Consider the following 192,046-nt stretch of genomic DNA (forward strand, 5'->3'; position numbering starts at 1 on the left):
AGTGTTACAATTGTTATAATTAAATCTTAAATCTTAAATCTTAAATCTTAAATCTTAAATCTTAAATCTTAAATCTTAAATCTTAAATCTTAAATCTTAAATCTTAAATCTTAAATCTTAAATCTTATGTCTTATGTCTTATGTCTTATGTCTTAAATCTTATGTCTTATGTCTAAAGTCTACTACTCACCTTCTTCACCATCACATCTTTCCAAGCAGCAAAAGTACCCGCCAAAATCTGCTTCCGGGCTTGCTTAACCAACCAAAGGTAGAAAGTAAGGTTGTGAATAGAAGCAATTTGTGCGCCTAAAATTTCTTTATTAATAATTAAGTGTCTCAAATAAGCTTTTGAGTGAAAAGTGCTCACATATCCCCCCAGTTCTTCATCAATAGCCGACAAGTCATCCTTCCATTTTTCATTGCGGATATTAATAATGCCCTGTGTTGTAAAAAGCATACCGTTTCTGGCATTGCGTGTAGGCATCACACAATCAAACATATCAATGCCTAATGCAATGCATTCTAAAATATTTTCAGGCGTGCCAACGCCCATCAGGTAGCGTGGTTTGTCTTTTGGCAAAATGCCACAAACCAAACTCGTCATCGCATACATATCTTCGTGTGGCTCTCCTACCGACAAGCCACCGATTGCATTACCCCATTGATTTTGAGAAGCAATAAATTCAGCCGACTGCTCACGCAAATCTTTGTATACACTACCCTGCACTATAGGGAAAAGCGCCTGCTCGTAACCGTATAGAGGCTCCGTTGTATTCACCCGGTCCACACATCTTTTCAGCCAACGATGCGTCATGTGCATCGATTCCTTCGCATAACTATAATCGCATGGATAAGGCGTGCACTCATCGAAAGCCATAATAATGTCAGCGCCAATGCTGCGCTCAATGTCCATTACACGCTCAGGTGTAAACGTATGCTTAGAGCCATCGATGTGCGATTTAAAAATCACACCCTCTTCTGTAATTTTCCTGTTATGCCCAAGCGAATAAACCTGATAACCACCGCTGTCAGTTAAGATTGGTTTCTGCCAGCCATTAAATTTATGCAAACCACCGGCACGCTCCAGCAACTCCGTACCTGGTCGCAAATACAAATGATACGTATTCCCCAGAATAATCTGTGCGTGAATATCGTTTTCCAATTCGCGTTGGTGCACAGCCTTTACCGAACCAGCCGTACCCACAGGCATAAAAATTGGGGTCTCAATATCACCATGCGCAGTATGCAAAACACCCGCACGGGCGGCAGACTGTACATCATTGGCAGCAAGCGTAAATTTCATAGTCGGTGCAAAAGTAGAAAAGTAAAAGCACAATTAAGGCAGGCGGTCCCTGCGGTCGGGCTATACGCTGCAATCTTTTTGCCCTGCGCTACTGCCCTGCAGCAAAAAGGATTTCCGCTGCTATCCCTGGCCGAAATGCAGGTTAAAAAAGAATTAATCAACAAAAAACGACATGAATTGACCTAATAAAACAATGCTACCCGGTAGAAATAAAATTTATTTATAACCGAATAAACTACACCATATCTATACCCACACCAACGACTTCGAAATCTCTTAAAAATCTGGAAAAATATTTAATGTTTCCACTTTCAAAACAATCGATGCTGAAAATGCAAAAAGCCCCTGCAAGCAGGGGCTTTTTGTTGTGTAATGGTGTTAGTAATTAATTACCCTTACCCATTTTATCCATTTCTTTATCGAAAGTTTCTTTGAATTTCTCGTAATCGTAATCGATTTTAAGACGCTCATCTTTTGAAAGCTTTTCGTTGTATGCAGACACCAAATCAGCAGCGGAAAGCTCCAATGCCATGTAAGTTTTATAAGTACCTTGTTCGGTGCGCATTAATTTTTCGCAAATTGTGCGAACGCCTGTTAACTGCTGCTCAACAACTTCTCTGTTTAACTGCTCATAACGCTCTTCTACTTCCTCGCGGTTGTTCATTTCGCGTGAGTTTAAGTAGTTGTCAGTTACAGCTTTTACCGTAGTTGAAATGCTCGCTGCCAATTCAGCACGCGCATTAGATAAGGCTTTCTTTTTAGAAGCTACCTGATCAGAGCTTTCACCGATTGAGTTAGCACGAAAAACTTTATTGGTTGTGAAGTATTCAGATCCTGAGCATGGCACTACCACCTCTACTTCACCTTTAGGTTGCGCGGCTTCTTTTTTACCTTTACATCCTACCGCAAAAACGGCAGCTGCCAGGACAAGAAGGGAGTAAGTTAACTTTTTCATATTCATCGTTTGTTTTGGTTAATATGGTCTTTGCAATTCTAATACCAATTTAGCTGACTATTTGCTGCCTTTTACCGGCAAGACCCATTTTCTTTATATTTTACTGTAAAATGGTGCTTAATAGCTCATTAAATTTTTCTTTTTCAAGGGTTTCAAGACCCCGGTTGTAGGCATCCTGGCTAGATCGCTCAAAGTCAAGGCCATATCCTTTAATGCGATCGAGGGTAGTCGTATAGATAACTTTATTCTCTTTTGCTGAATATACCTTAATAACGCTGGTTAAATAGGTAATGTGAATACTACCATTCACTGAGCCTTTTTCAGAATCGGATGAAATCTCCAAAAGCAGGTCTGCCTTGGGGCGATCTTCTATAAATTCAAAGCCGGCATTGCCCAGCATATTTTTAAGTTTGTTGGTAATCTGATAGTTATTCTTATTCACACCCAAACTTCTTTCTTCTGTAATCAGGTAAACCAGTGGGCGCTGCACTTTCAGGACAACCTGTGCTGAGGGCACTTTAAAAGTTTTGGCAATAAGTGAATAAACTTTAGAGTTAGCACTACCACTTAAAGCATCAATGTTAATCTGCACATTTACCGTTTGCTCAAGATCACGCGAATCTATTTTATTAATCAAAATTTTTGCCTGACCTGCGGCATCTGCCTTATAGTCAGGAAAAACAATGCCTGCTCCTTTTTGAAAAGTTGCACTGAGCGGAACATCTTTCGCTGGAGAATTAGAATCTTTATTGATAACACTTGCAATTACCGATTGTGCATCCTGTGCCACTCTTCGGTTAATGCTTAAAGAAGCGGGATTTACTTTTACTTCAAACTTATCCAGCAGCGTCTGGATTTTAGCATAGACTTCATTAACCAACAGTAGTTCGCGCCCTTCTACGTTAGCACGAATCGGCTCTGCCAGGTATTTCTCAACTGTCCTTAATGACTGAAAATAAAAACCAATGGCTTGCAGCCGTTCATTGTTTTTTTCTGACTCCAGACCTTTCTTATAATAATCTGTTGCCAGTAGTGTAGCGTTGCGTTTTTGCTCTTCTTTTATTTGGCGGTACCGGGCAATCGATAACCGATAATAAATCCAATAATTCGTTTCATCTTCCCACGCATCTACCGTTTCAAATTCCTCAATTTCATCGGCTGCCGTGGTTTGAATAATCTGTTCGTAACGTTCTGAAAATTCCTTATTGACATCTAACTGACTTAATACAGAAGTGCTGGAAACCTGCACTTTAATTTCAGAAACTAAGTCATCGAGGGCGCTCTTTTTAGCTGACTGGATGTAATTATTGGAACCATCTTTATTACTGTGCCCTATGCCTGTATAGTAGCCATCCTGATAAGGTTTTGTGCTTAACCATGACGGTTTGGGTGGTGCCTGACTCGCCTTTTTACTGGAACCACATGCAAAACACAAAAAAACAATCAACAGGGTGTATAGATATTTCACAAAAACTGATTTTTAAGGGGTTATACCATTTCTCATGCCAATTACGTTAATAAAGGTAAAACTGGAGCATCAAAAACCTTAACTTTAACAAAAATAGTTGATTATGAGACGCTGGGGAATTGCCCTTTTAGTATTACTAGGCTGCGAAGAAAGACTAAATCAGGAGGCGGTATTTACCGGAAATGAGGTGGTTTATAACTTGCAGGCAGGGTCTGCATACGCCATTTCAGGTTTATTAACCTTAAAGGAAAAAACAGATGGCAGTACGTTGGTTAGTATTGTGCTAGAAGGTACTGAGGGCAATGTGCAGCATCCAGTTCACTTACATCTTGGCGATTTGGGACAAGCTGATGCAGCCATAGCAGCACTGCTAAACCCTGTTGAAGCAAGGACTGGTAAGAGTGAGACCATACTGAAACAATTAGCCGATGAGTCGGCTCTTACCTATAGTGACCTGGTACAATTATCTGCTTCTATTAAAATTCACTTAGCAGCAGCAGGCCCCGGTCGTGATGTAATTTTAGCAGGATCAAACATCGGTACAGCCGTGAACAGTAATTCAAACGCGCGTCTGGGTATTGCGGTTTGTCAATGAGGCCTTATCTGGTATTGATCTTAATTTTTCCGGATTTATAGAGTTCGAGTGACTCCTTTAGAAGCCCTTTGATAGTTTTAACAGGCAGGTCTTTCTCGGGATTCATCAATAGTATCTTCATTCGCGCGCGCTTTTCCTTAAGCAAATCGGGGTGTTTCAATCTACTGCCCTCCACAAAACCAATATAGGGAAGGTTGTGTTGCTTATGAATCCATAAGTAACAAAACATCTTCCCTTTATAGGTGAAAAATGGCATTCCATATTTCAGAACATTCTCAATGTTGGTATCCTGCGCGAGGATAATTTCGCGCAAAGCCATCAAACAACTTCTAACGGGCTCGTCTTTATTTAAATAATAATTACTGAGCTGATCTTTCATTAGTTAATGGAAAGATAAATATCGACTGATGCATTGCTTGGATCTTGTGCTCCTGAACCATAGACTTCAAAATCGGCCTGATAGGCTCGGTCAAAATCAGAATTCCAGATGTTTACCCAGGCATTATAAACAGCACCTTCTTGCAAATTACCTGTAACAACCACCTTTGCGTATTTAGCTGTAGGAATAAATTTCAACACCAGGCCCTCTGGCGCTTTTGTAAGACCATTGGCCACCTTACAGCCTAAAATGGTTGTATAGGGTTTTGTGAAATCATCTTCGTAGTCGGTATACATGCAATATATCTGTTGATCCAATTTTTCAGGAATTTGTGCAACGATATTCTCAGCCATGAATTTATTCCAGAGTGCCGGTATGTCTTTAGCTGACTGACCATCCTCATTGCTTGTTCTTATCGCGAGGCCTACCAATGTAAAACCCTCCATTGTTTCTTTTTCCATACAATTATTTTTATGCAAAGAAAAGCGAAGGTTTGTCAGCCCTATGTCAGCAGATTTTTAATCTATTTTAATATGCCCAGGTACTCAAACCATGGCCCCACTTCGTTCTTGTATTGTTTGGCCATTACTCTGGCCACTTGTGCTATGTGATTCAAATCATGTACAACCCAGGTAGCTAGGAGTTGTGCTAAAGTTACCTCTCCCAAGGCAGGGTGCTTTCCTTTAAGCTGAAGGTGTTTTTCTGTTATACGCTTGGTTCGTAAGGTCTCAATATTACTTTTGCGCAGGTCTTTAAATTCGTCAAGCAAGTTTCCTAAGGTTTTACCCTCACTGTTTTTAAATTGAGCAAAGCGGTCGAACGGTTCAAACTCGCTACCCGTTTGTTGTGCCAGTATCATTTCCATTCGGGGAATCCAGTCTGTTTTCTCTCCGTGAATCAGATGACCGACCACGTCATAAGGGCTCCAGGTCTGATCACCTTCGTTTTTGTAAATCCACTCATCTGAAAGCGATTGGAGCATCGTTTCCAAAACAGATGGTGTCCTCTCCAGAATCTCTAGTGATTTGTTTAAATCAAACTTCATGGTTTCTGATAATATTAAATTGCACGAAGAAACTTGCACCCTTATCTATCTCACTTTCACACCATATTTTACCATCCATTACGTCAACAAACTTTTTCACAATAGATAAACCCAAACCAGTAGATGACTCATTGCCAGTAGGCGTTGCGCTTAGTCGCTGGTATTTTTTAAACAGTTTCTGTTTATCGTTCTCATGAAGCCCTGGCCCCTCATCCCTTATTTCACAGATCGCTACTTCCTCTACGACTCTCATCGTTACGTAGATATTTCTATTACTCGGAGAAAATTTAATTGCGTTCGATAGTAAGTTTTCAATTATCTGATCGGCATAGTCTTTATCAATATAAATAAGTACTTGGTCTGGTATGGACGCTTTAAATTGAATTTGTTTCATCCTTGCCTCTAAGGTAGTGCGGTTGATCACTGTACGAACAAGGTCTGCATAATTTATTACCTCCATGCTCAGGTTATGCTGCTTTGCTTCGATGGCTTCTACGTTCAGTATTTTATCAATCATGGAGGTCAAGCGCTTAGCACTGTCATTGATCATTCTGATGTATTCGGCATTTTCTTCATCTGCCAGATTGGGCGTTTCCTTTATTAAACCCACCAAGCCTTTAATCTGATTAAGTGGCGTCTTCAAATCATGCGCCACTATGCCAATGAGGTTGTTCTTTTCTAAGTTCAGATTATTTAACTCTTGATTTTGAGATGCTAACTCTTCACGTTGTGTTGAAAGTATAATGTTTTGTTGTGAAACTAAGTCGCGTTGCGCTGCGATTTCTTCCTTACTTTGTTTTAGTTTTTCATTTTGTACTGCCAACTCTTTGCCTTGTTCAGCCAAGGCTAGGTTTGCCTTCTTCAATTCTTTTGTTTTTTGTTCCACAATTATGGCAAGTGCCTTATTGGTTCTCCTGATATTTTCTGTTCGCATAAAATATGCAAATGCAGCTAAACCAAAAAAACCAATAATGATAAGCAATCTAAACCACCATGTTTCCCACCATGGGGGTGTTATTATAATGGTGAGGGTTCGGCCCTCATTATTCCAAACTCCGTCATTATTAGATGCTATGACACGAAAAACGTAAGTGCCCGGATCAAGGTTAGTGTAGGTGGCAAACCTTCGTTTGGCATCTGTATAATTCCAATCCTTATCAAAACCTTCCAGTTTATAAGCATACTCATTTTTCTCTGCCTGAAAATAAGATAATGCGGCAAACTCAATTGTGAATACCGATTCATTATGCGACAAGGTAAGTTCTTCTGCTTGTGAAATGGATAAGGGTAGCATGAAACCATTCACTGCTTTATTTGGCAGCACACGTTTATTAAATACCTCAAAACCACTTAATATTATGGGAGGCACATAGCTATTATCCTGCATTTCATCAGGGCGAAAAAAAGCAAAGCCATTTTTACCTCCAAAATAAATCGTCCCGTCTTTTCCTTTAAAACTCACATCCATGGCTGTGCCTGGCAAGCCATCCGTCTGGTCATAATTTCTAAAGGCGCCCCAATTTCCCATTTGTATCTGTTCATCGCTTGCCGGTGTAAATCGAGAAAGCCCTCTCCGCGTAAATAACCAAAGTCGTCCTGTTTTATCTTCCTGAATCGAAACGATTGCATTATTAGGCAAACCATTTTTTTCAGTCACAACTTTAAATGTCTGGGTCTTCGTATTAAAAAGATTTAAGCCGTTGGCCGTGCCAATCCATAATCTTCCCTGACTGTCTTCGTGAATGCTACGAATCGTATTGCTTGACAAGGAGGTGGTGTCCTGTGGATCATGCTTGAAATGCTTAAAAGATTTTGTTTCGGCATTGTAAAGGTTAAGACCCCCACCTTGTGTACCAACCCAAATTCTTCCGCTACGATCTGCGTAAATTACGCGCACAATATTATGCGATAATGAGGACTCGTTTTTGGGATCATGTTTATAGTGATGAAATCTTTTGGTTTCTTGATCGAAAATACTAATACCTCCACCGTAAGTACCCACCCATAATTCATTCCGATTATCTTCATAAAAAGATGCAACAAGGTTTACTGCCAGGGAGGAAGGATTGGCAGGATCGTTTATATAATGTACAAATGAACTCGTGGATGGGTTAAAATTGTAAAGCCCTCCTTCGTTTGTGCCGATCCATAGCTGAGATTGAGAATCCTGATAAATAGCAAAAATACAATTGCTTTCAACTGCCTGTGCGCTAGTCGGATTAATTGTATAGCGTTTAAATTTACCTTTATCTTTATCAAACAGGTTTAAGCCATTCCAGGTACCCACCCAAATTCTGTCAGCTGCATCCTGATAAACAGCTAGCACATCGTTGTTTGACAATGAGCTTACATCTGAAGGATCGTTTCTAAAAACTGTAAATTGTCTTTCTTGCGAATCATAAATATCAACACCATTTTGAGTAGCTATCCATACACGACCGCTTCTGTCTTCATAGATAGCCTGTATCCAGTTACTTGATAGGGTATTCAGGTTGTTAGGATCGTTCAGTAAGGTTTTAAACTTATTGGCTTTCTGGTCAAAAATTCTTAGGCCAGTGGAGTTCGAACCTAACCACAGTTTACCATCTTTATTTATGTAGATACAATTAAACCAATTGTTGCCACTTAATCCTTCACTCGCAAAGCGCTTAAAGGTCTGAGTGGCATCGTCAAATAAATTTAAACCATGATAGGTAGCTACCCATATTTGCATATCCGCATCTTCACGCACGTGATAAATCCAGTCATTAGATAAAGAATTTATATTCCCTGCATCGTGTAAAAAATGTTTAAACGTTTTCTTGATTGGATCAAAAATATTAAGACCACCGTAAGTGCCCACCCAAATTCTTTTCTTACTATCCTCATAGATAGACAAAACTCTTTCATTGGAAATTGAATTGGGGTTTTCCTTGTCAAAGGTGTGATGTTCAAAAGTTTCTGTTTCAGGATTAAAAATATTAAGCCCGCCATAGTCAGCGCCCACCAGTAGCATACCGTTGCCATCTTCCCACAGGGCATTAATCATGTTGTCGGAAAGTGATGCTGGATTATTTGCGTCATGTTTATATGCTTTGAAAGTTTCTGTTTTAGGATCGAAAAGATTCAGTCCGCCATAACGTGTACCTATCCAAAAACGCCCCTTACGGTCTTCATGGATTGAAAGGACAACATTGTTAGACAAACTGGTAGAATCTTGCGGGTCGTGCCGATAGGATCTGAAAGTATAACCATCGTAATAATTCAGTCCGTCCTGTGTGCCAAACCACATGAGGCCTTGCTTATCCTGAAATATGCAATTCACCGTCAGCTGGGAAATTCCTTCATGAAGTGACAGGTGTTTAAACTTTAGTGCTTGTGCTGCTAAAGGATGATAAAAGAAAGCATGTAAAGCAGAGAGGGTTATAGCCGAGATTAATAAGCGGGGCAAAAGAAGCTTCATCTCAAACAAACGGTTTTAAAGATCAACTAATGACTAAAGCTAAGGCTTATTAAAATGATATGCAAAATGATTTGACGGGTGGTCTAATTTGTAATTGTATGAAAAATCTAAACTCGTCTTTACAAGTTTACCATTAACGGATGCTTGTTAGAGATCAAAAACCATCTGTTACCTCCACAGCAATAGATTTAAAACTGATTAATTCGTTCGTTGCATTATCTGATTTCTTGGCCAGGCTGGGTCTTCCAACGCTCATGCATCCATACCCACTGCTCCGGATGTTTGCGCACCTGTGCCTCAATGAAATCAGTATAACGTTGTGTGTTTTCTACAAGGTCTGTTTCTTCATCACCTGTAATGGTTGTTTCAATGGCCGGCATAAAACGCATGTGTTGCATACCGTCTTCACCTAAATGAATAAAAGTAGGTACTATAACAGCACCTGTTTTTATTGCAAATGTGGCGGCTCCTACCGGAGTGGCTGCAGGTCGGCCAAAGAAATTAACAAATCTGCTCTTCACTTTTGTATCCTGATCGATAAGTATGGCCAATGATCCGCCAGATTTTAATTCTTTTAGCAAGCGAAACATTTCCTTGCCACGTTCCACAGCAATAGCACCATGGGCATTTCGCTGTTTCCACAGTAAATCATTTAAACGCGGATCCTTTAGTGGTGTACCGATAATTAAAGGCCGCAGCCCCTTTAAAGACATGTAGGTTACCTGCAAATCGAATGCTCCGATATGACACGTCAGAAAAATTACTCCTTTATCTTGCGCCTTAGCTGCTTCGAAATTTTCGTAATCATGAATTACCAAAAACTTCTCCATGTCTTCCAGGGTACGCACACTGGTGGCTCGTAATATTTCACCAGTATTTTTACCGAGCATAATAAAATTTCTTTTAGCCAGCTTTTTTACCTCATCATCCTTTAATTCCGGAAAAGCAATACGGATGTGGGTGTGCATGCGTTTTCTTGTTTGGCCTGCAACATGGTAAGCCAGCCATCCCAAAGCACCACATGCCTTCAACCAGGTTTTGCGTGGCAAAGCATTAGAGATGGCAATTAGAAAACGCACCAGCCAATAGACCAGGGCGTAACGAATGGGGCGAATAAATTTCTTGATACCGGACATTGCTGCAAATATACAAGCTTGTTTTTGCTCAACCACAGCCTGGCTTTTTTGTAATTTGAGGCATGAAAACGCTCTACCTGGTTCGTCATGCTAAATCCAGCTGGGATAATCCCCTGCTCAATGATTTTTCAAGGCCTTTGAATGTGCGTGGTAAACGTGATGCGCCCAATATGGCCAAACGTCTGAAGGAAAAGCGAGTGGTATTGGATTTACTATTGACCAGCCCTGCCGCACGCGCCTTATCAACAGCTAAAGAAATGGCTAAAGTGCTTAATTATGATGAACATAAAATTAAGACGCTGCCCGATCTGTATCATGCTTCACCTGAGAAAATACTTCATACCCTGAAACAGGTAAAAGATAACTTCAATATAGTTATGCTGGTAGGGCACAACCCGGGATTGACCGAGTTTATTGATGAGTTAACAGCATTAGCTATCGATAATGTGCCCACTTGTGGCGTGGCTGCTTTTCAATTGAACATCAGTTCATGGAAGGAATTGGCAATGAAGGAGGAGCGTTTGTTGTTTTATGATTACCCAAAGAATAAGTAGAGCAGTTGATAATCTTTTTTTAACTGCTGGCCGCGGGTGAAAAGTAGGGTGTTGCTAGCAATAAGAAGAAATCTCCACCACTTTTGTATTGAGATTAGATCGTTCTCAAATCGTCAAATCAATCAACGAATTAACACATCAACGAATCAGCATATCAGCTAATCATATCTTAAACGGGATAAAATCAACTGCGCGTTTTTTCAGGATGCCGAATTCTTTAAAGCGCCAACCTGCTACGAGCTTAAAGAAACCTGTTGAATTAGAGATGCGCATATCTTCAATCTTCAGGTTTCTGGATTGATTCACAAAGCCCATGCCTGCAAAAAACCTGTCGTTGTTATAACCCAAGCCTATGCGCACCACTGATATGCTATTAATGGATACATTGTACCGCTCACTTCCGTCTTCTCTTTTTAAGTATGTCCAGTTATGTGCAGGGCCAATACCGAGGGTAAGGTTCAAAAAGAGATTTTTGTAAACAAAATTATGAGAGTAACCTGGCGCCACACCCAGCGTAGTGTAGCGCAATGAAACAAAATCTGCATTTACACTAAAACTTTCCCGGTTATTAATTGAAAGCAACACTGAATCTCCATCCATGCGAAAGGAATTAATCGTGCCCGTAACAAACCATGAACCACGGCTGTACAACTGGTGCTCAGCATAATTATACGCTGAGCGAAATGAAAATTTATCGCGGTTAAAGGTATAAATACCTGCCATTCCAAAATTACGAGTAGCAATATCGGCTCTTTGCGGAAAGGGTTGATCGCGTGCTATCTGCGTAAAGGAATCATCTAAATAAAAGCCCTCGTACTTCTGTCTGTAGATATCGAAACCCCAATACTTTCCCAGCGCATTTAACTGAAAATCGGATGCATCTGTTTTTCCATATCGAGCAATGCTCTGTTCGTTGATCGGTACTGCTTTTGTCAATTCGAAAGCTACTTCAAATAAGTAAAAGCCAACCCCCATACTTACAGAGTTATTCGGCTTGAAAGTGACTAACCTGTTGTCATCAACCAAACTTCTTGCCTCCACTTGCAATGAGCGTTGTTTAATGACAGGCCAAATAAAAAAGTGATCTGGGTAAGCCCGAATAAACTTACTGCGGATGGAATCGTGAAGTTGCTTTCTTTTTCGCCCCACGCTGTCCTCATCAAGCGCCACAGTAATATCCACATCCGTTTGCGCCTGAAGCAGCAAACTACTGAATAAAAAAAGGGGCAAGAGCAATTTCATTACAGTATATATTCGCTAAGATCGCGGTTTTTAACCAAAGAATTTAATCTATCTTTCACCATTTGCGCATTGACAACGATATGGGCATTGGCACCAATTTTATCAGGCACATCAAACAAAAACTCGTTCAGTAAACGACTCATTACTGTATGCAGGCGTCTGGCGCCAATATTTTCCACTTCTGCATTAATCGCAAATGCTGTACTGGCAATCTCTTCAACCGCATCATCACCAAAATCAATTCGCACGCCTTCTGCTTCGAAAAGAGCCTGGTATTGCTTAGTGAGGGCGTTGCGTGGATCTTTCAGAATATGAATGAAATCTTCTTTTGTCAGGTTAGTTAATTCTACACGAATCGGAAAACGACCCTGTAATTCAGGAATTAAATCTGAAGGCTTCGACACATGAAAAGCACCAGCAGCAACAAAAAGTACGTGGTCCGTTTTAATAACGCCATGTTTTGTATTTACTGTTGTCCCCTCCACAATGGGTAATAAATCGCGTTGCACACCTTCCCGGCTCACATCCGGGCCTCCGCCCTTGCCGTGCGAAGAAGCAATTTTATCAATCTCATCAATAAAAATAATACCTGCATCTTCTGCTCTTCGGATAGCCTCTTCTTTAACCTCATCCATATCAATGAGCTTTGATACTTCTTCCTCCAGCAAAATTCTTCTCGCCTCAGCTACAGTCACTTTGCGTTTTTTACTTTTCTTAGGCATCATACCGCTCAGCATTTCCTGGAGGTTCATCATGGAAGCCTCATCCATCATGCCCGCGCCAATCATGCCAACATTAGAGCCACTGCTGCCTTTCATGTTAATTTCAATCTTACGCTCTTCCATTTCTCCATTCCTGATTTTGTCGCGGAAAAGATTGCGGGTGCGTTCATTTAATTCTGCATCGCTGGTCGGTGGTGTATCGTCACCATTAGTAAAGCCTGTTGGACGGACTGCTTGTGATTTTAAGGGTGGAATTAAGGCATCGAGAATTATTTCTTCTACAGCCTGATTTGCCTTTTCTTTTACCTCATCCTTTTTTCTGGCCTTTACCATGTTCACGGACTGTTCTACCAAATCGCGTACCATGCTTTCCACATCACGCCCCACATAACCTACTTCTGTGAACTTGGAAGCTTCCACTTTTACAAAAGGTGCATCTGCAATTTTTGCCAGTCTGCGGGCTATCTCAGTTTTACCCACGCCTGTGGCACCAATCATTAAAATGTTATTCGGAATGATCTCACTGCGCATATCACCTTTTACATGCATGCGTCTCCAGCGATTTCGCAAGGCAATGGCAACGTTGCGTTTGGCCTCGTGTTGACCAACAATGTACTTATCTAGTTCAGCTACAATCTGCTGAGGTGTTAAGTAGTTACTTTCTATCATATCTTTTCGCGTTTACGAATAATCTTTTTCAAATCACTATTCAGTGTAAAGCCATAGCTTGCTTGTCTGGGTCCATAGCCCACACGGCTCAACACCAACTCAAGGGTTTTAATCTGAATAGATAAACCCAGGGATAACCCAGCCCCACCACCAATGTCTTCAACCTTTAACTCTTGCTTTCTACGAAAGTTGTAGGCCAACAGAATATTAACGTTTTTACTCAACAATAATTCTGTTCCTGCATTCAAATGCCGAACAATCTTATCAATAGTGCCTGGTCTGTCCTCTTCATCTTCGAAAGCATCATAATCGGTCAGGTCAAAAGCTGTGATCGAAAAGCGAAAAGGCATGTGTTCCGGTTTAAAGGTTGTGCCCACCTGCACATCAAAAGGTAACTGTGAACTACTGCTTTCTGTATAATCTGTAAGACTGAACCCAATATTCTTAATGGCCAGGCCAATGGTTAATTTTTGTTGAGGATGTATAAAGAGTCCACCCAAATCGAGTGCCAGAGCGGTAGAACGAAAGCCGGCCAGGTTAGAGAAAATCGTTTTAACCGTTGCCCCGAATCGAAAAGTATTGGCTGAAAAATATTTGCCCAGCATTAAAGCAGTTTCACCTGCATTAAAAGTGCCTAAAGGCAAGCCTGCTGGATCATAACTGTCCAGCGTACCATATGAAAAATGTTGTACTCCAAAACTCAGGCTTCCTATTTTTTTGAACTGATGTTGATAGACAAAATTAGCCTGGCCTATATCTGCCAGATAAAATTGATAGTTAGCGGAGATAAAACCATTGAGCGTATCACCCGCCAAAGAGGGGTTTGCACTGAAAAGGTTCACATCTCTGTCGGCCAAAGAAACGTTGACACCCCCTAAGGCTGCCAGCCTTGCTGATGGAGGTACATTCAAAAATGTATAGGCACTTTGACCTTGTACCAAACCAGTAAAAATGAAGAAACAGGCAATGCATATTGCCTGTTTCTTATTTATCTGTTTTATCCGTGCAAAACTACTTTTCATCCTATTGTTGTGGTAAAAATGCCGTTTTAATGAATGATACACAACAATAATGGATGCCTTTTAAGCAGGTTGCTTTTCCGCGAATACGAATTGCATAGGTTTCTCAACTTTATCTTTCAATAAAGCTATTTTTAAAACCTCCGACACATTTGCTACAAAGTGAAACTTCAAGCCTTTGATATAGTGCTTTTCAATTTCATCGATATCGCGTTTATTCTTTTCACTTAAGATAATCTCTTTAATACCACTGCGCTTGGCTGCCAAAATCTTCTCTTTAATGCCACCCACCGGCAATACTTTACCCCGCAAAGTAATCTCACCCGTCATGGCCAGGTTCTGCTTAACCTTACGCTGCGTAAAAATTGAAGCCAATGAGGTCAGCATTGTAATACCTGCCGAGGGACCATCTTTGGGCACTGCACCAGCCGGTACGTGAATGTGCAAATCATATTGCTGGAAAAGCCGGTGATCAATATTTAAATCATCTGCATTCGACTTGAGATACGATAAGGCTGCCATGGCAGATTCTTTCATCACATCACCTAGCTGACCTGAAATCGTCAATGCGCCCTTTCCTCTGTTCAGACTTGACTCTACAAACAAGATCTCACCTCCTACTTGTGTCCAGGCTAAACCAGTAACCACACCGGCCACCTCATTGCCTTGATATAATTCATCATCAAACATTTCGGCACCAAGTACTTTACGGACTGTATCGGGAGTAATTTCCTTGTCGTACTCCTCTTCCATAGCCACAGCCTTGGCAACGTTACGCACCATGGTACCAATTTTTCTCTCTAAGGTGCGCACACCAGATTCACGTGTATAACTCTCAATAATTTTTTCAACAGCTTCTTTAGAAAACTTTACATCTTTAGGTGTAAGGCCATGTTCTTTTAATTGCTTAGGCACTAGGTGCTTTACGGCAATATCAACCTTTTCCTCTCTTGTGTATCCTGTAATTTCAATGATCTCCATACGATCACGCAAAGCAGGCTGTATAGTATCTAAGGAGTTTGCAGTGGCAATAAAAAGCACCTTCGACAAGTCATAGTCAACCTCCAGGTAGTTGTCTACAAAAGCATTGTTCTGTTCAGGGTCTAACACCTCCAACATGGCTGAAGATGGATCTCCTCTGAAATCAGCACGCAGCTTATCAATCTCATCTAAAATAAAAACGGGATTAGAAGACTGTGATTTTTTAATATTCTGCAAAACCTTACCCGGCATTGCACCCACATAAGTCTTGCGATGTCCACGAATTTCAGCTTCATCGTGTACACCACCCAACGACATGCGCACATATTTTCTGTTCAGTGCTTTGGCGATGGATTTACCCAGTGAAGTTTTACCTACACCAGGAGGACCGTACAAACATAAGATAGGGCCTTTCATATCGCGCTTTAATTTTAATACTGCGAGATATTCCAGGATTCTTGTTTTCACTTTTTCCAAACCAGCATGATCCTGATCCAGAATTTTCTTGGCTTTCTTCAGATCAAAATCATCCACCGTATACTCCTGCCAAGGCAAGTCGAGCATAAATTCAACGTAATTCATACCGACAGGAAATTCTGCTGCCTGCGGATTTACACGCCCAAGTTTATCCAGTTCTTTATTAAATTGTTTTTGTGCATCTGCTGACCATTTCTTGGTTTCGCCTTTTTTCCGCAGTGCTTCTATTTCCTTATCCGGGCCATCAAAACCCAACTCATCTTGCAACACACGGATTTGTTGCCTTAAATAATAATCACGCTGTTGCTGATCGATGTCTGTATGAACTTTCTTCTGAATTTCACTTTTAATTTCCAGCATCTGAATTTCACGCGACATGTATTGCAAAAGCAAAGTGCCACGATCGATGATGTTAGGCGTTTCTAAAATCTTTTGCTTATCAGAAACATCTACATTTAGATTGGAAGCTAAAAAGTTAATAAGAAAGGACATGCTCTGAATATTATCCAGAGCCACCTGCGCTTCTTGTGGAATCTCAGGATTCAGTTTCAGAATTTTTAAAGCCGCTTCTTTTAACGATTGCACAATCGCTTTTGCTTCACGACTGTTCAAATTCGCTTTTGATTCAGCTAACAATTCAATACGCGCAGTCAGGTATGGTTCTTCCTGAACAAATTCCTTGATAGAAAAACGATTCTTACCTTGAATAATGATGGTTGTGTTTCCATCAGGCAATACCAGCATTTTAATAATGCGAGCAACTGTACCTATCCGATAGATGTCATCAATGGTGGGCTCTTCCTGCTGTGCATTTTTCTGAGGCAACACACCAATAATGCGATTACCCTGATAAGCCTTCTTCACCAACTTAATGGATTTCTGGCGACCCACCGTAATGGGGATCACCACACCAGGAAAAAGGACTGTGTTTTTTATAGGAAGAATGGCGAGCTCCTCAGGCAAGTCTTCTGCCTTCAGATCAGTCTCCTGTTCAGGATTGATCATCTGGATCAGGTCATCATTCTCTTCTTGAACTAATTGTATTGGCTTATTTCTGAACATGTATATAGGATGCCAAAATGGCAATATTAGTCTGTTAATGTATTAAAACGTAAAGTCGGGCTTGTAGGACAATAGTAATGCCAATGGGTTTGTAAAAGAAGGGAAATTATATCAACTTTATAGGGCAGGCCATTTTTTTACCAACTCAACGAGGTGTGAAAGCCCACTTTTTAGTCTCACTTGCAGTGTTTTACCTTTTGTCACCTCATATTGCCGAGGCGCAGAAGAAGAAAACATCCTTTAAAAAAGGCGGCATTATTCAGGTTAGCGATAGCCTGACAGTTTACAGCCAATCTGACATCTTTGATTTTCCCAATCTGAACAAGATCAAGTACTATTTTGATGCTAAAAAACTACGAGCGCTTGATGATTATCCGCGTACAGATGCCGGGCTTTATCAACTTACCAAAGCCTATGTTAAAAACTTTGGGGTAGAGAATTTCTATCGCAATACCTCTATGTTGTGGGAGCTTGCCAAGCTATCTCAACAATTTGGGCCCAAGGGTGAGGCCATCTTGTTATATAAAATCATTTTAAAGCATCATCCAAAAGAAGCTAACATAAAGAAGATACAAGCTGAATATGATTCTATCAGTAAAAATCAGCGCGAAAATTATGTGCCGCTCAACTACTACTATGAGCTGGTAAACTACAGAAGAGAGATTGACACTTTACAGCCACCCCATGGTGTGTTAGTAAATATGGGGCCCTTGATTAATTCACCCAGTACAGCAGACTATGGCCCTACCATTGGCAATCGTGATGATGTTTTGCTATTCACTTCAAAACGCAATTCGATGAGAACAGGTATGGAGAAAATTGTAAATGAAGACATTTTCTACTCGCTTAAACAAAATGGTGAATGGCAATGGCCTGAAGAATTTAAGAATGTTAACACGGGTTATAACGAGGGTTCTGCCTGTTTAAGTAAAGATGGCAAGCATCTATTCTTCTCACGCTGCAATGCCCCTGGTGTGCTTGGCAATTGCGATATACTCATTGCGGACATGCAGGCCGACAGTACCTGGGGCAACATTAGAAATCTGGGTCCAACGATCAATTCTGTTTTTTGGGATTCACATCCTTCACTCTCACACACGGGCGACACGCTGTTCTTTGCATCGGATCGTCTGGGTGGATTCGGCCTTTCTGATATCTACTATACCAGCAAAGATGAAGCAGGAAACTGGACGGCAGCCAAGAACTTGGGACCAATTATCAACACAAGAGGTAATGAGGTTAGCCCATTTCTTCATCATCGTTTTAATGTTTTATACTTCAGTTCGGATGGCCACCCTTTAAATTTTGGTGAGTTTGACATCTATAAATCTTATAAAAAAGGAAAGTTCTGGACTGAGCCCAAAAACACAGGCCCCTTGGTTAACGGTGAAGGTAGCGAGTACTATTTTACAATTGATACAGAGTCAAATCATTTGTATTATGCACGCGCTGATACTTTTGATTTACAAAATCTTGATCTTCATTCTTTTCCTGTGCCGATGGAGGCACAACCCGAGGCTATTGTCATCCTGAAAGGAAATTTAAAAAGCAAAACTACCGGCAAGCCATTGAAAGGCATTGTCTCTATTATTGATTTAGATAAAGGTGTTGAAGTAGCACCTCAATTTATCAGGGAAGATGGGAGTTTCGATTTCAGCTTGATTAATAAACGCAACTACCTGTTGATCATTCAGGGTGATGATTTCTTTCGCATAGAAGAATTCTTTTATCTGGATGGTGATATGGAAATTAACAAAGAAGCAGAGCCGATTGAAAGTAAAATTGCCTTTGATCAGTTGGAGTTTGAAAACGGTAAGGCAGATATTCTGCCGTCCATGCATCACGACTTAGATCGTTTAGCCAACTTTTTGATTGACCATCCAACGTTTAAATTATTTATTTCAGGTCATACTGATTCGCAAGGCAAGGAAGAGTCGAATTTACGTTTGTCGCAGGCCAGGGCTGATGCCATTAAGGCTTACCTCACCTACACTTTTAAAATTGACACAAACCGTATTGATGCCCATGGTTATGGTAGCGCCAAACCTATAGTAGAAGAATTGGATGATGAAGCACGCAAATTGAACAGGCGTGTGGAGTTTGAGATCAGAAGAAATTAAATTATCTAAAGCATCTGGCACTACGATTGATATTTCAGCTCCAGCATTGGTGGAATAAATATCCAAAAAGACTGATGAGTCAATTGTTTTGAATCTGGTGGCGCTAAAAGGCTCTCCAATTTTAAAATCAATCAACTCATCAGCCGGTTTTCAAATTACTGTACTCCTGCCACCTTCACAACTTGTACTTCCATGCCTTTCTTTCTTGCATAGATACCATTGTCATACATGGCCTCACAATTTACAGCCGGTAAATAGTACGATCCTGTATAAGAAGCCGTCAGCAATACCCTGAAGGTTTTACGCTCACCTCTGTATAAATTAAAGTAAGTGTAAACTCTGTCGTCACGGATATCCTGATAGGTGAATGCACTTGATTTTACTGTTTGTTCTGCTTCCTGTAACCTTAAATTGTTAATCTCCCAGCCAGAAGGGAATACTTGTGCCAAAGCCAGGTTTTCGTAACTGTTTTTAATACCATTATGGTACACACTAACTTCTGCAATAAATTCAGTGCCCTGCTCCAATGTTTTAGGATCAACATCAGCACCTTCGGGTGTGGTGTAGCGCACACTCAACGAAAGATTTTGCTGTTCATCTATTTCATTGCCACGTGCTGGAGCTCCCGTGGTGATAATCCGTGCAAACAACATGGCACCACTTTCATTTTCAACTTGTACGCTTTGTTTACTTGTACCACTGATTGGAATCAACACCTGCTCCATTGGCAGCTCCGAACTGGCTGTTACTTCTTTTCCATTCAGCTTATAAGTAAACTTAAGTGTTCCTCGTTTCTCCATACCTACAAAAGAACCAATTGCCTTCAGGGCAAAAGCTACCTCCTGTGTGCTCAACCAGTAACCTTCATTGCCTAATACGTTAGAAAGTTCTTTCAACATCTCAAAAGCTTTTGGTTTATCTACTAAGGCCACCATGGTTTCCATGATCAATGCCTTGTCTCGCACATCCGAACCATAGCTATAACTTAGTTCGCGGTAAGGCGTAACTGCATAAGAAAGATTTTCCGCAATCTTTTTAGCTGCTTCCGGTTGTCCCGCTTTGGCATAGGCCGCTGCCAACATCCATGAAGCAGTTTGTTGTAGGTCTCCATATTCGCGCAAGCGGTTCATGGCACCCAGCTCAGGCGATCCGGCCAGTGCTAATGTATACAAACGATAGGCTTGCATTAACTCTGAATTATAGTAGCTGGTATTTCTTCTCCACTCCTGTGCTTTGCTCTTTTGAAAATTTTTCCAGCGTTTCATCATATCTGCTGTCACAAAATAGCCATTAGCTTCTGCTTCAATCAGAAAATGGCCCGCATAGGTAGTACCCCAAGGATCCGAATTCTCCGCTGACCCAGGCCAGTAGCCAAAGCCACCATCCGGTTGTACAAATGATTTTAGTCTGTTTATACCCGCTGTAACATTGCGCTGTATGGTATTCTTTTCTGTTTCTGTTAAGGTTTTTACCTTATTCAGAAATAGTTGAGGAAATACCGATGAGGTAGTCTGTTCTATACAACCATGTGGGTACTGAATTAAATAGCGCAAACGAGAGCCCAGGTTAATCGGAGGCAGATTGGACACTTCCAGCATGGCTGTATTGGTACCACTTAAGCCAAAGGGTGTTACTTCTGCCGACCAGCTTTTTCCTGCATCCAGTATAGCATCCGTTGTGCGTGTTATGCTTGTATTGGAATTACGAACATCAATCTCAATTTTATCAGTCGATTTGAAATTTCCGCTTGACGCAATCACCTCTACCGTTGCCATACCTACTGCAGCCTTCACTTCCAAATCAAACTCAAGTGTCATATCGCCTGTTGCGTTCATCACTACGTTTTGGGTTGCACCTCCTGCTATTGTGAGTGGCCCGGTAGTTTTTACTTCCACCTTCACGTTCTTCACTGATTTCTCTTGTGTGAATAAGGTGACGGGCAGTTTCAATTTTTCCTGAGGCCCCAACACACGTGGCATTGTTGCTAATACCATTAATGGTTTACGCACCGGCACTGCCTTCTCTGTATTGCCATAAGCACCCTCATAGGCCGCTACTACCATCGTTTTTACTGAGCCTATGTATTGTGGCATGACAAAAGTGTGCTCAGCCTTATCGCCAGCATCTAATGTAAAGGGACCGAGGTACTTCACCACTGGTTTAAATCTATTGGCGCGGGCGTCATCATCTTTTGCGCCACTCTCTTCATCACCACCAATAGAAATAAGTCTTTCCAAATGAGTACCAAATGATCCGATGACATAATCATATAAATCCCAGGTACGCACTCCTAATGCTTCTCTTGCATAAAAACGATTCCATGGATCGGGCGTTTTAAATCGGGTAATATCCAGCAAGCCCTCATCGACCATAGCAATGGTATAGGACATCTTTCGTTTTTCCTTCTCAGAAATTTTAATGGTTACTTTTTCTCCAGGCTCCAGCACTTCCGGCATTTCAAGTATTGGTGTTAAATGTGTTTGTGGATCTTCCACCCTTACCGGTACAACACCATATAAACGTATTGGCAAATCATTCTCTGTTTGTGCATGTGGTTGCAGGAGAGAAACATGTACGTATATATTGGGTGCCATTTCCGGTTTTATGTCAAAGCTGAACTTGGTTTCACCTGCCTGCGTTTCTACCCAATGCGTCTGAAGAATTTTACTACCATTTTCTATACTTACCAACGCTCTTCCGTTAGCACTGCCCGGAATTGTGAGTGTTGCTTTTTCTCCGGTATTATAACTTCCCTTATCTGATGTAAAAGAGAGTATCGTAGCTCCACCATTTCCTCCGGTATTGCGTACACGACTTCCCCATCCCGGTTCATCTACATATACTATTTGACCAGTACAGTGTCCAGAAATCGGATCGCAGGCACGCACATAGAAGCGTCCCCATTCCGGTGATTTGATTTCAAAGTTCCAGGTGCCTTTACCATTTACAGTATTGAGTGTTTCTCGTTTTACCAGTTTTGAATAAGATCCTTCAACATAATTTGCGAGGTATTCAGCGGAGTTATCCCACCACCAGCGCCAATCTAACTTGTAGACAGTCAGCTCAACACCATTGCGGGAAACAGGAGCGCCATCAGCATTCACTGTTACCACTTCAATCGGATGCTTTTGATCCATGTATAAAATGCCAGTGTATTTCTCGCCTGCGGGCACCTTCATACCCACATACGATTCGTACGGAGAGAAAGGAATGCTAAAGCGGTCTATGCTGAAGTTACCACTTTCTTCAAAAACTTTGCCTCTGAAGATGGCATTAAGAAAACCAGGCACCTGATCTGAGGTGGTCAAGGTTCCGTTAAAACTTGCTTTCCCTTCTCCATCTGTAGAACCTTCGAATAAGGTTTGCGTTTCGCTATTAAATTCCCTAGATGGATCTTCAAAAATAAAATCCTTGTACTTGGCAAAAGTGGTTGGCGCCTTTACCAGTAAAACTTCAAAAACAGATTTTAAATTTCTACCTGGCGCACCGTGTAACCATTTCACTTCCAAGTCGGCAGTTACATCCGGTGAGGTGATGCGTTCCACACCTAAATTCAAATTAATTTTAAGTCGATTGGGTTTTACAGTTTCAATTTTTACTGTCTGCGAAAATTCTGAGCCACCTACTTTTACTTTAGCCTGCCAATTACCGGTGGGTGCATCTGCCGCAGTAGCGGTAGCAAATTTATAGAAACCATTTTCAGCTGTTGAGCGAACTAAGCGATTGACTACCTGACCTTGAGGATTGCTTAATTCCAATACTACAGGGTGAGCCGCGGGTAATAGTTTATTCTTGTCTTCTAACAAAAATGTCAGATAAAGAGAATCACCCGGGCGCCACACACCACGCTCTCCATACAAGAATCCCTTGAGACCATTCTGCACGACTTCACCCGATACATCAAAGCTGCTCAAAGACAAAGACTCCCCATTAGCAATGCGTAAGTATCCGCGCTGGGAACCATTTTTGGCTACTACTACAAAAGGGTTTGCTTTAAATGAAATTTTGCCATCGGTATCGGTAGTTCCCTTACCAATAACCTGCTGCTGGTAGGTGTACCATTCTATTTCAATACCTGATAGTGGCTTAGCTGTAATCAGGTCTGTTACAAAAATTGTTGTTTCACCATCGGCTCCTTGTTTGGCTGTTAAGCCCAGATCGGAAGCCAGAAGATTTTTACGGATGGAACGGTCTGATCTGTAGAAGGTAGAATGGCAAGGGTTATCTCGCTGTTCCCAATCGTATTCTTCATCATAGTAATCATAATACTCATCTTCATAGTATTCACCATCCTCATAATAACCACCACCTTCATATTCGTTTTCGGTTGTAAACTGATCGGTTGTTTCTGTTACACCCTGCTGACCTTCGCAATTATAAACTGAATGACTCTTGTTAAAATCCAGACGCACCTGATAGATAGCGCCCGGTTCTGTTTTTATAAGTTCTGCCAGGTTAAGTGTAAAACGATTCCATTTACCAAAATCAGTAACGCCCATATTATCCAATTGAATGGTTTTCTTTAGTATGCGCGAACCAACTCTGTTCAATTCATAATTGCCACTGATGTTATTTGATTGTAAAAACTGTAAAATATTATTCTCAAATATTCTTGAAATCTCCACTTCAACTGCGCGCAGGTTAACCGCTTCAAAAGGAAGCACAAGTCCATTAGTGCTCGGAAGAATAGAACCCTTGCCTGTGAATCGAATGGAGGGCACCAGTTGCTCAAACACTACCTCAGCACTTGCCGCTGCTTTCATACGATAGTCTAAAATGTTTCTAATACCAGCTTCAATAAAAATTGTTTTTGTGCCCGCCTGACGTGCAGGAGGATACACCCACACTTCATTATCATGTATATCAAAATCTAAATCAGCAAGATCACTGATTCGGATCAGGCCTTCTAAATTTTGCTTTTCCTTTATCGGATCTGAGAATTGAAGAATAATATGTTGATTCGGAGCCTGTACGACTTTAGCATTCATCAGTTTAAAGTCGCTCAACGAGGGCACCTCTACTTCTTTTTCATCAATCTTGGAAACTTTCAATACTGTACCATTGGCTGATACTATTACTTTGCTGGATTGCTCACCCCGTGCAACATCCTCAATGATAAAGCTATGCAACTTACCATCTGCTGCATGCGACCAGGTGAGGGATAATTTTTTGCTTTCTTGGGTAGCTTCTAAAAGTTTTTCTACCTCAGCCGCTTCAGCCACATCGGCCGTGTAAACAGTTCCTTCTATTTTTTGTCTCTTCAGCTCTGTTTTTACATAGGGCTTAAGGTTGTCGATACTTAACTCAAAATTTTGGCCTATCACCTGAAAATCAAAACTGAACGTGCTTAATGCCGGAGGTACTGAAGTAAGCTTCGACAAGAAAAAGTCGGCTCTGTAGACTTGTCCGGACATCATTTTATCGGCAGGTACAAACTCAATGGTTCTTGTGTCCAGCCAGGTAGCTTTACCTTTTACGGCTGGGCTAAAATCAAAAATTTTGGCTGATACCTCTTGACCAATGTCAGATGAATCGCCTACCGGGTTTGCCAGTATAACAAGGATACGCGCATTAGCAGAAATAACTCCTGAGGTATAAGAGGATATGTATTCACCAAAGGCTGGATCGATCTGTGTTCGCGCTGAGCCGCTACTTTTGTCAGCTTTAAAGTATAGAAAAGCAGCTATGACAATCGCCAGCAGGATAACAGCCAGGCCGATCTTCTTAAAAATGGGATTCATACGAGTTGGTTGAGGATTATTTGGAAAGATCAGAAAACTTATTTGAAAATTCAGACAAAAGTTAAATTTTAAAAAACGCCAGTGGTAACAAAATTATTACCAAGGTGACTTCGTTCAAACATTGAGCTGCAGAGAACAATTTCAGCCCTTTGAAACAGGTTATTAGCTTTTCATTTTATCCCTGCGATCAAATTAGCGGGACGACTACTGATGCAATAAAAAAGCCCGCTTACAAGGCGGGCTTCTGATTATTTTGCTTTTTCCAGGATCAGTGTCACTTTATTAAAATCGGCTGCTGCGTTAATTACTTTCCGGAAATCTTCATACTTCGAAACGGGCACGAATATTTCTTTATAGTACTCTTTAATTTTAACAGTTAACAAGCCGTCTTTAAGTTCATGGCTCGATTCAAATAAAAAGGGTGTTTCATCTCCATTCTTAAAAATGATATTCATTGTCAGGTCTTGCGCATTCTTGACGGTGTAGCCTTTGGGTATGTTGATTTTCATAACTCGCTCGTAACCGCGATTGTATTCATTCTCAATATCGGCCGTTCGTTTATCATCTCTATACATTTCTACCTGCGGACCAATCAATTCGCCCACCTTGAAGAGAATGCGCGGACCTGCCTTTTCGATAAAGTGATTGGTTTCAAAAGTGACATCGAAAACAAAATTGCCTGCTTTTTTTTCTGGCAAGGCTTTGCCCTCCCATTTTTTAATTACAGCATCCGGGGCCGTTTGCTTTGTTAGTTCCTCCACCATTTTTAAGCGTTGTTCTTCTGTCATCAAGCCATAGTATGGTGCGAAGAATACAGCATTATAGCCACCAAATTCTCTTACCTGATGAATGGTGTTTACACTCATATCATCATTAAAAGTAGCTTCAATATTCAGATCATCACAGCTTACTTCATAAGAGGCTGCAGGAATCAGGTTAACAGAACCCAGCGCTGATTTAAGCTCTCCAATTTTTATGGGCTCCATAAACAAACCATTTTGTGCCGTGAAGTCTGGAGGTATCAGAGGATAACGTGTTTCGAAACTAAAAGGTGCCAAAAAACCCTTTGTGTCCGGAAAGTAAAGCACGTATTCGTCCAGGTAGGACCAGGTATCAAAATCACCATCAAATTTCCCTCGCTCGCGACTACAAGTGATAACCGGGTGACAATTAATGGCGAGCTTCTCGAAGACAGCAACGTACAAACGGGTGATGCCTTCTTTGGATGCCACTTTGTATTTTATCACAGAAGACAGCAGATTGGTGTTTTCACCTCTTGCATTCTCATCAACCTGGATACCTGTTTTAATTTTTTGTTCGATTAAACGTATGCGGGTGTCTAAAGACTGTTCTGACTTATCATCTAAGCTCTTTACAAATTTTTCGAGTGCTTTTACATCATCTTTTGAATAGTTGTTGTACAACATACCATAAAAAGTCTTTGCGGCTTCGTCCCATGTGTATAAGCGTGCCTGTGAACGGGCAGTGTTATATGCCAACTTAAACTCGATGCGCATCCGTATAGCATCGAAGTATGAGTAGGTTTCCTCCTTCAAGGCTGGCACCGAAGGCATAGAAGCCGTGTATATATTTTCTACAACAGTATCACCCTCTTTTTTCTCCTCAGACTTTACTGTTGCATAGCCAAAGTAACTCTTAAAATCAAACTTAAGATGCGGGGGACTAGTTAGTTTGAAAGAACTGTTTTTAGTAAGCACATCTGATTGCATCATTACGTTATCAAATACACTACCTCTCATTTTGCGGATAAAGAAAAACTCAATCTCGCTACCCAGGGTTACGCCCTCCATGGCAAATACACGGTACGCACTTCCTCTTTCATCATCCTTAAGTTCTTTCAGATTGTTTTTATCAAAATTTATGATTTTACCATCCTTGCCAATAACCCTTGCTTTTACATCCACCAGATCAATGGTGCTATACATGGGTATAGAAATACGGTTCCACTTTTGTACGGCCTCGTCATTATTTACCAAAACTACTTTGTGTGTGGTTGTATACATGAGAAACTGATTATCTTCCAGAGCATAATGGTATTGGGTATGGTGTTTTAACACCAACTCTGTCATGGCCTTTTCTTCTTCATTCAGTGTATAGCGCTTTCTGTCTTTTTCCCAATCGTATTGAAAGGCATCGGAGCCTATACAAACCGAAGTTGTTAATACTAGTAATAAAAATGATACAATGGTTTTATTCATAACACTACGCTTTCTTTTTTAAAATAATTGATTCTTTGTAAGCCTCGCTGATTAATTTAACACTGGCATTCCAGTCGGCAAAATGGCGTGGCTCTAAAATGAGATAATTACAATACACACTTTTCTTGAGTATAATCTTATTGCCTGATACTGAATAAGCAAAATCAAAACCAAGCCAGTCGCCACTATGTGCAGCATTGGATGGCAGGTATTCTACAGTATAGCCGGCAGGCATTTCAAATTCAACAAACTCATGCTGTTCGTATAAGTACTCGTTCTCCAGCGGAACCTTTCTGGTGTTTACATTAATAAAGTTATTGTAGTGGTGTTTGTTAAGCTGTAAATTGATGTATAGTTCATCTGATATTGTCTGGAAATAATCAGCGATACGGAAATCATACACAATGCGGGTTGGCGCATCCTGGTTATTAACATTACTCACCTTGTATTCATCAAGAAAAAATTTATTACTGCCCTTTGATGTCAGCTTTGTAACATAACGCTTCTGATCTTCCATCTCCGATCTATTCAGTTCGTAGCCACCAAATACCTTGGCAAACCCATTGAGCTGGATAGCACCCTTCCCTTTGAGCATATTTTTATCGTTGATGGTGAGTGAAACAGAATCATACATGATATTCCTGGCTTTGGTTATAACCGGAATCTCTTTAATCTCGTATCGTTTTTCATCCAGGGAAATCAACACTTCTTTTCCCTGTATCATAGATGATGGGAACCCAAAGGTTGTGTAATCGCTTGTGCCATCCAGAAAATAATAATCTCCAGTTTTAGAAATGTAGGTGGCAATCATGTGGTTATCTACCAGTGGTGTTGGCACTTTAGAGTAGCGATAGGGCAAATCCCTTGTGCCTACCCAGGTATGATATGATTTAACGCCTGCTATATCCAGCATGTTTACGATCAGGTTAGCCATATCTTTACAATCGCCATAACGCTTTTCGCATGTGTATGATCCACTGTGAGGAATAAATCCTCGCATACCATCTTCAAATGCTATGTACTGAATATTCTCCTGCACCCAATAATAGACTTTCTTAACGAGGTCTTCTTCGGAAGTGCTTTTACTTTTAATTTCTGCTACAACGGCAGTCAGTGCTTCGGATGGTTGTTGATTGAGATTACTGATAAATGTTCTGTACCAGGCATGCAAATCATCCACCGAGTTTAACACCTGCTTTTTTCCGGACTTACCTTGAAATGATTTGACATAACAAATAAGGTGTGGCGTATAATATCGGATACTTGGCCCGTTAGCTTCTGTTTTAAAAGTGGGAAGATCTATGGCTGACCACTCATAAGTAACAGTGTTACCCTTTTCTGTTTTTTTAAATTTTATTAACTGCTGATCGTCATTCAACACTTCATAAAATATCTCAACACCTTTGGGCGCCTTAATGGTGTATGTTACAGTGGCCTGAGGAATGTATGAGCTGAAAACATATCCGCTGATAAATCGTGGATCTCTCAAATCTTCCCGGTATTGGAGTTTTGAGCGGTTTCTGGCAGCCAGTGAAGGAAGGTTGAATGAGTAATAATATGAATCATCATAAAATATACCTGATGTTCTTTCACTGTTCTTTTTATAATCGGATACAGGTAATTCTTTGTACTTATCCTTATTCCAGATCAATGTTTTAGCTTTCAAATTGCTAATCTGATTGAAATAAGAACCGTATACACGCTTAGATGAAAACATGTCGGCCTGATCTTTCATGTATAGAATATCTTCCAGTACTTCAGCATAGGCTTTTAATGAATCACCAACCACTTCCAAGTTCAGGATTTCAGATCGGTCTATGAATACGGCTGGTTCATCAGAGAATTTACTATTCATCAATGTCCAGACATCATTTGATTGACCGAAACCTGCCCAACTAATTAACAGCAACAGGCTGATTACTTTTATTTTCATATATTATTACTGTTCAATTAATTCACCCCAGAAAGTGTACTCTTTCTCCTTTACACCCTTCTTGTAAATAATACTCTTACCTTGTCTGGACCCTAACTCATGATTCATCAGTATCATGAGCGTTCCATCTTCGTTGTAAATTTTGTGTTCACCATTCAAATCGTCCATTACATAAGTGCCTGATTCAAACACTTTTCCGTTTGGATAGTAAATTTCATAAACACCGTTATAATCTCCCATGGTGAAAGTCATGTGGCTGTATAGCTTGCCATTAGGGAAGTAAATATTTTTATCGCCTTCTATAAAACCATTTTTATATACTTCCTTATAGGCAATTTTTCCATCCGGAAATTTGCATACAATCTCTACATTTCCTGTAAAGGTAATCCAGTCGCCTGACTTACCAGTGGCCATATCCACCACCCGGTAAGCAACTATCAGATCGTTATCAAAAAGTTTCTCCAACATCAAAATTCCTTCTGTTGAAAAGTACTGCGCAACACCCTCACGCTTACCATTAACGTATGCAGCACTGGAGTATTTTGCGCCATGCTGGTAATAAGTAGTCCATACGCTGTCTCTGGCACCTGATCTGAAATTACCTTCGCTGTCAATTTTCCCAGACACAAAATACCAGATCCACTCACCTTCTTCGTTTCCATTGATGTAGTTACCCTTGGTAATTGTTTTTGCATTCAACTCTTTGTACTCGTACAAGCCATGTCTATAACCATTCATACTGGTATACTTAAAATTTATACCTCCATCCGGGTAATAACGCGCAACGTTACCTGAATAAACTCCACATACCGTTTCCGTAACGCTACGCAACTTACCCGTTGAGTAAAATGTCTCATAAAATGCAGACTTATCCTTTTCACGTTTTTTTACCGCATCTTTTCCATCCTTTGTGAATATGCGGATGTCTGTAATTCTGTCATGCTCGTATGTTGATATCGAGAATTTTCTTTTGTCTGTGTTATATTCAATTGCATCTTTAACTAAAGCATCGTCCCAATAGTAGTAATCCGAACTTATCTCACCATTACTTGAATAACTTAACCATTGTTGTTGTTTAAGTCCATCCTGGTACCAGCCTTCCATTTTTACTTTGCCATCCAGGTAATATTCAACAAAGTAATCGTTGTAGGCATCATCCTTAAAATTGAAATCGAATTTCTTCTTTCCATTTCTATAATTCTCAAATGCTTTACCCTGCACTAAACCATTTACATAGTTATACTCGCTCAGCACAGTACCCTCCGGGTAGTAGTACTTCCACAAGCCATGAAGCTTACCGTTTTTGTATGTGCCTTCGCCATTCACTTGTCCGTTTGCATAGTATATCTTGGTAGTAAAATTACCATTGTTGTTTTCCGCTTTACTCAGTGTTTTCCCATTCTTATCGAAGTAGGCAAGTTTAGTGAGTAAATCATTTTTAAAGGTTCTTACATAATGGGGTACACCCAAATGGTAGACTGTTGATTCTCCATGCCAGTTACCCTGGGCGTTAAAATTCCGCTTTTCACTAATAACCTTTTGCGGAGTGTAGTATAACCATTCACCTATCGCTAATCCTGCTTTATAAAATCCTGTTTTTTCCAGAATGCCATTTGAATGATAGTATCTCCATTCACCATCTACATCTCCTTTAATATAATTTCCTGCAATTTTCAATCTTCCGTCTGCATAATACTCACGAAAAGGGCCTTCCAATTCGCCCTCTTTGTATTGATATGTCTCATGAACTACACCATTTTCGTAATACTCAATAAACTCTCCATGACGTTTACCTGCCTGATAGGCATATGTTAGCTCCTTTTTGCCAGAAGAATAATAGCTGGTGCCACTACCTTCTCTTAATCCTTTACTATAATTTAACTTATCAATTAAGTTTCCACATCGGTCAAACACTTCAGCACTGCCTTCAATCTCATCACCTTTTAAGAAGAAGTGCTGGCGTTTTCCTCCCTCCGGATAGTAAATGGTTACTTCACCTGTATCATAATTTTCTAGACTTTTTAACGCACCATTATCATAATAGTAATTCCATACACCAACCTTTTCTCCTGTAGTGTTATAATTTCCCTGTGCTGAAAATTGGCTGTTTTCATAATAATAGCGCCAAGGACCTGTTGGTTTGTCGTTTTCCTTTTCGCCTAATGCTTCTAGCTTATTATTCCTATAATACCAGGCTCTGGCACTGCCATTAAATCCCGTGGAAGCAGGAACCTGAATTGTTTTTCTTTTCTGACTAATGGTTGTATTCGCAGCTGCATAAAAAGCATCCAGCACTTTTTCATTTTTTTTACGCCATTTACTAATCACTTCGCTATTTGCAGAAGTCAACATGTTATACATAAATGGTTCAACCAGATTTTGCTCTTTAAATGAAGTAAAAATGGGGAGATAGAATGTTACCCATGGGTCACTACCATCATCTTTGATAGTGCCCAACTGCTCAAAAAACAGTTCTGTTTGCTTTACAACCGGGGCATCCATGGGCACTTTTGTTTTATAATTCTTATCCAGTGCAATTTTCGATTTTAGTATCTGATCCAGTTTCTCACAAGCGTTTTTACTATGTACTGCCACCGAGCCTTCGTCTGTTACCTGGTTGGATAGTAGTTTATCAAGAAACACAAGTCTGCTATTGTCTTTATTGTTAACACTCAGGTACATCGCAAATGAAAACAAGGCATGTGTTTTATGACCTTGACCTGTTGCCATTCTGCCCAGGTTGAAATGGCTTCCACCATGGTAGGGATTAATGGCTAGTATTTTAAAAAATTCCTGTGTAGCCTGCTCATACTTTTTATTGTTATAGTATGCGAGTGCCAAATTATAGCGTATGGCAATATCGAAGGGGTATTCTGCTAAGGCCTTATTGAAAAGCACCAAACTGCCTTCAAAATCACCACTCCTTTCTGTGGCTGTTGCCTGAATTCTTAGAAACTCTGCTCTATAACTTGATGCTTGTGCAAGTGCTTTCTTACAAGTTTCAATTGATTCTTTATATTTTTCGCCAGTCAGGTAAACCAAGGCCAATTCCGATAACATGTACACATAATTCGTATCACGTTCCGGGATACTCAACAAGGGACTGGCAGCCTTATCATAATTTGCTGAGTCATAGTAAACTTTCGATTCAATGATAACCTGGCCTGAATTTATCAAGGGTATTTTCTGTGCATTTACGCTAGAAATAACGAATAACAGTAATACAATAAACAACGAGTATTTAACTTTCATAGGGGACATAATAGATTTCGAAAATTAGCAAAAAGAGCCACCAGAAATGCTTCTGTGTAAGAATTTTACAGAAATAAAATTAAATTATTAAGATCATTTCAGGTGCAATCAACTGCTCGAATAATGGTTACCCGGGATATTGTCACTTTCCTGTATACCCGCCTAAATCAAGTAGTGTTTTAGCCATGCCATCTGCGTACCTGCAATTCATCAATCCCCAAAAGTTCCAATGAAAATCAGCCTTATCGCTACTCATTAAGTCAGAATGACCATTCATTGAGTCAAAGGGCTTTCCACTCACTAGGTCAAATTGGTAACTACCAAAAAGGCAGTTTTGAGCAAAAAATAAATATGCCTTACCTAAGCCCCCCGATCAAAAAGCTACGGGTTAGTTTTTTGATGACAACCATTATTATTTCTTTCTTCTCTTCATGTTCAGAAGACAAAGATCCAGCCGCACAGCTTCCGCCAATCATATCGGCTTATGCACCCGACATGGCCTTCGCAAATGAGTCTGTTGTTATCACCGGAGAAAATTTTGGAACATCTATCAATGATGTTGAAGTTTTTTTCTATGACGATGCTGAAGCAATAGTAACAGCAGTGACTAACACCTCCATTCCAGTTACTGTTCCGACTGATGCCTATGTAGGCAATGTGAGTGTAAGGGTAAAAGATTTAGAAACAGAGGGAAGTGAATTTACAGTATTAACCATATGCTCCGTCTACATCGGAGAATGGTATTCTCCCATTCCATGTCCGCGTGTAAAAGCTGACGGCCCCAGATAATCAACTAAACATAAAATAATAACTATGAATTTTCTTAAAACAATTTTAATTATTTGCATCGCTTGCTTCGCATGGTCTGCTTGCGATGATGAAAAAGAAGCTGCACAGCCACAGCCTACTATTACTTCCCTTAGCATTAGCGAAGGCGAAGTAGGTACAAATGTTATTATCACCGGAACCAACTTCGGTACTATCGCTGCAGACATAGAGGTTACCTTCAATAATACCGAAGCTTCAGTTGGTGCAGTCTCAACAACAAGCATTACTACCATGGTGCCAATAGGAGCAACATCAGGTATAGTGAAAGTGAAAGTGAAATCATTAGAGGCCAATGGGCCAAGCTTTACAGTATTGGCTCCCATTACAGTAAGCGTTTCTGCCTTTACCAAAACAATGCAGGAAAACCCTGTAGGCATTGAAGGCCCCATTTCATTAGGCACCATCTCTGCCACAACCAACCGAGGCACCCTTACCTATACTCTCAGTTCACAAACACCAACAGGTGCCATGACGCTTAACGCCAGTACCGGTCAGCTCTTTGTAGCCAACGCTGCCGCTTTTGATTTTGAAGTGAACCCCAATATAACAGGTACGGTTACAGTGGCAAACGGAGAAGAGACCGCCACCACAAACATAACCATTACTATCACCAACGTAGAAGAAGTGTCCATTAATAACCTGGCATTTTCAAAAGCTGAAAATCCGGACGAGGAGAATTTAAGTATTGGAAGTGTTGCGTGTTGCTGGATAGGAGGCTCACCATCTTTTGTCATTACCTCACAAAATCCTGAAGGTGCAGTGGCTATCAATGCTGGCAACGGTCAATTTACGGTGTCCAATATTGGCGCTTTCGATTTCGAAACCAATCCTACGATTACTGGCACTTACAGTGTTATAAGTCAATCTGAAACAAAGAGTGCGAATTTTACTATTTCATTAACGGATGTAGTAGAGATCACCGAAAACGTTATACCAACAACTTATAGTGTGTTTTCCGGTACTGAAACATCAGCCGACTGTACCAATGGAAGTGGTGGCAACATCCGATTCACAAAGCCCTACTTTGGCTATACCTATGTGCCTGATGGCTACCCTTGGTCTTTGTACGTGTCTGATCTAGCATGTGGTGTAAAGAGAATTGACGTGAGTGCTGATGGCTCTCAAACTTCTACAACGGTATTTACAAATTCAGCTCCCCAGACTTGGGAATACACTGACATGGTTTACTCCGCAGATGGCAGTTATTTATTGATGGTGTATCGTTCCCCTAGCAACGGCCAGGGTAATGTGTTGAGTCATACCATCGTGAATGTTGACGGGAATGGCGGAAGCCTTACCAATAATTTCAACTCCATTTTATCAAATCCGGAAGGTATAGCCCGCGATGGAGCTGGAAAAATTTGGGTAACCGAAACACGAACGATTAAGAAACTTAGCGTAGGCACGTTTGGTATCGGTACTTTGCTGGCTACCTATGGCGATGCGAGTAGTACGGCAAGTATTGATGGGACGTTATCTGAAGCCAGATTTACTCGCATACGTGATGTTCAAGCGACTGCTGATGGCTTCATATACGTTGCCGATCAAAACGCTGTTCGCAAAATAAACGAAACAACAAACACTGTATCCACTATAGCCTCCGGCTTTGATAACCCGCGCGCTATCGGTGTTTTGCCCAATGGGAACATTATTATTGCTGATACAGGCAATAGTAAGATACGACTGATCAATGTAAGCACTGGAGAAAAATCTACCCTCATAGAAAATTTGGGAGATTACCCGGCCACGGGCATAATGGTGCAAACCAACGAAGTGTTTTACTTTACCCGCGCAGGATTGCCAGCTGTCTACAAGGCGAACATTTCCTATGGTTGTGCAGTATGCAAATAATAAAGAAACTAAACGGACGTAACTTGGGGATTATGCGTTGAGTTAGGCTGCCTGTAATGGGCAGCCTTTTTTATACCTTTAGCAAATCATATCATGATAAGTAATGCGTAAGTTATTGTACTTGTTGATTAGTCTTTATCCCCTCTTGTGCGTTGGTCAGGAGGTTCCTTCATTCAATATTACTGAACAGGAAGGGTTACCCTCAAATACAATCTACAATCTGTTTCAAGACAGCAAAGGTTTTCTCTGGATTGCCACCGAGAATGGTTTAGCCAGGTATAATGGATTTCAATTTTACCGGTATCATAATGCCACTGTTAGATCCAGTGCTGTAAGTGGAATTTTAGAAGACGAAAAACAAAGATTATGGCTTCATAATTTTTTTGGAGAAGTGCTTTATGTTGAAAATGATTCTCTTAAAAAACTCACTTCATGGGAAACGCACTACACGAGTGGTTTTCCAACCATATCGTCATACAAAAATCAGTTGCTTATTACAGTACCCTCACATTTTTATCAGTATTCACCTGATGCTGCATCCTGGAAAATCCTGAATGGCAATTCTTCAAATGGCCATGATTCCGTACACTATAATCACCACATTGTTACGCATAAGGGTGAAGTGGTGGTTTGCTATACTTTAGGAGAAACAACGTATATAAAGAACCTAACAACCTTAGAAGTAACCAAAATTCATAAAAAAAATTACGCCTTAAGCTTAAATGTAATTCGTCTCATCGAGTATGGAAACAAGGTACTCCTCTTCGATTATGCTTTTGGCAAATTGTTCGACATAAAAAGTGGCGAAGCGGAAGATATCACCAAGCCTTATCAAACACTTTTACATAATACAACGCAGGTAAGCAGCCTTGGCGACACACTTCTTGCGTTTATGGGTAACGATGGCATAAAACTAATTGGTGCACTAGGCTATAGAAGACACTTGCTACCGGGTAAACAGGTAAGTGGTGCCGTTTTCGATAAAGAGGGTGGACTATGGCTGGGAACCTTAACGGAGGGTCTATTCTATTTACCTGCCCTTTCATCTGCCATCTATAAGAAAGAGCACTATAAGGATTTTAATAAACTTACTTTTGATCCTGTTAGCAAAAATATTTTTGCAGGTAATCATGGTGGGCGTATCATGAAACTGAATCAATCCGGAACCGTGATTCAAACCCAGTTACCAGGGAATAAAGGTACCGTTCAGAGTCTTTTCGTAGATACACTGGCACAACGCCTACTTGTCTTTTCTGATAGGTTATACATTTATCAACTACCAACTTTCAAGCTGCTGAAAACAATCAGCATGACAGCCACAAAAAAAATAGTGCGCTTTAATAAGCAATACCTTTTGGCAACATCCGGGGGACTTACTTCAATTAATGCTGAAACATTCTTGCCAGAAGGTTATCTCACAAATCTCAGAACCAGTGCCATCGCATATGATCACAAAAAAGGAAAAATCTGGATAGGATCGCAAAAGGGAATATCGACTTATGATGTTTTAACCCGTAAGGAAAATTCATGGACCATGTCTGGAACTGACTATTCTCCGGGCGCTTCAGACATACTGCTCTATCGTGAGCAGGTTATACTGGGCACTTACAACAATGGTGTTATTCTGATTGATTCTCTCAACGAGCACAAACAAATTTCTATTGAAGCAGGACTACCCTCTTCGCATGTGACGGCACTCGATCTGGCTGGAGACAAACTCTGGATTGGCACTGACAAAGGTATTGCGTTACTTGATCTGACTGATTACCAACTTCTAACAATCGATGCTTCTAAAGGACTTGCCTCTAAAGAAGTCTATGATCTATTGGTCTGCAAGAATCTTCTTTACATTACGCATCCACTTGGCTTACAAGTGTTGCCTATTAACATCGATCTAAATTCACAGAAACCAGTATTGGTTGTTCAATCGGTTACTTCCGATAACCAGCTTCAAGCAAAACCCATGAGTGGCATTACTTTAAAGCCAGGCTCGCAACAATTAACCTTTCATTTCGATGTGGCCAATAACTTACGAAGTCATGGCGCAACACGCATTTTATACAGAATCAAAGAATTAGAAGACGATCGTTGGAATGAAACAAGCTTGCGTTTTCCGATTGCCAATTATCTTTCATTACCATCTGGCCAATTTACCTTCGAAGCTTATGCGATGAATGAGGATGGTGTGAAGTCTGAAAAACCGGTATTAATTGCCATTGAAGTACTTACACCTTTTTGGAAACAAGCCTGGTTTGTGTTTGCTTCTTTTATTGCACTTACCTCGCTTATCATTTTATTTGTGTATTTGAGAATGAAGAACATCAATAGAAGGAATCGCGAGAAACTTCAACAACAAAATCAGGAACAAGCACTTCGTATTGCACAACTTACTTCTATACGCGCGCAGATGAATCCTCATTTTATTTTTAATACGATGTCGCTCATACAAGGCAAGGTACTCAATGGATTAAAGGAAGAAGCCAATGACCAAATTCAGTATTTTTCATCACTCTTGCGCAAAGTGCTTGATTTTTCAGGCAAGGAAACGATATTACTCAACGATGAAATTGAAGTGCTCCAGAAATATTTATTAATTGAAAAAAGTCGATTTGATGGAGCATTAGATTACAGCATCACTGTAAATGAGGCCGCCAAGCAGGAAATGATCCGCATACCTTCTCTACTAACACAGCCCTTTGTAGAAAATGCATTACGACATGGCTTGATGCATAAAACAGGTGAAAAGATTTTAAAAATAGATTTCTCTTTAAACGAGGATATCTTAACCATTCATATTAAAGATAATGGTATCGGAAGAAAGGCTTCGGGAGAATTCAATAAGGCACGGAGAAAAGAGCATCAGTCTTTTGCGGTAGAAGCGAATCAAAAACGCATTGATTTACTGAATGCATCCAAACAACATCATATCCGTCTGGAAATAATTGATCATTACAATGAACATCACATAGCCACAGGTACTGCTGTAATTATACAAGTACCCTTAGATTTTGAAGTAAATGGATAAACAAAATAGTATTAAAGTATTGTTGGTTGATGACGAAAAGCCCGTGCGCGGAGCACTACGCGAACTACTCACCACAAATTTTCCCTCAATAGTGGTGGTTGGTGAGGCTGGTAGCGTACCAGAAGCTGTACGCGAAATTCATCAACACAATCCCGATCTTATATTTTTAGATATTGAAATGCCTGGCTATTCAGGGCTTCAGTTACTTGAGTTTTTTAATCCTCAGCAAGTTACATTTGACATTATCTTTGTTACTGCCTATAATGAATACGCCATTCAGGCATTTAAAATATCCGCCTTCGATTACCTGCTGAAGCCTGTCAATACTCAAGACTTAAAACAAACACTGGTGCGTTACTCTGGCTCGCACACACAACAACATCTACAAGAACGCATCAATCTCATCAAAGAATCGTACAGCGATGCAAAGCCACCTACGCAAATAGCAGTAAGCTCTTTACAGGGCATTGATTTTATTCAGTTAGAAAACATCATTGTGCTCGAAGCTTCTGGCGCCTACACAATCTTGATGTTATCAACAGGAGATAATATTGTGTCCAGTAAACCCCTTGGTGAATTTGAAACACTATTAAAAAACAACGTTAATTTTTTCAGAGCCCATCGCTCGTTCCTTATTAATTTAAACAAGGTGCGGAAGCTCTCCAGCAAAGAGGGTGATGTTATCATGCTTGCGAAAGACATAGAAGTACCTCTTTCGCGGTATCGAAAAAAAGACTTTGATGCAGCTATTGCCAGTTATAAAATCTAAGAAGCACAAGCGGTCACTGCATCCACCTTCTCTAAATCTGTTTGTTGAATGGCTCCGTAGCCACCGTAAATATTTACAAGCTCTCCTGTAAAACCTGCTCTACGCATGAGTGAAATAGCGATCATAGAGCGATAGCCTCCTGCGCAATGCACGAGATACGGGCTCTGCTTTTCTAATGTATTCAACACATCCGGAAAATTGCCGAGTGGCGTAAAGTGTGCCCCCTTGAGATGACTTGCCTCCCATTCTCCAGGTCTGCGTACGTCAAGTACGGCTTTCCCCTCCTTCATTTCAATGGCCATATCTTCGGCAGCAATTGACCGTACCTTATCTAACTTACCGTCCCAGGTTTTAACACCGCCCGCTAAATAACCCAGCACATTTTCGTAGCCCACACGTGCCAATCTTAATACTGCTTCTTCTTCTTTTCCTTCTTCAGCAATTAAAACCAGAGGCTGCTTTATATCAATAAGGGTACCCACCCAAACAGCATACTGCCCGTTAAGACCAATGTTAAGAGACGAGGGTATGTATCCCTTTTCAAAATCATCTGGCTTTCGTGTGTCCAGTAAGAGGGCACCTTTTACAATGGCTTCTTTAAATTCAGTGAGCGTAAGCGGTTTGCTGTTTTGCTTAATCACTTCATCAATGGAAGTGTAGCCCATTCTGTTAATCCGTGCATCTTCAAAGAAATAGGTAGGTGGTGGTAAAATACCATCAGTAACTTTTTCTATAAATTCTTCGCGTGTTTGCTCTTGTAAAGCATAATTCAGTTTCTTTTGCTCTCCAATAGTAGAGAAGGTTTCCTTACCAATATTTTTTCCGCAGGCTGAACCTGCGCCATGTGCCGGATAAACAATAACTGAATTAGGTAAGGTCTTAATTTTTTTATTGAGCGAATCATAAAGCATGCCTGCTAACTCTTCGCGTGTCATAATTCCATCTAATAAATCAGGTCTGCCAACATCCCCAACAAATAAAGTATCGCCTGTAAATACGGCATGTTCTTTCCCTTGCTCGTCTAACAACAAATAGCACGATGATTCCGGTGTGTGCCCTGGGGTATGCAATACCCTAAAAGTAATTTTGCCCAGCTTAAACTCCTGCCCGTCTGTTGCGTTGATTACCTCATAAGCTGTATTTGCCTGGGGGCCGTATACAATGGCTGCACCAACCTTCTTTGCCAAATCAATGTGTCCGGAAACGAAATCAGCATGAAAATGTGTTTCAAAAACGTACTTGATTGTAGCATTGCGCTGCTGGGCTAATTTTATATAGGGATCTGTTTCGCGCAGGGGGTCGATAATAACCGCTTCTCCCTCAGATTCGATATAATAAGCAGCCTCGGCCAGGCAGGTTGTATACAATTGTTCTATGTACATTGTTAGAGTTTTAAGGTTATACGCTTTAACCAGTCAAAGTTCTTAAAAATTCCTTAAATCACAGAAGCTTAGTATTTTGCCGACCATGATTCGCCCCATTTTTTTATCTTTTTGCCTGCTCAGCTTCCTTCAATCGGTTGCGCAAGAAGCAAGACTTTACCAGGAAAACCAAAAATGGGGGCTTTTAAGCCCTGAAAAAAAGCCGGTTACTAAAGCTATTTACGACCAGATTATTCCCGGCATCCCCTATTCCATTGTTAAAAAGTATGATGCCACAACGGCACGCTATGCGGCAGGCTGCATTGATGCTGCTGGTGAGTTTGTTATTCCAATGGACTATACCGATCTGCGCATGGAAGGCATGCGTTTAATTGCCTGCCAGAAAAGTGCTGGAGGCTTTGTTTACGGTGTTATCACACTAAAAAATGAAATAATTATTCCCATTGCTTATAAGAGTATACGCTCGTTAGGCACCCTCCGCTTTGCTGCAGAGAATACTTCAGGAAAGTTTGCCTTGTTTACTGAAAATGGAAAAGCCCTCACAAACTTTGATATTGATAAGATTGCTGATTTCGATAAGGGCGTAAGCATATTTGAGCAACAGGGCTTAATGGGAATTCTAAATAGAAATGGTGACATCATTGCTAATGCCCGCTACAGCAATATTGAAGTAAATGAGCGAGGTGAAATTATAGGACAACTACCCAACGAGTGGAAATGGATAGACGCCACAACCGGACAAATTAAACAGACTTTGCTTGCAAGTAAAGTAACACTACTCAACCATCAATCATTATTAATTAATAATAGAAAAGGAACAGCACTGTTTAGTCAGGATTTAAAACAGCAGTCAGATTATTATAACACTTTGTATGAAAGCATTTTACCTGGCTTTTTTATTGTGCGAAACACCAAGACAGGATTAATCAAAGAAAATGGGAGTATTGTATTGCCCCTGGCTTTTGATTCTGTCGTTGTTGACAAACGTTTTGTCTTTGCCCGTAAGCTCAATCAATGGCAAGTCTATGCACACGATGGTAAATTATTAAGTGAGCGAAGTTATCAGCAGATCTATGCCACTAATAGTTCGGTATATGTTAAAAGAAAATCGTTTTGGGGTGCGTTGAAAGAAAACGGAAAAGAAGCGATTGCCTGTGTCTATGATTCTATCCTGGAAAGTAATGCAACACACTTATCCATTAAGTTTAAGGGCGGTTATGGGATTATCAATTGGCAGGAGCAGTGGCTTGTCAGTCCGCAAAGTTTTCCCTTGGTCCTGATTAATCAAGACAGGTACATGGTGAAGGACGGTGCCTTGCTCACCTTAAAAGATTTTAATCAACAAGTATATTATTTTACCAACAATCCTGTAAGCATTACAAACAATGGATTGCTCGAAAAAACATCTATCGGTGAATTGTGGCAGGTAACTTTTACTGGTGTTGTTACCAAGCTTCAACAGGTAGGCACCAATCAGGTAAGTGAGGTGGCGGAAGAGTACGAGGGATATCGTGCCATTCGTAAAGATGGTAAGTGGGGTTTTGTAGATGCCCAGGGGAGGTTGCGAATACCCAACCGTTACGATAAAGTACAGCACTTTTCGGAAGGACTGGCTCCTTTTTCACTGCGTGCTAAATGGGGATTTTTAAATAAAGAAGATCAGATTATTATTCATCCCACGTATGAAGAGGCTAAGCCCTTCGTGAATGGCTTTAGCGTAGTAATGCTTAAGAAAAAATATGGTTTGATCAATAAAAATAATGAGTTAACGCTGCCCTGCCGTTACGATGCAATTCGCCAACTCGAGTCCGGTTACTTTGAGTTGGTTAATAATGGATTCGTTGGCCTGGCCGATAAGGCAGCAAGAATTATTTATGACCCGAAGTACACAACTCAGGAATTTCTCCGTAATAACATTGTGGTGCAACGTCAAGGCAAGTTTGGTGTGTTAGATTTAAATGGTGTTGATGTAATTCCAACCATGCATGACGCCATCACCATACATGAGGGAAATCAATATCTGATACTCACCCTGGGGAAAAAAGAATTAATAACAGGATTATAGGAAACAAAAAAGGCTTCCGAAAGCGGAAGCCTTTTAATACAAATTGCTGAATGATTACAGTTTGTAGGTAATACCAAATCCACCTCCGGAAGCATAACCTCCGCCAAACTCCACGTTCAAGCCAAATCTGTCTGTAAAGAAGTAGCGTACACCTACCTGTCCATCAACACCCACGCCTGAGCTGTTAGCGCTATAACCGGCAATATCAACATTGGTCCATACATAATAACCAACCGTAAGACCCGCATAAATATCTAATTCCTTAGGCAGCTCTAACACTTTATTAAAATGGAAATTACCATTGAATGAAAGACCAATCAGTGATTGATTATACCTGTTTGATCCGTAATTAAAATTATACCTTCTGAAAGAAACCCTTGGGCCAATGGTAATGCTTTCGTGAACACCAAAATCTAAGCCTACATAGACGGGAGCTCCGTAATTTGAAAATCCTATGCCTGCATTAAGCTGTTTTCCACCTTCGGCAAGAGAACCTTGCGCATAACCAGAAATACCAGCAAATAACAGGAAACTAAATAATACTATCTTTTTCATAATTAGCTTTATTGAAGTGCAAAATAGATGATAAATGAGTTAGTAAACAACGACAATAACAACTTGAATGTTACACTGACGAATAGTTAAATCGGGTTAATTTAGTTAACTTAAGTTATTTGATTTTTGACAGGTAATCCTCAGCCTTGGCTGCTACGTCTGCACACAATTTTGTTTTCGATGAAAGGTCAATACATTCTTTAAGTAGCAACTTTGCTTTGGCTGAATTTCTCTTGCGTTCAGCTTCTACACGAGCTGAAAAATAAAGTGCCGGTATTTTAAAGTAAGCATAAGTCAGTTTCATTTGCGCATCTAAGCGGGTAATGGCTTCATCATATTTTCCACAACTGATCAAATTATCAATCAGCAACTCGTTAAATTTTGCATTTTCCGGATAGAGGTTTACCAGTTTTTGTGAATAAGTTAATGCCTTTACTGGTTGGTTTTCTAAATGCAGATAAATATGCGCCAGGTATATATTCGCCTCTGTAAAAGCCAATGACGATTCCATGGCAGATTTTTCAAGCAATGCCAAGCCCTTCTTTTGATCTCCATCTCTGAAAGGAAAAAGTGCTGTACGATAAACAAATCCTCTGTTTCTGAAAAAGTCCATATAATATAGGTACATGCCTTTTACAAATAATAGCTCAGGATCATTACCTATGGCATCAAGGGCTTGCATCATTAAAGGATAGGCGCGTTTACCATGCAATATTGCTTTAAGTGTTTCTCCATTGTTGTAAAAAAATTCGGCCAGCAAAAGCTCGGTTGTTGTATGAAAATATAATTGCCGTACCGCGTCTGATTGGACGGAAAGACCTTCAGAAAAGCTTAAGAGTTTTTTAAGGTAATTATCTTTTTCTTTACTGGTGGCGATGGGTATATACTCCCATCGAAGGCTAAACAATTCAAACAGTGATTTATAGGCTTCATCTTCCTTGGAAAAACTGGCTATCAGTAGTTTAGCACTATCAAACCGGGTATTGTATATTAAACGGAGACATTCAATTTGTTGCTTTCTGGCAGGCGACTCAGTTGTTGGAGGTTGCGCAATAGCGGGTAACACCACCAATCCAATAGCTGAATAAAACAGACAGAAAAATATTCTTTTTTTGATTTTTACTAACATGTCCACTTAAAAGTATTGGCAATTTGCTAATCCTTGTGCATCTTTAGGCAATCAACCAAAATAAATAGTATGAAAAAAATCTTTATGCTTACCCTCGTTGGTGCTATGCTGGTGTCTTTCAGCTCAATGGCATCTGGATCAGAAAAGTATCGCATTAGCGATGAATCAGTAGAGGCTTTGTTTGCTACTGCAACTGATGTTACAACAACACTGACATCTGCAGTATCTTTTAATGCTTTCGGAACTGATGCTGTTCTGGCAGAAAAAAATGCACTTGTTGCAATCCTTCTTGACTTCTTCTTAGGTGGTATCGCTATTCACCGCGTATACCTAGGTGGTAAACCAATCCTTGTATTGGGTTACTTCATCACCTGTGGCGGTATCTTTGGTATCGTACCTTTGATCGACTTAATCGTGCTTGCCATCAACTTTGATGACATCAGCAAGTATATTGGTAACAACAAATTCTTTATGTGGTAATCAAATTACCGCTTAATTTAAAGGGGCTTCGGCCCCTTTATTTTTTTATACCCGTTGCTATTATCTGTTTTATCTGAGTATTAAAAGTTTCCTTTTTTTCTGCATTCTTTTGCTCGGCAAGTACTTGTGCATAACGGGCACCCCCATTGTAGGATAGATAAAATAAGGCTACTCCGGTAAAAACACCTGATAAGTAATATCCACCGATAAAGCTATAAAGGGAGAAGGCAACAAGGCTTGCATTCAATAACGAAGATACAACTCCTTTACCAGGATAGCCTGCATACATCTGTCCAACGCCTGGCAACCAATACGACAAAGCAAAAGCTTTATCAGGATTCTTCATTTTGTGCTTCAATATTTCATGATAGGGATCCAGGGTTATATTTTTAAGAATTGCCCATTCTTTAAAGCGTAATTGCGCATCTTGCCATCTTCCCAATTCATTTAAACATAGTATTTCTAAAGTAAGTAATATCTCCTCAGAAATTTTGCCAGGCAGTTCGTATCTTAATTCCACCAGCTTACTCCAAGCCATGTCATATCGCTTGGCCAGCATCGCTGAAACAACGTATTCATAGTACAAAAAAGCTCTTAATGAGTCTGTTCCTGCGTAGAAATCGACTCTGTCAAAAAGGGCTAAAGCCTTATCATAAACACCAAGCATTTTATAAGCAGTGTTCGCTTTCAATGTCACTAAAGTAACATGCTCTGGTCTCAGACCTTCAGATAAGGCATACTCATACGCAATTGTTGCCAATTGAAAGTCCCCGCGTGCATTCAAACTATCGCCTAAAGCTTCTTGAGCCTTACTGGTAAAAGGTGCGCAAAGGGATATGCATATCAAACAAAATCTGCTGACGTATTGCATCTCGTTTTTCGTTTTTAACTACTTTAACTGCAAGGGTACTTCCCCAGATGTTACCAATATAGAAGGAGGTAAAGAGCGAACTATAAATAATGAACCTCGCACTCTGGGGACCATCTTTCTTATAGGCTTCTATACTTTGCGCTGCCATTAATGCACTTATCAAAAAAGTATAGATACCATTCCCCTTTCTACCAGCATATACTTTTCCTGCACCCGGCACAACGGCCGAGAGCACTCCTCCAACCCATGGATATTTCTTTTTCACTTGCATCAAATCATTCCTATAGACATTCATATTAGTCCACTGTTGCTGCGTAATTCTCCATTCCTTATCAGCCAATTGAACAACGGAATCGTATGAATTAAATTGATTAAGAAGCAAGTGGTTTGCAGCTTGTTCAAATTGCACCAGTTTGATTATTTCAGGTCGTAATGAATTAACACTGCCTAGCTTCAGTAAGCTTTTTTGATGCCGACTCAAATAGGACTCATTAAACGCAGAAAATAACAATGCTTCCTCCTGTAAAGAAGAATTTGTATTAGTTACAAGATCAAGGTAATATATGGAGGAGTCTAATTGCTGCAGGTAATAATACGTTTTACCTATCCAATAATCAGCTGAGTCACGCGCTCGCAAATCGACTGCTTCATGTTTTTTTTGATGCAGCACAAGTATGGCTTCATCATATAATTTATGTGTTATTAAATGTTCTACAAAACGTTGAGGATATTTGGCAAACTGTGCGTGCGAATAGGTAGCATGCACAAATATTATTATTACAAAAAGTAGCCTCATCATTCCCGTAAATGATAAAAGGCAACTTCGTCAATAATCTTTCCCTGGGGGGTTATACGTAAGGGCAAGGTTTCGTACATAGATAGTTTGTTACAGCGCCCCATCCTGTCAAGCGTAAGAAAGAAGCCTTTGGTTAGTCCATACTCCTTTACCATTGCGCCACTAAAGCGTGAGCATGTTAGTTCAAAAGCACAGTTTGCTCCCCATTGCGGTGATATCTGTTTTTGATAAAAACCCAGCGTTCCTCTATATAAAAGAGATAATGGATTCAAATTCCTTTTTTTCTTATTTGAATCGATTAGGGAATTGTCATTATTATTTTGAACTAAAAGCATCGTCATATCCTTGGTAAAGTCTTGGGCCATGGATGTGAGACTGACAAGTATAAAAAGAGTTAAACAAAAGTTTCTCATTTGCTAAGTACTTTAGCATTTTCAGGAATTACAAAATTCAATTTATCATCACTAACCTGCTGGTTCAATCGAAATTGGGTATAGGTAGTTTTAGTTACTATCGAATCTTTGGGGGTTTTGAAATCAATCTGAGTGATGGCAGCAGGTAGTGAAATGTAGTCGCTGACCTTAGTATAATTATAAAAGAACATTTTTTTTATCACCTGATTACTCGCGCTATAATAGGCCATAAAAATAGGATTGCCTTTTTCATGCACGAGTTCCACTTTTGATATTTCCTTCATCAGCACAATAGGTGCCTGCCATTCTGTAATCTTTAAACCATCCTCTATGCGGGTATTCTTAATCGTGTAATCCATGGCGGCCAGACCTAGGTCATTTCTTTTATTATCTAAGAAGAAATAAAGTTGATTTGTTTCTGTACCCAGCATATAGTTTTGCTGTTGGAATACTGTATTCTGCAGGGGATTATAGATTTGAATCTCGCCCTTCTTATTGTTGATAATCACCATCTCCTGTGGTTCAGAAAAATAAGTCACCAGACGTCCTTCTGAAGTGTAGTACATGTTTGCTTTCACACGTGTGGTCTTTCCAGCGGTAACAGCTCGCGTCTCCATCTCCATAGAAACCTTTTGGAAAATGTACTGCTTTGAAAATCCTGTTAATAGCAGAATTAGTAAAACGAGGGTAAAAACTCTGGTAATCATCATTCAAAGAAAGTGAGGTTATTTGAAATAAAAAAGGGAGACAAACAATGTCTCCCCTTTCATGCAATTCTTATTCCAATCAGGCGCTTACACCATCGGCTAATAAAATAACCTTATTGTTTACAACCTCCACCACACCACCAGTAATGGTAACATGCTGAACAGCTCCTTTTACCTTATATTCAACCACACCTTCTTTCAATAATGAAATAAGCGGTGCGTGGCTGTTCAATATCTGAAAAGACCCATCAGCACCAGGAAACGTGGCTGAGTCCGCATCGCCTTCAAATACTTTCTTCTCGGGTGTTACTATTTCTAAATACATTGTAATTCAAAATTCAAGGTTAGAAATTCAAAATTCAAGACTCCAAATTTTGAATCTTGAATTTTAAATTTTGAATTATTACCCTTTTGCTTCCGCGATCATCTTCTCGCCTTTTGCTGCGGCATCTTCAATGGTACCTACAAGGTTGAAGGCCATTTCAGGCAGGTGATCGTATTCACCATCCATAATAGCATTGAAACCTTTGATGGTATCTTTAATATCTACCAATACACCCTTCAAGCCTGTAAACGCTTCCGCTACGTGGAAAGGTTGTGACAAGAAACGTTGTACACGTCTTGCACGGTGTACGATCTGCTTGTCTTCATCGCTCAATTCATCCATACCAAGGATGGCGATGATATCCTGTAATTCTTTGTAACGCTGTAAAATGCTCTTTACACGCTGTGCGCAATCATAGTGTTCAGCACCCACTATATCCTGACGAAGGATACGTGATGTTGAATCCAATGGATCTACTGCAGGGTAAATACCCAATTCCGAAATCTTACGGCTCAATACAGTAGTTGCATCCAAGTGAGCAAAAGTTGTAGCTGGCGCAGGGTCAGTCAAGTCATCGGCAGGTACGTAAACGGCCTGAACCGAAGTGATTGAACCGTTCTTAGTTGAAGTAATACGCTCTTGCATCAGACCCATTTCAGAAGCCAATGTAGGCTGGTAACCTACCGCTGATGGCATACGACCTAAAAGAGCCGATACCTCAGAACCTGCCTGCGTGAAACGGAAAATGTTGTCAACGAAGAAAAGGATATCACGTCCTTTACCTGTTCCATCACCATCGCGGAAATATTCAGCAACGGTAAGACCTGACAAGGCCACGCGTGCGCGGGCTCCAGGAGGTTCATTCATCTGTCCGAATACGAAGGTTGCCTTCGATTCTTCAAGACCTTTAACATCTACTTTTGATAAATCCCAACCACCTGCGTGGAGCGACTTCATAAATTCTTCACCGTAGTTTACGATACCCGCTTCAATCATTTCACGAAGCAAGTCGTTACCCTCACGGGTTCTTTCACCTACACCGGCAAATACAGAAAGACCGGAATATGCTTTCGCAATGTTGTTGATCAATTCCTGAATCAATACGGTTTTACCTACACCGGCACCACCAAATAATCCGATTTTACCACCTTTTGCATAAGGTTCGATCAAGTCGATAACCTTAATACCTGTATACAAAACTTCTGTCGATGTTGACAGGTCTTCGTAAGCAGGTGCATGACGGTGGATAGGTAAGGTCTTGTCACCTTTAGGTTGCCTGATACCGTCAATGGCTTCACCCACTACGTTAAACAAGCGTCCTTTAATATCTTCTCCGATCGGCATTTGAATGGGCATGCCGTTGTCTTTCACTTTCATACCACGAACAAGACCTTCAGTACCTTCCATAGAGATGGCACGTACACGATCTTCGCCCAAGTGTTGCTGTGTTTCTAATACCACACGTGTACCATCAGCTTTGGTTACTTCGAGTGAATCTAGAATGTTAGGAAGTTTGGAACCTGGTTCGTCAAAGGCTACGTCCACCACCGGACCGATAACCTGCGTAATCCTACCAAAGTTTGCCATCGGAGTTTATTGAGTTTAGTACTAGTTAAGTAATTGATTTTCAGTGATTTTAAGCCAAATGACCTATAAATCGTGCGCAAAAGTAGGCTTTCTTTGCTGCTTTGGCAAATACTTATTCAGTAATAGTTATCTACAAAGCAATGTCATTTATTTAAGCCTTTTTATGGCCCTGCCTTTGCCGAAACGGCTACGTGCTGGCGGGCTCACCTCCAATCCTCTCCTGGGAAGAGGAGGAACATGGAAGCTTAACTAAATGACATTGATAAATAATGTTGAGCTTGCTTAAAGACTTGATTTTCAGCTAAAAATTTTAAGAAAAAATCCCGCCAGACGCCATCGTTTGGTAATGTAAGCTACTGCTGCCTTTCGGTTGATGGCTGCAGCTATTTGTTTAGCCGCCTTTTCTGGCGAGGCCACCCAAAATTTACCTGCTGCCTTGGCCATAGGCGTGTCGACAAAACCTGTGCGCAAATCGGTAAAACTGAGGGGTAATTTTAATCGTTTCGCTTTTTGTCTTAACCCGATCAGGTAATTGATCTGATAGGCTTTAGAGGCATTGTAAGCAGGCGCATGTCGGCTGCCCATCATACCTGCAACGGAAGTAATAGACGCAAAGCTGCCTTTGCCTTGCTGTTGGAAGTAATTGAATGCCCAATCGGCTATCTGTGTAAAAGCTGTCACGTTGGTATCAATCATCTTCTTTTCAATACCGAAGTCGAGGTATTTATTGAACTCACCAACACCTGAACTGTAAACAAGTATATCCAGGCCGCCTAGTTCTTTCACTACTTGATTGAGCTGGTTATCATTTTGCAAGGCATTTACATCAAAGGCGCTGACTTTTATCTGCTCAGGGAATTGGCGTTGAATATATTCGAGGAGTGGAAGTCGTCTGCCTGTAATGCAAACCTGATAACCTTGCGCAGCATAGAGCAGTGCAAGTGATTTGCCTATTCCTGAAGAGGCTCCGATGATAAGGACTTTTTTCATGAAGCTTTATTATCTGGTTGTGCGAAGCCCTGTGTGGCGTTCAAAATAATTCTGAACGTGGTGCCCTGATTTTCCTCTGAAGATTTCACGAAAATTCTTCCCTTATGATACACTTCAATAATCCGTTTGGCCAATGTTAACCCTAAACCCCAACCCCTTTTTTTGGTTGTAAATCCCGGATTGAATACCATGGCAATTTTCGAGCGTGGAATACCCTTGCCTGTATCAGAAATATCTATTAAAACTTTGCCTTCGCTACCTCTTAATATTTTAATGGCGATGTTGCCTGACGAACTCATGGCATCAACCGCGTTTTTGCACAAATTCTCTAACACCCATTCAAACAAAGGTGCATGTACATACGCGCTAATGTTATCGGATAGGGTGTATACATCAATGCGAACTTTCGATGACAGGCGTGGTCGCAAGTAGTTAACTACATTGTTAATCAGGCTTACCACATTTTCTTGTTTGAGCACCGGCACTGAACCGATGCTGGAGAAACGTTCGGTTACGATGGTGAGCTTGCGAATGTCTTTCTCCAATTCTTCTGCAATGTTTCGGTTCTTTAAGTCAGGATCATCACGCATTACCTCCACCCAGGCCATTAAAGATGAAAGCGGAGTGCCCAGTTGATGAGCAGTTTCTTTAGCCAAACCAACCCACAATCTGTTTTGCTCTGCTTCTTTGGAATAATTAAAAGCCAGATAAGAAATAAATGCAAAAATAGCAATGACAGAAAGTTGGATATATGGGTAGGCTATGAGTTGTGCCAGCAGGAATGAGTTTTTATAATACACATACTGAACTGCAAACTCCTCACCATTGTCTTTAAGTGAAATACGAATGGGGTCGTAGGTGTCTTTCATCACCTTAATTTCGTTAACAAGGTAACGCTCCTTTTGCTCTTGGGGCCATTGATCTTTTAGTTTCAGGTTTCTGTAATCAATTACTTTTTCAGTTTCATCGGTTATAATGATGGGAATGGAGTTATTCTGAAATAAAATTTCTTGCGTTATAAAGTTGATATTCTCGCTTGAGGCATCGTTTTGGTTCACGGTAAACTCCAGCGTTTTAGCATATAATTGAATTTGTTGCTTCTCCTGCTCTTTTAATTGATTAACCAACACATTGGTATAGTAAATAGACCCGATGCTGATAAAAACAGAGGCTGCCAGTACAAACCACTTCCAGCGTGCATTGCTGCTATATAAATTCATGGTTGGTATTAATCTGGTCATGCTTTTGCGCTCGTATGTCAACTCTTCAAGGGTAACGTGCGACTGAAAGCTTTCGTATCCAGAAAATCTTGACCTGGTTGGCGTGTTGAAAATAAGAAGACCCCGATGCTTTTCAAAACATCGGGGTCTTTACATTTCCCTTTATTGGAGGATTCAAAATTATATGGCCTACAGGTGGGCCTTAATTCTTAATCATAAACCACTTAGCCAATACTTTGTAGTTTACTTTGCTGCCAGTCATTAAAATACCTACACGGTAAATTCTACCTGCTACCCAGGTGGTAAAGATGAAACCAGCCACTAATAGCACCATAGAAAGTATTAATTCCCAGGTAGGCACATCATATGCAATACGTGCCACCATCACCACAGGAGATGTTAGTGGTATAATGGACAACCAGAAACTTAACGAGCCATGTGGATTAATTGGAACAACTGTAAATACGCTCATGTAACTAATCATCAAAGGCAACATTAATGGCATTTGAAATTGTTGTGATTCCTGAATGCTGTCTACCGCAGAACCCACTGCTGCGAACAAAGCGCCATACATAAGGTAACCACCTAGGAAATAGAACAAGAATACAAGCGCAATTTTAGTAAAAGGGATCTGATCGATACTCTTTAATACTTCATTCACCTTGTCGCTTTGCACTTTTTGAATTTCTGCTTTTTGCTCAGGATCAACCTGACTCATTACCTGCTCCTGCATCTGCTCCTGAGGCATTTTCAAACCAAAGTAACTCATTACGGTGCTGGAGAGTACTGTGATCAATACTATCCAAATGGTGAATTGAACTAAACCTACAGAGGCTATGCCTATAATTTTTCCAAGCATAAGTTGAATAGGTTTTACTGACGAAACAATCACCTCTACGATTTTTGAAGTTTTCTCATCAATAACACCCTGCATGATTTGCATACCGTAAGTCAAAACGAATACAAACAGTACAATGCCGAGCAAGAAGCCAAGAATTTTAAGAATCAATGAGTTGCTGCTTTTCTCTTCACCGGTTTCTGAAATATTAACTTGCTTAAAATCAATGCTTGTTTTTAATCCAGCCAACGTTTCCTTATCAATCTGGTATTGCTCCAGTTTAAGATCCCGGATGCGGTCTTCTATAATTCGTTCAAGTCCTGATATCTTCTCATCACTCTGGTTCTCTTTCATGTAGATGGTGAATCCATCTGGCTTTGCGATGTCAAAGCTTGGGATATACAAGAGTGCAAAATCTTTAGTGGCACTGTAAGTTTTTTTAGCGCTGTCTATAACACCCTTCTCTTCAATAAATATAAATCGCTTGGTGTTGGTAAAAGTGAACTTACCGCTTTCATCCAATACGTGTACAACCTCAGGCTTGGCTGTTTCAACCTCTCTGATCATAAACCAGAATAAGCCCGCGATAATTGTCGGAAAAATGAGTGGTACTAAAATAGTAGCAATGAGGAAAGATTTTTTCTGTACGCGATTCAAAAATTCACGCTGTACAATTAACCATATTTTATTCATACGATATTGTCGTTATCAATTAGGAATTATTCGTCAGATTTACCTTTTACCAGGTTAATAAATATCTCACTCATGGTGGGTACTTTCTCTATAAAGGAATGTACTTCCGTAAGGTTGATTAACTCTGCAATTAGCTTATTGGGACTATGCTCAGTACCAACCTGCAATACAGTTTGATAGAAATTATCTTCTAACGGTTTCTGCGATACAATACTGGCGCTGCCATTAATAGAGAAGGTTCCTTTATGGTCTACAACAAAGGTATTCGACTTATAAGTGTCTTTGATTTGTTTCTTGGTACCTTCTACCACTTTCTTGGACTTGTTAATCAAAGCTACATGATCACACAAGTCTTCTACCGTTTCCATACGGTGGGTAGAGAAGATAATGGTAGAACCATTATCGCGTAACTCGAAAATATTCTCCGTGATTAATTGGGCATTTACCGGATCGAAACCAGAGAAGGGTTCATCCAGAATAATCAGTTTCGGCTCGTGCATCACTGTGCTGATGAACTGCACTTTTTGCGCCATACCCTTACTCAGGTCTTCAACTTTTTTATCCCACCAATCCTTAATCTCAAATTTGTTAATCCATTTCTTGCTGCGATCAAGGGCTTCTTTTTTACTCAGACCCTTTAATTGTGCCAGGTACAGAAGCTGTTCGCCAACCTTTAGTTTTTTGTAAAGACCGCGCTCTTCAGGCAGGTAACCAATCATACCAATGTGTCGCTCACTCAGTTTTTCTCCGAAAATGCTGATATCGCCTGCATCAGAATTAATAATCTGGTTAACAATGCGAATGAAAGTTGTCTTACCGGCTCCGTTAGGGCCTAACAGACCATAAATACTCTTTGAGGGGATGGTTAGGCTTACGTCATCGAGGGCTGTATGACTGGCATAGCGCTTCGTGACACCTTTTGCTACAAGTGCTTCCACAGATTTAAGTTTTTTTACACAGCATTAGTGCTCAAAACCTTTGTAGAATTACAGGGTCTTCTGAAATAATAGGATAGAAATAAGGGGCGGGATTACCTATCTAAAGGTGATACTCCCCATAGACACATCAAGGTCGAAGGTGAGAGAAACTTTTGAGTCTTGTGTATAATTAGCTGATGCAAAGGTATTTTCAGCAACTTTCTTAAAGCCAGCAGGTATTTTTACGCTGCATAACCAGCTGTCGTGGATCTTCACCAAAACAGGTGTCTCATTTTTAGGTAATGTAATGATCAAGTTACCTGCTCCCACGCTTCCTTTAATGGTATTTGAAACACTAGGGCTTTCACTAAAATCAAGCGACATATTGCCGAAGCCAACATCCGCTAATAAATACCTTGTTTTGGCCAAGCTTAAATTTTTCACATCGACTGAGCCTAAATCCACTTTTACATAAAAAGTGTCCATTTCTACCTGATTCTCAATGCCAGATAAATAACCCACATTTACATCGGCACTCCCGGAGTTGATTTTAATTTTTTTAATAGACAGGCCAGAAAGATCCACATTGGCATTCCCAAAGCCGTAGTTCAATTCCAAAGCGTAAGGTTTGCCATCGCTGAGATACATTTTCCAGAACTTATGGCTGCTGCTCGTATTAACCCTCACGTTCGTTTCAGAAGCACTGAAAACCCGGGAGGAAATGCTTTGGCCAAAGCCCTCCTGGTTCAACTCCTCTAACGAAAGCTTCACTTCACAAACTTTACCATTGACGGTTTTGATGAAATTGTGCGAAAAGGATTCTTCGCTTTGGTTGCTGAAAACATTCAAAATATCGGTATTCTGACTTGGCTTTATATAGCAATTACCGCTATTGGCCTTGATATGAAGTTTGATTGACTCGCATGCATCGGTATTTTCTACTGCGAATTGCTTCCTCACCTGTCCCACAGCCACTCCCGCCAGCAATACCCCGATAAGGGTTAAGAAATAGTTTTTGTGCATAAAGCATAGTTACGCGTATATGAAGCTAAGGTTACGTTGTGTAAGTTTTTAGCCAAAATAGAGCAAAAATGAAGGTGGGTAAAGATGATTCTGAGTGCCTTGAATATCCAGTGTCAGCTACGAGCTGAGAGCTACGAGCCCTAAAGGCGTGCCGGTTTGGGGGGCCGGCACGGTTGATTTTTTATCTTTTTAGTTGAAATATTCTTTCATACGCTCGAAAAAGCCTTTTTCACTGGCATCCGGGTGTGGCTGAAAATTAACGGAATCTTTGAGGCTCTCCAGTTTGGCCTTTTCATCGGCTGAAAGCTTTTTGGGTGTCCATACATTAACATAAATGAGTTGGTCGCCCGTTTCGTAGCCATTTACATCGCGTAAACCCTTGCCTTTCAGACGTAGGATTTTACCACTCTGTGTACCTGGCTCAATTTTGATACGCACTTTACCGCCAACAGAAGGTACTTCGACATGCGTACCCAATGCCGCATCGATAAAGCTAACGTGCAAATCGTAAATCAGATTATTGCCATCGCGCTTTAGGTTCTTATCTTCTGTTTCTTCAATCAGAATCAATAAATCTCCTGGCACACCACCTCCTGGTGCATCGTTTCCTTTGCCTGACATGGACAACTGCATACCATCCGCTACACCAGCAGGAATTTTTACTGATATAATTTCTTCTTTAGTAGTAAGTCCGGAGCTGTCTACACCAGCAGGACGCTTGTCTATTGATTGACCTGCACCACCACATGTATTACAAGCAGAGGTTGATACCATTTGCCCCAACATGGTGTTTACCACTTTGCGCATCTGGCCAGTACCCTGACATGTAGGACATGTTTTAAACGTAACGCCTTCGGCACGTACCAGGCGATTTACTTTTATTTTTTTCTCAACACCATTGGCAATTTCTTCGAGGTTTAGCTTCAGCTTAATACGCAGGTTTGAACCTTTACGCTGACGCTGGCGTCCACCGCCACCACCACCGAAGAAACTGTCGAAGGGACTTCCGCCCCCCCCACCAAAAATATCTCCGAACTGGCTGAAGATGTCATCCATGTTCATGTTACCACCACCATAGCCTCCGTTACCTCCTGGCCGCGCATGACCAAAGCGATCGTATTGCGCACGCTTTTCCTGATTGCTCAGTATCTCGTAAGCTTCGGCTGCTTCTTTGAATTTTTCCTCAGCTTCTTTATTGCCCGGATTTTTATCTGGGTGAAACTGAATAGCCACTTTACGATAAGCTTTCTTTATCTCATCAGCGGTAGCATTCTTGGCAACGCCTAATATTTCGTAATAATCTCTTTTGCTCATTCTTTTTGGTGTTCAATGTTCACGATTCGATCTCAAAAAAACCGAACGCCAAACATCTCTCATTTATCTTTTGTTCTTCAACATTGATCTGGCAGATACTATTATATAATTGGTGAAGCCACGAGAATTAGTTGAGCCACGAGCATCGTGGCTCAACTAGCTTCCCACAACTACTTTCGCGAAACGAATTACTTTTTCGTTCAACGTATAACCTTTCTCAACAACATCAACCACTTTACCTTTTAATTCTTCTGATGGTGCCGGAATTTGTGTGATGGCTTCCTGTGTATCGGCATTGAAATCATCTCCTGCTTTTAAATCCAACACCTTGGCACCAGATTGCTCCAGTATTTTTTTATACTTATTAAAAATCAACAGAAAGCCTTCTGCTTCTTTTGTGTTCAAATCCCTGAAAGCTTTCTCAGCTCTCTCGAAATCATCCATCACCGGAAGCAGATTTTTCAGTAGCCCTTCGTTGGCCGACTGAATCATGTCTATTTTTTCTTTGGCCGTGCGTCTGCGGAAATTTTCGAATTCAGAATATAAGCGCAAATATTTGTCTTTAGCTTCTGCCAGTTCGTCCTGCAGTTTTTTCAATTCATCCACCTGGCTCGCTTCGGCAACCGGGCTTTCAGCTGTTGTTGCCTCATTTTTCTCAACTTCCTTCTCGATATCGTTCGTATTTTCCATGTCCATAGATCAATCAAAGCGCAAATGTCAACAATTCTGCCAAATACCTATAAATGACACATTGACATAGTCTGTCCATCAATTTGAAATTTAAAATTTGAGATTTGAAATTGAATGTCGAATTAATGGAGATTTCTCCAGATCATGTCTTTTAATTCAGTGATGCCCTGCTGGGTAGCCGCTGAAATAAATACTGAGGGGATGTCTGTTGGAACTTCGCGCTTCATTTCACTTAGCAGCTCTTCATCGAGCATGTCTGATTTTGAAATGGCCAGGAGCCTTTTTTTATCCAGTAGTTCCGGATTATATTTTTTCAACTCATTGAGCAGAATTTCATATTCTTTTTTGATGTCTTTGGCATCAGCAGGAATCATGAATAGTAAAACTGAATTGCGTTCGATATGTCTTAAGAAACGAATACCCAGGCCTTTGCCTTCCGCTGCCCCTTCAATGATTCCGGGAATATCAGCCATGACAAAGGACTTATCATCGCGGTAAGCGACAACACCAAGATTAGGTGTTAGTGTGGTAAAGGCATAGTCGGCAATTTTAGGTTTGGCTGCAGAAACCACAGACAATAGTGTTGATTTACCTGCATTCGGAAAGCCGACTAAACCCACATCTGCCAGTAGTTTTAATTCCAGTATAATCCACTCCTCAATACTTGGTTCACCTGGTTGCGCATATTCCGGAGCGCGGTTGGTTGAAGTTGCAAAAAAGGCATTCCCTTTACCACCTCTTCCTCCGGGGGTTAATATAACTTCCTGTCCATCTTCTGTGATTTCGCAAACAATTTCACCTGTGTCTGCTTTTCTGGCCACTGTACCCAATGGTACTTCTAAAATTTCGTCTTTACCAGAAGCACCTGTACAATCCTGCATACCTCCCCGTTCACCTGACTCGGCTATAATATGCTTACGGTATTTCAGGTGAAGTAAGGTCCAAACGTTTGAAGAACCTTTTAAAATGACATGCCCGCCTCTTCCGCCATCGCCACCATCGGGGCCACCGTTTTGTAAATGTTTTTCGCGGTTAAAATGCAAATAACCAGCACCACCTGCCCCTGAGCGTGAGCAGAATTTTACGTAGTCGATAAAGTTGGGTGCGGCCATCTAGTGATTTAAAATTTGAAATTTAAGATTTAAGATTTGAAGTTGAACAGAATCTAAACACTAGCTACTGCGTTGTACTGAAGATTCCTCAAACATACTCCCGTCTGACTCATCTGTTAACTTTACAAAGTTATGAAAATTGATAATTGTTAAGTCAAGTCTAAATTTCAAATTCAAAATTTTGAATTTGAAATATTGATTTTGAAATTACTTGTTAATGACCTTACAAATACTGTTGAAGATTTCATCAATATCGCCAATACCATTTACAGTAACTAAACGGTTTTGGTTTTTATAATAAGGAAGTACGTGTACTGTTTTATTGAAGTACTCATCAATACGTTTATTGAGTTTTTCTTCTTCATCGTCCGCACGGTTGTCTACCAATTTGCGCTTAGCAATACGTGTGCGTACTTCTTGTTCTGTTACATCAAGTGCCACCACGTGATGGATAGCAGTATTGTTTTCTTTCATGAAACGATCCAGGGCTTCCGCTTGTGCAACGGTTCTCGGAAAACCATCAAACAAAAATCCTTTTGCATTTGGATTTTTATCAAGCTCTTCTTTCAGCATGGAGATGGTGATTTCATCTGGAACCAAGGCACCACTGTTCATAATTTCTTTAACACGCTTCCCTAAGGCCGTATCATTTTTTGTATGCCAGCGAAACAAATCGCCTGTAGAGATGTGCACAAAGCCATATTGCTGGATTAGCTTCTCGCTCTGTGTTCCTTTACCTGCCCCGGGAGGGCCGAAGATTACCATGTTGATCATGCCTGGAATATGTTAAAGGGATGCAATGTAAGGATCAATTTGAAAAATAGCCAATGTAAAAAAGCTGATCTTAGTTGGTTGATTGATAGATCTGCTTGGTATTACGACCAAAACCATCGTAATCAAGGCCATATCCCAATACAAATTCTTCATCAATATCAAAGCCTACGTACTTTACATCGATGTTTTTTTCTCGTGCAGGCTTCTTTCTTAACAAGGCCACCACCTCTACTGATTTGGTGCCGAGTCCACGTAATTCTTCCACAATTTTTTGCAGTGTTAGCCCTGTATCAACAATGTCTTCAACAATCAAAATATGCTGATTGAATAAACTTTCCTCCAAACCCAGGAGCGTTTTTAGTTGACCAGTGCTCTGAGTACCACTATAGGAACTTACCTTTACAAAGGAAACTCTGCAAGGAATACTAAGCTCTTTTACCAGGTCGGAGGCAAAAATAAAGGAGCCATTCAGTATAGGTAATATCAGAGGTGCTTTGTCCTGATAATCTTCGTTTACTTTGGCTGCCAGGGCTTTAACCTTCTGCTCAACAGTTTGTGCTGATATAAATTCTCTGAATTCTAAGTCTTTTACCTTCATCGCAATTTCAGAAATGAGGGCGCAAATATAGCAGAAAATAGATACTCGAGGCTCGAAGCCAGAAGCTCGAGACTAAAGTTGTTGCATTAAAACTGAATACAAGGCAATCATACTGGCAATATCATCTTTATGTACTCTTTCATGTGGTGTGTGGGGATGTTGTTCAGGTGCACCCACAAAACACCAATCGAAAGGGTAAGGTGATACCTGCAACTCCCGGCCATCACTGGAGCCCACACCTTCCACTTCTAACTGATGCGCGACTTTATTTTTTAGCGCCAGGGTGATAATCTTGTTGATAAAACTCTTCCTTGGAATATTTCTATCGCGCATAGAAATGGCTACTCCTTTTCCTAAGGCTACACCATCGGTTGCCCAGGTAATATCTGAAACCAAGGCCTGTTTTACTTTCCATTTTTCATAGATGAATTTAGCAAGATAGGGTACCGATCCACCTCCATGCTCTTCCCAGCAGCTGAAGACGATCACACCATCTTTTAGTGTTTCCGCTACTTTCAGTGCGTTGTAAACACCCAAACGGTTATCAAGGTAAGGTGTTTGAATGGTGGTGGCTGTTTCTTTAAAATCAATTTTATAAGTAAGCGAAGTACCACGGTCGATCGCTCTGCCAAAATTGTACAAGGCATGCTGTTCGTGATCAAACATCAGCTCGCATTCAATCTTGCCTAGGCTGTCTTCACCCACCAGTTTGGTTCCTGCCTCTGCATCGGGACTGCCAATAGGGAGGAGTTGGTTAAAGTAGCGCACTGTAAAGCCAATGCTGTCCATGTGTGCAAAAATAGCGGTGCGTGGCTTGCCAAATTTTAATATGATACAATCCTGAAAATCATCTCCATGAAAAATCTGAGGCTTTACTTTCCAATTTTTCTTTTCCCTTTTAATATAATTCAGTAAAAAGTTGGTCATCGCTGCTTCTTCACCCGAGGGCGCCTGTATTTGACACAATTGTTTCAGTAAAGAGAAGTCTTGATTGGTCTTCTTTTTATTTTTTGGGTTCTTCGCTGTCATTCGGCAACTTTATCCTAAATTTTGGAGAGAAAAAAATTCTTCATGCTTTTTAACTTAGGTTCTGCTAATTCTATTGCTAATCACTTCCTCCGCGCTTTGCGTGACCCTACCTTACAAAAGGACAGGGCCAGGTTTCGGAAAAATGTAGAGAGACTGGGGGAGATCATGGCTTACGAGATTTCAAAGGCGCTTCATTACGAACCAGGATTGGTACAAACCCCTTTAGGCAAGACTTCTTCTCACTTTTTGAAAGAAAAACCAGTATTGATTACTGTTTTAAGGGCAGGGCTACCCTATTTTAACGGCTTCCAGAATTATTTTGAAGATAGCGATTGCGGTTTTATCGGAGCTTACCGCAAAGAAGAAGATGAGATTACTGTACAACTTGATTACCTTGCCACGCCCGGTCTTGAAGGTCGTATTGTTATTCTGATTGATCCTATGCTGGCAACTGGCAAATCGTTTGTAAGAAGTGTGGATGCCTTGCTTAAACATGGAAAACCTTCGCACATACATATTGCTTCTTTAGTAGCCTCTCCCCAGGGCATACAATTTGTAGCAGATCATTTAAAAGTAAATTATTCGATTTGGACTTTTGCCCAAGACGAGACACTTAACCAACAATCATACATTGTGCCTGGCCTCGGTGATGCCGGAGATCTTTGCTTCGGGGAAAAATTATAAGATTATGTGGGAAGAAATTCTGAAGGCTTTTACGGGCGTATACCTGCCCAGTATGTTGAAATTTTTTTTCGGGCCGGTGAGTGGTTATGCTTTGAAACTGAATTTATTCACCACAATTATTGCCACAGTTGCCGGCATGATGACCGTTGTAACCGCCTTTGCTTTTGCCGGTGACTGGATCCGCATTAACATTATCAATCGCATATCTCCGAATCGAAAAAGATTTTCAGATCGTAACAAGCGTTTTGTTACCATTTGGAGGAAGTATGGTATTGCAGGCACTGCATTCTTAACACCCTTAATTCTTACCCCTATTGGAGGCTCCATTCTTGCCATCAGTTTTGGTAGCCCAAAAGATAAACTGCTTTTGTACATGTTTATCAGTGCTTGTTTTTGGTCGACCGTTTTTACTGTAGGCGTTTATTACTTTTTTGATCTGATAAAGGACTGGTTGATGTAAAAGATTGGTTGTTAGTTGATCTTTAATCGTTGGTGGACTACAGTGCTAACTACCTTCGTCAGGTAAAATTTCTATGTCACGAATTAGTACGCGTTTGGCAATAGCTTGTCCTGTTTTTGTAGCCGCTAAACCACCCAGTGCTGTTTCTTTATAACGCGTTTCCATGCTGGCGCCAATTTCACCCATGGCTTCTATTACTTCATCCACTGGAATAACACTGCTCACATTCGCCAAACCAATTTGCGCAGAACTGTTGGCAATGGCTGCAGCACTCGCATTGCGCACTACACAAGGTATTTCTACCAGGCCCGCCACAGGGTCGCATACAAGGCCTAACATGCATTGCACTGTAATGGCCACCGCGTTAAAGATCTGGTCTGTATTGCCCCCGAGACAATAAACTATTGCTCCCGAACCCATGGCTGCTGCAGTACCTGTTTCTGCCTGACAACCACCCACGGCACCAGCTATGGATGCTTTTTGTTCCATGATTAAAGCAATACCTGCTGCCAACAACATGGCCTCTAAAATTTTCTGATCATCTACATGGTGAATTTCCTGCAGCGTTACCAGCACACCGGGCATAATACCACTGGCTCCGGCTGTAGGCGCAGCCACAACCCTACCCATACAAGAATTAACCTCCTTGGCAGCGAGTGCCCGCGAAATCAAATTTTGGAATTCTTTTGAAAGCACAGGGGTTGGATAATTGTACACTTTTTTTGCTCCGTTGTTAATCATACCCGAGCGTGAAGTCATTTCCTCAGTAAGACCAGTGTGCACTGCATCCTTCATTACCGCCCAGGCTCGGGCAAGCCCTTCCATAATCTGTTCTTTATTTCTTCCCTTCTGGTCGCGTTCATATTCCAGCACTACTTCATGTAAGGAAAGTTTTTTTTCTTCCGCGTACTTTTTCCAGTCTGCAAATGATTCAAATAAGAATGACATGGCTTTAGCTGATTTATAGTTCAAAGTTCAACGATCGCTTACTCATTTCAAACGTTTGAAAGCACTTTATTAGTTCATTTCTCCTTTTATCAAAAAAATAAAGTCAATCAGAAATTTCTGCCTACTTTTCGACCATGCGCGTGTTTCTGTTCTTTTTAGTCTTTTTTGCTGGCGAATCAGTTTATGCCCAAACGGAAAACTTCTGGCATACCCTGGCGCAAGTGAGTTTTAAGAACTCCAAGGATCAGCATGGTTATGATGTGGAACTCCCCATCTTTAGTAAATATCTTAAAAGCTTTAATGGTAAGAAGGTAAGCATTAAAGGTTATGTTATTCCTTTAGATGAAGTGGGCGGATCAGGAAAATTCATGCTGTCGTCTTTACCTTTTAATCTCTGTTATTTCTGTGGCGCTGCCGGACCAGAAACCGTAGTAGAAGTTGAAACCACCGAGAAGGTGAAGTTCAGCACAAAACAAATTGTAATGGAGGGAATTATTGTTTTAAATGAAACGGATCCCGATCATCATATTTATATTTTAAAAAACGCCAAACTCATCAATAATTAGACATGAAAAAAATCTACATTCTGGTACTCGTTTTCACTTACACCTTTGCAGCGCAAGCACAAAATACTGACGAAGCCACCATCAAAAAAATTTATGATGAAGCGCTTGCCAGAGGACAATCCTATGAAATGCTTCGCGAGTTAACCACAAAAGCACCTGCACGTTTAAGCGGCTCACCAAATGCTGCCGCTGCCGTAGAGTGGAGCAGACATACGATGAAAGCGCTTGGTTTTGATTCAGTGTGGCTGCAACCAGTAACGGTTCCACATTGGGTAAGAGGCAAGAAAGAAATTGCAAAAATACTTACTAAAAAAAGAGGTGCTGTTGATGTAAACATCCTGTCACTGGGTGGTTCTGTTGGGACAGGCTTACAAGGAATTACCGCCTCAATTGTGGAGGTAAAAGATTTTGAAGAGTTAAAGACACTTGGTGAAAAAGGTGTGAAGGGAAAGATTGTATTTTTTAACAGACCGATGGATCCAACGCTTATTCAGACTTTTGCTGCTTATGGTGGCGCAGTGAATCAACGCGGTGCAGGCCCGAGTGAGGCCGCGAAGTATGGGGCAGTGGCGGCTATTGTCCGCTCCATGGGGTCGAACCCTGAAGATTATGCACACACAGGCGGCTTGCGTTATGCACCTAATGTTGGCAAGATTCCAGGAGTGGCCATCAGCACAAACCACGCAGATGTATTAAGTCAATTGTTAAAAGAAGAAAAAGATCTACAAGTTTATATTGAAACCACTTGCGAAATTTTGCCAGATGCGCCTTCCTTTAATGTGATTGGTGAATTGCGCGGAACAGAAAGCCCTAATGAAATAATCGTTGTGAGCGGACACCTTGACTCATGGGATGTAGGGGAAGGCGCCCATGATGATGGCAGTGGCTGTGTACAAGCCATTGAAGTATTGCGCATTTTTAAAGCCATGGGATACAAGCCGAAGAAAACCATACGTGCGGTAATGTATATGAATGAAGAGAATGGATTGCGTGGTGGGATTGAATATGCCCGACAGGTTGAACTAAAAAAGAATACCAATGAAAAGCATGTGGCTGCGATGGAGAGTGACCGGGGTGGTTTTACCCCAAGAGGTTTTACTATGAGTGCTACCGAAGAGGTTGAAAATAAAGTAAAGAGCTGGAAGCCCTTATTAGAGCCTTATGGGTTAACCGATTTCAGTGGCAAAGGTGGTGGCGCTGATATCGGGCCTTTGGCACCACTAGGCGTTCCCTTGTTTGGTTATCTGCCTGACTCGCAACGTTACTTCGATTACCATCACACACAAGAAGATACCTTTGATAAAGTAAGCAAGCGTGAATTGGAATTGGGAGCAGCAGCTATGGCAGCGCTGACTTTCTTAATTGATGCTAAAGGACTTTAGTATCGTTGGTAGTTGTTGGTTGTTCGTTGTTGGTGATAATACAAATATCTAACAACCAACCACCATCAACGAATAACGACTTACTTATAGGTTACAAGGTCAAGGACCAATCTCCAGCCTTGGTCTTCTTCCTGTTTCCATACGTGCAGGTAGTTAGCTGCCTTTGTTTGGTTACTAGTAAGTTGCACTACCGCAGTACCATATACATAGCCTAAGTCTCCACTGGGCGCCAAGTGTTGCCCTGCTTTGGTAAATGTAATGGACAACTCTGCATTAATGTATTTGAGAATCGCTTCGTTATCCGTTATTGGTTCTTTGCCTGGTCTGTAAAGTCTTGCTTCACGCGACAACATTTTTTGATACACCGGTGACTTGGCAAAGGCAAGTGCTTCGATAAAATTTTGTTCAACTTTTTCAAGTTGCTTTATATCTTTCAATTCACCTGCAACTTTTTCAAAATCTATTTCTGAAGATTTCCAAGTGGCTGCCTGAAAAGTTTGCGGATGCTCTATGCCAATATCAATCAATAATTTCCACTTTCCATCTGCCTGCTTCTTCCAGAAGGAGACAAATTCGCCAAAGGCAACAGCCTTCTCATCCGTTTTGTTAATTCTATATTCCCATGGTCCTGTGTTGTAACCAAAATCACCAGATCGTGCCAGATCGGAAAATACAGGCTCCCACTTAAGCCAACCATTATTAGGTTGCTGGTTTTCGTATACACGTTTTGCAATAACAGGTCCTTCGCCAAAAACAATCGTTTCGTCTGTTAACTGAGCCAAAAAAGCATCGCGCGTATTTGTTTCCTTAGCAAGATTTATAAAACCCCACTCTGCCTGCACCAATTCCTTAAGTGCTGATTCATTTTGTGCATAAATGGAAATTGAAATAGGGAAAAGTAACAGAATCAGAATTGCTCTCACAGGACTCATACATATTAAAAAACACTTAGGAAATTTTTAAAATCTTTAGCTCAACTCTTCTGTTCTCCATCCGGTTCTCTTCACTCGTGTTGGCGAGTTTGGGAACACTTTCACCTAAGCCTATAGGTTGTAAGCTACCGGCTTTTGCTCCTTTGGAGGACAAGTAACGAAGTACAGTATAGGCTCTTCGTTCAGAAAGTCTGAGGTTATATTCATCAGCACCAACGTCATCGGTATGCGCAGCTATCTCAATGCTGATATTCGGATTCACTTTTAAAAAATCTACCACCCGATCAAGTTCTACATAAGACGAATTATCAAGTTCGGCTGAATTGGAAGCAAAAGTGATATTTTTCAATGTTAGTTGTGCTCCCACTTCTACAGGAATTACCTGCATGGCCAATTTATAACCGCCCATGCCGTCTGATTCACCCTCGCCTGCTACGATAGACACAGAAGAAAAGAAAAATCCTTTATCACTGCTGGTCACTACCTGATAGCGATCACCCTTTCTGAGTAAAACCGTCTCGCCTGCTTCTGCAATAATTACCTCATCGACATTGGCGTTATTATAGTAAATCGTTTTCTTTACTTTCTGCTTGGTAGTAATACTACTTACATCGGTTGTCATCTTAACTTTTTCATAACTCAGGTTCATCACTTGTTCCATGAGTGGCTTCGTTGTTCTCGAATTAAACTTCCAGGTTACTTTAGAGGATTCAGGGTATTTTTTACCAGTTGCCGTAATCACATAATCAAAAGGTGCTTTTAAGGTGAGTAGTACCTTACCCAGCGCTTTTCGAAGTGTATCTGCAAAAACTGACTCACCTTTACTGCTCAACACGCTTACATACGCATCTACACCCGCTTTTATATCGCTATCATAAACTGAAAGACTTAGTTGATACGTGTTTTGTAAATCAATGTTTCGTTTGAAGGTTGCAAACTTTTCCTGTTTCGTTAAATCAAAATCAATTACCTGGGCAAGGTAGTTTTCATTATAAAATTCAACTGTGTAAGCCTGACCACCATTCAACACCAAATTGTATTCACCATTCTGTGCGTTACTGAAAGATGAAAACTGTTCACCTGTATTCTTATTTTTTACAATTACCTCCGCGACTACTGGCTGCCCTGTTGATGCATCTTTTATTATACCATGCACTGTAACGTTAATGGACTGCCTGTACTCAATCGGAATACCAATAGAATAAATATCCTTTTGACTATAGAAATACATAACATCTCCTGAAGCTGCAATGCAAGGAGACTGGTCATTGTCTGTTGAGTTAATAAAATCTAATGGAACCGCTTCAGACCAGCTGCCATCTGCCTGCTTACGCGATTGGAATAAATCATACTTACCCTTTCCACCCGGACGCACCGAAGAGAAAATGAGCGTACGGTTGTCTGCCATTATTCTTGGATCTCTTTCACAACCACTGTTAATGGCTGCAGGCAGGGCCTGAGGTTCGCCCCAGGTATCATCTATGTTTTTAGTGGATGCGTAAATAGTAAAACAATTCTCTTTCGATTTTTTATCGTAAGGATTGTCGTTGTTCAGTCGTATAAAATAAAGTGTGTTTCCATCTGCAGCAATGGAAGGAAAACCTTCATACTCTTCATCTGTGTTAACGGGGCCTTCGAGCCGAATAGGCTCACCCCACTCTTTTTCATTAATTCTTTTTGAGTAGTAGATATCCTCGCTTTGTGAAACGCCTTCAATAAAAGCAGTGTAATACAAGGTATTACCATCATAGCTGATGCTAGGCCCAGCGAGGAATGCGCATTTTTCATTAATGGATTTAATGGGAGCAGGAGCACTCCAGTTGCCTGCACTATCTAATATGCTCTCCATTAATTCCCATCCCTTTTTTGCGTTTTGATCAGATTCAAATATTAAAGTGCGCCCATCTGCACTGATGGTTGGAGCAAACTCCATGTATTTGTCTGAACTGACAACAGGAATTACTTTCCGCTCCTGTATGGTTTGAGAAAATGTGTTCTGAGCAAAAAATAAAAGTGCAACAAGCAATAGCTTAGTTTTCATACATCAAAGATTAAATACCAACCATTACAAACCCTGCCCAATATTGGGGCATTTCGTATTTCTTTTTAATTAACAATTGTGCATTGCGAAAAGACTGAATCATGTCATTGCTTTGCATCCATTGTTTATAGAATTCTTCCATTAGCTCCTGCGTTGCGTTATCATCTACTTTCCACAAGCTCATAAGTAAATGATTTGCACCCGCCAGCATAATGGCTCTTTGTAATCCGTATACTCCTTCTCCATTGCGGATTTCTCCCTGCCCGGTTTCGCAAGCCGACAAAATTACGATGTCGGTCTTATCCAGCGGTAAGGTCATGGCTTCATATGCTGTGAGTATACCATCTTCTGCAGCAATAGTTGTAGTGGAAGACTTACCTGCGCCTGTCAGTATTAAGCCTGAGCGCAATAAAGGATTACTTGAGGCATTTGCGGGATCGCCCGTAAACATTACCTCTTCGCCCTGTTCTCCGTCAGCTACAAAGAAGCCGTGTGTGGCAATATGCAGAACACCTTCATGCTTAGTATTTTTAAGCTTTTCTTCTGTAGCCTCTTGCGCCAGTAATTGTTTTACATTCCATTGTTGTGATTTGAGCAATGTTGAAATTCTTTCCACCTCTGTTTTTGTACCCGGCAACGCCTGAAAATCCATTCCCACCATGGTGCGAAACTTAGACTCACCGCCTGAGTCATTCTTTGCATTGCCAAAATCAGGGGCGCCCAGTAAGGTAGCCTGCTTTGTTACAGCTTTCACTTCTCCTCTGCCACCCAGTTCCTTCAAATTACTAAGTAATGCAAAGGAATACTGATCAATTAAATACTGCTTTGTATCAGCATTATAAAGTGAAGCCATGTTCACCTTGTTATAAACTCCGTCAGCTGAGAAATAAACATTGGTTACTCCTGTTAATGTCTTTTCTATAGGCTGCCAGAACATTTTATATGAACGTGCATTCAATAAATTAAAACGAGTAGCATTTCTGTAATACTTAAATTCTTTATCCTCCATTTGGAGTCCATTGGCAAACAATACGAGTTTAGGTTCCTGCCATCCCGGTCTGATAACCAATGCTGCATATATTACCGAATCGTTTTTATAATTGAGGCGCAAACGTATCATTTCAATAGCAGCCTCATTTGGTTTAAGTTTAGTGTTTATTTGTTGCCAGGTATTTATCTCATTGACTGACGCATTTGAAAATAAAGAAGACCTGCTACCCATTTGTTTCTCCAATTCATTTGCCCGTAGTTGTAGATTTTCGATCAATGGCTTATTAAGATTTCTTGCCTCTAAATTTTGCGTATACCATTTGCCGAGCGCTTCTTTTGTTTGTAGCCACTCAGTAAATTGTTGTTTCAGTACCTGATCATCTCCAGTCAATATTTGTTGCCTTATTTTGGTTGATGAATTAAGTAACAAAGCTTTAGTAGCCAATCGGAAATTGAGCAGATCGGAAAGTAGTGCTGCGCTTGGTTGTTGCTGATCCAATACAAAATCCAGATAAGCATGAATCACTTCACTGATTTTATTATAATAGGCAGTCTTCTCTTTCTCACTTAACGCTGGGAATAATTCTTTTATCTGATTAATGTAAAACTTAGACACATGATTATATAGGGGCAATGCGAGCTCATTCTTTTGCTGCCGTTGATACAAAACAGCGATGTTGTATTCATTAAAAACATAATCAGGGTGCTCCTTGCCCAAAATACGTTCGCGAATAGACAGGGCTGTTTGAAGATTTTGCAATGCCCTGTCCATAAGACCAAGCTCCATCTGTACCACACCGAGGTTTGCTGCCTTTGTCGCATACGACAACGATTCTTTACCCAGTGATTTGGCATCTATGGCTAAAGCCTTGACATATAAATCTGCTGCTTTCTGGCTGGCGCCAGTTCGTTGATAAACCGTAGCCAGGTTTTGTAGTGAGAGTGCATAGTCTGGATCATTTTCTCCCAAACGACTGCCATCTTCTCTTACAACCTGCTCTAACAAAGTCTGCGCCTGATCAAATCGCAAAGTTTGTTGGTAGATGGTGGCCAGGTTTTGAAAAACGGTCACACGAAATTCTTCGTCAAGCGATTTATCTGCCAGCAACTCTTCACATAATTTTTCTGCCGCTTCATAATTGCCAATTGTAGTGAAGTAGGTGGCCAGCGAGTTGTTAATCTGGTGCAATAAATCAATATCACTTGCTGTCTTGCTGTGCTGCACTGCCAATCGGTACGCTTGCTCTGCTTCTCGGTACTGTCCAAGTAATTGATAGAGTCGTGCCTTTTGAAATTCAACTTCGCCAGAAAACCTAATTGACTCTTTCGGAATTTGAATGGCCTTTAATGTGTTCAAGGCATCATTCCACAAACCCGCTCTTCTTTGAATTTCAGCTAACTGAATCTGGCATGCAGCTGTTACATTGTTGGCAGGTGTCTGTATCAGACTTTTTAAATAAAGCATGGCATCTTGCGCACGACCATTTTGCTGAAGGGCTTCACTGTACAAAATGTTGGTTGAGATCAGGTCTCTCTCTTGCAGATTTTTGGCAGTTGTTAGTGGGAGAATTAACCCTTGCGCCAGGGAAGGTTGATGTGCATTCAGTAATTGTTTTGCTGAATTGAGTAAGAGACCCGGTGGTGGCAAACTTGTAACTTGCTTTAAACTATTAATTACGCTTGCATAGGATTTGTTCGCCTCTGCCGTTTGTTGTGTTTGGAGCAAGTAATCTGCTGCTGCGAGCATCGCGATACTATACTCTGCATCTTTTGCACTAAATAATTTCAGGTTTAATGTTTTCAGCTTTTCGAGATCCAGCTTAGCCTCCTCAAATTTATTTTTTTCAAGCGCATACCTTGCCGCATTTAAATAAATGGAGAAAGTGAGTTTATCCTCCAGACTGCCATCCGTCACCGCTTTCTTTGCCAAGGTGTAATTTTCAAATGCTTTGGTTGCATCACCCTTTTGTTGAAAGTCAATGGCTAGTTTCAAATGCGCTTGCGCTAATACCCTGGCATCCTGAGAACCATCCGATACTACCGTTGCCATTGCATTGGTGTTGTTGCCAGCCACCATTAACTGATTAAGGTTTGTTTTTGCCTGCTGATAGCGAGGATCATCTTTTAGATCATTTTGTTCCAGTGTGGATAAAACCTTCTTATATTTCTGTTCAGCTGCTTGTGTTGCACCACTTGCTCTGTCAAGGTCGGCCGAAGAAATCAGTACTGTGATTAAATCATCACCACCTTCCGGCATTTTTTCCAATAGGGCCGTAGCTTGATTAAAATAGGTTTGTGCTTTCACAAAATCTTTTTTAGACGCATTGATTTGTCCTACCAACGAAAGCAGCACTGCAAATTCATAACTTGCTGCACCGTACACAGTCCCTACTGTTTTTAGTACAAGATCACTTTTGGCATAAGCCTCATCTGTTTTACTAGCAGTAAAAAGAAACGAGAGTTGTTTCTGCAAGGCGCCTGCATAATTTTTACTTTGTGCACCCTCTAATTGCAAAAAAGCAACAACCTCTTCTTCAGCATAATTTAATGCGTCATTGGTATTATTTAATGCTGAATAATTTGCGGTGATTAATTGAAGTGTATAGGCAGTGCTTTTAGCATCCTTCCCTTTTATCAGGGAATATGCGCTAACGGATGTGTTGAGGGAGCTTTGATAATCCTCATTATTATAGGCCTGAAGAGCTGAATTGTACATTGACTGCCAGTCCTGCGCTAAAACCGTGTTTGCGCAAGTCAAAAAACAGAAAACATAAAGCATGTAGAGATACCTCATAGTGATTAAAGCGTTGAGAATCCTCATCAGATTCGTTAATCATCTAAGTTCGGCAATAAAAAATACGGATGCAATACCTGATTTGCAGTAGCAACTTTTCCTGAGTAAGGTATTACTCAATTTCGCCCAAAAATTCAGCGCTGGTCAGTACGTAAATCATCTGACCGGGATTTTTATCATTCAAAAAAAGCTTGCCTTTAAACTCTACAGGCTTCTCTGTGTAATTCACCTGATTCACTGAGAAAATTTCGACTACCGTTTCAGGCCCTCCACCGCCACAAAAAAAACAAACATTGATGGGCAGTGACGATAACATAAAATGATTTGATTTTAACAGACCTCCTTCAAAGGGCACCAGGTAGCCGGGCAAGGTAACTTCTTTACCATTTAATGCTTTTACCGCATCATTAAAAACCGGCTTATCCAAACCTTCAAAATCTTCGGCATTGGGTATAAACTGAATATTGTAGAGTTTAGGCCACACTAAAGAAGGAAAACCCTGATAAATGGCCTGCTTCCTTGGCTGCGCATAGCCTACCGTTGAAATTAATACACTCAGAAAAAAGAACAAGAGCCATCTCCTGAAAGGAAATGGCTCTGCTGTATTTGTAATTATATTGATCATGTTATGCTTCTGCGTTGGCATACTCTTCAATAGGCAAACAGCTGCACACCAGGTTTCTGTCTCCGTAAGCATTGTCTACGCGGCTCACACTTGGCCAGAACTTCATGTCTTTTACAAACGCAAGCGGGTAGGCTGCCTTTTGTCTGCTATAAGGTCTTGTCCACTCATCGGCTGTAATCACTGCTGCTGTATGAGGTGCATGCTTCAATACGTTTTCGTCTTTATCATATTTGCCCTCTTCGATTTCACGAATTTCATTTCTGATTTCGATCAAGGCATCAACGAAGCGATCCAGCTCTTCTTTAGGCTCGCTCTCTGTTGGCTCTATCATTAAAGTACCCGCTACCGGGAAAGATACCGTTGGCGCATGGAATCCATAATCCATCAAACGCTTGGCAATATCTTCTACTTCTACACCAGCTTTTTTGAAGTCGCGGCAGTCCACAATCATTTCGTGTGCTGCACGACCGTTCGTACCGGTGTACAAAATTTTATAGTGCCCATTCAAACGCTCCTTAATATAGTTAGCATTTAATATTGCATACTTCGTTGCATTGGTTAGACCATCTCCACCCATCATGGCAATGTAGGCATATGATATCGTGAGAATGCTGGCACTACCCCATGGTGCTGCAGACACTGCACTGATGGCTTGTGAACCACCTGTCTTCACCACTGCATGACCTGGTAAGAAATCTTTTAGTTTATCGTTACAGCAGATCGGCCCCATGCCAGGTCCACCTCCACCATGAGGAATACAGAATGTCTTATGAAGATTCAGGTGACAAACATCAGCACCGATGTTGGCAGGTGACGTTAAGCCTACCTGCGCATTCATGTTGGCACCATCCATATAAACAAGACCACCATACTGATGAATGATCTCGCATATTTCTGTAATCGCTTCTTCGAATACCCCGTGTGTTGATGGATAGGTTACCATCAAACATGACAGACGATCTTTGTATTGTTCTGCCTTTGCTTTTAAATCAGCTACATCTACTTTACCTTCTTCATCTGATTTTGTTACCACTACTTCCATACCAGCCATTACTGCACTGGCAGGGTTGGTACCGTGTGCTGATGAAGGTATCAAGGCAATATTTCTATGGTGATCACCACGGTTTTGGTGATAGGCACGAATAACCATTAAGCCAGCATACTCACCTTGTGCACCACTGTTGGGCTGAAGAGATACTCCCGTAAAACCAGTGATTTCTTTCAACCATTCTTCAAGATTGCTGGTCAATTCTTTATAACCTAAGGTTTGATCTGCCGGAGCAAAAGGATGGATGTTTCCGAACTCAGGCCAGGTAACAGGTATCATTTCTGCCGTGGCGTTCAGCTTCATGGTACAAGAGCCCAATGAAATCATAGAATGCACCATCGACAAATCTTTGTTCTCCAGGCGCTTGATATAACGCAACATCTCATGCTCTGAATGATGTGAGGAGAACACTGGGTGCGTCATGAATGAAGAGGTTCGCACTAACGATGCAGGCCAGGCCAGTGTTCCTGTTGTATTTTTTGTGCTTACTGTTTTACCAGGAATTGTTGCAAAAATCTGAAGCAGGGTTTCCACATCGCTTTGCGATGTTGTTTCATCAATAGAAATACCTACAAAATTATCAGCATGGTAACGTAGGTTAACCTCATGCTTCACTGCTTCTTTTTCGATTGCTTTCTTATCTGTAACTGCAATTTTTAAAGTATCGAAATAATTTTCGTTCACTTGCTTGTAACCTAATGCTTCAACACCTACGGCAAGATTTTTAGCCAAACCATGAACACGGCCTGCTATTTTCTTTAAGCCTTCTGGTCCGTGGTAAACACCATACATGCCTGCCATTACTGACAACAATACTTGTGCTGTACAAATATTTGATGTGGCCTTCTCTCTGCGAATATGTTGTTCGCGTGTTTGCAAGGCCATACGATAACCCGGATTACCCGATGCATCAATTGATGCACCGATAATACGGCCTGGCATCTGACGCTTGAAATCATCTTTAGTAGCAAAGTAGGCAGCATGCGGACCACCAAAGCCCATCGGTACACCAAAACGCTGTGTTGAACCTACTACTACATCTGCACCCATTTCGCCCGGTGATTTCATCAACACTAAACTCAGGATGTCAGCAGCCATTACCACAAATACATCTTTCTCATGTGCAGCAGCATTAAATGCCGTATAGTCGTGAATGGCGCCATCGCTGTCAGGGTTTTGCACAAACACAGCAAACAAATTGGCATCCGTAATATCAAGTTTTTTGATATCACCTACCACAAGCTCAACACCAATAGGTGCTGAACGTGTTTTTAATAAATCAATAGTTTGCGGAAAACCGTTTTGATCAACAAAAAATTTATGGGCATTTTTCTTTGAGGCTTTGCGCGAAGCATACATCAAGTGCATGGCTTCAGCTGCAGCAGTTGCTTCATCTAATAACGAAGCGTTGGCGATTTGCATGCCTGTCAGATCAATAACCATAGTCTGGTAATTAATCAAGGCTTCTAAACGACCCTGAGCAATTTCTGCCTGATATGGTGTGTAGGCCGTATACCATCCCGGATTCTCCAAAATATTGCGAAGAATAACTCCAGGTGTAATCGTATTATAATACCCCGTTCCGATGTATGATTTGAAGACCTTGTTTTTAGAAGCAAGTTTTTTAAAGCTTTTCAAGAATTCAAATTCCGATTGTGCCGCTGGTAAAGCTAAAGGCTTCTTCAGCCTGATGTTAGCAGGCACGGTTTGAGCAATCAGTTCGTCTACAGAAGCTGCCTTCACAACTTTCAGCATTTCAGCTGTTTGTCTGGCATCCGGGCCAATGTGGCGCCCTTCAAATTTTTCGGAATACGTTGAATCTATTTTCATTTTGTTAGGTAGTTCTTAAGTTATCCACTTTCACCACCCTCTAGGGGTTAGTAAAAGTGCCGCAAAGGTAATTTCTAAAACCTTAATCTGTTAGGAGAGTTCATACGATTTAAGTCATAATTTTAAAAGATTTTGCCAGTCGTATAAAAAACGATTGATCCACCCAAAAAAATGTAAAACCTGAGCATCTTTGAACTTTAACCGATTAGTAAACATGAAAAGAACCTATCTGTTGGGACTTGGCCTGATTTTAAGCCTTGGCTTAAAGGCCCAAGACCCCGTTGCGCAAAAATATGGTGCGCTAATTACCGCCTCTGACCTTAAGGAAAACCTCAGCATTCTGGCTTCAGATGCCATGGAAGGTCGCGAAACAGGCAAAAGAGGCCAAAAAATGGCAGCAGCCTTCATCAGTGCGCACTTTGAAGAACTCGGACTTGTGGCACCTGTAAATGGTGGCTACCAGCAAGCGGTAGAGTTATACACAACCGGAGCACCTAAAATTTCTGTAAAAAGTCAGGCTGGCGAACTCAAGGAATTTGAAGAGTATACTTATTACGGCTCTGGCGAATCTAAAGGTACTGAAACACTTGACCTCGTTTTTGTTGGCAAGGGTACTGATGAGGATTTAAAGGGTATAGATATTAAAGGCAAAGCAGTAGCTATTTTATTAGATGCTAATGCTTCTTTGCGTAGCAATACAACCATTACCAGTCTTCGCGAAAAAGGCGCGTCTTTGATTGTTGCCTTTTCAGATAATCAGGACGAATTCAATCAATTGTCGGGTATGCTAAAACGCTTCTCCAGCGGACGTTTAAGTGTATCTAACAAAGCATCTGCAAATCTGGGCATGTTTGTGGCATCGCCAGCTTCTGCAGAAAAGTTGTTGAAAACTTCTGCTGACAAATTGAAGAAGGCGATTGCTGATAAGAAGGTGGCCAAAGTAAAACCCTCTACCCTCTCCTTCTCTATTGCCCAAACATTTACTCCTTTAAAGACCTCAAACGTTTTAGGTTTTTTAGAAGGAACCGATAAAAAAGATGAAATTGTTGTCATCACCTCTCATTACGATCACATTGGTATGTTACCTTCCGGTGATGGCGATCGCATCAACAACGGTGCAGATGATGATGGATCTGGTACTGTTGCCGTTATGCAATTAGCAAAAGCTTTTACACAAGCCAAGAAAGATGGCAAAGGCCCTCGCAGAAGCATTCTATTTATGACTGTAACGGGGGAAGAAAAAGGTTTATTGGGTTCTGATTATTACACCAAGAATCCAATTTATCCTTTGGCCAACACTGTTGTAAACTTAAACATTGATATGATCGGCCGTACTGATCCGCAACACAAAGACAAAACACCTTATGTGTATATGATTGGTTCCGATCGTCTTTCTACTGAGTTACATAATTTGAGCGAAAGTACTAACAACACCTACACGAAGTTAGCTTTCGATTACACATACAATGCAGAAGACCATCCGGATAGAATTTACTACCGCAGTGACCATTGGAACTTTGCTAAAAACAATATTCCAATCATTTTCTATTTTGATGGTATCCACGAAGACTACCACAAACCAAGTGATGAAGTAGATAAAATTGAATTTGATTTATTGAAGCAGCGTGCTGAATTGGTTTTCTACACTGCCTGGGAAATTGCCAATCGCGATAATCGATTAACGGTTGATAAGAAGTAATCAAATATTCAATATGATAACAAAAACAGGCTGCCAATGGCAGCCTGTTTTGCTTTAATCTGCTAATTGGTTTTTAATCCAACAGAATGACATAAATCACAATCATTAAGAAGTTACTTAATCGATTATCACATAAAAATTCTTTGGGCACAAAAAAACTATTTTCGGACCTGGCATTATCTAATTACTTCCTTGCTAATCTTGCTGCTAGTCTCAAAATTTAAAATTGCTAAATCATTCTATCAAGTCATGGCCTGACCTTTGCCTATTCTGATTACTCAGAAACATAAAAATATGAAGGGGTTATTCACTATTCGGCAAGTTGCCATTACTTTCCTCCTGATTCTCATGTCAAGTTGCGCTATAAATCCGGTAACAGGAAAGAAACAATTTGTAATGATGTCGGAAGGACAAGAAATCGCTATGGGCAAAGAATCAGATCCACAGGTGATGGCCTTCTTTGGATCGTATGATAATCCTGCACTACAAAAATTTATCAACGAAAAAGGTCAGGAGATGGTAAAGGTTTCGCACCGCTCAAAACTGGTCTATCAATTCAAAATTGTAGATTCTCCTGTTATAAATGCCTTCGCTACCCCTGGTGGCTATGTGTATTTTACTCGCGGCATTATGGCGCACTTCAATAACGAAGCTGAGTTTGCTGGTGTATTAGGTCACGAAATAGGGCACATCACGGCACGCCACTCCGTAATACAACAGAGAAATGCCATGTTGGGTCAACTCGGAATTATTGCCGGAGTGATACTGGTGCCTGAGCTTTCTCAATTTGTAGAACCCCTTTCTGCCGGAATGCAACTTGCCCTCATGAGCTTTGGAAGAGACGCGGAGAGGCAGTCGGATAAACTGGGTGTGGAATATTCTTCCCGTATTGGGTATGATGCTTCCGAAATGGCAGGCTTTTTTAAGACACTGGAGCGACAAGAAAAGGCAGGCGGTGGAGAGAAAATTCCTGAGTTCCTCTCTACACATCCTTCACCGGAGGAGCGTAACATCACCGTGGACAAACTGGCAGGACAATGGAAAACCAAACTAAAATTAACCAATCCGAAAGTTAACAGAGAAAACTATTTAAGGCTTATTGACGGATTAATTCTGGGTGAAGACCCTAGACAAGGATTTGTTGAGAATAATATATTTTATCATCCTGATCTCAAATTTCAATTTTCAATTCCCAACGGATGGAAACTACAAAATACACCACAGCAAGTACAAATGGCTCCCGATAACGGAGAAGCCTTACTGATGATGATGATTGCAGGTAAAGGCTCGCTGGAAGAAACTGCCAGTCAGTTATTGGAACAATATAAACTTACCCTGATCGAGTCAAAAAAAGAAAACATCAATGGGCTAAACGCTATATTGATGATTGCTGATCAAAAGCAAGAAGGTGGTACAATCCGCTTGCTCTCGTCACTCATTCAATATGATGGGAATATTTACAGTTTGATGGGAATTACTGAACTATCCAAATTCAATAGTTACCAAACTGTCTTTCTTTCCACCGTACAGAATTTTAAATCACTCACTAATTCAGAAAAACTAAATAGGAAGCCTGAAGTAATCCGGATAAAAGCAGTGCCTCAACAGATGACGGCACAAGCTGCCTTTCAGCATTTCAAGATGTCAGCAAGTCGATTTGAAGAATTGGCGGTATTAAACGGAATGCAGTTAAATGAACAACTGACTAAGGGCACGTTGATCAAAGTGGTTGAAAAATAGCGTCAAACCTTCTGCTGCACTTCAATTTTCGTGTGTTCTAAAACTTTATGTTAATGAGAATTGTAGGTGTCCTACATACTATTGTAGATTACAACTCGAGTGTTGCTTATATCAAGACCTATACCCCACATCGTTCGATCCTCTATCTTTGGTTAGATAAAAGAATTCCCTTTCAAGGTCGTATTTCAATTTACTGGTACTCCTTCTCATTAAAAAGTAGGGAATTCCGAACATGAAAGCAGCATGAAATAATATAAATGGCAATATGAAAAACGCTTCAGGATCTCCCATGGTATCAGCAAAAAAAAGCGTAATAATAAAAATTGTATAGAATACAATTGCGAAGATGTAAAACGGAATCATCATACCACTAAAACCGTTAATCTCCGCTTCAATTACCAAAGTATTTTCTCTTTGTCTATAACTTCCTTCCGCTACCGCTAAATTCACATTCATATCGAAGAATCTTTTCTTTCGCTTAATCTTGAAATTATCAAAGCCCACATGTCCTTTAAATTGATTTTCGCTTGATGAAAACACATCAAAAGTATCTGAAATAATTCCGATACTTCCTTCATCAACATTTTTTCTGAATTTTGCTACAAACTCACTTTTCTGAATTTCAATTTCAGTTTTGAAACTGTCGATTATTTTAATTTTTCTAAGAAATTCTTTCATCCGTGCTTTACAAATTCTTATTGAGGCTAGGCCAAAAAAAATAGTAGGATTCCAAAAAAAATTGCCTACCTCCTGTTCTACATATTATTAACCTAGTACAAATTCATTTCATTTTGTGTCTAGAGCATTCTTTATCAATTCTTTTATTTCAGCATTCCCACCCTTTTTTGCTAGCTGCATAGTTGTTTTCCCTTCTGGGTCTTTAATATTTAATGGAGCTTTATACTTAATTGCAAGTCTAACCATTTCAGGGTTTCCGGTTTTAATGGCTTCGTGAATTACCGTCTCACCATCTCTTCCGATTACATAAACATTTGCGTTATTCTTAAAATAGTACTCTGCAATATCGAACTTTTTTGCGTGAAGTGCCGCAAGCAGTGGTGTGGCTTTGTCGTCTGGAGTGGATTCCATATCTGCTCCATGGGCTAGCAGCAGTTTAACCAGTCTTAAGGAGCCACCCTGAGAGGCAAATCTTATTGGTTGTTGATTTCTTGAGGCTGGCGATCTCCAATTTACATCTACTCCTCTTGCAATTAATATCCGAACACTTTCATAAGAATCAGCAAGACACCCAATCATAATTGGATGCATTCCGTTTTTCTCAGTAAGGTTGATATCAGCTTTATAGGTAAGCAGTAATTTAACAACAGTCGTGTCATTTTTAGATACCCCCATCCATAATGGCGTAAGTCCTTTGTCGTTGAATTGTGCTGTAGATGTTCCTTCTTTTAGCATTTTTTCCAGACCTGCATAGTCCTTGCTTTCTATTGCCTTGAAAATATTTTGACCAACGCCACTTGATGTGATGAGTAATAAGTAAAAGGTAAATAGTTTCATATAAATATTTAAAGAATCATTAATTTATCTCGTTGTAATTGTGCTGTTGAGTGCAGTTTTGAATACTCGATATGCCCACAAAGATTATTCAAAGAGACCATCGCTTCTCTGCATTCACACATCATACAATGCTTATCACTAACAAGGGCAGAAAACACTTAATATTTCGTATCTGTCGCTCAATATACTTGCTGCCGAGATCTTCTTTTTCTCTATTTCAATTCAAACCTGCAAATTATTGAATATGCAAGACTTATTTTTTCAAAGTCAATCTCAGGTTCAGGTGCTCTCGCTCCATAAATCGAGCTTGCCCCCCTAATCATAATTCGGTTTGAAACAGTTGGTACCCCACCTTCTAATTCTTGAATATAAATTGCTCTACCTATATTTTGTCCAATCGCATTTGCTAACGATTCTGCCTTTTCTTTTGCCGCCTTTATGGCATCAATTTTTATTTCTTTTCTGTATTTCTGGATATTACTGTTATCAAGTTTGTCAATAGAAACATTTGAGATACCTATGTTTTCAAGTTCAATAAAAACTTTGCTTGCTGTCTTGCCATCTCTAACCAGTAACTGATATTCTTTTGCTAGCAAGATTTCACTTTTTGTCAACCAGTAGTATTTAAAATTACTCGATATGTCCTTTATCAATAAGTCCTTGTTTATATCGATTCCAATTTCTTTCAATTTTGAAATCATTGCATTTTCTCTGTCAGCAAGCGGGCTTTTGTTTTTATTGTCTTTCTCATTGATCAGAATTTTAATGTAAATTAAATCAGGAGTTATCTCCATTTCGGATTTACCCGTTACTTCAACATAATTCTGGTCTATAAAATTCTTGTCCCCATTTTGTCCATTCGCCAAAAAAGGAATAACTAAAAGTGCCAAAAATAATTTTCTCATATTATCCATCTTTATTATTACGGTTAAATAATTACTGGCAACGAGCCTATCTATATACTTCTTACTACTTTTTCCCGCAAGTTACATCAATGCTGTACTTTATCAATATCGCTAGATTTTACTCAGCTTTCCAAATTAATAAAACAAAACAGGCCACCTGACAGTAGCCTGTTTTTTCTCTTGCTTATAAATGCTTTTACTTTTTTAATAATAGTTTATCCGCACTGTATTTACCGGGTCCTGTTGTAAAAATCACCACATAACTTATCAGGTAAAGAAACCCTGTTTCGGCATCGCCAAAAATTTCGCCATTATGTGCCTTAAAAACAATAACCAGTGCCGTAATAATCAGGGGCACTAAAACCAGGCGTGTAAGCAAGCCAGCGGCTAGCAGAGCCGAGCAAAAAAATTCAGCGAAGATGACCAGTGCCAATGAAAATGCACTGCCAAGCCCCATAAAATTCATGAACTTATCTTTGCGTTCTGCATAGTGCATAAGCTTACCATAACCATGTAGCATCATCAAGATACCTGCTGATAGTCTTAATAACAACAAGGCAAAGTGAACCGCATTCTCTTTTATTTGTGTTGACAGTAGTCTCATCGCTTAATACGCCATAGCAAACAACACCCTTCTGCTTGAAGGCTTGCCTGAATAAATACATTTACCTTCTTCTGCTACTGCATCCAATGGTATGCAGCGAATGGTTGCTTTGGTTGCTTCTTTAATTTTCTGTTCAGTTTCGGCAGTACCATCCCAGTGTGCAGCAATAAAACCGCCTTTCTCTTCCAGCACCTTTTTAAACTCATCAAAAGTTTCAACACGTGTTGTCATGTCTGTCTTGAATTTCAACGCACGCTGATAGATATTCTGCTGAATATTATCCAACAAGGTAGGGATGGATGTAGTGATATCCTCCATCTGCATTACCTGCTTCTCCTTCGTATCACGTCTGGCTACTTCAACGGTTCCATTGTCCAGGTCGCGTGGACCAATGGCGATGCGCACAGGCACCCCTTTCAATTCCCATTCGGCAAACTTGAAGCCTGGCTTTTGTGTATCGCGGTTGTCGTACTTAACTGAGAAGCCCTGCTTACGCAGTTCTTTAGCAATGCCCTCCGCTTTCTCGCTGATGCGCGCAAATTCTTCATCGCTTTTAAAAATCGGTACAATCACTACGTGAATAGGTGCCAACTTAGGTGGAATGATTAAACCATCGTCATCGGAGTGCGCCATGATGAGTGCACCCATTAAGCGCGTACTTACCCCCCAACTAGTGCCCCATACTTCTTCCAGCTTACCTTCTTTATTAGAAAATTTTACATCAAATGCTTTCGCAAAATTCTGACCCAAAAAATGTGAGGTTCCAGCCTGCAAGGCTTTTCCATCCTGCATCATGGCTTCAATACAGTAAGTATCTAAGGCACCAGGAAAACGTTCATTCTCCGATTTTCTGCCTTTCACTACGGGCATGGCCATAAACTCTTCTGCAAAGGTGGCATAGACATCCAGCATCTGCTCTGTTTCTTTGATGGCTTCTTCCTTGGTGGCATGTGCTGTGTGGCCTTCCTGCCATAAAAATTCTGCGGTGCGTAAGAACAAGCGGGTGCGCATTTCCCAGCGCACAACGTTAGCCCATTGGTTTATTAAAATAGGCAAGTCGCGGTACGACTGAATCCATTTTTTATAGGTGCTCCAGATGATAGCCTCACTGGTCGGACGAACAACTAATTCTTCTTCCAGTTTGGCATTTGGATCAACAATGAGCTTTCCCTTATTATTAGGATCTGCCTTTAAACGATAATGCGTCACAATGGCACATTCCTTGGCAAAGCCTTCTGCGTTTTTCTCTTCAGCCTCAAACATGCTCTTGGGCACAAAAAGAGGGAAATAGGCATTCACGTGACCTGTGTCTTTAAACATCTTATCAAGTGCCTGTTGCATTTTTTCCCAAATGCTATACCCGTACGGCTTAATAACCATGCAACCGCGCACATCAGAATTTTCAGCCAAATCTGCCTGTTTAACCAATTCTATGTACCATTGTGAATAATCTTCGTTACGGGTCGGAATGCCTTTTGCCATATTTTTTATAGTTGAAAAAGAGGTGCAAATATAAGTTCTGAAAGTCTACTTTTCTGAACCCCGGTTAAACAATTAAGATATTAAAATGCCATTAAAATTCTTTAGGCCCTGAATATCTTTGTTTTCATTAACCGTTATTGTAGCATAAATCAAGCAACTTATGAAGACTACTCTAATTCTAGCCGGCTTAATGTTCTGTTCAACAATAGTTTTGTTCGCTCAAGTTGAGCATGACGATATGTACTTTAAAAAGAATGATCGTATAATTTTTAATAATCTGAGGGAACAAGCTGCTCAGGAAAAATTAGAGGCGATAGAACAGGATAAACAGAATCTTCGTTTTGATCAATCTAGTAACTATAACAATAAAGTTGATGAGCAGCTCGCACATTCTATCAATCCAGAATACCTTTCTCGAACAGGTACTGATGGTGGTGAGAATACTGAATATTACTTTTCCAACTATAGATATAACTCGAACTTCGACACCAACTTCATTAATTTGAATATAGCTTCTCTTTATGGAAGCTCATGGTATTATGATATGTACTTTTCTCCTTACATGAATCCCTGGAGAAATCCTTATCAAAACGTTTTTATGTATGATCAATTCTTCAATCCATATAGAAACCGTTGGATGAATCCTTTTTATTCAAATGGATGGTATAATGTATCCCTTATGTCTTGCTATGTAAGTTCAGGGGCATGGTCATGGAATCAGTCCATGTCAAATCCATTCGGTATGTATCATAATCAATATCCGAATAGTTACGTGTATCCTTCGACAGCTTTCAATGACGATCATGTGGGATCTTCTATACAAAGGAAACGTAGTTCTCGCAGTCAGAACGTAGAATTAGCTCAAACAGCGTCTAACCGTAATTCACGCGTGTTTAATACTCACCGTACTGATGCAATGGCCAGCAGTAAAACAACAAACGCCAGAAAGACACGCACGACTGCACTGGAATACTACACTCCGCAATGGAAGAGGGTGACACAACAATCCTTGGAAAACACCGTGAATACAGATAACTATCCAAGTAGTAAGATGAGTAGCCCTGAAAATCGTAGTTTTTCAACCAATCGTTCGAGCTCAAATTCCTTAAACCAACGTTCAACGGCTGCACCATCGCAAAGTTCGAGTAGTCCTGCCAGCAGTAATACTTCAAGAAGTTCTTCAAGCGGAGGTAGTCCCTCAAGGTCATCAAGAGGCAGTAACTAGGCTGCTTCTTGGTTGGCAGGTTGAACTTTGACCATAACTACCAATTCAATGTTCTGCCGCCAGAAATCTTACCGAATGTTGAATTTCTTTGGTGGAATTTTTGTTTTTGAAGATGAGTGAGATGAACTGGAGTTAAGCAATTAGTTATTAAAATTCGATTAAAATTGCCTAAATTTCGTACACTTTTGGATTCTATATTCGTTATTTAGAGTATAAACCGCGCAACTTATGAAAACTACTGTAATTTTTGCTGGCTTAATGATTTGTTCTACTGGTTTGTTCGCACAGGTTGAACATGACGATATGTACTTTAAGAAGAAAGATCGTGCTAAGCTTAACGAGCAAAAGGAAAAGGTTTCGCAAGAACAAAACGCGCAGGCGATAGCCCGTGGCGAAAAGCAATTACGATTTGATTATCCTATCAATACAAACCAGGCGGTTCCTAGTCAATCAAACAATACTAACCCTGAGTTCATAGCCAGGTCGCAATCAGAAATGGTAGCTACTGAAGAGCAAGACTATTTCGTAGAGAATTATCAATACACACCTGCCAATAGTTTTAATAACTTTAACAATAATCTCTCTGCCTGGAATGCAAGTCAGTTGTATAACACAGGCTTTTTTGCTCCTCAGATTTACGGATGGAATAGCCCATACTATTCGCCTTTCAACGATCCTTATTTAATGGGCTATAACACCAACCCATGGCTTAATCCCTCTTTCCAATCTGGCTGGTCTGTATCCTTTAGCTATGGATGGGGCAATAACTGGAATTATGGATGGGGCAATCCTTATAACAACTTTATGTGGGGTAATCCGTGGGCATGGGGTGGTAACCCTTACTGCTATGGCTACGGAAATGGTTTTTACAACAGTCCTGTTATCATTATTGACAACGGTAATCATGGCGCTGTATATGGCAAGCGTAGCTCAAGAGCGAACAATGCTGTTGACCCTTCCGCCAACAATGCGACAAGAAGCACGCGTCTTACCTCCTACTCCAATAACAACAATGCTACCAGAATTGTAAGTACTGATGGTGCAAATGTTAAGCAGTCAACCCGGGCAGCACAAACAGAATACTATACTCCACAATGGAGACGTGTTACGCAACAACCTGCCGGCACTGGTACTGCTACGTATAGCACTCCACAGAACCGAGTAAATAGCAACAGTGGCAACAGCAGCTATAACAATAGCAATGCTACACAGCGTTCAACCTACTCAGCTCCGGCTCAACGTTCCAGTAGTCCTTCTTACAGCGCTCCTACCAGAAGTTCATCTTCAGGAAGTAGTGGAAGTAGTTCAAGCCCTTCCAGATCATCAAGAGGCGGTAACTAAAATTTAACCATCAATTCTCTTTATATGAAGAAAATATTCTTCACAGGTATCTTATTGTCTATACTTAAGCTTGCCACAGCGCAAAGCTTTGTTGACAATGCTTTGCTTTTCAGCAGAACGCCAACACCAGGAAGTGCCCGCATTCAGGCGCTTGGTGGCGCTCAGGTCGCCTTAGGCGGAGATTACAGTTCAGCCTTGTCAAACCCGGCTGGTCTTGGTATGTACAACCGATCTGAACTTACTTTTTCTTTAGGCAATGCCAGTAATGCAACGGACATCAGCTATGGCGGAAATCAATCTAGTGATAGTCGTAGTAAATTTTCTATGCCGGGCTTTAGCTACATTCAAAGACAATCTTATTCTAAAGACAAATTTTTGGGCGGAGCCTTCGCTTTTACCTATTCCAGGACCAATAACCTGAACACTAAATTCGCTTATGAGGGTGATTATACTCAGAGTTCTTTGATCGACAACTTTATTGATTACGCAAACAGCAACGCGCTTACACCACAAGATCTTGATGGCGACTACTATTATACCTTGACTGGTTTGGGTTATGGTAGCTATTTGCTACAAGACTACGACAACAACGGTGTGCTTTCTTATGGCTCTGTGCTCTCTCCTTTACCTGGCGAAACAAGAACTATCCGTCAACGTGAGGATGTAACCCGAAAGGGTTCACAAAGCCAGTTATCGTTTTCTTATGGCGGTAATTACGATGATGTTTTCTTCTTTGGCGCTACCTTGGGGATTTCCCGCATTCGCTTTACACAAGATCAGCTCTATACCGAATCCGATTTCAGGTTTAGTGATGACCCATCATACAATCCCTTAAGAAGCTTTCAGTTAGATGAGAATTTTGACATACAGGGTTCTGGTGTGAATTTTACTTTGGGCGCAATCTATAGACCTGTTGATTTTGTACAAGTAGGGCTGTCGTATGTAACACCTACTGCATATGATATTTCTGACTCGTACACTGCACGTATGGACGCTCGTTGGAACAACTTCGATTATTTTGGGGATAACAGCCTCATTTTAAATAATACTTTTGCCGAATTTGATGTTCCCTTCGTTTCAGAATACACACTTAGCACACCTGGTAAACTCACAGCCGGTGCTGCTTTTATGCAAGAGTTTGGCTTTATCACTGCCGATGTAGAATATGTGAACTATGCCAAGGCTAAATACAGTTCCAATGTACAGGGCGAATCGTATGACTACGACAACAATATCATCAGCAACCAGTATCGTGACGTTGTAAACGTAAGAGTGGGTGCCGAATTCAGAAAAGACATTTTCAGATTAAGACTTGGTTACAATCTTCAACCTGATCCTTATCGCTTTGAAGATAATGTGGACCGCACCATACAAACCATTAGCGGTGGGCTTGGTATACGTCAGGAAAAGTTTTTTATCGATTTATCCTTTGCACAGGCACAAACAGAAGGGAGAAGGGTTCCATATACGGTGCCTGGCATGCCTTCTCCGCGGGCTGCACTAAAGATCAGCAACACAAACATTATGGCTACCGTGGGTTTTCCTTTCTAAGCAGTAAATCCATTACATAAGGCAGGTTGAGATCTTTTTCTTCAATGGTATAATGCGCTTGTTTGTATATGGGTAAGCGTTCTTCGCGTAACCTGCCAAGTCTTTCCATCAATGCTTCATTGCTTTGTAAAGCCAACAAAGGTCGGTCAGTAGAATTCTGAACACGCTCAAAAATGGTTGATAAGCTAAGGTCGAGAAACAAAACCTTTCCTGCTGCCAGCATAAAATCTATGGATTGATGGAAACAAGGCGCACCACCACCCGTAGCCATCATGTAGGAGTGATGCTGCGCTGTAATTTCACGTAAGGTTTCCTGCTCCTTTGCTCTGAAATAGGCTTCCCCCTTATCGTGAAAAATTTCCTGTACAGTCATCCCCTCACGCTTTTCGATTTCCTTATCCAGATCGAAAAAATCCATCATCAGTTTTTCCGCCAGGGTTTTCCCCAGCGTACTTTTACCCGAACCCGGCATACCGATCAGGAAAATCTTCATCGGATTAATTTAAGTATCGTATTGGCCTCAGGAGTATCATTATGATGCCACATGCCCAGCACAGTACCATTCTTCCAAACGGTGATTCCCGGATTGGAACGAACAATCGTTTTTAATACGGTAGCATCTGTGAAAAAATAAGGAACTGCTAATTGATGCTCGTGTCTGAATGCTTCAAACTGATCGGAAGTGGAGGAAGTGAGTACCATCATGTCCGCTTTACCATCCAGATCTTCAGTCAATTTGCGGATAGGCTCCATATTCTCTATGCTTGCTTTGGTAACATCACCTATAATGAATAACAACTTTACGCCTTCAAAGGTCTGCTGTGTTACGTCATTGCCATCAACATCGGCCACAGCATAATCTGTAATTTTGGCCAGGGTCTTGTCTTCATTCAGCACTCGCGAACTTTTATACGTATAGCCTTCCGTTGCAGGTAAAAACTTCTGCGAAGCTACTTCGGCACCATCTTTCTCGAAAATATATTCAATAATGGGTTGCTCTTGTGGCTGCATCTGCTCAGGAATGTTGTTGCCAATGCGATAAGCGCGGAAATCAATAAAAGGTAAATGACGAATAGCGTAAACACCTAAAAATAAAAATACGGCTGTAAAAGAGGCAATGATGATGTGCCCTTCTTTTGAATAGAAAACAGACTGATACTTTTTTCTATACCAGAATAAATGCAAGACAGGAAACATCAATATGATGTCTTTAGTAAATGATTCCCAGGGTGTAAGTTTTATGGCATCCCCAAAGCAACCGCAATCCGTAACCTTATTAAAGTAAGCCGAGTAAAAAGTGAGGAATGTAAAGAACACCATCAGCAAAAGCAGAACAATGGTAGTCAGATTCATTTTATAATAAATTAGAACGGCAACACCCAGCACCAACTCCAGTACAATCAGGAACACGGCAATTTCCAAGGCATAAGGTACAAACCAGTGGAAAAATGAGCCGAAATCACTGGCGAATACTTCAAAGTATTCTTCCAATTTAATTTTAGTGCCTACCGGATCGTTAAGTTTGATGAGACCCGAAAAAATGAAAAGACCTCCAACAAAAAAACGAGAAAGCTGATCTGTGATTTTTTGAAACATAGTATTCTATTTATTCTGCCGTAGACAACTTAATCATACAAAACACAGCATAATTAATCATGTCCTGATAGTTTGCTTTAATCCCTTCGCTTACCAGCGTTTTACCCTGATTATCTTCAATTTGTTTTACCCTGAGTAATTTCATCAAAATAATATCGGTAATGGAAGTAACGCGCATTTCACGCCACGCTTCGCCATAATCGTGGTTTTTATTTTGAAGCAGGTCGAAAGTTTCCTGCACTGCCCTATCATAATAAGGTTTGAGTTCATCGTAAGTCATTTCCAACTTAGCGTCATCTTCCAGTTGAAGCTGAATCAAGGCAATGATGCAATAATTGATTATGCCAATAAACTCATCACGAATCGGATCATCAACTTTCTGTGTGCCTTTTTCTTGTATGCTTCTGATGCGTTGTGCTTTAATATAAATTTGGTCGGTAATAGAAGGTAGGCGCAGTACACGCCAGGCTGTACCATAATCTTTTGTCTTCTTGGCGAACAAGTCTTGGCAAGTGCTGATTACCTGTTTATATTCGATGGCAGTTTTCTCTATCATAAAAAGGGATTGTTTCGCTTAAAAAAGCTGAAACAGCATGTAAAAATTCTTGTATGCAAAGTAAAGGAATTATAACAAACAAAACACTGAATGTGCGCGGACAGGTGCTGAACCTGGCGGAGCCTGCAGTGATGGGCATATTGAATGTGACAAGCGACAGCTTTTATGAAGGCAGCCGTGTAGCGACAGAAAAAGATTGGCTGAAAAAGGCGGAGAAAATGTTAAGTGAGGGCGCTGACATGTTAGATGTTGGCGCATACTCGTCCAGGCCAGGAGCGAATGATGTAAGCGAAGAAATTGAGCTTGAGCGTATTAGGCAAAGTATTAGCAGCCTGATACAAGCATTTCCAAAAGCTGTTTTATCAGTAGACACCTTTAGAAGTAAGGTGGCCAATGTAGCAGTTCAGGAAGGTGCCGCACTTATCAACGACATTTCAGGTGGCTCCCTCGATACAAACATGTTCGAGACTGTGGCACAATTGCAGGTACCCTACATACTGATGCACATGAAGGGCACGCCTCAAAACATGAGTACGTTAACAAACTATAACAATTTAGTGAAGGAGCTGATCAGCTACTTTCAGGAAAAAATAGCAAAACTGACCGCCCTTGGCGCAAAGGATATCATCATCGATCCAGGTTTCGGCTTTGCTAAAAATGTTGAACAAAACTTCCACCTGCTCAATCACCTTGAGCAATTGCACATTATTGGCAAACCCTTGCTGGTAGGTGTGTCCAGAAAATCCATGATCTGGAAAACACTGAATACAACAATTGAAAATGCACTGAACGGTAGTACAGTTCTTAACACAGTCGCATTAAGCAAGGGCGCTGCCATACTCCGTGTACACGATGTGAAAGAAGCCAAAGAGGCAATTATTCTACACAAACAAATGCAGCAAGCGCGTTGAGCTTTTTCGTGAGTTAACCCGGCATTTATATATCTTTGCATACATGATTTTTCTATTCAAAATAGGTTTTTTGGAGGTTAGCTGGGTAGACCTGGTTGATATTGGATTAGTCAGTATTTTACTATTCCAGGTTTACAAATTAATCAGGGGCAGTATTGCCGTCAATATCTTCCTTGGTATTTTGGCATTGTACCTGATGTACCTGATTGTACGTGCAGCACAGATGGAATTGCTCGCTACCATCCTCGGTCAGTTTATGGGGGTGGGGGTTATTGCCATGATCGTTTTGTTTCAGCCGGAGATCAGGAAATTTTTACTGGTGATTGGCAGGGGAACGGAGTTTCGTGAGAATTTTTTAAAAACCATTGGCAACTGGAAAAGTGAATACAATGATGATTTTGATATTCAGCAGATCATCGATGCCTGCAAAACCCTGAAGGCTTCCAAAACCGGAGCACTCATTGTTTTTTCCCGCGATACAGAACTGAAATTCTATGCCGAAACCGGTGACCCGCTGGATGCAGAAGTGAGCAAGCGACTGCTATTAACTATTTTCAATAAAACCACTCCCCTACATGACGGAGCCGTTATCATTTACAAAGGCAGAATTAAGGCAGCGCGTTGTGTGTTACCAGTTAGCGAGAATGACCACCTGCCACCCCATTTTGGTTTAAGACACAGGGCTGCCGTGGGCATGAGTGAGAATACAGATACCCTTGTGCTGGCTATCTCTGAAGAAACCGGCCGATTGATTTTGGCGCGCAACGGAAAATACTTACGTGCGTTAAAGCTAAAACAGGTGGAGCATAAGATCCTGCAGTACCTCCACAATCAGGAACCTGTCAACTGGGAAGAGGTGGATGAAGAGGAGGAAGTGAACGACCTTAGCACTGCCAAATAACAAGCACTTGCAGAAAACTATTTTTTTGTTGTAACTTCATTGTAGTAGTAACCACTTTTTAAGTATGATTGAAGCAAACCCCGTAAAGTATTTTGTAGCACGCTATTTCTTTTTGGCGCTGTGTCTGATGCAATGGTTGATTGCTGCTGTCATTTTCTTTACCTACCCGGCTACTTTGAAAAATGAATATGCCGCGCTTGTCTTTTTTACGCTTGGTGCCCTATTGATGGTTGTGTATCTTATTATCAAAGAAAAAATAAGAAGGGTTGCGGTCGGTAAAAAGAAGATTGTTGTAATCAACGGTAGTAAGAAACAAAAGATAGATTGGGATGAGGTGCGTTCATTGAACCTTGTACCTTTCTTAAATATGTACAGGTTAAAAATTAAAGGGAAGAAAAAGGGCATCTACTTCTTCCCTTCAAAAAATATTGATCCCGCCTATGGCTTAATAGGCAGAGACACTTCAAAAATGGGTGAGCTGCTGAAAAAATTAAATGCGAACTGATTTTTTCTCAGTTGCTGGCTTTTTAGAATAAGTTGGGCAAGAGTATTCTGAGCATGAAGCCAACAATACAACCATTAATAACATAAGTGATACGATCTTTTTCATATTTTCTGAATCTATGACAAAAGTATAACGTGCATTTGAAAGAAAAATTCCTTTAACAACGAAAATCATACACCCAACAGATTCAAACTTTGCTCTATTGAGCTGTATGACCAATTGAAACCAGTCCATCGCTTTGACTGTCATTTCAACGGCAGTTCTTTAATATTCCAGCTATCTTTGAAAAATAGACATACTGGTTATCAGATACTTGCTGTAAATGGAAACACAAAGGCATTTTTTTTGGTTATAAGTCAACGCAAAACACGCTAAAAACTATGCTTGGATATCGTTTCAGTAATTATCAGCCCCCGGCTTCCAAAAAAGGTAACGATTTCGAAAAGTTGTTGAAGATTTTTATGCAGCTGGTGTTGATAACGGCTGGTAATGTAGGCGAGGCCTTGCAGTGGCTTACAGAGCTTGATAAACAATACAAGCTTACGGATGGCAAATATGGTATTGGGGATTTTATTGACCAGCTGAAACGCGATGGCTACATTACCGATGAAGGGCCTAAAGGTGAATTTAAACTCAACGCTAAAAGCGAGCAGCGATTAAGACAAAATGCCTTAGAAGAGATTTTTGGTAAACTGAAGAAAAGTAAGGGAGGCGAACACAATACAGTACATAGCGGCCGAGGGGATGAACAAACTACCGAAAGACGCAACTACGAATTTGGCGACAGTCCCGAGCAAATTGCCATGACGGATTCTATTCGCAACGCACAGATCAATCACGGCTTTGAGGATTTTAGAATGACCGAGAGCGACCTGGAAGTGATGGAAAGCGAATTCAAGACCCAGACTTCTACCGTGCTGATGATTGATATCTCCCACTCTATGATTCTTTATGGTGAAGATCGCATTACCCCAGCCAAACAAGTGGCCATGGCATTGGCAGAACTGATCACTAAAAAATACCCTAAAGACACGCTGGACATTCTTGTGTTTGGCGATGATGCATGGCAAATTGAAATTAAAGACCTGCCCTATTTACAGGTGGGTCCTTACCATACCAATACAGTTGCCGGGCTGGAACTGGCCATGGATATTTTAAGAAGGAGGAAAAATCCGAATAAGCAGGTTTTCATGATTACCGATGGAAAACCTACCTGTATTAAAGAAGGTATTAAGTATTATAAAAATGCTTTCGGACTCGATCACAAAATTTTGAACAAGACCTTAACCCTGGCTGCACAACTCAAGAAGCTAAAAGTTCCTGTCACTACCTTCATGATTGCAACGGACCCCTACCTGAAACAATTTGTCAGACAATTTACTGAAGCCAATGGTGGCAACGCATACTACAGCGGCCTGCAAGGTTTGGGTAACCTGGTATTTGAAGACTTTAAGAAGAACAGAAGAAAAAAATTATAAAAACTAACAAGTATTAATACTGCACCTCAATGAAGAACCTGCAAATCACTACGCTCGCACAATTAAAATCATCAGGTTATAAAAGTAAAAGCATTAAACAGGAGTTAAGGGACAACTTAATAGAAAAGCTCCGCAAAAAAGAAAATGTATTTGAAGGCATCTGGGGTTATGAAGAGACAGTAATACCTGACTTGGAAAGAGCCATCCTCTCGGGTCATGATATCAACTTATTAGGATTAAGGGGTCAGGCGAAAACTAGATTAGCGCGTCTCATGGTTAATCTCTTAGATGAATATGTGCCCGTTATTGAAGGTTCTGAACTAAATGATGACCCGCTCAATCCGCTTTCACGCTTCGGTCATGACCTTTTAAAAGAAATGGGAGACAACACACCCATTCGCTGGTTGCACCGCAACGACCGTTATACTGAAAAACTGGCTACTCCAGATGTATCCATTGCCGATTTAATTGGCGATGTAGATCCCATTAAAGCAGCAACTTTAAAATTACCTTATTCCGATGAGCGTGTGCTTCACTTCGGCTTAATACCGCGTTCGCATCGTTGCTTGTTTGTTATCAATGAATTGCCCGATTTACAGCCGCGTATTCAGGTATCGCTATTTAATATTTTGCAGGAAGGCGATATTCAAATAAGAGGTTTTAAACTACGTCTGCCGCTGGATATACAATTTATCTTTACTGCCAATCCGGAAGATTATACAAACCGTGGTAGCATTGTTACGCCATTGAAGGATCGTATCGACAGCCAGATTATAACACACTATCCTAAGTCACTAGATATTGGTAAACGTATTACACAACAAGAAGCAAGAATTAAACCAGAGCAAAAGCATGTTGGTGTACTCGAACTTGCCAAAGACTTAGTTGAACAGATTGCCTTCGAAGCACGCAAAAGCGAGTATGTAGATGCCAAGAGCGGTGTTTCGGCTCGCTTAACCATTTCGGCTTATGAAAATCTCGTAGCGGCTGCTGAAAGACGCTCGCTCATCAACAACGAAAAACAAGTACACATACGGGTTGGCGATTTCATTGGTGTGATTCCTTCCATTACCGGTAAGGTAGAACTGGTTTACGAGGGTGAACAAGAAGGCCCGATGATTGTGGCCCAGAGTCTGATTGGAAAAGCTATACGCTCGCAGTTTGTCAATTACTTTCCAGATCCTGACAAATTCAGAAAACAAAAAGATAAAAATCCATACAAAAAAATAACCGATTGGTTTGGTGATGGCAACACCGCTGATTTACTCAATGACATGCCGCAAGCTGAGTTTGAAAGTTTTCTGAAAAATATTCCCGGCCTTAAAGAATTGGTTGATGAATTTCATAAAGGACAAGATGCAGGCACTAAGTTATTTATGATGGAGTTTGCCCTGCATGGCATGGCTGAATTCAGTTTACTAAGCAAGGGCTTTTTAACACAGGGTCATCAATTCAAGGATATTTTAGGAGGTATGTTTACCATGCCTAAACCCGGGGCTGAGGATGAAGAGAATTTTGATGATGAAGATGACAAGCGTTAAATAAGAATAACACATTACTGTCCGACTAAAATTGATGAACCCTATGTAAAACTTGATTTTCTTGATTCTACTATCTCTCTCCTTTGGAGAGAGGTGGGAGTGAGGCCAATCAGAGAAGCATCAAGAAAATCAAGTGTCTACGAGTCAGTCTATTTTTTAGTCGGACAATACTGTAAGAATAAACTAAAAATACTTCAAGCTGATCTGGTCATGTTTAAACTGCAAGAAGCACAAACGTACGATCCGCAGGAGATAAAAAGTCTCAAGAAGTTAGTTTCACGCGGGGAGGGTTTGCAACTTGAGTTTAAACGCAAGGCCAATCATCCCCTTGAAATTGTAAAAGAATTTATTGCTTTTGCCAATACACAAGGTGGCTCTTTACTGCTTGGTGTTGAGGATGATGGTGTAATCTATGGTGTGAAGCACGCGGAAGGTGACGTGCACGCCATAGCAGAGGCGCTTAAGTTTTGCAAACCTGTTTTAGAGATCAACCAGACTTTTATCAATCTATCCGACAGCCGTATTGTTATTCGATTTGATATTTCTGAAAGCAAACAAAAACCTCACTACCTGAAGTGCAATGAGGAATCAATTGCTTATGTAAGGGTAATTGATAAGTGCATGAAGGCCAGTAGTCAGATGTGCGAAGTATTAAAGCGCGGACAAAAGGCTACTGGCATTAAATTTACCTATGGCGATCAGGAGAAGCTACTGATGCAATACCTGGAAGTACATCACAAAATCACCTTGAAAGAGTGTGCCAAGCTTCTAAAAATTAATAATTGGAAAGCCTCACGTAAACTCGTACTACTTACACTGGGCGATGTCTTGCAAATAATCCCTACCGACAAGGGTGATTTGTATATGCGCAAGTAAAATCAACCTTCGTTCAATGCCCAGTTGTATTCGTAATACTCAATCTTAAAATCCCCTGGAATTTTTACTTTTCTATATTGGTTAATCCAGTCGATAGCAGAGCCCATTTGCGTAAAGTCACCTTTATACCAATCAAAAATTTTAGACAAGGCCACTTTCTTACCTGCATTTTCCACACGAAGCCACTCATTATTGTTTAAGGCCAAGGTGGTCCTTTCGTTTAATTGTTGCTCTAATTTATCAGGCTGAATAGCGAAACTTGCCAAAGGTGGGCAACTTTTGGCGGCACAGGCCAATACAAAATGGAAACGGCCGTCCTTATAAGGAAGTATAAGCTTTTTAATTTCCAACGCGTTTAATGATAACTCCTCCCCTGCTACCTCGTGTTTCACCTTATCGAAGAACCCACTTTTGTCCAAAGGTGATTTTAAAGGGTAATATTCAGCTACCCAATAGATAACGATGAGGTTGTAGGCATTTACGTAAAAGGCCTTTTTCTCATCTTCACTAAAAGCACTCAGGTTCATCTGACCAATTTCTTTGTAGAGCGAAGTGATTTCAGATTTATCAGCAGCGATCGCCTTGTAGGCAACAGAACCGTTTTTTACATATTTTTTAAAGAAGGCATCTGCCTTGTTGGTAAACGCTTTGCTTGAATTGGCAAAACTACTTAACGTAGTCACTAATAAAAGTACTAACATGTAACTAATGCGCTTCATAATGCCTGGGTTTATGCTGTATGCTGTCAATAACTTAAAAATACCTGCTAAGATTCAGTACAGTCCGGATTCAATGGGTATTTGTCGCTGCCAAGACAAAACTTTATATCTCCCCAAAAAGCGAGGGATCTTTGTTTAACCAAATTTTAAAAGAAATAAACTAAAAAACTGTCATACTGCTGACAGGCGGTTAATATCTATAGGAATAAATTGCGAGTCATATAATTTTGAACTGACCTTGCTAAAAGAAGCACAATCATTTAGTGAACCATAAAACAACAATACGTATATTCATGTGCCTTAAACAACGACTTTAATTTCATCAACTCCAGTAGTTTGAATTGAAGCAAAGAAATCCAGTATGAGTAACATTGTCATTATCGGAAATGGAATAGCAGGTGTTACGGCCGCACGTCATATCAGAAAGCGTAGTAGCAATAACATTACCATCATTTCTTCTGAAACCGAACATTTTTTTTCACGCACTGCGCTCATGTACATTTACATGGGGCACATGAAATTTCAGAACACTAAACCTTACGAAGATTGGTTTTGGAAAAAAAATAAAATAGACCTCGTCTATGATCATGTTAATGCAGTCGATACACAAAATAGCACCTTACTTTGTCGTTCAGGCAAGAGAATCACTTATGACACATTGATACTAGCTACAGGCTCACAACCCAATAAGTTTGGTTGGCCTGGGCAGGATTTGCAAGGTGTGCAGGGGCTGTACAGCTATCAGGATTTGCAATTGATGGAACAGAACAGCAAGGGAATTAAAAAAGCAGTTATTGTGGGTGGTGGTTTGATTGGCATTGAAATGGCTGAGATGTTGCTTTCCAGAAATATTGAGGTGACTTTTCTGGTACGGGAGAAGGAATTCTGGAGCAATGTACTCCCTGTACAAGAAGCAAAGCTGATATCAGATCATGTGCGCAGCCACCATGTAGATTTAAGACTTGAAACTGAACTTCTCAGTATTCAGGATAATGGTGAAGGTAAAGTAAAAAGCATTATTACTTCGAAAAATGAAAATATAGACTGCCAACTAGTCGGTTTAACCGTGGGTGTTTCACCGTCTATTGGCTTCCTAAAAGAGTCAGGTATTAAAACCAACCGAGGTATACTCGTGAATGAATTTCTGCAAACCAATATTGACAATGTATATGCAATTGGCGATTGTGTTGAACGCACCTATGAATTGAGCGGGAGAAGAAACATAGAACAGGTCTGGTACACAGGTCGGATGATGGGCGAAGTAGTGGCTCAAACCATTTGTGGATCACCAACAAAATATGAACCTGGGCCATGGTTTAACTCAGCGAAGTTCTTCGACATAGAATATCAGACCTATGGGAATGTAGGCCCTCAACTAAAAGCTAACGAGTCAGAATTTTATTGGGAACATAGCAGTAAAAAGAAAGCCATGCACTTTATCTGGGACACCTCCAGTAAAGCATTTATTGGCATCAATTCATTTGGCATACGACTCAGGCATGAAAAGTTTGACCAATGGCTTCGCGAAAAGCAAAGTATTTCTTACGTGCTTGAACATTTGGCAGAAGCTAATTTCGATCCTGAATTTTTCCGCAGACATGAATCTGAAATTACTCAGGCTTTTGAGAAACAGTTCCCTCACTTAATTTCTTTATCTTTAAAATAAGCAGCTATGCAATTGGCTAGAATACTTGGTCTGAATCTCTTTTTAGCAGCACTGTTCCTTTTCCTCAGTTTACTGTTTTTTTCAGATTATACCTTAACAAAAGAAATTTTTGAATCAAAGGTTAAGCAGGAACATCAGCAACGATTACTGCCTGCCTTTGACAAAAAATTCGATAAGTCTTATCCAAATACCTTTGTCTTTGCGAATGACATTAAAAAAACTATTGAAGACCTTAATACAGAAGCCAGGAATCAACAACAGTGGGATCAGGTTATTTATGATGACTATGCGGGTACACTGACCAAGGCATCAACACAGGGAATTATAGTTGAGCATACTTTACTTTTGTTCATATTGATTTTTGGAGGAGGGGCCTTAGGTGCTTTACTTTTTATACTACCCAAAATAAGCATTGAAGTACCGGGCATCAAGAACAACAATATCTTCCATCATGCCCTGAATAACCGTGGATGGATAGGCATACTCCTGGGCACATTGCTGATTACATTCTATATTTTACTGTACTTCTATGATGCTTACGTTACCAACTGGATCATTTTAGTAGAGCCGCTAAAAAAACTAATCAATCCCAATGGTGATTCAAGCCAATGGTTTTTATATGGTTTCTTATACACCTTTGCTGTGATTGTTATGGGCATTCGCATGCTCATTAAATACCGTCACTCAAACTATCAGATGGTACGAACAGCATCTGTCATGTTTTTTCAATTGGCCATTGCCTTTCTGCTTCCCGAAATTTTAGTAAGACTTAACCAACCTTATTTCGATTTCAAAAATATGTGGCCCCTGGATTATGATTTCTTTGACGCCTGGCACGTTAACATGCTTACACAATCAGGCGGAAGTGTAGGTTTATTTATGTTCGTATGGGGTATAACATTATTTGTTGTTGGCGTGCCTGTCTTTGTGTATTTATTCGGTAAGCGCTGGTATTGTAGTTGGGTATGTGGTTGTGGTGGCTTGGCAGAAACAGCAGGCGATTCTTTCAGGCAACTCTCAGACAAATCACTAAAAGCATGGAAAGTAGAACGCTGGCTTATTCACGCTGTACTCATCTTTGCAGTGGTAATGACCGGAGCGGTACTCTACAATTTTATCACCGGCACAAATAGTATTTTTGGTATCGATACCTATACTTATTTGAGAAAGCCTTATGGTTTTTTTGTAGGCGCCATTTTTTCTGGTGTTGTAGGCACAGGCTTTTATCCATTAATGGGCAACCGTGTGTGGTGTCGTTTCGGCTGTCCCTTGGCTGCCTACCTTGGTTTTGTTCAACGCTTTAAGTCGCGTTTTCGGATTACTACCAACGGTGGTCAATGTATTTCCTGTGGCAATTGCTCAACCTATTGCGAAATGGGCATTGATGTTCGCTGGTATGCACAACGTGGGCAAAATATTGTAAGAAGCTCTTGTGTAGGTTGTGGTGTTTGCTCATCGGTTTGTCCAAGAGGTGTATTGAACCTTGAAGTAAAAGAAGAAGAAGGCAGATTTGGGAAACCTATTCTTATTGGTAATAAAGGTATTACGTTACAAGAGTAAGATATTTTAGTCATGTAGGCGACATTTATCCATTCTTCTTACCTAAAAGAAAGAATCTAAGCTTAGATTATTGTTTTTAGGTATGCTCAATAAAATACGCAAAAAGAATTTTAAAAAGTCCTCCAACCATCGTCTGATCTTCATTCTCTTTGGGGCCTTCATAATTCTGATTATCTACTTTCTAACCAATGCATACTATCAGATGCTTGGCCAATATAAAGAGGAGGTGCTGGCTAAATTAAAAGCAGTTACGAGTACTGGAGCCTTAATGATCAATGGCGAATTGCACGCTCAATTGTCCAATAACTATATGGCTAAAGATAGTATTACAGATAATTCACAAGACCCACTTTATTACAGACTCCATAAATCCTTATTGGCTATTAAAACATCCAATCAACTTAGCTCTGATGTATATACCATTGTTTATTATGAGCCCGATAGTACCTTCCACTTTATTGGCACATCAGCCGAAAGTCCTTACTTCAGGCATACCTATAAAAACTATCCCAAAGATTTGATCACAAATTATAGTAAGGGGGGAACACTTGATATCTACGAAGATGAGAATGGCATATGGCTTTCTGCATTTGCTCCTATAAGAAATAGCAAAGGTCAGGTTGTTGCGCTACTTGAAGCAGACGAACATTTCGAAGTTTTTCTTGGAAAAGCCAGGGAAGAATTGATACAAAACATTTTATTCTCATTGCTTATAACGCTTCCGTTCTCCATTGTTCTATTTGGATATGTTGCAAACTCCTTAAATAGAATAAAAGACATCCAAGTACAATTAGAAAATCAGAATGAAGAAATTAAATCGCAGAATGAAGAAATCAGATCCCAAAGTGAACAGATTGACCGATATAATTATGAACTAAACGAAAAAATAAAAGAGAGAACAGCTGCCCTCGCTAAAAGTCATCAGCAACTCAGTAATTTTTTATATCATTCTTCTCATGATGTACAAGCTCCTGTTGCTACTTTAAAAGGAATTCTTAGACTAGCCAGGCTTGATCAGAAAGATGAAAGAAGTAATCAATACTTCGAGATGATACAAGAAACAGTAAGTTATCTTGAAGATATGACCAAAACTATTCAGCTTGTTTATGAAATTAAATCAAGGGAATTAATTATTGAAAAAGTAAATGTTAAAACGTTTTTTGAAACGAATATAAAGACTCTTTTTAAAAGCGATGACGAGGTGGAGGTGAATATCTCCGGAGATAATGATGCTTTTATTAACACTGATCTTGACTTACTCAAAACAACTATAAAAGAATTAACCCGCAATTCTGTTCAATATCATAACAAAAAAGAGAAATGCCTCTTGCAGTACCATATATCAAAAAATAACCAATGGCTACAGCTAGAGATTGAGGATAATGGTGATGGCATTGATACCGAAAAGCAAGCTAATCTATTTAGTTTATTTAACAGAGGTCACGAAAAATCAACAGGTACTGGTTTAGGACTTTATATTGCCAAAACCTGTGTAGAACGCTTGCAGGGAAATATCTCATTTGTGCCCAGGACTGAGAAAGGCACAAAATTTTTATTACGTTTGCCACTATAAAATGAATAAGATAGTTCGCGTAATTATACCTGCCTTTAACGAGGAGAATGGTGTTGGTCAGGTTGTAAATGAAATCCCCAAACAGCTTGTCGCTGAAATTATTGTTGTCAACAACAACTCCAATGATAAGACCAGTGAAGTAGCGCAAGCCGCAGGTGCCACTGTACTGGATGAACCCAAAGCAGGATACGGCAGAGCTTGTCTGAAGGGAATGGACTACCTCACAAAGATTCAAGGTAGAACAGATATTGTTGTTTTTCTGGATGCTGATCACTCCGACTATCCTGAAGAAATGATCATGCTCATTCAACCTATTCTTGACAACAAAGCAGACCTTGTTATCGGATCGCGCGCCCTGGGTAACAAAGAGCGAGGCTCTATGACGCCACAACAGATTTTTGGCAACTGGCTGGCTACGCGTTTACTAAAATTGTTCTATAATGTAACCTTTACAGATCTAGGTCCTTTTCGTGCAATTCGCTATGATAAATTATTGGCACTTAAGATGCAAGACAAAACTTACGGCTGGACCGTAGAAATGCAGGTGAAAGCGGCTAAACAAAAAATGCGTTGCGCTGAACTTCCCGTTCGCTACAGGAAAAGAATTGGTTACTCTAAAGTATCGGGTACAGTAAAGGGTACTGTTTTGGCAGGTTACAAGATTATTACTACTATCTTTAAATACATCTAAAATTACGACCTTTGTGCCGGAGGCGATCTGTTGCTGATTCTGATTTATGTATATAGTAATTATAATCCTATACGCTTTATCACTACTCTACATATTTCTGTTTAGTATCAGTCAGTTGCATCTTACCTGGATTTACCTGAAACATAAAAAGAAGATAGTCTCAGTTACTTGGTCGGAAAATTTTATTCCGCACGTAACGGTTCAGCTTCCTGTATACAATGAAAAGTATGTCGTGGACCGTTTACTACAAGCAGTAAGTGAATTAGATTACCCCAAGGAAAAACTTGAGGTTCAGGTACTCGATGATTCTACTGATGAAACAACATCAATCATTAAAGAGAAAATCGAACCACTTCAGAAGCAAGGACTGGATATCACCCTTATCCATCGTGAAAACAGAAAGGGATTTAAAGCTGGCGCTTTAGCATATGCCACTACCAAAGCGAAAGGCGAGTTTATTGCCATTTTTGATGCGGACTTTATTCCGCAGCAAGATTTTCTACACAAAACTATCCCCTACTTCACCAATAATAAAATTGGTGTAGTGCAAACCCGTTGGGGACATCTGAATAAAAATTATTCTTTACTTACCCAATTACAAGCCTTCGGCCTTGATGCTCATTTTTCTATTGAACAAAGTGCACGTAACCGGGTAGGGAGTTTTATTAATTTTAATGGCACTTGTGGTGTTTGGCGAAAACAAACTATACTCGATGCCGGTGGTTGGCATGAAGATACATTAACAGAAGATCTTGACCTAAGCTACAGGGCACAATTGAAAGGTTGGCAATTTTTATATGTTGAAGATGTGAGTACACCTGGTGAACTACCTGTTATAATGCCTGCCATCAAATCGCAGCAGTACCGCTGGAATAAGGGGGGAGCAGAAACAGCCAGAAAAAATTTTATGAAGGTACTTCTGTCAAAGCAATCATTTGTTACCAAGCTCCATGCCTTCTTTCACTTATTCAATAGTTCAGTTTTCAGTACCTTATTAATTGCTGCCGTTTTAAGCGTGCCCATGCTTTTTATAAAAAATCAACATCCTGAATTAAGCTGGCTATTCCACACTGGTATTGTATTTATTCTAGGTTTCTTTTCAATAGCTGCTTTTTACTGGGTGTCAACCCAACAGTTTTCTAAAAACTATAAATCCTCTTTCTTCAAACTATTCCCTCCATTTTTAATTATCTCCATGGGCTTATCATTACACAATGGACTAGCAGTGATTGAAGGCTTGATAGGTCGTAAAACACCTTTTATTAGAACACCCAAGTTTAACATTACTAAAAGGGAGGACGGCTGGGTTGGAAATGTTTATTTACTTACTTCCTTGAATTACGTGACCATATTGGAAGGGATCTTGTGTCTCTATTTTATCTATGGATGTTATGTAGGCATCCAACTTAAAGATTCGGGCTTACTCTTCTTTCATATTATGCTGGCACTCGGCTTTGGTTCAATATTTATATATTCAATCAAGCCATTATTCACTCGTAAAATTAATGTTGGATGAAGGAAAGAAAATGGTCACTCATTACTCTCACCCTTCTTGTAAGCACTTGCTACATCCTACTCACTTATTTTACCAAGCGACACGAAAGCATTCAATTGCTTTCACTTTATGCAATCGTATTCTCCGCCTACCTGTACATCAACTTAAAAGCAAAAGAAGAAGACACACCGTACTACATTTGGCTAAGCATATTCATTAACCTAATCATATTGTTCGCTGTGCCATCACTTTCTGACGACTTCTACCGCTTTCTTTGGGACGGGCGACTCATGCATGCTGGCATTCATCCTTTTGCAGCGACTCCGTCCTATTACGCACAACATAATTTTCAAGTTGAAGGGTTGACCTCTGATTTGTATAATGCTTTAAACTCTAAAGAATACTTTACTATCTATCCTCCTGTTGCTCAGGGCATTTTCTGGACGGCCACTTTTTTAAGTGAATCTGTTTATGGTAGTTTGTTGGTGATGAAGGTGTTGATCTTAGTATCGCAAATCGTTTCTATTATTTTGATTCAAAAAATTTTACAGCAAGTAAAATTACCCGGTAAGTATGTTTTATTGTATTGCCTTAATCCCTTAGTCATTCTTGAATTAACAGGCAACGTGCATTTTGAAGCATTTGTTGTTGTCTTTTTATTAGCCTCATTTTATTATCTGCAAAAAAATAATCTCACGCTATCTGCACTATATTTCTCACTGGCTATCTGTACCAAGCTTTTACCATTGTTATTTCTTCCCTCCTTGCTTTTCTATATCGGATGGAAAAAATCAATCCGATATTACCTTATTGTTGGCCTTGCTTGTGTATTACTTTTTATTCCCTTGTTAAATCATGAAATCATAACAGGCTTATCAACAAGCCTGGCTTACTACTTTAAGAAATTTGAATTTAACGCCAGCATTTATTACCTCGTCAGAGAATTCGGTTATTGGCAATACGGATATAACATTATTCAGACAGTTGGTTGGAAGTTAGGACTTATTAGTGCCATACTCATTTGTTGTCTTACATTCTATCGATTAATGGTTCGGCAAAAAAACACCTCCATCAATTTGATTTTTACAGACTGGTCAATTGTTCTTTTGATTTACTTACTTTTCACTACCACTGTTCATCCCTGGTATATTGTACCACTCCTTGCCTTTTCGGTTTTCACGCAGTTAAAATTTCCGATAGTCTGGTCATTTTTCATTTTCCTCACCTATGCAGGCTATACAGAAAATTCATTTCTTGAAAACTACTGGGTAACAGCCTTAGAGTATATAGTAGTAATTACCGTTGCACTAATCGAACTTATACCTCGATTTAAGCCATCCTCAGCTAAGCAACTCACGCACAATCTCCAGTGACCTGAGATCACCAAAAGAATCGACATGCGAAGCGTAAAACCTGATGATGGATTCTAATGCCAGCCTGCGTTGTTGATAATGTAAGGTGAGTTGTGTTGTATACTCAGCCGTAAGCAAGGCACTCAAGGTATCATCTTGCGTGGTGTGCACAAGACTATCAATCAATACTTCATCAGATCTGTTAGCACCAAAACCCAGGTATCGACTTAGTTTTAGTAAAAAAATAAGGTGAAAGTTTTCAATGTTAGTGGTCAGGTGATCTAAGGTGATGAAGGAATTTTGAATGAACTCAAATACCTCTTGTGGATGGCTTTCATCTTTCAGGCACTTGTTAAGCACTTCACTCAGAAACATGGCAATGCTCGACTTACGGATATCCGTTGAAAAACTTTGATAGGCGTAAATGCATTTTAACTCTTTAATTCTTGCGATCTGCTGATTAGGTTTATGATACACCACCAAATCAAGCAAAGTAAGTGGTTGGTATAAGGCCATCCTCGCAGACTTTTGCGATCGTACATTATTAACAATGTAGGCATGCGTACCGAAACTCTCTGTGAAAATGGTAACGATAATAGAGGTTTCTTTAAAACGTGTAAATCTCAATACCAAACCTCTGGTTTTCTGTAGCATGCGTTATTTGTCAATCAAGCACCACTAATTTACCAGCAAAACTTTCGCTGCCATCAGGCAATACACAAATCAATACATACACACCAGTAGTTACACGTTTGCCAGTATGGTCTGCAAGATTCCAGGACGCAGCTCCACCGTTGCCCTGCACCTGATTTATGAGTTTTCCGCTCACATCAACAATTTTTATGACTGCATTTTCCATTAAGTTACTGATACCAATCAAGCCGTTGAAAGATGGTGTTACAGGATTGGGGAAAATCTTTACCCTTTCAAAATCAAATAGAGGTTCCGTTGCGTCTGATCGGAAGGATACCAATCCCTTATCCGTGGTAACAAATAACTCACCACTTTGCTCATTCAGTTCCAGATCATTAATAATGTTGGATGGCAGAGGTGAATTTTCTGTAGTGAAATTATAAATCGCTTCCTCTCCTGCATCACTGAATAGCCAAAGGCCTCGTTCGGTTCCTATCCATTTTCTATTGCCCGCATCAACCTCTATGGCCGTGATTTTTTCTTCACTTAACAAGAATCGCCCTTCCACAATCGGCTTAATACCATCTTCACTATAAAAAGTATAATAGGCCACACCCCTTGCTGTACCAATCCACACATAATCATTTTTATCTACTGCAATAGATAACACTTCTCTACTAGGCAATAAGCCTCCACCAGGTTGGTCAGACAGGATTCGTAAATCAGTGCCGTCATTTTTTACAATGCGCACGCCTCCTCCGCCTGCTTGTCCTAATAACATCCAAACATTACCTGAGCCGTCAAGCTCCATACCTATCGGGTAGCGTCCGGCTAAAGTTGGTGAGGCGAAGGATGAAATGGTATTATCCGATTTCAAAAGATGTAAGGATGAAACAGTATTGTAGGTACTTACCCATAATCCTTCCGTTGCGTTTTGTATTGCAGTGATCCTTGGCAAAGGATAATCATTGACACTGAAAAGTGTCGACCCACCCTCAGCACTGATTTTTTCTAATCCCTCAGAAAATGATGCCACATATAGTTCACCACTATTGCCAACTTCTGCATCCGTTATAAAATCAACAGTAGTATTGCGTGTACCCCACAATCCATCTTTAAAAATACTGATCTCTTTAATCGAGTTGCCTGGCAAGAATTGCTTCGTATAGCCTCCATGCAGAGCCAGCATTTCATTGTTGATTCCCTTCGTTCTGAAAGTAAAGGGTGAAGCAGGCCCGTTCGGAACAGTTAATTGCCAATCATTGCCTTGTTGTCTCAAAAGACCACTGCGTAAGTCTGCGAGCCATATTTCGTTGCTGATCAATAGGGCATCTGACAAGGAAACAAACTGGTCGTTTATTTTTTCTTCAACATTTACAAGATCTTGTGTGGACAATAAACGATTTTGATTACCGTAAAATAAAGTATGGGCACTCACATTGAACAGGGTGTAGTTGCTCAAGACAGGAAGTGCAGTCAGGCTTTGCCAGGCAGTGCCATTGAACTTATAAATTCCCTTTGCATCTATACCCACCACTACCTTATTGGCGATCACTTCAATTTTCTTCACATCACTATTAAAATCGCCAGTCTCATAGCGTTGCCATTGATTAAAGTCGAGCAAATTATTATTCAGCTTTCCTTTCAAAACGCCTTTAGTGGTGGCGAGGTAAATACTGTCGTTCAATAAGACAGACTGATTAATCGCCAATGCCTGCCCACCAGGCCCCAGGTTGCGCCATGTTTCGCGCACTTCATTTCTATTCAAATCAAAAACTACCACTCCATAGGCTGTGCTAAGGTATGCGTTGGCGCCTGCTACCAAAATATGCCGGATGGCAGAAGCTACAGTAACATCTGAAGGATTGATCAGTCGACTGTAGCTGAGCGTTTGTGTATCCGTAATAAAATCAAGTGCTCCGTTTTCATAACCCACAATAAGCTGATGGTGCTGATCATCGTAAGCCATTGTGCTTATACCATTGCTTGAAAGTGCATTTAAATTGGAATAGACTGAAAAATTCTGATCTGTCAGATCTAATTGAAGTATGGCATTTGCTGATGCTGCAAATACTTTCGAGTCTACACCCGCTAAAAATGCAACGGAATTAAAAGAGAGATGCTCCCGCCAGGTGCCAAGGGGTATATCCTTTTGTGCGCGTAACGGATTGTTCGCAATAACAAAAAATAAAATAATCAGAACACAAAATCTCATCATCGGCTAAATGTCTTCTTTCTAATTTCAATTTTCTAGTATATGTTATTTTCTGTTCTTCATGCCTTCAACAAAAGCTGTTCGACTTCTTGCTTCATAAATGTTCTTCTCACCCACCACTACTTGTCGTTCATCATCATTTAAACGATAACTATACGAAGCCAATTCACCGGTTTGGGCACAGATAGCATGTACTTTCGTGACAAACTCTGCCACCGCCATCAAGAAAGGCATAGGGCCGAAAGGCTTACCTTCAAAATCCATGTCAAGGCCTGCTACGATTACTCGCTTACCACTATTAGCCAGTTTGTTACAAACCTCTACGATGGCTTCATCAAAAAATTGTGCTTCATCAATGCCCACCACGTCACAATCGCCTGCCAGTAGCAAAATATCATTGGCAAAATTTACTGTTGTTGATCTGATGGAATTTTGGTTGTGCGAAACCACATCTGTATTGTGGTAGCGATTATCGGTTACGGGTTTAAAAATCTCAACATGTTGTTTAGCAATCAGTGCGCGGTTAAGCCTGCGGATAAGCTCTTCGGTTTTACCCGAAAACATGCAACCACAGACTACTTCGATCCAGCCGGCATGCTGCTTCTTTCTTCCTAAATGAGGTTCAATAAACATGTGGTAAAGGTAAAAATTTCAAGATTCCGGCTCGGGAGAATTATATCAAAAGCCTTATTTCGAGTAAGTAATGTGCGGCAATTGGCTCTCTTTAGGCACAGCCAGCATAATATCTCCTTTCACAATCAGCTGACAGCTCAGGCGTTCATCGTTATTCAGCTGGTGTAGCTCCCTGTATTTGCGCTCCGCATGCGACAAGGGACTCAGTTGATCCATTCCTTCAATTATCTGAACTTTGCATGTAGTGCAACGGCCCCTCCCCCCACAGGCGTGCATCCAGTCGAGCCCGTGCTCCAACAAACAGTGTAAAAGAGATCGGCTGCAAGACGATAAATCCACCACTTTTTCGTTTAAATTTTTAATGATGACTTTAGCCATAAAATACATATTTTACTGAAAGCAGTTAACTTTGATTATTCTTACACCATGGAAGACAAAATCAGTCAGCAAGCCATCAGTAGTTACAGTCAGGTATATACACGCAAGATACTAGACCGTTTCTACGCCCAAAAGCAGTTTATTGGAGGTCAGGAGATTCTGACACTTTCTGAAGTGGAGCAAATTAACCTTTTTGTTGTTCAATCACTTTTTAAGACCTGGAAAAGTGAAATGCAGAAGTCGAGAAGCGTTTTTTTTGACTATGAAGCGGAAGCGGTCTTAGAGGCGCAACAAAATCTGATGAATGTACTGTCGCGCCATATTCATGTAAAACGTGAGCATCTGGAGCCGCTGGTTTTACAATCGGTTATCAAAACATTAAATGATGTACTCAATCCCTACGATTTTTTCTCCAAATTGATTACCAGCAATAATAACGAACTATACCTGGAGACTTTTAAAGAAGAATTAAAATACCTGAAACTTAATAAAGCGCCCCTGCTTCGCTTATCTCAAATTTTGCAGGAACAGAAAATAGAAACCATTTCAGGTAATGAAGCTTTTGGCATTCTGGATAAGATCTTAGAAGACTTAAATTTTACACCCGAGGATATTGAGCCGCTGTTGCAACTACTCAGCAAAGTAGAGCCAGTAACCATGGAGGACTTCTATGAGAAAAAAACCAAGCCTCAGCCCCAAGTCAAAACAGCTGAAGTGCATAAAGAGGTAAGTCAAACAACAAAAGAATTCAAGACCCTCGCTGATGATTTCCAGAAGATTAATGTGATACGCGAAAGTCTCACCATTAACCAGAAATTTATGTTTACCAAAGCCTTGTTCGGTGGGGACTTTGAGCAATTCAGTGAAACAATTAATCACTTAGATAAACAAAGCTCTTTCGAAGCGGCTATGCAATACCTGGAAGAATATCTTGCCAAGTGGGATCAGGAGAGTGAGGAGTTTCATGAGTTTATGGAGCTGATTGAAAAACGCTTTAACTAGATTATATAAATATGCGCCCTGCCCTCTTATTATTCCTGGCTACCGTTATTGTTGCAACGGCTCAGGCACAAGAAATTGTGATGTACAAGACTTTTGGTGGTGTGCGCTTTGAGCGCGATTCCCTGGTGATAAGCCCACGCCAGGTGCAATCTATTCTTTGGGAAGATGCACTCGCCTCTGAAAAATTCAGGAAGGCCAGGGTTAATTCTTCAGTTGCTGCTTTACTCGGCTTTGCAGGTGGTGTGCTCATTGGTATACCTGTTGGCACGGCACTTATCGGTGGTGGTGATCCCGAATGGGGTTTGGCACTCGGTGGTGCGGCTTTAATTGGTGTCAGCATTCCTTTTAACAGAGCTTTTCAACGCAATGCCCAGGATGCACTTGACAGCTACAACCAAAAGAAAAGCGCCAGAAGAAATTTTTATCCAGAACTCTTTTGGTCAGGAAGTCAGGTTGGGCTTCGCTTGAAGATATAAATTCTTTAACAAAAAAATATTCTCTAAAAAGCAGCATTCGAACTTGGGTTTTTATACATTTAGTAAACCAAGTCTGCGCACGGTATGGCGAAAGCTAAAAAGGAGAAGAAAATTTTTGTACTCGATACATCAGTCATTTTATACGAACACAACTCCATCCTCAATTTTGATGAACACGACATCGGCATACCGATAACCGTTTTAGAGGAACTTGACAATTTCAAGAAGGGAAACGACACTAAAAATTTTGAAGCACGCGAGTTCATTCGCTTGATTGATAAGCTGGCTAAAGATCAAAGTCTGGGTCAGTGGAACCCCATCAATGGTAAAGGCAAAGGGAACTTTAAAGTATTAATGGATACTAAAAGTTCTGTTGATGCCAATAAGGTTTTCAATGAGCATAAAGCAGATCATCATATCCTGAATTCTGCCCTACAACTCCAGCAAGAAGAGAAGGGCAAGAAGGTAATACTTGTTTCCAAAGACATCAATTTAAGGCTGAAGGCCAAATCGCTGGGACTTACCGCAGAAGATTATACAACAGGTAAGGTTCAGAACATTTCATCACTCCATGCCGGTAAGTCAGTTATTGAAAATGTAGACTCCGACATGATCAATCTCCTTTACGAGAAAGGTTATGTAGAACCAAAGGAACTGCTTGGCGACACCTCCACGTTAAAAAATAACTATTACATATTGAGAAGCGGCAAGAAGTCAGCTTTAGCTTACTTCAATCCTTTTAACGGCATGTTGGAGCATGTAGAGAAGCGAACCATTTTCGGCATTAAACCCAGAAATGCAGAGCAGGCTTTTGCCATCCATGCCTTGATGAAACCGGAGATCAGGCTCGTATCCATTCAGGGCATAGCGGGTACAGGTAAAACATTGATTGCCCTGGCCGCTGCCTTAGAACAGAAACGTGACTACAAACAAATATTCCTCGCAAGACCCATTGTGCCTTTGAGCAACAAAGACATTGGTTATTTACCCGGGGACATTAAATCTAAGCTTAACCCATACATGGAACCACTATGGGATAATTTGAAGTTTATCCAGAATCAGTATAACGAAACTGATAAAGAATACACGAAGATTACAGAGCTTGTTAACCAGGAAAAATTATTGATCCAGCCCCTCGCTTATATACGCGGCCGAAGCTTATCTAATATTTTCTTTATTGTGGACGAAGCTCAGAACCTTACACCTCATGAAGTGAAAACCATTATTACACGCGCTGGTGAAGGCACTAAAATTATTTTTACAGGAGATATTTATCAGATTGATACACCTTACCTGGATTCGCAAAGCAACGGATTGTCTACGCTCATCGATCGTTTAAAAGATCATGAGTTATATGCGCACGTAACCCTTGAAAAAGGTGAACGCTCAGAGTTGGCTAATTTAGCTAACGAATTGCTGTAAGATTTTCGCTGCCCTCGGTCTGTGTCCTCACAGACCGAAATATTTCCACCAAACTTGTTGAGTCAAAATAGTATAACAACGCTGGTCTGTGAGGACATAGACCAGGGAGACTTCACTCTCAAAGTGAGACAATCCGATCAAAAATATTCGTTTTTAACCAAATTTAGCCCTGGTCTGCACTTTGCTTTACTCGTGTAGATAAAGTAAGAGGCGTATGTTAATGAAATTCATTCTTGAAAGATTACCATTAAAGTACCAGGTTCAGTACATAAAAAATAAGGCTGTCTACCTGGGTATGCGTAGCAACAAAGACAGGCAATTCCATCTTTACATGCTGGGAAAACAAATAGCAGAGATTTTGTTTGAGGACGATGATGAGAATAAAAAACCCGAGAGCTTGGTTTGGCTCCCGGGTCTTCAACAATTAGAAAGTCATATTGAGAGGGAGTTTAAATCCTCTACTTTCAAATAATTACTTTTTCTTCAATGCTTTCAGCATGGTGTCGCCAATTTCGGCTGGTGACTCTACTACGTAAATACCACATTCGCGCATGATAGCCATTTTTGCTGCTGCTGTATCTTCAGCACCACCAATAATCGCACCTGCGTGACCCATGCGTCTGCCCGGAGGCGCTGTTTGGCCTGCAATAAAACCAACAACTGGTTTCTTATTGCCATTCTCTTTGATCCAACGTGCGGCTACTGGTTCGTAGTTTCCTCCAATCTCACCGATCATCACGATCGCTTCGGTTTCAGGATCATTCATCAACATTTCGACTGCATCTTTTGTGGGTGTTCCGATAATCGGATCGCCACCAATACCAATGGCTGTAGTAATACCCAGACCTGCTTTCACGATTTGGTCAGCGGCTTCATAGGTAAGTGTGCCTGATTTGGAAACAATGCCGATGGTTCCTTTTTTGAAAACAAACCCAGGCATAATACCCACTTTTGCCTCCCCTGGCGTAATAACACCCGGGCAGTTAGGGCCTATCAATGTTACATTTTTACTCTTGATATATTTTTTAGCCAACATCATATCCTTTACAGGGATACCTTCGGTGATGGCAATAATTACTTTGATGCCTGCATCGGCAGCTTCCATAATGGCATCTGCAGCAAAAGCCGGGGGAACAAATATGATAGTTACATCAGCGCCAGTTTTGGTAACAGCATCTTTCACGGTGTCAAATACAGGCCTGCCTAAGTGCTCGGAACCACCTTTACCTGGGGTTACACCGCCAACTACATTTGTACCATATTCTATCATTTGACCGGCATGGAAAGTACCCTCAGAGCCGGTAAAACCCTGAACAATTACACGTGAATTTTTATTAACCAAAACGCTCATAGTGCTGATTTTAAGTGTCCACAAAAATAGGAGATTCTGTGGGCAGAGCAAGAAGGATGAAAATCAAAAAGGCTCCTTTCGGAGCCTTTTTATTGGAATTAATTTTGTTTCGGTTGTTTGAGATTCTTTCTGTACATGAACTCTTCAAATTCTGCTTCAAAAGAAGGCTCTAATGCTATTGCCTGCTTGTAGGCCGTTATGGCATCTACCAGTAAATTGTTCTTTTCGAAGAAATTAGCTAAAAAGTACTTATTGATAGCCGTTTCATCCAACACAGGACCAAGCTCAGTTAAATCTGACTTAACTTTATTATAGTCATCCGTTGAAAGCTTCTGTATCATTTTAACTGAAGAAGTCTGCTTAGGATCGTTCTTTGAACTTACGCGAACCATAATGGCATTCAGGTCTTTATCTGAAAGATTGGGTTCAGTAAGGTTGATTGTGTACGACTTAGCGTCTGTTTCGTATTTAGCCAACACATCTTCAAACATATTTTGAAGTTCGATTACGTATGGACCTTGTACTTTTTCAGATTCCCAGTTAATAATCACCTGATCGCCATAAACGCGTGAGAATTGATTCTCAGGTAAAAGCAGATCAATAGCGCCATCGCCAGTACCACGCGTACGGTGCACCGCTCCTGTAGCGCTTAGCCTGTTCTTTTTAGCTTCGGCAGAATTGCTGCTTAGGATGAAGTCTGTATACTTATTCATTACACTGGAACCAGTGCCAACATTTTTTGCTAAGTCTGCCACTTTATGGGTACCCTGGCTTTTCAACTCAAGCATTTTTCCTGTTGTGTGACGTAAACCCAAGTAAGCATTTGGCTCCAGTTTAATCTCATCTGTAGCCTTCAGTGTTGCACCGGTCTTAACTGGTTGCCAGGTATCACCTGTCTTTACCTCGTTGTTACCCTTATTAATCATTACCTGAAAGGCATAATCCTGCGCCATTGCAAAATGGCTGAAGACTGTCATGACAAGTAAGAGAGTCCATTGTTTGTTTTTCATGGTGTTGTTTTTATTGTTAGTCTTTGTGTCGTTTAATACTGATTTCCCTGCTAAGGGAACCCAACATGTTAAAATAACGGCCTAAATATTTCCCCAAATATAGTGTCCAAATCTGTTTTACAAGCGAATTATACAGCTCAAATCCTGTGCCAACCACCGCCAAAGCGCCCAAAGTTGCCGTTAAATTCAACTTTACGTGGAACCAATGGAAAAAATACACCATTAGCAATGACAAAATAATAATCTGAAACAACTGCATAATGATACTGAGTCCATCAAACCATAGGGGTATCTTTCGGGTGATATAAAAGAACAGGGCCACATTAAGCATACATACTACAAAGGCAATGGCATACTCAATCCAGTCTTGCGTTTCAGTGATGTAATCTTCATTAAGGATCATAGAAATAATGTTGGCGTGCACTACCAGCCCGTACATGTCTGGCCTGGACTTGCCTGCAAATTTTTTGTTGAGCGGGGTGAAAAATTTATCATCCCAGGAAGTGTCGTCAAAATTTTCACCCAGAAAACCCATCAGTACAATTTTATCTTTGATGAGCCCGGATACGAATTGATTGGTGTCTAGTGCCTGATACCAATCTAATGTGAAATAACGACCAGCATATTCTGAGGCACCATGCATATCAATAATGTTTCCTCTATAGTTAATTACTTCAACAGAATTATTTCTTTCGAGAAAACGCTGTGTTTTTATGGGGTCAAAAATCATGGCTGTACGCACGGAAAAGGCCAACTCTTCTTTGCCGTTTACTGTCATGCGCGGATTAAAACGTCTGCAGGATTTTAAATCTTCCTGATGCTCAGCATCTGTTTCCAAATTGGCATAACCCTCATACGCACCTGGCCTGAGAATTTCCATGGTATGTTCAAGGGAGTCAAAAATATCGATGTCACCACCATATCTGTTGTACAGCGAATCTGATTGTAATAGTTTGGTCACCATCACCACGTTGCCTGCATTGGCAATGGCCTCACCCAAAGGACGCTCGCGTAAAGTATCGTAAGCGATCGGGCAATTAATAGAATCAGTAAAGCCTTCGGGACAATTATAGAAAACATCTATCGCTATTACCTTAGGTTTAAACCTGCTGATGTTTCTGATCTGCTCCCCTACTTCTTCACTGGAAAGCAAGCCCGTGTTAATAATTAAGATGTTGGTATCAATTTCAGGATCTTCTCTCAGTTTGGAAAAAGTAATGTCTGTTAATTCTGTATCGCCCAAAGCCTGACCAATGGGGTCAAACACATCTAATACACCAAGTTGCAATATATTGGCAATACCATAGAGCACGGTAAAAACAAATGTTGAGCAGAGAATGACTTCCAGCCAAAAGTTTCTTACCTTTTTTTCTTCTGTCATAGAGAGAGGGTTTTAGTAAATTTAGAGATTTGCATCAAACCAGCATACTAAATTTGAAAAAGCGTTTAACTCTTCCGGAATTAACCAGTGGCATTTTAGCTGGCAACAGGGTTACACTCAGTAAGGCTATTACCTTGGTTGAAAGCGCCTTGCCTGAAGATGAAACCATGGCAGCCGATCTCATGGAAACATTATTGCCACATACAGGCAAAGCATTGCGAATCGGCATTACCGGAGTACCCGGTGTTGGTAAGAGTACTTTTATAGAAACCTTCGGCAACTATTTAACTTCAATTGATAAGAAGCTCGCTGTTTTAACCATAGACCCCAGCAGCCAGCTTACTCATGGTAGCATATTAGGAGACAAAACCAGAATGGAGACGCTTTCTAAAAATCCAAATGCCTACATCCGCCCCAGCGCTTCGGGTAGTACTTTGGGTGGTGTGGCTCATAAAACCCGCGAGGCTGCCTTGCTCTGTGAGGCCGCGGGTTTTGATGTTATCATTATAGAAACAGTAGGTACTGGTCAGTCAGAAACCGCAGTAAAAAACATGGTGGATTTTTTCCTCTTGCTGATGTTAGCGGGAGCTGGTGACGAACTGCAAGGCATTAAGAAAGGTATAATGGAAATGGCAGATGCTCTTGTAATTACCAAAGCAGATGGTGAGAATAAAAAGAAAGCCGCCATGGCTGTGGCCGACTATACGCATGCCTTACATTTATTTCAGGCACCAGCCAGTGGTTGGACAGCCAGGGTAATGACTTGTTCGGCTCAGGAAAATGAAGGCATCGCAGCAGTTTGGGATGCCATTCTGCAATATGAAACACATACAAAATTAAATGGTTACTTTTTGCAGAACAGAGAAGAACAAAATAAGACCTGGCTCTATGAATGCTTCAACCATTTATTGCAACAAGAAGTGAAAAGGTCACAAACACTTGGTAAACACATTAATGATCTGGAGCAAAAAGTTGAGTCCGGTGCGATGTCGGCCTACCAGGCCGCTAAAATCATGTTAGAAAATTTTAAGAAGATGTAGGCTTAGCTCCTTTAAAGGGACAATGCCTGCAACCATTCTTACAGCAATAGCCTCTTTTCAGATGATAGGCTTCTGTAAACACCATTAATCCATTCTCCCAATAGAACATGGGCATGTTAGTGTCATTCGGTTTGTTATTTTTATCTTTTTTGCTCACAATCAAAAACAAAGGTATGCCAAATTCAGCAGCTTCCGATTCACAACAAGAATCAGCACGCAGGGGAACTGAACCGGCATACCTGTTTATTTACTAATTAAATACAAATCCATTAGGCCCTCTGCCCGCTGCGAAGCTGTCAATAAAGCTACCATCAAGATTATAGCGGTATACTTCTCCATCGCTGGCAAAACCTTTAGCATCACCTATATAAATGATATTGGTGTTTTGATCTATGTCTAGTCCGTAAAAACCTGTCGCACTGGCTCTTGTAAATAATGGTTCAGCAGGTGCAACAGTGGCAGACGTTGCCAACTTATACACTGATTTTCCTGAATAATAGTAGAGCACATTTTTTGTTTTGTCAGTAACCAATTTTGCAGGAACATTACGATTGAGTTCAATTGTCTTCACTACTGCCTCAGTAGATGGATCTATCTGCACCAGGGCACCATTATTCTCCTGGTAATCACCTCCGCAAACTACCCAAAGTTTGTTTTGCGCATCCAGTACAAATTCTCCTGGCGATGAACCTACCTCTATTGTCTTCACAACGGCATCGGTTGTGGTACTGATTACCGAAATGGTATTGGTAAAATTATTCGATACAAAAATTTTATTACCTACAGCGATAACATGTTCAGCACCAAAGTCTGTTGTAATGGTTTTGGTTACACTATGTGTTGCCAAATCTACTACGGAAACACGGCCCGATTCTGAGAAACTTACCCATTCTGTTAAATAACCCTTGCCACTGGCTGCAGCAAAATACCTTGGCAGTTTAACATTGTTTATGGTATGGAGTGCCTCAAAAGTGTTGACGTTTACAATCTCAACTTTATTGTCGTTGTTCACCACAATGTAGGCTTCGTCACCCACCACAGTCATGGATTGAACAACATCGCCCAGAGCAAGACCATCATTGACAAGACCAAAGATATCTTCAGTGGTTGCTTTCGTGTTTGGATCAAAGAAGGAAACGGATCCGTCACCCGCCATAAAATTCCCTTCATTAATAACAAGCACACCATTATCAAAATCGCCCTTGGGGCCATTGTCGCTTTCATCGCAGCTTACAAATAAAAATAAGCTCGCTAGTAGTACTACAAAAAAATTCAAGTACGTTTTTTTCATTTTAATTGATTGTTTAAGTGTATAGAGATACTCATTGAAAAATTGCGACCCGGCATCGCATGCTTTGCAAAATTTTCATAGTAGAGGTTGAAAAGGTTATTCACCTGCACACGTGATGTCAGTAAAATTTTATTCCAATGCCATTCTTTAAAAAGTTCAGCATCCATGAGGAAGTAGGCATTCAAAGCTTGTCTTTTACTATTCTCGAGGGAAATAAAGCGCATACTGGTATAGTTATTACGCAGCATAATTGTCCATCCGGGATGGCTCGCACTTAGCATTAATCTACCTGAATGAATAGGCACATAGGGAAGCTGCTTACCAATGCTTGATCCATCTATGCCTTTTTCATTGATCGATTTTGTAAAACTGTACGAGAGTTTTGCGTTCAATTGGCTTTTACCCAGTTGTGTGTTTATTGCCAGATTACTTTCCAGACCATTAATATTTACTTCCTGAAGATTAATCGGAGCCCAGTTACTGTTTTCATTGGGTAGCCACACAATCATGTTTGTTGTATGTGTTTTGTAATAACTGATTTCAGCATCCAACTTCGTGTGCGCAATCTGTCTTGCCCAATTGATGCCTGCTTCAATTTGCCAGGCATCCTCTGCGTTAAGGTTTTGATTACCCACCGGCAACCAGTATCGGTCATTAAGTGTCGGAATTCGAAAGGCCCTTGCAGTTTGTCCACGCAAATTCACTTTGCTTACTTTTGTTTCATATAATTTTACTTCTGTTCCGAGAGAAGGAGCGAAAGGTGCATAGCGTGCATCGTAAAAGGTTTGACGCAAATTGATACTTAGTAACCACAGTGGATTGAGGCTATATCGGAGGGAGGTAAATGCATCAAAGCGACTTTCTTTTAAATCTTCCGGATAATTAGCTCCTGTTGCTTCATATTGTGTTGCACTTCCGCCCCAGCGCAAACTCATTTTTTCGCTTAACTGCTTATCTACATTAATCAAAGCTGCCCATTGATTGGTGCTGATCAGATTGCTTTCATCATCGGTATATTCCTGCTCATCACGAATGTGCGCTACTGTGGCACGCATAACACCCAATGCCGAAGCAAGATCATAGTGCAAGGCAAATCTCAGTTGCTTATTATCCAGTGTTTCGTTAGCACCAGTATTAGTTACAGTTGGTTGATTATGACGAAAGTTGTGTGCATAGATTCCTTCAATTGAAACCTGCTGTGTTTCATTTATCTTATAAGCTATTTGTTGTCGTACACCTTCATTTGATACCGCTGCGTTTTCCTGTTTCCGTGCATAGCCAACAGCGGGCGAGTTGTAGGGGAAATCATTTTCAATTTTAAAACCATAGAGGCTGGTAGCAAAATTCCATTTAGGATTGCCTCCATTAAATTTAATTCCGCTGGCCACACGTCCAAAACTACCCAGTTGCTGGTAGAACATGGTGTTAAATCCTTTGGAAAAAATGACAGTTTTACTTTTTAGTGATACACTCCCTCCTATGGCATCAGTGCCAACCAAGGCACTACCGGCTCCATATTGTATGAGTACTTCATCAAACAAAAACATGGGCACAATAGAAAAATCAGTTTGCCCGAGCGTGGGTGAGTTAACATTGATGCCATTCCAAAGCACTGCTGTTTGTGAAGCCGTTGTGCCCCTGAAGCTGATCGTGCTCAGTTGTTCGTTGCCATAATTTTTAAAATACATTGAAGCCTCATTCGCCAGAGTGCTTGCCAAAGTCTGCACTGTATTATCAAGGGACAATACATTCACTTTAGCACCTGTAGCATAAGGTGTTATGCGGATTCCGTAAATTTCTACAGGCGCGAGCACAGTTGTGTCGCTCTGTGCACGCAAATGCGCAGCACAAAGTACAAGCGTACAAAGCATACCCAATCGCAAAACCATCATCGTTTAGTTGCGACAGGTGGTAAACCAGAAAAGTCTGAAAGCAAAGCCTTCGAACACCCCTGACCTTTCACCCGAAAGTCAAAAAATTTATTAATGATTACGGCAGGTCTCCTGGCTCGCCTACTACTAACGCCTTCCCAAGTTGATGTTACCATCCACACAGTGGCTATGATTGTCAGTAGCATTTACCAGACTACAGATAGTCCGGTATTGGCTCACAGTTGCGGGGACAGCTTTCGTATTACACGAAATTCCCTTTTAATCTTCAGAGCCTGTAACAGGTTGAAGAACCGCGAATCGGCTGCAAATATAGAAAGCTGTTATTCAAAACAAAAAAGAAGTCAAATACTTTATAGTATTCTATGTGTAACAAGTTTTAATATTGCACATGCGTTTTTGTAGCCTGCTTATTATAACTCTAATGGTCGCTTCATGCGGCAACAAGAAAAACCAGAACAATACTTTTGTTATTGACTCTACTTACACAAAGTATGCTAAGGGTTTTCGTATCTCCCATAAAGAAAACATTACTCAGGTTGAGGTTATGAAACCTTATCAGGGATCAGCAGAGATTTTAACGTATTGGTTAATTGATGCTTCTGCAGAAATTCCTGCACATGAAAGTCATATCAAAATCATTAAAACTCCCACTAAAAGTATTGTCTGTACCTCCACCACGCACATTCCATTATTAGATTATCTCAATGAAAGTGCAGCATTGGTTGGTTTCCCTACAACGGATTATATCAGCTCTGAAAAAATGCGCATCAGGATTGACAGCGGCTATGTTACCGATCTGGGGGTTGATAAAGGACTTAACATTGAAAAGCTCGCCTCACTGTCACCTGATATGGTAATGGCTTATACCATGACTGGTGATTATGGGCAATTTAAAAGCATAGAGGACTTAGGAACACCAGTGGTTATGAATGCCGAATACCTGGAAGAACATCCGCTGGGCAGAGCAGAATGGATCAAGTACATGGCTCTTTTCTTCAATAAAAAAGCAATGGCTGACTCCATCTTTTCCGCTATTGAAGAAAACTATTTGCAGACTAAACAAAAAGTGGATGAACTTGCCCAGTCAAAACCAACAGTTATGAGTGGCATTGTATATGGCGATGCGTGGTTTATGCCTGCTGGTCAAAATTATGCTGCTAAACTTTTGCGTGATGCTGGCTTCCGTTATTTGTGGAGCGATGATTCCACCACTGGCTATCTGCAATTACCTTTCGAGCTTGTCTATGATAAAGCCAACCAGGCAGATTACTGGATTGGCGTTGGTTCTTTTAAAACCCTGAAAGAAATAGAAACAAGCGATAAGCGTTATGCAAAATTCAATGCTTATCAACGCAAAAATGTCTACACGTATAATGCACGCATCGGAGCCACGGGCGGCAGCGAATTTCTGGAGCTCGGCTATTTAAGACCTGATATAATCTTGCAGGATCTTGTAATGATTGGACACCCTCAGTTGCTGACTGGCGGTACATTATTCTTTCATAAAAAGTTAGAATAAGCTTCTTACTGATGTCGTGATGAGTCATGGTACTGCCAGAGCACATTCACAATTTTCCACTCACCATTAAGTTTTGTCAGATGCATGTAATCAATCCATTCATCAGCGATTAACTTAACGGAGGCAGTTCTATCAGATACATCCAAGAGCTTCACTTCCTTCTTGGGCACAGGTGGAAATTTATCTCCCTTCGTATTATATCTTTCCGCAAGGATCACCATGTTCTCTGCAAAATATTCCGATAAATACTCTTTTTGCGTTGCCTTATCTTTCCAGAATGTTCGCTTCACCATGCGCGGATGCAGTGCCTGATCCATTTGTTTTGGGTTAGGCTTATGTTGCGACTCCAGATAATCAAGGGTAATTCGAGTAATGTCAAGTGAGTCTTGCTTCGATTGGGCTTGGAGTAAGATTGATGTGATTACCAAAGAAAAAGTCAGCGCTATTTTCATATTTATCTATACTTTCAGACAGCAAACGAAAAGATTAGCCCAAGGTTATTATTCACATAACATTAGTCAGCTCAACAAAGAATTTTACCTATTTTAGCACGTTTATTTTGTTAAAATCCATCATGAAGTTTCAGAAAATCAACAACATTACCGGTTGGCTCGTATTTGCTATAGCACTCGCTACATATTGGCTTACCATGGAGCGCACGGCCAGTTATTGGGATTGTGGCGAATTCATAGCCGTATCGTACAAATTGGAAGTTCCACATCCACCCGGGGCACCGCTATTTCTACTGATCGGCCGATTGTTCTCCTTTCTTGCCATGGGCGATGTTACCAAAGTTGCTTATTGGATAAATTTCTCAAGCGTGCTGGCCAGTGCCTTTACCATCATGTTCTTGTTCTGGTCTATTGTTCTTTTTGGTAAAAAACTTTTAAAACTTGGCAGCCATGATGAGCTCACCGACTCAAATACCTGGTTATTGATGGGTGCTGGTCTGGTCGGTTCTTTGGCTTATACTTTTTCCGATACTTTCTGGTTCTCTGCTGTTGAGGCGGAGGTATATGCCATGTCTTCATTCTTCACGGCCTTTGTTGTGTGGGCTATGCTTAAATGGGATGTCATCGAAGATGAATCAAAAGCAAACCGCTGGCTCATTCTGATTTTCTATATGATGGGACTTTCAATCGGTGTTCACTTATTGAACCTGGTGACCATTCCTGCACTTTCATTGATTTATTACTTTAAAAAGTATAAGCCCAGCCTGTGGGGAATAGTAAGCACCTTGTTAATCAGTCTGGTGATCATTTTCTTCATTAACTCAATTGTTATCCCTGGTCTTCCTTCATTTGCGGGTAGTTTGGAGATCTTCTTTGTAAACTCTTTACGCTTGCCTTTCAACTCAGGCATTATCTTTTTCATTGTTGCCTTATTGAGTGGCTTGATCTACGGCATTTATTATTCACAAAAGAAAGCAATGCCTCTGCTTAACACTTTCTTGCTTTCTTTTGCCTTTATCTTGATTGGTTATAGCTGCTATACCATGGTTGTGATTCGCTCAAACTACAACCCGCCTATTAATCAAAATGATCCTTCTGACCCGATTGGTTTCGTTAGCTACTTGAAGCGCGAGCAATATGGCAGCAGACCACTGTTAAAAGGTCAGTACTATGATGCGAAACCCATCGAAGTGGTAGAAGGAGAGCCTGTTTATAAAAAAGGGAAAGACCGTTATGAACTTGTGGATCGTAAAATTTCCTACAAGTATGATCCGAATCGCACTACCATACTACCCCGTATCTGGGTTAGTGATGCCAAGAAAGAATACGAACAGATTTTAGGTCTGAAAGAAAATCAAAAACCAACATTTGGCGACAACCTTCGCTTTATGTTCAACCACCAGATCAGCTGGATGTATATGCGTTATTTCATGTGGAATTTTGCCGGACGTGAAAGCGACATTCAAGGTGCAGACTGGTTAAGACCAACCGATTGGTTTGAAGAATTGCCGCAAGCATTAATGGAGAATAAGGGTCGTAATAATTTATTCCTGATTCCTTTTATTTTAGGGTTGATCGGTATGTTCTATCAATTTGTTAACGATCAAAAAAATCTGGCTGTAGTCGGTTTGTTATTTATCCTGCTGGGGGTTGCCTTGGTTATTTACCTGAACGGACCACCAAGCGAACCCCGCGAACGCGATTACATCTATGCAGGTTCTTACTATGCCTTCTGTTTCTGGATTGGTTTCGCAGTGATTGCTATCGCTAAAACTTTTGAAAAAATATTTAAGAGCCTTACTCCGGCTACCATACTAGCCACACTCTTAGGATTAAGTGCACCTACGATGATGCTGGCGCAGAACTGGGATGATCACAACAGAAATCATCGCTACTTCTCGGTAGACTCTGCCTATAATTATTTGCAATCTTGTGCACCAAACGCTGTACTCTATACTGGTGGCGATAATGACACTTTCCCGCTCTGGTATAATCAGGAGGTTGAAGGCGTCAGAACAGACATGCGCGTAATTGTATTGAGCTACTACAATACGGATTGGTATGTTGGGCAATCCATGCGTCAGACATATGAGTCACAACCACTACCCTACACGCTTACACTGGATAACTATCGACAAGGTGGCCCTAACGACTACCTTCCTTATGAGGATCTGGGTATAAAAGAAATGGACCTGCATCAGTTTTTAGGTCTGTTGAAAAAAGATTACAAGGGATTACGCTTATATCCGACAGCCAACGTAGTGCCTACCCGGGAAATAGTGCTGAAGGTAGATGTTGCGCATGTACGATCGCTGGGTATCGTTCCGCAAGGATTTGATAGCTTGATTGTGCCTGAGATGAGATTTAAACTCAAGGGTGGCGGACTCGAAAAGAAAGACCTTGCTATGCTGGACTTTTTAGCGACCAGCAATTGGGAGCGTCCTATCTACGTAAACATGACTTCGCTTGATCAATTCAATGTTGACTTAAGTCGTTATGTTATTCAGGAAGGTAATGCATATAGAATTCTGCCTATCTTCAATCCCAACCCCCGCATTGAGTTAGTAAACACGGAAGTCAGCATGGAAAACATGCTCAAGAATTTCCGCTATCGCGGCCTGGATGACACCCGTGCTTATTACAATCAGGATTACAGAAACTTTGTACTTAACCACAGAAGCTCTTTCGCATCGCTTATTGATGGTTTATTACTGGAAGGTAAAACAGCACAAGCACGTGAGGCCGTTATGTTCTGTTTCGAAAAAATGCCAGACAAAACAATTCAATATGATCATGTGAATGCCCGTTTGGTTGACGTGCTTTTTGAAGTGGGTGAAAAAGAGAAAGCCCTGGAGGTAGTGAACATCATGTGGCCTAAAGCCGAAGAGATGACCATGCACCTTGCGGCCAAACAAGATTTCTCAAGAGAGTTTCAAATCAGCTATGCTGTACTCAATGAATTACAACGTGTTCTTTATAAGTACAACGAAGCTGAACTTGGTAAAAAAGTTGAGGAATCCCTTGAGCGTCTCAATAACACGCTCAACATCCGAGACACCGACAGATCTGATTTCTAATCCGCTATTATAGCGAGAAGGGCAAATTCCGGATTCAAATATGATTGAATCCGGAATTTTTATTTACGGCAAATCATAAACAGATCAAGTGCTTCGTCAGCCTTGTCTGTCTCCAGGTAATCGCTGTGGTGTATTTCCTTCACTAAGCCCTGGTCCTGATGCTGAAGTTTATTCCTGTTCCATCGGTTCATTAATTCATATGGAATTCTTAACAATGAAGCCGGCAAGCGGTATTGCAAATTCAAAATATCAAAGCGGGTAATACGCGCAACCGATTTTTTGTTCTCCGCATAATAGGTCATTACTTTTTCATTGCCGGTAATACCCTTCATCTCAACTGCATTGAAATACTTTTCGGCAAGCTGTTTTAGTTCATTTGCCAAATACTCGCGCACATGCCACGGATTTCTGGTTAAGGACATTTTCCTGTTAGGGGTGGTGATCAATGCCACGCCCCCTGGTTTTAAAACACGGTGTAATTCCTTTAAAAAGAGCGCATCATCTTCAATATGTTCAATGACCTGAAAGGTGATGAGAACATCATAGGCATTATCTTTCAACTCGCCCAGCGGTGGGATATTCATGGACAAAAACCTGCCAGTCGGATACTTTAACCGAAGTTTAGCTAAAGCACTTTCAATCTTATCTACAGCAGTAAATGAGCTTGATTTAGGCAGTACCAGATCTATGCCGCGCCCTTCACCACAGCCCACCTCCAGCACATCACCCTTTACAAAGGGTTGAGCGGCAACATAAGCCTTAAATAAGCGTTGGTGTATAGGGTTATCGGATAAGAGATTATCGGAGGTAATTTCGGTGGTAAAAATCTTAGCCATTGCCCTGTTTATTAATTAGAAGTTCGCAAAATTAATCGAAGCACTGATCATATTTAACTGATTTGACCTTAATTTGCTATATGAAGCGAGTACTGCTATTTATGCTGTTGTGTGGCTACTACCTGCAGGCACAACCCCTACAAAACATCAATTACAATTACCTGTACGACCCCGAAATGACTTTTAGCTTTTCCTTGAATGTGTTTAACAGCACAGAGGACAGCGTGAGCATTGTTTACCAACTGAATTTACTTGATCCTGCTGATACCATTAATCATTACCTGATCACCTGGGAAGTCCGTAGCTCTATAAGCACAAAGGAAACGGAGGCAATCCTTCCTGCTCACCAATATATTATAGATAAGCATCATGTTAATGGTACATTTCAGCTGCCACGATCCAGCAATATTCTGGCAGCCAAAGTCATTAATACAAAGATTAAGGTTGCCTGGTATTATTTTAAACCACTTGACCTCACAAAGTTTGCAGATGGATATTTACTGAGCCAAACCAAAGTTGTAGCCAATAACGTAATCCCTACCGGTGAAAATGTAACCATAAGACGACCTGGCCGGGTTAATCAATCATTCGTTTATTTCTATAATGAAAACTTTCCTGCTGCTACACCTGCATTTGCTGAAGAGCAAATGGCTGTCAGTGCCGTAATGCGCCCTGATTCAATAGTTGAATTAAGTACCAATACCTTTACAACTTTTGCTGATGGATTATACCTGATCCAATCCGATTCACTCTCCAAACAAGGCATTTCATTGCTAACCAATAGCGACTATCCGAAATACCGGAAACTTGAAAATCTTGTAGGCCCTTTAACTTATATCACCACAAAAAATGAGTATGACAGGCTCAAAAATAGTATTGGCGATAAAAAGACTTTTGATAAGATTATTATTGGCATTACCGGAAATACGGAGCGTGCTAAAATCTTCATGCGTAATTACTATAAACGTGTTGAGCTGGCTAATCTCTTTTTCAGTTCCTACAAAGAGGGTTGGAAAACTGACAGAGGTATGATATACATTACCTTTGGACTACCTAACGCTGTTTATAAATTCTCTGACCGCGAAGTGTGGGAGTACGAAAATGTACTTGCTCCGAAAATTAGTTTTACTTTTGTACGATCTTCTTCTATTTTCGATCCTGACAACTACGTATTGGTACGTAAGAAAAGTTATCTGGATACCTGGCTGCAGGTAATTGACTTGATAAGAAGTGCCCGCTTTTAATAACGAAATTTTACTAAGTAACTTCATTAATTCAAAAAAGAATCCAGCATGGACAAAAAAGATATGATCTACGGAACACGGGCAGTTATTGAGGCTATCCGTGCTGGTCGTGAAGTAGAAAAAATAATGATTCAGACAGGTCTCTCTAATGACCTGATCAAAGAGTTGATGGCCCTTGCCAAACAACATAATGTGCCAGTGCTCTCTACACATGCCGATAAACTTAAACGCTTATCAACCAAAAATCATCAGGGTGTTATCAGCATACTTTCAGCGGTAAGCTTCGCTTCACTTGATAATATCATTCATAAGGCTTACGAAGAGGGTCGCGATCCCTTTTTGTTATTATTGGATCGCGTTACTGATGTTCGGAATTTCGGAGCGATTGTGAGAACCGCAGAGTGCGCGGGTGTTGATGCCATTGTTATTGCAGAAAAAGGAAGTGCCCCGATTACCAGCGATGCTGTAAAAACATCAGCAGGGGCTTTAAATCATATGCCGATTTGCAGAGAGAAAGACTTGAAACACACGCTCAAGTTTCTAAGAGAGAACGGTATTAAACTAATTGCTTGCACAGAAAAGGCTGCCAATACTTTTTATCAGCTTACACTTACCGGACCCATTGCCATTATTATGGGTTCTGAAGAAGATGGTATTTCCGATGTCTTATTGCGTGATGCTGATGATTTAGCGGCCATTCCTTTAAAGGGGGAAATTGGCTCACTTAACGTCTCCGTAGCTGCCGGGGTAGCTATGTATGAAGTTGTAAGGCAAAGAGGATAATACTATCTTTATGATATGGTTATTCGACTAAAAAAGAAAACATCCAATAAGTCATTGAAATCAAAACTTAAAATGGCATCACCGTCAGTTAAGAAAGTTGATTGGGATAAGTATGTCGGTAAAATACAAATACCAGTAGACGCTCTTACTTATCAAAAAAAAATAAGAAATGAGTGGCCCAAGTAATTTTCTTGTTGATACCAATATTATAATACTAGGACTAAAGGGCAACATTGACGTCCGTAATGCACTTGAAAATAAGAATCTATTCATCTCAGTAATTACAGAGATTGAACTCAATAGTATTCCTTTTAATTCAAAAAAGGATGAAGCATTAATGACTGATTTTATAAGTAACTGTTTTGTCTTAGAACTTGATTACGAAATTAAGCGACAAACAATAGCCATTCGAAAGAAAACAAAAGCCAAACTCCCTGACGCCATTATTGCAGCATCAGCCCATGTTCATAAACTCCCACTTTTAACTGCTGACAAAGGCTTTACCAAGATTCCAGATATCGATATTTTTCTATTCTAAAGATATCACTCCTCCTTCTCTAATTTTCGGAGTCGTTTCTTAGCATCTTTAAATGCTTCATCTTTTCTGCCTGATCGTTTTTTCACTTCCTTAAAATAATAACGCGCCTCTGTTTTCTTTCCCTCCTTTTCAGCAATTTCACCAAGACTGATTAATGAATAGAGATAATAACCAGACTCTGTTGCACCTACTCTTTCAGAAAACATTTTAGAAAGCAGATAATATTTTTTTGCCTCCAATGGCTTTTGCTTTGACTCATAAATCTGACCTAAAAAAAATGCAGCATAACGTCCACTAGTTGCTTCATAGCCTAGCATACCACTGTCAATACGTTCAAGAATACTTTTACATACAGGTTCAGCTTGTGTAAAGCGACCTGCACTGTACAAAGCCCTGGCATTATATCGGTGAAAAAATGGGTTGTCAGGATATGTTTTATTCAGGTAATCACTTAAGTGCAAGGCTTCTTGTTTATTATTCTCATAACTATTTTGAATACTCATCAACCACACCATTGCCTCAGTTCTCGTGTAGAATGCATTGTAAGAAACTTCGCGAAGCTGCTTAAGGCCAAGTGCCTTATCACCCTTTGGGAAAAACCACATGATCGGTTTGAGTGATGCATAATTTTCAGGCACCCATACAGAGAAATAATTATAAAGTGCATCTCCGAAAAGCAACTCAGGGCTAAGGGAGTGATAACCCTTGCTCATTTCAAGATAGTTTAACGCTTGCTTACCGGCAGCTGCGGCTTTTGTCCAGTTTTTTCTTTCCTCTTCAGAGTACAAACGCCCTTTAAATCCATAAGCCGCGGCTAAAAAAAACATAGATTCTACTTTATAGGCCGGATGTTTTTTAAACAAATTCTCAGATACCAGAATGGTGGTGTCCATGTAGGCCAGGAAGGTTTCATCATAAGCTTTGTTGGTCAAGTCCGGCATTATTTTCCACCACTCGATCAAGCCCATTAAAAAATAGGGCAAGGGATGCCATTTATATTTTTGCTTAAGCCACAAAAAGCGCTTTTCAGCCTGCTCAAACTTGAAATTATAGAGGTCGTCCAATGCCTGTGCGCAATACAATTGCACAGTCAAATCCGACAAAAGAATAATTGTTGTATCTTTTTTTGCCTGAACTTGTGCCTGAGCAGTATTTGTAGCGACCCATAGGCAACAAATAGCAATTAAGACCAAGAATGTTTTAGTACTAGCTCTATTTTTCATGTTACATTCTGCTGAAAAGATATGAATTCAACCTCAACAAGCGAAAACCCTTTTTACGCGGCTGATAAACGCGTTTTGTTTCTCTTGCTTTGCGCCTTTACCCTCCTGTTGCTCTACATCAAGAAAGCCTTTATAGAAAACGAAACTGCCGCCTTTGAGTTCCTTCAAGATCGGCCGGAAGGCATGGTTTTACAAGTAATTAGTGGATTACAATACCTTTCTATCCCGCTAATCTACCTTTGGAAGTTTACTGTAATAGGCTTTATCCTCTGGATTGGCTGTTTCATGTTTGGCTACCGCATAACTTATGCACAATGCTGGGGGATAGTAATGGCTGCTGAATTTGTTTTCCTTATTCCGGAACTACTTAAAATAGGCTGGTTTATGTTTATCGATACCGACCCGGATTATTATACCATCAGGGGATTCTACCCCCTGTCGCTCATGCAGTTTTTTGATTATACAGCAATGGATAAGCGCTGGGCCTACCCGTTACGTGCCCTTAACCTCTTCGAAATTGTATATTGGTTTGCGTTGGCCAATGGGGTGCATTACTTTGCCAGGAAAGAGAAGCGAATTGTTTGGTGGATTGTTGCCTGTGGCTATATCCTTATCTTCCTTTTATGGTTAGTCTTTTATGTGATCGTTTATAAGTAGACCTGTTAGCTGCTAGCTCCTAGCTTCGAGCCGCTAAGCTAACTGAATAAAGCGGGCACGAATTATTGAGGTTAAACAAAAAAAGCCCTTTCAGTTGTTTCCTGAAAGGGCTTTTGAATAAGTGTGTTCAAACTACACTTTGATTTCTACATCAACACCGCTAGGCAATTCAAGCTTCATTAATGCATCTACAGTTTTAGCGCTGTTAGAGTAGATGTCTACTAAACGCTTGTAGGTACACAATTGGAACTGCTCACGTGCCTTCTTGTTTACGTGTGGTGATTTCAATACTGTGAACTTTTCTTTCTCAGTAGGAAGAGGAATAGGACCGCTTACTACAGCGCCTGTTGCCTTTACCGCTCTTACAATCTTCTCAGAAGATTTGTCAACCAGGTTATGATCGTAAGACTTTAGTTTGATTCTAATTTTTTGGTTCATAATGCTTTCGTTCAGGAAATCGTCTAAATCCTATTTATTATTTCGCCATTGCGGCACCTTTTACTTCTTCAATTACCTTATCAGCTAAGTTCTTAGGAACTTGAGCATAATGAGAGAACGTTAATGTTGCAGAAGCACGACCTGAGGTGATTGTACGCAAGTCAGTGATGTAACCGAACAATTCCTTCAAGGGAACGTCAGCCTTCAATACCTGTGCATTACCACGGTTGTCCATACCCTTCATAACACCACGTCTTCTGTTCAAGTCACCTGTTACAGAGCCTGTGTATTCGTCAGGTGTTACTACTTCAACACCCATGATTGGTTCCAACAGAATTGGACCCGCCTTGCGGCCTGCTTCTCTGAAACCACCACGCGCTGCCAATTCGAATGACAAGGCATCCGAGTCAACATCGTGGAATGATCCGTGGAACAAACGCACTTTCATGTTGTCGATCTGGTAGCCAGCCAAAGGACCGTTTACCATTGCTTGTTCAAAGCCTTTCTGAATTGCAGGAATGAATTCGCGAGGGATAACACCACCCACGATATCATTAACGAACTCAAGACCTGGCTTATCGCCTTCCTGCATGTCGCGTGGACCGATTTCGAATACGATATCGGCAAATTTACCACGACCACCAGTCTGCTTCTTGTAAACTTCTTTATGTTCAACTGTAGTTGTAAGGGCTTCTTTGTAAGCAACCTGAGGAGCACCCTGGTTGATCTCTACTTTAAATTCGCGCTTCAAACGGTCGATGATGATTTCAAGGTGAAGTTCACCCATACCACGAAGAATGGTTTGTCCTGTTTCGTGATCTGTGTTCACACGAAGTGTAGGATCTTCTTCTACCAATTTTGCAATAGCCATACCTAATTTGTCAGCATCGGCCTGTTTCTTAGGCTCGATTGCGTAACCAATTACTGGTTCAGGGAAATTCATTGACTCAAGAATCACTTTGTTCTTTTCATCACAAAGTGTGTCTCCTGTCTTAATATCTTTAAATCCAACAACAGCACCAATATCACCAGCTTCTAAGCGTTCGATTTGGTTTTGTTTGTTCGCGTGCATTTGGAATACACGAGAAATACGTTCCTTTTGCTCAGAACGTGTATTGTATACATAAGAGCCAGATTCCAATACGCCAGAATAAGCGCGGATGAAACACAAGCGTCCTACGAATGGATCTGTTGCAATTTTGAAGGCAAGAGCTACGAAAGGACCTTTTGTATCAGGCTTCACAGGCACTTCTGCATCTGTATCAGGGTTAGTACCCACGATCGTATCCTTGTCCATTGGTGAAGGAAGTAACTCCATCACATAGTCAAGCATAGTTTGCACGCCTTTGTTTTTGAAAGAAGAACCGCACACCATGGGTACAATCTTCATATCGATAGTAGCCGCACGAAGTGCTTTCAGGATTTCAGCTTCAGTGATAGAGCTAGGGTCATTGAAGAATTTTTCCATCAACGACTCGTCATAGTCAGCAACTGCCTCGAGTAGTTTTTCTCTGTATTCGTTGGCTTCTTCAACCATGTCAGCAGGAACAGGAATTTCTGTGAAAGTCATTCCTTTATCTTCTTCGTTCCAGATGATACCACGGTTGTTTACCAAGTCAACAACACCTTTAAAGTTTTCTTCAGAACCGATAGGTAATTGAAGAGCAACAGCTGTGCTGCCTAATTTCTCCTTAACCTGTTTTACAACACCAAGGAAGTCAGAACCAGAGCGGTCCATCTTATTTACGAAGCCAATACGGGCAACCTTGTAGTTGTCAGCAAGGCGCCAGTTTGTTTCTGATTGAGGTTCAACACCATCAACAGCACTAAATAAGAATACAAGACCATCCAATACACGAAGCGAGCGGTTTACCTCAACAGTAAAATCCACGTGACCAGGCGTATCAATAATGTTTACGTGATAATCGTTGTTTCTGTATTTCCAGAATACGGTAGTCGCAGCAGAAGTGATTGTAATACCACGCTCCTGCTCCTGAGCCATCCAGTCCATGGTAGCTGCACCATCGTGTACTTCACCTATTTTGTGGTTTACACCAGCATAGTAAAGAATACGCTCTGTGGTAGTTGTTTTACCCGCATCGATGTGAGCGGCAATACCAATATTTCTTGTGTATTTAAGATCTCTTGACATGAACCTCTGCCTCTCTTATTAGAATCTGAAATGTGAAAACGCCTTGTTAGCTTCTGCCATACGGTGCGTATCATCTTTTTTCTTGATCGCAGCACCTTCACCTTTAGAAGCCGCAACAATTTCTGCAGCCAGCTTATCGGTCATGGTCTTCTCACCACGCAATCTTGAATAGTCAATCAACCATTTGATGCAAAGGTTAACCTTGCGCTCAGGTCTGATTTCAACAGGAACCTGGAATGTAGCGCCACCAACACGTCTGGACTTCACCTCTACAGATGGAGTAAGATTCGCCATAGCACGCTTCCAAACTTCCAGACCACTTTCGCTGGTCTTCTTCTCTACTAATTCAAGTGCATCGTAGAAAGTATTGTACGAAATGCTCTTCTTACCATCGTACATCAGGTAGTTAACAAATTTTGTTACCAGTGTATCCTGAAATTTAGGATCAGGAAGAAGATATCTTTTCTTTGGTTTTGATTTTCTCATGACTCGCTAAAGTTATTTTTTCTTTGCCGGAGCACCTTTTGCTGCTGGAGCAGCGGCACCTGGCTTAGGACGTTTTGCACCATATTTAGAACGGCTCTGCTTGCGACCATTCACCCCCGCAGTATCCAAGGCACCGCGAACGATGTGGTAACGAACACCTGGTAGATCTTTTACACGACCTCCACGCACAAGCACAATTGAGTGCTCTTGCAGGTTGTGTCCTTCACCCATGATGTAAGCGTTAACCTCCTTTTGGTTGGTTAGACGCACACGAGCTACTTTACGCATCGCAGAATTTGGCTTCTTAGGCGTTGTTGTGTACACACGTGTACATACCCCTCTGCGTTGAGGGTTTGAATCAAGGGCGGGTGACTTTGACTTGAAAGTCAGCTTTGTCCGTCCTTTTCTCACAAGTTGCTGAATGGTAGGCATTTATCCTTTGTTTTTATAGACCTGTTCAAAAATAGGACTGCAAAGGTACCAAGAACCTTTTAAGACGCAAACAAGGGATTGAGAAATTTCAGCTAAATCATTGAAAAACAGGCGATAAAATTAATTTTTTAAGAATTTATCTCCTGTTACCAGCCCTCAGCAGGTCAATTTCTATAAAAGTTAAGCTTAAAATGTGCCAAGCGCGACCCAGGCGGGTATCATTCCTGCGCTTTTGAGGTTAGGGAAAGCGAAGGTTTTTCTCCTACATATTAGAAAACTCAGCTTTAGCACTTCCATTGTTTAGAGCGATTTCCAATGCAAGGGTAAGCATCTCTGTTGTCCTTAATTCCCTATCCTCAGCACCAAGAGCCTCTCCAGATAAAATATGATCACTTATTGTTAATAGAGACAATGCCTTAACGGAGAAGTGCCGGGCCATGGCATATACCATGCTTGTCTCCATCTCAACGGCCAGCACTCCCTGAGAGACCATAGGTTGGTATCGGTTAACCTCTTCGGAATAAAAGAGGTCGGTGCTGAAGACTGGGCCCTCATAAAGTACTATGCCCAATGCTTTTGCGCTAGCCCTGGCCTGTTGCAAAAGATCCAGGTTTGCAGTGGGGTACTCCCCTGACTTTTTATGATAATGCTGCACCACTCCGGAATCCGTAATGGCCTGATTTGTCCAAGCTGCAAGGATGGTTGTAGGGCTCCGGCCGTTCCAACGCGGATTACACGCTTAATCTGATAATCACAAATAAGCTCGTGTAAATAAAGTGCCGTGCTGGGAATGCCCATCCCTGTGCCTTGGATGGAAATCTTTCTCCCTTTATAAAAGCCCGTATAGCCCTCCATCCCCCTGATCTGATTATAGCAAAAAGCATGTTGCAAATGCTTTGCAAAATGTCGCGCGCGTAAAGGATCTCCAGTAATGAGCACTGTATCTGCTATGTCTCCTTGCTTTGCTTCCAGGTGTAAACTCATATTGTTACGATCATCTCATCATGGTTTTATTTTACACCAATCGATCTGTTTATAACATTACAGCATTCAGGATTCTAATAAAATGAGGAAAGTCAAGTTGATCAATGTGTTTTCGTATGTCAAATGAGTATGAAATAGCGTATAGATTTAATTGTGTCAAGGTTGATCTCTAATCCGCTTGGGAATTATGATTTTACACGATCTGATAACTTACATCACACCATCGAAAGTCATTTTTCCATAGTCACTGTCAGAACCCATTTTTTGAATCCGCTCATTAACGGCCATCAGTGTTAATGCAAACATTAATAAAAAGCCAATGTTGAAGAACATTTCATTCAATGAGAACAGACCTTGATAAGCCATAATAACATACCCAAACATAGTAACAGCAAGAAATGCTGCCGCTAACAAAAGCGTTACACCTTCGCGACTCTCACTGTAGGCCCTGGCAACAATTACTAAGATCGATATTAATAGAATTGTACTTAGCCCCAGGTATAGCTGCACATAGGTAGTAAACAGCAGGGGTGGGAATACAAGGGTAAATACTGTAAAACCGATACAAGCAATGATGTAAATCATCCGAAATACTTTGCTTACCTCTTTGGGGAAAAGGCTGCCAACCAATAACGATCCAAACAAGGTGGATAAGTATAAACTGATGTACTCTGTACGAACAAGGAAGTGCCAATTAATGTCCTGAAACCATTGTACAATTTGATAGTGGTTTGAAAAAGCTGCCCGTACCACCCATGAAAAACATAACAAAGCATACAGTACATGAGGCACGGTTCTGCGCAATAAATAAAGTACGACACCTATAAAACCAAGTAAAGTTAAACCACTTAGCAAAATAATACTGGAAATTTCTGTGCGCCTTTCATCTTGTTTCAATTGTTCTGCCGTGCCAAGCATTAAGGGGCTGTTAATTCCTGTTCTATGATGGTAGAAGTTTGAAAGTTTAATCACTATCTCAAGGGTATCCTTCTTTTGCTCAAAAAAGTAAGTGCTCGGTTTCCATTGAGGCTTACTCATTTCCTTGCTACTGCCAACTACACCATTCTTACCAGCCAATTCACCATTCAGCCATAGCTCATACGCACAATAAACATCGGGCATGGTTACCGCCAAAGCATGCTGTCGGTCTGAAGAAGCCATCAATACTTTTAACCTATATGTTCCATACTGTGTAGAAACTTTGCCCTCCTCTTCAGCCCACCACGATGGTATTACAACAAATGATTGATTTGATTTTTTTAATAAGGTGTTTAGCTCATTGGGATAAAACTCCCATAAGCCCTTAAGTGCAACAGGTTGTTTTGCAAATTGCCCTTGCGGAACAATGAAAAGTGCTTCTTGATTTGATCTTTGGCTAGGCGCATCATCCTTGAAGGATAGCAACAGCGAGACCATGGTGATAAGTATGCTTGGGGAAAACACATGAGTAGGGTTTAGTCTTGTTAAAACAAAAACCACAATTTGTGCCAATATCCCAGTTAGGGAATAAAGTTCGCCATTTTAGGAAAAACGAAGTTTATAACGTTTGCATCAGGCACACCCAACAAAACTAATTCCATTTTGGGAACAAAAAGTCTCTAAATGGATCTATGTGAAATGTGACTTTGTAGGTAATTTCTGATCAATTCTGAAACAAACATCTTTTTTGAATCATTATTCATGTTTTATTACACAACGATTTGATTAAGGGAGCTCACGTTTTTAATTTTTACATTTGAAGGTCTATCTAGACTTAGCTTTAAAAACATCCATCAGATATTTCGCTCTGGTAAAGTCTATTTCTTTGTATTCAACACTGTCTTTACTATCAATTGTTATCTGATAATAAAATCTCTCCTTTTGCTTAGGTGTAAGTGTTAACTCCTTCTTATCCCCAAAAATAAATCGACTTGGTGTAAAGGGTGGAATAGTATCTCTTAAATACTCCCCATACTCTTTCAAACTTGTTTGGTACTCTCCAATCTTCTCTACCTTTATTGACTTAACAACATGCTTAGCTGGTTTATTTAATATAGTTATAATAGCCCAATGTTCTTTTTCAGAAAAGGTTATTCCATTATCCTTAGTTCTTTTTAATTTATTTAACTCTTGTAAATAACTAAACATTATCGGCTTGGTTACTTTTTTCTCTGTCTGATACCGTTTCAACAATTCAGGCTCTTCAGCTAAAAGGAATATAATGGATTGCCTTGTAACCACTGATGCAATCCCCGTATTATGATGTATCACAACCAACTCCCCTTTTTGATCATCGATACTATCGTCTGCAGCAATTGATTGTGCTGACAGATCAATGATCATACCTATTAATGCACCGGTTAATCCACCAGCAACTCCACCAACTAAACTTGCAGAAACTGTAGTTTCAACTCGTAAAATAAAATAATAACCCTTATCAAGAATTTTATTGAAAGGCGCTTCAGGTTCATTACCAAGCCCCAGTTGAGGCCAGAATTTATTTACGTTCACATATACCTCTCCATCTTTACTAAAGCCCCAATAGTTCTTAAATAAGTCAGCGCGGGTAAGAGAATCGTTCTCTAATAAAATACCGACTGTTCTTCCATTACCTTTCTGGATAAACTTAAGCACACCGGGTTTATTGGGTGAGTTTTTCCTAAATGCGAAAAAATTGGTGTAGAGACCAGCCTTTATTTCTGAATCCCTAATTATATCCTGCGCAATTAAGTTTGTACTTAAACTCAGAAAAAGTAATAGTGCCTTTGTCATTCTACTGAATTAGAATACTTACACTTAGGCCTGCCCCATTGCACCACCAAAATTCATCGGGAATTTAGGGGATTCCGTTGTTTGCTTAATAGCACCAAATGATGCTTCGTACTTAGCAATGTTATCTTCCAGAGCAGCGAGCAAACGTTTGGCATGCTCGGGGGTAATTACAATTCTTGATTTAACTTTTGCCTTGGGTACGCCAGGCATAAGTCTGATAAAATCGATAACGAACTCACTGTTGGAGTGGGCTATCATAGCCAGGTTAGAGTAGATGCCTTCTGCTACTTCTTCAGTAAGCTCTATGTTAATCTGATTCTGGTTGGGTACGGGTTTATTTTTTTCGTCAGCCATAAATTTTATTTAAAATTATAAATTCAATATTTAAAATTAGTCATAAACAAGACCAGTCGCCCCCTCTCCTTTGGAGAAGGCTGGGGTGAGGCTTTAAATGAAAAGTGCTGACGAATCTAATCATCAGCACATTTTCAAATCTTCAAATTATCGAATCAGTATTAATCCTGAAGTTCTTTCTCTTTACGAGATGGACGCTCAGGTGCATTTCTCAATGCCTCGTATTCGTCTTTATGTGTAACAATCAAGTCGTTGAACTTGCGCTGACCTGTACCGGCAGGGATCAAGTGACCTACGATCACATTTTCCTTCAAGCCATTCAGACCATCTGCTTTACCACGGATGGCAGCTTCGCTCAATACTTTAGTTGTTTCCTGGAATGATGCAGCTGACAACCAGCTTTCAGTCTTCAAGGAAGCTTGTGTGATACCTTGTAGCGTAGGTCTTGACACAGCAGCCTGTGCATCGCGCACTTCAGCCAACTTCATATCCTTGCGCTTCAATTGCGAATTTTCATCACGGAACTCACGGCCCGTTACGATCTGACCTGGCTTGAACTTATCTGAGTCACCGGCATCGGTTACTACTTTCTTATCCAACACTAAGTCATTCTCTTCACGGAAGGTAAGTTTGTCTACCATTTCACCAGGCAAGAAGCTTGTATCACCTGAATCGATGATTTCCACTTTTTGCATCATCTGGCTAACGATACACTCAATGTGCTTATCGTTGATCTTCACACCTTGCAAACGGTATACTTCCTGAATTTCATTAACTAAGTATTCCTGTACTGCAGTAGGGCCTTTGATTGCCAAAATATCTGAAGGCGTGATTGAACCATCTGACAATGGCTGACCAGCTTTCACGAAGTCATTATCCTGCACAAGAATGTGCTTAGACAATGGCACTAAATAACGCTTCTGTACACCATCGCGTGACTCGATGAAAATTTCACGGTTACCACGCTTGATACCACCATACGTTACTACACCATCGATTTCACTCACAACAGCAGGGTTAGAAGGATTTCTCGCTTCAAACAATTCTGTTACGCGTGGCAGACCACCAGTAATATCGCGTGACTTACCCATAGTACGAGGAATCTTGGCAAGTACCTGACCCGCTTTGATTTTTTGTCCTTCGTCTACTGCTAAGTGAGCGCCTACCGGGATGTTGTATCCTTTAGTATCGTTCTTACCCTTAACAATTACAGCAGGGTTTTTAGTCTTATCACGTGTGTCAGTAATTACTTTTTCACGGTGACCAGTCTGCTCATCTGATTCTTCTTTGAAGGTTACACCTTCAATGATAGCTTCGTATGCAATTTCACCATCGAATTCAGATAAGATAACTGCGTTGTATGGATCCCAGTAGCAAAGCTCCTGACCTTTTTCAACAGTTACACCATCCTTAACTCTCAAGAATGCACCATAAGGAACGTTGTTTGAAATCAAGACTCTTCCCTCCTTATCAACAATTCTGATTTCACCTGTACGACCCATTACGATCTGTACTTTGTTACCTTCATTATCTGTGCTTTCGATCGTACGCAAACCTTCGAACTCAATCTTACCTGGGAACTTGGCCTTCACATTTGCTTCAACAGCAATATTTGATGCCGTACCACCCACGTGGAATGTACGAAGTGTAAGCTGTGTACCTGGCTCACCAATTGACTGAGCAGCGATAACACCTACAGCTTCACCTGCCTGCACCATGCGGCCGCTGGCAAGGTTACGTCCATAACATTTCGCGCAACCACCTACTTTAGATTCGCAAGTAAGGATAGAGCGAATTTCAACTTCTTCTATATTGGTCTCATCAATTTGCTTGGCAATCTCATCGGTGATTTCCTGATTAGCTGCTAAGATCAACTCTTGTGTTAATGGATCATAAACATCATGTACGGATACACGACCTACGATACGTTCTGCCAAAGGTTCAACAATATCCTCGTTATCCTTCAGGGCAGTTACTTTCAAACCACGCAAGGTTCCGCAATCCTCTTCAGAGATTACAAGATCCTGCGCAACGTCTACTAATCTTCGTGTCAGGTAACCGGCATCCGCTGTTTTCAAAGCTGTATCAGCCAAACCTTTACGTGCACCGTGTGTAGAGATAAAGTACTCTAATACATCCAGTCCTTCTTTGAAGTTAGATAAGATTGGGTTTTCAATGATGGAACCTACAGAACCTGCAAGGTTCTTTTGAGGTTTCGCCATCAAACCACGCATACCACCTAACTGACGAATCTGTTCGCGAGAACCGCGAGCACCTGAGTGCATCATCATGTAGATCGGGTTGAAGCCCTGATCATCATTCTCTAATTGCGTCATCAATGTATTTGTCAACATGGTGTTAGCACGTGTCCAAATATCAATTACCTGGTTGTAACGTTCGTTGTCCGTGATAAGACCCATCATATAGTTGTTCCAAACGGCATCAACTTCTTTCTGAGCATCTTTCACAAATTTTTCTTTCTCAACCGGAATCTTCACATCGTTCAATCCCATTGACAAACCACCCTTGTATGCCATCTGGAAACCAAGTTCCTTAATGTCATCCAGGAATTTTGCTGTCTTTGCTAAACCTGCCAGTTTAAATACATCGGCAATAATAGTCTGAAGCTTCTTCTTAGAAAGAAGTTCATCTACGAAACCAACTTCTTCAGGCACGTATTGATTGAAGATTACACGACCGGCAACTGTTTCAATTATTTTATGAGTAAGCTCGCCAGTTTTCTTATCTCTTACTTTAGCTCTTACTTTAATGATGGCATTCTTAGAAAGTTTGCCTTCGTTGTAAGCAATCACCAATTCTTCAGCTGAATAGAATTTTCTGCCTTCGCCTAACACTGCTGCTTCAGGTGTTCCTTTTCTGCCTTTAGTAAGGTAGTACAGACCCAACACCATGTCCTGAGAAGGTACAGTAATAGGTGCACCGTTAGCAGGGTTCAAAATGTTGTGCGATGACAGCATCAATACAGATGCTTCCAAAATAGCTTCTTGTCCAAGTGGCACGTGAACGGCCATCTGGTCACCGTCAAAGTCAGCGTTAAAGGCAGTACACACAAGAGGGTGTAACTGAATCGCTTTTCCTTCGATCAACTTAGGTTGGAAAGCCTGGATACCCAATCTGTGAAGTGTAGGGGCACGGTTTAAAAGAACAGGGTGTCCTTTCAATACGTTTTCCAAAATATCCCAGATCACAGGATCCTTGCGGTCAACAATTTTCTTAGCTGACTTTACAGTCTTCACAATACCTCTTTCGATGAGCTTGCGAATAATGAATGGCTTGAATAATTCAGCCGCCATGTCTTTTGGAAGACCGCACTCATGCAATTTCAATTCAGGACCAACCACAATTACGGAACGGCCTGAGTAGTCAACACGCTTACCTAGTAAGTTCTGACGGAAACGTCCTTGCTTACCTTTCAACATGTCACTCAATGATTTCAAGGCACGGTTACCATCAGAACGAACCGCATTCACCTTACGTGAGTTGTCGAACAAGGAGTCAACCGCTTCCTGAAGCATACGCTTCTCGTTACGAAGAATTACTTCAGGCGCTTTAATATCGATCAATCTCTTCAGACGGTTGTTACGGATAATAACGCGTCTGTAAAGATCATTTAAATCTGATGTTGCAAAACGACCACCATCCAAAGGAACAAGCGGACGAAGTTCTGGTGGAATAACCGGAACCATTTTAATCACCATCCACTCTGGCTTGTTGGTAATGCGTGTGTTTGCATCACGGAAAGCTTCTACAACTTTCAAACGCTTTAAGGCTTCTGCCTTGCGTTGTTGTGAAGTATCTGTTGCAGCCTGGTGGCGCAACTCATACGACATCTCATCCAGGTTAAGGCGAGACAACAACATTTCCAATGCATCAGCACCCATCTTCGCAATGAACTTGCGAGGATCGTTGTCATCCAGCATTTGGTTTTCGCGTGGAAGTTTATCTACGATATCCAGGTATTCTTCTTCGGTTAAGAAATCAAGACGGTTAATGCTGTCTTCTTCTTTAACACCTGGTTGAATAACCACATAGCGTTCGTAGTAAATGATCTGATCAAGTTTCTTGGTAGCAAGACCAAGTAAGTAACCAATCTTATTCGGTAAAGAACGGAAATACCAGATGTGAGCAACAGGTACCACCAGTTCGATGTGCCCCATGCGCTCGCGTCTTACTTTCTTCTCAGTAACTTCTACTCCGCAACGGTCGCAGATGATACCTTTATAACGAATACGCTTGTATTTACCGCAATGACATTCCCAATCCTTTACAGGACCAAAAATGCGCTCACAGAACAAACCGCCCATTTCAGGCTTGTACGTTCTGTAGTTGATGGTCTCTGGTTGTGTAACCTCACCATGCGAGCTTTCCAAAATAGATTCCGGAGAAGCTAAGCTGATGGTGATTTTAGAGAAATCGCTGTTGATCTTTTTATTTTTTCTGAAAGACATCTCTGTGTTGTTTAGTCTTTAGTTCAATTCTTTTTGTTCGTTGTTCGTTATTGGTTGTTCGATTCGAATAACGAACAACCAATAACCATCAACGTTAATTAATCCATTGTAATTTCAAGAGCAAGACCTCTGAGTTCGTGCACCAATACGTTGAACGATTCAGGGATGTTTGGCTTGCGCATGTTCTCTCCTTTTACAATTGATTCGTATGCTTTTGCGCGACCGATTACGTCATCAGACTTAATCGTCAGGATTTCCTGAAGAATGTGAGATGCACCGAAGGCCTCAATCGCCCACACTTCCATTTCTCCGAAACGCTGACCACCGAACTGTGCCTTACCACCCAATGGCTGTTGCGTAATGAGTGAGTACGGTCCGATAGAACGTGCGTGCATCTTATCATCAACCAAGTGACCAAGTTTGAGCATGTATGCCACACCCACGGTTACAGGTTGATCGAATTTCACACCAGATAAACCATCGTATAGATAAGTTCTTCCGTATTCAGGTAAACCAGCTTCCTTCAGTTCATTCTGTACTTCTTCAATAGAGGCACCATCGAAAATCGGAGTTGCATACTTGCGACCCAATTTCTTACCGGCCCACGCCAATACTGCTTCATACAGCTGACCCAAGTTCATACGAGAAGGTACACCCAGCGGGTTCAAGCAGATGTCAACAGGTGTTCCATCTTCCAGGAATGGCATATCTTCATCGCGTACGATACGGGCTACAACACCCTTGTTACCGTGGCGACCCGCCATCTTATCACCTACTTTCAATTTGCGTTTCTTCGCAATGTATACTTTCGCCAGCTGAACAATACCTGTCGGTAATTCATCACCTACTTCCAGTGTAAAGCGCTCGCGCTTAAATTCACCTGAAATGGTATTGCGTTTTAAGATGTAGTTCTTAGTCAACTGAGCTACCAGATCATTGGTATGATCATCGCTTGTCCAGTTTTCTAACGATACATCAGCAATCAAATTCACTTCTTCAGGAACTGCATAGTTGCTTTCATCACGGTAGATGTTCTTGTCAGGGAAGAGGTTGTTCTCAATTACTTTCGCAGAGAACTTAACACCTTTACTTACTAACTCATCACCGAACTTATGTTTTACACCGTTGCTGGTTTTAGTATTCAGCAAAGCGCTCAACTTCTTGATCATTTCATTGCGCAGATCAGTCAATTGCTTGCTGTAGCGGTTCTTTAATGCATCAAGTTCTTTCTTGTTTTTCGTACGAAGATCCTTGTCACGTTTAGGACGTGAGAACAATTTCGTTTCAATAACCACACCTTTCAATGATGGTGGTGCCTTCATTGAAGCATCCTTCACATCACCAGCCTTATCACCGAAGATGGCACGAAGTAGTTTTTCTTCTGGTGTAGGATCCGTTTCACCTTTAGGAGTGATCTTACCAATCAGAATATCGCCTTCCTTCACTTCAGCACCTACACGGATGATACCGTTTTCGTCAAGGTTTTTAACTGCCTCTTCGCTTACGTTAGGAATTTCAGAAGTTAATTCTTCTTCACCACGTTTAGTATCGCGAACCTCAAGTTCAAATTCTTCAATGTGGATAGATGTGTAAATATCATCGCGTACAACACGCTCAGAAATTACAATCGCATCTTCAAAGTTATAACCCTGCCAAGGCATGTAAGCCACCACCAGGTTACGACCTAAGGCAAGTTCACCGCCTTGTGTTGCATATCCCTGACATAATGGTTGCCCTTTTACAACTTTATCACCTTTTCTTACAAGCGGTGTTAAATTGATACAAGTATCCTGGTTAGTTCTGCGGAACTTGATCAGGTTATAAGTTTTGTATTCGTTATCGAAGTGTACAAGCTCTTGTTCTTCAGAGCGCTCGTATTTCACTACAATTTTCTTTGCATCAACATAGTCAACAACACCAGCACCTTCAGCCAATACCAATGTGCGTGAATCCAAGGCGATACGGCTTTCGAGACCAGTACCCACGATAGGAGCTTCAGGGCGCATTAAAGGCACTGCCTGACGTTGCATGTTCGAACCCATCAGGGCACGGTTGGCATCGTCATGTTCAAGGAAAGGAATCATAGAAGCCGCTACAGATACGATCTGGTTAGGCGCCACATCCATGTAACGAAGTTCTTTAGGTTCAACCACTGGGAAGTCACCTTCAAAACGTGCTTTTACTTTTTCTTCAGCGAAGTCACCATTCTCTTTCAACTTGGCGTTAGCCTGTGCGATGTAATGTGTGTCTTCTTCTTCAGCTGTTAAGAATATGATAGAGTCTTTCGACTTTACTTTACCATTTTCAATCTTACGGTAAGGTGTTTCGATGAAGCCCATCTTGTTCACTTTTGCGTGAACGCAGAGAGACGAAATCAAACCGATGTTCGGACCTTCCGGAGTTTCAATAGTACAAAGGCGACCGTAGTGCGTATAGTGAACGTCACGTACCTCGAAGCCTGCACGTTCTCTTGAGAGACCGCCCGGACCGAGTGCCGACATTCTGCGCTTGTGTGTAATCTCGGCCAGTGGATTGGTTTGATCCATGAACTGGCTAAGCTGGTTAGTACCAAAGAATGAGTTGATAACAGAAGACAAGGTACGCGCGTTGATCAGATCAACAGGCTTGAAGTCTTCGTTGTCACGAACGTTCATTCTTTCTTTAATGGTACGCGCCATACGGGCAAGACCTACACCGAATTGGGTGTAAAGCTGCTCACCTACAGTACGCACACGTCTGTTGCTCAAGTGATCGATATCATCGATCAATGCCTTTGAGTTGATCAGACCAATCAGGTACTTAACGATAAGGATGATATCATCCTTAGTCAGTACGCGGTGGTCGTAGCTCAATTCAAGACCTAATTTTTTATTGATACGGTAACGACCTACTTCACCAAGATCATAACGCTTCTCACTAAAGAATAAGCTGTTAATGATATCGCGTGCTGTTTGTTCGTCAGGCGCTTCAGTATTTCTTAATTGACGGTAGATATACTCAACCGCTTCTTTTTCTGAGTTAGAATTATCTTTCGCTAAAGTGTTGAAGATAATTGTGTAATCAGCTACGTTGATATCATCGCGGTGCAAGATAATTGACTTCACACCTGACTCAACGATTGTATCTGTATCTTCAGCTGAAAGAACATGGTCACGCTCTAACAACACTTCGTTACGGTCGATAGATACTACTTCACCAGTATCTTCATCCACGAAGTCTTCAGTCCATGTTTTTAATACCCTTGCAGCAAGCTTGCGGCCTACTACTTTTTTGAGGGTGTTTTTGTTAGCCTCCACTTCTTCAGACAAGCCGAATAAGTCAAGGATATCTTTATCAGTACCATAACCAATTGCGCGAAGCAAGGTGGTTACAGGGAATTTCTTCTTACGGTCGATGTACGCATACATTACGCTGTTCACGTCAGTGGCAAATTCTATCCACGAACCTTTGAAAGGAATGATACGAGCCGAATATAATTTAGTACCGTTTGTGTGCTTGCTCATGGCAAAGAACACGCCTGGTGAACGGTGTAACTGAGACACGATAACGCGCTCTGCACCGTTGATGACGAACGATCCACGTTCGGTCATGTATGGAATGTTGCCAAGGAACACTTCCTGTTCGATGGTTTCAAAATCTTCGTTGTCCTCATCATTACAAGTGAGGCGCAACTTGGCTTTTAAAGGCACAGAGAAAGTCAATCCTCTATCGATACACTCATCTACTGAGTATTTCGGTGGATCGATGGTATAGTCCACAAACTCCAGCACAAAGTTTTCGCGCGAGTCGCTGATGGGAAAATTCTCTGCGAATACTTTAAATAAGCCTTCGTTTTGACGTTTCTCTGCAGGTGTTTCAATCTGCAGGAAATCCTGGAATGACTGGAGTTGAAGATCCAGAAAATCGGGGTAATCTATTACGCGGTCGATTGACGAGAAATCGATACGACCATTAGAATTTTTCTTTGCCAAGGTTAATCTATTTAGGTGCCTGGACTCTTGAAAGAACTTTTGTGGGTAGAAATGGGAAAAGACCCTGTACCATTTTGACACGGAACAGGGTCTGTGAAGATGATGTGAAGCGCTACCCAGCGATTCTCACCAACCGAAGGGAATTATTTCAATTCTACTTCAGCACCAGCTTCTACAAGCTGCTTCTTCAAGTTTTCAGCTTCGTCCTTAGGAAGACCTTCTTTGATAGTCTTAGGCGCGCCATCAACTACATCTTTAGCTTCTTTCAAGCCAAGACCAGTTAATTCTTTCACAAGCTTCACGATTTGAAGTTTGTTAGCACCAGCGCTCTTCAATACTACATCGAAGTTAGTCTTTTCAGCGGCAGCAGCACCACCGGCAGCAGGGCCAGCAGCAACAGCTACAGCAGCAGCTGCAGGCTCGATTCCGTATGTTTCTTTTAGGTAAGAAGCTAATTCGTTTACTTCTTTAACTGTGAGTTCAACTAGTTGATCTCCAAGTGCTTTAACATCAGCCATTTTTGTAAAATTTAAAAGTTTTTAATTCAGTTAATTATTGTTTTGAGGCGCGTTCTTCCAAAGACTTCACCAGGCCGGCCACGGTATGCTTTCCGCTCTGAAGAGCAGAGATAACATTCTTGGCAGGTGATTGAAGTAATGCAATAACATCACCGATGAGCTCATTTTTGCTCTTAAGCTCGCTGAGCATGTTCAGGTTCTCAGCACCGATAAATAAATCGGATGATACTGAGGCGGCCTTGAGTGCAGGTCTGCCATCCAGTTTCTTGTGGTATTCCTTCAGAACTTTTGCAGGTGCATTACCGATCTCCTTAGAGAACATAACGCCTGAAAAACCCTTCAACACCTTGAATACTGGAGAGAAATCCGTGCCTTTTTGCGCTTCTAAAGCTTTTTGAATAAGGGTGTTTTTGTAAACACGATATTCAACTCCGCTTTTAAAGCACAATCTTCTAAATGCATTTACCTGTGCTACGGTTAAACCGCTGGCATCGGTAATGTAGAAGTGCGCGTTTTCTGCAAACTTGCCTTTCAGCTCTTCTATTATTAGTTCTTTTTCGTCTCTGGTCATGTCTTAAAAATCTTAAATGCCAGCAATTGTACCTTTGTCAAGGATGATACCCGGGCTCATTGTAGTCGAAATAGTGATACTTCTGAAGTATTCACCTTTCGCAGAGGCGGGTTTCAACTTTGCCACAGTGTTGATCATTTCCATTGCGTTGTCGCGGATCTTGTCAGGAGAGAAAGAAGCCTTACCAATGCTTACATGGATAATACCGGTTTTGTCGATTTTGAAATCAATTTTACCAGCCTTCACTTCTGTTACTGCTTTCGCCACGTCAAGCGTTACTGTACCTGACTTAGGGTTTGGCATTAAACCACGAGGGCCTAATACTTTACCTAACTTACCTACCTTGGCCATTACGGTTGGTGTACAGATGATCACATCGATATCTGTCCATCCACCTTCGATCTTGGTGATATAGTCGTCAAGTCCTACGTGTTCTGCACCGGCATCTTTCGCAGCCTGAACCTTGTCAGGCGTACACAATACCAATACACGAACTGTCTTACCGATACCGTGAGGCAATGCAACTACGCCACGCACCATTTGATCAGACTTCTTAGGGTCAACGCCCAAGCGGATGTCTAAATCAACAGATGAATCAAACTTGGTGAAGGTGATGTCCTTCAACATTTTTGAGGCGTCATCGAGAGAGAATTCTTTCTCGAGGTTGAATTTTGCCAAAACGGCCTTTCTGTTTTTTGAAATCTTTGCCATGTTCAATGATTCTTTTTCGTTGAACTTAATTTTCCCACGGTGGAGTACCACTTACTGTAACACCCATGCTACGCGCTGTACCGGCAATCATCTTCATGGCTGACTCTACTTTAAAAGCATTTAAGTCAGGCATTTTGAGTTCTGCGATAGTCTTCACCTGATCCCAGGAGATAGAACCAATCTTTGCACGGTTAGGCTCAGCGGAACCCTTCTGCTTCTTCATCGCTTCAAGGATGAGGTTAGCAGCGGGCGGTGTTTTAATGACGAAGTCAAACGACTTGTCATTGTAAATAGTAATGAGAACGGGCAATACTTGTCCTGGTTTGTCTTGCGAACGGGCGTTGAACTGCTTACAGAAATCCATAATGTTCAAACCCTTGCTACCCAAAGCCGGACCAATTGGCGGTGACGGGTTAGCGGCACCACCTTTTACCTGAAGTTTCAGATAACCTGTAATTTCCTTTGCCATTGCTACTTAGTCTAGCTTTTCAACTTGCATATAACTCAACTCAACGGGGGTGTTTCGTCCGAAGATTTTCACCATCACGTTAAGTTTCTTTTTGTCTTCAAATATTTCCTCTACAGAACCTGTGAAGCCACTGAACGGTCCGTCCATTACTTTCACTTGTTCGCCCTTAATGTAAGGGGTGTCGAGTTTTTCTTCGAAGCTGTCAATCTCATCAACTTTGCCGAGAATTCTGTTAACCTCTGATTGACGAAGAGGAACAGGAATCTTGGAAGCCCCGGTGCCGTTGTTGCCCAAGAAGCCGATTACACCTGGTATTTCGTTTACCATGTGGAATGCTTTTTCGTTGGACATATCTGCACTGATGAGGATGTAACCCGGGAAAAAGCTGCGCTCACGTACACGCTTTTTACCGCCCCTCATTTCGTACACTTTCTCTGAAGGTATAAGCACTTGCGGAATTGCTTCAGCAAGTTTGGAACGCTCGATCTCCGTTTCCAGGTAAGATTTTACTTTCTTTTCCTGGCCACTGACAGCGCGTAATACGTACCACTTAAGTTCGCCCATACCCTATTAAAATTCTCTGTAAAACCACTCTAACCCTGACTTGAAAACCCAGTCAATAGCGCCAATAACCAAAGCAAAAATGGTAGAGGCTACCAATACCAAAATGGCACTGCTTTGCAACTCGCTATACTTGGTCCACGAAACCTTGTTTTTGATTTCGTCCCAGGATTCAGATAAATAGGTTGTTATCTTTTCCATACAACTCTTTTTGTTTGCTGCCTTTCGGCAGATTGTCTCCTAAACAACTGTTTAAGAGGTTTTTAGCCTTGGCCGAAACCTCAACTAATGTTGCCATCCTGGGCTAACGCTTCGGATAACTGAGCACGGGCGGAGAGATTCGAACTCCCATCTGCGGTTTTGGAGACCGTAATTCTACCCTTGAACTACGCCCGTTTGTTTATTTTATCCTCACCACACTACTCCAGGTCAAGTTTAAAATTTAACCAGACTCCCTAATCCTCTGAATGACACACGTTTACACCTGTAGCCAAATTCAAAAGGACTGCAAAGATAGGAATCGCGCCTGAAAAACAAAAACTGTGCTGAAAATTAATGTGTTAGAAAGCTTAAAGCAGCTTACTGGCGTAGCCTGAACCTGAATCGGTCCGTTGAGGTAACTACTAAAATACGTCTTTCTGAGCGTTTTAGCTTGACAACATCTTTTTTGTCTATTGCGAAGGCTTTAAAAATGTGTAAATCTTCCAAAGGCTCAAAAGAAATAGTTTGCTCGTTTATCACGAGCAAACCATTTAAATAGAATTTTCGCCACATGCCTGAAGTGACCCAAAGGTCGACCTTTCTGGGTTTCTCAGAAACAGTACCGACTGCCATCTTAGCTGGACTGGCGAGGGTGGACGTTGTAATCACAAAAAAGGAACAGGTTAAAATGATCAGTCTATTCATATCTTTCTATTTACATAAACAAGCCAATCTCTTATTCCTATGTCGCGCGAAGAAGGTATAGCGCGTACCATCATGGAGGGTAATCCTTAATTTGTTGGGGATAAAGCCGAGGTCATTTACGGGTTTAATTGATTGCACAGTGCTGCAATGAATGGTAATTTCCTTTACCAGCATTTTTAGTTTTCCTGGAACAAAGCGAATCTCATTTTCAGACGCAAACATCTGCCCTTTGATAAAGTGTGAATTAGGAAGAGGTCTCATTTTAATAAAGAAGAGCTGAGCTGGAAAGCTATTGGCCTGAGCCTGGCTTTGAATTGTAAGGCAAGCGAAAATTGCTACCAATAGAATACAAATAGTATTTCGCATAGCGCATTTGGTTGATTAACCATTGAGGTTTGCGCTAAAGTAAAAAAACCCGACACTATCCGAAGATAATGACGGGTTTCCAATATAGATTGGACTAATTAATCCAAGATCTCAGTAACCTGACCAGATCCTACGGTACGGCCACCTTCGCGGATCGCGAAACGAAGACCTTTTTCCATAGCGATTTTGTTGATCAACGTAACTTCGATAGATACGTTATCACCAGGCATAACCATTTCTACACCTGCAGGTAACATAACTTCACCAGTTACGTCAGTTGTGCGGAAGTAGAACTGAGGACGGTATTTGTTAAAGAATGGTGTGTGACGACCACCTTCTTCCTTGCTCAATACGTAAACCTCTGCTTTGAATTTAGCGTGAGGAGTAACTGAGTTAGGCTTACAGATAACCATACCACGAGCGATTTGCTCTTTTTCAATACCACGTAACAATAAACCTACGTTATCACCAGCTTCACCTCTGTCAAGGATCTTACGGAACATTTCCACACCTGTGATAGTAGATTCCAAGTTTTCAGCACCCATACCAAGGATCTGAACTTTGTCACCTGAGTTGATGATACCACGCTCAATACGGCCAGTAGCAACAGTACCACGACCCGTGATTGAGAACACGTCTTCAACAGGCATCAAGAAATCTTTGTCGATCAAACGAACAGGAAGAGGAATGAATGTATCTACAGCATTCATCAATTCTTCGATTTTTTCAACCCACTTAGGCTCGCCATTCAAACCACCCAAAGCAGAACCACGGATGATTGGTGTAGTATCGCCAGGGAATTTGTATGATGAAAGCAATTCACGGATTTCCATTTCAACTAGGTCTAACAATTCTGCATCGTCAACCAAGTCTACTTTGTTCATGAATACTACAAGTGCAGGTACACCTACCTGACGAGCCAAAAGGATGTGCTCGCGAGTTTGAGGCATAGGACCGTCAGTTGCAGCCACTACAAGGATAGCACCGTCCATTTGGGCAGCACCAGTAACCATGTTTTTCACATAGTCAGCGTGACCTGGACAGTCAACGTGCGCATAGTGACGGTTTTCTGTAGCGTATTCTACGTGTGAGGTGTTGATAGTAATACCACGTTCTTTTTCTTCAGGAGCGTTGTCAATTGAAGAGAAGTCACGGATTGCAGCCAGACCTTTCTTTGCCAAGACCTGAGTGATAGCAGCGGTAAGCGTTGTTTTACCGTGGTCAACGTGACCGATGGTACCAACGTTAACGTGCGGTTTCGAGCGGTCAAATGTTTCTTTTGCCATATTTGAAAATCCCAGTTAAAGTTTAAAAGTGTATAGTTAATTTAATTGTTACTAGCTATTGCCTCCTTTTACAGAAGCTTATACACCCCAAACATGATATGCCTGTCGAATAAGGGTTATTCGATGAAATCCCTGAATTGCTTTCATGATGGTCGCTACGCATCGGCAATGAGGAAATTTCAAAATTTCAAATTTCAAAATGTTAAAACTACCTCGTTTGGCAGTCTTGTTTTAATTTGAAATTTCAAATTTGAAATTTCAAATTACTTAGAGCTGTTGAAGAGAATTGAACTCTCGACCTCTTCCTTACCAAGGAAGTGCTCTACCCCTGAGCTACAACAGCGTTAATTCAAAATTTCAAATTCAACATTTAAAATTTCAAACTGGCTCAACTTGTAACTCCTTTGTCCGCATCCAAATTTGAGATTTGGAATTTGGAATCTGGAATTAAAGGTGAGCGGGAGACGAGGCTCGAACCCGCGACCTATAGCTTGGAAGGCTATCGCTCTACCAACTGAGCTACTCCCGCAATTACCTCACCCTACCCTCTCCAAAGGAGAAGGAGAATAAAGAGTGGGGGAAATAGGATTCGAACCTATGAAGTCATACGACAACAGATTTACAGTCTGTCCCAGTTGGCCGCTTTGGTATTCCCCCTCAATATTTTTAAGAACGTTTAGCACCTTTTTAAGGGTGCTCCTAAAAAATAGGAGTGCAAAATTATACGGTTTTATACTTTTTCAAAACTTTCCTAGAGTATTTAATCAGGAATAAGTCACTTTCGAAGCGAAAATATTCCTTAAACCAGCATTTGAGGCAAATATGAGGTTAATCGCCCTATTCTTCTTTAGTAGCAAAAGATTGGATAAGGAGCTCCATTATTTCATTTTCAGATTTAAGAAACGCTGCCTCAGGGAATTTTTTGGTGAAAACCTCCAGCTTTTTGTAAAACTCGGATTCTGTAATCTTAAACATGGCACATAACTCCCATTTTAGAGAATCAGATATTATGAACTTTCTATAAATGGCTGTTGATTGATTTTGTTCCCTATATCGATTTAATTTTCTCTTAGTCTTTTGCTCCTTACTCAGGTAATACCAGGGGGCTGCCATAGAAAACCCTAATCCACTGTGTCGAGGTAAATACCTGTTTTCTGAATATAACCTCTCTTTCTCGTACTTATACAGCCCTTCAATCACAGTTTTTTTGGGTAACTGTGGAATTTTTAAATCCATTGGCGCATAAACCAAAAGGGTATCCAAGGTTGTGCTCTCTTCTTTTAATAAAACGCTTAGCACGGATTGGTCTATTGTTATTTGTGTAGTGTATAGTCTGTAGCCAATCCGGGAAAAAAATAGGGTATCATTTGGTTGGATTAAAAGGGCGAATTTTCCTTCTGAATCTGTGTATGTTCCGGTTCTTCTCGTAAAAACATGAACATCTATTACAGGAGACAGGTTGTTGAAGTCTAATACCACGCCAGATACACTCAATTGCTGAGCAAAAGATAAAAAGGTTGTAAGCAAGAAAGGTAAAAGAATAAATAGACGCCCTATTCTTGACTGACTCAAATTCTTGCTGATTATTCGCATGAAGCAAAATCGTTGTCTATAGTAACGCTAGATGCTGGAACTTATTTAAGCCTGACCTTGGGAATCGATCACATAATGATAATCTCTTTCACAGATTCTTTGCCGAACTCCTTTTGGAAGACCTCTATGACTTTAGTCTTGTGAAAGGAGAAATCGCTTTTAATGGTGGGCGAATCAAATTCAACAAATAAAACTGAGTTTTTAAGCCAAATCCGCTTGGTACGTTTGGCAATTGGTTTGCCCACGAGTCGTTCCCAGGAAGCCAATACCGATTTTTCATCGAAACGGTCTTTCAACCTATAGGTCTGTAACAAATCCTGCAAGGCCTGCCCCACCGACTGAATTTCATCCCTTTTCTTGCGTGTAGCCACTGATCTGTCCTTTTTCTACTGTAAAAATCTTTTTCTCCAGGTTTACCACATCCAACAGGTGCAAAGTACGGTCTGGCCGGGCATCAGTTAAGAAAACCTGACCAAAGGTCGGGAATAGTTTTAATAATTGACCAATGCGTTCACTGTCAAGCTTATCAAATACATCGTCTAGTAGTAAAACAGGGTAGAAACCCTTGTGTTGTTTAAGAATTTCAAGTTGTGCCAGCTTCATGGAAAGCACAAAGGATTTTTGCTGACCTTGCGATCCCAGTTTCTTAAGGTCGCCTTCACCCAATAAAAAAATAAAATCATCGCGATGTATTCCAAAACTTGTTCGCTGCAAAGCCAGGTCTTTTGCTCTGCTTTTGAGCAAACCATCTTTATAATCTTCCTCTATTAATTGCGATGTATACCGAAGGTTTACAGCTTCATTCGCCACCAATAGTTGATAGTAACGCTGAAAAACCTCGAGGAACTCTGTCATGAAGCTTAGTCTTTTCTGAAAAAGCTGCTGCCCCAAGGGTACAAGCAGGTCATCGTACGACTCAATCATTACCCAATCTTGCCTGCCTGATTCAGCAAACATTTTAAGCAGACTATTGCGTTGTTTCAAACAATGATTGTAGCGCATCAAACTATCCAAGTACACTTTATCAAATTGAGATATGAGTGTATCAAAAAATTTACGCCTGGATTCACTTCCATCTTTCACCAGATCGACATCGTCAGGCAAGACCAGCACAGCAGGGTACTTGCCAATGTGCTCGCTCAGTTTAGTATAATCTTGTCCGTCTTCGCGGAATACTTTCTTTTGTCCTGCTTGTAGCCCCAGCGTTAGGTCATGCGTTTTGCCCTCTTGGGTAAAAGTGCCGCGCACAACCATCTGGTTCTCGCCTTCTTTTATATAGTGTTGATCGGCAGATGAAATCGCTCCCTTGGTAAAGGCAAGGCTATAGATGGCATCCAAGAGGTTAGTTTTGCCACTCCCGTTTTTGCCCACCAGAATATTTAAATGTGCAGAAAAAGTAATGTCGGCCTCCGCATAGTTTTTGAAATTAAATAAGTGGAGGTGGTCTAGCGTCATTTGGCGGGTATTGTTATTTGATGATTTGCGCTGCGAAAATACTATTGTTTCTAATGGAAGCAGAAAGCTATGGTTTCATTATTCAATATCATTTATGGGCCTCTGTTATGATTCAGAGGATATGTAGCCCGAAGCGATTAAAACTGTCGATTCAGCCAATTACCGTTAATTCTATTTTATTCATTGTTAATTGACCTTGCAGACGTATTTTCGCAGTTCAAAATTAGTGTTATGGCTACATCCAAGGCGGCTGCGACTGCAGCAAAGGGATCAAAAACTGAATTTTCTAAGGAAACCTATCTTTTCTGGTACGAAAGCATGCAATTGATGCGCAAATTCGAAGAAAAGGCTGGCCAACTATATGGTATGCAAAAAATTAAAGGCTTTTGTCACTTATATATAGGACAAGAGGCCTGCGCGGCTGGTGCAGTGAGTGCCCTTGAAAAAGGAGATAAATATATTACAGCTTATCGCGATCATGCTCATCCACTGGCATTGGGTACCAGCCCAAATGCTGTTATGGCAGAATTGTATGGCAAAGAAACAGGCGTTTCGAAAGGAAAAGGCGGTTCCATGCACATTTTTGATGTTGCCAACCATTTTTATGGTGGCCATGGTATTGTGGGAGGCCAGGTGCCCCTCGGTGCAGGTCTTGCCTTTGCTGAAAAGTATAATAAGACCGGCAAGCTTTGTATTTGCTACATGGGCGATGGTGCCGTGCGCCAGGGTGCCTTTCACGAGGCTTTAAACCAGGCCATGTTATGGAAAATCCCGGTGATTTTTGTGATCGAAAACAACGGTTACGCTATGGGAACATCTGTAAAGCGTAGCTCGAATGTAACCGATCTGTCAACTTTAGGCGAATCTTACGATATGCCTTCAGAAGCTGTTGATGGCATGAGTGTTGAGGCCGTGCACAAAGCAGTGGCTAGAGCCGCAGAAAGAGCACGGGCTGGCGAAGGACCGACTTTGTTAGAATTCAGAACCTACCGCTATAAGGGGCATTCTATGTCTGATCCTCAGAAGTACCGCACAAAAGAAGAGGTAGAGGAGTACAAGAGACAAGATCCTATCGAGCAGGTTCGTGAAAGCATTTTAACAAACAAATTTGCCACGGAAAAGGATCTGGAAGCCATTGATGCTAAGATTGTAGCACAAGTAGAAGAATCGGTGCGTTTTGCTGAAGAATCTAACTTCCCTGACCCGGCAGAGGCTTTAACCGATGTTTACGAGCAGAAGGACTATCCTTTCATTTTTGGTTAAAAAGGCAATTTGTTTAAAAAGCAGTAATTAGTAGTTTTGCGTCCCGCTTATAAAGGCGGGACTATTTTTTATCAAAATGGCAAAGAAAGAAGAAAACAAAAGCGTACTCGAGAACGCAGAAGTTCTGGAGGAAAAAGTAATAGGTTTTGAACATTGGATTGAAAGCAATTCCAAACTTGTTTTTGGCATTTTGGGTGCCCTGGTGTTAGCTGTTGGCGGTTATTTCGGTTTCCGTTACTATGCCGATAGCCAGAACGAACTTGCTCAAAAAGAAATGTTTCAGGCAATACACTACTTTGAAGCAGACAGCTTAAATCTGGCTCTAAATGGTGATGGCAACAACCTGGGCTTCATCGATATCATTAACGACTATGGTATAACTGAGGCTGCTAACCTTGCACACTATTATGCTGGTGTAAGCTACCTGAAGCAGGGTAAGTTTGATGCCGCAGTGCTTTACCTGGAGGATTTCAGCTCTAATGACTTATTGGTGCAACCACGTGCCTACAGCCTTTTAGGCGATGCACACATGGAATTGCAACAGTATGAAGAGGCTGCAAAGTATTACAACAAAGCATCTACTTATAAGCCCAACAAGTTTTTTACGCCTACTTATTTAATGAAGCAAGGATTGGCTTATGAAAAGCTGAACAACAACGAGAAGGCTATTGAAGCTTACGACAGAATTATTAATGAGTTTTTTGAATCGGCTGAGTACCAAAACGCAAGAAAGTACAAGGCTAAGTTGCAAAGCAATTCATAAAAAGAAATTAGTTTATCTTTAAAGGACAGTGGAAGCTGTCCTTTTTTGTTTCTAACCTTATAACAATTTATAAGCATGGCAGGCACACTTACCTCCGGAAAAATTAAAACCAAGCGTAATCTTAGCAAAACTAAAGTTGCCATTGTGGTGGCTGAATGGAATGAAGATATTACCGGAGCACTTTATGAAGGTGCGTATCAATCGTTATTGGAGCACGGCATAAAAAAGCAAAATATTATCCGCAAAAATGTGCCTGGCACTTTTGAACTTACACTTGGTTCGTTGTGGATGGCAGAGCAAAAAGATGTACACGCTGTGATTGCTTTGGGTTGCGTGATACAGGGAGACACACCTCACTTCGATTACATCTGCCAGGCGGTGGCGTACGGAATTATTGAGGCTAATATCAAAACAAAAAAACCTGTGATCTTTGGTGTGCTTACCACACTGAACAAAAAGCAAGCGCTCGAGCGTGCCGGTGGCAAACTCGGAAACAAAGGAGAGGAGGCTGCACTAACAGCATTAAAGATGCTGGATTTTTAATCCAGCATCTTTTTCCATTTTAATTATTGCCCTTACTTCTGATAAAGTTCTTCAAGTCTTCTTTATCACCCTGAAATATTAAATCATCACCAAGCAGGTAATAGTTCTTTTTGTCAGGACACTTATCATATAATTTTTTGAGCAGATCAGGCTTTCTTGCTGCCTGACTAATCTCTGTAAACATTTTCTTGATCTGGCTTACTTTAAAACAATGATCAATGGCCAGGTCTTCAATCAGTGCAATTCGTTCATGATCGAAAAATTTAGCCTGAACATTCTTAAGTATTTTTTGAAAGTCAGCCTCGCTTTCTTCACAAATTGGTGGCGGTGGTGTTAAGTAGAAGGCTGCATACTTCATCCATTCATCTTGGAGCTTGGTATTTAAAAAAAGCTGTACACCAAGTTTATACGATTCCTGATCATAAATTTTTGGAAAAATTTTAGTGAGTACTTTTAGTTTGGTTTCTTCTGACCTGAATATGGATACCAATTTCATGGCTTGAGCAAAATCAAAACATGCAATTTCAACAGCACTCACTACAACCACTTCTTTTGCTTCTTCCGTGGGCTGATAAAATGCATTATTGACAGTTCTTCTAAACAATTCTTCATTGGCCACAGGGCCATTACAGCCTTTCGCACCAGCATAGCGTGCACTTACCGGATAGTTGTATCTGGGAAAAGTGAGTACCTGATCAACCGGTGGTGCAGGATTGACAGGTGTGGTTACCGGTGGCTCTGTTTTAACGGGTGTTTTCAGTAAATCATATAATCTAAATGCAAAGGAAACATTTGTGAATGCATCATATACATCATAGAAATTAGCAGGGTCGGATGTGCGCGCGAATGCAGCTTTGCAAAAGTTAAGACGTGTCTGATCTTCTGAAAAGAGTTGCGCCATGGTTTTAACTTGTGCCGACAGCAAGCATTTATCTTTTATAAAAATCAATGCAACATCCAGTTTTTTAGCATTAGTCCCCTGAATGGCCACTTGATTAAAACCATCTTGAAAAGAATTTTTATCAATAGGGTTTGGACAATCTTGTGCAAATGCGGTAACGCCAATTGCCAATAGCATAAATAATGTGAGGGCTCTCATAGGTTTAACGGTTTGGTCTTCAATCTAAGTACGTGATTTTATCATTACCAAAATAGTGCCATAAAGAATGATGGCTAAAGCCATAAAAAAAGGGGCTTCCGCCCCTCTTTTACCTCTCTTACAAATACAGAGATTACATATTCTTTACGATTTCCTCTGCAAATTCTGAGCATTTCAACATTGTAGCACCTTCCATTTGTCTGTGGAAGTCGTATGTTACACGTTTAGAAGCAATCGCTTTTTCCAAGCCTTTATTGATCAGGTCTGCTGCTTCTTTCCAACCCATGTATTCAAACATCATTACACCAGAAAGAATCACAGATCCAGGATTTACTTTATCCTGACCTGCATACTTAGGCGCAGTTCCGTGGGTTGCTTCAAAAATGGCATGACCTGTAATGTAGTTAATGTTTGCACCCGGAGCGATGCCAATACCACCTACTTGTGCCGCCAACGCATCACTCAAGTAGTCACCATTTAAGTTTAGCGTTGCTATTACATCAAAATCTTCAGGGCGTGTTAATACTTGTTGAAGTGTAATATCTGCTATAGAATCTTTAATGATTACTTTACCTGCTGCAACAGCTGCCTTCTGTTCGTCATTGGCAGCAGCTTCACCCTTTTCCTTCTTTGTTTTCTCCCACTTATTCCAGGTATAAACCTTATCACCAAAGTATTGCTCAGCTACAGCATATCCCCAATCGCGGAAAGCACCTTCGGTAAACTTCATGATGTTACCTTTGTGTACAAGGGTAACTGATTTTTGATTATGCTTAATGGCATAAGCAATTGCACTGTGAATTAAACGTGTACTACCGCTCAAACTCACCGGCTTAATACCAATACCTACGTTCACATCAGTTTTCACATCCGTAGCACCTACCATCTTCCAGAAATCTTCTGATTTCTCTTTAGTATTGAAACGGATCTTGTTGAATTCTTTAGGGAATTCTTTAGCAATAAAGTCTAATACCTTTTGTGCTTCTGGTGTGCCCGCTGCAAATTCGATACCTGCATAAATATCTTCCGTATTTTCACGAAAGATGACCATGTCTACCGCACCCGGGTTTTTTACAGGAGAAGGAACACCTTGATACCAACGCACTGGACGCAAGCAAACATACAAATCGAGGATTTGACGAAGCGCTACATTCAGTGAGCGTATACCTCCACCTACCGGTGTGGTTAAAGGTCCTTTAATACCAACCAAATACTCACGGAAAATATCCAAGGTTTCATCAGGCAACCAGTTGCCGGTTTTATTAAATGCCTTCTCTCCTGCCAGTACTTCTTTCCAATTGATTTTTCTTTTTCCATTGTAGGCTTTCTCTACGGCCTTGTCAAACACAAGTTGAGAAGCTGGCCAAATATCCACACCTGTACCATCACCTTCTATGAAAGGAATGGTAGGGTTGTCAGGCACATTAAGTTTACCGTTGCTAATGCTGATTTTCTGATCGCTCATGGCTATAAATTTTGAATATTGACTAAGGTAATTTCAGGGGTCGAAAATAGTGAATCCATCTCTGCTATCAAATCCGCTGGAGTACTTGTCCCCTATGGGCATCCAATTTTAGAAGAATAAAGAGCATAATGGTAAAACCCCATAAGGAGGAGCCACCATAGCTAAAAAAGGGCAATGGTATGCCAATTACAGGAAAAAGACCCACTGTCATACCGATATTCACCGCAAAGTGGAAAAGCAGGATAGATAATGTAGCATAAGCAAATACCCTGGTGAATCTGTTTTTCTGTCGTTCTGCAATAAAGATTATACGGAACATCAACACAACCCATAGTCCTATGGTTACGAGGCTGCCTATCCAGCCGTGCTCTTCGCCTATGGTGCAAAAAATAAAGTCTGTACTTTGTTCTGGTACAAAATCAAACTTTGTCTGAGTGCCTTTTAAGAATCCTTTACCAAAGAACCCACCGCTCCCAATAGCAATTTTAGATTGTGTTACATTCCAACCGTAGCCTAGCGGATCTGCGTCTGGATTGATCAACGCTTTCACACGATTTTGCTGATGAGGCTTTAAAACATTGTCAACCACATAGTCTACACTTTGCAATAAACCAATTACAAGGAGTGCACCTATAGTTAATACTGCTAATCGTTTGAATTTTTTTCTTCGCGAGAAGAAGATCAGCATTGCCCAGATTACACCAATACCTGCATAGAGGTAAATGTTGTTTTCCACTAAGAGTGCCAAAACAAAAATGATGGCACAGGCTATGCCAACAATAATAAGAAAAGGTGACATACCTTCTCTGTAAAATACAATTAAGAAAGAAGTAAAAACCAAAGCTGTACCCGTATCTTTCTGCAGTAAGATCAAGAGCATAGGAACAACAATCATCACAAAAAGAACAAATTGGTTTCGCAGATTGTCCATACGAAAACCAATAGTCCCAACAAACTTTGCCACTGCTAATGCTGTGGCAAATTTTGCAAACTCAGACGGTTGCCCACCGAAGCTACCAATACCTATCCATGCTTTATTACCACCAACCTCTTTGCCAATAATGGGCACCAGAATTAAAAGAAAAAGTATGGCGCCATAAATGATGTATGCGAACGTATCATAAAATCGCATGTCAATAATGAGAATGGCGATAATGATGATAATACATGCAGCCATGAATAAAAGCTGCCTGCCGGGACTTAAGGAGAAATCAAAAATAGATTGGCCTATGGTTTCATCATACACCGAGGCATAGATATTTAACCACCCCAGTAATACAAGGACTCCGTATAACATCACTGTTACCCAGTCCATTTGTGCCGGTATGTGTTCGTTTCTGCTCAATTATAAAAAGTCACCTCGTAAAACATAATCTTCAATATGCTTGCGTTGCGTAGCACCCAGCAAGTATTTTTCAACTATTAAACTGGCTATAGCTGCCGCTGCCCTGGCACCCTGCCCTGCATCTTCTACATAGACAGATACTGCAATCTTTGGATTGTCTCTTGGTGCAAAGGCTATAAATACTGAGTGATCTGCCAATGGTGGATTGTTCTCGACTGTTCCTGTTTTACCGCAAACAATAATATCTTTTAAGCTTGCTCTATACTGACCTGTACCACCTTGTACTACGTTTTGCATAGCATCAACCGCAACTATAAAGTAAGAGGAGTCAATTGTGGTGTAGTGTTTCTCTAAATATTGCGGGAGAGGCTTGCCACTATCGCCTATTGATTTTACCAAATGTGGCGTATAAAAATAACCACGATTGGCCACTGTTGCAGCAAAGTTTGCCATCTGCAATGGAACCACCAGGTTTTCACCTTCACCGATCGCGATTGAGTAAATATTAGAGAACTTCCAGGGGCGGCCACCATAGGCTCTATCGTAGAATTTACTGTTAGGCACTAATCCGCTTTTTTCGTTGGGAAGATCAATGCCTAAGGGCGAACCAAATCCAAAACTTCTGATGTGTGTATTCCATTCTTCCAAACCTACACGAGTGTCTTCAAATGGATCGTTTACTTTTCCCTTGTTCAGCATTCTGCGAAGTACATTATGGAAATAAGGATTGCAAGAGTGTGTAATGGCGCCACGTAAGTCTTCATTTGAATGTGCCCCATGGCAATTAATAATGGTGCGGTTACATACCACTCTGGTATCAGGCGTAATAACACCCTCCTGTAAAGCCACCATTGCCTGTGCAATTTTAAAAATCGATCCGGGCCTGTATTGTGCCATGAGTGGACGATTGAACAAGGGCTTACTTGTGTCGCTGCTGATGAACTTAAAGTTTTGGCTATAATATTTACCTGTAAGCATGTTCGGATCATACGATGGCCCTGAGACGAAAGCCAGTATCTCTCCTGTTGAAGGTTCGATGGCTACAATACTTCCCGATTTTCCGCGCATTAAAAATTCGCCATACAATTGAAGATCAAGGTCTACTGTTGTTGTGAGGTTTTGACCGGGAATCGAGACTGTATCTAACTCACCATCTTTGAAGGAGCCTTTATCAATTCCATCAACGTCACGCATTTTATAGCGAACGCCCCGCTGTCCGCTAAGATATTTTTCATAGTATGCTTCAATGCCACTTTGGCCAATGTAATCGCCCTGCTTGTAAACTTTTGTACTGTCTTTGTCAAGTTGGTTCTTACTGATTTCGCTAACATAGCCAAGGCCATTGGCAAATGCAGAGGTTGTATATGAGCGGGTTGATCTTGCCTGGATGTAGAAGCCATCAAAATCATCAAGGCGATCCTGGATACGAGCAAAGTCATCATTTGACAACTGCGTTAAGAAAGTAGTAAGCTTTACAGGCGAATACTCTTTTTTCTTTTTTAGTTCTTTGAATGATTTCCTAAGATCTTCGATTGTAAGTCTAAATACCTTGCAAAACTCTGCCGAGTCAAGATTTTTTATTTCTTTGTAAATAACCTGTAAATCATACTCTGGTGTATTGTATACCAATAGCTTACCGTTGCGATCGTAAATTAAACCGCGAACAGGGTAATCGACTTGCCGAAGAATGGCGTTGCTGTCTGCAAGCTTCTCATATTTACTGTCCAACACCTGAATGGCAAATAGCTTAATAAGAAATACCAGTGCGATCAGTATGACCAGAACCTGAATAATATCTTTTCTGCCTTCGTTCATATCTCCATTCCTACCTCGAGAAAAGTAATTGTGCTATCACCAGCGCTGCTAAAGTAAACAGCGTACTCATTAAAACTTTAAATAAAGTAAACCAGAAATACATTGTTCCGCCTGCCTCTACAAAAAATAAAACCAGGTGATGGATAAAGACTAATGGTAAAGCATAAACAATAAACCACTGCACTCCGTTCATAGCCAATGTCGGTAGAGAGTTTCTGTCGTATCCGCCCTGAGGTGTAATTCTGTTTAACCAATAGCCGCGTAAGTATACCATGAATACCGAAGACATGGCATGAAGGCCAACACTGTCGTAGAAGATATCAATACCCAGCCCCATGGCGAAAGCTATGATCATGAGTATAAGCGGATTGGTTTCAACAGGAAAAGTAAGGAGGTATAACAAATAGATGAAACAAAATGCTGTATGAAAAAGCACCACATTTTTAAAGAGCAGCACCTGCACCAAAAGCAAAAAGAAAAAAGATATGACCTTTATAATATTAAAACTCATTTCTCGTCAATCAACTGTTCTAATTCATCCTGCTCTTCTTTTAAATTACTCTTTACTATGGCTACATAGCTGAGTTTTCTAAAGTCCTGAGAAAGTTTAACGCGCAAGTTATAAAAGAGTGCTTCGTCTTTTAATTCTACCTTATCAATAGTGCCAACCATCAAGCCATCCGGATAAATGGAGTTGTAACCTGAGGTTACCACCGTATCGCCAACCATAGGTTGTACGTGGCGAGGAACATATAACAAGTTTACATTTTCAGTATTGGCACCATCCCATTGTACTGTACCAAAATGACTGGTGCGTTTCAGCTGAACAGAGGTGAGTACATCTATATTTAAAAGTGAAGTAACAACGCAGAAATTATCAGACACCACTTTTACTTTACCTACAATCCCATCTGCACTGATAACGGCCATGCCTGGTGTTACCCCGTCTTTCTTACCCTTATTTAGCGTGATGTAATTTTTGAACTGGTGTACTGAGTTGTTAATGACCCTGGCACTTAGAAAGTCGAAACGGTTAATTAAAACCGGATCATTAATTTCTCTGACATTGAGTGTATACAGACTTTGGTTACGTTGCTCCAGCTTTCTTTTAAGGTAAGCATTTTCTTCCGATAAGCGTTGATTGGTTTCGCGGAGTGATAGAAAGTCTCGAAAATTTTGCGAAGTATTATTAATGCTTGCAGCCAGCCCGTTGGCAGAATTAAAAAACTTAGCCCCCTGGTATTGGTTGTTTTGCACCAATAACCAGACACAAATAATCTGAAAAACCAAAAAGGTAAAAAAGGAACGGTATTGGTAAATGAAAAGGAAAAGTCTTTCCATATTACTTTGCTAACTGTGTTATACCTGTCATATGACTATTTCCAAACAGTATTGGTTCGTGTGTGTATAGCTTTGCAGTATACATGGAATCAACTCATCAATACCGTACGGAAATGGTGTAAATTCTTAAGTGCAGCACCTGTGCCTCTCACAACAGCACGCAATGGATCGTCAGCAATGTGGATAGGCAATTTTGTCTTCAATGCTAAGCGCTTGTCAAGACCTCTTAATAGTGCACCTCCACCGGTTAAGTAGATACCACGCTCGTAAATATCCGCTGATAATTCTGGTGGTGCTGTTTCTAATGCTTTCAATACGGCTTCTTCCAGTTTAGATACAGATTTATCCAGCGCAAAAGCTATTTCAGAATATGACACCTTAATTGTTTTCGGAATACCAGTCATTAAGTCACGACCGCGGATTTCGTAATCATCCGGTCCGTCATCAAGTTCTGTCAAGGCAGATCCTACTTCAATCTTCACACGCTCAGCTGAACGCTCACCAATCAGCAAATTGTGCTGGCGCCTCATATAGTCAAGAATATCTCTGTTGAAAGTATCCCCTGCTACGCGTATTGACTGGTCGCAAACAATGCCGGAAAGTGCGATTACGGCAATATCGGTAGTACCTCCACCAATATCTACAATCATATTACCCAAGGGTTGTTCAATATCAATACCCACACCGATGGCTGCAGCAATGGGCTCATAAATCATGTATACTTCTTTGGCCCCCGCATGCTCAGCAGAGTCGCGAACGGCACGCTTCTCCACCTCGGTAATCCCTGAAGGAATACAAATGACCATCCGGTACGAGGGTGGGAAAATTCGTTTACCTGTATCAATCATTTTGATCAGGCCTCGAATCATCATCTCAGCAGCCTGGAAGTCGGCAATTACGCCTTCTTTCAGCGGTCGAGTAGTTTTAATATGGTCGTGGGTCTTCTCATGCATTTGCATGGCCTCTCTTCCAATGGCCAGCACTTTTTGGGTGCGCTTGTCCATCGCTATTATCGATGGCTCATCGACAACGATTTTGTCTTTGTAGATAATCAGTGTATTGGCAGTGCCTAAGTCGATGGCTATATCACTGGTGAAGAAATCAAAAAGTGCCATGTAGTAATGATGTGGTAATAATTATGCAAAAGAAACAGCTATCCGAAATTTACCAAAATATATTTCGAAAGTTCTTTATCACGTAAGTTAATATTAGAAATAACAGAAAGACAAAGTTTCCGGGTATTACAAAGGTGCTTTGTGCTTAGTGTTTAAAGTGTCTGATGCCCGTAAACACCATGGCCATTTGGTGGCGATTACAGAAATTGATAGAGTCCTGATCGCGCACTGATCCACCTGGCTGAATGACAGCGGTGATTCCATGTTGCTGTGCAATCTCTACACAATCTGCAAAGGGAAAGAAAGCGTCTGAAGCCATAACTGAACCCTTCACATCGAAATTAAAGGCTTTCGCTTTGTCAAGGGCTTGCTTCAGGGCATCAACGCGAGATGTTTGCCCCACGCCACTGGCTAGCAACTGGCCTTCAATTGCCAGTACAATGGTGTTTGACTTCGTGTGTTTTGCCACTTTGCTGGCAAATAACAAGGCTTTGATTTCCTCCTTTGATGGATTTCGATCCGTAACTACTTTTAAATCTGACTCAGCATCGGTTTTCAGATCCAGATCCTGCGCTATAACGCCATTGAGTAAGGTTTTAAACTGCTTGGTTCCCTGTAGCTTCGTTTTCTGCAGGAGCAACATACGATTCTTCTTTGATTTCAACAGTTCGAGTGCTTCCACTGAATAGGCGGGCGCAATCAAGATTTCAAAAAAAAGTTTATTGATCTCTTCAGCTGCCTCCAGATCTACCATTGTGTTGGTTGCTAACACACCGCCAAAGGCAGAAGTTGTGTCTGCCTGATAAGCTTTAAGATAGGCGTCTTTAACCTTTGGTGCAGTTGCTACACCACAAGCATTGGTATGCTTAATAATGACAAAAGCCTTCTCTCCATCAAACTCCTGCACAAGATTAACGGCAGCATCAACATCTACAAGATTGTTATATGATAACTCCTTACCATTCAATTGCTCAAACATGGCATCTAAATCGCCATAGAAAGCTCCTTGCTGATGTGGGTTTTCTCCGTAACGGAGGGTACGCCCCTGTCTTATACTTTTTTTAAAGCCAGGTAATTGTTGCTCTTGATTGAAGTACTCAAAAATTGCTGCATCGTAATGAGAAGTAACATCGAAAGCCATGGCAGCGAAGCGCTTACGGTCTGCTAGAGACGGTGCACCATTGCTTTGTTGCAACACGTTTAGTAATCCGGCATATTGCTCGCGTGAGGAAACGATTAGGGTGTCATTGAAATTTTTGGCACCCGCCCGAATCAGTGAAATACCGCCAATATCAATTTTTTCAATAATCTCACCTTCATTTGCGCCACTGGCTACTGTTTCTTCGAAAGGGTAAAGGTCTACGATAACAAGGTCCAACGGGCCTATCTTATGTTCTTTAGCCTGTGCGACATCGCCCTCATGATCTCTGCGGTAGAGAATGCCTCCGAAAACGGCAGGGTGTAAGGTTTTAACACGTCCTCCAAAAATAGAAGGATAACCAGTCAGTGTCTCGACAGCCGTTACTTTGTATCCTAATTTCTCGATAAACTCCTGTGTACCTCCTGTTGATACAAACTCAACACTATTTTTAGCCAATTCATGAATAATTGGTTCCAGGTTGTCTTTATAAAATACAGAGATGAGGGCACGGGTAATTTTGCGATTCATAGGTGAGAAATTTGAACGCAAAGCTAACCAGGATTTACAGAATTATAAGATTAGCAGGATTTAATCTGGTTCTACTTATAACAATTAGTGATAGTAACTAAATCCTGAGTATCCTAAAATTTGTGCGCATAGCTTATCAGGATTTACAGGATTACAAGATTAGCAGGATTTAATCCATACTTACTCGTAAAGATTAGAGACAGAAACTAAATCTTGAGCATCCTAAAATCTTAAAATCCTGATCAACTGATGATTTGTGCGCTCCGCTTATCAGGATTTACAGGATTAGAAGATAGCAAGATTTAATCCAGACTTACTCGTAAATATTAGGGACAGAAACTAAATCCTGAGCATCCTAAAATCTTAAAATCCTGATCAACTGATGATTTGTGCGCATAGCTTATCAGGATTTACAGGATTACAAGATTAGCAGGATTGAATCCAGACTTACTCGTAAAGATTAGAGGCAGGAACTAAATCCTGAGCATCCTCAAATCCTAAAATCCTGATCAACTGATGATTTGTGCGCATAGCTTATCAGGATTTACAGGATTACGAGATTAGCAGGATTGAATCCAGACTTACTCGTAAAGATTAGAGGCAGGAACTAAATCCTGAGCATCCTCAAATCTTAAAATCCTGATCTACTTACGATTTGCCAGATAAACACCTATGGTGATAGCCGTCATGCCAATGAAATGGCCAAAGCCCAATGCTTCACCATCAAATAATCCCCAACCTACTGCCACAATAGGCATAATGTAAGTAACTGAGCTTGCAAAAATCGGGGTGCTTATTTTCACTAAACGGTTGAATAAAAAAGTAGCGATGGCTGTGCTCATAATACCAAGTAACACAATGAAACCTGCCGCCCGCCAGGCGCCATCAATCGTTTGCAACTTAACCGTGAAGTCAGAAAATGCAAACAAATAGACAAGAGCCAAAGGACCAATCATTAGCAGGGAACCACTGGTGATGGTAAGTGCTTTGAGATCGGTTATTTTATACTTTATAAAATTGAGATTAGCACCATAAAAAATACAGGCTATTACGATCAGTAGTGCATACACATTCAGACTTCCAATTTCTCCGCCTGTTCTGGCAAACATCAATACCACACCGCCTAAAAAACCAAGTACAATACCGACTATCGCCAGATTCTTGAATTTTTGTTTAAAGATGAAGGCGCCAATCAATAGGGTGAAAATAGGTGTTAATGTATTCAGGATGCCCGCCACGGAGCTGTCCATGTTAGTTTGGGCTGTAGCAAAAAGGAAGGCTGGAATAAAGATACCCATCAAACCGGATAACAGCAGTTTCCAGTAATGATCGAGGGTTAGTTCCTTAAATCTGACTAAGGCAGCAGGGAGTAGAAATAAAGCTGCTGCTGTTACACGCAAGGCACCAACTTCATCGGGGGCAAAAACTTTAAGCCCTTGCTTAATAAGGATAAAGGATGTGCCCCAGATAAGTGCTAATAGAATCAGTAAGAAAATTGCAGTAGAGCGAGGGGTTTCTGACATAATCGGCTTTAGTTCATGCGAAACGAAGATTGTTCATGAACAGTTGTAAAGATTGATAAAGCTTTTACGATTTCAAACCGAAATTTTGCTAAGATTCATGGATTACATAAATCGGTTACAAAACAGATACGGAAGCAGTAAACTCAACGGCATTCACTAATTCATCCAATATCTCATGAACTGCTTCTGCTGTCGGGGCTTCAACCAAACGTGTTCTGTAAGGTTTAATGTCTTGTATCCCCTTAAAATAATTGGTGTAGTGTCTACGCATTTCAAATACACCCAGTTTAGGTCCTTTCCACCGTATTGAAAAATCCAGGTGTTGTTTGGCTACTTTGACACGCTCACTTAAATCAGGTGCAACCAGCATTTCGCCTGTGGCCAGAAAATGCTTGATCTCATTAAAAATCCAGGGATAACCAATGGAAGCACGACCGATCATCAATCCATCTACCCCGTAACGGTTTTTATACTCTAAGGCTTTTTGAGGTGAATCAATATCGCCATTACCAAAAATGGGGATATGCATGCGTGTATTTTCTTTGACCTTGGCAATTAATGTCCAATCAGCTGAGCCTTTATACATCTGCACCCGGGTGCGGCCATGTATACTGAGTGCTTTAATACCGATATCCTGAAGACGTTCGGCTACTTCTACAATATTTTTAGTTTGCTCGTCCCAACCCAAGCGTGTTTTAACCGTAACCGGAAGGTGCGTACTCTTGACAACCTCTTCTGTCATCCGCACCATCTTTGGAATATCTTGCAGCAAGGCAGCACCTGCGCCTTTACAAGCAACCGCTTTTACAGGACAACCGTAATTAATATCAATCAGATCGGGTTGTGCAGCAGTTGCTATCTCAGCCGCTTCGCGCATGCTGTCAACATTGCCACCAAAAAGTTGAATGCCGATGGGGCGTTCATACTCAAAAATATCCAGTTTCTGCCGGCTTTTGGCTGCATCGCGGATGAGGCCTTCTGAGGAAATAAACTCGGTGTACATTAAATCAGCGCCATTCTGCTTGCAGACAGCACGGAAAGGCGGATCGCTCACATCTTCCATGGGTGCCAGCAGTAGCGGGAATTCTGCTATTTCTATGTTTCCGATTTTTACCATTTTAAACTTTTATAGCCAAGCTTGAAAACTGAGAATTCAAGCCCTGTCTGCTCTATTTACCTATATTAGTGCGCAAATTTACGAAAACCTTTGGGGATGGAGAGAAGTTCCGGCTTATCACAGCCAATTATTCAGCTTAATATACTATTAGTGCTCGGTGCAGTTTTAGCAGGTTTTATTGTTATTGGGCCACTCATTGGTATTCTGATAGCACTTCCGTTTTATGAAGGCAGCATTATGGATTTTATGTCTGCCCTTGGTGACCCAGTCGGTAATGAAGCCGTTAAGATACCCTTCTATATTGTTCAGGGGTGCTCTACCCTATTCGGTCTTATTCTCGCCCCTGCTTTGTTAATTATAGCCAAGCAACAACCGCTAAAAAAAATATTGAGTTTACCCAGTACACAACTTAGTACCTACTTGATTGTAGTTTTTGCCACCATTGCTTTTATGCTGGTTAACTCCCCTTTTATTGAATGGAATGCAAATCTTGTTTTCCCTGAATTTATGAAGGGTTTTGAGGAGTGGGCCAAAGCGCGCGAGGAGTATGCCGGAAAAGTAACCACCTTTTTAACAACCTTTTCTAACACAGGTGAATTAATGCTGGCACTCTTTGTCATTGCAGTGCTTCCTGCCATTGGAGAAGAATTGGTTTTCAGAGGGCTATTACAGCCACAACTGCACAAGCATATGGGTAATATTCATACGGCCATCTGGATCTCTGCTATCCTTTTTAGCGCAATGCATATGCAGTTTTATGGCTTTGTTCCGCGTGTGCTCTTGGGCGCCCTGTTTGGTTATTTATATTATTGGTCTGGCAATTTATGGATAGCCATCCTTGCCCACTTTGTTAACAATGGATTCTCTGTGGTGATGCTTTATCTTTATCAGCAAAAGGTGAGTGAATTAGATATGAATAGTACAGAATCTGCACCCTGGTCGGTTGTGGCTGGTGCTGCTGTTATTAGCTTTACACTTTTATATATTTTTAAGAAACAAGTTTCAACCACTACACCTGCGTGACGGCTCTACAAAAATACAATAACCTTACACAACGCATCATTACTGGCATTCTTGGATCTGCTGCCGTAATTACAGGCGTATGTTTTAGCGAATGGACTTACTTCACCTTGTTTTTTGCCTTATGTGGTCTGGCCATGTTTGAATTTTACAAGCTGGTTGGATTAGATGGTATGATTCCGCAGAAAACATTGGGGCTCGTTATTGGGTTGTTTATTTTCTCTCTTACTTTTTTTATTGAACAGGAGACAGCCGACCCTAAGTTCTTCTTCCTGGTTTTCCCGATGGCTTCCATTGTTTTCATGATTAAGCTATATAAAAAGTTTGAGCGGAAACCCTTTACCAATATTGCCTTTACTTTTCTGGGTATTTTTTACATTGCCACTCCGCTATCATTAATGAATATTGCTGCTTACGAAAATGGCTCCTACAATTTCGAAATTATCTTAGGCTCCTTATTGATTTTATGGGCGAGCGATACCGGTGCCTATTTTGCAGGTACTTATTTTGGAAAACGTAAACTATTTGAGCGCATCTCTCCAAAAAAATCGTGGGAGGGTTTTTTTGGCGGGGCAGCATTGGCATTGCTTATCACTTTTATTTTCACACAGTACTTTCATTCTTTAGCGAGCTACCATTGGTATGTAATTGCCGTGTTGATAATTGTCGGTGGCACTTTTGGCGATCTGATTGAATCGCTATTGAAAAGGAGTATAGAAATTAAAGACTCCGGTACGGTGTTGCCCGGCCATGGTGGTTTTCTGGATCGCTTCGATGGTCTGCTTATTTCAGCGCCCTTTATAGTAGCGTATTTGGAGATTTTCTAAAAACAACTGTTTGCTATAGGTTTACAGATATACTCCAATAAACAGCATCTGTTTTGTAGAAGACTCTTTTCTGCAAATACCGGTAAATTGAGTTTTAAATTTTTAAGTATACTTTTCTCTGATTTTTGTAACTTAACAACATTAAACTGGCATTCGTAGGTCTTTTAAACCAAGAGAATATGAAAATAGCCAAATCCATGCCTTCAAACCACAAAGCAATTTCGGCATGCAGGCAGTTGCCCATAATTAAAAATATTTTGAGATGAAGACACTCACTATTGATAACTCTAAAGTCTGGACCGTAGAGGATTATCTTTTACTGGGTGAAACGTCTACGCCATGCCAACTAATCGATGGAGATTTAATTATGAGTCCAAGTCCTACACCAAATCATCAACTTATCTTAGGCAACTTATATGATGTTTTAAAACTTAGCGGAAAAAAAACAGGCGGTATTGTTTTTTTCGCACCAATGGATTTATACATCGATAAACAAAATGTGCTACAGCCTGATTTGCTTTTTATATCTAAGGAAAATAAGGATATCATTACCCATCGTGGTATTGAAGGTGTACCTGACTTAGTAGTGGAGATTATTTCGCCATCTAATATTTTTACTGATAGAAATAAAAAGAAGAAGATCTACCAACAAATTGGCGTGAAAGAGTTTTGGATTGTGGATCCTGCCAATAAAACGCTTGAAATCTACAGTAAGAGTCACGCTGACCTTGATACACCAAGTCTTTTTTTGGTGGGTGAAGGGGAAGTGCGCTCCGCAGTTTTACCAGAACTAACTTTTAATCTTCAGGATATTTTTTAATTACCTCAAGACGCTAAGTCAATACAACTAATCTTTAAACTCACTTGTGAAGTGAAAATTAATGTCAGGGAAATTGTCCTGTACCATTTGTAACCAGGCTCTCGACTCTGCCATAAATACCAGCTTACCATCTTTATCGCGTGCCATATGGCGCTGCTTGGAGTCGATAAACTCTTGCAGTTTTTTAGGGTCTTTGCTACTGATCCAGCAAGCTTTATACAGATTTTGAGACTGGAATTGCACAGTAGCTCCGTATTCATTTTTTAAGCGAAACTGAATTACTTCAAACTGAAGCTGACCTACTACACCTACTACTTTTCTATTACCTAACTCATAAGAGAAAAGCTGAGCAACACCTTCTTCCATTAACTGAAGCAGACCTTTTTCAAGCTGCTTGGTTTTCATGGCGTCCATGTTAATCACTTCCTTAAAAATTTCAGGCGAGAAACTTGGGATACCCGTATACATTAACTTCTCTCCTTCTGTGAGCGTGTCGCCAATTTTTAAGTTACCCGTATCGAACAGACCAACGATATCGCCTGGCCATGCTTCGTCTACTGTTTCGCGATCTTGTGCCATGAAGGCTGTAGCATTAGAAAAACGTATGCCTTTTTCCTGACGCACGTGCGTATAGTTAGCACCTCTTTCAAATTTACCGGAACACACACGCAAGAAGGCAATACGGTTTCTGTGTTTTGGATCCATGTTGGCGTGGATCTTGAAGATAAACCCGGTAAATTTATTTTCATCTGGTTTAATAATACGCAAAGTCGTGTCGCGTGGAATAGGTGGCGGTGCCAGTCGGATGAAAGAATCTAATAACTCTTTAACACCAAAGTTATTGACTGCACTTCCGAAAAACACAGGTGCTACTTTACCGTCTAAATATTCATTTACATCGAAATCAGGATAAACGCCTTCAATCAGCTCAACGTCTGCTCTTAACTGTTTTGCATTCGTGTCGCCAACTAACCTGTCCAGTTCTGTATCGTGGATGTCTTTAATCTCTAAGCCTTCTTGCACTGTTTGCTTACTGCCAGTGAACAGGTGCAGACTTTTTTCGTAAAGATTATAGACACCTTTAAAATTCTTACCCATGTTGATTGGCCAGCTTAGCGGACGAACCTTAATAGAAAGTTTTTCTTCCACTTCATCCAGCAGCTCAAAAGGATCACGGCCTTCTCGGTCGAGTTTATTGATGAAGCAGATAACAGGCGTATTGCGCATGCGACAAACCTCCATCAACTTCTCAGTTTGAATCTCCACACCCTTTACACAATCTATAACCATGATTACACTATCTACAGCCGTAAGGGTGCGGTAGGTATCTTCGGCAAAATCCTGGTGACCAGGAGTATCCAGTAGATTGATTTTAATGTCTTTATAATTAAAACCCATCACAGAGGTAGCCACAGAAATACCACGTTGTTTTTCTATTTCCATCCAGTCGGAACGAGCGTGGTCTTTAATTTTAGACGATTTTACAGCGCCTGCCTTCTGAATGGCTCCACCAAAAAGCAACAATTTTTCTGTTAAAGTGGTTTTACCAGCATCGGGGTGACTGATGATACCGAAAGTTCTGCGTTTGGCTATTTCCTGATCGAGTGTCATTGCAATTAAAGAAGCCGCAAAAGTACGGAAATCATACTACTTACATAATAGGATTATCAGTTATCGCCAGGAATGAATAGGATTTCTTCTCTGGTCTAAAACCTTTTCGAAGTACTCAATAGCAGGAAGTAAAAATTGACAACTATTCTCAAACCCAACCTAAGAACTACTGCTTTTTCTTCTGGCCAGGCGCTGTACTTTTTCCGCCTTTCTTCTGCTGACCGGGCGCATAAGGCGCGGCTGACTTACTGCCTGTTAACTTTTTCATCTGGCCAGGAGGTATGGCTGCTGGTTTTTTTGTTACAACTGTAGTCTTTGAGCAGCTAACTATAGATATTGTTATAAGTGTGATCAATGCAAAGTTTATAAGCTGTTTCATTTGTTTTTTTTTGAACTGCAAAGCTGTATTAATTGCCGGGATAAAATTGGACTAAACAGAAGTAAACCTTACTTGCTCGATGAAGTGCAGTTTGATGAGATTATCGACTGGCTATTGGAAATTGATTCGATCCTCTTCATCTATGAGTAATAGCAATTCATGAACACTTCTTTCCACGGCTGGGATGGTAAGGACTTGGTCCCGATTGCATCGGGACCGGAGCCGCGCCAAGGCGTGGCGCAGCCCTGAACAGCCCGACTGCGCCCTCCTTCGCTAAAGCTTCGGAGGGCAGGCTCTTCATTCGATAAAAGCTTGGGAAGGCTGACCCTGTCAATCGTTGCTTTTGCATGCAAGACCAAATAACAGCCTGGAATTAACAAAAGAGGAGCATGACTGTCAACCTGTCATTGTTTTGGCAGAAATATGCGTGCTATTGCTACTGGCACAGTGATTGACAAAGGGAAGGAAATACTTGAAGCGAACAACAGAAATTTTAAGATTATGGGAAAAATAATTGGTATCGACTTAGGAACAACCAACTCGTGCGTAGCCGTAATGGAGGGCAGCGAACCAGTGGTGATAGCCAACAGCGAAGGCCGCAGAACAACGCCTTCTATCGTTGGATTTTTGGACAACGGTAAGGGTGAGCGCAAAGTGGGAGATCCGGCAAAGCGTCAGGCCATTACTAACCCAAAAAATACAGTGCAGTCCATCAAGCGCTTCATGGGTAAGAAGTTTGGTGAAGTGAGTGGCGAGAAAAAAATGGTGTCTTATGAAGTAGAGGCCGGTAACAACGATACGGTGCGTGTGCGCATTGGTGATCGTTTATATACTGCGCAGGAAATTTCAGCGATGATTCTTCAAAAAATGAAGAGCACCGCTGAAGACTACCTCGGCACCACGGTAACAGAGGCTGTTATTACAGTACCTGCTTACTTTAACGATGCAGAACGTCAGGCTACGAAAGAAGCAGGACAGATTGCAGGTTTAGATGTAAAACGTATTATCAACGAACCTACAGCGGCAGCGCTTGCTTACGGTTTGGATAAGAAGAATAAAGACATGAAGATCGCAGTGTACGACTTAGGTGGTGGTACATTCGATATTTCAATTCTTGAGTTAGGCGATGGTGTGTTTGAAGTAAAATCTACTAACGGTGACGTACACTTGGGTGGTGATGACTTTGACATGCGCATTATGAACTGGTTAGCGGATGAGTTTAAGGCTGACAAGAACATTGATTTACGCAAAGATCCTATGGCGCTTCAGCGCTTGAAGGAAGCTTCTGAAAAAGCGAAGATTGAATTGTCGAGCTCTAACGAAACAGAAATTAACCTGCCATACATCACTTCCATTGATGGTGTGCCTGAACACTTAGTGAAAAAACTTTCTCGCGCTAAGTTCGAGCAACTGGCCGATGATTTGATTAAGAGAACATTGGAACCTTGTAAGAAAGCAATTGCTGACTCTGGTTACTCTGTAAGCGAAATTGATGAAGTTATCCTGGTAGGTGGTTCTACACGTATTCCTCGCATACAGGAAGAAGTGGAGAAATTCTTCGGCAAGAAACCTTCTAAAGGTGTAAACCCTGATGAAGTTGTAGCGGTAGGTGCTGCAATTCAAGGTGGTGTGTTGACTGGTGAAGTGAAGGATGTGTTGTTGTTGGATGTTACTCCGCTATCACTTGGTATTGAAACCATGGGTGGTGTAATGACGAAGTTGATTGAATCCAATACTACGATTCCTTCTAAGAAGTCTGAAACATTCTCAACAGCGTCTGACAGCCAGCCTTCTGTAGAAATACACGTATTACAAGGTGAACGCCCGATGGCACGCGACAACCGTACAATCGGAAGATTCCACTTGGATGGTATTCCACCTGCTCCGCGCGGTGTGCCTCAAATTGAAGTTACCTTCGATATTGATGCCAACGGTATCCTACACGTATCTGCTAAAGATAAAGGAACAGGCAAAGAACAGAAGATTCGCATCGAAGCTTCTTCTGGTTTAACTGATGCTGAGATCCAGAAGATGAAGCAGGAAGCTGAAGCCAATGCCGAAGCTGATAAGAAAGAGAAAGAGAAGATTGAAAAAATCAATCAGGCTGACTCACTGATATTCCAGACTGAAAAACAGTTGAAGGAATACGGAGAGAAACTTTCTGAAGGAAACAAGACTGCGATTAACAGTGCACTTGAAACCTTAAGAACTGCACATAAATCGCAAGACCTTGCCGGTATTGATGCAGGAATGACTGCACTAAACAATGCATGGCAGGCTGCATCTACTGAAATGTATCAGGGTGGTGCCCAGGCAGGTGGTGCTGCTGATGGGGGAGCCGCTAACAATGGTGCCAACGCAGGTGCTAGTGGTAACCCGGATGTATCGGATGTACAATATGAAGAGGTTAAATAATTAACTGAATTCAAGTTTTAAACAAAGCCCCGCTTAACAGCGGGGCTTTGTTGTTTATGGGCAAATGTGGTTGTTCACCGAGCAAAGCTGGCTGCAAGGTGCTACCTGGCGCTATGTTTACGTATACAATAAGAAACAACTTCATAAATCTTATGAAAAAGATAATTCATTTAACTACACTCTTTTTTGCATTGTTGGTGGTGTCGCTGATGTCCTGCACAGAAGAATCGGCTAAAGGAAAAGTTCAATTGTATATCACGGATGCTCCGGTGGATGACGCTAATGTAGATGCTGTTTTCTTAAGCATTCTTGGTGTTGAGTTGAAAGGCAATGATGGGTGGCAAACCATTGCTACCTACGATGAGCCTGTAACGGTTAATATTCTAGATTATCAACAGGGCAATGCACTTTTTTTAACTGAAGAAGAATTAAGTGCCGGCACCTATACTGAAGCAAGATTGTTACTTGATGCACCTGTGGAAAATGACCTTACCGTTGAAAACCCTGGTTGTTATCTCCGTTATAAAGATAGCAGCACACGAGCACTTTTTGTACCCAGTGGTGCACACTCAGGCTATAAAGTAAAGGGTTCGTTTTCACTTGTACCTGGCGGAACTGTTGCAGTAACACTTGATTTTGATGTGCGTAAGTCTATCGTGACTGCCGGAGCCAGTGAACGTTTCTTACTAAAACCTGTAGTTCGATTAGTGGCAAATCAGGATGCTTCATTACTGAAAGGTGATCTGACTGATCTTGCTGAAGGTACAAGGGTAGTTGTATATGCCTATGAAGCCGGCAGCTTTACCCTCAGTGAAAGTGAGGCCAATGCTGACGGCCTTCGTTTCCCCAATGCATTAACCAGCACCCAGGTTAATGCAGAAGGTGAGTTTACCTTGGCTTTTATGAACGCAGGTGATTACGAACTTGTCTTTGTCTCTATAGATGAGGACGGGAATTTAATTGATTTAATCGGTACATATGACGCAACACTTGCTGCTGGTGCACGCTTAAACCTGGATATTGATCAATCCATACTAGCGCTACTCTGAAAAAGGAAATTCTTTGTAATACCACTGCAATAAAGCTGGAGGCCGATGTATGAAAGTTCAACCGTATTCATGCATCGGCTTCTTTGTTTTTTAGCGCGTAAAAAGCAGTAACTTTACCCCAATATTAAAACCACATCTACCATGCCTCGTAGATTGCTCTTAAGATCTGTAAGCAACACACGCTCCTTTTTATTTGTTTTATTACTCTACATGACTGTTGGAGCTTGTGTAGACAACGATGCCCTTAGGGGTAGATTAACTGTGGCTCTCACGGATGCACCCTCGGATGCTTCCAATATCAGAGAAGTAAATATTGCCATACGCGGTGTTGAGGTTTTAAAAAAGGGTAGTGAAAACTGGCAGGTTATTAAATCTTTTGAAGAACCGCGAACAATTAATATACTGGCATTTACGGAAGGAGAAACATATGATCTGACTGAACAATACCTGACGCCTGGAGATTACCAGGGTATACGGCTGGAGCTTAACCTTGCCAATGTTGATAATGGGCTTACTGTTTTTCCACAAAGCAATATTGTATTCACCAGCGGCATTCAAGAAGTGCTTTTCGTTCAGGCTGGTGCCGACAGTTACGTAGAGAACAGAGATGCGTTCTCTATTGTCACGAATCAAACAACATTTTTAACACTTGATTTCGATGTTAGAAAATCACTCGTACTTACAAATGGTGCTTATGCACTTGACCCCCAGATGCGTGCTGTGGAGACCGATAATAGTGGCACCATCGATGGGCAATTCCGAGACTTTGCCGATTATCCAAAGGTAATTGCTTTGGCTTACAAGCCAGGCTCTTTTAATGCCAGTGAAGCTGCCAATGAACGCGCTTTTGCTAATTCCGTTTCCAGCACACGTGTTAATGCAAACGTGAGCGGACGCTTTACCCTCGCTTTTTTAGAGCAGGGAAATTATGATATCGTTTTTGCAGCACTTAATAATGACGGCTCTATTGACACCATTCTTGGCAAGCTTGCTAATACTAAAGTTGATAAGGGTGAAACCACTGCCATCTGTGTCCAGCTGAGTGTACCACAAGTGCAGGGCAATTGCGTACAAATAGAACCACTCCAATAATAAAATCCTCCAGGTCTTTTACGCTAACGCAGCGTCACTATCTTTGTCGCCTTAAAAAAATAAAATCTATGGCGATCATCATGAAATTCGGAGGCACTTCGGTTGGCAGGCCGGAGCGCATGAAAAAAATTGCAACCCTTGTCAGCGGCACTCCCGGGCGAAAGGTTGTTGTACTCTCTGCCCTTTCCGGCACGACCAATGCTCTTGTGGCTATAGGCGATGCCCTGATTAAAAAGGATGCCACCAAAGCAGAAGCTGAGATTGCTACATTAGAAAAGCACTATTTAACTTTCGTTGATGATTTATATAGCACAGAAGCTTTCAAGGCGATAGGCCAGGAAATTGTAAGCAGGTTTTTTGTTTTCATTCGCATGTTGGCAGCAGGTGAATTCGATGACAAGAGCTACCGTGAGTTATTGGCTCAGGGTGAGCTGATGTCTACCGAAATGTTTTACCAACATTTACAGGAAATCAAAATCCCTTCCCGCCTGTTGCCGGCACTTCACTTCATGAGCATTGATGAAAACGAAGAACCGGAATTGGAGAAAATTGCTGTGCGTCTGAAGCCATTGGTTGATTCACTGAAAAATATTGACATCATTATTACACAGGGTTACATCTGCCGCAATCACAGAAATGAAATCGATAATTTAAAGCGTGGTGGCAGTGACTACACCGCATCGCTGGTAGGTGCGGCTATTCGTGCAGAGGAAATTCAAATCTGGACAGATATTGATGGCATGCACAATAACGATCCTCGTATTGTTAAGAAAACCATGCCTATCTCTGAGCTCACTTTTGATGAAGCTTCGGAGCTTGCCTACTTTGGCGCCAAAATTCTACATCCAGCCACCATTGTTCCTGCACAAAAATACAATGTGCCGGTGCGTTTAAAGAACACCATGGATGAAAAAGCTTTTGGCACTATTATAACCAGCAAAAGCACCGAAGGCACTTTTAAAGCCGTGGCTGCCAAAGACGGTATTACTGCCATTAAAATAAAATCATCGCGTATGTTGATGGCTTATGGTTTCTTAAGACGAGTGTTTGAAATATTTGAGCAATACAAAACGCCAATTGATATGATTACCACTTCCGAGGTGGCCGTGTCATTAACGATTGATTCAAATACAAATCTTGATAAAATTGAAACAGAGCTTAAAAAATTTGGCTCTATTGAAATTGACAATAACCAAACAATTATCTGTATCGTGGGGCATCAGATCGCTACGCAAAAGGGTGCATTGAAAAAAGTGTTTGATGCATTGGCTGGTGTTTCCATACGCATGGTTTCCTGCGGTGGCAGCAATAATAATATATCGGTTTTGGTAGATACTCAATATAAAGAAGAGGCACTGATAGCCCTTAACGAAGGGCTCTTCAATTTGCGTTAATAAACAGTTAATCCTGGAATGACATTCATCATAGAACCGCGTTGAATCTATCATAGCAGGGGCTGATTTTTAATGACCACTGATCAAAAATCGGGCAGGCAGTTTTTATTGCCTGCTTTTTTTTTACATCTTTCAGGTAACTATTCAGCTGCACTATGGAACTCTTCATCGTCTTACTTTTTGTTCTCGGTTATTTAGCCATAGCTTTCGAACATCCCATCAAGGTTAATAAAACGGCATCTGCTCTGTTAACAGGTGTTTTATGCTGGACATTGTATGCACTCTCATCGCAAAATTCCATAGAAGTAATCGGTGAGGATTTATCGCACCATTTAAGTGAAATAGCCGCCATTCTTTTTTTCTTAATGGGCGCCATGACCATCGTAGAATTGGTAGATGCTTATCAGGGTTTTAGAATCATCACAGATCGCATCAACACAAAAAATCCGAAAGTTTTACTTTGGATCATCTGTATAGTCACGTTTTTTCTTTCTGCCATTCTTGATAACCTGACCACTTCTATTGTAATGGTCTCACTCATACGCAAGTTGGTTCCCAATAAGGATATGCGTTGGTTCTTTGGCGGTATGATCGTAATTGCTGCTAACGCAGGGGGTGCCTGGTCGCCCATTGGTGACGTTACCACAACCATGCTTTGGATAGGCGGGCAAATCAGTGCCGGCAATATTATGCTGACACTCTTTTTACCTAGTCTTGTTTGTATGATTGTACCGTTGATTTACTTACAGTTTACACTGAAAGGAGAACTCGGTTTACACGCGGGCAGTCATACAGCACATGCAGAAGGACATGGCCATCATGGCAAAGAAGTTAAGGGCTCGAAAGCAATGTTTTTTTTAGGCATTGGTGGGCTCATTTCAGTACCTGTTTTTAAAACAGTAACGCACCTTCCTCCTTACCTGGGTATGTTGCTTGCCCTGGGTGTAATCTGGGTTGTTTCTGAATTAATCAATCCCGATATGGATGATAAAGAGAAAAGGCCTTATACCGCAGCGGGTGCGTTGTCTCGTATTGATGTGCCCAGTGTTCTTTTCTTCTTGGGTATTTTACTAGCCGTGGGTGCCTTGCAGTCTATGGGTACGCTTGGTAATTTTTCAAAGTTCCTGGATGAATCAATCGGTGATCAGCGTGTTATCATTACACTCATTGGTATACTCTCTTCCATAGTAGACAACGTACCCTTGGTGGCAGCCAGCATGGGTATGTATGATATGTCAATCTATTATCAGGATCATTTGATTTGGGAATATCTGGCCTATTGCGCAGGAACTGGTGGTAGCATATTAATTATCGGCTCGGCTGCTGGTGTGGCTGTTATGGGCATGGAGAAAATTGACTTTATCTGGTACATTAAGAGGATATCGCTTCTGGCCTTATTAGGTTATTTTGCAGGTGCCATCATCTACCTGATTATTCAACCTTATCTGGCCGTTCATCCTCCAGTAGGATAATTCCACAACTGATTAAAATCATTCAGCAAAAGAACATTTAAAAGGTTATTCTATTTAACTGTTTGCAAAATTTGGTCATCTTTATAATACCTGAATTTGCAACGGTATGGAAACCCTAATCATTATTGTATTTATCATTGGTTATTTATGTATAGCCTTTGAGCATCCGCTTAAGATAAATAAAACAGCTTCAGCCATTTTAACTGGCGTTATTTGCTGGACGCTGTTTATGCTTTCTGCACCTTCTGATACAGTCACTGACAGCAACCACTACCTTTCTTTTATTGATCATTTAAAATTAGAAGAAGGATCAGAAAAAGTTGGCTTGTTATCTCAGTTGGACATTTACAGATCATTTGTACTCGAACAATTAGGTGAGCATCTAGATTCAATTGCTCAGATTTTATTCTTTCTACTGGGCGCCATGACTATTGTTGAACTAGTAGACGGACACCATGGATTTCGTTTTATCACTGATAGAATTGATACAAAAAATCCAAAGAAATTATTGTGGATCATTTGTATAGTTACGTTTTTTCTTTCTTCCATTCTTGATAACCTGACAACAACCATTGTCATGATATCATTGATTCGAAAGCTCATACCAAATAAAGAAATGCGATTATTTTTTGCCGGTATGATTGTTATTGCAGCCAATGCTGGTGGTGCGTGGACACCCATTGGTGATGTAACGACAACTATGCTTTGGATTGGCGGACAGATCTCCACGGGTTCTATTATGAAGTCACTCTTTATTCCAAGTTTAGTCTGCATGCTAGTTCCACTGCTTTATTTAAACGTTACTTTAAAGGGTGAATTGGGTACTCATGCTGATTCGGGCAGCAAAAAACAAAGCGATGTAAATACAGGCAGACTCATGTTGATATTTGGTGTTGGAGCACTGATTTTTGTTCCTGTTTTCAAGACAATAACCCACATGCCACCCTATATTGGTATGCTCCTGGGGCTTGGTGTTATCTGGGTTGTTTCTGAATTGATCAACCCTAATTTAGATGAAGTCATTAAAAAGAATTATACAGCTGCTGGCGCGCTGGCAAGAATTGATGTGCCCAGTGTATTATTCTTTCTTGGTATACTCTTGGCAGTAGGATGTCTGGAGTCCATGCAGGTATTGCACCACTTTGCCACCTGGCTCGATTCAACAATAGGCGATCAGCGCATTATTGTTGTGGTTATCGGGCTTATCTCTTCTGTGGTAGACAACGTACCCCTGGTGGCAGCCAGCATGGGTATGTACAGTATGGATGTCTATCCACAAGATCATATGATCTGGGAATTTCTGGCCTATTGCGCAGGCACCGGAGGCAGCATATTAATTATTGGTTCTGCTGCAGGTGTTGCAGCCATGGGTATGGAAAAAATAGATTTTATCTGGTATATGAAAAAGATTAGCTTCTTCGCACTACTAGGTTACTTTGCCGGTGCCATTTGCTACCTACTCATGCTTCCTCTACTAGGTCATTAATACCATAATAAATTAATACCAAGCCTTTCTGTATCCACATACAGAAAGGCTTTTTCTTTTATGTAAAACTCATTCCGTTCATCATTCTGCCTGTAGTAAGTAACTGAAATCATTGTATCTTCCATAAAACTCCATCCACATGAAAACAAAACATCTTATCATTCCCCTGGCTTTAGTGCTGCTCTTACTTTACAGTTGCAGCACTAAAAATGAAAAACCTGCTATACCCGCCTACACCATTGCACAGTTTATGGATATTGTGCAAATCAGTGGCGGTGCGTTCTCACCAGACGAGACTAAGTTGCTTATTTCTTCCAAAACAACAGGCATCTTTAATGCTTACGAAATTGATATTGCTACTGGTGAGCAGAAGCCTTTAACCAGCTCGACAGACAATGCCATCTTCGCACAATCTTATTTCCCGGAAGACGGGCGCGTACTTTTTACAAGCGACAAAGGCGGCAATGAAATCACCCACTTGTTTGTAAGAGGCAATGATGGTAATGCAATTGACTTGATTAAAGACAGTACAGCCAAAGCGCAATTTTACGGATGGAGCTACAATAAGAAGCTGATGTACTATGCATCCAACGGCCGGGATAAGCGCTATTTCGATTTATATCGCATACAGCTTGGCAATGAACAGGAAGGTAATGTTTATCCAGCCACCCTTGTCTATAAAAATGAAGAGGGTTACGATATCGGAAGTATTTCTAATGATGATCGCTATATCGCCCTTACTAAAACCATTACCACCACCAATAACGACATGTACCTGTTGGATACACAAAGTGGTAAGATTAAACATCTTTCTCCTCATGAAGGTGAAGTTTCATTTAACCCGCAATACTTTAGTCTGGATGGGAAGAAACTATTTTACACAACAGATGAAGGCAGCGAATTTGCTTACCTGGCCAGCTATGATATTGCCACTGGCGAAAAAGAAAAAGTAGAAGAGGCACCCTGGGATATTATGGGATCTTACATCTCACGAACAGGCAAGTATCGTGTTACTGTAATCAATAACGATGCGCGCACTGAAATAAAAATTTATGATGAGAGTTATGGCGGCAATGAATTAAAAATCGAAGGGCTTCCCGAAGGCGATGTTACCGGGGTTAATATTGCAGACAGTGAAAAGCTGATGTCCTTTTACGTAACCAGCTCCAAATCGCCAGCCAACTTATTCGTATATAATTTCGAAACCAAGGAAATCAAGCAGCTGACCAACAGCATGAGTAAGGAGATTAATCCTGAACACCTGGTAGCCGGAGAAGTGGTGCGCTTTAAATCTTTTGATGGCATGGAAATACCGTGCCTGCTCTACAAGCCTAAAACATTGGCGGAAGGTGAAAAATCTCCGGCCCTGTTATGGATACATGGTGGCCCCGGGGGACAAACAAGATTAAATTATTCACCCATCATCCAGCATCTGGTTAATCACGGCTATACCATTCTAGCCGTAAACAATCGCGGCAGTTCCGGGTATGGCAAAAGCTTTTATGCTGCTGATGATCGCAAGCACGGTGATGCTGATTTAAAAGATTGTGTTGAATCTAAAAAGTTACTGGCATCATTAGGCTATGTTGACATGGATAAAGTGGGTATTGTCGGAGGTAGTTATGGGGGCTACATGGTAATGGCAGCACTAACTTTTACACCAGAAGAATTTAAAGTAGGTGTGAATTTATTTGGTGTGACTAACTGGCTGAGAACGCTCAAGAGTATTCCACCATGGTGGGCATCTTTTAGAAATGCCTTGTATACAGAATTGGGCGATCCAACCACGATAGACTCGGTTGCGCTTTACAATAAATCGCCTCTGTTCTTTACACAAAACATTACCAAACCCTTTATTGTGTTTCAGGGCAGCAATGATCCACGGGTCTTACAGGTAGAGTCTGACGAGATTGTGGCCAATGCCAGAAAAAATAATGTGCCGGTAGAATATGTTATTTTCCCCGATGAGGGGCATGGATTTGTTAAAAAGGAAAACAACATCAAAACTTCGCAGGAGATGCTGAAGTTCTTAGACAAATACCTGAAAGGCTTGCCAGACGATCAGGCCGGTGAGCAAATCGTGAGTCCTGCACAATAAGAAAAATAAGCACATAAAAGGCTGCCCTGAGGCTACAAACACAGGGCAGCCTTTTTATTTATTTAATCCATTCATTTTTAACATCTTCGCAGCTTCAAATTGTATTCTATGGTTCTTTACGACTCCGCTAAAATCAAGCATCTATCTGCACATAAAATAGGTAACAAAACCAATGGCGAAGACCTGATTGCTTCCAGAAGCGAGTTGAAAATTGCTGATGAGGGTCGTGAGCAATTGATTTCCTATTTTTTAAAATCCTTTACCTCCGAAGAATATTATCACCTCAGTTCTACCGATGGAGATTTTCGGCTCAACCCCTTATATCAGTTTGCCAAAGACGTGTTTGAATCCGGTAAACACTTTCACAACCGCTCGGTGAGCATTGCCAAACATTTATATGAGGTCTCTTTGCATCCACAGATTAAATCTGGCGATTTGTTCGTAGTGTATTTCGTTGATGTACTTGTTGATGGCGAAAAAACTGATGTGCTAGGCATCTTTAAGTCAGAAAGCAAGAGCTCAATTTTAAAACTCACCACACACCCAAAGGGCGAGTTCGAACTCTCTTTCGATGAAGGCATCAGCTTAGAAAAACTGGATAAGGCTTGTCTGATTTATAATGTAGATGAAGACAGTGGTTATCGCGTGTCTATTATTGACAGAAGCAGCAAATCAAGTGATGCCCAGTATTGGCGAGAGCTTTTTCTGCGTGTGGTGCCCGTCAACAATCATTTTCAGGCAACGCTGAATGTACTGGATATCACCAGACATTATGTGGCCGATCAGATAACAGAAGAGTTTGATTTATCCAGGGCCGATCAACTTGCCTATCTGACAAAATCCATCGACTACTTTAAAAAGCACGATGAGTTTAACCAGCGTGAATTCGAGAATGAGGTTTTTGAAGACCCTGAGTTGATTAAGTCATTCAGAAAGTTTGATACTAATTTCAGAGACCAACTAGACCTGGAGCGTGAAGATTCTTTCACCATTTCTGCTGAGGTAGTGAAGAAACAGGCCAGGGTTTTTAAAAGTGTATTGAAGCTTGACAAAAACTTCCATATCTACATACACGGTGACCGTGAGCTCATTGAACGCGGTGTAGAGAAAGATGGCAGGAAGTATTATAAGATTTATTATACAAATGAGCTCTAGGACTTAACAATTGCTTATTCATCATTCACTTTTTGTTCATAAATTTTATACTAATTGAACTAATCAAAGCATAAAAGTAAAGTAAGGCTGGCGAAATTTAATTCATGAAAGATTTCTTCGTTTATGCCTTTATTGCACTATTGGGCATACTCTCCTATTCAATTATATACCTGCCAGCTTACCTTTTCTATAAAAGTAAGTTAGATGATAAGTCTACATCCCATGCAGACATTTTTTTTACTACAATACCCTGCATAGTCTATTTATTACTCTGCAATTATAAGGATAGGCAAGGTTTCAATTATTTATATGCTTGTGGTGTCACCGCACTTGTGCCAGCGTTTTTTCTTTTACTCGTAGCATTTAAAGCAAGTTTTAATACACGAGGTCATTTTGTATGGGCACTGGCAGGCTCTTCTATTTGCGCTGTGCTTATATGGCTATTCTTTCCTAAGCAAGGGCTTGACAGGCTCATCTAATAAAAAATACTCGCTTTTTTTTCTGCAACAAAACTAATTGTTGCTTGCTCTGGCATGTATCTGACATATGGCATGAGTTACTGATTTTTAATCACTTCCATATAAGTAGTATCTAAACAGGAACAGAGATTACAAAAAAATCAGTATATCTATTTACACATTGCAATATTAAAAGTACTCTCCTGGTATTCAGATTAATTCAATCTCGACCAAGCCAACACCGATACCCCATGGCAAATTGCTTTGTTTACTCCAACCGAGGTAGTATACTCATCTTTAGGATTATACTCATGACTTATGATAAAATCGTACGCGCAAAGAAAGGCAGCCAGCCTCGCATCTCTGTCCCAGATTGTGCGTTCAGTCGGTGACATGTCAAAGTAAAGATCCATTAAATCATTATAGGCATTGCCTTGCCGCATTTTCTGCACTGCGGGCAAAAGCAGTCCTATTAATAATGCTTCCTGCGGACTTGCTGTATCTAACATTTCATCAATGCTATTATCGAGTGCACTTATACTTGTTGTTGTTGAAATAAGCTGCAACATTTTTTGATAATTAAGTTTAATCTTATCGAAGTTAAGTGTGAAAGTTTCAATTGGCTTAGAGCCGGATGAACTCCCAAAGGAATAACTTTCTATTAAGATATGCTTACCACCAATTCTTGCATTAATACTATCTTCTATCTCTTTAGCGAAATTATCTAATGTGCCGGTGCCGGGATTGGGTCCGGTGTAGCCTGAAGGAAAGGGCAACAAGTGTTTTAACATTTTTTGAGCAGCACGGTTTGAGCTCGGTACTACTTTGAAAGCTGCAGGAATGGACGAACTCATAAGAACCTCCTCGTAAGCAGACTCTGTTACCTGCAACATATGCTTTAAAAATAAATCTCGCTCGGCATACTGCGATCGGATTGCTTGTAATTGCGTTGCATTTAAGGCAATTTTTTCATTCTCAAAAAATGAATCGACTAGCTCATCATTTTTATCAAATTGCTGGCGAATAAGAATACTATAGCTATCTACAGTAATAATATCAGAAGCTTTATCGCAAGCGCAAAAAATCAGAATTAATAAAGTTAATGTAAGCGGGATTTTCATATTGTAGAAAATTTATTCAATATTCGTTTAGATAAGCGAGTATTACAAGGAACAGATGCGCACTGAACTCCATACAATAACTTATGATCTTTTAACAATAAATCTCAGGCAACATTTTTACCTAAAGTCAATACTTAAGATGAAAACTGTTTACTTGTTAAGTATTCTTTTATCATCTTATTCTTTATAGGCGCAATACATTAATGAAGTTATTTACCTTGTTTTTTATGGCTGCCGTAATTTTGCAAGCGCAAACACCTGTATTCATCAGGGTTTCCAATAGTAGCCAATATGATTTTACGAACATTGAAATCTATTCACCAGTAACCGGATTCGTTCATTTTGATACGTTGAAATCGAATGAGAATTCTGCATACAGGAAATTTACTAAGGCATATGCCATTGCAGCGGCAACGGTTGAAATAGCCAATGAAAAAATTAAATTTCTACCTGATGATTATTTGGGTGAGCTGATGCTTAAACCAGGACGATATACTTATCAACTAAATGTTACCGAAAAAAAAGGGATGAAGTACCTGCGTTTGCAACTTATTATTGAGGGGGAATGATATGGCTCGTGACCGAAAAGTTAACGTCATATATTCCGAAGAAACTCAAAAGGTTTTAGTGGAATATATTCAATCCCACAAACAATGATTCGGCATGCCTTATGCTAACATATCAAATAATCCTGTTCATTTCAATTGAACATGAATATGGTCGTCATGTCTCACAGCCTGGCAGCCGTGAAAACGTATTTTGTTGCTGGTCAATCCGAGTCTTGATTTTAAATGTGGTTCAATGAATATCTTTTCAATCCTGTCATGTGAAACAAAACTGTTCACGAGTTCTCTTGTTCTATTGTTGTCGAAAGTAAACATGGCTTTATTGGTTTGCGAAACGATGTCGCGCAAGAGGTTGTATTGCCAGTAACCTTTTTTTTCACAGTCTTTCAGTTTATCTACTTCTCTGTCTTTTGGTTCTTCGCATATTCCATAACCAATAAACGATGGGATGTTGTTTGATAGCAGTCCCGTTTTGCTGTCATTATATTGAAATGACAAGTCAAGTTTTTTACCATCATCATGACTCAAATGTGGGAAGAGCGGAAAGTTGTTGATGAAGGGGAAGTTAGCGTCCAGGAAATTAACTGTTGCACCTGGATACTTTTCATTCATATGCTCTGCAACCTTATAGGTAATCTCTCTCAATGCTGGCCTGACATAATTTCGATTTAATAAGCATGTCCAAATATTTCCGGGCTTTAGATTTCTGTTTTCAAAAATTGGAAGAGGAACCCGACCCAATGGTTTCGCTGCCAGGGGTACAAGCACAAAAACGAATATAAGATATATGCTTGCGAAGGAAATAAATTTAACGGTCACACGTGCCCACCATGCGTTTAGTCTTTTATCAATAAGTCCAAAAGTTAGAATGGAAACAAGGAAAGCGATTCCTCCCACTTGCGTTACCACTGTTAGCAAACATATCAGGATAAATCCCAATGTTATTTTAAGTAGTCTCATTGTTTTAAGTGGTTTCACTACAACGCATGTCTATGAAACGTTAATTTTATTCAAAAATTATTTACCGTTGGTCGGTGTTTTCACCGACCAAATAATTCCCTTCTTATGTGCTCCTTGCAATGAGTAAAAAAATGTCATTGTTGAGTTTGTGATTTTCTTACCAGAAGCAAACAATTAAATTAATAGTACGACTATTTAGTCCAGACTAAGTGGTCGGTGAAAACACCGACCACAGGCTAATTCTCAGAGTCCTTACGCTCATCCTCCACGCTTGCCAAGTGACTCAGAGAAGGAGAAAACATACATGTTGTGCACCGTTCGCGTCATTCGATAAATGTCCAGTTGTCATCTCGTCCCTCGTCTGAGTTTGGTAGTCTTACGTTTTTAACCATGTCTCTCTCGCAAGCACCGAAGTCTTGAAAATTCTTTTGTCCCTGTTTGAGTGATACTCTGTTTGCTCCACCTTCATAGTCAGGATCGTCATGTTGCATTGGATCGTCCTCCCAGAAACAAACCTCACAAATATTATACGTCCCGCCCGGTTTTTCTCTCAATGTATTATACCCACAGCAGGGGCATGCAAATTTAGCGTCTTGATTTTTGTCCTTCATTAATTACCGATGAGTCCTCTTTGTCCAGCGAATGGTGCACAACGCTGGGCTACATGGCGTGCCGCTTAACGAAGCACGATTGTTTCCAACCTTTAGTAACGAAGTTAGTAGTTTGTGTTTAATTGGCAAACCGTCCTACGGCATGGCGTTTAGCTATTGTTGTGAGCAGTTCGCTTACCTCATTTTGTTATTTTTAATAACGTGTCTTGAAATTTGTTTTCCATTTGAGTCAAAGACTCTTTTTATTCTTTTTGTCCTCTTGTCCCTAAATAATTCATAAATCCGTAGATTCCCCTCAAGGTCAAAATGGTTTGTTCTTTTTGGGTCACTTGCCCCAAGCTTATACCAATTCTCAATTTCCTTTAATCCATTTGCGGTATACTCTATTATATGTGTCGGTTTTCCATTTTTAAAGTCACCTTCTAGTCTTTTCTTACCGTTTGGATAGTAGTCAATCTCGTGCCCGTCACAAAGCTTATCACAAGCGAAGTAGTCCCAATATTGGGAATGCAATATCGATTCATACACGAGCTTTATTTTGGGTATTTGTAAAGTGTCGACCTGAAGAGGTATTTCTTTAATTTCAATAATATCGACTAAGTTGCTTGCAAAATCTCCAGACATCCAATTTGATGTCACTATATAACTTCCAGGTTTAGTAACTCTGGCAATCCCATTTTTCGATATGATTTCAGGTAATTGAATACTGTCCAAATCTAGAAGTTCAAACTCTAGTTCAATGATTGATTCTTTACAGTTGTCTCGATAATATACTTTTAATTCTGTCTGCGCACTTAATGATGTCACAGTCAAGTGTATTATTGTATAAATAAGTATTTTTTTCATGCGAAGTGCCCACAACGTTTGTGTTTGCGGTAGTATTTCTTACTCAAAGCTTGTTAAGGGTCATGAATCTTTCGAATTTCTTTTCGTGTCCAGGTCTTTGTTCTCTTAACCACTTAATTATTCCATCCTTTTGCTTGTTCAGATTTTCTTTGTCCGAACTCTCCTTTTTAAGGTCGAGTTCTATACCTTCCAATGCACCAATCTTTGAATCGATGCCTTCTAAGTATGTTTGAATGTCCGAGCTGAACAAGTACATAGAATGTCGATATGCAACTCGGAACAATTCAAGATTTACATTTTGTGGATCTCCGGAATAGTGTTTGTCAATGTCCGTTAATACAGTCCTTACGTCTTCAATGATTTTGATTCGTCTTTCGAACAAATCCAGTCGCACTTGATATTGTTGAGTGTCATACTGTCGATACGCAATCCAGATTGCAAGTAAAGCAACAATTGGTGTCAGTATTGCCGAAAAATAGTCCGTCAAATCTTTTTCATCTTCAGTGTCTAAGTTCACCTTAATTGATTGTCCCGAATCAAACTCAATAGGTTTTGCTATTCTTACGTCCAACGTGTCCCGAACATTATTGACGGAAGTCGAATCACTTGTCATTGCGTATCCGAGAACCGAAAATGTCATTGCAAATATTATTAGTGATGTCTTCATTGTCCAGAAATATTACCGTCAACATCCGGCTATATTCATTGAATATATTTCCATTATCAGGAATAGTCTCTAATATCGGAAGGTTTTGTACAACTCTCCAAATTATTAATGGCTTGCTTAGCTTTTAACTACTGTACTAACAACCTACAGCAACACCTGGCCTGCAGCCAAACCTGCGTGCTTTTGCTGCGAATCCACACTTTGCTTTAAGATAATTACCACCAAGCTGGTCTCATTCATGGTCTCTCTTTTTTGAATAACCAAGCTTCCTCTTTTCATTCAGAAGTTCATGATAAACTTTCAAAGCTTGCTTCATGATGGAATCATTTTCTGCTTCTATCTTCCTGCTCCGTCTATCCATGATTTCATCATACATTCTAAAGGTCTCATCCGTTCCATCACAAAGGCCAAGGCTCTCCATAATCAAACTATCCAGGTGCGGTTGGAAATGGCAATCATCAAGGCCAACTTCATGCAGGGCGTGGAAGAGCTTGCGGGATTTGAGCTCCTCTTTAATCAGGTAGATTGACATCTGAATATTATCTGGCATTCTGATTATTGAATCTTTTATTCGGATTGGCATATCTCTAATATTTTAAATATTTACATGAAATTATAATTAATTATTATTTTATAAAATAATAATGTTATTAAATTATAATTTAATTCTTATTGATGCTGATTTAGAGGAACTTACAAGTAAGGTGTGATTTGTTGTAGAAAGGCAATAAATTTACACTGTGTCTAAACTACAGTTAAACAGAATCAAGATTGTCCTGCTGGAACGGAATAAAACGAGCAAGGAATTGGCCAACTACCTTGATAAAACAGAGTCCACCGTTTCTCGTTGGTGCACAAACGATATTCAGCCTTCTATTGAAACACTTTACGAGATCTCTAAGTTTTTGAAAGTAGATATTCGAGAGTTGCTGGTATCGACAGCCAAGTAAAATCCATGCCTCTCTCTTTTAAGCCTGAATAGTAAAACATCATAAATGATTTTTACCTAAGATCATTATGATTCTCAGAGTCCTTACGCTCATCCTACACACTTGCCAATTAACACTGAGCTGGAGAGAATATTTATATAAACTAATATTGTATGTGAAAAAAGTAGTCATAACCGAAAAACAACTGCAGGTTTTGCACCTGATCGCTGATGGCTATAGCAGTGAAGAAATTTGCCTTTGGTCGGTGTTTGCCTTTGGTCGGTGTTTTCACCGACCAACTAATTTCTTTCTTATGTGTGCCTTGCATTGAGTAAAAATATGTCTTTGTTGAGTTTGTGATTTTTTTACCAGAAGCAAACAATTAAATTAATAATACGATTATTTAGCC

163 protein-coding genes, 4 tRNA genes and 1 riboswitch are annotated in these 192,046 nt (G+C 40.8%); of the genes, 58 read left to right on the forward strand and 109 right to left on the reverse strand.

Annotated elements, in window-relative coordinates:
* Positions 1-172: 172 nt before the first annotated feature.
* The 3 genes from tgt to ACO1XM_RS14570 all read right to left on the reverse strand — a co-directional run bounded on the left by tgt (position 173) and on the right by ACO1XM_RS14570 (position 3,726).
* On the reverse strand, positions 173-1,303 hold the full coding sequence (gene tgt / locus ACO1XM_RS14560; protein WP_486230246.1) for a tRNA guanosine(34) transglycosylase Tgt: 1,131 nt from the start codon (positions 1,301-1,303) through the stop codon (positions 173-175).
* A 385-nt stretch (positions 1,304-1,688) separates the two neighbouring features.
* A complete protein-coding gene (locus ACO1XM_RS14565; protein ID WP_486230248.1) occupies positions 1,689-2,258 on the reverse strand; it encodes a hypothetical protein in 570 nt (189 codons plus the stop codon).
* Positions 2,259-2,358: 100 nt separating this feature from the next.
* Entirely contained in the window at positions 2,359-3,726 is a 1,368-nt protein-coding gene (locus ACO1XM_RS14570; RefSeq protein WP_486230250.1) for an LPP20 family lipoprotein, read from the reverse strand.
* Between the two features lie 103 nt (positions 3,727-3,829).
* Here ACO1XM_RS14570 and ACO1XM_RS14575 point away from each other — a divergent pair, with 103 nt between their 5' ends.
* Entirely contained in the window at positions 3,830-4,321 is a 492-nt protein-coding gene (locus tag ACO1XM_RS14575) for a hypothetical protein (protein ID WP_486230252.1), read from the forward strand.
* 4 nt (positions 4,322-4,325) lie between these two features.
* Here ACO1XM_RS14575 and ACO1XM_RS14580 read toward each other — a convergent pair whose 3' ends face one another.
* From ACO1XM_RS14580 to ACO1XM_RS14600, 5 genes are all read right to left on the reverse strand, one after another.
* On the reverse strand, positions 4,326-4,700 hold the full coding sequence (locus ACO1XM_RS14580; RefSeq protein ID WP_486230254.1) for a DUF1801 domain-containing protein: 375 nt from the start codon (positions 4,698-4,700) through the stop codon (positions 4,326-4,328).
* The gene (locus ACO1XM_RS14585; RefSeq protein WP_486230256.1) at positions 4,700-5,161 is read right to left on the reverse strand and encodes a GyrI-like domain-containing protein; all 462 of its coding nucleotides are present in this window, start codon (positions 5,159-5,161) and stop codon (positions 4,700-4,702) included. The genes ACO1XM_RS14580 and ACO1XM_RS14585 overlap by 1 nt, the downstream gene beginning before the upstream one ends.
* A gap of 62 nt (positions 5,162-5,223) precedes the next feature.
* Positions 5,224-5,745 carry a DinB family protein gene (locus tag ACO1XM_RS14590; protein ID WP_486230258.1) on the reverse strand — a complete coding sequence of 174 codons (522 nt, stop codon included), beginning with the start codon at positions 5,743-5,745 and terminating at the stop codon, positions 5,224-5,226.
* Positions 5,735-9,187, reverse strand: a complete 3,453-nt coding sequence (locus ACO1XM_RS14595; protein ID WP_486230260.1) for a two-component regulator propeller domain-containing protein — start codon at positions 9,185-9,187, stop codon at positions 5,735-5,737. The genes ACO1XM_RS14590 and ACO1XM_RS14595 overlap by 11 nt, the downstream gene beginning before the upstream one ends.
* 215 nt (positions 9,188-9,402) lie before the next feature.
* Positions 9,403-10,359, reverse strand: a complete 957-nt coding sequence (locus ACO1XM_RS14600) for a lysophospholipid acyltransferase family protein (protein WP_486230262.1) — start codon at positions 10,357-10,359, stop codon at positions 9,403-9,405.
* A gap of 26 nt (positions 10,360-10,385) precedes the next feature.
* Here ACO1XM_RS14600 and ACO1XM_RS14605 point away from each other — a divergent pair, with 26 nt between their 5' ends.
* Positions 10,386-10,877 (forward strand): SixA phosphatase family protein, encoded by a 492-nt coding sequence (locus ACO1XM_RS14605; protein ID WP_486230264.1) that lies wholly within the window; start codon positions 10,386-10,388, stop codon positions 10,875-10,877.
* A gap of 162 nt (positions 10,878-11,039) precedes the next feature.
* Here the strand turns inward: ACO1XM_RS14605 and ACO1XM_RS14610 are convergent, their stop codons facing one another.
* Genes ACO1XM_RS14610 through lon form a run of 4 tightly spaced genes read right to left on the reverse strand, consistent with a single transcriptional unit; the run spans position 11,040 to position 17,049 of the window.
* The gene (locus ACO1XM_RS14610; protein WP_486230266.1) at positions 11,040-12,119 is read right to left on the reverse strand and encodes a DUF4421 family protein; all 1,080 of its coding nucleotides are present in this window, start codon (positions 12,117-12,119) and stop codon (positions 11,040-11,042) included.
* Positions 12,119-13,510 carry an ATP-dependent protease ATPase subunit HslU gene (gene hslU, locus ACO1XM_RS14615; protein ID WP_486230268.1) on the reverse strand — a complete coding sequence of 464 codons (1,392 nt, stop codon included), beginning with the start codon at positions 13,508-13,510 and terminating at the stop codon, positions 12,119-12,121. The genes ACO1XM_RS14610 and hslU overlap by 1 nt, the downstream gene beginning before the upstream one ends.
* Positions 13,507-14,532, reverse strand: coding sequence for a type IX secretion system protein PorQ (porQ, locus tag ACO1XM_RS14620; RefSeq protein WP_486230271.1), 1,026 nt, complete (start codon positions 14,530-14,532; stop codon positions 13,507-13,509). The genes hslU and porQ overlap by 4 nt, the downstream gene beginning before the upstream one ends.
* Positions 14,533-14,592: 60 nt before the next feature.
* A complete protein-coding gene (gene lon, locus ACO1XM_RS14625) occupies positions 14,593-17,049 on the reverse strand; it encodes an endopeptidase La (RefSeq protein ID WP_486230273.1) in 2,457 nt (818 codons plus the stop codon).
* A gap of 155 nt (positions 17,050-17,204) precedes the next feature.
* Between lon and ACO1XM_RS14630 the strand changes: the two genes are divergently transcribed.
* Complete coding sequence (locus tag ACO1XM_RS14630; RefSeq protein WP_486230275.1) at positions 17,205-19,169, forward strand: OmpA family protein; 1,965 nt, start codon at positions 17,205-17,207, stop codon at positions 19,167-19,169.
* Positions 19,170-19,324: 155 nt separating this feature from the next.
* Here ACO1XM_RS14630 and ACO1XM_RS14635 read toward each other — a convergent pair whose 3' ends face one another.
* The 4 genes from ACO1XM_RS14635 to ACO1XM_RS14650 form a co-directional block, all read right to left on the reverse strand.
* Positions 19,325-24,910 (reverse strand): alpha-2-macroglobulin family protein, encoded by a 5,586-nt coding sequence (locus ACO1XM_RS14635; protein ID WP_486230277.1) that lies wholly within the window; start codon positions 24,908-24,910, stop codon positions 19,325-19,327.
* Between the two features lie 248 nt (positions 24,911-25,158).
* Positions 25,159-27,129 (reverse strand): DUF3857 domain-containing protein, encoded by a 1,971-nt coding sequence (locus tag ACO1XM_RS14640; protein WP_486230279.1) that lies wholly within the window; start codon positions 27,127-27,129, stop codon positions 25,159-25,161.
* Between the two features lie 4 nt (positions 27,130-27,133).
* Positions 27,134-29,062, reverse strand: a complete 1,929-nt coding sequence (locus tag ACO1XM_RS14645; protein WP_486230281.1) for a transglutaminase-like domain-containing protein — start codon at positions 29,060-29,062, stop codon at positions 27,134-27,136.
* A 6-nt stretch (positions 29,063-29,068) separates the two neighbouring features.
* Positions 29,069-32,314 (reverse strand): tetratricopeptide repeat protein, encoded by a 3,246-nt coding sequence (locus ACO1XM_RS14650; RefSeq protein WP_486230283.1) that lies wholly within the window; start codon positions 32,312-32,314, stop codon positions 29,069-29,071.
* Between the two features lie 351 nt (positions 32,315-32,665).
* On the opposite strand from ACO1XM_RS14650, the gene ACO1XM_RS14655 reads away from it, so the two are divergent.
* The 4 genes from ACO1XM_RS14655 (at position 32,666) to ACO1XM_RS14670 (ending at position 38,787) form a co-directional block, all read left to right on the forward strand.
* On the forward strand, positions 32,666-33,103 hold the full coding sequence (locus ACO1XM_RS14655; RefSeq protein ID WP_486230285.1) for an IPT/TIG domain-containing protein: 438 nt from the start codon (positions 32,666-32,668) through the stop codon (positions 33,101-33,103).
* Between the two features lie 24 nt (positions 33,104-33,127).
* On the forward strand, positions 33,128-34,993 hold the full coding sequence (locus ACO1XM_RS14660; protein WP_486230287.1) for an IPT/TIG domain-containing protein: 1,866 nt from the start codon (positions 33,128-33,130) through the stop codon (positions 34,991-34,993).
* A gap of 103 nt (positions 34,994-35,096) precedes the next feature.
* The gene (locus ACO1XM_RS14665; protein ID WP_486230289.1) at positions 35,097-38,018 is read left to right on the forward strand and encodes a sensor histidine kinase; all 2,922 of its coding nucleotides are present in this window, start codon (positions 35,097-35,099) and stop codon (positions 38,016-38,018) included.
* Positions 38,011-38,787 carry a LytR/AlgR family response regulator transcription factor gene (locus ACO1XM_RS14670; protein WP_486230291.1) on the forward strand — a complete coding sequence of 259 codons (777 nt, stop codon included), beginning with the start codon at positions 38,011-38,013 and terminating at the stop codon, positions 38,785-38,787. Before ACO1XM_RS14665 ends, ACO1XM_RS14670 begins: the two co-directional genes overlap by 8 nt.
* Here the strand turns inward: ACO1XM_RS14670 and ACO1XM_RS14675 are convergent.
* Positions 38,784-40,169, reverse strand: a complete 1,386-nt coding sequence (locus ACO1XM_RS14675; protein ID WP_486230293.1) for an MBL fold metallo-hydrolase — start codon at positions 40,167-40,169, stop codon at positions 38,784-38,786. The two genes, ACO1XM_RS14670 and ACO1XM_RS14675, sit on opposite strands and share 4 nt — an antisense overlap.
* Before the next feature lie 85 nt (positions 40,170-40,254).
* On the opposite strand from ACO1XM_RS14675, the gene ACO1XM_RS14680 reads away from it, so the two are divergent.
* Positions 40,255-42,234, forward strand: a complete 1,980-nt coding sequence (locus tag ACO1XM_RS14680) for a WG repeat-containing protein (protein ID WP_486230295.1) — start codon at positions 40,255-40,257, stop codon at positions 42,232-42,234.
* Between the two features lie 54 nt (positions 42,235-42,288).
* Here the strand turns inward: ACO1XM_RS14680 and ACO1XM_RS14685 are convergent, their stop codons facing one another.
* Both ACO1XM_RS14685 and ACO1XM_RS14690 read right to left on the reverse strand, forming a co-directional pair.
* The gene (locus ACO1XM_RS14685) at positions 42,289-42,789 is read right to left on the reverse strand and encodes a hypothetical protein (protein ID WP_486230297.1); all 501 of its coding nucleotides are present in this window, start codon (positions 42,787-42,789) and stop codon (positions 42,289-42,291) included.
* 115 nt (positions 42,790-42,904) lie between these two features.
* A complete protein-coding gene (locus ACO1XM_RS14690) occupies positions 42,905-43,918 on the reverse strand; it encodes a tetratricopeptide repeat protein (RefSeq protein WP_486230299.1) in 1,014 nt (337 codons plus the stop codon).
* 69 nt (positions 43,919-43,987) lie between these two features.
* On the opposite strand from ACO1XM_RS14690, the gene ACO1XM_RS14695 reads away from it, so the two are divergent.
* Positions 43,988-44,398 carry an NINE protein gene (locus ACO1XM_RS14695; RefSeq protein ID WP_486230301.1) on the forward strand — a complete coding sequence of 137 codons (411 nt, stop codon included), beginning with the start codon at positions 43,988-43,990 and terminating at the stop codon, positions 44,396-44,398.
* 37 nt (positions 44,399-44,435) lie between these two features.
* On the opposite strand, the gene ACO1XM_RS14700 is transcribed toward ACO1XM_RS14695, so the two are convergent.
* The 17 genes from ACO1XM_RS14700 to ACO1XM_RS14780 all read right to left on the reverse strand — a co-directional run bounded on the left by ACO1XM_RS14700 (position 44,436) and on the right by ACO1XM_RS14780 (position 60,295).
* A complete protein-coding gene (locus tag ACO1XM_RS14700) occupies positions 44,436-45,182 on the reverse strand; it encodes a hypothetical protein (RefSeq protein ID WP_486230303.1) in 747 nt (248 codons plus the stop codon).
* Positions 45,183-45,207: 25 nt separating this feature from the next.
* Positions 45,208-46,068: a hypothetical protein gene (locus ACO1XM_RS14705; protein WP_486230305.1), complete on the reverse strand. Its 861-nt coding sequence runs from the start codon at positions 46,066-46,068 to the stop codon at positions 45,208-45,210.
* The gene (gene yidD / locus ACO1XM_RS14710; RefSeq protein WP_486230307.1) at positions 46,065-46,430 is read right to left on the reverse strand and encodes a membrane protein insertion efficiency factor YidD; all 366 of its coding nucleotides are present in this window, start codon (positions 46,428-46,430) and stop codon (positions 46,065-46,067) included. The genes ACO1XM_RS14705 and yidD overlap by 4 nt, the downstream gene beginning before the upstream one ends.
* A 44-nt stretch (positions 46,431-46,474) precedes the next feature.
* On the reverse strand, positions 46,475-47,188 hold the full coding sequence (locus ACO1XM_RS14715; RefSeq protein ID WP_486230309.1) for a hypothetical protein: 714 nt from the start codon (positions 47,186-47,188) through the stop codon (positions 46,475-46,477).
* Positions 47,189-47,264: 76 nt separating this feature from the next.
* Entirely contained in the window at positions 47,265-47,510 is a 246-nt protein-coding gene (gene atpC, locus ACO1XM_RS14720) for an ATP synthase F1 subunit epsilon (protein WP_486230311.1), read from the reverse strand.
* Positions 47,511-47,588: 78 nt separating this feature from the next.
* Complete coding sequence (gene atpD / locus ACO1XM_RS14725) at positions 47,589-49,097, reverse strand: F0F1 ATP synthase subunit beta (RefSeq protein ID WP_486230313.1); 1,509 nt, start codon at positions 49,095-49,097, stop codon at positions 47,589-47,591.
* A 297-nt stretch (positions 49,098-49,394) separates the two neighbouring features.
* Positions 49,395-50,087 (reverse strand): SDR family NAD(P)-dependent oxidoreductase, encoded by a 693-nt coding sequence (locus tag ACO1XM_RS14730; protein WP_486230314.1) that lies wholly within the window; start codon positions 50,085-50,087, stop codon positions 49,395-49,397.
* A complete protein-coding gene (locus tag ACO1XM_RS14735) occupies positions 50,084-51,328 on the reverse strand; it encodes a sensor histidine kinase (protein WP_486230316.1) in 1,245 nt (414 codons plus the stop codon). The genes ACO1XM_RS14730 and ACO1XM_RS14735 overlap by 4 nt, the downstream gene beginning before the upstream one ends.
* A gap of 181 nt (positions 51,329-51,509) precedes the next feature.
* Positions 51,510-52,838: an ABC transporter permease gene (locus ACO1XM_RS14740; protein ID WP_486230318.1), complete on the reverse strand. Its 1,329-nt coding sequence runs from the start codon at positions 52,836-52,838 to the stop codon at positions 51,510-51,512.
* Positions 52,839-52,864: 26 nt separating this feature from the next.
* Complete coding sequence (locus ACO1XM_RS14745; protein WP_486230320.1) at positions 52,865-53,776, reverse strand: ABC transporter ATP-binding protein; 912 nt, start codon at positions 53,774-53,776, stop codon at positions 52,865-52,867.
* Between the two features lie 96 nt (positions 53,777-53,872).
* Positions 53,873-54,778, reverse strand: coding sequence for a hypothetical protein (locus ACO1XM_RS14750; RefSeq protein WP_486230322.1), 906 nt, complete (start codon positions 54,776-54,778; stop codon positions 53,873-53,875).
* 189 nt (positions 54,779-54,967) lie between these two features.
* Positions 54,968-56,092, reverse strand: a complete 1,125-nt coding sequence (dnaJ, locus tag ACO1XM_RS14755; protein ID WP_486230323.1) for a molecular chaperone DnaJ — start codon at positions 56,090-56,092, stop codon at positions 54,968-54,970.
* Positions 56,093-56,248: 156 nt separating this feature from the next.
* Positions 56,249-56,782 carry a nucleotide exchange factor GrpE gene (locus ACO1XM_RS14760; RefSeq protein ID WP_486230325.1) on the reverse strand — a complete coding sequence of 178 codons (534 nt, stop codon included), beginning with the start codon at positions 56,780-56,782 and terminating at the stop codon, positions 56,249-56,251.
* 122 nt (positions 56,783-56,904) lie between these two features.
* A complete protein-coding gene (obgE, locus tag ACO1XM_RS14765) occupies positions 56,905-57,894 on the reverse strand; it encodes a GTPase ObgE (RefSeq protein ID WP_486230327.1) in 990 nt (329 codons plus the stop codon).
* A 207-nt stretch (positions 57,895-58,101) separates the two neighbouring features.
* Positions 58,102-58,668 (reverse strand): adenylate kinase, encoded by a 567-nt coding sequence (locus ACO1XM_RS14770; RefSeq protein ID WP_486230329.1) that lies wholly within the window; start codon positions 58,666-58,668, stop codon positions 58,102-58,104.
* 70 nt (positions 58,669-58,738) lie between these two features.
* Positions 58,739-59,266 (reverse strand): hypoxanthine phosphoribosyltransferase, encoded by a 528-nt coding sequence (gene hpt / locus ACO1XM_RS14775; protein WP_486230331.1) that lies wholly within the window; start codon positions 59,264-59,266, stop codon positions 58,739-58,741.
* Between the two features lie 72 nt (positions 59,267-59,338).
* Positions 59,339-60,295 carry a M20/M25/M40 family metallo-hydrolase gene (locus tag ACO1XM_RS14780; RefSeq protein WP_486230333.1) on the reverse strand — a complete coding sequence of 319 codons (957 nt, stop codon included), beginning with the start codon at positions 60,293-60,295 and terminating at the stop codon, positions 59,339-59,341.
* A 42-nt stretch (positions 60,296-60,337) separates the two neighbouring features.
* On the opposite strand from ACO1XM_RS14780, the gene upp reads away from it, so the two are divergent.
* Positions 60,338-60,979, forward strand: a complete 642-nt coding sequence (upp, locus tag ACO1XM_RS14785) for a uracil phosphoribosyltransferase (RefSeq protein ID WP_486230335.1) — start codon at positions 60,338-60,340, stop codon at positions 60,977-60,979.
* Positions 60,980-60,983: 4 nt separating this feature from the next.
* Positions 60,984-61,439 carry a hypothetical protein gene (locus ACO1XM_RS14790; protein ID WP_486230336.1) on the forward strand — a complete coding sequence of 152 codons (456 nt, stop codon included), beginning with the start codon at positions 60,984-60,986 and terminating at the stop codon, positions 61,437-61,439.
* Between the two features lie 45 nt (positions 61,440-61,484).
* On the opposite strand, the gene sdaAA is transcribed toward ACO1XM_RS14790, so the two are convergent.
* Complete coding sequence (gene sdaAA, locus ACO1XM_RS14795) at positions 61,485-62,387, reverse strand: L-serine ammonia-lyase, iron-sulfur-dependent, subunit alpha (RefSeq protein WP_486230339.1); 903 nt, start codon at positions 62,385-62,387, stop codon at positions 61,485-61,487.
* A 134-nt stretch (positions 62,388-62,521) separates the two neighbouring features.
* Between sdaAA and ACO1XM_RS14800 the strand changes: the two genes are divergently transcribed.
* Positions 62,522-62,953, forward strand: coding sequence for a hypothetical protein (locus ACO1XM_RS14800; RefSeq protein ID WP_486230341.1), 432 nt, complete (start codon positions 62,522-62,524; stop codon positions 62,951-62,953).
* 2 nt (positions 62,954-62,955) lie between these two features.
* Complete coding sequence (locus ACO1XM_RS14805) at positions 62,956-64,335, forward strand: M28 family peptidase (RefSeq protein ID WP_486230343.1); 1,380 nt, start codon at positions 62,956-62,958, stop codon at positions 64,333-64,335.
* A gap of 80 nt (positions 64,336-64,415) precedes the next feature.
* Here ACO1XM_RS14805 and ACO1XM_RS14810 read toward each other — a convergent pair whose 3' ends face one another.
* The 5 genes from ACO1XM_RS14810 to gcvP all read right to left on the reverse strand — a co-directional run bounded on the left by ACO1XM_RS14810 (position 64,416) and on the right by gcvP (position 74,595).
* Positions 64,416-65,267 (reverse strand): DUF4440 domain-containing protein, encoded by an 852-nt coding sequence (locus tag ACO1XM_RS14810; RefSeq protein WP_486230345.1) that lies wholly within the window; start codon positions 65,265-65,267, stop codon positions 64,416-64,418.
* Between the two features lie 16 nt (positions 65,268-65,283).
* On the reverse strand, positions 65,284-67,308 hold the full coding sequence (locus ACO1XM_RS14815) for an OmpA family protein (protein WP_486230347.1): 2,025 nt from the start codon (positions 67,306-67,308) through the stop codon (positions 65,284-65,286).
* A gap of 10 nt (positions 67,309-67,318) precedes the next feature.
* Positions 67,319-71,092, reverse strand: a complete 3,774-nt coding sequence (locus ACO1XM_RS14820) for a CHAT domain-containing tetratricopeptide repeat protein (protein WP_486230349.1) — start codon at positions 71,090-71,092, stop codon at positions 67,319-67,321.
* Positions 71,093-71,204: 112 nt separating this feature from the next.
* Positions 71,205-71,717, reverse strand: coding sequence for a hypothetical protein (locus ACO1XM_RS14825; RefSeq protein WP_486230351.1), 513 nt, complete (start codon positions 71,715-71,717; stop codon positions 71,205-71,207).
* A 1-nt stretch (position 71,718) separates the two neighbouring features.
* Entirely contained in the window at positions 71,719-74,595 is a 2,877-nt protein-coding gene (gene gcvP / locus ACO1XM_RS14830) for an aminomethyl-transferring glycine dehydrogenase (protein WP_486230353.1), read from the reverse strand.
* A gap of 214 nt (positions 74,596-74,809) precedes the next feature.
* On the opposite strand from gcvP, the gene ACO1XM_RS14835 reads away from it, so the two are divergent.
* Positions 74,810-76,294, forward strand: a complete 1,485-nt coding sequence (locus ACO1XM_RS14835) for a M28 family peptidase (RefSeq protein WP_486230355.1) — start codon at positions 74,810-74,812, stop codon at positions 76,292-76,294.
* Positions 76,295-76,588: 294 nt separating this feature from the next.
* Positions 76,589-78,034 (forward strand): M48 family metalloprotease, encoded by a 1,446-nt coding sequence (locus tag ACO1XM_RS14840; protein ID WP_486230357.1) that lies wholly within the window; start codon positions 76,589-76,591, stop codon positions 78,032-78,034.
* Between the two features lie 111 nt (positions 78,035-78,145).
* On the opposite strand, the gene ACO1XM_RS14845 is transcribed toward ACO1XM_RS14840, so the two are convergent.
* The 5 genes from ACO1XM_RS14845 to proS all read right to left on the reverse strand — a co-directional run bounded on the left by ACO1XM_RS14845 (position 78,146) and on the right by proS (position 82,540).
* Complete coding sequence (locus tag ACO1XM_RS14845) at positions 78,146-78,712, reverse strand: hypothetical protein (RefSeq protein ID WP_486230359.1); 567 nt, start codon at positions 78,710-78,712, stop codon at positions 78,146-78,148.
* A gap of 108 nt (positions 78,713-78,820) precedes the next feature.
* The gene (locus ACO1XM_RS14850) at positions 78,821-79,549 is read right to left on the reverse strand and encodes an ankyrin repeat domain-containing protein (protein ID WP_486230361.1); all 729 of its coding nucleotides are present in this window, start codon (positions 79,547-79,549) and stop codon (positions 78,821-78,823) included.
* Positions 79,550-79,761: 212 nt separating this feature from the next.
* The gene (locus tag ACO1XM_RS14855) at positions 79,762-80,454 is read right to left on the reverse strand and encodes an SIMPL domain-containing protein (RefSeq protein ID WP_486230363.1); all 693 of its coding nucleotides are present in this window, start codon (positions 80,452-80,454) and stop codon (positions 79,762-79,764) included.
* 196 nt (positions 80,455-80,650) lie between these two features.
* Positions 80,651-81,058, reverse strand: coding sequence for a DoxX family protein (locus ACO1XM_RS14860; RefSeq protein WP_486230365.1), 408 nt, complete (start codon positions 81,056-81,058; stop codon positions 80,651-80,653).
* A gap of 3 nt (positions 81,059-81,061) precedes the next feature.
* Positions 81,062-82,540: a proline--tRNA ligase gene (proS, locus tag ACO1XM_RS14865; protein ID WP_486230367.1), complete on the reverse strand. Its 1,479-nt coding sequence runs from the start codon at positions 82,538-82,540 to the stop codon at positions 81,062-81,064.
* Between the two features lie 160 nt (positions 82,541-82,700).
* Between proS and ACO1XM_RS14870 the strand changes: the two genes are divergently transcribed.
* The 3 genes from ACO1XM_RS14870 to ACO1XM_RS14880 all read left to right on the forward strand — a co-directional run bounded on the left by ACO1XM_RS14870 (position 82,701) and on the right by ACO1XM_RS14880 (position 86,657).
* Positions 82,701-83,765, forward strand: a complete 1,065-nt coding sequence (locus ACO1XM_RS14870; protein WP_486230369.1) for a hypothetical protein — start codon at positions 82,701-82,703, stop codon at positions 83,763-83,765.
* A 228-nt stretch (positions 83,766-83,993) separates the two neighbouring features.
* Positions 83,994-85,106 carry a hypothetical protein gene (locus ACO1XM_RS14875; protein WP_486230371.1) on the forward strand — a complete coding sequence of 371 codons (1,113 nt, stop codon included), beginning with the start codon at positions 83,994-83,996 and terminating at the stop codon, positions 85,104-85,106.
* Positions 85,107-85,130: 24 nt separating this feature from the next.
* Entirely contained in the window at positions 85,131-86,657 is a 1,527-nt protein-coding gene (locus ACO1XM_RS14880) for an OmpP1/FadL family transporter (RefSeq protein ID WP_486230373.1), read from the forward strand.
* Here ACO1XM_RS14880 and ACO1XM_RS14885 read toward each other — a convergent pair.
* Genes ACO1XM_RS14885 through ACO1XM_RS14895 form a run of 3 tightly spaced genes read right to left on the reverse strand, consistent with a single transcriptional unit; the run spans position 86,635 to position 88,809 of the window.
* Positions 86,635-87,150, reverse strand: coding sequence for a shikimate kinase (locus ACO1XM_RS14885; protein WP_486230375.1), 516 nt, complete (start codon positions 87,148-87,150; stop codon positions 86,635-86,637). The two genes, ACO1XM_RS14880 and ACO1XM_RS14885, sit on opposite strands and share 23 nt — an antisense overlap.
* The gene (locus ACO1XM_RS14890; protein ID WP_486230377.1) at positions 87,147-88,253 is read right to left on the reverse strand and encodes a BT_3928 family protein; all 1,107 of its coding nucleotides are present in this window, start codon (positions 88,251-88,253) and stop codon (positions 87,147-87,149) included. Before ACO1XM_RS14890 ends, ACO1XM_RS14885 begins: the two co-directional genes overlap by 4 nt.
* Before the next feature lie 10 nt (positions 88,254-88,263).
* Positions 88,264-88,809, reverse strand: a complete 546-nt coding sequence (locus tag ACO1XM_RS14895) for a DUF1599 domain-containing protein (RefSeq protein ID WP_486230379.1) — start codon at positions 88,807-88,809, stop codon at positions 88,264-88,266.
* A 53-nt stretch (positions 88,810-88,862) separates the two neighbouring features.
* Here ACO1XM_RS14895 and folP point away from each other — a divergent pair, with 53 nt between their 5' ends.
* The 6 genes from folP (at position 88,863) to ACO1XM_RS14925 (ending at position 95,021) form a co-directional block, all read left to right on the forward strand.
* Entirely contained in the window at positions 88,863-89,720 is an 858-nt protein-coding gene (gene folP, locus ACO1XM_RS14900) for a dihydropteroate synthase (RefSeq protein ID WP_486230381.1), read from the forward strand.
* Positions 89,721-89,763: 43 nt separating this feature from the next.
* Positions 89,764-90,621: a diadenylate cyclase CdaA gene (cdaA, locus tag ACO1XM_RS14905; protein ID WP_486230383.1), complete on the forward strand. Its 858-nt coding sequence runs from the start codon at positions 89,764-89,766 to the stop codon at positions 90,619-90,621.
* A gap of 64 nt (positions 90,622-90,685) precedes the next feature.
* Positions 90,686-91,126, forward strand: coding sequence for a hypothetical protein (locus tag ACO1XM_RS14910; protein WP_486230385.1), 441 nt, complete (start codon positions 90,686-90,688; stop codon positions 91,124-91,126).
* A gap of 380 nt (positions 91,127-91,506) precedes the next feature.
* Entirely contained in the window at positions 91,507-92,604 is a 1,098-nt protein-coding gene (locus ACO1XM_RS14915; protein WP_486230387.1) for a vWA domain-containing protein, read from the forward strand.
* 29 nt (positions 92,605-92,633) lie between these two features.
* On the forward strand, positions 92,634-94,145 hold the full coding sequence (locus ACO1XM_RS14920) for a P-loop NTPase family protein (protein ID WP_486230389.1): 1,512 nt from the start codon (positions 92,634-92,636) through the stop codon (positions 94,143-94,145).
* Between the two features lie 210 nt (positions 94,146-94,355).
* Positions 94,356-95,021, forward strand: coding sequence for an AlbA family DNA-binding domain-containing protein (locus ACO1XM_RS14925; RefSeq protein ID WP_486230391.1), 666 nt, complete (start codon positions 94,356-94,358; stop codon positions 95,019-95,021).
* A 2-nt stretch (positions 95,022-95,023) separates the two neighbouring features.
* On the opposite strand, the gene ACO1XM_RS14930 is transcribed toward ACO1XM_RS14925, so the two are convergent.
* Positions 95,024-95,740 (reverse strand): DUF547 domain-containing protein, encoded by a 717-nt coding sequence (locus tag ACO1XM_RS14930; protein WP_486230393.1) that lies wholly within the window; start codon positions 95,738-95,740, stop codon positions 95,024-95,026.
* Between the two features lie 361 nt (positions 95,741-96,101).
* Here ACO1XM_RS14930 and ACO1XM_RS14935 point away from each other — a divergent pair, with 361 nt between their 5' ends.
* The 6 genes from ACO1XM_RS14935 (at position 96,102) to ACO1XM_RS14960 (ending at position 104,098) form a co-directional block, all read left to right on the forward strand.
* Complete coding sequence (locus ACO1XM_RS14935) at positions 96,102-97,406, forward strand: NAD(P)/FAD-dependent oxidoreductase (protein ID WP_486230394.1); 1,305 nt, start codon at positions 96,102-96,104, stop codon at positions 97,404-97,406.
* Positions 97,407-97,412: 6 nt separating this feature from the next.
* Positions 97,413-98,966 (forward strand): 4Fe-4S binding protein, encoded by a 1,554-nt coding sequence (locus tag ACO1XM_RS14940; RefSeq protein ID WP_486230396.1) that lies wholly within the window; start codon positions 97,413-97,415, stop codon positions 98,964-98,966.
* An 82-nt stretch (positions 98,967-99,048) separates the two neighbouring features.
* Positions 99,049-100,539 carry a sensor histidine kinase gene (locus ACO1XM_RS14945; protein ID WP_486230398.1) on the forward strand — a complete coding sequence of 497 codons (1,491 nt, stop codon included), beginning with the start codon at positions 99,049-99,051 and terminating at the stop codon, positions 100,537-100,539.
* Position 100,540: 1 nt separating this feature from the next.
* Positions 100,541-101,230, forward strand: coding sequence for a glycosyltransferase family 2 protein (locus tag ACO1XM_RS14950; protein ID WP_486230400.1), 690 nt, complete (start codon positions 100,541-100,543; stop codon positions 101,228-101,230).
* A 46-nt stretch (positions 101,231-101,276) separates the two neighbouring features.
* Positions 101,277-102,746, forward strand: coding sequence for a cellulose synthase family protein (locus tag ACO1XM_RS14955; RefSeq protein WP_486230402.1), 1,470 nt, complete (start codon positions 101,277-101,279; stop codon positions 102,744-102,746).
* Entirely contained in the window at positions 102,743-104,098 is a 1,356-nt protein-coding gene (locus ACO1XM_RS14960) for an MptA/MptB family glycosyltransferase (RefSeq protein WP_486230404.1), read from the forward strand. The genes ACO1XM_RS14955 and ACO1XM_RS14960 overlap by 4 nt, the downstream gene beginning before the upstream one ends.
* On the opposite strand, the gene recO is transcribed toward ACO1XM_RS14960, so the two are convergent.
* From recO to ACO1XM_RS14980, 4 genes are read right to left on the reverse strand one after another with little or no spacing between them, the layout of a single operon-like run.
* On the reverse strand, positions 104,066-104,731 hold the full coding sequence (recO, locus tag ACO1XM_RS14965) for a DNA repair protein RecO (RefSeq protein ID WP_486230406.1): 666 nt from the start codon (positions 104,729-104,731) through the stop codon (positions 104,066-104,068). The genes ACO1XM_RS14960 and recO overlap by 33 nt on opposite strands.
* Positions 104,732-104,741: 10 nt before the next feature.
* On the reverse strand, positions 104,742-106,928 hold the full coding sequence (gene porZ / locus ACO1XM_RS14970; protein ID WP_486230408.1) for a type IX secretion system anionic LPS delivery protein PorZ: 2,187 nt from the start codon (positions 106,926-106,928) through the stop codon (positions 104,742-104,744).
* Positions 106,929-106,970: 42 nt separating this feature from the next.
* Positions 106,971-107,558 carry a thymidine kinase gene (locus ACO1XM_RS14975; RefSeq protein WP_486230410.1) on the reverse strand — a complete coding sequence of 196 codons (588 nt, stop codon included), beginning with the start codon at positions 107,556-107,558 and terminating at the stop codon, positions 106,971-106,973.
* Positions 107,559-107,612: 54 nt separating this feature from the next.
* Positions 107,613-107,936 (reverse strand): 2Fe-2S iron-sulfur cluster-binding protein, encoded by a 324-nt coding sequence (locus ACO1XM_RS14980; RefSeq protein ID WP_486230412.1) that lies wholly within the window; start codon positions 107,934-107,936, stop codon positions 107,613-107,615.
* 48 nt (positions 107,937-107,984) lie between these two features.
* Here ACO1XM_RS14980 and ACO1XM_RS14985 point away from each other — a divergent pair, with 48 nt between their 5' ends.
* From ACO1XM_RS14985 to ACO1XM_RS15000, 4 genes are all read left to right on the forward strand, one after another.
* Positions 107,985-108,938, forward strand: a complete 954-nt coding sequence (locus ACO1XM_RS14985; protein WP_486230413.1) for a hypothetical protein — start codon at positions 107,985-107,987, stop codon at positions 108,936-108,938.
* Positions 108,939-108,949: 11 nt separating this feature from the next.
* On the forward strand, positions 108,950-109,414 hold the full coding sequence (locus ACO1XM_RS14990; RefSeq protein WP_486230415.1) for a hypothetical protein: 465 nt from the start codon (positions 108,950-108,952) through the stop codon (positions 109,412-109,414).
* 84 nt (positions 109,415-109,498) lie between these two features.
* On the forward strand, positions 109,499-110,836 hold the full coding sequence (locus ACO1XM_RS14995) for a PhoH family protein (protein WP_486230417.1): 1,338 nt from the start codon (positions 109,499-109,501) through the stop codon (positions 110,834-110,836).
* A gap of 220 nt (positions 110,837-111,056) precedes the next feature.
* Positions 111,057-111,308 (forward strand): hypothetical protein, encoded by a 252-nt coding sequence (locus ACO1XM_RS15000; RefSeq protein ID WP_486230419.1) that lies wholly within the window; start codon positions 111,057-111,059, stop codon positions 111,306-111,308.
* On the opposite strand, the gene sucD is transcribed toward ACO1XM_RS15000, so the two are convergent.
* From sucD to ACO1XM_RS15015, 3 genes are all read right to left on the reverse strand, one after another.
* The gene (gene sucD / locus ACO1XM_RS15005) at positions 111,309-112,187 is read right to left on the reverse strand and encodes a succinate--CoA ligase subunit alpha (RefSeq protein ID WP_486230421.1); all 879 of its coding nucleotides are present in this window, start codon (positions 112,185-112,187) and stop codon (positions 111,309-111,311) included.
* Positions 112,188-112,285: 98 nt separating this feature from the next.
* Positions 112,286-113,197 (reverse strand): hypothetical protein, encoded by a 912-nt coding sequence (locus ACO1XM_RS15010; protein WP_486230423.1) that lies wholly within the window; start codon positions 113,195-113,197, stop codon positions 112,286-112,288.
* 16 nt (positions 113,198-113,213) lie between these two features.
* A complete protein-coding gene (locus tag ACO1XM_RS15015) occupies positions 113,214-114,578 on the reverse strand; it encodes a CHASE2 domain-containing protein (RefSeq protein WP_486230425.1) in 1,365 nt (454 codons plus the stop codon).
* Positions 114,579-114,631: 53 nt separating this feature from the next.
* Here ACO1XM_RS15015 and meaB point away from each other — a divergent pair, with 53 nt between their 5' ends.
* Entirely contained in the window at positions 114,632-115,618 is a 987-nt protein-coding gene (gene meaB, locus ACO1XM_RS15020; RefSeq protein ID WP_486230427.1) for a methylmalonyl Co-A mutase-associated GTPase MeaB, read from the forward strand.
* Here the strand turns inward: meaB and ACO1XM_RS15025 are convergent.
* The 3 genes from ACO1XM_RS15025 to ACO1XM_RS15035 form a co-directional block, all read right to left on the reverse strand.
* Positions 115,605-115,733, reverse strand: a complete 129-nt coding sequence (locus ACO1XM_RS15025; protein WP_486230559.1) for a C1orf53 family protein — start codon at positions 115,731-115,733, stop codon at positions 115,605-115,607. The two genes, meaB and ACO1XM_RS15025, sit on opposite strands and share 14 nt — an antisense overlap.
* 135 nt (positions 115,734-115,868) lie before the next feature.
* A complete protein-coding gene (locus ACO1XM_RS15030) occupies positions 115,869-116,909 on the reverse strand; it encodes a DUF5074 domain-containing protein (protein WP_486230429.1) in 1,041 nt (346 codons plus the stop codon).
* On the reverse strand, positions 116,906-118,801 hold the full coding sequence (locus ACO1XM_RS15035; RefSeq protein ID WP_486230431.1) for a TonB-dependent receptor plug domain-containing protein: 1,896 nt from the start codon (positions 118,799-118,801) through the stop codon (positions 116,906-116,908). The genes ACO1XM_RS15030 and ACO1XM_RS15035 overlap by 4 nt, the downstream gene beginning before the upstream one ends.
* 84 nt (positions 118,802-118,885) lie before the next feature.
* A riboswitch (cobalamin riboswitch) is annotated at positions 118,886-119,111 on the reverse strand.
* Positions 119,112-119,222: 111 nt separating this feature from the next.
* On the opposite strand from ACO1XM_RS15035, the gene ACO1XM_RS15040 reads away from it, so the two are divergent.
* Positions 119,223-120,320 (forward strand): ABC transporter substrate-binding protein, encoded by a 1,098-nt coding sequence (locus ACO1XM_RS15040; RefSeq protein WP_486230433.1) that lies wholly within the window; start codon positions 119,223-119,225, stop codon positions 120,318-120,320.
* A 5-nt stretch (positions 120,321-120,325) separates the two neighbouring features.
* Here the strand turns inward: ACO1XM_RS15040 and ACO1XM_RS15045 are convergent, their stop codons facing one another.
* On the reverse strand, positions 120,326-120,772 hold the full coding sequence (locus tag ACO1XM_RS15045; RefSeq protein ID WP_486230435.1) for a nuclear transport factor 2 family protein: 447 nt from the start codon (positions 120,770-120,772) through the stop codon (positions 120,326-120,328).
* A gap of 122 nt (positions 120,773-120,894) precedes the next feature.
* On the opposite strand from ACO1XM_RS15045, the gene ACO1XM_RS15050 reads away from it, so the two are divergent.
* Positions 120,895-123,849 (forward strand): glycosyltransferase family 117 protein, encoded by a 2,955-nt coding sequence (locus ACO1XM_RS15050; protein WP_486230437.1) that lies wholly within the window; start codon positions 120,895-120,897, stop codon positions 123,847-123,849.
* Positions 123,850-123,908: 59 nt separating this feature from the next.
* On the opposite strand, the gene ACO1XM_RS15055 is transcribed toward ACO1XM_RS15050, so the two are convergent.
* Positions 123,909-124,685, reverse strand: a complete 777-nt coding sequence (locus tag ACO1XM_RS15055; protein ID WP_486230439.1) for a class I SAM-dependent methyltransferase — start codon at positions 124,683-124,685, stop codon at positions 123,909-123,911.
* An 80-nt stretch (positions 124,686-124,765) separates the two neighbouring features.
* Here ACO1XM_RS15055 and ACO1XM_RS15060 point away from each other — a divergent pair, with 80 nt between their 5' ends.
* From ACO1XM_RS15060 to ACO1XM_RS15070, 3 genes are all read left to right on the forward strand, one after another.
* A complete protein-coding gene (locus ACO1XM_RS15060; RefSeq protein ID WP_486230441.1) occupies positions 124,766-125,929 on the forward strand; it encodes a GWxTD domain-containing protein in 1,164 nt (387 codons plus the stop codon).
* Between the two features lie 48 nt (positions 125,930-125,977).
* Positions 125,978-126,712: a 23S rRNA (guanosine(2251)-2'-O)-methyltransferase RlmB gene (gene rlmB, locus ACO1XM_RS15065; protein WP_486230443.1), complete on the forward strand. Its 735-nt coding sequence runs from the start codon at positions 125,978-125,980 to the stop codon at positions 126,710-126,712.
* A 169-nt stretch (positions 126,713-126,881) separates the two neighbouring features.
* Complete coding sequence (locus ACO1XM_RS15070) at positions 126,882-127,250, forward strand: type II toxin-antitoxin system VapC family toxin (RefSeq protein WP_486230445.1); 369 nt, start codon at positions 126,882-126,884, stop codon at positions 127,248-127,250.
* A gap of 5 nt (positions 127,251-127,255) precedes the next feature.
* On the opposite strand, the gene ACO1XM_RS15075 is transcribed toward ACO1XM_RS15070, so the two are convergent.
* On the reverse strand, positions 127,256-128,473 hold the full coding sequence (locus ACO1XM_RS15075) for a tetratricopeptide repeat protein (RefSeq protein ID WP_486230446.1): 1,218 nt from the start codon (positions 128,471-128,473) through the stop codon (positions 127,256-127,258).
* A gap of 21 nt (positions 128,474-128,494) precedes the next feature.
* On the opposite strand from ACO1XM_RS15075, the gene ACO1XM_RS15080 reads away from it, so the two are divergent.
* Positions 128,495-129,130, forward strand: a complete 636-nt coding sequence (locus ACO1XM_RS15080; protein WP_486230449.1) for a hypothetical protein — start codon at positions 128,495-128,497, stop codon at positions 129,128-129,130.
* 132 nt (positions 129,131-129,262) lie between these two features.
* Here the strand turns inward: ACO1XM_RS15080 and rpsJ are convergent, their stop codons facing one another.
* The 26 genes from rpsJ to recF form a co-directional block, all read right to left on the reverse strand.
* Positions 129,263-129,568 (reverse strand): 30S ribosomal protein S10, encoded by a 306-nt coding sequence (rpsJ, locus tag ACO1XM_RS15085; protein ID WP_127122767.1) that lies wholly within the window; start codon positions 129,566-129,568, stop codon positions 129,263-129,265.
* 37 nt (positions 129,569-129,605) lie between these two features.
* The gene (gene fusA, locus ACO1XM_RS15090; RefSeq protein WP_486230451.1) at positions 129,606-131,720 is read right to left on the reverse strand and encodes an elongation factor G; all 2,115 of its coding nucleotides are present in this window, start codon (positions 131,718-131,720) and stop codon (positions 129,606-129,608) included.
* An 18-nt stretch (positions 131,721-131,738) separates the two neighbouring features.
* Positions 131,739-132,206, reverse strand: coding sequence for a 30S ribosomal protein S7 (rpsG, locus tag ACO1XM_RS15095; RefSeq protein ID WP_486230453.1), 468 nt, complete (start codon positions 132,204-132,206; stop codon positions 131,739-131,741).
* Between the two features lie 12 nt (positions 132,207-132,218).
* Positions 132,219-132,638, reverse strand: coding sequence for a 30S ribosomal protein S12 (gene rpsL, locus ACO1XM_RS15100; RefSeq protein WP_486230455.1), 420 nt, complete (start codon positions 132,636-132,638; stop codon positions 132,219-132,221).
* A 262-nt stretch (positions 132,639-132,900) separates the two neighbouring features.
* Positions 132,901-133,296 (reverse strand): phosphorylase family protein, encoded by a 396-nt coding sequence (locus ACO1XM_RS15105; RefSeq protein ID WP_486230457.1) that lies wholly within the window; start codon positions 133,294-133,296, stop codon positions 132,901-132,903.
* On the reverse strand, positions 133,200-133,622 hold the full coding sequence (locus ACO1XM_RS15110) for a phosphorylase family protein (protein ID WP_486230459.1): 423 nt from the start codon (positions 133,620-133,622) through the stop codon (positions 133,200-133,202). The genes ACO1XM_RS15105 and ACO1XM_RS15110 overlap by 97 nt, the downstream gene beginning before the upstream one ends.
* A 210-nt stretch (positions 133,623-133,832) precedes the next feature.
* Positions 133,833-135,065: a 7TM diverse intracellular signaling domain-containing protein gene (locus tag ACO1XM_RS15115; RefSeq protein ID WP_486230461.1), complete on the reverse strand. Its 1,233-nt coding sequence runs from the start codon at positions 135,063-135,065 to the stop codon at positions 133,833-133,835.
* Between the two features lie 300 nt (positions 135,066-135,365).
* On the reverse strand, positions 135,366-136,235 hold the full coding sequence (locus tag ACO1XM_RS15120) for a DUF6563 family protein (protein WP_486230463.1): 870 nt from the start codon (positions 136,233-136,235) through the stop codon (positions 135,366-135,368).
* Positions 136,236-136,397: 162 nt separating this feature from the next.
* Positions 136,398-136,727, reverse strand: coding sequence for a DUF3467 domain-containing protein (locus ACO1XM_RS15125; protein ID WP_486230465.1), 330 nt, complete (start codon positions 136,725-136,727; stop codon positions 136,398-136,400).
* A gap of 161 nt (positions 136,728-136,888) precedes the next feature.
* Positions 136,889-141,196, reverse strand: a complete 4,308-nt coding sequence (gene rpoC / locus ACO1XM_RS15130) for a DNA-directed RNA polymerase subunit beta' (RefSeq protein ID WP_486230467.1) — start codon at positions 141,194-141,196, stop codon at positions 136,889-136,891.
* Between the two features lie 98 nt (positions 141,197-141,294).
* Complete coding sequence (gene rpoB / locus ACO1XM_RS15135; protein ID WP_486230469.1) at positions 141,295-145,167, reverse strand: DNA-directed RNA polymerase subunit beta; 3,873 nt, start codon at positions 145,165-145,167, stop codon at positions 141,295-141,297.
* A gap of 143 nt (positions 145,168-145,310) precedes the next feature.
* On the reverse strand, positions 145,311-145,685 hold the full coding sequence (gene rplL, locus ACO1XM_RS15140; protein ID WP_486230471.1) for a 50S ribosomal protein L7/L12: 375 nt from the start codon (positions 145,683-145,685) through the stop codon (positions 145,311-145,313).
* A 34-nt stretch (positions 145,686-145,719) separates the two neighbouring features.
* Positions 145,720-146,256: a 50S ribosomal protein L10 gene (rplJ, locus tag ACO1XM_RS15145; protein ID WP_486230473.1), complete on the reverse strand. Its 537-nt coding sequence runs from the start codon at positions 146,254-146,256 to the stop codon at positions 145,720-145,722.
* Positions 146,257-146,268: 12 nt separating this feature from the next.
* Positions 146,269-146,967, reverse strand: coding sequence for a 50S ribosomal protein L1 (gene rplA / locus ACO1XM_RS15150; RefSeq protein ID WP_486230475.1), 699 nt, complete (start codon positions 146,965-146,967; stop codon positions 146,269-146,271).
* Between the two features lie 25 nt (positions 146,968-146,992).
* A complete protein-coding gene (gene rplK / locus ACO1XM_RS15155) occupies positions 146,993-147,436 on the reverse strand; it encodes a 50S ribosomal protein L11 (RefSeq protein WP_486230477.1) in 444 nt (147 codons plus the stop codon).
* 6 nt (positions 147,437-147,442) lie between these two features.
* The gene (gene nusG, locus ACO1XM_RS15160) at positions 147,443-148,000 is read right to left on the reverse strand and encodes a transcription termination/antitermination protein NusG (RefSeq protein WP_127122749.1); all 558 of its coding nucleotides are present in this window, start codon (positions 147,998-148,000) and stop codon (positions 147,443-147,445) included.
* A gap of 6 nt (positions 148,001-148,006) precedes the next feature.
* Positions 148,007-148,198: a preprotein translocase subunit SecE gene (gene secE / locus ACO1XM_RS15165; RefSeq protein ID WP_486230479.1), complete on the reverse strand. Its 192-nt coding sequence runs from the start codon at positions 148,196-148,198 to the stop codon at positions 148,007-148,009.
* Positions 148,199-148,322: 124 nt separating this feature from the next.
* A tRNA-Trp gene (locus ACO1XM_RS15170) sits at positions 148,323-148,393 on the reverse strand.
* A gap of 183 nt (positions 148,394-148,576) precedes the next feature.
* Positions 148,577-148,903, reverse strand: coding sequence for a hypothetical protein (locus tag ACO1XM_RS15175; RefSeq protein ID WP_486230481.1), 327 nt, complete (start codon positions 148,901-148,903; stop codon positions 148,577-148,579).
* Positions 148,904-149,367: 464 nt separating this feature from the next.
* Complete coding sequence (gene tuf / locus ACO1XM_RS15180; protein WP_486230483.1) at positions 149,368-150,555, reverse strand: elongation factor Tu; 1,188 nt, start codon at positions 150,553-150,555, stop codon at positions 149,368-149,370.
* 271 nt (positions 150,556-150,826) lie between these two features.
* Positions 150,827-150,898 (reverse strand) — tRNA-Thr (locus ACO1XM_RS15185).
* 113 nt (positions 150,899-151,011) lie between these two features.
* Positions 151,012-151,084 (reverse strand) — tRNA-Gly (locus ACO1XM_RS15190).
* A 45-nt stretch (positions 151,085-151,129) separates the two neighbouring features.
* Positions 151,130-151,212 (reverse strand) — tRNA-Tyr (locus ACO1XM_RS15195).
* Positions 151,213-151,392: 180 nt separating this feature from the next.
* A complete protein-coding gene (locus ACO1XM_RS15200) occupies positions 151,393-152,127 on the reverse strand; it encodes a carboxypeptidase-like regulatory domain-containing protein (RefSeq protein ID WP_486230485.1) in 735 nt (244 codons plus the stop codon).
* Between the two features lie 89 nt (positions 152,128-152,216).
* Entirely contained in the window at positions 152,217-152,519 is a 303-nt protein-coding gene (locus ACO1XM_RS15205) for a DciA family protein (RefSeq protein WP_486230487.1), read from the reverse strand.
* Positions 152,494-153,603 carry a DNA replication/repair protein RecF gene (gene recF, locus ACO1XM_RS15210; protein ID WP_486230489.1) on the reverse strand — a complete coding sequence of 370 codons (1,110 nt, stop codon included), beginning with the start codon at positions 153,601-153,603 and terminating at the stop codon, positions 152,494-152,496. The genes ACO1XM_RS15205 and recF overlap by 26 nt, the downstream gene beginning before the upstream one ends.
* A gap of 231 nt (positions 153,604-153,834) precedes the next feature.
* Between recF and pdhA the strand changes: the two genes are divergently transcribed.
* The 3 genes from pdhA to ribH all read left to right on the forward strand — a co-directional run bounded on the left by pdhA (position 153,835) and on the right by ribH (position 156,172).
* Positions 153,835-154,866 (forward strand): pyruvate dehydrogenase (acetyl-transferring) E1 component subunit alpha, encoded by a 1,032-nt coding sequence (gene pdhA, locus ACO1XM_RS15215; RefSeq protein WP_486230491.1) that lies wholly within the window; start codon positions 153,835-153,837, stop codon positions 154,864-154,866.
* A 76-nt stretch (positions 154,867-154,942) separates the two neighbouring features.
* Positions 154,943-155,629 (forward strand): YfgM family protein, encoded by a 687-nt coding sequence (locus ACO1XM_RS15220; protein ID WP_486230493.1) that lies wholly within the window; start codon positions 154,943-154,945, stop codon positions 155,627-155,629.
* 75 nt (positions 155,630-155,704) lie between these two features.
* Positions 155,705-156,172, forward strand: coding sequence for a 6,7-dimethyl-8-ribityllumazine synthase (gene ribH, locus ACO1XM_RS15225; protein ID WP_486230495.1), 468 nt, complete (start codon positions 155,705-155,707; stop codon positions 156,170-156,172).
* 19 nt (positions 156,173-156,191) lie between these two features.
* Here ribH and ACO1XM_RS15230 read toward each other — a convergent pair whose 3' ends face one another.
* From ACO1XM_RS15230 to dusB, 10 genes are all read right to left on the reverse strand, one after another.
* A complete protein-coding gene (locus ACO1XM_RS15230) occupies positions 156,192-157,271 on the reverse strand; it encodes a DUF4476 domain-containing protein (RefSeq protein WP_486230497.1) in 1,080 nt (359 codons plus the stop codon).
* Positions 157,272-157,404: 133 nt separating this feature from the next.
* On the reverse strand, positions 157,405-158,736 hold the full coding sequence (gene icd / locus ACO1XM_RS15235) for an NADP-dependent isocitrate dehydrogenase (RefSeq protein ID WP_486230499.1): 1,332 nt from the start codon (positions 158,734-158,736) through the stop codon (positions 157,405-157,407).
* A 67-nt stretch (positions 158,737-158,803) separates the two neighbouring features.
* Positions 158,804-160,051, reverse strand: coding sequence for a rod shape-determining protein RodA (gene rodA, locus ACO1XM_RS15240; RefSeq protein ID WP_486230501.1), 1,248 nt, complete (start codon positions 160,049-160,051; stop codon positions 158,804-158,806).
* Between the two features lie 30 nt (positions 160,052-160,081).
* On the reverse strand, positions 160,082-161,896 hold the full coding sequence (mrdA, locus tag ACO1XM_RS15245; RefSeq protein ID WP_486230503.1) for a penicillin-binding protein 2: 1,815 nt from the start codon (positions 161,894-161,896) through the stop codon (positions 160,082-160,084).
* A gap of 10 nt (positions 161,897-161,906) precedes the next feature.
* Positions 161,907-162,407 carry a Rod shape-determining protein MreD gene (locus ACO1XM_RS15250; RefSeq protein ID WP_486230505.1) on the reverse strand — a complete coding sequence of 167 codons (501 nt, stop codon included), beginning with the start codon at positions 162,405-162,407 and terminating at the stop codon, positions 161,907-161,909.
* Complete coding sequence (gene mreC, locus ACO1XM_RS15255; RefSeq protein ID WP_486230507.1) at positions 162,404-163,237, reverse strand: rod shape-determining protein MreC; 834 nt, start codon at positions 163,235-163,237, stop codon at positions 162,404-162,406. Before mreC ends, ACO1XM_RS15250 begins: the two co-directional genes overlap by 4 nt.
* 89 nt (positions 163,238-163,326) lie before the next feature.
* Entirely contained in the window at positions 163,327-164,352 is a 1,026-nt protein-coding gene (locus ACO1XM_RS15260) for a rod shape-determining protein (protein ID WP_127122732.1), read from the reverse strand.
* Between the two features lie 145 nt (positions 164,353-164,497).
* Entirely contained in the window at positions 164,498-166,021 is a 1,524-nt protein-coding gene (purH, locus tag ACO1XM_RS15265; RefSeq protein WP_486230509.1) for a bifunctional phosphoribosylaminoimidazolecarboxamide formyltransferase/IMP cyclohydrolase, read from the reverse strand.
* A 644-nt stretch (positions 166,022-166,665) separates the two neighbouring features.
* Entirely contained in the window at positions 166,666-167,544 is an 879-nt protein-coding gene (locus ACO1XM_RS15270) for a DMT family transporter (RefSeq protein ID WP_486230511.1), read from the reverse strand.
* Positions 167,545-167,659: 115 nt separating this feature from the next.
* The gene (gene dusB / locus ACO1XM_RS15275) at positions 167,660-168,661 is read right to left on the reverse strand and encodes a tRNA dihydrouridine synthase DusB (protein ID WP_486230513.1); all 1,002 of its coding nucleotides are present in this window, start codon (positions 168,659-168,661) and stop codon (positions 167,660-167,662) included.
* Between the two features lie 96 nt (positions 168,662-168,757).
* Here dusB and ACO1XM_RS15280 point away from each other — a divergent pair, with 96 nt between their 5' ends.
* The 3 genes from ACO1XM_RS15280 to ACO1XM_RS15290 all read left to right on the forward strand — a co-directional run bounded on the left by ACO1XM_RS15280 (position 168,758) and on the right by ACO1XM_RS15290 (position 171,328).
* Entirely contained in the window at positions 168,758-169,684 is a 927-nt protein-coding gene (locus ACO1XM_RS15280; protein WP_486230515.1) for a CPBP family intramembrane glutamic endopeptidase, read from the forward strand.
* Positions 169,681-170,508, forward strand: a complete 828-nt coding sequence (locus ACO1XM_RS15285; protein ID WP_486230517.1) for a phosphatidate cytidylyltransferase — start codon at positions 169,681-169,683, stop codon at positions 170,506-170,508. Before ACO1XM_RS15280 ends, ACO1XM_RS15285 begins: the two co-directional genes overlap by 4 nt.
* 262 nt (positions 170,509-170,770) lie before the next feature.
* The gene (locus tag ACO1XM_RS15290) at positions 170,771-171,328 is read left to right on the forward strand and encodes a Uma2 family endonuclease (RefSeq protein ID WP_486230519.1); all 558 of its coding nucleotides are present in this window, start codon (positions 170,771-170,773) and stop codon (positions 171,326-171,328) included.
* A 27-nt stretch (positions 171,329-171,355) separates the two neighbouring features.
* Here the strand turns inward: ACO1XM_RS15290 and ACO1XM_RS15295 are convergent, their stop codons facing one another.
* Together ACO1XM_RS15295 and ACO1XM_RS15300 are read right to left on the reverse strand one after the other, a co-directional pair.
* Complete coding sequence (locus tag ACO1XM_RS15295; RefSeq protein WP_486230521.1) at positions 171,356-172,939, reverse strand: peptide chain release factor 3; 1,584 nt, start codon at positions 172,937-172,939, stop codon at positions 171,356-171,358.
* Positions 172,940-173,105: 166 nt separating this feature from the next.
* Positions 173,106-173,318: a hypothetical protein gene (locus ACO1XM_RS15300; RefSeq protein WP_486230523.1), complete on the reverse strand. Its 213-nt coding sequence runs from the start codon at positions 173,316-173,318 to the stop codon at positions 173,106-173,108.
* Between the two features lie 501 nt (positions 173,319-173,819).
* On the opposite strand from ACO1XM_RS15300, the gene dnaK reads away from it, so the two are divergent.
* From dnaK to ACO1XM_RS15345, 9 genes are all read left to right on the forward strand, one after another.
* Complete coding sequence (dnaK, locus tag ACO1XM_RS15305) at positions 173,820-175,733, forward strand: molecular chaperone DnaK (RefSeq protein ID WP_486230561.1); 1,914 nt, start codon at positions 173,820-173,822, stop codon at positions 175,731-175,733.
* 152 nt (positions 175,734-175,885) lie between these two features.
* Entirely contained in the window at positions 175,886-176,782 is an 897-nt protein-coding gene (locus ACO1XM_RS15310) for a DUF4382 domain-containing protein (protein WP_486230525.1), read from the forward strand.
* A 141-nt stretch (positions 176,783-176,923) separates the two neighbouring features.
* The gene (locus ACO1XM_RS15315; RefSeq protein WP_486230527.1) at positions 176,924-177,874 is read left to right on the forward strand and encodes a DUF4382 domain-containing protein; all 951 of its coding nucleotides are present in this window, start codon (positions 176,924-176,926) and stop codon (positions 177,872-177,874) included.
* 68 nt (positions 177,875-177,942) lie between these two features.
* Positions 177,943-179,268 carry an aspartate kinase gene (locus ACO1XM_RS15320; protein WP_486230529.1) on the forward strand — a complete coding sequence of 442 codons (1,326 nt, stop codon included), beginning with the start codon at positions 177,943-177,945 and terminating at the stop codon, positions 179,266-179,268.
* Between the two features lie 155 nt (positions 179,269-179,423).
* The gene (gene nhaD / locus ACO1XM_RS15325; protein WP_486230531.1) at positions 179,424-180,740 is read left to right on the forward strand and encodes a sodium:proton antiporter NhaD; all 1,317 of its coding nucleotides are present in this window, start codon (positions 179,424-179,426) and stop codon (positions 180,738-180,740) included.
* Positions 180,741-180,846: 106 nt separating this feature from the next.
* Complete coding sequence (gene nhaD / locus ACO1XM_RS15330) at positions 180,847-182,226, forward strand: sodium:proton antiporter NhaD (protein ID WP_486230533.1); 1,380 nt, start codon at positions 180,847-180,849, stop codon at positions 182,224-182,226.
* A 139-nt stretch (positions 182,227-182,365) separates the two neighbouring features.
* A complete protein-coding gene (locus tag ACO1XM_RS15335; RefSeq protein WP_486230535.1) occupies positions 182,366-184,324 on the forward strand; it encodes a S9 family peptidase in 1,959 nt (652 codons plus the stop codon).
* A 108-nt stretch (positions 184,325-184,432) separates the two neighbouring features.
* Positions 184,433-185,479 carry a nucleoid-associated protein gene (locus tag ACO1XM_RS15340; protein WP_486230537.1) on the forward strand — a complete coding sequence of 349 codons (1,047 nt, stop codon included), beginning with the start codon at positions 184,433-184,435 and terminating at the stop codon, positions 185,477-185,479.
* A gap of 104 nt (positions 185,480-185,583) precedes the next feature.
* The gene (locus ACO1XM_RS15345; protein WP_486230539.1) at positions 185,584-185,958 is read left to right on the forward strand and encodes a hypothetical protein; all 375 of its coding nucleotides are present in this window, start codon (positions 185,584-185,586) and stop codon (positions 185,956-185,958) included.
* A gap of 194 nt (positions 185,959-186,152) precedes the next feature.
* Here ACO1XM_RS15345 and ACO1XM_RS15350 read toward each other — a convergent pair whose 3' ends face one another.
* On the reverse strand, positions 186,153-187,058 hold the full coding sequence (locus ACO1XM_RS15350) for a hypothetical protein (protein ID WP_486230541.1): 906 nt from the start codon (positions 187,056-187,058) through the stop codon (positions 186,153-186,155).
* Positions 187,059-187,285: 227 nt separating this feature from the next.
* Here ACO1XM_RS15350 and ACO1XM_RS15355 point away from each other — a divergent pair, with 227 nt between their 5' ends.
* Positions 187,286-187,627 (forward strand): hypothetical protein, encoded by a 342-nt coding sequence (locus tag ACO1XM_RS15355; protein WP_486230543.1) that lies wholly within the window; start codon positions 187,286-187,288, stop codon positions 187,625-187,627.
* 126 nt (positions 187,628-187,753) lie between these two features.
* Here the strand turns inward: ACO1XM_RS15355 and ACO1XM_RS15360 are convergent, their stop codons facing one another.
* The 5 genes from ACO1XM_RS15360 to ACO1XM_RS15380 form a co-directional block, all read right to left on the reverse strand.
* The gene (locus ACO1XM_RS15360; protein ID WP_486230545.1) at positions 187,754-188,584 is read right to left on the reverse strand and encodes a hypothetical protein; all 831 of its coding nucleotides are present in this window, start codon (positions 188,582-188,584) and stop codon (positions 187,754-187,756) included.
* 323 nt (positions 188,585-188,907) lie between these two features.
* Positions 188,908-189,195, reverse strand: coding sequence for a CPCC family cysteine-rich protein (locus tag ACO1XM_RS15365; RefSeq protein WP_486230547.1), 288 nt, complete (start codon positions 189,193-189,195; stop codon positions 188,908-188,910).
* 174 nt (positions 189,196-189,369) lie between these two features.
* Positions 189,370-190,041, reverse strand: a complete 672-nt coding sequence (locus tag ACO1XM_RS15370) for a toxin-antitoxin system YwqK family antitoxin (protein WP_486230549.1) — start codon at positions 190,039-190,041, stop codon at positions 189,370-189,372.
* Positions 190,042-190,084: 43 nt separating this feature from the next.
* Positions 190,085-190,708 carry a hypothetical protein gene (locus ACO1XM_RS15375; RefSeq protein ID WP_486230551.1) on the reverse strand — a complete coding sequence of 208 codons (624 nt, stop codon included), beginning with the start codon at positions 190,706-190,708 and terminating at the stop codon, positions 190,085-190,087.
* 232 nt (positions 190,709-190,940) lie between these two features.
* The gene (locus ACO1XM_RS15380; protein ID WP_486230553.1) at positions 190,941-191,291 is read right to left on the reverse strand and encodes a hypothetical protein; all 351 of its coding nucleotides are present in this window, start codon (positions 191,289-191,291) and stop codon (positions 190,941-190,943) included.
* A gap of 157 nt (positions 191,292-191,448) precedes the next feature.
* On the opposite strand from ACO1XM_RS15380, the gene ACO1XM_RS15385 reads away from it, so the two are divergent.
* Entirely contained in the window at positions 191,449-191,658 is a 210-nt protein-coding gene (locus tag ACO1XM_RS15385; protein WP_486230555.1) for a helix-turn-helix transcriptional regulator, read from the forward strand.
* 142 nt (positions 191,659-191,800) lie between these two features.
* Here the strand turns inward: ACO1XM_RS15385 and ACO1XM_RS15390 are convergent, their stop codons facing one another.
* Positions 191,801-191,965: a hypothetical protein gene (locus ACO1XM_RS15390; RefSeq protein WP_486230557.1), complete on the reverse strand. Its 165-nt coding sequence runs from the start codon at positions 191,963-191,965 to the stop codon at positions 191,801-191,803.
* Positions 191,966-192,046: the final 81 nt, after the last annotated feature.

The organism is Chryseotalea sp. (assembly GCF_057350905.1).

What these genes read in the sequence shown, in the direction of transcription:
- ACO1XM_RS14995 (WP_486230417.1), top strand. Translation starts at nt 109,499, where the DNA reads ATGGCGAAAGCTAAAAAGGAGAAGAAAATTTTTGTACTCGATACATCA.
- ACO1XM_RS14680 (WP_486230295.1), top strand. Translation starts at nt 40,255, where the DNA reads ATGATTCGCCCCATTTTTTTATCTTTTTGCCTGCTCAGCTTCCTTCAA.
- ACO1XM_RS14655 (WP_486230285.1), top strand. Translation starts at nt 32,666, where the DNA reads ATGCCTTACCTAAGCCCCCCGATCAAAAAGCTACGGGTTAGTTTTTTG.
- ACO1XM_RS14650 (WP_486230283.1), bottom strand. Translation starts at nt 32,314, where the DNA reads ATGAAAGTTAAATACTCGTTGTTTATTGTATTACTGTTATTCGTTATT.
- ACO1XM_RS15290 (WP_486230519.1), top strand. Translation starts at nt 170,771, where the DNA reads ATGAAGACACTCACTATTGATAACTCTAAAGTCTGGACCGTAGAGGAT.
- fusA (WP_486230451.1), bottom strand. Translation starts at nt 131,720, where the DNA reads ATGTCAAGAGATCTTAAATACACAAGAAATATTGGTATTGCCGCTCAC.
- ACO1XM_RS15365 (WP_486230547.1), bottom strand. Translation starts at nt 189,195, where the DNA reads ATGAAGGACAAAAATCAAGACGCTAAATTTGCATGCCCCTGCTGTGGG.
- ACO1XM_RS15045 (WP_486230435.1), bottom strand. Translation starts at nt 120,772, where the DNA reads ATGAAAATAGCGCTGACTTTTTCTTTGGTAATCACATCAATCTTACTC.
- ACO1XM_RS14790 (WP_486230336.1), top strand. Translation starts at nt 60,984, where the DNA reads ATGTGGGAAGAAATTCTGAAGGCTTTTACGGGCGTATACCTGCCCAGT.
- secE (WP_486230479.1), bottom strand. Translation starts at nt 148,198, where the DNA reads ATGGAAAAGATAACAACCTATTTATCTGAATCCTGGGACGAAATCAAA.
- ACO1XM_RS15230 (WP_486230497.1), bottom strand. Translation starts at nt 157,271, where the DNA reads ATGAGAGCCCTCACATTATTTATGCTATTGGCAATTGGCGTTACCGCA.
- ACO1XM_RS14685 (WP_486230297.1), bottom strand. Translation starts at nt 42,789, where the DNA reads ATGAAAAAGATAGTATTATTTAGTTTCCTGTTATTTGCTGGTATTTCT.
- ACO1XM_RS15010 (WP_486230423.1), bottom strand. Translation starts at nt 113,197, where the DNA reads ATGAAAAACAAACAATGGACTCTCTTACTTGTCATGACAGTCTTCAGC.
- ACO1XM_RS15370 (WP_486230549.1), bottom strand. Translation starts at nt 190,041, where the DNA reads ATGAAAAAAATACTTATTTATACAATAATACACTTGACTGTGACATCA.
- ACO1XM_RS14605 (WP_486230264.1), top strand. Translation starts at nt 10,386, where the DNA reads ATGAAAACGCTCTACCTGGTTCGTCATGCTAAATCCAGCTGGGATAAT.
- ACO1XM_RS14580 (WP_486230254.1), bottom strand. Translation starts at nt 4,700, where the DNA reads ATGAAAGATCAGCTCAGTAATTATTATTTAAATAAAGACGAGCCCGTT.
- ACO1XM_RS14805 (WP_486230343.1), top strand. Translation starts at nt 62,956, where the DNA reads ATGAAAAAAATCTACATTCTGGTACTCGTTTTCACTTACACCTTTGCA.
- recF (WP_486230489.1), bottom strand. Translation starts at nt 153,603, where the DNA reads ATGACGCTAGACCACCTCCACTTATTTAATTTCAAAAACTATGCGGAG.
- ACO1XM_RS14820 (WP_486230349.1), bottom strand. Translation starts at nt 71,092, where the DNA reads ATGAGGTATCTCTACATGCTTTATGTTTTCTGTTTTTTGACTTGCGCA.
- ACO1XM_RS14800 (WP_486230341.1), top strand. Translation starts at nt 62,522, where the DNA reads ATGCGCGTGTTTCTGTTCTTTTTAGTCTTTTTTGCTGGCGAATCAGTT.
- ACO1XM_RS14920 (WP_486230389.1), top strand. Translation starts at nt 92,634, where the DNA reads ATGAAGAACCTGCAAATCACTACGCTCGCACAATTAAAATCATCAGGT.
- ACO1XM_RS14645 (WP_486230281.1), bottom strand. Translation starts at nt 29,062, where the DNA reads ATGAAAATAAAAGTAATCAGCCTGTTGCTGTTAATTAGTTGGGCAGGT.
- ACO1XM_RS14940 (WP_486230396.1), top strand. Translation starts at nt 97,413, where the DNA reads ATGCAATTGGCTAGAATACTTGGTCTGAATCTCTTTTTAGCAGCACTG.
- ACO1XM_RS14705 (WP_486230305.1), bottom strand. Translation starts at nt 46,068, where the DNA reads ATGATGAGGCTACTTTTTGTAATAATAATATTTGTGCATGCTACCTAT.
- ACO1XM_RS14875 (WP_486230371.1), top strand. Translation starts at nt 83,994, where the DNA reads ATGAAAACTACTGTAATTTTTGCTGGCTTAATGATTTGTTCTACTGGT.
- proS (WP_486230367.1), bottom strand. Translation starts at nt 82,540, where the DNA reads ATGGCAAAAGGCATTCCGACCCGTAACGAAGATTATTCACAATGGTAC.
- ACO1XM_RS14985 (WP_486230413.1), top strand. Translation starts at nt 107,985, where the DNA reads ATGGAAGACAAAATCAGTCAGCAAGCCATCAGTAGTTACAGTCAGGTA.
- ACO1XM_RS14825 (WP_486230351.1), bottom strand. Translation starts at nt 71,717, where the DNA reads ATGATCAATATAATTACAAATACAGCAGAGCCATTTCCTTTCAGGAGA.
- ACO1XM_RS14770 (WP_486230329.1), bottom strand. Translation starts at nt 58,668, where the DNA reads ATGATCAACATGGTAATCTTCGGCCCTCCCGGGGCAGGTAAAGGAACA.
- ACO1XM_RS15360 (WP_486230545.1), bottom strand. Translation starts at nt 188,584, where the DNA reads ATGAGACTACTTAAAATAACATTGGGATTTATCCTGATATGTTTGCTA.
- purH (WP_486230509.1), bottom strand. Translation starts at nt 166,021, where the DNA reads ATGAATCGCAAAATTACCCGTGCCCTCATCTCTGTATTTTATAAAGAC.
- ACO1XM_RS15000 (WP_486230419.1), top strand. Translation starts at nt 111,057, where the DNA reads ATGAAATTCATTCTTGAAAGATTACCATTAAAGTACCAGGTTCAGTAC.
- ACO1XM_RS15220 (WP_486230493.1), top strand. Translation starts at nt 154,943, where the DNA reads ATGGCAAAGAAAGAAGAAAACAAAAGCGTACTCGAGAACGCAGAAGTT.
- ACO1XM_RS14735 (WP_486230316.1), bottom strand. Translation starts at nt 51,328, where the DNA reads ATGACCAGATTAATACCAACCATGAATTTATATAGCAGCAATGCACGC.
- ACO1XM_RS14860 (WP_486230365.1), bottom strand. Translation starts at nt 81,058, where the DNA reads ATGAGACTACTGTCAACACAAATAAAAGAGAATGCGGTTCACTTTGCC.
- rpsJ (WP_127122767.1), bottom strand. Translation starts at nt 129,568, where the DNA reads ATGAACCAAAAAATTAGAATCAAACTAAAGTCTTACGATCATAACCTG.
- ACO1XM_RS14635 (WP_486230277.1), bottom strand. Translation starts at nt 24,910, where the DNA reads ATGAATCCCATTTTTAAGAAGATCGGCCTGGCTGTTATCCTGCTGGCG.
- rplJ (WP_486230473.1), bottom strand. Translation starts at nt 146,256, where the DNA reads ATGACCAGAGACGAAAAAGAACTAATAATAGAAGAGCTGAAAGGCAAG.
- ACO1XM_RS14930 (WP_486230393.1), bottom strand. Translation starts at nt 95,740, where the DNA reads ATGAAGCGCATTAGTTACATGTTAGTACTTTTATTAGTGACTACGTTA.
- cdaA (WP_486230383.1), top strand. Translation starts at nt 89,764, where the DNA reads ATGATTTTTCTATTCAAAATAGGTTTTTTGGAGGTTAGCTGGGTAGAC.
- ACO1XM_RS14955 (WP_486230402.1), top strand. Translation starts at nt 101,277, where the DNA reads ATGTATATAGTAATTATAATCCTATACGCTTTATCACTACTCTACATA.
- ACO1XM_RS14910 (WP_486230385.1), top strand. Translation starts at nt 90,686, where the DNA reads ATGATTGAAGCAAACCCCGTAAAGTATTTTGTAGCACGCTATTTCTTT.
- dusB (WP_486230513.1), bottom strand. Translation starts at nt 168,661, where the DNA reads ATGGTAAAAATCGGAAACATAGAAATAGCAGAATTCCCGCTACTGCTG.
- ACO1XM_RS15300 (WP_486230523.1), bottom strand. Translation starts at nt 173,318, where the DNA reads ATGAAACAGCTTATAAACTTTGCATTGATCACACTTATAACAATATCT.
- ACO1XM_RS15075 (WP_486230446.1), bottom strand. Translation starts at nt 128,473, where the DNA reads ATGAAAAATAGAGCTAGTACTAAAACATTCTTGGTCTTAATTGCTATT.
- tuf (WP_486230483.1), bottom strand. Translation starts at nt 150,555, where the DNA reads ATGGCAAAAGAAACATTTGACCGCTCGAAACCGCACGTTAACGTTGGT.
- ACO1XM_RS14660 (WP_486230287.1), top strand. Translation starts at nt 33,128, where the DNA reads ATGAATTTTCTTAAAACAATTTTAATTATTTGCATCGCTTGCTTCGCA.
- ACO1XM_RS14880 (WP_486230373.1), top strand. Translation starts at nt 85,131, where the DNA reads ATGAAGAAAATATTCTTCACAGGTATCTTATTGTCTATACTTAAGCTT.
- atpD (WP_486230313.1), bottom strand. Translation starts at nt 49,097, where the DNA reads ATGGCAAACTTTGGTAGGATTACGCAGGTTATCGGTCCGGTGGTGGAC.
- ACO1XM_RS15380 (WP_486230553.1), bottom strand. Translation starts at nt 191,291, where the DNA reads ATGCCAATCCGAATAAAAGATTCAATAATCAGAATGCCAGATAATATT.
- ACO1XM_RS14885 (WP_486230375.1), bottom strand. Translation starts at nt 87,150, where the DNA reads ATGAAGATTTTCCTGATCGGTATGCCGGGTTCGGGTAAAAGTACGCTG.
- sdaAA (WP_486230339.1), bottom strand. Translation starts at nt 62,387, where the DNA reads ATGTCATTCTTATTTGAATCATTTGCAGACTGGAAAAAGTACGCGGAA.
- nhaD (WP_486230531.1), top strand. Translation starts at nt 179,424, where the DNA reads ATGGAACTCTTCATCGTCTTACTTTTTGTTCTCGGTTATTTAGCCATA.
- ACO1XM_RS15110 (WP_486230459.1), bottom strand. Translation starts at nt 133,622, where the DNA reads ATGAGTTTACACCTGGAAGCAAAGCAAGGAGACATAGCAGATACAGTG.
- hpt (WP_486230331.1), bottom strand. Translation starts at nt 59,266, where the DNA reads ATGAAGGTAAAAGACTTAGAATTCAGAGAATTTATATCAGCACAAACT.
- ACO1XM_RS14595 (WP_486230260.1), bottom strand. Translation starts at nt 9,187, where the DNA reads ATGAAGCTTCTTTTGCCCCGCTTATTAATCTCGGCTATAACCCTCTCT.
- ACO1XM_RS14950 (WP_486230400.1), top strand. Translation starts at nt 100,541, where the DNA reads ATGAATAAGATAGTTCGCGTAATTATACCTGCCTTTAACGAGGAGAAT.
- nhaD (WP_486230533.1), top strand. Translation starts at nt 180,847, where the DNA reads ATGGAAACCCTAATCATTATTGTATTTATCATTGGTTATTTATGTATA.
- ACO1XM_RS14855 (WP_486230363.1), bottom strand. Translation starts at nt 80,454, where the DNA reads ATGAGAAAATTATTTTTGGCACTTTTAGTTATTCCTTTTTTGGCGAAT.
- ACO1XM_RS14740 (WP_486230318.1), bottom strand. Translation starts at nt 52,838, where the DNA reads ATGAATAAAATATGGTTAATTGTACAGCGTGAATTTTTGAATCGCGTA.
- ACO1XM_RS15315 (WP_486230527.1), top strand. Translation starts at nt 176,924, where the DNA reads ATGCCTCGTAGATTGCTCTTAAGATCTGTAAGCAACACACGCTCCTTT.
- ACO1XM_RS14935 (WP_486230394.1), top strand. Translation starts at nt 96,102, where the DNA reads ATGAGTAACATTGTCATTATCGGAAATGGAATAGCAGGTGTTACGGCC.
- ACO1XM_RS15030 (WP_486230429.1), bottom strand. Translation starts at nt 116,909, where the DNA reads ATGAAAAAAACGTACTTGAATTTTTTTGTAGTACTACTAGCGAGCTTA.
- ACO1XM_RS14760 (WP_486230325.1), bottom strand. Translation starts at nt 56,782, where the DNA reads ATGGAAAATACGAACGATATCGAGAAGGAAGTTGAGAAAAATGAGGCA.
- ACO1XM_RS15340 (WP_486230537.1), top strand. Translation starts at nt 184,433, where the DNA reads ATGGTTCTTTACGACTCCGCTAAAATCAAGCATCTATCTGCACATAAA.
- tgt (WP_486230246.1), bottom strand. Translation starts at nt 1,303, where the DNA reads ATGAAATTTACGCTTGCTGCCAATGATGTACAGTCTGCCGCCCGTGCG.
- ACO1XM_RS14960 (WP_486230404.1), top strand. Translation starts at nt 102,743, where the DNA reads ATGAAGGAAAGAAAATGGTCACTCATTACTCTCACCCTTCTTGTAAGC.
- ACO1XM_RS15310 (WP_486230525.1), top strand. Translation starts at nt 175,886, where the DNA reads ATGAAAAAGATAATTCATTTAACTACACTCTTTTTTGCATTGTTGGTG.
- ACO1XM_RS14670 (WP_486230291.1), top strand. Translation starts at nt 38,011, where the DNA reads ATGGATAAACAAAATAGTATTAAAGTATTGTTGGTTGATGACGAAAAG.
- ACO1XM_RS15015 (WP_486230425.1), bottom strand. Translation starts at nt 114,578, where the DNA reads ATGACAGAAGAAAAAAAGGTAAGAAACTTTTGGCTGGAAGTCATTCTC.
- ACO1XM_RS14845 (WP_486230359.1), bottom strand. Translation starts at nt 78,712, where the DNA reads ATGAAAGAATTTCTTAGAAAAATTAAAATAATCGACAGTTTCAAAACT.
- ACO1XM_RS15040 (WP_486230433.1), top strand. Translation starts at nt 119,223, where the DNA reads ATGGTCGCTTCATGCGGCAACAAGAAAAACCAGAACAATACTTTTGTT.
- ACO1XM_RS14750 (WP_486230322.1), bottom strand. Translation starts at nt 54,778, where the DNA reads ATGCACAAAAACTATTTCTTAACCCTTATCGGGGTATTGCTGGCGGGA.
- ACO1XM_RS14730 (WP_486230314.1), bottom strand. Translation starts at nt 50,087, where the DNA reads ATGAAAAAAGTCCTTATCATCGGAGCCTCTTCAGGAATAGGCAAATCA.
- ACO1XM_RS14590 (WP_486230258.1), bottom strand. Translation starts at nt 5,745, where the DNA reads ATGAAGTTTGATTTAAACAAATCACTAGAGATTCTGGAGAGGACACCA.
- ACO1XM_RS15270 (WP_486230511.1), bottom strand. Translation starts at nt 167,544, where the DNA reads ATGTCAGAAACCCCTCGCTCTACTGCAATTTTCTTACTGATTCTATTA.
- ACO1XM_RS14715 (WP_486230309.1), bottom strand. Translation starts at nt 47,188, where the DNA reads ATGATGATTACCAGAGTTTTTACCCTCGTTTTACTAATTCTGCTATTA.
- rlmB (WP_486230443.1), top strand. Translation starts at nt 125,978, where the DNA reads ATGGACAAAAAAGATATGATCTACGGAACACGGGCAGTTATTGAGGCT.
- ACO1XM_RS15320 (WP_486230529.1), top strand. Translation starts at nt 177,943, where the DNA reads ATGGCGATCATCATGAAATTCGGAGGCACTTCGGTTGGCAGGCCGGAG.
- ACO1XM_RS14675 (WP_486230293.1), bottom strand. Translation starts at nt 40,169, where the DNA reads ATGTACATAGAACAATTGTATACAACCTGCCTGGCCGAGGCTGCTTAT.
- rpsG (WP_486230453.1), bottom strand. Translation starts at nt 132,206, where the DNA reads ATGAGAAAATCAAAACCAAAGAAAAGATATCTTCTTCCTGATCCTAAA.
- lon (WP_486230273.1), bottom strand. Translation starts at nt 17,049, where the DNA reads ATGTTCAGAAATAAGCCAATACAATTAGTTCAAGAAGAGAATGATGAC.
- ACO1XM_RS14975 (WP_486230410.1), bottom strand. Translation starts at nt 107,558, where the DNA reads ATGTTTATTGAACCTCATTTAGGAAGAAAGAAGCAGCATGCCGGCTGG.
- ACO1XM_RS15125 (WP_486230465.1), bottom strand. Translation starts at nt 136,727, where the DNA reads ATGGCTGACGAAAAAAATAAACCCGTACCCAACCAGAATCAGATTAAC.
- ACO1XM_RS15260 (WP_127122732.1), bottom strand. Translation starts at nt 164,352, where the DNA reads ATGGCACTTTTTGATTTCTTCACCAGTGATATAGCCATCGACTTAGGC.
- yidD (WP_486230307.1), bottom strand. Translation starts at nt 46,430, where the DNA reads ATGGCCCAAGACTTTACCAAGGATATGACGATGCTTTTAGTTCAAAAT.
- ACO1XM_RS14665 (WP_486230289.1), top strand. Translation starts at nt 35,097, where the DNA reads ATGCGTAAGTTATTGTACTTGTTGATTAGTCTTTATCCCCTCTTGTGC.
- ACO1XM_RS14980 (WP_486230412.1), bottom strand. Translation starts at nt 107,936, where the DNA reads ATGGCTAAAGTCATCATTAAAAATTTAAACGAAAAAGTGGTGGATTTA.
- rodA (WP_486230501.1), bottom strand. Translation starts at nt 160,051, where the DNA reads ATGGACTGGGTAACAGTGATGTTATACGGAGTCCTTGTATTACTGGGG.
- ribH (WP_486230495.1), top strand. Translation starts at nt 155,705, where the DNA reads ATGGCAGGCACACTTACCTCCGGAAAAATTAAAACCAAGCGTAATCTT.
- ACO1XM_RS14840 (WP_486230357.1), top strand. Translation starts at nt 76,589, where the DNA reads ATGAAGGGGTTATTCACTATTCGGCAAGTTGCCATTACTTTCCTCCTG.
- ACO1XM_RS15070 (WP_486230445.1), top strand. Translation starts at nt 126,882, where the DNA reads ATGAGTGGCCCAAGTAATTTTCTTGTTGATACCAATATTATAATACTA.
- ACO1XM_RS15345 (WP_486230539.1), top strand. Translation starts at nt 185,584, where the DNA reads ATGAAAGATTTCTTCGTTTATGCCTTTATTGCACTATTGGGCATACTC.
- icd (WP_486230499.1), bottom strand. Translation starts at nt 158,736, where the DNA reads ATGAGCGATCAGAAAATCAGCATTAGCAACGGTAAACTTAATGTGCCT.
- folP (WP_486230381.1), top strand. Translation starts at nt 88,863, where the DNA reads ATGCAAAGTAAAGGAATTATAACAAACAAAACACTGAATGTGCGCGGA.
- ACO1XM_RS15055 (WP_486230439.1), bottom strand. Translation starts at nt 124,685, where the DNA reads ATGGCTAAGATTTTTACCACCGAAATTACCTCCGATAATCTCTTATCC.
- pdhA (WP_486230491.1), top strand. Translation starts at nt 153,835, where the DNA reads ATGGCTACATCCAAGGCGGCTGCGACTGCAGCAAAGGGATCAAAAACT.
- ACO1XM_RS14780 (WP_486230333.1), bottom strand. Translation starts at nt 60,295, where the DNA reads ATGACAGCGAAGAACCCAAAAAATAAAAAGAAGACCAATCAAGACTTC.
- ACO1XM_RS14925 (WP_486230391.1), top strand. Translation starts at nt 94,356, where the DNA reads ATGTTTAAACTGCAAGAAGCACAAACGTACGATCCGCAGGAGATAAAA.
- ACO1XM_RS14565 (WP_486230248.1), bottom strand. Translation starts at nt 2,258, where the DNA reads ATGAAAAAGTTAACTTACTCCCTTCTTGTCCTGGCAGCTGCCGTTTTT.
- ACO1XM_RS14890 (WP_486230377.1), bottom strand. Translation starts at nt 88,253, where the DNA reads ATGTTTCAAAAAATCACAGATCAGCTTTCTCGTTTTTTTGTTGGAGGT.
- ACO1XM_RS14575 (WP_486230252.1), top strand. Translation starts at nt 3,830, where the DNA reads ATGAGACGCTGGGGAATTGCCCTTTTAGTATTACTAGGCTGCGAAGAA.
- ACO1XM_RS14915 (WP_486230387.1), top strand. Translation starts at nt 91,507, where the DNA reads ATGCTTGGATATCGTTTCAGTAATTATCAGCCCCCGGCTTCCAAAAAA.
- ACO1XM_RS14585 (WP_486230256.1), bottom strand. Translation starts at nt 5,161, where the DNA reads ATGGAAAAAGAAACAATGGAGGGTTTTACATTGGTAGGCCTCGCGATA.
- ACO1XM_RS15390 (WP_486230557.1), bottom strand. Translation starts at nt 191,965, where the DNA reads ATGCAAGGCACACATAAGAAAGAAATTAGTTGGTCGGTGAAAACACCG.
- ACO1XM_RS15025 (WP_486230559.1), bottom strand. Translation starts at nt 115,733, where the DNA reads ATGCCCATGTTCTATTGGGAGAATGGATTAATGGTGTTTACAGAAGCC.
- dnaJ (WP_486230323.1), bottom strand. Translation starts at nt 56,092, where the DNA reads ATGAGCAAAAGAGATTATTACGAAATATTAGGCGTTGCCAAGAATGCT.
- rpoC (WP_486230467.1), bottom strand. Translation starts at nt 141,196, where the DNA reads ATGTCTTTCAGAAAAAATAAAAAGATCAACAGCGATTTCTCTAAAATC.
- ACO1XM_RS14895 (WP_486230379.1), bottom strand. Translation starts at nt 88,809, where the DNA reads ATGATAGAGAAAACTGCCATCGAATATAAACAGGTAATCAGCACTTGC.
- sucD (WP_486230421.1), bottom strand. Translation starts at nt 112,187, where the DNA reads ATGAGCGTTTTGGTTAATAAAAATTCACGTGTAATTGTTCAGGGTTTT.
- rplK (WP_486230477.1), bottom strand. Translation starts at nt 147,436, where the DNA reads ATGGCAAAGGAAATTACAGGTTATCTGAAACTTCAGGTAAAAGGTGGT.
- nusG (WP_127122749.1), bottom strand. Translation starts at nt 148,000, where the DNA reads ATGGGCGAACTTAAGTGGTACGTATTACGCGCTGTCAGTGGCCAGGAA.
- ACO1XM_RS15050 (WP_486230437.1), top strand. Translation starts at nt 120,895, where the DNA reads ATGAAGTTTCAGAAAATCAACAACATTACCGGTTGGCTCGTATTTGCT.
- recO (WP_486230406.1), bottom strand. Translation starts at nt 104,731, where the DNA reads ATGCTACAGAAAACCAGAGGTTTGGTATTGAGATTTACACGTTTTAAA.
- mreC (WP_486230507.1), bottom strand. Translation starts at nt 163,237, where the DNA reads ATGGAAAGACTTTTCCTTTTCATTTACCAATACCGTTCCTTTTTTACC.
- upp (WP_486230335.1), top strand. Translation starts at nt 60,338, where the DNA reads ATGCTTTTTAACTTAGGTTCTGCTAATTCTATTGCTAATCACTTCCTC.
- ACO1XM_RS14610 (WP_486230266.1), bottom strand. Translation starts at nt 12,119, where the DNA reads ATGAAATTGCTCTTGCCCCTTTTTTTATTCAGTAGTTTGCTGCTTCAG.
- dnaK (WP_486230561.1), top strand. Translation starts at nt 173,820, where the DNA reads ATGGGAAAAATAATTGGTATCGACTTAGGAACAACCAACTCGTGCGTA.
- ACO1XM_RS15250 (WP_486230505.1), bottom strand. Translation starts at nt 162,407, where the DNA reads ATGAGTTTTAATATTATAAAGGTCATATCTTTTTTCTTTTTGCTTTTG.
- rplL (WP_486230471.1), bottom strand. Translation starts at nt 145,685, where the DNA reads ATGGCTGATGTTAAAGCACTTGGAGATCAACTAGTTGAACTCACAGTT.
- ACO1XM_RS14695 (WP_486230301.1), top strand. Translation starts at nt 43,988, where the DNA reads ATGAAAAAAATCTTTATGCTTACCCTCGTTGGTGCTATGCTGGTGTCT.
- ACO1XM_RS15080 (WP_486230449.1), top strand. Translation starts at nt 128,495, where the DNA reads ATGAATTCAACCTCAACAAGCGAAAACCCTTTTTACGCGGCTGATAAA.
- ACO1XM_RS14640 (WP_486230279.1), bottom strand. Translation starts at nt 27,129, where the DNA reads ATGAATAAAACCATTGTATCATTTTTATTACTAGTATTAACAACTTCG.
- ACO1XM_RS15060 (WP_486230441.1), top strand. Translation starts at nt 124,766, where the DNA reads ATGAAGCGAGTACTGCTATTTATGCTGTTGTGTGGCTACTACCTGCAG.
- mrdA (WP_486230503.1), bottom strand. Translation starts at nt 161,896, where the DNA reads ATGAACGAAGGCAGAAAAGATATTATTCAGGTTCTGGTCATACTGATC.
- ACO1XM_RS15295 (WP_486230521.1), bottom strand. Translation starts at nt 172,939, where the DNA reads ATGACACTCGATCAGGAAATAGCCAAACGCAGAACTTTCGGTATCATC.
- ACO1XM_RS15335 (WP_486230535.1), top strand. Translation starts at nt 182,366, where the DNA reads ATGAAAACAAAACATCTTATCATTCCCCTGGCTTTAGTGCTGCTCTTA.
- ACO1XM_RS15175 (WP_486230481.1), bottom strand. Translation starts at nt 148,903, where the DNA reads ATGAATAGACTGATCATTTTAACCTGTTCCTTTTTTGTGATTACAACG.
- ACO1XM_RS14990 (WP_486230415.1), top strand. Translation starts at nt 108,950, where the DNA reads ATGCGCCCTGCCCTCTTATTATTCCTGGCTACCGTTATTGTTGCAACG.
- ACO1XM_RS14850 (WP_486230361.1), bottom strand. Translation starts at nt 79,549, where the DNA reads ATGAAACTATTTACCTTTTACTTATTACTCATCACATCAAGTGGCGTT.
- rpsL (WP_486230455.1), bottom strand. Translation starts at nt 132,638, where the DNA reads ATGCCTACCATTCAGCAACTTGTGAGAAAAGGACGGACAAAGCTGACT.
- gcvP (WP_486230353.1), bottom strand. Translation starts at nt 74,595, where the DNA reads ATGAAAATAGATTCAACGTATTCCGAAAAATTTGAAGGGCGCCACATT.
- porQ (WP_486230271.1), bottom strand. Translation starts at nt 14,532, where the DNA reads ATGAAAAGTAGTTTTGCACGGATAAAACAGATAAATAAGAAACAGGCA.
- ACO1XM_RS15280 (WP_486230515.1), top strand. Translation starts at nt 168,758, where the DNA reads ATGGAGAGAAGTTCCGGCTTATCACAGCCAATTATTCAGCTTAATATA.
- ACO1XM_RS15350 (WP_486230541.1), bottom strand. Translation starts at nt 187,058, where the DNA reads ATGAAAATCCCGCTTACATTAACTTTATTAATTCTGATTTTTTGCGCT.
- ACO1XM_RS14945 (WP_486230398.1), top strand. Translation starts at nt 99,049, where the DNA reads ATGCTCAATAAAATACGCAAAAAGAATTTTAAAAAGTCCTCCAACCAT.
- obgE (WP_486230327.1), bottom strand. Translation starts at nt 57,894, where the DNA reads ATGGCCGCACCCAACTTTATCGACTACGTAAAATTCTGCTCACGCTCA.
- atpC (WP_486230311.1), bottom strand. Translation starts at nt 47,510, where the DNA reads ATGTATTTAGAAATAGTAACACCCGAGAAGAAAGTATTTGAAGGCGAT.
- ACO1XM_RS15375 (WP_486230551.1), bottom strand. Translation starts at nt 190,708, where the DNA reads ATGAAGACATCACTAATAATATTTGCAATGACATTTTCGGTTCTCGGA.
- porZ (WP_486230408.1), bottom strand. Translation starts at nt 106,928, where the DNA reads ATGATGAGATTTTGTGTTCTGATTATTTTATTTTTTGTTATTGCGAAC.
- ACO1XM_RS15035 (WP_486230431.1), bottom strand. Translation starts at nt 118,801, where the DNA reads ATGATGGTTTTGCGATTGGGTATGCTTTGTACGCTTGTACTTTGTGCT.
- ACO1XM_RS14870 (WP_486230369.1), top strand. Translation starts at nt 82,701, where the DNA reads ATGAAGACTACTCTAATTCTAGCCGGCTTAATGTTCTGTTCAACAATA.
- ACO1XM_RS14810 (WP_486230345.1), bottom strand. Translation starts at nt 65,267, where the DNA reads ATGAGTCCTGTGAGAGCAATTCTGATTCTGTTACTTTTCCCTATTTCA.
- hslU (WP_486230268.1), bottom strand. Translation starts at nt 13,510, where the DNA reads ATGATAGAAAGTAACTACTTAACACCTCAGCAGATTGTAGCTGAACTA.
- rplA (WP_486230475.1), bottom strand. Translation starts at nt 146,967, where the DNA reads ATGGCAAAGATTTCAAAAAACAGAAAGGCCGTTTTGGCAAAATTCAAC.
- ACO1XM_RS14690 (WP_486230299.1), bottom strand. Translation starts at nt 43,918, where the DNA reads ATGTTAGTAAAAATCAAAAAAAGAATATTTTTCTGTCTGTTTTATTCA.
- ACO1XM_RS15355 (WP_486230543.1), top strand. Translation starts at nt 187,286, where the DNA reads ATGGCTGCCGTAATTTTGCAAGCGCAAACACCTGTATTCATCAGGGTT.
- ACO1XM_RS14815 (WP_486230347.1), bottom strand. Translation starts at nt 67,308, where the DNA reads ATGAAAACTAAGCTATTGCTTGTTGCACTTTTATTTTTTGCTCAGAAC.
- ACO1XM_RS14835 (WP_486230355.1), top strand. Translation starts at nt 74,810, where the DNA reads ATGAAAAGAACCTATCTGTTGGGACTTGGCCTGATTTTAAGCCTTGGC.